Source organism: Mucilaginibacter sp. SMC90, assembly GCF_022811725.1.
Classification (GTDB): domain Bacteria; phylum Bacteroidota; class Bacteroidia; order Sphingobacteriales; family Sphingobacteriaceae; genus Mucilaginibacter.
In genome coordinates, this window is record NZ_CP094527.1 from 3975358 (window position 1) to 4206043 (window position 230686).

180 protein-coding genes and 1 tRNA gene (2 of these 181 running past the window's edge) are annotated in these 230686 nt (G+C 42.2%); 77 read left to right on the forward strand and 104 right to left on the reverse strand.

What is annotated here, in order from left to right:
- Window positions 1-1158, forward strand: the 3' portion of a protein-coding gene (locus MTO98_RS17095; protein ID WP_243487826.1) for a RagB/SusD family nutrient uptake outer membrane protein. It extends 573 nt beyond the left edge of the window; the window shows 1158 of its 1731 coding nt (coding positions 574-1731); its start codon lies off the left edge, out of view; its stop codon occupies window positions 1156-1158.
- Window positions 1159-1273: 115 nt separating this feature from the next.
- Here the strand turns inward: MTO98_RS17095 and MTO98_RS17100 are convergent, their stop codons facing one another.
- Entirely contained in the window at window positions 1274-4597 is a 3324-nt protein-coding gene (locus MTO98_RS17100) for a FlgD immunoglobulin-like domain containing protein (RefSeq protein ID WP_243487827.1), read from the reverse strand.
- A 138-nt stretch (window positions 4598-4735) separates the two neighbouring features.
- Window positions 4736-6244: a lipase maturation factor family protein gene (locus tag MTO98_RS17105; protein WP_243487828.1), complete on the reverse strand. Its 1509-nt coding sequence runs from the start codon at window positions 6242-6244 to the stop codon at window positions 4736-4738.
- 298 nt (window positions 6245-6542) lie between these two features.
- Here MTO98_RS17105 and MTO98_RS17110 point away from each other — a divergent pair, with 298 nt between their 5' ends.
- Together MTO98_RS17110 and MTO98_RS17115 are read left to right on the forward strand one after the other, a co-directional pair.
- Window positions 6543-6959, forward strand: coding sequence for a DUF1003 domain-containing protein (locus tag MTO98_RS17110; RefSeq protein WP_243487829.1), 417 nt, complete (start codon window positions 6543-6545; stop codon window positions 6957-6959).
- A 324-nt stretch (window positions 6960-7283) separates the two neighbouring features.
- Window positions 7284-8261, forward strand: a complete 978-nt coding sequence (locus MTO98_RS17115) for a DUF1080 domain-containing protein (RefSeq protein ID WP_243487830.1) — start codon at window positions 7284-7286, stop codon at window positions 8259-8261.
- A gap of 119 nt (window positions 8262-8380) precedes the next feature.
- Here MTO98_RS17115 and MTO98_RS17120 read toward each other — a convergent pair whose 3' ends face one another.
- The 6 genes from MTO98_RS17120 to nirB form a co-directional block, all read right to left on the reverse strand.
- Window positions 8381-9823, reverse strand: a complete 1443-nt coding sequence (locus MTO98_RS17120) for a rubredoxin (protein WP_243487831.1) — start codon at window positions 9821-9823, stop codon at window positions 8381-8383.
- A gap of 4 nt (window positions 9824-9827) precedes the next feature.
- Complete coding sequence (locus MTO98_RS17125) at window positions 9828-13343, reverse strand: nitrate reductase (protein ID WP_243487832.1); 3516 nt, start codon at window positions 13341-13343, stop codon at window positions 9828-9830.
- A gap of 92 nt (window positions 13344-13435) precedes the next feature.
- Entirely contained in the window at window positions 13436-14728 is a 1293-nt protein-coding gene (locus tag MTO98_RS17130; protein WP_243487833.1) for an MFS transporter, read from the reverse strand.
- A 108-nt stretch (window positions 14729-14836) separates the two neighbouring features.
- Complete coding sequence (locus tag MTO98_RS17135; RefSeq protein WP_243487834.1) at window positions 14837-16378, reverse strand: alginate export family protein; 1542 nt, start codon at window positions 16376-16378, stop codon at window positions 14837-14839.
- Window positions 16379-17033: 655 nt separating this feature from the next.
- Entirely contained in the window at window positions 17034-17384 is a 351-nt protein-coding gene (gene nirD / locus MTO98_RS17140; RefSeq protein WP_243487835.1) for a nitrite reductase small subunit NirD, read from the reverse strand.
- Window positions 17385-17430: 46 nt separating this feature from the next.
- Window positions 17431-19926, reverse strand: coding sequence for a nitrite reductase large subunit NirB (gene nirB, locus MTO98_RS17145; RefSeq protein ID WP_243487836.1), 2496 nt, complete (start codon window positions 19924-19926; stop codon window positions 17431-17433).
- A gap of 288 nt (window positions 19927-20214) precedes the next feature.
- Here nirB and cobA point away from each other — a divergent pair, with 288 nt between their 5' ends.
- Both cobA and MTO98_RS17155 read left to right on the forward strand, forming a co-directional pair.
- Window positions 20215-20943, forward strand: coding sequence for a uroporphyrinogen-III C-methyltransferase (cobA, locus tag MTO98_RS17150; RefSeq protein ID WP_243487837.1), 729 nt, complete (start codon window positions 20215-20217; stop codon window positions 20941-20943).
- Window positions 20944-20948: 5 nt separating this feature from the next.
- A complete protein-coding gene (locus tag MTO98_RS17155) occupies window positions 20949-21308 on the forward strand; it encodes a hypothetical protein (protein ID WP_243487838.1) in 360 nt (119 codons plus the stop codon).
- A gap of 189 nt (window positions 21309-21497) precedes the next feature.
- Here the strand turns inward: MTO98_RS17155 and MTO98_RS17160 are convergent, their stop codons facing one another.
- The 6 genes from MTO98_RS17160 to MTO98_RS17185 form a co-directional block, all read right to left on the reverse strand.
- Complete coding sequence (locus tag MTO98_RS17160; protein ID WP_243487839.1) at window positions 21498-21731, reverse strand: hypothetical protein; 234 nt, start codon at window positions 21729-21731, stop codon at window positions 21498-21500.
- Between the two features lie 4 nt (window positions 21732-21735).
- Complete coding sequence (locus MTO98_RS17165) at window positions 21736-25239, reverse strand: hypothetical protein (protein ID WP_243487840.1); 3504 nt, start codon at window positions 25237-25239, stop codon at window positions 21736-21738.
- A gap of 189 nt (window positions 25240-25428) precedes the next feature.
- On the reverse strand, window positions 25429-25956 hold the full coding sequence (locus tag MTO98_RS17170) for a hypothetical protein (protein WP_243487841.1): 528 nt from the start codon (window positions 25954-25956) through the stop codon (window positions 25429-25431).
- Between the two features lie 100 nt (window positions 25957-26056).
- The gene (locus MTO98_RS17175; protein ID WP_243487842.1) at window positions 26057-26746 is read right to left on the reverse strand and encodes a helix-turn-helix domain-containing protein; all 690 of its coding nucleotides are present in this window, start codon (window positions 26744-26746) and stop codon (window positions 26057-26059) included.
- 87 nt (window positions 26747-26833) lie between these two features.
- Window positions 26834-28276 carry a hypothetical protein gene (locus MTO98_RS17180; RefSeq protein ID WP_243487843.1) on the reverse strand — a complete coding sequence of 481 codons (1443 nt, stop codon included), beginning with the start codon at window positions 28274-28276 and terminating at the stop codon, window positions 26834-26836.
- A gap of 54 nt (window positions 28277-28330) precedes the next feature.
- Window positions 28331-31120, reverse strand: a complete 2790-nt coding sequence (locus tag MTO98_RS17185) for a TonB-dependent receptor (RefSeq protein ID WP_243487844.1) — start codon at window positions 31118-31120, stop codon at window positions 28331-28333.
- A gap of 200 nt (window positions 31121-31320) precedes the next feature.
- Between MTO98_RS17185 and MTO98_RS17190 the strand changes: the two genes are divergently transcribed.
- Window positions 31321-31650: a helix-turn-helix transcriptional regulator gene (locus MTO98_RS17190; RefSeq protein ID WP_243487845.1), complete on the forward strand. Its 330-nt coding sequence runs from the start codon at window positions 31321-31323 to the stop codon at window positions 31648-31650.
- An 18-nt stretch (window positions 31651-31668) separates the two neighbouring features.
- Here MTO98_RS17190 and MTO98_RS17195 read toward each other — a convergent pair whose 3' ends face one another.
- Window positions 31669-32862, reverse strand: coding sequence for a hypothetical protein (locus tag MTO98_RS17195; RefSeq protein WP_243487846.1), 1194 nt, complete (start codon window positions 32860-32862; stop codon window positions 31669-31671).
- A 643-nt stretch (window positions 32863-33505) separates the two neighbouring features.
- On the opposite strand from MTO98_RS17195, the gene MTO98_RS17200 reads away from it, so the two are divergent.
- The 6 genes from MTO98_RS17200 to MTO98_RS17225 all read left to right on the forward strand — a co-directional run bounded on the left by MTO98_RS17200 (window position 33506) and on the right by MTO98_RS17225 (window position 37241).
- Entirely contained in the window at window positions 33506-33841 is a 336-nt protein-coding gene (locus MTO98_RS17200; protein ID WP_243487847.1) for a helix-turn-helix transcriptional regulator, read from the forward strand.
- A 174-nt stretch (window positions 33842-34015) separates the two neighbouring features.
- A tRNA-Ser gene (locus MTO98_RS17205) sits at window positions 34016-34105 on the forward strand.
- A 245-nt stretch (window positions 34106-34350) separates the two neighbouring features.
- Window positions 34351-35562 carry a site-specific integrase gene (locus MTO98_RS17210; RefSeq protein WP_243487848.1) on the forward strand — a complete coding sequence of 404 codons (1212 nt, stop codon included), beginning with the start codon at window positions 34351-34353 and terminating at the stop codon, window positions 35560-35562.
- Between the two features lie 76 nt (window positions 35563-35638).
- The gene (locus tag MTO98_RS17215) at window positions 35639-36148 is read left to right on the forward strand and encodes a hypothetical protein (protein WP_243487849.1); all 510 of its coding nucleotides are present in this window, start codon (window positions 35639-35641) and stop codon (window positions 36146-36148) included.
- A 14-nt stretch (window positions 36149-36162) separates the two neighbouring features.
- Window positions 36163-36546: a hypothetical protein gene (locus MTO98_RS17220; RefSeq protein ID WP_243487850.1), complete on the forward strand. Its 384-nt coding sequence runs from the start codon at window positions 36163-36165 to the stop codon at window positions 36544-36546.
- Window positions 36546-37241, forward strand: a complete 696-nt coding sequence (locus MTO98_RS17225; RefSeq protein ID WP_243487851.1) for a hypothetical protein — start codon at window positions 36546-36548, stop codon at window positions 37239-37241. The genes MTO98_RS17220 and MTO98_RS17225 overlap by 1 nt, the downstream gene beginning before the upstream one ends.
- Window positions 37242-37609: 368 nt before the next feature.
- Here MTO98_RS17225 and MTO98_RS17230 read toward each other — a convergent pair whose 3' ends face one another.
- From MTO98_RS17230 to MTO98_RS17260, 7 genes are all read right to left on the reverse strand, one after another.
- Complete coding sequence (locus MTO98_RS17230) at window positions 37610-38212, reverse strand: hypothetical protein (RefSeq protein WP_243487852.1); 603 nt, start codon at window positions 38210-38212, stop codon at window positions 37610-37612.
- A gap of 46 nt (window positions 38213-38258) precedes the next feature.
- A complete protein-coding gene (locus MTO98_RS17235; protein WP_243487853.1) occupies window positions 38259-39230 on the reverse strand; it encodes a relaxase/mobilization nuclease domain-containing protein in 972 nt (323 codons plus the stop codon).
- Window positions 39220-39597 (reverse strand): plasmid mobilization relaxosome protein MobC, encoded by a 378-nt coding sequence (gene mobC / locus MTO98_RS17240; protein WP_243487854.1) that lies wholly within the window; start codon window positions 39595-39597, stop codon window positions 39220-39222. Before mobC ends, MTO98_RS17235 begins: the two co-directional genes overlap by 11 nt.
- Window positions 39598-39840: 243 nt before the next feature.
- Window positions 39841-40149, reverse strand: coding sequence for a hypothetical protein (locus MTO98_RS17245; protein ID WP_243487855.1), 309 nt, complete (start codon window positions 40147-40149; stop codon window positions 39841-39843).
- Entirely contained in the window at window positions 40146-40409 is a 264-nt protein-coding gene (locus MTO98_RS17250) for a helix-turn-helix domain-containing protein (protein ID WP_243487856.1), read from the reverse strand. Before MTO98_RS17250 ends, MTO98_RS17245 begins: the two co-directional genes overlap by 4 nt.
- A gap of 15 nt (window positions 40410-40424) precedes the next feature.
- Window positions 40425-40694, reverse strand: coding sequence for an AlpA family transcriptional regulator (locus MTO98_RS17255; protein ID WP_243487857.1), 270 nt, complete (start codon window positions 40692-40694; stop codon window positions 40425-40427).
- 173 nt (window positions 40695-40867) lie between these two features.
- Window positions 40868-41629 (reverse strand): hypothetical protein, encoded by a 762-nt coding sequence (locus MTO98_RS17260; protein ID WP_243487858.1) that lies wholly within the window; start codon window positions 41627-41629, stop codon window positions 40868-40870.
- A 728-nt stretch (window positions 41630-42357) separates the two neighbouring features.
- Here MTO98_RS17260 and MTO98_RS17265 point away from each other — a divergent pair.
- From MTO98_RS17265 to MTO98_RS17280, 4 genes are all read left to right on the forward strand, one after another.
- A complete protein-coding gene (locus MTO98_RS17265; protein ID WP_243487859.1) occupies window positions 42358-42636 on the forward strand; it encodes a hypothetical protein in 279 nt (92 codons plus the stop codon).
- Between the two features lie 106 nt (window positions 42637-42742).
- Window positions 42743-43297 (forward strand): cytochrome-c peroxidase, encoded by a 555-nt coding sequence (locus tag MTO98_RS17270; RefSeq protein ID WP_243487860.1) that lies wholly within the window; start codon window positions 42743-42745, stop codon window positions 43295-43297.
- Between the two features lie 11 nt (window positions 43298-43308).
- The gene (locus tag MTO98_RS17275) at window positions 43309-43857 is read left to right on the forward strand and encodes a hypothetical protein (RefSeq protein ID WP_243487861.1); all 549 of its coding nucleotides are present in this window, start codon (window positions 43309-43311) and stop codon (window positions 43855-43857) included.
- Window positions 43858-44385: 528 nt separating this feature from the next.
- Window positions 44386-44535 carry a hypothetical protein gene (locus tag MTO98_RS17280; protein WP_243487862.1) on the forward strand — a complete coding sequence of 50 codons (150 nt, stop codon included), beginning with the start codon at window positions 44386-44388 and terminating at the stop codon, window positions 44533-44535.
- A 210-nt stretch (window positions 44536-44745) separates the two neighbouring features.
- Here MTO98_RS17280 and MTO98_RS17285 read toward each other — a convergent pair whose 3' ends face one another.
- The 5 genes from MTO98_RS17285 to MTO98_RS17305 all read right to left on the reverse strand — a co-directional run bounded on the left by MTO98_RS17285 (window position 44746) and on the right by MTO98_RS17305 (window position 48424).
- Entirely contained in the window at window positions 44746-45087 is a 342-nt protein-coding gene (locus MTO98_RS17285; protein WP_243487863.1) for a hypothetical protein, read from the reverse strand.
- 240 nt (window positions 45088-45327) lie between these two features.
- Entirely contained in the window at window positions 45328-46452 is a 1125-nt protein-coding gene (locus MTO98_RS17290; RefSeq protein ID WP_243487864.1) for a DUF892 family protein, read from the reverse strand.
- 50 nt (window positions 46453-46502) lie between these two features.
- Window positions 46503-47456 (reverse strand): manganese catalase family protein, encoded by a 954-nt coding sequence (locus MTO98_RS17295; protein ID WP_243487865.1) that lies wholly within the window; start codon window positions 47454-47456, stop codon window positions 46503-46505.
- Between the two features lie 260 nt (window positions 47457-47716).
- Window positions 47717-47968 carry a hypothetical protein gene (locus MTO98_RS17300; RefSeq protein ID WP_243487866.1) on the reverse strand — a complete coding sequence of 84 codons (252 nt, stop codon included), beginning with the start codon at window positions 47966-47968 and terminating at the stop codon, window positions 47717-47719.
- A 105-nt stretch (window positions 47969-48073) separates the two neighbouring features.
- Window positions 48074-48424 (reverse strand): hypothetical protein, encoded by a 351-nt coding sequence (locus MTO98_RS17305; protein WP_243487867.1) that lies wholly within the window; start codon window positions 48422-48424, stop codon window positions 48074-48076.
- A gap of 351 nt (window positions 48425-48775) precedes the next feature.
- On the opposite strand from MTO98_RS17305, the gene MTO98_RS17310 reads away from it, so the two are divergent.
- Genes MTO98_RS17310 through MTO98_RS17330 form a run of 5 tightly spaced genes read left to right on the forward strand, consistent with a single transcriptional unit; the run spans window position 48776 to window position 52660 of the window.
- Complete coding sequence (locus tag MTO98_RS17310; protein ID WP_243487868.1) at window positions 48776-49639, forward strand: STAS domain-containing protein; 864 nt, start codon at window positions 48776-48778, stop codon at window positions 49637-49639.
- A gap of 12 nt (window positions 49640-49651) precedes the next feature.
- Window positions 49652-50062, forward strand: a complete 411-nt coding sequence (locus MTO98_RS17315; protein ID WP_121810293.1) for an STAS domain-containing protein — start codon at window positions 49652-49654, stop codon at window positions 50060-50062.
- The gene (locus tag MTO98_RS17320) at window positions 50043-50456 is read left to right on the forward strand and encodes an anti-sigma regulatory factor (protein ID WP_243487869.1); all 414 of its coding nucleotides are present in this window, start codon (window positions 50043-50045) and stop codon (window positions 50454-50456) included. The genes MTO98_RS17315 and MTO98_RS17320 overlap by 20 nt, the downstream gene beginning before the upstream one ends.
- A complete protein-coding gene (locus tag MTO98_RS17325; RefSeq protein WP_243487870.1) occupies window positions 50449-51459 on the forward strand; it encodes an ATP-binding protein in 1011 nt (336 codons plus the stop codon). Before MTO98_RS17320 ends, MTO98_RS17325 begins: the two co-directional genes overlap by 8 nt.
- A 1-nt stretch (window position 51460) precedes the next feature.
- On the forward strand, window positions 51461-52660 hold the full coding sequence (locus tag MTO98_RS17330; protein WP_243487871.1) for a sensor histidine kinase: 1200 nt from the start codon (window positions 51461-51463) through the stop codon (window positions 52658-52660).
- 162 nt (window positions 52661-52822) lie between these two features.
- Here MTO98_RS17330 and MTO98_RS17335 read toward each other — a convergent pair whose 3' ends face one another.
- Both MTO98_RS17335 and MTO98_RS17340 read right to left on the reverse strand, forming a co-directional pair.
- Window positions 52823-53491 carry a flavodoxin family protein gene (locus tag MTO98_RS17335; protein ID WP_243487872.1) on the reverse strand — a complete coding sequence of 223 codons (669 nt, stop codon included), beginning with the start codon at window positions 53489-53491 and terminating at the stop codon, window positions 52823-52825.
- Window positions 53492-53535: 44 nt separating this feature from the next.
- Complete coding sequence (locus tag MTO98_RS17340; protein WP_243487873.1) at window positions 53536-53691, reverse strand: lmo0937 family membrane protein; 156 nt, start codon at window positions 53689-53691, stop codon at window positions 53536-53538.
- Between the two features lie 124 nt (window positions 53692-53815).
- On the opposite strand from MTO98_RS17340, the gene MTO98_RS17345 reads away from it, so the two are divergent.
- Entirely contained in the window at window positions 53816-54268 is a 453-nt protein-coding gene (locus MTO98_RS17345; protein WP_243487874.1) for a low affinity iron permease family protein, read from the forward strand.
- 55 nt (window positions 54269-54323) lie between these two features.
- On the opposite strand, the gene MTO98_RS17350 is transcribed toward MTO98_RS17345, so the two are convergent.
- From MTO98_RS17350 to MTO98_RS17395, 10 genes are all read right to left on the reverse strand, one after another.
- On the reverse strand, window positions 54324-54887 hold the full coding sequence (locus MTO98_RS17350; RefSeq protein WP_243487875.1) for a hypothetical protein: 564 nt from the start codon (window positions 54885-54887) through the stop codon (window positions 54324-54326).
- Complete coding sequence (locus tag MTO98_RS17355; RefSeq protein ID WP_243487876.1) at window positions 54884-55441, reverse strand: DUF1543 domain-containing protein; 558 nt, start codon at window positions 55439-55441, stop codon at window positions 54884-54886. Before MTO98_RS17355 ends, MTO98_RS17350 begins: the two co-directional genes overlap by 4 nt.
- Window positions 55438-57144, reverse strand: coding sequence for an FAD/NAD(P)-binding protein (locus MTO98_RS17360; RefSeq protein ID WP_243487877.1), 1707 nt, complete (start codon window positions 57142-57144; stop codon window positions 55438-55440). The genes MTO98_RS17355 and MTO98_RS17360 overlap by 4 nt, the downstream gene beginning before the upstream one ends.
- 48 nt (window positions 57145-57192) lie before the next feature.
- Window positions 57193-57543, reverse strand: a complete 351-nt coding sequence (locus tag MTO98_RS17365) for a hypothetical protein (protein WP_243487878.1) — start codon at window positions 57541-57543, stop codon at window positions 57193-57195.
- A gap of 169 nt (window positions 57544-57712) precedes the next feature.
- Entirely contained in the window at window positions 57713-57859 is a 147-nt protein-coding gene (locus MTO98_RS17370) for a hypothetical protein (protein ID WP_243487879.1), read from the reverse strand.
- 235 nt (window positions 57860-58094) lie between these two features.
- A complete protein-coding gene (locus tag MTO98_RS17375; RefSeq protein WP_243487880.1) occupies window positions 58095-58349 on the reverse strand; it encodes a hypothetical protein in 255 nt (84 codons plus the stop codon).
- Entirely contained in the window at window positions 58346-58483 is a 138-nt protein-coding gene (locus tag MTO98_RS17380; protein WP_243487881.1) for a hypothetical protein, read from the reverse strand. The genes MTO98_RS17375 and MTO98_RS17380 overlap by 4 nt, the downstream gene beginning before the upstream one ends.
- A gap of 176 nt (window positions 58484-58659) precedes the next feature.
- The gene (locus MTO98_RS17385) at window positions 58660-58854 is read right to left on the reverse strand and encodes a cold-shock protein (RefSeq protein ID WP_091207888.1); all 195 of its coding nucleotides are present in this window, start codon (window positions 58852-58854) and stop codon (window positions 58660-58662) included.
- Window positions 58855-59125: 271 nt separating this feature from the next.
- The gene (locus MTO98_RS17390; protein ID WP_243487882.1) at window positions 59126-59608 is read right to left on the reverse strand and encodes a DUF4385 domain-containing protein; all 483 of its coding nucleotides are present in this window, start codon (window positions 59606-59608) and stop codon (window positions 59126-59128) included.
- Window positions 59609-59669: 61 nt separating this feature from the next.
- Complete coding sequence (locus tag MTO98_RS17395; protein ID WP_243487883.1) at window positions 59670-60125, reverse strand: PA2169 family four-helix-bundle protein; 456 nt, start codon at window positions 60123-60125, stop codon at window positions 59670-59672.
- A 467-nt stretch (window positions 60126-60592) separates the two neighbouring features.
- On the opposite strand from MTO98_RS17395, the gene MTO98_RS17400 reads away from it, so the two are divergent.
- Window positions 60593-61795: an FAD-dependent monooxygenase gene (locus MTO98_RS17400; RefSeq protein ID WP_243487884.1), complete on the forward strand. Its 1203-nt coding sequence runs from the start codon at window positions 60593-60595 to the stop codon at window positions 61793-61795.
- A 22-nt stretch (window positions 61796-61817) separates the two neighbouring features.
- Here MTO98_RS17400 and MTO98_RS17405 read toward each other — a convergent pair whose 3' ends face one another.
- Genes MTO98_RS17405 through MTO98_RS17425 form a run of 6 tightly spaced genes read right to left on the reverse strand, consistent with a single transcriptional unit; the run spans window position 61818 to window position 64542 of the window.
- Window positions 61818-62336, reverse strand: a complete 519-nt coding sequence (locus MTO98_RS17405; protein ID WP_243487885.1) for a 2'-5' RNA ligase family protein — start codon at window positions 62334-62336, stop codon at window positions 61818-61820.
- A complete protein-coding gene (locus MTO98_RS17410; protein WP_243487886.1) occupies window positions 62318-62455 on the reverse strand; it encodes a DUF2256 domain-containing protein in 138 nt (45 codons plus the stop codon). The genes MTO98_RS17405 and MTO98_RS17410 overlap by 19 nt, the downstream gene beginning before the upstream one ends.
- Window positions 62452-62547, reverse strand: a complete 96-nt coding sequence (locus tag MTO98_RS34470; protein ID WP_371825421.1) for a DUF2805 domain-containing protein — start codon at window positions 62545-62547, stop codon at window positions 62452-62454. The genes MTO98_RS17410 and MTO98_RS34470 overlap by 4 nt, the downstream gene beginning before the upstream one ends.
- An 8-nt stretch (window positions 62548-62555) precedes the next feature.
- Window positions 62556-63245, reverse strand: coding sequence for a MarR family winged helix-turn-helix transcriptional regulator (locus MTO98_RS17415; protein ID WP_243487887.1), 690 nt, complete (start codon window positions 63243-63245; stop codon window positions 62556-62558).
- 36 nt (window positions 63246-63281) lie between these two features.
- Window positions 63282-64349, reverse strand: coding sequence for an oxygenase MpaB family protein (locus MTO98_RS17420; RefSeq protein WP_243487888.1), 1068 nt, complete (start codon window positions 64347-64349; stop codon window positions 63282-63284).
- Window positions 64350-64368: 19 nt separating this feature from the next.
- Window positions 64369-64542, reverse strand: a complete 174-nt coding sequence (locus tag MTO98_RS17425) for a hypothetical protein (protein WP_243487889.1) — start codon at window positions 64540-64542, stop codon at window positions 64369-64371.
- A gap of 427 nt (window positions 64543-64969) precedes the next feature.
- On the opposite strand from MTO98_RS17425, the gene MTO98_RS17430 reads away from it, so the two are divergent.
- From MTO98_RS17430 to MTO98_RS34290, 3 genes are read left to right on the forward strand one after another with little or no spacing between them, the layout of a single operon-like run.
- Window positions 64970-65158 (forward strand): YtxH domain-containing protein, encoded by a 189-nt coding sequence (locus MTO98_RS17430; RefSeq protein WP_243487890.1) that lies wholly within the window; start codon window positions 64970-64972, stop codon window positions 65156-65158.
- Between the two features lie 4 nt (window positions 65159-65162).
- Window positions 65163-65933 (forward strand): AI-2E family transporter, encoded by a 771-nt coding sequence (locus MTO98_RS34285; protein ID WP_256464377.1) that lies wholly within the window; start codon window positions 65163-65165, stop codon window positions 65931-65933.
- Window positions 65927-66280 carry an AI-2E family transporter gene (locus MTO98_RS34290; protein ID WP_256464378.1) on the forward strand — a complete coding sequence of 118 codons (354 nt, stop codon included), beginning with the start codon at window positions 65927-65929 and terminating at the stop codon, window positions 66278-66280. Before MTO98_RS34285 ends, MTO98_RS34290 begins: the two co-directional genes overlap by 7 nt.
- 46 nt (window positions 66281-66326) lie before the next feature.
- Here MTO98_RS34290 and MTO98_RS17440 read toward each other — a convergent pair whose 3' ends face one another.
- The 6 genes from MTO98_RS17440 to MTO98_RS17460 all read right to left on the reverse strand — a co-directional run bounded on the left by MTO98_RS17440 (window position 66327) and on the right by MTO98_RS17460 (window position 69918).
- Complete coding sequence (locus MTO98_RS17440) at window positions 66327-68006, reverse strand: HAMP domain-containing sensor histidine kinase (RefSeq protein WP_243487891.1); 1680 nt, start codon at window positions 68004-68006, stop codon at window positions 66327-66329.
- Window positions 68007-68046: 40 nt separating this feature from the next.
- The gene (locus tag MTO98_RS17445; RefSeq protein WP_243487892.1) at window positions 68047-68490 is read right to left on the reverse strand and encodes a hypothetical protein; all 444 of its coding nucleotides are present in this window, start codon (window positions 68488-68490) and stop codon (window positions 68047-68049) included.
- Window positions 68491-68594: 104 nt separating this feature from the next.
- Window positions 68595-69308 (reverse strand): LytTR family DNA-binding domain-containing protein, encoded by a 714-nt coding sequence (locus tag MTO98_RS17450; protein ID WP_243487893.1) that lies wholly within the window; start codon window positions 69306-69308, stop codon window positions 68595-68597.
- Between the two features lie 156 nt (window positions 69309-69464).
- Window positions 69465-69680 carry a hypothetical protein gene (locus tag MTO98_RS17455; RefSeq protein WP_243487894.1) on the reverse strand — a complete coding sequence of 72 codons (216 nt, stop codon included), beginning with the start codon at window positions 69678-69680 and terminating at the stop codon, window positions 69465-69467.
- A 1-nt stretch (window position 69681) separates the two neighbouring features.
- Window positions 69682-69810 carry a hypothetical protein gene (locus MTO98_RS34295; RefSeq protein WP_256464379.1) on the reverse strand — a complete coding sequence of 43 codons (129 nt, stop codon included), beginning with the start codon at window positions 69808-69810 and terminating at the stop codon, window positions 69682-69684.
- A gap of 6 nt (window positions 69811-69816) precedes the next feature.
- Window positions 69817-69918: a PAS domain-containing protein gene (locus MTO98_RS17460; protein ID WP_243487895.1), complete on the reverse strand. Its 102-nt coding sequence runs from the start codon at window positions 69916-69918 to the stop codon at window positions 69817-69819.
- A 166-nt stretch (window positions 69919-70084) separates the two neighbouring features.
- On the opposite strand from MTO98_RS17460, the gene MTO98_RS17465 reads away from it, so the two are divergent.
- Complete coding sequence (locus MTO98_RS17465) at window positions 70085-70468, forward strand: PleD family two-component system response regulator (protein WP_243487896.1); 384 nt, start codon at window positions 70085-70087, stop codon at window positions 70466-70468.
- Between the two features lie 82 nt (window positions 70469-70550).
- Here MTO98_RS17465 and MTO98_RS17470 read toward each other — a convergent pair whose 3' ends face one another.
- Window positions 70551-70913, reverse strand: a complete 363-nt coding sequence (locus tag MTO98_RS17470; protein WP_243487897.1) for a PleD family two-component system response regulator — start codon at window positions 70911-70913, stop codon at window positions 70551-70553.
- Between the two features lie 109 nt (window positions 70914-71022).
- Between MTO98_RS17470 and MTO98_RS17475 the strand changes: the two genes are divergently transcribed.
- Window positions 71023-72228 (forward strand): GAF domain-containing sensor histidine kinase, encoded by a 1206-nt coding sequence (locus tag MTO98_RS17475; protein ID WP_243487898.1) that lies wholly within the window; start codon window positions 71023-71025, stop codon window positions 72226-72228.
- 1441 nt (window positions 72229-73669) lie between these two features.
- On the opposite strand, the gene MTO98_RS17480 is transcribed toward MTO98_RS17475, so the two are convergent.
- From MTO98_RS17480 to MTO98_RS17495, 4 genes are all read right to left on the reverse strand, one after another.
- The gene (locus MTO98_RS17480) at window positions 73670-75187 is read right to left on the reverse strand and encodes a trypsin-like peptidase domain-containing protein (RefSeq protein ID WP_243487899.1); all 1518 of its coding nucleotides are present in this window, start codon (window positions 75185-75187) and stop codon (window positions 73670-73672) included.
- 1 nt (window position 75188) lies between these two features.
- On the reverse strand, window positions 75189-76316 hold the full coding sequence (locus MTO98_RS17485; RefSeq protein WP_243487900.1) for a TlpA disulfide reductase family protein: 1128 nt from the start codon (window positions 76314-76316) through the stop codon (window positions 75189-75191).
- A 598-nt stretch (window positions 76317-76914) separates the two neighbouring features.
- The gene (locus tag MTO98_RS17490) at window positions 76915-77652 is read right to left on the reverse strand and encodes a siderophore-interacting protein (protein WP_243487901.1); all 738 of its coding nucleotides are present in this window, start codon (window positions 77650-77652) and stop codon (window positions 76915-76917) included.
- Between the two features lie 263 nt (window positions 77653-77915).
- Window positions 77916-78845 carry a rhodanese-like domain-containing protein gene (locus MTO98_RS17495; RefSeq protein ID WP_243487902.1) on the reverse strand — a complete coding sequence of 310 codons (930 nt, stop codon included), beginning with the start codon at window positions 78843-78845 and terminating at the stop codon, window positions 77916-77918.
- Between the two features lie 244 nt (window positions 78846-79089).
- Here MTO98_RS17495 and MTO98_RS17500 point away from each other — a divergent pair, with 244 nt between their 5' ends.
- Window positions 79090-80610 carry an alpha/beta hydrolase-fold protein gene (locus MTO98_RS17500; RefSeq protein WP_243487903.1) on the forward strand — a complete coding sequence of 507 codons (1521 nt, stop codon included), beginning with the start codon at window positions 79090-79092 and terminating at the stop codon, window positions 80608-80610.
- A 155-nt stretch (window positions 80611-80765) separates the two neighbouring features.
- Here MTO98_RS17500 and MTO98_RS17505 read toward each other — a convergent pair whose 3' ends face one another.
- Window positions 80766-83324 (reverse strand): M1 family aminopeptidase, encoded by a 2559-nt coding sequence (locus MTO98_RS17505; protein WP_243487904.1) that lies wholly within the window; start codon window positions 83322-83324, stop codon window positions 80766-80768.
- A gap of 322 nt (window positions 83325-83646) precedes the next feature.
- Between MTO98_RS17505 and MTO98_RS17510 the strand changes: the two genes are divergently transcribed.
- Window positions 83647-84570 carry a ketopantoate reductase family protein gene (locus MTO98_RS17510; RefSeq protein ID WP_243487905.1) on the forward strand — a complete coding sequence of 308 codons (924 nt, stop codon included), beginning with the start codon at window positions 83647-83649 and terminating at the stop codon, window positions 84568-84570.
- A 197-nt stretch (window positions 84571-84767) separates the two neighbouring features.
- Here the strand turns inward: MTO98_RS17510 and MTO98_RS17515 are convergent, their stop codons facing one another.
- The 3 genes from MTO98_RS17515 to MTO98_RS17525 form a co-directional block, all read right to left on the reverse strand.
- Entirely contained in the window at window positions 84768-86075 is a 1308-nt protein-coding gene (locus MTO98_RS17515) for a paraquat-inducible protein A (RefSeq protein WP_243487906.1), read from the reverse strand.
- The gene (locus MTO98_RS17520; RefSeq protein WP_243487907.1) at window positions 86062-87363 is read right to left on the reverse strand and encodes a paraquat-inducible protein A; all 1302 of its coding nucleotides are present in this window, start codon (window positions 87361-87363) and stop codon (window positions 86062-86064) included. The genes MTO98_RS17515 and MTO98_RS17520 overlap by 14 nt, the downstream gene beginning before the upstream one ends.
- A 175-nt stretch (window positions 87364-87538) precedes the next feature.
- Entirely contained in the window at window positions 87539-89896 is a 2358-nt protein-coding gene (locus MTO98_RS17525) for a glycoside hydrolase family 127 protein (protein WP_243487908.1), read from the reverse strand.
- Between the two features lie 365 nt (window positions 89897-90261).
- Here MTO98_RS17525 and MTO98_RS17530 point away from each other — a divergent pair, with 365 nt between their 5' ends.
- The 7 genes from MTO98_RS17530 (at window position 90262) to MTO98_RS17560 (ending at window position 99688) form a co-directional block, all read left to right on the forward strand.
- Complete coding sequence (locus MTO98_RS17530; RefSeq protein WP_243480183.1) at window positions 90262-91074, forward strand: SDR family oxidoreductase; 813 nt, start codon at window positions 90262-90264, stop codon at window positions 91072-91074.
- A gap of 14 nt (window positions 91075-91088) precedes the next feature.
- A complete protein-coding gene (locus MTO98_RS17535; protein WP_243480184.1) occupies window positions 91089-91988 on the forward strand; it encodes an AraC family transcriptional regulator in 900 nt (299 codons plus the stop codon).
- Window positions 91989-92269: 281 nt separating this feature from the next.
- Window positions 92270-93037, forward strand: a complete 768-nt coding sequence (locus MTO98_RS17540) for an SDR family NAD(P)-dependent oxidoreductase (protein ID WP_243480185.1) — start codon at window positions 92270-92272, stop codon at window positions 93035-93037.
- Window positions 93038-93043: 6 nt separating this feature from the next.
- The gene (locus MTO98_RS17545; RefSeq protein WP_243480186.1) at window positions 93044-93928 is read left to right on the forward strand and encodes a phosphatidylserine decarboxylase; all 885 of its coding nucleotides are present in this window, start codon (window positions 93044-93046) and stop codon (window positions 93926-93928) included.
- A gap of 62 nt (window positions 93929-93990) precedes the next feature.
- Window positions 93991-94830 carry an SGNH/GDSL hydrolase family protein gene (locus tag MTO98_RS17550; RefSeq protein ID WP_243480187.1) on the forward strand — a complete coding sequence of 280 codons (840 nt, stop codon included), beginning with the start codon at window positions 93991-93993 and terminating at the stop codon, window positions 94828-94830.
- A 414-nt stretch (window positions 94831-95244) separates the two neighbouring features.
- The gene (locus MTO98_RS17555) at window positions 95245-97695 is read left to right on the forward strand and encodes a glycoside hydrolase N-terminal domain-containing protein (protein WP_243480188.1); all 2451 of its coding nucleotides are present in this window, start codon (window positions 95245-95247) and stop codon (window positions 97693-97695) included.
- Between the two features lie 67 nt (window positions 97696-97762).
- Entirely contained in the window at window positions 97763-99688 is a 1926-nt protein-coding gene (locus MTO98_RS17560) for a glycoside hydrolase family 97 protein (protein WP_243480189.1), read from the forward strand.
- 102 nt (window positions 99689-99790) lie between these two features.
- Here MTO98_RS17560 and MTO98_RS17565 read toward each other — a convergent pair whose 3' ends face one another.
- From MTO98_RS17565 to MTO98_RS17580, 4 genes are all read right to left on the reverse strand, one after another.
- Window positions 99791-101923 (reverse strand): CRTAC1 family protein, encoded by a 2133-nt coding sequence (locus MTO98_RS17565; protein WP_243480190.1) that lies wholly within the window; start codon window positions 101921-101923, stop codon window positions 99791-99793.
- Between the two features lie 202 nt (window positions 101924-102125).
- The gene (locus MTO98_RS17570; RefSeq protein ID WP_243480191.1) at window positions 102126-105701 is read right to left on the reverse strand and encodes a VCBS repeat-containing protein; all 3576 of its coding nucleotides are present in this window, start codon (window positions 105699-105701) and stop codon (window positions 102126-102128) included.
- A 108-nt stretch (window positions 105702-105809) separates the two neighbouring features.
- Complete coding sequence (locus tag MTO98_RS17575) at window positions 105810-107369, reverse strand: RagB/SusD family nutrient uptake outer membrane protein (protein ID WP_243480192.1); 1560 nt, start codon at window positions 107367-107369, stop codon at window positions 105810-105812.
- A 26-nt stretch (window positions 107370-107395) separates the two neighbouring features.
- Window positions 107396-110587 (reverse strand): TonB-dependent receptor, encoded by a 3192-nt coding sequence (locus MTO98_RS17580; RefSeq protein WP_243480193.1) that lies wholly within the window; start codon window positions 110585-110587, stop codon window positions 107396-107398.
- A 1280-nt stretch (window positions 110588-111867) separates the two neighbouring features.
- Between MTO98_RS17580 and MTO98_RS17585 the strand changes: the two genes are divergently transcribed.
- Window positions 111868-112752: a sialate O-acetylesterase gene (locus MTO98_RS17585; protein WP_243480194.1), complete on the forward strand. Its 885-nt coding sequence runs from the start codon at window positions 111868-111870 to the stop codon at window positions 112750-112752.
- Window positions 112753-112785: 33 nt separating this feature from the next.
- On the opposite strand, the gene MTO98_RS17590 is transcribed toward MTO98_RS17585, so the two are convergent.
- A complete protein-coding gene (locus MTO98_RS17590; RefSeq protein WP_243480195.1) occupies window positions 112786-116970 on the reverse strand; it encodes a two-component regulator propeller domain-containing protein in 4185 nt (1394 codons plus the stop codon).
- A 557-nt stretch (window positions 116971-117527) separates the two neighbouring features.
- On the opposite strand from MTO98_RS17590, the gene MTO98_RS17595 reads away from it, so the two are divergent.
- On the forward strand, window positions 117528-118655 hold the full coding sequence (locus MTO98_RS17595; protein ID WP_243480196.1) for an alpha/beta hydrolase-fold protein: 1128 nt from the start codon (window positions 117528-117530) through the stop codon (window positions 118653-118655).
- 157 nt (window positions 118656-118812) lie between these two features.
- On the opposite strand, the gene MTO98_RS17600 is transcribed toward MTO98_RS17595, so the two are convergent.
- Window positions 118813-121365, reverse strand: coding sequence for a glycoside hydrolase family 9 protein (locus MTO98_RS17600; protein ID WP_243480197.1), 2553 nt, complete (start codon window positions 121363-121365; stop codon window positions 118813-118815).
- A 471-nt stretch (window positions 121366-121836) separates the two neighbouring features.
- On the opposite strand from MTO98_RS17600, the gene MTO98_RS17605 reads away from it, so the two are divergent.
- Both MTO98_RS17605 and MTO98_RS17610 read left to right on the forward strand, forming a co-directional pair.
- On the forward strand, window positions 121837-123753 hold the full coding sequence (locus MTO98_RS17605) for an alpha/beta hydrolase-fold protein (RefSeq protein ID WP_243480198.1): 1917 nt from the start codon (window positions 121837-121839) through the stop codon (window positions 123751-123753).
- Window positions 123754-123790: 37 nt separating this feature from the next.
- Entirely contained in the window at window positions 123791-125134 is a 1344-nt protein-coding gene (locus MTO98_RS17610) for a family 43 glycosylhydrolase (protein ID WP_243480199.1), read from the forward strand.
- Window positions 125135-125442: 308 nt separating this feature from the next.
- Here the strand turns inward: MTO98_RS17610 and MTO98_RS17615 are convergent, their stop codons facing one another.
- Window positions 125443-125778 carry a hypothetical protein gene (locus MTO98_RS17615; protein ID WP_243480200.1) on the reverse strand — a complete coding sequence of 112 codons (336 nt, stop codon included), beginning with the start codon at window positions 125776-125778 and terminating at the stop codon, window positions 125443-125445.
- Window positions 125779-126015: 237 nt separating this feature from the next.
- Between MTO98_RS17615 and MTO98_RS17620 the strand changes: the two genes are divergently transcribed.
- The gene (locus MTO98_RS17620; RefSeq protein WP_243480201.1) at window positions 126016-129516 is read left to right on the forward strand and encodes an ABC transporter permease; all 3501 of its coding nucleotides are present in this window, start codon (window positions 126016-126018) and stop codon (window positions 129514-129516) included.
- A gap of 133 nt (window positions 129517-129649) precedes the next feature.
- Here MTO98_RS17620 and galB read toward each other — a convergent pair whose 3' ends face one another.
- The 9 genes from galB to MTO98_RS17665 form a co-directional block, all read right to left on the reverse strand.
- Complete coding sequence (gene galB / locus MTO98_RS17625) at window positions 129650-132130, reverse strand: beta-galactosidase GalB (protein ID WP_243480202.1); 2481 nt, start codon at window positions 132128-132130, stop codon at window positions 129650-129652.
- A gap of 42 nt (window positions 132131-132172) precedes the next feature.
- Window positions 132173-134224, reverse strand: a complete 2052-nt coding sequence (locus MTO98_RS17630) for a sulfatase-like hydrolase/transferase (RefSeq protein ID WP_243480203.1) — start codon at window positions 134222-134224, stop codon at window positions 132173-132175.
- Between the two features lie 36 nt (window positions 134225-134260).
- Entirely contained in the window at window positions 134261-136558 is a 2298-nt protein-coding gene (locus tag MTO98_RS17635; RefSeq protein ID WP_243480204.1) for an alpha-L-rhamnosidase C-terminal domain-containing protein, read from the reverse strand.
- A gap of 13 nt (window positions 136559-136571) precedes the next feature.
- Window positions 136572-139385 carry a sugar-binding domain-containing protein gene (locus MTO98_RS17640; protein ID WP_243480205.1) on the reverse strand — a complete coding sequence of 938 codons (2814 nt, stop codon included), beginning with the start codon at window positions 139383-139385 and terminating at the stop codon, window positions 136572-136574.
- A 121-nt stretch (window positions 139386-139506) separates the two neighbouring features.
- Complete coding sequence (locus MTO98_RS17645) at window positions 139507-141033, reverse strand: glycosyl hydrolase 53 family protein (RefSeq protein ID WP_243480206.1); 1527 nt, start codon at window positions 141031-141033, stop codon at window positions 139507-139509.
- A 42-nt stretch (window positions 141034-141075) separates the two neighbouring features.
- Window positions 141076-142749, reverse strand: coding sequence for a sodium:solute symporter family protein (locus MTO98_RS17650; RefSeq protein ID WP_243480207.1), 1674 nt, complete (start codon window positions 142747-142749; stop codon window positions 141076-141078).
- 11 nt (window positions 142750-142760) lie between these two features.
- Window positions 142761-145046, reverse strand: coding sequence for an FAD-dependent oxidoreductase (locus MTO98_RS17655; RefSeq protein WP_243480208.1), 2286 nt, complete (start codon window positions 145044-145046; stop codon window positions 142761-142763).
- Window positions 145047-145084: 38 nt separating this feature from the next.
- On the reverse strand, window positions 145085-146743 hold the full coding sequence (locus MTO98_RS17660; protein ID WP_243480209.1) for a RagB/SusD family nutrient uptake outer membrane protein: 1659 nt from the start codon (window positions 146741-146743) through the stop codon (window positions 145085-145087).
- Window positions 146744-146755: 12 nt separating this feature from the next.
- A complete protein-coding gene (locus tag MTO98_RS17665) occupies window positions 146756-149764 on the reverse strand; it encodes a TonB-dependent receptor (protein ID WP_243480210.1) in 3009 nt (1002 codons plus the stop codon).
- A gap of 286 nt (window positions 149765-150050) precedes the next feature.
- Here MTO98_RS17665 and MTO98_RS17670 point away from each other — a divergent pair, with 286 nt between their 5' ends.
- Entirely contained in the window at window positions 150051-151064 is a 1014-nt protein-coding gene (locus tag MTO98_RS17670) for a LacI family DNA-binding transcriptional regulator (protein ID WP_243480211.1), read from the forward strand.
- A gap of 34 nt (window positions 151065-151098) precedes the next feature.
- On the opposite strand, the gene MTO98_RS17675 is transcribed toward MTO98_RS17670, so the two are convergent.
- Together MTO98_RS17675 and MTO98_RS17680 are read right to left on the reverse strand one after the other, a co-directional pair.
- The gene (locus tag MTO98_RS17675) at window positions 151099-151890 is read right to left on the reverse strand and encodes an alpha/beta fold hydrolase (RefSeq protein ID WP_243480212.1); all 792 of its coding nucleotides are present in this window, start codon (window positions 151888-151890) and stop codon (window positions 151099-151101) included.
- A gap of 273 nt (window positions 151891-152163) precedes the next feature.
- Window positions 152164-152319, reverse strand: a complete 156-nt coding sequence (locus MTO98_RS17680) for a hypothetical protein (protein WP_243480213.1) — start codon at window positions 152317-152319, stop codon at window positions 152164-152166.
- A 354-nt stretch (window positions 152320-152673) separates the two neighbouring features.
- Here MTO98_RS17680 and MTO98_RS17685 point away from each other — a divergent pair, with 354 nt between their 5' ends.
- The 9 genes from MTO98_RS17685 (at window position 152674) to MTO98_RS17725 (ending at window position 165223) form a co-directional block, all read left to right on the forward strand.
- A complete protein-coding gene (locus MTO98_RS17685) occupies window positions 152674-155724 on the forward strand; it encodes a two-component regulator propeller domain-containing protein (protein ID WP_243480214.1) in 3051 nt (1016 codons plus the stop codon).
- Between the two features lie 117 nt (window positions 155725-155841).
- Entirely contained in the window at window positions 155842-156483 is a 642-nt protein-coding gene (locus tag MTO98_RS17690; protein ID WP_243480215.1) for a response regulator transcription factor, read from the forward strand.
- 275 nt (window positions 156484-156758) lie between these two features.
- Complete coding sequence (locus MTO98_RS17695; RefSeq protein ID WP_243480216.1) at window positions 156759-157205, forward strand: hypothetical protein; 447 nt, start codon at window positions 156759-156761, stop codon at window positions 157203-157205.
- A 19-nt stretch (window positions 157206-157224) separates the two neighbouring features.
- Window positions 157225-157560, forward strand: coding sequence for a hypothetical protein (locus tag MTO98_RS17700; protein ID WP_243480217.1), 336 nt, complete (start codon window positions 157225-157227; stop codon window positions 157558-157560).
- Window positions 157561-157567: 7 nt separating this feature from the next.
- Window positions 157568-158365: a DUF4239 domain-containing protein gene (locus tag MTO98_RS17705; protein WP_243480218.1), complete on the forward strand. Its 798-nt coding sequence runs from the start codon at window positions 157568-157570 to the stop codon at window positions 158363-158365.
- A 44-nt stretch (window positions 158366-158409) separates the two neighbouring features.
- Entirely contained in the window at window positions 158410-159198 is a 789-nt protein-coding gene (locus MTO98_RS17710) for a hypothetical protein (protein ID WP_243480219.1), read from the forward strand.
- Between the two features lie 338 nt (window positions 159199-159536).
- On the forward strand, window positions 159537-159713 hold the full coding sequence (locus MTO98_RS17715) for a hypothetical protein (RefSeq protein WP_243480220.1): 177 nt from the start codon (window positions 159537-159539) through the stop codon (window positions 159711-159713).
- A gap of 197 nt (window positions 159714-159910) precedes the next feature.
- Entirely contained in the window at window positions 159911-161608 is a 1698-nt protein-coding gene (locus MTO98_RS17720) for a hypothetical protein (RefSeq protein ID WP_243480221.1), read from the forward strand.
- A 57-nt stretch (window positions 161609-161665) separates the two neighbouring features.
- Complete coding sequence (locus MTO98_RS17725) at window positions 161666-165223, forward strand: hypothetical protein (RefSeq protein WP_243480222.1); 3558 nt, start codon at window positions 161666-161668, stop codon at window positions 165221-165223.
- A 541-nt stretch (window positions 165224-165764) separates the two neighbouring features.
- On the opposite strand, the gene MTO98_RS17730 is transcribed toward MTO98_RS17725, so the two are convergent.
- Window positions 165765-166310, reverse strand: coding sequence for a CHAP domain-containing protein (locus MTO98_RS17730; protein WP_243480223.1), 546 nt, complete (start codon window positions 166308-166310; stop codon window positions 165765-165767).
- 328 nt (window positions 166311-166638) lie between these two features.
- Between MTO98_RS17730 and MTO98_RS17735 the strand changes: the two genes are divergently transcribed.
- Entirely contained in the window at window positions 166639-170238 is a 3600-nt protein-coding gene (locus MTO98_RS17735; protein WP_243480224.1) for an ABC transporter permease, read from the forward strand.
- Window positions 170239-170442: 204 nt separating this feature from the next.
- Window positions 170443-171695, forward strand: a protein-coding gene (locus MTO98_RS17740; RefSeq protein ID WP_371825378.1) for an IS3 family transposase whose coding sequence is annotated in 2 segments (ribosomal slippage) — window positions 170443-170785 and window positions 170785-171695 — 1254 coding nt in all. Because the reading frame shifts where the segments join, the coding sequence is not laid out codon by codon here.
- A 51-nt stretch (window positions 171696-171746) separates the two neighbouring features.
- On the opposite strand, the gene MTO98_RS17745 is transcribed toward MTO98_RS17740, so the two are convergent.
- The 5 genes from MTO98_RS17745 to MTO98_RS17765 all read right to left on the reverse strand — a co-directional run bounded on the left by MTO98_RS17745 (window position 171747) and on the right by MTO98_RS17765 (window position 178560).
- Complete coding sequence (locus MTO98_RS17745) at window positions 171747-174167, reverse strand: TonB-dependent receptor (RefSeq protein ID WP_243480226.1); 2421 nt, start codon at window positions 174165-174167, stop codon at window positions 171747-171749.
- On the reverse strand, window positions 174164-175546 hold the full coding sequence (locus MTO98_RS17750) for an HTTM domain-containing protein (RefSeq protein ID WP_243480227.1): 1383 nt from the start codon (window positions 175544-175546) through the stop codon (window positions 174164-174166). The genes MTO98_RS17745 and MTO98_RS17750 overlap by 4 nt, the downstream gene beginning before the upstream one ends.
- Window positions 175539-176669 (reverse strand): imelysin family protein, encoded by a 1131-nt coding sequence (locus MTO98_RS17755; RefSeq protein WP_243480228.1) that lies wholly within the window; start codon window positions 176667-176669, stop codon window positions 175539-175541. Before MTO98_RS17755 ends, MTO98_RS17750 begins: the two co-directional genes overlap by 8 nt.
- 74 nt (window positions 176670-176743) lie before the next feature.
- Window positions 176744-177838, reverse strand: coding sequence for a DUF4856 domain-containing protein (locus MTO98_RS17760; RefSeq protein ID WP_243480229.1), 1095 nt, complete (start codon window positions 177836-177838; stop codon window positions 176744-176746).
- 89 nt (window positions 177839-177927) lie between these two features.
- Complete coding sequence (locus MTO98_RS17765; RefSeq protein WP_243480230.1) at window positions 177928-178560, reverse strand: response regulator transcription factor; 633 nt, start codon at window positions 178558-178560, stop codon at window positions 177928-177930.
- Window positions 178561-178931: 371 nt separating this feature from the next.
- On the opposite strand from MTO98_RS17765, the gene MTO98_RS17770 reads away from it, so the two are divergent.
- The 14 genes from MTO98_RS17770 to MTO98_RS17840 all read left to right on the forward strand — a co-directional run bounded on the left by MTO98_RS17770 (window position 178932) and on the right by MTO98_RS17840 (window position 196008).
- Complete coding sequence (locus MTO98_RS17770; protein WP_243480231.1) at window positions 178932-180605, forward strand: capsule assembly Wzi family protein; 1674 nt, start codon at window positions 178932-178934, stop codon at window positions 180603-180605.
- A gap of 162 nt (window positions 180606-180767) precedes the next feature.
- Window positions 180768-183251 carry an SLBB domain-containing protein gene (locus MTO98_RS17775; RefSeq protein ID WP_243480232.1) on the forward strand — a complete coding sequence of 828 codons (2484 nt, stop codon included), beginning with the start codon at window positions 180768-180770 and terminating at the stop codon, window positions 183249-183251.
- A gap of 66 nt (window positions 183252-183317) precedes the next feature.
- Window positions 183318-184379, forward strand: coding sequence for a Wzz/FepE/Etk N-terminal domain-containing protein (locus MTO98_RS17780; RefSeq protein WP_243480233.1), 1062 nt, complete (start codon window positions 183318-183320; stop codon window positions 184377-184379).
- A gap of 174 nt (window positions 184380-184553) precedes the next feature.
- On the forward strand, window positions 184554-185456 hold the full coding sequence (locus tag MTO98_RS17785; protein ID WP_243480234.1) for a glycosyltransferase family A protein: 903 nt from the start codon (window positions 184554-184556) through the stop codon (window positions 185454-185456).
- Between the two features lie 10 nt (window positions 185457-185466).
- Window positions 185467-186720 (forward strand): lipopolysaccharide biosynthesis protein, encoded by a 1254-nt coding sequence (locus tag MTO98_RS17790; protein WP_243480235.1) that lies wholly within the window; start codon window positions 185467-185469, stop codon window positions 186718-186720.
- Window positions 186721-186723: 3 nt separating this feature from the next.
- A complete protein-coding gene (locus tag MTO98_RS34370) occupies window positions 186724-187350 on the forward strand; it encodes a DapH/DapD/GlmU-related protein (protein ID WP_371825379.1) in 627 nt (208 codons plus the stop codon).
- Window position 187351: 1 nt separating this feature from the next.
- Window positions 187352-188275 (forward strand): NAD(P)-dependent oxidoreductase, encoded by a 924-nt coding sequence (locus MTO98_RS17805; protein WP_243480236.1) that lies wholly within the window; start codon window positions 187352-187354, stop codon window positions 188273-188275.
- A gap of 262 nt (window positions 188276-188537) precedes the next feature.
- A complete protein-coding gene (locus MTO98_RS17810) occupies window positions 188538-189452 on the forward strand; it encodes a glycosyltransferase (RefSeq protein ID WP_243480237.1) in 915 nt (304 codons plus the stop codon).
- 10 nt (window positions 189453-189462) lie between these two features.
- The gene (locus MTO98_RS17815) at window positions 189463-190173 is read left to right on the forward strand and encodes a glycosyltransferase (RefSeq protein ID WP_243480238.1); all 711 of its coding nucleotides are present in this window, start codon (window positions 189463-189465) and stop codon (window positions 190171-190173) included.
- Window positions 190174-190989, forward strand: coding sequence for a glycosyltransferase (locus tag MTO98_RS17820; RefSeq protein ID WP_243480239.1), 816 nt, complete (start codon window positions 190174-190176; stop codon window positions 190987-190989). It abuts the gene before it with no gap.
- Window positions 190986-192281, forward strand: coding sequence for an O-antigen polymerase (locus MTO98_RS17825; protein WP_243480240.1), 1296 nt, complete (start codon window positions 190986-190988; stop codon window positions 192279-192281). The genes MTO98_RS17820 and MTO98_RS17825 overlap by 4 nt, the downstream gene beginning before the upstream one ends.
- A 10-nt stretch (window positions 192282-192291) precedes the next feature.
- Window positions 192292-193449, forward strand: coding sequence for a glycosyltransferase (locus MTO98_RS17830; protein ID WP_243480241.1), 1158 nt, complete (start codon window positions 192292-192294; stop codon window positions 193447-193449).
- Window position 193450: 1 nt separating this feature from the next.
- Window positions 193451-194365 (forward strand): glycosyltransferase family 2 protein, encoded by a 915-nt coding sequence (locus MTO98_RS17835; RefSeq protein WP_243480242.1) that lies wholly within the window; start codon window positions 193451-193453, stop codon window positions 194363-194365.
- A 299-nt stretch (window positions 194366-194664) separates the two neighbouring features.
- On the forward strand, window positions 194665-196008 hold the full coding sequence (locus tag MTO98_RS17840) for a sugar transferase (RefSeq protein WP_243480243.1): 1344 nt from the start codon (window positions 194665-194667) through the stop codon (window positions 196006-196008).
- A 216-nt stretch (window positions 196009-196224) separates the two neighbouring features.
- Here the strand turns inward: MTO98_RS17840 and MTO98_RS17845 are convergent, their stop codons facing one another.
- A complete protein-coding gene (locus MTO98_RS17845) occupies window positions 196225-197085 on the reverse strand; it encodes a universal stress protein (RefSeq protein ID WP_243480244.1) in 861 nt (286 codons plus the stop codon).
- 151 nt (window positions 197086-197236) lie between these two features.
- Window positions 197237-197593 carry a 6-carboxytetrahydropterin synthase QueD gene (gene queD, locus MTO98_RS17850; protein WP_371825429.1) on the reverse strand — a complete coding sequence of 119 codons (357 nt, stop codon included), beginning with the start codon at window positions 197591-197593 and terminating at the stop codon, window positions 197237-197239.
- A 231-nt stretch (window positions 197594-197824) separates the two neighbouring features.
- Here queD and MTO98_RS17855 point away from each other — a divergent pair, with 231 nt between their 5' ends.
- From MTO98_RS17855 to hemN, 6 genes are all read left to right on the forward strand, one after another.
- Entirely contained in the window at window positions 197825-198517 is a 693-nt protein-coding gene (locus MTO98_RS17855; RefSeq protein ID WP_243480246.1) for an OmpW family protein, read from the forward strand.
- Window positions 198518-198628: 111 nt separating this feature from the next.
- Window positions 198629-199045, forward strand: coding sequence for a hypothetical protein (locus MTO98_RS17860; protein ID WP_243480247.1), 417 nt, complete (start codon window positions 198629-198631; stop codon window positions 199043-199045).
- A gap of 133 nt (window positions 199046-199178) precedes the next feature.
- Window positions 199179-200366 carry a PAS domain-containing sensor histidine kinase gene (locus tag MTO98_RS17865; RefSeq protein WP_243480248.1) on the forward strand — a complete coding sequence of 396 codons (1188 nt, stop codon included), beginning with the start codon at window positions 199179-199181 and terminating at the stop codon, window positions 200364-200366.
- Window positions 200363-201415 carry a response regulator gene (locus tag MTO98_RS17870; protein WP_243480249.1) on the forward strand — a complete coding sequence of 351 codons (1053 nt, stop codon included), beginning with the start codon at window positions 200363-200365 and terminating at the stop codon, window positions 201413-201415. Before MTO98_RS17865 ends, MTO98_RS17870 begins: the two co-directional genes overlap by 4 nt.
- 82 nt (window positions 201416-201497) lie before the next feature.
- The gene (locus tag MTO98_RS17875; protein WP_243480250.1) at window positions 201498-202517 is read left to right on the forward strand and encodes a 2-hydroxyacid dehydrogenase; all 1020 of its coding nucleotides are present in this window, start codon (window positions 201498-201500) and stop codon (window positions 202515-202517) included.
- 12 nt (window positions 202518-202529) lie between these two features.
- On the forward strand, window positions 202530-203891 hold the full coding sequence (gene hemN / locus MTO98_RS17880) for an oxygen-independent coproporphyrinogen III oxidase (protein WP_243480251.1): 1362 nt from the start codon (window positions 202530-202532) through the stop codon (window positions 203889-203891).
- Between the two features lie 150 nt (window positions 203892-204041).
- Here the strand turns inward: hemN and MTO98_RS17885 are convergent, their stop codons facing one another.
- From MTO98_RS17885 to MTO98_RS17920, 8 genes are all read right to left on the reverse strand, one after another.
- Complete coding sequence (locus tag MTO98_RS17885; protein ID WP_243480252.1) at window positions 204042-204734, reverse strand: sulfite exporter TauE/SafE family protein; 693 nt, start codon at window positions 204732-204734, stop codon at window positions 204042-204044.
- On the reverse strand, window positions 204731-205153 hold the full coding sequence (locus tag MTO98_RS17890) for a FixH family protein (RefSeq protein WP_243480253.1): 423 nt from the start codon (window positions 205151-205153) through the stop codon (window positions 204731-204733). The genes MTO98_RS17885 and MTO98_RS17890 overlap by 4 nt, the downstream gene beginning before the upstream one ends.
- A gap of 4 nt (window positions 205154-205157) precedes the next feature.
- On the reverse strand, window positions 205158-206531 hold the full coding sequence (gene ccoG, locus MTO98_RS17895) for a cytochrome c oxidase accessory protein CcoG (protein ID WP_243480254.1): 1374 nt from the start codon (window positions 206529-206531) through the stop codon (window positions 205158-205160).
- 19 nt (window positions 206532-206550) lie between these two features.
- Complete coding sequence (locus tag MTO98_RS17900) at window positions 206551-207450, reverse strand: cbb3-type cytochrome c oxidase N-terminal domain-containing protein (RefSeq protein WP_243480255.1); 900 nt, start codon at window positions 207448-207450, stop codon at window positions 206551-206553.
- Window positions 207447-207638 carry a hypothetical protein gene (locus MTO98_RS17905; RefSeq protein ID WP_243480256.1) on the reverse strand — a complete coding sequence of 64 codons (192 nt, stop codon included), beginning with the start codon at window positions 207636-207638 and terminating at the stop codon, window positions 207447-207449. The genes MTO98_RS17900 and MTO98_RS17905 overlap by 4 nt, the downstream gene beginning before the upstream one ends.
- A 6-nt stretch (window positions 207639-207644) precedes the next feature.
- The gene (ccoN, locus tag MTO98_RS17910) at window positions 207645-209771 is read right to left on the reverse strand and encodes a cytochrome-c oxidase, cbb3-type subunit I (RefSeq protein ID WP_243480257.1); all 2127 of its coding nucleotides are present in this window, start codon (window positions 209769-209771) and stop codon (window positions 207645-207647) included.
- A 263-nt stretch (window positions 209772-210034) separates the two neighbouring features.
- The gene (gene ccoS / locus MTO98_RS17915; protein WP_243480258.1) at window positions 210035-210196 is read right to left on the reverse strand and encodes a cbb3-type cytochrome oxidase assembly protein CcoS; all 162 of its coding nucleotides are present in this window, start codon (window positions 210194-210196) and stop codon (window positions 210035-210037) included.
- Window positions 210193-212583, reverse strand: a complete 2391-nt coding sequence (locus MTO98_RS17920) for a heavy metal translocating P-type ATPase metal-binding domain-containing protein (RefSeq protein WP_243480259.1) — start codon at window positions 212581-212583, stop codon at window positions 210193-210195. The genes ccoS and MTO98_RS17920 overlap by 4 nt, the downstream gene beginning before the upstream one ends.
- A gap of 156 nt (window positions 212584-212739) precedes the next feature.
- Here MTO98_RS17920 and MTO98_RS17925 point away from each other — a divergent pair, with 156 nt between their 5' ends.
- Window positions 212740-214521, forward strand: coding sequence for a hypothetical protein (locus tag MTO98_RS17925; RefSeq protein WP_243480260.1), 1782 nt, complete (start codon window positions 212740-212742; stop codon window positions 214519-214521).
- Window positions 214522-214644: 123 nt separating this feature from the next.
- Here MTO98_RS17925 and MTO98_RS17930 read toward each other — a convergent pair whose 3' ends face one another.
- The 4 genes from MTO98_RS17930 to MTO98_RS17945 all read right to left on the reverse strand — a co-directional run bounded on the left by MTO98_RS17930 (window position 214645) and on the right by MTO98_RS17945 (window position 219271).
- Window positions 214645-215697: a hypothetical protein gene (locus tag MTO98_RS17930; RefSeq protein ID WP_243480261.1), complete on the reverse strand. Its 1053-nt coding sequence runs from the start codon at window positions 215695-215697 to the stop codon at window positions 214645-214647.
- A 240-nt stretch (window positions 215698-215937) separates the two neighbouring features.
- A complete protein-coding gene (locus MTO98_RS17935; RefSeq protein ID WP_243480262.1) occupies window positions 215938-217218 on the reverse strand; it encodes a serine hydrolase in 1281 nt (426 codons plus the stop codon).
- Between the two features lie 40 nt (window positions 217219-217258).
- The gene (locus tag MTO98_RS17940) at window positions 217259-218272 is read right to left on the reverse strand and encodes a LacI family DNA-binding transcriptional regulator (RefSeq protein ID WP_243480263.1); all 1014 of its coding nucleotides are present in this window, start codon (window positions 218270-218272) and stop codon (window positions 217259-217261) included.
- 189 nt (window positions 218273-218461) lie between these two features.
- Window positions 218462-219271: a hypothetical protein gene (locus MTO98_RS17945; protein WP_243480264.1), complete on the reverse strand. Its 810-nt coding sequence runs from the start codon at window positions 219269-219271 to the stop codon at window positions 218462-218464.
- Window positions 219272-219546: 275 nt separating this feature from the next.
- Between MTO98_RS17945 and MTO98_RS17950 the strand changes: the two genes are divergently transcribed.
- Entirely contained in the window at window positions 219547-220854 is a 1308-nt protein-coding gene (locus MTO98_RS17950) for a sorbosone dehydrogenase family protein (protein ID WP_243480265.1), read from the forward strand.
- Between the two features lie 2 nt (window positions 220855-220856).
- On the forward strand, window positions 220857-221309 hold the full coding sequence (locus MTO98_RS17955) for a cytochrome c (protein ID WP_243480266.1): 453 nt from the start codon (window positions 220857-220859) through the stop codon (window positions 221307-221309).
- Between the two features lie 75 nt (window positions 221310-221384).
- On the opposite strand, the gene MTO98_RS17960 is transcribed toward MTO98_RS17955, so the two are convergent.
- From MTO98_RS17960 to MTO98_RS17985, 6 genes are all read right to left on the reverse strand, one after another.
- Window positions 221385-223121, reverse strand: coding sequence for a carboxypeptidase-like regulatory domain-containing protein (locus MTO98_RS17960; RefSeq protein WP_243480267.1), 1737 nt, complete (start codon window positions 223119-223121; stop codon window positions 221385-221387).
- A gap of 4 nt (window positions 223122-223125) precedes the next feature.
- On the reverse strand, window positions 223126-224085 hold the full coding sequence (locus tag MTO98_RS17965; protein WP_243480268.1) for a FecR family protein: 960 nt from the start codon (window positions 224083-224085) through the stop codon (window positions 223126-223128).
- Between the two features lies 1 nt (window position 224086).
- Entirely contained in the window at window positions 224087-224692 is a 606-nt protein-coding gene (locus tag MTO98_RS17970) for an RNA polymerase sigma-70 factor (protein ID WP_243480269.1), read from the reverse strand.
- Between the two features lie 4 nt (window positions 224693-224696).
- Window positions 224697-227078, reverse strand: a complete 2382-nt coding sequence (locus MTO98_RS17975; RefSeq protein WP_243480270.1) for a TonB-dependent receptor — start codon at window positions 227076-227078, stop codon at window positions 224697-224699.
- Between the two features lie 101 nt (window positions 227079-227179).
- Window positions 227180-229549 (reverse strand): response regulator, encoded by a 2370-nt coding sequence (locus tag MTO98_RS17980; RefSeq protein WP_243480271.1) that lies wholly within the window; start codon window positions 229547-229549, stop codon window positions 227180-227182.
- 302 nt (window positions 229550-229851) lie between these two features.
- On the reverse strand, window positions 229852-230686 hold the 3' portion of the coding sequence (locus tag MTO98_RS17985) for a beta-galactosidase (RefSeq protein ID WP_243480272.1). The gene runs 1022 nt beyond the window's last position; the window shows 835 of its 1857 coding nt (coding positions 1023-1857); its start codon lies beyond the right edge, outside the window — the gene reads right to left on this strand; the stop codon is at window positions 229852-229854.

Below are 230686 nucleotides of genomic sequence, written 5' to 3' on the forward strand. Positions count from 1 at the left end.
ATCGAATCGGAGCTAAAAGGTGCTATTGATGGCTTGCCGACTCGTGAACAGCTTGGAGCCTCCGGTATAGGGCGATGGACAAAAGCCGGTGCAGCTGCTTTACTGGCGCGCCTTTATCTTAATGCTAAAGTTTATATTGGCACAGAAAAATACACCGAATGTGAAGCAATTTGCCGGGATATTATCAGCGGAAAATATGGTGCTTATCAACTTGACACCCGGTGGGATGCTCCTTTTGATTACACCAATACAACATTAAACTCAGAAGTGCTTTATGGATTTCCGGGCTCGCTTGCGCGTACGCATTGGCAGTATGACGGCGGTATGTTTTTTTGGGGCATGACTTACGATGCAGCTCCGCTATACTGCGGCTTTACAGACTTTAACCAATCAAACCCGCGTTATGCGTTACAGCCCGGGCGAGATGTGGACAGCGTGGAGTATACTTTTCAATTAGGCAAACCCTTTGTTAAATTTCAAAAATACCCGGACGACCTGCGGTTAAAGAAATACAAAAACCTTGGCAACAGCCAGCGCGAGGGTATGTTTTTGTATGGCTACCTGCCCTACACTCATGTGGTAAACGGTATAACCCGTACTGACACCGTTAAAGGAAACAAAGGCCCGTATCCACTCTTTATCCGCGACCAGGTTGGGATGTTTCTGGGCGCAAAACCGGGAACAAAAATAGCCGACAAGGAATCAGACATGAACCATGCCGATCATAACTCTGGCGTGTTCCTGGTGAAATATCCGTTTTACCCTACGCCAGATCCTAACCGGATCACCTCTGCTTATGCAGAGATCCGCCTTTCAGAAATTTACTATACCCTGGCTGAATGTCGCTACCGCGCAGGCGATAAGGCCGGTGCAGCTAACTATCTGAACCAGGTGAGAAAACGTAATTTTCCGGCAAACTCACCGAGTCTTTACACTCCCGATGGAAGCCAGCTTACCGATCAGGAAATGCTGGACGAATGGGGCCGTGAATTTATTGGTGAAAACCGCAGGCGCACCGACCTGATCCGTTGGGGTGTATTCACAACCGGAACATGGTGGGACAAAAAACCTGATGGGGATAAACACACCGAGATCTTCCCTATTGGCCGCGATATTATGAACGTTAACCCTCAATTTAAACAAAATCCGGGTTACTAATATAAATTAAAGGCAAAACGAATAAAGGTGCTGTCCGAATATGGACGGCACCTTTTCGTTATAAAATAGTTGCTGATGGTTAATGGCTTTGTGAATTTAAGCCAGAATATTCATTTTACCTCTTTTCAAATTTCCACGCGTCCAATCCCAAAGTATAACCTCCTTTTTTACTGAGAGACGAGCAAACTAACCGTACCGAAGCAGGGCTTTTAACGTCTGCTTTGCTGTCATAGCTTTGAACTGCCATAAGTTTATTACCACTATATGCGGCCAGTAACCGTCCATTATTCATCTTTAAGGTAATGGGTGGCCAGCGATCTTCCAGCTTTGTTAAGCTATCATATTTCAGTTTATAAATAGCGGCGTCATTTATAAACATACTTACATCGCCGCGATAAATTGCTGAGTGTAAAAATACACGTGCTATTATTCTTTGTTTTTTATCTAATACCTCCAGGTAAACGCCATTCTGTTCGTCAAAACTATTGCCGGCTCCAACGTTAACACAATTTTGAGTGAAATTAACTATGCCCGACAATGTCCAGGAAGCCAGGTTGATATTGTCACCAAGGCTCCGGCTTAAAATAGCTTGTTTATTCTGTTGTCTGTAGTCAATATAGATATCAGGGAGGTTTTTTCGATATGTTTTGATATTAGTATGCACACTCCACCATTGAGTATACTTATTTGTACTATCGTCCCGGTCCGGTTGCCGTTTCCAGCCATAGCGGTCATTTTCGAGCGTGCTGTTATAAGGCAGGTCATCCATAAGCTGGATAACGGAAGCAGCTGCAGATGGCTTTAAACTATAAAGTCGTTCATTTGGAATAATTTGCTCCTGCTGGCTGGCACTTTTCCAATAAAGTTGTAAGTCATTTTTAGCATTTTTTCCGGCAGGGTACTCCAAGCGTACGGCATAACGTGTTTCTTTATCCAGGGTGATCATGGATTTGCCGTTTTGAGGGGTTAATAATTTGCCATCTACCCATAGCCTGCAATTATCAATATTGCCACCTTTTAAAACAAACTCATATTGTTCTGAATATAAGGGATTTAAAAAGCCATTATAACTCAGTGCAGAACCCGAAGCTACTGATATACTTTTAGCTGAAAGGCCCATCGTATTAACGGCTAAATTAATCGGGATAGCCTGTTCTTTTATAGTTGATAGTCCGCTGATTTTCCAGCGATGTACACCGCCATGCAAACTCTCATCATTATGATACAGATAGGTATCACCGTTGGCTAATTTCACCACAGATGCTGCAAAACAGTTGCCCGCCATTTCAGCAGCAGCTTCACCTTTTCCGGCCTCTGGGCCTGCAACGCCAAACTGGCCAACAAATAAACCATCATCATATACCTGTGTCCATTTGTTCACCTCGCTGTTTTTCCAAAATTCACCATGATAGCCCCAAAATATACTGCGCCCGCTTGCCATTGCAATACAGCCAGGGTAATTGGTATGGTTTCCAATATCAAAAGTTCCATCCGGGGGGAACGGACCCCAGTATTCTTTTGTGGTGCTCCTGGCTGTGCGCCAAAGTAGTTTATCACCTCCAATTTTAATTCCGCCAAGGTGCCAGCAGTTAGCAGTTGTACCATCAAATAATGTTATAATCCCCGAGGATGTGATCTCGCCTGATTTCAGGATCGTATTATTGCCATGATAGCCCGGATCTGTCGATTCGGCCGCCTGGGTTTGGGCAATAGTGTTTTGTGGCCCCCATACTGGATCACCTTCGGGTGTAAACTTTAAAAGCTCCCGTTTGGTAAAAACCGTTGGTGCCCCTATCCTAAATGTCGAAACTTTATAAAGCGAGCCATCCGGGTACAGCTGCGTATTATCCATAGGTATATCAGTGCTGGTTATTCGCAGCGGGCCTGTTTTGGGTAGTTCAACCAGTTTCCAGTTAACAAATGTCCTGAACCTATGCGTAAGCAATGCATAAGTTTTACCATTACTTAATGTTGTAACAGCTCTTAGTCGGTTATATTTATCATCGTATTCGGTTGGTATATTATGCCCCCAATTACGTACCAGTTGCCATGAACCATTATTAGCAGCAAGTGGCTTGCTATAATCCACCTTAAATTCAAGATAATCGGAAAACAAGCGCGAAGGGTCATTGGCATCAACAAAAGAGCTATAAGATGTTTGCAGGTACATGATCCTATCAATAAATTTCCTATCCGCTGCAAAATGTTGCGCCCTTGAGTTACCGGCGTCCTCTACCCAAAAACTGCCGTCGGGCTGAAAAGCAATGAAAGTACCGGGACCTTTAAGTTCATTGAAATAAAATTTATCATTACGTACATTCGGGTCGGTGGTATAGCCGCCGGCAACACCGTACGTCCACAATGACGAAGCGTTATCAGTATCAAACGCTTTCAACTGCTGGCTATCTCCTCCATCAGCAACTATGAGTGTTTTGCCGTTTGGACTTGTAGCTAATGCCAATGGTTCTACTAATCCGGCAGGTGCTATATTTAAAGAATTTAACTTTCCGCCGGCCTCAACAGCAAATTTCTCTGCAATCCGTTTACCATCTTTAAAATGGATAAGCCAAACATGCCCATTGTCGTCGGCGGCTATATTTAATGGAGTATCGAATGATTGTTTTTGTACAAGTGCACCGGTAGTTTTATCAAGTATATGTAATTCGTTTAAGCTTTTATGGGCTACAAAAAGGTACCTTCCCCGCTTTTGGACTGCAAGGCCCGAAATCTCCGATTTATCATTATTTACGTTATCTATAACGCTTTTATATTTGCGGCCATATTTTGTAATTGCCGGCTGTCCGTTGGTAAAACCGCTCTCAGCATCATTGGTTACTTTAGTACCAAATACCATCCAGTTGTTAACAGCGTTGCCGTCGTTGCCGGCCCAATAAACATTTATACCATCTGTAGCTACATACTTTACCGATAATCCCTTACCAAGTATCATAGTCTTTTTTTGAGGGCTACGGATGTTAAACTTAAAAGTGCTGCCATCCTGTTCATTATACCCAACCGCAAAATATGCATTATTACCGTTTACAGCCATCCCATACATACGTTCAATAGCATGATGAACTGTTGTGCCGCTAAGAGAATCGGAGGTATTGCCAATTACACCCTCCCATTTATATTTTACATTGTTTGATAGCACTTTAACTATGTAACCGCCATTTGCAGCAAGACGACCGTCATCATCGATACCATCCCAGCTAAACTGATGGGCACCAGCGTTATAGGTTACACCGCTCCAAAGCGTACGTATCAGCGTACCATCTTTTGAGTATACACCGGCGCTGGTTTTTGCTTTGCTATCCAGTTTAAAAACGAAACCTGTTCCGGTTTGCGCCACGGCATATTCCAAGAGGCTGAAATAACCCCCAATAAATAGAGTGAAAACCCTAAAAAAGGTATAAACGTTTTTTGCAAACCGATTCATTGTCATTATTAAAACAGCTCTATGATAAATTCATGATTACTACAAAGCTATCTTAATATCGTTTGCAAAAATGTACTTTGTTAGTAACAATGTTGTATTGTGTTCAGGCATTTAAAAAGCAGAGCCGTTAATGGCGATCTATAGCCATCTCTGGCTTTTCAGATAAGCTACAAATTGCGCATTTTGAACAGAAAGCACTGGTAACCATAAGCCTAATCTTTCCCGTTTCCAGTAAGCGCCCGTACCTTTACCTGGCCGGGCAAAACGGTAACGATAAATAACAGCGCGGATATAACGCGGCGGCTTCCCGGGAAACGGATTATCAGCAAACAAACCAACCACACCCGGATCGTTATGCAGCAGCTTCCATACCAGGTGATATGTCCAGGGGTACTGATCGGCTGTCGACATTGCGGCAAACCACATCTGCCAGTCCAATCGTAGTTGATATGGAGCTACCTGACGAGGGCGCTGATCAGGAGCTACAGGCAAGCCTTTATAAGGATAAGCTTTCCAGGTAGCACTATCAGGATTAAGATCTCTTGTACCTTCAAAAACCACGTTAAAACGCTCTTGTCCCACGCTACCAAATGCACCATAGGTATTGACGAGTTCTAACGGATCATAAGAGGCGTTCATAATTTGTTTGGGCGACAGCAGATTAAATGCCGGTTGGATACTAAGGATGCCAACAACACAGGTAACTGCCAGCGCTGTATATCGCATGGGTTGTGAAACCTCTGCTCCCGCTGCAGCTTTCGCGGCTTTACGCACAAGTACTCGAGGTAAACACTTAGCCCAAAAACCGTCGTCAAGGCAAGCCAGTGCAGGTACTATAGTGAGCCAGTTCAGAAAAGAAAGGTTACCGCTCAGGATAATGGACAATTGTAAAAGGAAAATAATTATCCCTGCCATGTGCCTGAATGCCCGCGGACCAAAAACAAACCATGGTGCCAGTAGTTCTGCCAGCCAGTTAAACCAAACGCCCAGTTGCAATACCACACGCGGAAGGAAGTGAAACCAGCGGCTAAGTGGCCCCGGTATTGGCTGGGTTTCGAAGTAGTAATACAACGCTGTTCCATTGCGCCATACTGTATCGCCACGATATTTGATCATCCCAGCGCCAAACATGATCCTAAATATAAGCCAGCGAAACAGGATAATTATCAACAAGGGCGGCGGGCGATTAGGGAAAGGCCGCAGATCCAGCAGCGGGCATAAAAATATAGCAAGAAAACCGGTTTCCGTAAGCTGGATTTCCCAACCGTAGCCGTACCAATCCTGCCCAACGTGTACAAGGGAGAGATATAATATCCACAACAGACCCATAGAAAGGGCATTGGCATAGCCGGCTACAACAATTAATGATAAGATCAAACCAGTCCATGCAACCAGCAGCAAGGCCCGATCTGAATGCCAGAACCAAAACAGCGATGGCAACCGAAAGAAAGCTGCTCCTTTTGAACCCAACGCAGTGCTTACCTCTTGCAGGTAATTATCTACCGGTAACAACCCATTTGAACCGATCAGTGGCAATACCTGGTTTATAGCTACAAGAAATGCGACCGCATAAACTGCCCCCAACAGGCGTAGCAGTACAAAGCGGGTGAGCCAATATTGAGGTGTATGTTCTTGGCTATCTAACATAGTAGTATGTATTTCAAAGTTACAGAGATTTGGAGATTACAGATAGAAATATTTGATTATCAACCGGCTATATGAGCCACAATTTATACCGTTCTTAGGTATTAATCGAATCACTCGGATTTAAAATTCCCGTAATTTGATAATTGCGGATAGCTTGAAAGGCATTCGTTTAGAAATTTTTCGGGTAAGATTTAATAAAACAGATCAGATTATTTTAAAAGCAATTTCACCGCCTCCAATAAAGGCAGCCCTGATAATTAATTTTATATATTTATTATATAAATCTTAATTCTTAAAAATGTCAAACAATAAAAAAAACTGGTATCAAAGGCATATTGAATCAATGAACTTTGGTCAGCGATTGGCCGACTCTGTAGCAGCAGGCATGGGTTCATGGCGGTTCATCATCATTCAAACCCTAATTGTTGCATTATGGATGGCGTTAAATGTTGTGGCTTTTGTAGGCCATTGGGACCCCTACCCTTATATTTTATTGAATTTATTGTTTTCGACACAGGCGGCCTATGCTGCACCCATTATTATGATGGCCCAAAACCGGCAGAATGAACGCGACCGTGCCCAGGCTAATGAAGATTTCCGTACCAATGTAGAGGCTAAAAGAGAAATTGAGGAATTACAACTACGGTTAAACGCTATTGAAGTTGATAAGCTTGACAAGATTTTGGCATTGCTTGAAAAAATGGACAAAAATTAATTTATTGCTGGTTAGGGACACCAGATCAATTGCCTTTTAAGGATAGTTGGTCTGGTATTCTTCGCTGATATTTTGCTGACGATAAAACCAGGTATTCGTCGAGACTATTTTCACAATAGTTCCTTACTTCTCCACTGTTTTCAGCATAGCCGCAACTCATCGGAGTTGTTTTTTATGTCGTCGTTGAAAGCACCAATAATAACCGGACATCAGTTGTAAATCCAGACCAATAATCATTAATCTATTAACAACCAGATCTGATGGCTTTTACAAAAAACAACCGTTTAATCAAATATTGGATGATAGTTTGTAGATTTAAATATTATGAGAAACCAAACTACCACTAACCAAAGCCTGACCAACAGGTTTATCCGCATACAACTCATTGCGGGATTACTGCTTTTAATAATTTCAGGAGCCAGGGCTCAGCAAGTAAAAGATCCAGCCGTAATCGGACGCTGGGATATAGTTATCGACAAAGGCGGTAAAAGCCTGCCTTCATGGCTTGAAGTTCAAAAATCAGGAACCCATACGCTGATCGGCCGTTTTACCTACGCTTTCGGTAGTGCACGTCCGATATCGGAGGTAAAACCACATGACGGAAAGTACAGCTTTTCTATTCCACCACAATGGGAAGAAGGAAACCGGAACATGGATTTTGAATTTGAACTGAAAGGTGAAGAGCTATCGGGTACAATGGTATATACAGATGGAGTTACATACCATTTCACCGGCGTAAGGGCACCTTCAATGGTGAGGACAAAGGCTCCGGTTTGGGGTAAACCTGTTCAATTATTTAATGGTAAAGACACCAAAGGCTGGCATACCGACGGCAAAAGCCAATGGGTGGTTGAATCGGGGATTTTGAGAAGCAAACACTCCGGCGCAAACCTTATTACCGATCAAAAATTCAACGATTTTAAATTACATATCGAATTTCGTTATCAAAAAGGCAGTAACAGTGGCGTTTACCTGAGAGGGCGTTATGAGGTGCAGGTAATTGATACTAAAACCGGCGAACCTGAACCGATCAACAACCAGTTTAGTGCTATTTATGGTTTCCTGCCGCCTAATAAAATGATGGCAAAAAACGCAGGTGAATGGCAGTCATATGATATTACACTGGTGGGGAGGTTAGTTACCATTGTTGCCAACGGCACAATGGTGATATGCCAGCAGGAGATTCCGGGTATTACAGGCGGTGCTATCGACAGTAAAGAAGGAGAACCGGGCCCGCTATTGATCCAGGGCGACCATGGGCCTATCGATTACAGGAACATTGTCATTACCCCGGCAAAATAAATTAATAAAATCGTCTTTGAGTCACTAAGCAAAAAGCCCTTCTAAATCTCCCTTTTGGGGAAGATTTAGAGGGGCTTTTTTTAGGCGCTCCCCCTTAGAGAGGATTTGGGCGAGGCTAATTAAGCAACCTGATATATCAGTTCCACAAAATTCTCCTTTTCGGCACCGCAGGTTGGGCATTCATAATCCCCCAGGTTTACAAAAGGTACTCCCGGGGCTATTTGGTTAAAAATATCTCCATATAGCTCATCATAAATAGTAAAGCAGCTTTTACATTGATGAACAGTTTTTGGGTGAGATGATTTAACCTCATTATTGCCTTTGCTCACCTGCAACGGCGATTGATTATTGCTTTGTTGTTCATAAAACATATTGCAAAGTGCTGTCAGGTGCCTGCTCAGATCTGCTTTTGCAACCCCTTGTTTATATATTACAAATTCGCGGGTGTTATGGTTAAAATCACGGGTATGTACAATTTCAAATTCATCGAGCATTCGCGCACGGATCATAACAGAGCCGTAAATACCTGATTTTGGCGACCGCTTTATCGCAAAACTAAGCCCATAAGTACGCAGGTCAGCCTCTTCAAATTCGCGCACCAATTGTTGTTTCAATTCCAGACATGGGCTGCAAAGGTCTTCAACCTGCCAGTTAAGCTCATTTGACGCATGCCTGATATTTACCCGGTATTTATTAAGCAGGTTGCCCCACAAAGGCCGATTCCTGGTTTCTATATTCTTGATAAGCAGAGATTTCCACGGGCTGATGTATAACTGCCCTACCCTTGTTTGCATGCACAGGTTGCAAATATCTTTCAAAAACTCAATATCAAAAAGCTCGTGGCGCCTGTAAATACCCAACCAGTATTTATTGCCTTGTTTATTAAAGCCCTCGTAATAGGGTAATTGAAATTCGGGAATGGCAAGCGGCTGGTCAATTTCCTGGATCACAAACTGGTGACCGGCAGTAACCAACGCGTAAAGTTCTTCAGGATCAATCTCAACCTGGTCATAAAATAACTGCTTATTAGCAAATATTACCTGTTGTATTGCTTTACCAATTGCGGGAATATCATCTGAGTAAACCAGTACAGGCCAGCAATACAGGATATTGGTTTTAGGGAACCTGATATACAGGTACCAGTAGTTACTTACCGGCGAAGAAATAAAATTAAGGTTCCCTGTAAAAAACGGGGCAAAAGTTTGGTTACTGTCAACCAGGTTTATTTTAATTTCTGGCTGATAATCAAACAGATCGAAGATGTCTTTGTAAACACCCTCTTTGAGCCAGTTCTCCTGGTTAAAAATACCATCGGCAATGTACGAGCTGGTGATGTTAGGATAAGCATCCTGGTTAATTTCATGGTCGATACCGGCACCGAGCATATCAAATTCCAGATCCTCTAATTGAGCTTCTTCAACCTCAAAATAAAGCTGCTGCCGGTTCCCGAAGCGAACCTGTTTCGCACCTGCGTTTTGCGCAATGATGAGCATCTCATAAAAATCACCGGCAGAGGTTATACCACCCGGCAGGTTTATCTTGATCAGTTGCTTATTGTCCACTGGTTCAAGCTCTTAACAATTGTTGTTCAAGTACTTCTTCAAGCAGTCGTTTTACTTCGGGCCTGCATGATCCGCAGCCGGTTCCAGCGCCGGTCTGGCTGCAAACATCAGCCAGTTGCGTACACCCGCTTGCCACTTTATTGCGGATATTATCGGCTCCCACATTATTGCAGCTACAAACGAGTTTACCCAAAACAGGCTCAGCTGTTTTGCCACTACGAAGCAATTTGAGGCGCTTATCGCTTAGTTCAGTTCTGTTGGCTATCAACTCTCTAAATTCCTGGAACTCGCCTTTATCGCCAATTAAAATAGTGCCTACCAGCCTATCTTGATGAATAATGCATTTTTTATAGTAGCGCTTAGCCTTATCTATAAACACAATCTCCTCATAATCTTTATCATTCGGGCAATCAGACAAGCCAATGCTACACAGGTCAAAACCATGAATTTTAATGATATTCATGAACAAACTCCCCTTGTAGTAACTGGCTATGTCGCCACTCATGTAACCGGCAACTACGGCAGCTTGCTGCTCTGCAGCTGCGGTTATGCCATATAGTGTACCGTTAAATTCGGCTATTTCGCCAATGGCGTATATATTAGGGTCGCTGGTAAGCAGGCGTTCGTTTACAATTACGCCGCGTTTAATTTCAAGGCCACAATCTTTGGCAATCTCCAGGTTTGGCGTAGTGCCGATAGCGAGGATCATGGCATCGCAATCAATCTTCCGGCCGCTTTTTAAACCGATACCAGTAAGCTTACTGCGACCGTAAAATAGCTGAACTTCGTCATCATAAAAGATGTCACAGCCCTGGTCAACCATTTCTTCGTGTAATAGCCTGCTGCCCAGCTCGTCCAATTGCCGGTTTAAAAACCTTGATGTACGCTGGATAATGGTAATAGTAATCCCTATTTCACGTAAAGAGGCCGCCATCTCCAACCCTAACAAGCCCCCGCCAACAATAACCACGTGGCCGTTTTTAGGCACATGCTTTTTAAAATTATCGGCGTCGTTACGGCTGCGCATACTGAAGATACCAGGCAGCGATGGCACGTTTTTCGGGATGGCTGCACGACTACCTGTAGCCAGTAGCAACACATCGTAATAGGTTTTTATTCCCCGGCTATCCAGCACATATTTATTGGCGCGATCTATCTTTTCGATACTTACACCCCGTAATAATCTTATTTTAAGTTCGGGTTCTTCCTCATCTGTCATTTTTACCAGTTGCTCCCAGCGCTGTTCCCCGCTGATATAGTCGGGCAGCATAACGCGGTTGTAAAAAGGATGATCTTCTTTACTGAAGATGGTGATCTCATCATCTTTGTTCAGTTCTCTATACGACCTTACAAAGCCATGCGCACCGGCTCCGGCACCCACAACTACAATTCTTTGAAAAGGCTTTTTATATTTCTCAACCTTTACCGCGCAATATTTAAAGTCCGGCTCTTTGGATATTGGGTCTACGGCATCATTGGTAACGTTGTTAATACGGTGCAGATCATTGTTCAGGATCTTGCCCCAATGCATCGGTACAAAAATAACACCCTGTTTTATCTGTTCCGTTATCTTGGCTTTTACCCTTGCCTCGCCCCTTCGGGAAGTAATAATCGTAACATCGCCCTCCCTGATCTCTAAAGCAACAGCATCAACAGGATTGATCTCAACAAACGATTCCTTAATGTGCTGGTTAAGCTTGTTCACCTTACCGGTTTTGCTCATGGTGTGCCACTGATCGCGGATACGGCCGGTGGTAAGAATGAAAGGATAATCACCGTCGGTCACTTCGCTGGTATGACTATCCGGTACGGCACTGATCTGCGCGTTGCCTGTATATGTATAAAACTGCTTGTCGGTAAATAAACGGGGCGTCCCTATTACTGCATTGCGCTTTTTGTAAGGCCATTGCACCGACCGCTGTTGTATAATGATATCATGGCTAAGCCCGCTGATATCAATATTGGTTTTGCCGGTTAGTTTGGCATGTTCGGCATAAATTTCGGCTGCATTTTTAAAATCAAAGCCTTTATATCCCATTTTTTGGGCTAAGCGGCAAATGATCTCACTATCCGGCATAGCTTCGCCCGGCGGATCAAGTACTTTACTCAGATAACTGATGCGCCTTTCAGAATTGGTCATCGTGCCCTCTTTTTCGGCCCATGCGGCGGCGGGAAGGATCACATCGGCATACGCTAACGTTTCGGGTTTATTACTGATCTCCTGCACCACCACAAACTTTGCCTTTTTCAAAGCCTCTTCGGCAAGGCGTACGTTTGGTAAGCTGGTTAAGGGATTAGTACACATGATCCAGATGGCTTTAAGGCGGCCATCATTCAGGGCTTCAAACATCTCGGTGGCAGTAAGCCCGGGTTTGGCGGCTATTTCAGTCCCACCCCAAAACTTTTGCACCTCTGCCCTGTCTGCCGGGTTAGTTAATACACGATGGGCCGGTAAAAGGTTAGCAAGCCCTCCCACTTCGCGCCCGCCCATGGCATTTGGCTGCCCGGTTAATGACAACGGCCCGGAGCCAGGTTTACCAATATGTCCGGTTATTAAACTAAGGTTCAGAAGGCTTAAATTTTTATTTACGCCAACCGAACTTTGGTTTAAGCCCATTGTCCACATCGAAATAAAGCCTTTTGCCTCACCAATATATTTGGCAGCAAGACGAATATTGCTTTCGCTTACCCCACAAATAGCAGCTGATTCGGCCAGGGTACGTTCAAATACCAGTTTGCTGTACTGCTCAAAACCATCAGCATGTTTGGTTACAAAGTCAACGTCAATATCGCCATTTTCTATCAACACCCTGCCAATAGCATGGTTCAGGGTAATATCGGTGCCTGGATTCAATTGCAGGTGCAGATCGGCATTGCTGCAGGTATCTGTAACCCGCGGATCAACCACAATGATCTTTACATCGGGATTGGCCGTTTTATGAGCCTCAACCCTTCGCCATAAAATAGGATGGCACCAGGCCGGGTTAGCCCCGGTAACATAAAAACAATCAGCCAGCTCAATATCATCATAGCAAACAGGTACGGTATCCTCACCCAAAGCAATTTTATAGGCAGCAACCGCGCTGCTCATGCACAACCGCGAATTGGTATCGATATTATTACTGCCGATAAAACCCTTAATCAACTTATTTACAACATAATATTCCTCTGTAAGGCACTGACCTGAAGCATAAAAAGCTACCGAATCCGGCCCGTATTTATTGATGAAGGTTTTAAAAATGGCTGCTATGCGCTCCAATGCATCATCCCAGCTTACCCTTTGCATGGGCATGCTTTTATTGTAACGCATTTGAGGGTACAGCAGCCTGTCGGTTTTATCATTGGCCGTATAGTGCAGGTTAAGGCCTTTACTACACAGCATTCCCTTATTTACGGGATAGTCCTTATCGCCCTCAAGCGTGATACTACCGTTTTTTTCTTTATTTATTACCACGCCGCAACCTACCCCGCAATAGCAGCAGGTGCTTTTAAATGTATTTTGAGGGCGTTTGTTAGACATTGTTCAAGCTAAAAGCTTAAGGCTGAAAGCCGAAAGCTCTTTTTATATTTATGTTGTTATTTTCTATTGCTTTTTGCTTCAAACCTTCGGTTTTAAGCTCCTAAGGCTAAAGCTGGTTCGTCTACAGTTTGTGGTTCGGCCTGTTTTTGAAAACGAGTGATCAGCACAATTGCGGATACTACCATAACGGTTATACCGATATAGGTAAATGCTTGTACATAAGTGATGTGCTCAGATTTGAATAAAAATCCAAACAGCATCCCGCCAAGGTTACCACCGGCCCCTACAATGCCGCTCACCATCCCCACATTTTTGCTATTGATGAAAGGCACTATACCGTAAGTAGCACCATTTGACATTTTAAGAAACAGCGCGAATGAAAGCATAGAAATGATGGCCATTGTGAGGCTACCCGACTGAGCAAACAGGATAAGACCCATACCTTCAAGCAGTAACACACCGGCCAAAAGCAAACCTTTGCCCCGCATGCCGAATTTACCGCCAACCTTATCAGACACAATACCGCCTAAGGCACGGGCAAAAATGTTCATGAACCCAAAAATACCTGCCCAGAAACCAGCCGAACTTTGTGACAGATGAAAAGTATCTACAAAATGTAATGAAGCTACGTTATCAAAAGTGATCTCCATACCAAAGCACATAGCGTAAGCCATGGTAAGGGCCCAAACGCGCCAGTCGGCTAATATTGACCAATCTGTTTTGGATGGATTGGTTTTGGCGTACCCTACTTCATCATAATTGCCGTTGGGAGTATCTTTAGTAAATTTCCAGTATACAAAGGCAATTACCAGCATCAGCACACCGGGAACTATCATGGCGTATCTCCATGCTTCGGCTTTGGTAAACCCGGCACCTACTATAGCGGCAAATATTAAAGGCATCACCATATTGGTTACACCACCGCCAAGGTTACCCCAACCACCGGTTACCGCGTTGGCAGTACCTTTTATATTGGGTGCAAACATCATTGAGGTGTGAAACTGGGTAATTACAAACGATGACCCTATTACACCGATAGCCAGGCGAAACAATAAAAATGAGGTATAATCATGAGCCAGGCCCACCAAAAACACAGGTAACGACCCTATAATTAATAACCTGACCGCTGTTTTGCGCGGCCCCCAGGTATCACAAAGTTTACCTATAATAAGGCGGGCTATAATTGTAGCTGCTACCGATGCAATGATGGTATTTCCTACCTGGCCTTTACTCAAATGCAGTTCGGCACGGATGGTTGGCATCAATGGTGCCAGCCCGAACCAACCGAAAAAGCACACAAAAAACATGAGCCAGGTAATATGGAAGGTGCGCATTTGAACGCCCTTAAGTGAAAATATATTGAGTTTGGTAAGTTGTTTTTCCATTTTTTTAAGCTTATAGCTGAAAGCCTAAGGCTGAAAGCTTTTGTTTATACTATGATTCTCTTAACGTTTTAGCTTTAGGCTTTTCGCCTTAAGCTTTCAGCCTACGTATTACTTGTTCAAAAACTCGGGTTTGATATTAAGCTGCAGGTATGCCCAAAACGGGTGCAGTTTGTTGGTATCCGGCGTTAAAGCTTTAGCATACTCCATACTGTGGGTTGCGGCCATATATGATAAGCCCAGTTCAACAGCGGTGAATTTGTTAAGCTTATAGTTATTGATCAAATCAAACTCGGTGCCCAGGTATTTATCGATAGCTTGTCCGTCAATCCCTTTCTGGTCTTTAGCCAGTAAGAAGTAATGGTTGGATAACTCAGTGCTAAGTCGCTTATTATCTGAAAGATATTTAATTTTAATATAAGGATTACTCAAGCCTCCGGTTGGGGATCCGCTGCCGGCATAAAAATAGTCCATATATCCCCAGAACTTATGCGGCGTACCATATAATGGATCAAACCGGTGATTAGTTTTTGAGGTAGATAACGCATCGTTTCCTGACAGATAATCCCAGCCGGCTATATAAGTCAGGCTGCTGCTTTTGTATGATAAAGATGCGGTATAAGTATAAGCACTCAGCTCAGCGCCGTCGCGGTCATGCCCTCCCTGGTAGTAAAAACCACCGGTGGCAGCCCATTCGTCTTTACTGCCGAAAACAGGATTGAGGAGTAATCCAGTGGTATAGCGGGTATTAATGCCCGGCTGATTATACCGGCGGCCGTATATGTAACCAACGTCTTCGCCCGATGTATTTTTTACCGAATCGAGCTTGTATTTAGCAAACTGATCGGCAAGGAAAAGACCGGTTATTTTAGTTTTATTAATTTTTTTAGCAAAGTAGAGATATTCAAGAGCCTTATAGTTTTGGTTTTGCCCGTTAGTGCCGGGCGGATTTAAAAATGAAGGGTTACCGGTTTTAGTACTGATGCCTGAAGCATTCACCAGCGGAATAAACCCGGCGGGGGTATTGGCCAAATTGCCTTTGCTATCCTTTACTGTAGCGGGCACATTGGCGGGAATATAATAGGTGCCATTATAGTTAATAGCATCTGAACTTTGATTAAAGGCTGCGCCGAGATCAACCTGCCAGCCGCTTTGCAGCAGTTTAAATACAATAGCGTCATGACGGCGGGCTTGTTGCATCCAGTCGGTAGCACCAAGCAGACGTTCATCATCATAGCTGATTTCCTGCCGGCCAATTTTTACCGCAAAATAATCAAAAGGGGATTTTTTAAAGGAAGTGTCTTTTTTGTTGGAGAGGATCAGTTCGGCCCAGGCTTCATGGAGGCTTAGGCGACTTCCGTCATTAATAGTAATGGTTGAGGCATCCTGGCCCCAAAGCCTAATATCCTGTACAGATGTTTGAAAAATAAGCTTGCTGCTTTTATAATTGAAGGTGAGCCGCGTTCGTTGTGACACAAAGGCTGCATTTTTGTTACCTATTGGTTCTAAAGTCCCGGAACCATCACGTAATTCGCCCCTTGTTTTGATCTGCCCTGTTAAAGACAGCTGCGCAGAGGCATTATAAGAAACAAAACATGATATAACTAATAGAATTTTGACAATAGTGTATTGATTACATACATTTTTGTACATTTGAAATGGTTTTTTATTTGTTAAAGCGATTAAAAACTATTTAACCCTGTCTGGGAATGCGACCTCCCGGCAGGGCTTTTTTATGTTTTTTTGATTTTCATCATAGGCACAGTCTTTTTCTATTTTTGATTGAATTAATTATGATAAATATAACCAATTTAATAGTTAAGTACAAATAATTGAATATAAAAATGTTTTTTTGTGATAAATATCATTGAAAACTTAATTTTTTTTAACAAAAAATAAATTACAAACCTACAAAACAACATAAAATTTATTTTTTATAATTTATTAACCCTTTAAAAACCGCTACGATATAAAAAATCAAACAAAATCAAGCTTAAAATTAGATAAATTGCAAAAAAACCTTCAGCATATACATTAAATCATATAAATCATAAATTAAAATTTAAAAAAAAATTATAAAACCCAAAACATAAAAATCAATATTGATACATAGTGTACAAATTACACATTAAATTTAACGCCTTCCCCGTAAAAAAAAACGTACGCTAAAGATCAAAACATCTTTTGCATCAGAAAAAAGCACCCCCACACATAAAAAAAAGCGCCGCTGCTCTTTTAACAACGACGCTTAATATGATTTTAATAAAAACATCTATCCCTCCCGTCTTCCGGGCAAAGAAGTCAATGCTTAGTCCACCCCTATAAAAACTTTTCCGTCCGCTATTTTTACCGGATAAGTTTTCAAAACCAACTCTTCCTCTCCTAAGCACTCGCCGGTAAGTAACGAAAATGTTTTCTTATGAAAAGGACAGGCCACCTTTGGCTCGCAGCTTTCACCTGCGCTACCAATCATTCCGCGCGAAATGGCCATTTGCTGCTTATGCGGACAAAGATTTTGGGTAGCATACCACTCATTGCGGCGTGCAAAATTAAATATCGCTATCTGTTCATTGCCATGCTTAATACATGAACCACCATTTTCAGGCACGTCATCAACATAACAAGCCATGATCCATTGTGTTGCTATTACAGTTTCCATTGTGTTTTCTTTAAATAATGACCAATCTAACTTCAAACTAAAAAAACTACCACTCCTTAGCACGAACCTGCTCACGCATTGGCTCAAACTGCGCGTGAGGATCTTTCTCATCAGGAGCATTAATAAAATGAGCAAAACGCTTGCGCATAGAAGGATCATTAATAGCTTCTTTCCATTCGCAGTGATAGGTATTTACCAGGACCTGCATCTCCTCTTCCAGCCGCTCGCCCAATCCCAGGCTATCATTTACTATTACATTTTTAAGGTAACTCATACCGCCATCCAGCTTATTGAGCCAGGTTGCAGTGCGGGTTAACTGATCGGCGGTTTTAATGTAAAACATTAAAAACCTATCAAGGTATTTAACCACCGTTTCTTTATCAATATCGGTAGCCAGCAATTGAGCATGCTGCGGCTTAGAACCACCATTACCACACACGTATAAATTCCAGCCTTTTTCGGTAGCTATAATTCCAAAATCCTTTGATTGCGCTTCGGCGCATTCGCGCACACAGCCACTTACACCACCTTTGATTTTGTGGGGCGCACGGATTCCTTTATATCTATCTTCTACCTCTATGGCAAAAGTTACACTATCATGCAAGCCAAACCTGCACCAGGTACTGCCCACACAGCTTTTTACGGTGCGAAGCGCCTTGCCATAAGCATGACCGCTTTCAAAACCAGCATCAATCAACTCCTCCCAAATCAAAGGCAAATCACTCAGGTGAGCGCCAAACATATCAATGCGTTGGCCGCCCGTTATTTTGGTATATAAACCGTATTTTTTTGCGACCTGACCAATTACGATCAGCTTATCAGGGGTAATTTCACCACCCGGGATGCGGGGCACAACAGAATAAGTTCCTCCTTTTTGAATATTAGCCAAAAAACGGTCGTTACTATCCTGAATTACTTCCTGTTTTACAATAACATCATTCCATAAGCTGGATAAAATACTGGCAACAACCGGCTTGCAAACCTCACAGCCATCACCTTTGCCATAATGATCGAGCACAAGGTCATAATTTTTCAACCCGCTTATTTTTACCAGATCAAAAAGCTCCTGCCGCGAATAGTCAAAATGCTCGCATATAACATTTTTAACATATTGCCCATTTGCTTTCATGGCACCGGCAATCAGATCTTTAACCAATGGCACACAACCACCACAACCAGTACCGGCCTTGGTGCATTTTTTCATGCCATCAATACCAGTAACGCCACCATCGTTCACGGCCGAGCAGATCGCCCCTTTAGTAACCGCCTCGCATGAACAAATCAGCGCATCGTCCGGTAAACTCATTACTCCAGCGCCCGCATTAGTCTCGCTTCCCCTTAAACCCAATATCAGATCTTCCGGATCAGGAGGCAGTACTATTTTATTATTGACAGTTTGCAGTAGCATATTATAAGCTTCCGCATCGCCTATTAAAATACCACCCAATAAATTTTTACCATCATTGGTAATATTAATGCGCTTGTAAATTCCCTTGTGGGTATCCTCAAACAAAATAGTACGACAATCGGGCTCTGTAATAAAAGCATCGCCAAAACTGGCTACATCAACCCCTATCAACTTTAGCTTAGTGCTCATGTCATAGCCATAAAAACTTTTGTCAGCTTCGGTTAGATGAGCGGCCACGATATCGGCCATTTCATAGCCCGGAGCAACAAGGCCATAAACCATCCCTTCATATAAAGCACATTCGCCAATGGCATAAATACATTCATCACTGGTTTGCATTTTTTCATTCACCACGATACCGCCGCGGGTGCCAACATGCAAGCCGGCCAGCCTTGCCAATTCGTCGCGAGGGCGAATGCCCGCGGAAATCACCAGCATATCTACCGCAAGCTGACTATCATCATTAAATTTTAATGCCTGGATTTTTTTGTCACCAGTAATAGCAGCAGTGCTTTTATTTAAATGAACATGCAAACCCAATTGACTCAACTTCATTTGCAACATATTACTACCCGCAGAGTCGATCTGCCTCGGCATTAAGCGAGGAGCAAACTCAATAACATGGGTTTCAGCAATACCAAGGTCCATTAAAGCCTTAGCAGCTTCCAGGCCAAGCAAACCACCACCCATTACAGCACCCGACTTTGCATTTATTGCATACGCTTTTATAAGCTCGAGATCCTCAATTGTACGATAAACAAATACACCATCCTTTTCAACACCCGGAACATCGGGCACAAAAGCCGATGAGCCTGTTGCCAAAACCAGGTAATCATATTTAAGCGTAATACCTTTTAAAGAATGAATTGTTTTTTCAGAGCGATTAATTTCCTGAATAGGATCACTCAAATGCAGTGTAATGCCGTTATCCGAATACCACGACGAGGTAGAAAGCGATAGATCATCAGCTGTTTTACCGTTAAAATACTCGCTAAGATGTACCCTGTCATAAGCATGACGCGGCTCTTCGCCAAAAACAATTATTTGGAACTGCACTGATTTAGCTAAAAGTTTTTCGCAAAACTTGTAACCTACCATGCCGTTACCAACTACAACGACGGTTGGTTTTGACATATCGAAATTTTTTAAATGTTAAAGCAATTTTTAAACTAAAAATGACCCAACTGCGACCTTGACATCATTTATATCACAATTATAACTTAAAAAAACATCAAATAGAAATTTAATTTCAAGTTTTTATTAAAAAAATCATGTTTTACAATTATAAAATTTGTATTTTAGTGACATTAACATAATTTATATCATTTTTTAAATGATATTTTATTAAAAAATCAACCATTAAAACAAAATCAATAAAATAAAATGACTTACAACCATGATTTTTATTGATAATTTAAAAAAATGCAAAAAATTATATCAAATCCTGAACTTTTTATACTTGGAGCCGGCCCCGGAGACCCAGAATTACTAACAATGAAGGGATATAGGGTATTACAAGAGGCAGATGTGATATTATATGACAACCTGGCAAATAAAGAATTACTGGCGATAAGCCGGGAAGATTGCGAAAAAGTATACGTGGGCAAGCAGCCTTACGGCGACTATACCCCCCAGGAAACCATTCATGAATTAATAAAGCACTATGCTTTTACCAAAGGCAACGTAGTACGATTAAAAGGAGGCGATCCATTTATATTTGGCCGTGGGTTTGAGGAGATCATTTACGCGCGGCAACATGGTATTACCACACATTATATTCCGGGCGTAACAAGCATGCAGGCTTCGGGGCTGGAAGATATTCCGCTAACTCACCGGCAGGTAAGCGAAAGCGTTTGGATGGTAACCGGTACAAAAAAAGACGGTAGCCTATCAGCCGACCTTACCTGCGCCATGCACAGCAACGCAACCGTAGTTATATATATGGGCATGAAAAAACTCGCGGAAATAGCCTCGGCGTATATAAACGCAGGCAAAGGCGATACACCGGCCGCCATTATACAACACGCATCATTACCCCAACAGAAATCAGCAAAGGGAAAGGTAAGAGATCTCGAAGCCATTGCTGCCGACAATCAACTTACCTACCCCGCTATTATTATTATAGGCGATGTTGTTAACGTTAAAAACTAAGAGAAATGAAAATAAGGATAAAAGGAAACTCACTACGCTATCGTTTAACTAAAACCGACGTAGAAAAATTTGACACCAATGGCTACCTGGAGGAAGCGACTCAATTTGGAAGCAAAGTGTTTAAATACGCACTGCAGCGCTCAGCGCAAAATTCTTTAACAGCAAGCTTTAACAACGATACCATAACCATGTATATGCCGGTTACTATGGCGCTTGAATGGACAAGCACCGACCAGGTTGGCTATGAAAACAATACCGGCGCAATGTACCTCCTTATTGAAAAGGATTTTAAATGCCTGGATAATGTTGCAGAAGACCAAAGCGATAATTATCCAAATCCCCTGAGTTTAAAACTTCAGCATTGAAACGGTTGTTCATTACCATCAAATGAAAACCGGTTTCATTGCCATACAAACGATCTGCAATGAAAATATTTCCGGGAATTACAGCACAATAATTGCAACAAGCAAAAAAATGGACTTTCCTGATGGGATTATATAAAGTCACTTTATATAATTTAAATCCATAGCGGACGAGGCAAAAGAAGCATAGGTTTATGCTGTCTTCATTTTATTTTTTCGGCTCAGATGCCGGATAGTAAACAATAAAGCTACCAACATCAATACCCAAACCCAGGTATCCAGCGGGCATCCATCCGGGCCGCCATCATTACCATCGCAAAGCCCGTCTCCCGGGTCAGCAAAACTCATGGATATTGTAAGTAAATTAAATACCGCAATGGCCAATATGGTTTTCCATTTTGATACAATCGTAGATAAAAAATACATACCGTTATTGTTTAAAGAACATTCCACTTCCAATTCTATCTCCTGTGCCTTCATTAACTGCAACTACTATGTAAAGCCCCCGGCCCAAATCGTTAACATTTTCTTGTATTGTATTTGTGCCTGTTGCCGAGAGTTTTTTGACTATAGCCCCGGATGGACTAACTATATTTATCCTAACAGGTCTTGACGATGTTTGTTCTAACTTTATATTAACCGTACTTGACGACACTACGGTTGGATAAACCAGAAACTTACTTACACCCGTCCCCGGCTGAATATCGAAATTAATGTTATCAGATAATTTATTTTCGCCGGTTACAAGGCTTTGGCTAAGCCGGTAGACTATCCGGCCGGTACCCGGAGTTTGATCCGTGTAACCATATTTACCCGCACCAGTTGACTGCAAGCTATCAATTGTTAAAAAAGTTTTACCGCCGTCTGCGCTTTTCTGAACAGCGAACCCGGTAAAATTACTTTCGTTATCGGTTTCCCAATTTAAGGCGATCCCGTCTGTAACTTTCTTTCCGCTAAAGCTTAGCAAACGATAATCATGTCCGGGAACTATTCCAATAGTAAGATAAAACCTGTCATGAGCATAACTGGCAGGATTTGTTTCAACTTTGAATGCGTATTCTGCATTATGCACAACATCAAGCGAATCATTGGTGTATTTATCCTTGAGATAAATCGAGTATCTCGCATCAATATTCTTTTTTATGGGCGATGTAAGCTTATATGTTCCATAATTAGAAAAGGTAACGATCAGGTTTACACGCTTTAATTTTTCGAGATTGCCGGTGTAATTGGCAAAACACCCTACCGAATCACTGCTCAGCGAATAAAATAAATCGCCCTGTCCCGATGGCTGATAGTATGGTGCGTCTTCGCCTGTAACAAATTTAGAATCAGAACTTCCGTCGAAATTTATATCTGTAGAGTTATGAACAACGGTGTCCTGCACAAGTTCCATAGTAAGCCGGGGCAAAGTACTTATACTTTCACTAATAGGTTTACTTGCAGCAAAAGAGGCCGAAATATTTCTATCAGGGTTACCAACCACATTAAAAACCGGATTTGATGATGGCGCCCCCGTGTAATTAGAATACGGCACCTTCATGCTTTCATCAAATTTGATACCCACTGCACCGGAAGGAGCTAAAATAAAAAAGCCTTGCCCTGACAAAGCATACCGGCTTGCCCCCGCTCCTACAGAACCAGTATAGGCGTCATACAGTGCGAACTTGGTAGATGAACTATTGGTTCCCGTACTGGCATCTTTTACCAGCATGTAGTAAAATTTATGGGTAATGTTAGTGGAGGTATTTGCGGTGTTAGCCAGGTAAAGCTTTTGCAAATCAATTACTGAGGCATATGGATTTCCGATCAGGTTTAAACCTTGCTTGGTTGCGTTTGCATGATAGGAAAAAGTAGTTGGCGCACTTACAGTAGTGGCTGTATAATAAGTAGGCGGCGTACCCGGAAAATTAACGATATTGGCTGTAAGCTGTGCATTGGTGGCACCCGTACCTGTACCCTTTATAACCGTGCCGAAAAAATTCAATGTAGCATTATCCGTTGCAGGAAATGGCCTTACGAAAGGATTAACCACATTCCTGCTCCCTCTAAAATAGTATAAAAAGCCGTTTGCTGCCGGCAAACCCTGGCTTGTTGAACTAAATGGCTTATACTCATTATTTAACACCTGGTTTACATTTGCACTAACAGGAGCGTTTTCGTCATAAACAAAAACCGAGGGACTGTTGTTTGTGGCGACCGCATCGTCAAACCCGTTTGCAGATCCACCCGGACCTGTAATATAGGTGGTAGCTTTTAGCGGTAAAAGATTATAAGTAGGAAGTGAACCAGTTGTAGTAAATGTTGTTGTACCATTTGTAACCGGCGACGAAAGCAGCATGTAACGGCGCAATGTACCTTTCACATAACGCTGAACGTTGATGCTGCCGGTAATACTACTGACAAAGCCCCCCGATGCAAGATTCCCGATACTGGCATCACCCGTTGAGCCCGACAGTAAAGTAAGCGCGGTAGTAGTTGATGTAGCATTCCCCACAGCGAGGGTTGATAATGAAGTTGAAGATGGGCTTATTACATTTAAAGTATATAATGGCGCAACAGTGAACTTACTACCCGAGGCCATTGTTTTGGTGCCACCACCTGTAAAAGTTACGTTGTAGAAATTTGTGCCATTGCTTGTGGCATCGGTGAGGCTTTGCGTTGTACCATCAAAAGTAATAGTAGGTGTAGCATTTGGTGTAAAGATTCCGGTATTGATATAATCTTTTGAGATACTTAAGGCCCCCGTCCCCATGGTCATGGTACCTGCGTTACTGAGCGATCCGTTTATATCAATTGTCCCTGCGCCACCGGTAACCGTTGCCGCCGAATTATTTGTCCAGGTGGCAGCTGTTGAACCTGTAACACCGACTCTTGTAGCTGTATTGGTTGCATTGGAAAACGACGCATTTGACGACGTGACAAATGTGGAATCGATGTTTAAATAGCTTGTTTGTCCGGCAGTTGTACCGCCGATAACAGCAGTACCTGTTCCTTGTATAATCAGGTTATCATAAGTGGGGTCCGTTGCGGCATTGGTATTCACAGGTCCACCACCAGGCCCGAATCCCTGTATGGAGGTAGTGTAGATTATAGGGTTTGCCCCTTTATAGTTAACAGTGGCCTTCCCCCCTGGATTATGGTCACCATAAAAATTACAGGACGCATAAGGTACTGGAATACTTCCGATAGCGTTAGTAGCATTTAAAATTAATGTTGGATTAGTATTGGTATTAGTTGTTTTGTACGATGTACGGGCATTCACGGTAAAATAAGCAGCGTTTTGACTGGTTACACTATGATTTGTAAAGGTTATCTGGTTACCTATTGTCATAGTACCATTTTCCAACCTGAACCCGCTTCCATTTTGTTGTTTTACGTTTAGATGTATATTTACGTTATTGCTGACTGTTAGCGTGTTAATCTCTGAAAATAAAAATGAAAAACTGCCATAAGTAGCTGAATTAGTACCGATCTGTATGTTGGTGCAGGAGATCGTACCGGTTCCTCTCATATCATTAAAAATGGTACCACTTGTATTGGTATTGACATCCTGGGCAATATCACCTGTTACGGTCAATGTCGCGCCATTTACAGTTAATATTGTTCCGGTCAGCGACGTGCCAGTTAAGACTCCTCCCGAAACGTATTGAATCCGTCCAAAAGTGATAGAAGCAACGGTTACACTGGTATTTAAAACCGGTTGGTTGGTATATGTGGATCCGGTTACTCCAAATTGAACTATATCATCTGTTCGTCCACCGCTTCCGGGATAAGTTGCGGTTCCTGTGCCACTACCGGTTATTGTCCAGTTAGAAGTAGTATTCCAATCCGTCGATGTACTGCCATCCCAGTTAAAAACATAGGAAGCAAACACGTGATCTGTACAAAATAAAAAAATTATAAAAAGCAGCAAAGCTACCTTTCTTCGCATTTTGGGGGCGGCTCTAAAATGCATAGTTAAGGACCTGTATTTTATTATTGATTGTTTTTTACGAAAACAGATCCAAAAAGTTTCCGTCAGATATAAAAATTAACCAATAATTAACACACCCAATGGTTGTTTTACTTTCAGGGGGATGTTTTATAATAAAAAAAAGGTGGCGTTAACAGCAGGTAAAGCTTAATTCATCACAAAGTTTGGAGAGAAATATTGCTTAACAAAAACAGTATCTTTTAATTGGGGATATTCATTGGCCTGCAAAAATATTTTTGCTTCCACCAGCCACTTTGTTTGATCGGCGGGTTTATCGGGAGTAATATTAATGCCTTTAACATAACCATCTACCGGCTTAAACGCTGCCATGTAACAAGACGGACATGAACGGTTAAATTGTATCTTACCGGCAAGGATGTCGTTTTTTGTTAGTTCAAAGCTTTTACCCGGCATCGGAGCCTTGATATATAAAGTTGCAGTTATTCCGGAGTTTTCCTGGACACTCCAAAACACTCTGTATGTACCTGCTTTGAGATTTGTGTATCCCTCAAAATCGGCCTGTTCGGTAAATAGAAAACTGCAACCAGCACCCGCAGCACAGGTGGTTAAATTTTTATCATCAATGTCGGGTTCTTGCTTACTGTTGTTTTGTTTACTGCAGGAATAAAAAATGCTACTAAGTAATAATAATGGCAGGATAAATTTTGGTTTCATATTATAGGTTATTTATACTTACCTGTACGTGCGTGTAACACATTGTGCTACAGTAAACTGCAGTATTTTTTTTTTAATAATTACACCTTATATAAATGCTTTAAACCGCGGGCGAAAAATAATTCAGCCTTGTTAATACACTTTTCAATATCACATCGCTAAAACCGCTTTCCTCAACCATATTTACTATCCTTGAACTATAATATTCCTTAGTTATGTTATCCATATCAATGTAAAGAGCTTTCGACAACAATATCAGCTTTTCGGGGCCAGGGTTTTTCTTACCACATTCTATCCGGCTTAATTCGGCCCGGTCAATATTTGTTTCGCGGCTTAATTTCTCCTGCGAAATTTTCAATGCTAAACGATGTTTTTTTATAAACGCTCCAAAACTAAGGCTATCAGAAGTTTCCTTAATTACGTCGCTGGTGCTATCGTTAGCATTGGCCCCGATAGAAGGTATGGCAGGCAATTGATCAACAGCATTTAAATTATCAAACAATGAAGAAAAACGAGATGTCATCCGGCTAAATAAAGCAACATCTATGCTATATCTGGTATCAGCTTTGGTTCCGCTTATTTTAACCATTCCTATAGTTTTCAATTCGGCTACATGTTTCAGTATGTTTTCCATTTCAAATGGTACACTGCACATCTCTTTTTTGCTAACGGCATTACCGTTTTCAATAATCATCCTGATTATATAAACTCTTACCGGAAGAGCGAGTATGCGTGCAAAGCTGGCAAGCTCACTATCGGTTTCTGTGAATTTTGATTTTAATGACAACATAGATATGATAAAAAAACAGCAATGATCTCCGTTAATGTAAAAAGGCCTCCCAGCTTACCGGGAGACCTCTTTACAAGCGTTGGTTAATTATTTTCTAACAGCGCCCGGAGTTGTATATGGCATAGTTTGAGGATCAAAGTTGGCCCAGCCAGCAGTCCAGTCTGTTGAACCGAAAGCACCTTTGTAATCAACTTTCTCAAAGAAAGCATCTGTTAATTTCGCATCGGTAAACAGAGCGCCTGTAGCTACAATTGAACCAGCCTTTACAGTAAAGTCAGGAGTACCTGCGTTAGCAAAATCAGATGAGAATTTGAACGGAGAGTTGATAACTAAATCGGCATATTTTGTAGCGTCAAAAACATTCTCAGCTCTAAGTTTGGTTTCAAACGCTGCTTTGTTTTCACCTTTAACTTCGTTGCTTTTTTTGTTGCTACCTAAAATAATATTGTTTTTGAATACCAAACGACCAGCAGTGTAATTACCTAAAGTAGAGTTAGGTGTAGTTTCTTTTGTATCATCGATATAGATACCTTCAACATAACCTGAGAAGATTGAATTAAAGCAGCTTATTGCTGAATTACGACGGATCTGCGCACCATGCTGATAGTTAGCATTAACGTTCGTTTCGCCATCTTTAGTGATTGGGCCTAACAGTGTCATGTTAGAGAATACTACAGAAGTTTGCGGTGTTTTGTCTGAGCCTGAACCATCGTTATCGCTTTCAAAGCTGTTTGAACCAGAGATATCGGCAATAGTTTTAAAGCGCTGGCTTAAACCAAACTGTATTTTACCGGCAAAACCAAAGTCAGTATCAAAGTCGTCATCTAAACTACCCATTGCAATAAGGTGTTTACATTGTACTGTACCACCAAACCACTCAAAGGCGTCGTCACCTGAACGGTAAACTTCAACATAATCAATAGTGGTACCTTTACCAACACCACCAAAGGTCAAGCCGTTAATTTCATTATCAGGTGAAAAAGGGATACCTGCATACTCAATACGTACATACTTCAATGTACCGGAGTTGTCGTTAGCATCTGTACCACCGTATTGGATATACTTTGCAGCATCGCCTTTAGCATCCAGGCCACCTTCTATACCAACGTTATCGCCCTGATTAACGGGGGCCTTACCTAAAAGGATGATACCACCCCAATCGCCGTTTGCACGTGCGCCTGCATCAAATTGAGATGTAAATACAATCGGCTTATCAGCAGTACCAACCGCCATAATTTTAGCACCGCGGGTTACTGTCAAAGTAGCTTTGCTTGATTTTTCACCTTTAATTATTGTTCCTGGCTCAATAGTAAGTGTTGCACCATTGGTAACGTAAACAAATCCTTTCAATAAATAAATTTTATCAGCCTTCCAGGTAGTGTTGGCAGCAATATCACCAGTTACTGTAACAACGTTACTTACTGCAGTAGTATCTTTTGGCGGATTGGTGTCAATAACAGCCTCTTTCTTGCTGCAGGCAGCTGTAAAAAGAGCCACGATACACGCTAATAATAATCCTTGTTTTTTCATAATTTTTGTTTTTTTCAATTTGAATCAGTTGTTTTAAGTTATTTGTATCCGTTGTTAAAAGGTATAGTTGAATGAAAGTGCATAGCTTGAACCCGGGAAGTAACTCCTGAATATATAACCCGATCCTGACGGGATATAAGGCTTGCCGTCAAGCTCATATATGAAATTGTATTTCTGATTAAGCACATCTGTTGCGCTCAATTTGATCTCGCCTTTACTTTTCAGCACTTTGTAACCAATCTGAAAGTCAAGCACATTTCTTGGTTGTTCGTACACGCTTGAAAACCTTTCGCCGCCGGCATAAAAGATCCTTTTGCCAAGCCTGTTGAACAATACATTCACCGATAATTTATTGTCAAACTCGGTATGTTGTAAACCGGCATTTACTACATAAGGCGATTGTCCTACCAACGGGCGATCTTTTTCAAGCCTCACAACGCCGTCATCAGGGTTTGTTACTTTTGACTTGTTTATTGAAAGGTTAGCGTATGCAGTAGTAGTTTTGAAGAAAGACCCGCCATTTATAAAATCAAGGGTTTTGCGTGCTTCCATTTCAAAACCATACACATATGCAGATTTTGAGTTGAAATAGCTAATAGTGGTTGAAGAATTCTGATCCTCTATCTTGGGCTCTATAGCATTCTGGAATTTTTTGTAGAAAACTGAGAAGGATAAGATCTGCCCAGCTGACGGATAAAATTCATACCTTAAATCAGCATTATCTATCAACGTACGTTTTAAATCAGGCTCGCCCTGCAGGGTTGCCAGCAACTCATAATCATAATAAGCAAAAGGTGCAAGCTCCCTAAATTCCGGACGGGCGACGGTGCGGTAGTATGACGCCCTGAAATTTGCCTTTTGTGTTAAGCTATAGGTGAAGTTTACTGACGGCAAAAAGTCCGTATTATCCAGTTCTGCACGCGGCTGTTGTACAGCAACCTCTTCCGTACGAAGTTTTAAATTAAATTTCTCAACCCTTAAACCATATACTATCCTAACTTTTTCGCTGAACTTGCTATCAAGCATAGCATAACCTGCATTAGTTAAGCTATGGGCATTATACCTATCTGTTGGGTTAGAAATTTCATCAAGCGAGTAAAGGCCTGTATTTACAAGGTTTGGCCCAAAAATAGTTTGGATTGGCCGTTGCAATATGGTGTTGATATCGTAATCGGGATTGTTTGTATTGATGACAAGCCCTATGAACCTTGCATCAAATTTTCTGTCGCGGTATTGTGAATTAACACCAAGCTTAAGTGTACTTTGTTTAAACAAATTAACAGGTACATTAAAATCAACTTTGCCGGAATAGATATTTTCGGTTAAGTGAGAGAAAACACGGGCGTTTTCTTTGCTTAGGTTAGTAACCTGGGCATAAAACGGCTCTCCGGCGGCGCTTTGCCTGTAATTGGTTTTACGCTGATCTGGCTGATCGTTGATTATATTGCTGAAACCAAGGTTCCATTTCAATTTTGAACTTTTAGGGCCAAGTGCATGTTCGCCTTCAAGTGTAGTTTTGAACAACGATTTTTCGAGCAGATCATTTGCGTAAAAACGGTTATCATAACTTCCATTGCTGGAGTTTGAACCTGTACGGTAAGTGAACTGATCATCAAAAACACGGTTATAAAGGTTTTTTAACGTGATCTTATTTTTGCCAAAACTGTATGCGAAATTTGCAAGAGCACCAACATTGGTTGAAAATTTATATTGCGCATTATGATAATTGTAGTTATCAAACTGTTGTATCAAGTCGGGCACTATATTTTGCGAGTTGCGGTAAGTTAAAGCAACAGTGGTTCCAAACCGGTTTTTGTTGGCACCAAGCTCCTGTACGTTGCCTACAGTAAACTGGTAATTTTGGCTTGGTAAAGCAGTGCTTTTGTAGATATTAAAATCGTTATTAAGGCTCCTGATGGATTGAATTGTTTGCGTAGTGCTTAGCTGCTTGTTAACGATTTGATTGGTTGTAGGAAAATTACTCACCAGCTTACGGGTGCCATCGTCAAAACCGAAATAATCGCTGGTAGCACGGAAACCGCTTTGAAAATCCTTAAAGGTACTTTGTGAATTATACCCCACACCTACTCCAAAGCTTACAAAGTTCTGATCGGGGATATCTTTGGTAATTATTTGCACATTACCACCCGCAAAATCACCCTGAATATCGGGTGTAGCAGTTTTGCTGATAATAATGTTTTCAATAAGGTTTGCAGGTACTATATCAAAAGAGAAAGCTTTACGGTTAGGCTCCGTACTTGGCAAAGGTGATCCATCTAACGAGGCCGTGTTATAACGGTCGCTCAAGCCCCTTACCACAACAAATTTGTTGTCCTGTATGGTGGTTCCGCTTACCCTTTTCAACACATCACTTGTGCTGCGGTCGGGAGATCTTTTGATCAATTCTGATGAAATACCATCAGATATAGACGCGCTGTTTTTTTGAACCGCGTATAAGGCAGCTACAGAGGCCTGGCGATAAGTAGCCTTCACAACTACCTCTTTAAGCGCTGTTGAAGTTGCTGTATTTAAGGCGATATCAAGTGAGGTAGCTGCACCGGCTTTTACCTCAACATCTGAAATGGATTTACTTTGGTACCCGATATATTTAATGATCAAGGTGTATCTTCCAGGTTTTACATCAGCCAGTACGTAGCTTCCATCAACATTTGTGGCAGCCCCTCTTTGGGTGCCCTCAATGCCTACAGTAGCGCCAATAAGGGTTTCACTTGTTTTTTGATCAATTATTTTACCGACAATTTTTCCATTGCCTTGTGCAAAAGCACCAGAACGAATAAAAAATACAGATAAGATTAGCAGGAGTAGCGTTTTGATTTTGCTCATAAATTTTCAATGACGGGTCAAAAGTATCCCCGTTAAATTAAATTCATGTTAACTCAGAATTATCAAATCGAATATCTTAAATATTAAATTAAATAGACACATATCGATTTTATCCAATATCATGAAGATTAGATGAAGTGTCAGCTGTTCAATTATTCATTTTTAAATATGGGTTATATATTTGTAACTCACATTTAAACATGGCTAATCATAAAAAGGCTGAGTTTGCCACAACAGATCAGGATATATCGATGATAGCGAAAGCGCTGTCACACCCCGCAAGGGTAGCAATTATGCGTATTTTGGCACAGCATAAACATTTTACTTGCGGCGAAATAGTTGAAATACTTCCGTTAGCACAGCCCACGGTATCCCATCACTTAAAAGAATTGATGGATGCCCGGCTTATCATTGTTGCAATTGATGGTAAAAAATCATTGTATGACGTAAACTGGCCTACCTGGAACAGATATACGGCGGAATTTGAGAGCATGCTCAGTGCGATCAATAATGCAGAACAACAGGCCTGATAGCATTCGTCCACCTGTTTACGGATTATATTCGTACACAACCTTATAAGGTACCTGCGTAAGTGCGGCAGATACCTGCCCCATCTTCAGATCGTGTAATTGCGGAGTAGGCTCACAAAATGAATAAGCTTTTCCTTTATAAAGCAAAGGCTTCCCTATCGGTTTATCAAATTGCACAGCCATAGTTATATGCGTGGGATACAGCACAGCTATCATTGGCAAATTATAAATTTCTTTAACGAGGTAAAAAAACAGCCCAGCACGATCATCACAATCGCTGTATTGGGCAAACAGGGTTTCCTCCGGGCTCAATCGTTTTTCCCGACCAAAATTCATCTCATCATTTTCATACAAAAAGGCATAGCGGGTAAAATGCATAAGGTAATCAACTCCTTTGGTAGTACTCATTCTGCTTACATTTTGCTTAAGCAAAGGTATCAATGAGCCATAAGTTTCCTTACTCAGCGGAATGTTGAAATATGATTCAAAATCAACAACAGGATAATTCCTGAAAATAGAATCAACTAAAGGATTGAGCTTAATTTTGAAATAATAAGATTTGTGACGATAAGAAAACTGCAGGTCCTTTTCAACATAATCTGCGGGCGTAAAGTCAGGCATCCTGGTAACTTTGTATGAAAATGAATTCACTGCCCCTGGCACATCGATAACAACCGGAACAGCAGGCTGCACAGTAAGATCAGTCCCGGGGTAATCATGGATATTCAGGCACATGTATTTTTTATCGTTAACAGTATATGACGGAATATCTGATATATCCTCATTGTTGTAAACATAAAAAATGATCTTCCCGCCGGCCAGAGCCAATCTGGCATCATAACCCGACTTGACCATCATGAACCATTTGTACAAGGTATAGTTATTATAATTTTTTTCTTTAGGGCATATTTGCTGTGCAGTTTTACGCACAAGCTGGTAATATAGCCAATCGTCAAGCCGATGCTGCTCTTTGTACTGTAGCAACGACTGCAGCAAAGTCTTATACCTATCAGCATCAGCCATGGCATAAAAATCTTTTATGTTCTTTACAGATAGTGTTGGCCCGGTAGCAGGTATAGCTAAAGTATCAGCATCGGCGTTAAATGTCCCATCATAAAAAACAAAGCAAATCCTCCTGCTGCTTTGAGCATGCAGATAGGCTGTACTTAACAGTAACCAGCAAGCAAATAATATTTTAACGCATCTGCTCATCAACAAATTAACCGGTTTATAATCCTAATACAAGTTACAAATTAAACGCCAATTCACTTAACGTTATTTTAATCATCAAACAACATAATTATAACATTGCACATCTAAATTTGGGCTTTGAAAACCTGGTTCATGAGGACAGCAACATTGGGTAAAAGAATACTGTGTTTATTTATAGCAATAGGGTACTTCTTTTTTTCGTGCTTTTATGTTACACGTTGTCCTAAAATTGCCGGTCATACCAAAATCGGGCAATATTTCATAAACAATAACCCGACAAAGCAAAACAACACTGTTATTTCAGATGCCAGTAACAGCAAGTCTATTCCTGTTCTTTTTTTATCACGCCCGCGTGTTGTCTTCGGTAAAAACTTAGTCGCCTTAAATGATCAATTCAGGCTAATACGCGTTTGCGAGCTATGCCCATTCCGATGTTTGACAGAAATTGACGATCCAAACAGATTTAGAGCCCACAAGATCTTTTATACAGCTAATATCCTCTCCATTATCCATACCTGGAAAATTTGAGTTGCCGGTAACCCTCCTACTGATACCTTAAAAGTGTTCTCTTAATTTTTATCACCTGCATTTGCAGCGGCTGATGCTGCAACAATAATGCGTTTAAAAACCGTATGGATAAGTTATGTCTTATTTCGATTTAAAATTTTCAACTACAGATAACGACCTGGCCAATTTTGCAAAAGCGCTTGCATTACCTGTAAGGATTGCCATTGTCCGCATCATCATGGCCAATGGTAATTCGGTATTCAAAGAAGATTTATATACCATTCCGTTTAATCACGAAACAATAACCAAACATCTTACTGATTTAAAACGTGCAGGAATTATAAAGGCCCATGGTTTCCGCAGCTCAATTAAATATAGCCTCGATGAACATTTATTTCAGCAAATGGCTAATGGGTTTGCAACGCTATTTGAAAGCATGAGGGCATTTGATCCTCACCTGCATAATTGCTAATGGTATTTATACAGGCATTTTTGATCAATTTTGAAGCTAAAATGCCTGACAATAAAAAAAATTAAAATTTTAATACTCTGATAAACAGGCAATGTTCTCTAACATTTACTTAATCTGGACTTAAAGTAGCACTTCGGATTTGGCAATTCGGTTCAGATTTGTACTTTTGCGCCCGGAGAGTTGGCAGAGTGGTCGATTGCGGCAGTCTTGAAAACTGTTGAACTGTTAAAGGTTCCTGGGGTTCGAATCCCTAACTCTCCGCCAAGTATTATTCAATTAGGATCAAAAGCGCTGTAAATAAATCATTTACGGCGTTTTCTGTTTTTAGCCCACACCAAATTAAACCAATGAATCGCTTTGTTCCAGGGACCTCCGGGTGACCTTTTTAGAGGTGAAACCGCTGGTCACCGGAATGCTTATAAGTTACTGTTATTGAGCCTGTTTAGTATTTAAACATCTTGATTACAGGAGGATATGTAACTAATTTTATTCACTTAAAAGCTTCAGCGATGAACAAATCTTTTAACCTCCTCTTTTACGTAAAGAGATCAAAAACAAATGCCGAAGGCCTTGCCCCTGTTTACCTGCGTATCACTATCGATGGCGCGCGCATCGAAGTCTCATCTAAACGCTACGTTAATCCCGACAAATGGAATACAAACGGCCAAAAGTTAACCGGGAACAATGAGGATACAAAAAGTATCAATGCTTACCTGAAAACATTAGAACACCAGGTGTACGATGTTCACCGGGATATGATAGAGCGTAAATTGCTAATCACTGCTTCCAACTTAAAAGACAGACTCCTCGGCGGAAAAACCTCGCCCGGAAAAATGCTGGTACCAATATTCCAGGAACATAACCGTCAGGTCGCAGCGCTGATCGGTAAAGAATATGCAAAGGGAACGCTTGATCGATACGAGACAAGTCTAAAACATACACAGGCTTTCCTGCAATGGAAGTTCAACTCCTGCGATATCGATATCCGGGCAATCGACCACGAGTTTATTATGGCTTATGATTTTTACTTACGTTCAGAAAGAAGTTGCAACAATAACTCTACTGTTAAGTATCTGAAGAACTTTAAAAAGATAATACTCATTTGTATAGCAAACGGATGGCTTGATAAAGATCCATTTGTCAAATACAAGCCGAAAGTTAAAGAGGTTAAACGGGACTTCTTAAACGCTGAAGAACTGGAGGTGATGGCCAATAAGAAACTTGTTAGCGACCGGGTATCACAAGTAAGGGATATTTTTCTTTTCAGCTGCTACACAGGCTTAGCTTATGCGGATGTTAAGAAATTAAAACGTTCAGAAATCGTAACCGGAATCGACGGACAGAAATGGGTTTATACCAACCGTCAGAAAACAGATACTTCGTCCCGAATTCCTTTACTTCCCCAAGCAATGGAATTAATGGCAAAATATGAAGATCATCCGCAATGCGTAAATGATGGCTTATTGCTTCCTGTATTGAGCAATCAAAAGATGAATAGCTATCTGAAGGAAATAGCTGATGCCTGCGGCATAAACAAGGAATTGACTTACCATATAGCCCGTCATACTTTTGCAACAACTGTGACACTTGCAAATGGCGTTTCTATCGAAAGTGTATCTAAGATGCTCGGCCATACCAATATCAAAACAACCCAGCACTATGCGAAAATCCTAGATATGAAAGTGGCGCAGGACATGTCTAAACTTAGGAAGCTTTATTAGCGCTTGAATTAATCATCAACCTTGCGGTTATTGTTTAGCTGCAAGGTTAGTCATTTACATGTTTAATAAGGAATAGATGAACCAGCAAAAAAACAATCAAAGTAATGGACTAAGTGAAGCTTCTGAAAGGTCAGCTGAACAGAACAAATGGAGGCATGAAAGTTTAATCAACAGCGAGAAAAACGTTAAAAATTATCCAAAAGTTTGTCTCCCAGATCACGCTTCACAACTTGTACAGATCAGCTTAAAACTGGACAAGTTGAACAATCGTCAAGCGGATAAGCAATTAGAACTCGCTGTAGATAGCTTCGATAAAAAGCTTGACAAAGTGCTTCAATCCTATTCAAAAAAAGTAAAACTGAAGATTCTAATTGTTTATTTCAGCTTGATTACAGCCACTGCAATTTCCTTTGGATTTGCAGTGGCCTTAAAAATAGAGACCAATGTGCTGATGGAGTTATTACAAAAAAATGCAGATAACTTGAATAAACCGACAGCTACCCAATCACAGTCACTTAATCCGACGCTGTCTGATATGCCAATCAGACAACGAAGAGAACGTCACCGTCACGTTATTATTAAATAGTAATTTGTAAGACTATGTATAAAACACTAAATTTGAAAGAGTTCGTCACTCAGGACACATTTAATATTGTTTACGACGACCAACAAAAAGCAACAGCTGTTCTTGTCCCTGTAAGCCATTGGCACCCGACAAAGGCAGCTGAATTACAATTGCTAATGGAACAACTAACCTACATACCCGTTTTTGAATGTTCTCTAAAAGAGATCGAAGAGCGGTTGTGCCCTGAAATCCAAAACGTAGAATTCGAAAACACACGTCTGGGACACTATAATGTTTACGAGCCTGCCGAAAATCAAGAGCATAAAAATCATGTAATCCGTGAATATGCCGATCACCGCGAGTTGGTGGAGGTAGATGTCAACACAGGCAAAAGCCAGATAATTAGCAGGAAATTTTAATGGATCAGCCGGAACTGTTTGTTTTTGCCGGGCCCAACGGAGCTGGTAAAAGCACGCTGTCATCCTCTATGGTGCCACCTGGCACCCCTATTTTTGATGGCGATAAGGAATTTATACTGCTTAAAAAGCAATTTCCGGGGTTAGACAGTGGTAATCTATATGATGCGGTTAACGGGCATATATTTTCGGATTGGAAAGAAACCATGCAAAACAGAAATACAACCTGTGCTTTCGAAACTAATTTCCGAACAGAAGATATCATGAAATCAGTCAATGAATTTAAGATCAAGGGCTATAGTACCCGATTGTTTTTCTTTGGCCTGGATGATATTGCCATGTCTTTTGAACGTGTACTGTTAAGAGTAGCCAAAGGCGGTCATGACGTATCAGCAGATAACATCAAAGCAAATTATAAAGAGTCTTTAATTAATCTGCAAAAGTATTACCATGCTTTTGAGCAGGTTATTTTAATGAAAGCCGCATCTAAGGAAAACGGACAGGGCGTTTCAGTTTATCTAAAATTTGCCGGTGGTAAGATTATCGATGAAGCTGTTAATTTACCCCATTGGGTCAATCGCATTGCAATAGATATGAGAACATTTGTAAAGCAAATGAAAGTGCAACAAGATATAGTCCCCCCCAAACATACTCAGAATCCTGGGCGTTCATTGGGCAGTGGTGGAGTTAAGCGTTAATTTGAGGTGGGAATTAGGATATCAAGCATTTCCCATATATTCCATTGTGCAAGCTAAGTCATATCACCGCTTAAACAACCGGAGCTGTTAGCAGGAAAATTGTCAAGGGTCCCGATCCTATCATCGGGATTTATATACCCTTGACTGTTTTCCTGCGTAGCTATCTTTGTGACTGCGGTGCTGTGACTAACCGATAATGCGTGGGCGGTAAAGGCAGGTGTGTATGAGGAACGAATACACTCCTGCGCGCGGCGGCGAGGCTGGCGGCGTAATGGAACCCGGAGCGAAGCGCGTGGTGTAATGCAGCCGCCTGCCGCAGCCGCATGGCCGTCCCCTCCTATCATAAAAGAAAACAGGTCAAAGTGTACTCACTTAGCTGATCTAGCTTTCTTCAGGCTATCCCTCGCTGCTTTCTGATTCTTTTCTGCCTGATCAGCAAGAGCTTTGGCGGCAGCAATTGCCTGTTGCTTTTCCATAGCCTTTTCTGCCTTGGCGATAAAAGCATTCGGATCACTCTTTAATCCTGTAATAATTGTTTCCGCTGTTTTAGGATACATCGCCCTGACCAGCCAGAAATTATAAGCCTCATCGTTTAGCCGATCATTTTGATGATTTAAATATAAAGCCGCACCAAATGACCCGGCAGTAATAACAAAAGCTACCACCAGTCCAATAATCAGGCTTTTTGACCATGCCCCGAAATGATGATGATTTTTGATACCGATCACTTTAGGTACCCTTGAAACCACATCTTTCAATTCATCCATCTGTTGCTCGATTTTTTGATCATTATAACGTTTATTAGCCGTTTCAATCCTGCTGGCTATCCTGTCTAATGTTTCTTTGTATTGCTGTAAAAAACTCTTTAGAAAGCCCGGCATTTCAGTTTCTACGATTGTTATCCTTTGAATGAACCCCTGTATCAGTTCCTCCAGCATCGTTACTTTTTCTTCCAATTCTTCTTGTTGCATAATTTCTGAATTTGAATAGTTTAAATAATCATTTTTTGCAATCACACTACCTGCTTATTCCTTGTGACTGGGAATGCTCGGCTTCATGTTTCTTTCGTTTCCTTTTAGCTATATCTGCATCCCCCATCGGGTCGGGCGGACCGGCAACGAACTGCGGTTCCAGCAACGTTTCCATTATGCCTTTACCGCCAGTTTGAAGGCGTACGTAATCAACCTGGCCATGCTGCCGGATCGCATCCCGTAACTGATCGGCTAATGAATGTGAATCTATTTTATGTTCCTGCTGCGCCTGTAGATTCCGGTTAAGCTGCATATCGATCCCGGCATAGCTCAAACTCCGGTCAATAGCAGAACCTTTCATTTTGATATCGCCTTTTTCAAAAGAGATGCCCTGCACGTCATTGCTGCCGCTCCGATATTTATAAGCGATTCCAATACCCTGTTTTTGCAAATTCGCTTCCAGCTGCCTCCAGTCTCCTGATTGTTTAAGCGCTGCTTTAATGGCATCAAAAAGTTCGTACCGGATTTTCTCTTTTCCTTGTAAGGCCTGCCTGTTCACCTGTTCCTTGCCTTCCCCTATATGATAGCCGTATATCAGTGTGATCTCTTTGCAGGCTTTAACATTCTTCGCAAAGTTGTTTTTGTCGGTAATGGTGTTACCGTTATTATCTACCCTGTTATAGATCACATGTAAATGCGGATGCTCCCTGTCATGGTGACGAACTACAACGAACTGGGTATTACGGATACCCACTTTATCCATGTATTCTTTAGCCCGCTCCACCATAATGTCATCACTCAACTTAGACAGATCTTCCCTGCTCCAGCTTAAAACCAGGTGCCCCACGGCTTTGCCTAATTCCGGTCGCATCTTCCGTTGCAGGTTAAAATCACGGGTGATCGTTCCTGCGTTCTGCATCCGCACCCCTTCGGCAGCAATGATCTTCGCATCCTGCTTATTCACCACATAACGGACACAGCCGCCAAAGTTTCGACCAGTTATCAGTTTACCCATCATGGCTACTGATCTTTATTAATAAATCCTCGATCTGTTTCAGCAAGGCCTGGCATTTCAGGGCAAGTGAGAAAAGCCCGGCCACATGGGCAAGGTGTGTCAGCTGATTAAGGTTATTGGCAAGCCCCGCCAGCATCCTGAACCAACCGGTTTCCTCTACTGTAAATCGCGGGAAAACTTTCGCGCTTTTTGCCGCCCTACGGAACCACTCACTGGATCTCAACCCGGCTTTCTTTGCCCTGCCATCGATCAAGACACGTTCAGTCGGCGTTAATCGTACCATCAGGAAATCGCTTCGGCTGACCGCTTTTTTCGGTCTGCCGGGCAACCTCCTTTTCTGTATTTTATCTTTCTCAGTTGATCCTGTCATAAAATCACTTTCTTAAAACTTCTTCCCAAACCGACCAACGGGAGCGAGTTACCGGATCACCCCGGCGGGGTGTATCCGGGTTTTTGTGAAGCAAAAACATTAACTCGCTCCCTTCGGGTCGTAGATTTCTCCGCCATATATCACGCTATCTGTATAGGTGCTGCATACCGCTTGCACCATGTTACCCTAATTTTGCAAAACGAAGTTTTGCGTGGATTTAGACACCATCCTTTTCGCCACTGCTTACGCTTCCGGCCAGTAAACCAGGCTGCCCTCCTTCGGATGGTAGGACGGCTGATACCGGATATAACCATACTCATCCAGCTCCCTGATGCACTTGTGATAAGTGGCAATGGATGCGACCTTGGAAAACGCCATGAGCGTTTTCCGGGTTACATTGAATGGGCTTCTAAAACCATTCCGCTGCCAGCAGAAAAACAAACCGGTGAACAGGCTCAGATGGGTTGGCAGCAACCTGCTATCTTTCTCCATGCGTTTAAGCAAGCTGGCATAACCTGTCAGCTCCTTAACAATTTCCTTTTGTAGCTTCATTTACCTTCTCCTTCCAGGATCTTGTTGATGTCTTCCAACTTGTAGTACATGATGCTTCCTACCTTTGTAAAACGAAGTGTCCCATTGATCCGTAAATTCTGAAGCGTTCCGGGCGATATCCCCAATAGTTTTCTTACTTCCACGCTCTTTAGCCATTTCTTTGTACTTGCTTGCCCAGGCTGTACGATCCGTTTGATCTCATTAAGCAAATCGCTTTTAAATTCCAATAAATCCCCTTTAGTGATTAGTTCCACATTCATCTGTTCCTCCTTGTTTTAATCGTTAATGGTTTGTTGCATGGCATTAAGTACTTCGCTTTTTCTGAAGTACACCCTTTTATGCAGGCGCAAATAGGGTAAACCTTTTTTCATCCAGTCTGTAAGCGTAACGAGAGACACGCCGAGTTCGGCGGCGAGTTCCTGCTTGGATAAAAGTTTTTCTGAATCAGGCAGCTGAATGCCCCCCATTTTAAAATGTTCCTGGAGTTCTGCCCTCACCGCCTGGCGTATGCACAGGCTAAGAGCTTCTTGATTGATTATCTGCATAGCATTTGTTTTGGAACAAATGTGTACTGTACAGAATAGATTTCTTGACCATGCAGAACTGCATGGTTAAAATGGAGGAGTTTAGAGAAAGCTATAGAAGCTCATAAGGAGCTGGTTAACAGATTGATGCTATATTGACGAATAGCTAATTACATTGTCAGCAAAAGAAAAAATCAACTTCTCTTTTTCGCGGGATTGATCGTAAATAGCTTTGCTTTTGCAGGAATATCTGCGTGTTTATCTCCCGGCTCCCGCTTGTCACTTGGGAAATAACGCCGTATAGTCTCGTAATTGATCTCCTTATCGCCCTCGCGGAAATACTTGCAGATCATCTTCATCCAGACACTCTGTGTTTGGGAAAACATAAGCTCTTTCCCTTCAGGTGTTTTGAGTTCCTGCATTTGCAAATGCAGGTGTAAAACCACATTTCGGTAGCCTTCCGGGATATTGATATAACCTTCGGTTTCAAGCGTGGTAGCTTTCTTAAGGTCAGCTTTCAACTGGGTTAGCTCTTTCTTAAGTGCCAAGATTTCTGATTCCTGCTGCGCTATTACGGCATCATTAGATTTATGAACATTCCAACGGTCAAGCGAGATCAGTAGCGCAGTAAACTTTTGTAATCTCTCTATTTCCCGCTCATTCTTCAAATGGTGTTTGTCATAAACATCCTTGCCCAACAATACTTTTAATTGCCTTTCAATGAGCGACCAGAAATATTTAAAGAAGATTTCCGCTGTACCATCGGTATGGTGAGATAAATAATAAGCCAGGTGGCGTTGATAAAATTCGTCTATGCAGCCTTCGGGGATGGCAACCACCCTTTTAAAAAAGTGCTTTAAAAAATGTGACCTGTCCCATTGTAACGGATTGCCGATATCCAAGGTTATCTTTGAAAAGTCGAAGCGGTCGCGGGGTCTGAAGTAGGTGACGCTCATAAGCATGAGATTTAGTCAAAAATAAGCGTTTTCAAGTTCGGAGAAAAGAGGTATTGAAGGATAGCATATAGCCGAAATGCCTACACAAGGCTAATTATTCCTCCTTAACTAAACCGTGTTATATAAATCAGTTATATCCTGGCCGATTTTCTCAATTACACTTCGGGGTCGAGGAGATTTAACATTTAATTTATCGTTCATCATTCCCACTATCAAATAAATCAAGTTGATCCAGTTTTGGAATAGCGCCATATTTCCCCATACTGTAATCTTTGTCAAAAAAAGCATCATTGCGAAAGAAAGGTTCTTTGATATATATGCTACTGATCGTAGTCGCGCCGACCCCGTCTTCTCCGCAAACACCATTTGATCCCTTCTCAGTATTTTCTTCAATAAAATGCTGTTATTACAGCTACAAATTAGCTGTCCGCCATTAGGGTTATTTTCGTTTGAATTGAACAAGCCAATGATCATTTTTTGATTTATTAATGGTATAGTTAAAATTATTATTTCCAAATTCTCTGGCGCAACAAATAGATAAGTATTTGCAACAAGCGCGAAAGTATGGATAGCTGAAACTCTGTTTTTTTGAGATACCTACTGATCAAACAAACATCATGAAAAACTTTATCTTTTCAGCTTCTTAATTGTGGTTTTATGCACTGCTCTTTCCTTTACCGACGACCCTAATCTACTTATCGGGAGATGGGAACATTCTACTAGTTCGCATGGGGGAACCTTTTAACTTTTTGGTTATTTTCAGGATTAACGGAACTTTCGATGGATTTATCAATAAAAAAGAATTTGTGAGCGGAGTATATCACATGAAGCACGATACGCTCTATATCTCCGATGCTACCTGCAATGCCCACTATCAAGGCACTTACAAAGTTGAGTTTTATAGTCTCAGAGATTCACTCAAATTTCATTTGATCCAGGATACCTTTAAAGGCCGCAAGGAAGGAACTAATGGGCTCCTGTTCAAAAATATTGGTGCGAGCAGGTAACCTTACTCAACATGAAGAAGTTGTGCATCACCCTTTTTACGCTTGGAATTATCCTCGTAATCTCCCAGAGTGCGTTTAAAGATCATGAACCGGAAACGCTGCAGCTTTGGGCCGGAAATTATTTTTTGACCCGATACTTTCAAGTACTGGTAAGATCAGTTGCGCCTCCTGTCATAAAGAGAAATTTGCATTCTCAGATACCTCGGCCGTTAGTTTGGGAGTTCATGGCAGGAAGGGTTTGCCTGTAAATACGGCTATTTGGCGACTTGGGCACAATAATTATTATAAATTGGCTTTTACTACAGTTTTTAATGGGGCCCCCAATGCTGGTAACCTGGCCAAAGAGTTATCGGCATTTGAACGGACTTTAGAAACAGGCGACTCGCCCTTTGATAATTGGAGACTGAATGATAACGAATCAGCAGTTAGTGAGTCGGCCAAACGTGGCTTTGCTATCTTTAATTCCAAAGGCCGCTGTATTCAATGCCATTTCGGCCCCGACTTTAATGATGTGGAATTTAGATCAATAGGCCTTTATGATGGCAAAACATTGCGCGATAGCGGCCGCCCATGCGTTACTAAAAAAGTGGCCGAGATCGGTAGGTTTAAGATAGGGGCGGGCAAGTTTCTTATGCGTTTTACCTACCGCTATGGTTATTGAACAGCGGTTTGATGTTATTGGCGGCTTTTTACTTATACCCCAGCCAGGCCAACGGTTACATATCATCTGCTTTGTTGCTGCTAATCCCCTGGTCGCTGTTCGCGATTTTTGGTGGTATGGGCCGCCCCGGGCAATATATCGGATTGGCTTGCTACAGCACAAACGCAGTAAGTGCGTTATACAATACTTATGGCGTGCGGCGTTTGCGCTTACCTTGGCTTCGGCCTTTTAGAAGGAAAATTGCAAAATCAGGTGAAGTGATATATTCAGTACTGGGATTCGCGCTTTTAACCATCGCGCTTTTAACCATCGCGCTTCCTTTATTTTTAGTGAACATGGCCTTTTGGGGGTACTACCTCCCTGTAGCGTTTAAGGAATTTCAGCTAACGCCTGCATCGCCAAGACCAGACTGGTATCTTGCTTTGAGAGCATTGTTTTATGTTATAGCTGTAGCAGAGGTAACCCTTATCTATTTGGCCATCCTGTTTTTTGCTGTTGCTATGAAAATGCGAGGCTACTTACCCTTGTTTCCTGTAATTGGTACTTTGGCTTTAGTATAGTCGGCTTATTTTTGGTTCTCATCCCTTCTTCCTGGCCAGGACCACCAGATATGGCGGGCTTGCTGGCGGCCATTCCTGCAATACCTTTCATTATGCCCTATCTAATGGCTATAAAGCTATTGCGTGAGTATTCAGATTGGTTAATATAACTTCAAACCACACTAATTATTGGCGTTTTCATTAAGTACTCTAACATAGGTTAAATAAAGCATCATTGCTAACTAAAACAAATGCAGGGTTTTGAGCGTTGGTTATGAGTGGTTTCAACAAATCGGCCAGCCCGCATTTTACTGATAGAAGATTCTGAGATCGATAGGGTTATATTTAATTTAATGATCAAAAAAACGGTTGATAATCCGGTTATTGAAACTTGCGAAGACGGAGTTACCGCAATTAGCAGATTAATGAGACTCAACGCGCAGGGAAGTGATCATTTACCAGATTAAATTTTTCTTGAGCTGGCAATGCCACTGATGGATGGATGGTTGGTAGTTTATGGAGGAATACAACAGGCTTAATATCGACCCTATGCGTAAAAGTAAAATCTATGTGCTTTCATCATCTATTTTTAAAAAAGATGTGGTTAAATCACACTCAAACACGAGGATCGAAAAATTTTTATCAAAACCAATTGATTTTGGAATGATCAAAAATATTTTCTTCATCACCAACAGATAGATGAAAAAATGTTCATTTAGTAACTTTATTCAGGAAGATTACGTTATGCCTATTCCAGTGCTATTTTACGCCCAAACCTTATAAAATTTCTTTGTCCTTTTGCATACTCATCTACAGTGGTATTCAATGATGTGCGGTAAAGATAACATCAACCACAGCCTATAAAACTACAGGCTATATACTAAATTGTATATGCATCAATGAACCCAGTTAAACTTTCATTTTTTTAGTGATATCGCTTATTCGGTTAAGCTCTTCATGAAAATTTTCCGTATCTGCTACGAACATGCTTTGTGGTGAAAAACGGTTTTCTATTGTTCGCTCAAATACCGCGTTAATAATCAAAATAACAATAATAATCCTATTCGATTTATGTTCGTAATTGATAGCAAACTTCCCCTCAAATAATTCGGCTGTGGCTTTGTTTTGAAATTTGACTTCGCCACATAGCAATCCAGATTTGATAAATTGCAGATTAAAACTGGAGGAACTAATATCGCAGCTAATGAGGTAATCTAAAAACGATTCAGCCCTTCCTGAATAATCATCCATGTTTGTATACATGTTATTTTAAGGGTGAATCACCAATAGGTATGTCATATTTTCAGTGTTTAACGAATTGAATTTTCAAATCGGGAATGTACCCATTATTATTTATGCTCTATTCATTCAGCTTGTTCATTAACCAGCAAATCTTTTTATTGGAAAAGCTTTCTGTAATTGCGGATTATCAGAAATAAAAACGGCCACCCGGAATCAGGCGACCTCCATCTATTCACATCACTTCGTTCATTAATCTCCTGCCGGTTCATTGCTGGCCGCGACATTTGCCTGACTTTCAGCAATTTCTGTTAATAGTGCGTCGGCTGTTTTTTCTTCATCTAACGTTAACACTAACAATTCGGCGATTTCATAGTAACCTAACGTCTTGGCTAAGGAGATCATGCCACCATAAGAGGCAATCTCATAATGCTCAGCTTTCTGACCAGCAAATATCAAGCCTACATCGCGCTCGGCTGTGCCTTCTTCCGTAGCGCTGATGATCTCATCGCCTTCGTCAACAATACCTGCCATAGCCTCACACTTGCGGCTATCTGGCTCTAAACCCAAAATCCCAAAAATCTGTTCCAGGCGGGCAACGTGCTCTTCTGTTTCCGTCAAATGTTGCTCAAAAGCACTTTTAAGTTCGGCGGAAGTTGCGGCTTCTGCCATTTTCGGCAGCGTTTCCACAAGTTCGTTTTCTGCCCAAAGCAAGTCTTTTAACTCATTAATGAAAAACTCCATGAGTTTAGAGTTGCCGGTGGAGTTAGCTTGTTCATCGTCCCATTCGTTGTCTGAAATAATAGTTTCCGGTTCTGATGCAAAAACTCCCTGGGCTTGGTATTCACCTGCGGCTCCTTCATAGGATGGTTCGGCAGCTACCTTTTCATCATTTTCGTTGACATCATAACCATTAATATCTTCAGCCTGATCACGAAGTGATTTGATCAGATCATGTCCTTCAACAATTCCCCGTTGTTGAGTAAATAGCACCTGCTCCAGTTCCGGGCTAAGTTCGTTTTCAGGATCAAGGGCATTTTTATAAGCAGCTTTGGCGGCATCTTCACCCCTTTCGCATTCGTTCAGGATAGCGGTAAGATCGTTTCCTGTAAATACCGATTTAACATCAATCCAGGCGCGGTGTAAATCACCTGTTGTGCTGGTACCCTCGGCAGCTTCTTCACCGAATTGCTGCGCTAAACCGGTCAACTCAGCTACGTTCTCACGGCTTTCTTCAGATAACTTGTTGAATACCGTAATCAGGCCGTTTTCATCTTCTTTCAGGTCTTTGCCTGCTTTTTCAAAACCAGCCGCGCGGTCATTGTTAACCTTGATGAGATCGTTGATCACATCAAGTGCTTTTTCTGTGTTTTCCATAGGTGTTTGTTGTAGATTAATTATTTAATTTTTTGTTGAATGACTCACAATTATGCCTTCGCTTGCGTATTAACAGCTTCGTAACTACTCCATTGGGCAAGGCCTTTGGGCTCCGCATTTTTTACTTCAGCACTTTTTTCGGCACTCATATTTTTGTTTTCTCTTTGAGTTTCCGTTAGTTCCTTGCTAAAGTCCTTCGGCAGCTTGGTTTGTCCTTCGGTTTCCTGTATTTGCTGTAAAGGTTGTTCAACAAAAACCCATTCTTTGCCCATTCCTGGCATTTCGCCTTCATTCCACGGGCCGCGTACAGCGCCGTCAGATAAATTATAAACCTGTTGGGTATAACGCGGATCGGCGGCGAGCACTCCTGGAGGAAAATTGTTTGGAATACTATCCAGCGCCGCCTCAAACATTTTATAATGCGCCACTTCGCGGGTCATTAAAAATGAAAGTGTTTCGTGGATATATGGATCGTCTGTAAATTTCATCAGGTGCTCGTAAACCAGTTTTGCCCTTGATTCAGAAGCCAGGTTGCTACGCAGGTCAACGGTCAAATCTCCATTGGAGTGGATATATGATGCACACCACGGAATACCTTGGCTATTGCGGGGGGTTACACCGCCGCCGGTGATCATCACAAACTGAGGATTAGCCGTTAATGCTTCGTGAATAATGTTTTCCTGAGCAGCACGGCCATTCAATACTTGCATGATGTCTGAACTATCTGCCGCATTTTTTAACTCGCCATTAACCCCTTTCAACAGCATCTGAATAGTGGCACCAACTACTTCCAGGTGACTGAATTCTTCGGTAGCGATATCCATCAGCATATCGTATTTGTCGGGGTGTGGCACTTTGGCACCAAAGGCTTGTGTGAAATACTGCATGGCAGCGGCCAGTTCGCCGTTTTCGCCGCCAAACTGTTCCAGTAAAAGATTAGCAAAGCGCGGGTCAGGGCGTGAAACCCTGGCATTAAATTGTAGTGATTTAACGTGGTGAAACATAAATGTAATTTTTAGTAGATGATAAATGAAATAATTGGGTAAGAGCTTGATAAGAGAGGGATCGTGTGTTAGTACAACTACAAGAGAGACTTAATGTTTCAACTTTAAATTAAAATATTATCCTATTTTTTAACATCGAATTAGCAGAAAATTTTACGCCGCAAACAAATTTACTGCTTGTGCCATAGTGATGGTCACTTCATCTGCATGAACAAAATAATAGTTAATAAAAACCATACGCCCGAAAACCCGCCGGGCTTTTAAGCTTTAGTAGGAACATTGATATGATCATCCGTTCGGCTTAGTATTGTGGAGGGATTTTTTAGGTTCATCAGGAAAGCGCCGAGACGCCATTGGTTTTCATGATTTGCGCCATAGCGGATTTCCAACCAGTCGCTCTCTGTTTGATGGGTGCCGCTCCTGAGGCACTCATTTATTATTTCAATGGTCAGCCTTCGTTTTAATGAGGGATTGGTGATAAGCTCAATGCCGGCCGTCAATTGATTCAGCAAGAAAATGTAATTCTCGCCAATTTCCACATCTGCTGGGGTGGAGCAGTAACCAACAACTTAAAATCAGCTGAAAATCGTAAAAATGTGAATGACAGAAAATGGGCTCTATATAATGAGGCTGCTTTTTGCCCTGTCTGGCAATCTGCTTTCTAACAGAGCGTTGTACTTAAGCAGTAATTCCAGGTATTTATCTTTGTATTCTGAATCAATATTCAGTGATTGCAAACTTGGTCGGCAACGGGCTTCATGATCCAACAACAATTCCGGCAGATCTGCAGAGAAATCATAGTCAATGGCTTGCCCGATTTTCGATACTATATGCGTAGCCAAATTACGTTTCTTGAAATAATTATAAAGCGAATTTCTGCTTGTATTCAACCCCTCCGCTAACTCACTTAAATTTACCCCTCTTGTGCGGATGGTTTTCTCAACAATTTGACCGATATGTTTTTCCATGGTTGATTTAAAAATTCAAAAACCCGACCAAATAACAAATTATCTCGGCATTGCCTTTATTATAAATTTCCCCGCCGGAGCTTACTTAATAATAACGGATTCGATGGCGCATATGATTTCCGCATCATTTGATACACGGCAAAAAAATCCTCAAATCGGGATTTCATTCCACAAAATTGCCCAAAAAAAATTTAATTATAATAGTCGTCACCATACCTATTTATCGTCTTAATTAATAAATAAATAAATAATATTTCTTATTTTGAAAAGGGTTATTTACCTTTCCGCATTAATTCAACTTTGCCAAGTTTGAGTTGTAGGCCAATTAATCACTTACCCTATTCTTCATCCATGTCACTTAAAACACATCAATTGCTACAAAAAAAGAAAAAAAACATCCTTGAACTCTGGATGAAGAACCAGCTGGCCGATGAAGGACTGCGGGAAGACCTGATCAGTAACGATGAACTGAGAAGCCAATCTGAAGAGTTAGTTGACGCTTTGGTGAGCAATTTATCAAGCGAAAATTTTACCGACTTAAATTCTGACGAATGGAGCCCGGTTATTGAAATTTTAGGTGGTATAGCCATAACGCGCGCACGCCAGGGTTTTAGCCCCCGCGAAACAGGTAACTTTGTATTTTCATTAAAGGAAGCATTACTTGAGGTGTTGCAGGAAGAGATCAATAATGATCCTCAACATCTATTTTCTGAAAGCTTGAAGATAAACCGTTTAATGGATAATCTGAGCGTGGTAACCTTTGAGACTTTTATAAAAGGCCGCGAGGAGGTTATTTTAAGACAAACCGACGAGATTGCTGAAATATCAACCCCGGTAATCCGTGTATGGGATGGCATACTGGCCCTGCCTATAATTGGTACCCTGGATAGTGCACGTACACAGATAGTGATGGAAAACCTGTTACAGGAAATTGTAGAAACCGGATCAAGCATAGCCATATTAGATATTTCAGGCGTGCCCGCGGTAGATTCTCTTGTTGCACAGCATTTGATTAAAACTGTAAGCGCCACCCGGTTAATGGGTGCAGAATGCATTATCAGCGGTATCCGCCCGGAAATTGCTCAAACGGTAGTTCATCTTGGTATCGATCTTTCTAATATCATTACAAAGGCAACTTTAGCCAGCGCTTTATCACACTCTTTTAAGCTGATGAAGTTGGAAGTGAGAAAATCAAACACTATTGCTAAATTTTAATATCGCTTTATAATGGATAAAATTCCTATTCTGCGGCTGGGCAATTTTTTACTGGTTACTATCCAGGTTGACCTGTATGATCGGTTGGCACTTAACTTAGAGGCCGACCTGGTGCAGATGGTAAATAAAACGAATGCCAGGGGCGTTTTAATAGATATATCGGCGGTAACCATTGTCGATTCATTTATGGGGCGTATTATTGGCAACATCGCCAGTATGTCGAAAATACTGGATGCAGAAACGGTGGTAGTGGGCATGCAGCCGGCGGTTGCCATTACGTTGATAGAATTAGGCTTACCGCTAAAGGGAGTGCACACTGCTTTAGATATGGAGCGTGGTATGAGCTTGTTAAAATCGATGATTGATATAGATGGAGAAGATATAGATCAGGAATCGACCGACGATGGTATTATCACTCAGTAAAGACACCGTGCAGGTACTAAAGGAGCAGGACGTTGTTTTTTTAAAAAACCGAGTGAAAGAAGTCGCCGTAAAAATTAAAATGGGCTTGGTTAATCAAACCCGCCTGCTTACCGCGGCCAGCGAATTGGTACGCAACATGATGCGTTATGCCAATGGCGGCGTTTGCCAGATAGAGGTTGTTTCAAGCGGCCGTAATAACGGCGTCAGGCTGATATTTACTGATAAAGGCCCAGGTATTCCAGACATTCCAGCAGCCATGCGTGATGGATTTTCTACAGGTAAAAGTCTTGGTTTGGGGTTGCCTGGTACCAAGCGACTGGTGAACGAGTTTGACATTAAAAGTAAAGTTGGCGAAGGCACAACCGTCACCATTATAAAATGGGCCAATGGTTGATGCTACACATATCAGTTTTGCCGCTGACGACCGCAGCTACTTCTCCCTGATAAAAAAAGAGATTCACAGACTGGCAATTGAAGCCGGCATCAATGTCAACCGTATAAATGAGCTTGACCTCATCGTAGCCGAAATGACATCCAACTTGTATAAATACAGTGATGATGGTGAAATATTGATGGGCACTTTTGCCAACGGCGGCTCTCCGTATGTTGAGCTAATCAGTATTGATAACGGGCCCGGAATGGTAAACCCGGCCAGGATGATGGTAGATGGAGTTTCAACAACCAAAACCTTGGGCCATGGCTTAGGCAGTATGAAACGACTTTCGGATACATTCGAGCTTTATTCGCAACCGGGCTGGGGAACTATTGTGCTTAGCCGTGTTTACAGCGACCCCGAAAAGTTAAAAGCGGATGAAAAGGTAATCCTGCGGCCGATAGTGGTATCAAAGCCAGGCGAAAAAACAAGCGGCGATGGCTTTGTATATAAAAAAACAGATAAATATTTAAAGATGATGCTGGCCGATGGTTTAGGCCATGGGCCCGAGGCTAATAAGGCTATTAACGAGGCGGCCGCCGCATTCAAAGTATTCCCGGATTACAGCCCTACCGAAACGTTGCGTTTTATTCACGCAAGCATTAAAAAAACCCGTGGAGCGGTAATAAATGTGGTTGGCTATAATTATGGTGAAAAAAAATGGTCATCAGCAGGAATAGGTAACATTGCCGCGCGCATGTTTGGGCCGGTAAACTTCAAAAACCACATGTCGTACAACGGCATTGTGGGCCATAACATACCTAACACCATGAACGACCAGCAGTACACCGCTGATGAATTTAACCAGGTAATGCTTTGTTCTGACGGGATAAAAACCCGAATCGATCTGGCAAAATACCCGTTAATGTACAAATACGATCTTTCCGTTTTAGCTGCAGCTATATATAAAGACCATGCACGAAAAAACGATGACATGTCAGTGATCATAGCAAAAGTTAAATAAAATGACAGAAGTGGTAAGCATCTCACTCGAGAATGAAATGGACCTGGTGCTTGCTCACAAGCGATCTATGAAGGTTGCCGAAAAGCTTGGGTTGACGGTAGCAACTCAAACAACATTTGCTACCGCGGTATCTGAAGTGGCCCGGGTTGTAATTGAATACACCGATAATGGCACACTTGTAATTGGTCTCGTGCAAAATAAAACACGGTATGCGTTAAAGGCAAAAGTGACCTTTAACACCGAAATTAAATTGACCGCAGGTGATGAAAGATTTTACTATGCCCAAAAGTTAGTGCCTGAATTTGAACTGACAGGCCAAAATGGTGCTTATGCTATAGATATGGAGCTTGGCCTTCCACGGTCTTTAAAACTTGATACAGTAAAGATAAATTTACTCAGAAAATACTTTCAGGAGGAAGAGCCCCTCAATCCTTACGAAGAAATAAAACGACGAAACTCGCACCTGCACAAACTAACCGCAGACCAGGAAGAGGAATTGAGACGGACAAAACTGATAGACGAAAAGAAAACCGAATTTATCTCCATTGCCAGCCATGAGCTTAAAACGCCTTTAACTGTGTTAAAAGCCTTCACTCAGATGGCAAAAACCACGAAAGAACCGGTTTCCGATAGATTGAGAGGATTATTGAATAAAATAGACCTACAGTCTAATAAGCTTAATTCACTGGTTCAGCAACTGCTTGATATTTCGCGAGCCGAAAATGGCAACCTGCAATACAACCTACAGCAAGTAAAGCTTAATAGCTTTATCGTTGATCAATTGGCAGTGATGCAAAGCATTATGCCCAACCATACTATTAACAGCGCTTTGGGCGACGATGCCGACGTAATGATTGATATCTTACGGATGGAGCAGGTTTTTTCAAACCTTTTAGGCAATGCCGCCAAATACTCACGCATTAATACAAACGTAGAAGTCAGTTCAGTCCTCAACATTGAAGGGCATATTACCATATCAATTAGAGATCAAGGCATTGGCATGTCGGCAGATACTATGGCATCCATTTTTGATAAATTTTACCGCGCTGAAGACGTAAGTAAAACCCATGCCGGATTAGGTATGGGGCTTTACATCACCTCAAAAATTGTGACCGATCATGGCGGTAAGATATGGGTAGAAAGTAAAGAGAACGAAGGCTCTACTTTTCATTTCAGTTTGCCTAACTGCGAGGTTGCCTGAGCGCGCTTTAACTAAAATTTCTTAACTGCTACCAGCCAATTCTATTCCTGCTGAGGCGATCGAAAAAGCATGGATCATTAAACATTAATTCCTACTGAGGATTTCAGCTTTACCATTTGAACCGTTTTATTCAAAAATCAGATTTGCTATTAACCCAGTGGATTACTCGTCATCCTCTTCATCGCTTTCAGCTTCTGCTTTTTTATCCTCCTCCAGTAGGTTGGTTCCTATCGGGTTAGCATCAAGCAGTTTTGCAAACCAGGCCAGGTTGGAGGTCATATAACGAAGCGTTTTGTTAGTGTACAAATAACGCTGCCCACCACCCTCAACGTAATCTTTTTCGCCACCGGCCATTCCAACCCAGTACGCATTCGCATTTGGAGGAATAGTAAAACCTACTTCCTGCAGCGCCCAAAGCACTTGTGCTGCACAGCTGTGCGCGCCATCTTCATTACCGGTTACCAAACAGCCTCCCACTTTGTTATAGGGCATATATTGGCCGTTCTCTTTGCTGCTTAATTCTTCATCCCGGAAAATAGCGTCAAGCCGTTCAATTACTTTTTGCGATGTGGATGCCAAATTCCCCATCCATATAGGGGTGGCAATAATAAAAATCTGGCAGGCTTTGATCTTTTCCAGTATCAGCGGCCATTGATCGCCCTCTCCTTCATCCGATGAGTTGCCGGTCAAAACCTTGTAATCGTTCAGTCGGATGATCTCAGTTTCAAAACCTTGTTCTTCCAATTGTCCTGCAGCCTTCTCCGCCAGCGCACCGGTATTAGAAAAGTCGGGATTTCGCTTAAGTGTACAATTGATGATTAATGCTTTCATAAATAGATTTGCAGATAAAATTTCAGTTGCCCGAGCATCCTCGCCTAAACCACTGACCGTCCCCGGATCACGCCCAGTATTACGGCTATAACAGCTATTACTAATAAAATATGAATTAAGCTGCCGGCGGCATAAGCAAATGTACCGATGGCCCAGCCAATTACTAGTATAACAGCGATGATGTAAAGTATAGAGTTCATGTTTAGTATGGTTAAAATGTTCATACAAACAAGTTGTTAAAGCCTCGTATTGTTTTATATTAATAATTAATTAATTTTCAAACAAATACATCTCTTATTCCTTTGTTGGCATACATCTCTTACAATGAAACAGAACAAGAATTTATTCGAGCGATTTTCTAACTGGGCTACAGCAGCTACCGGCAGTTCTGCGGCTTTTATTATCGCTATTGCCGCTATACTGATCTGGCTGTTAACCGGACCGTTGGCCAAATATTCGGATACCTGGCAATTGATCATAAACACGGGTACAACCATCGTTACATTTCTGATGGTATTCCTGATCCAAAAATCACAGAATAAAGATTCAAAAGCCATTCACCTGAAGCTGAACGAACTTTTGGCGGCACACGAAGGGGCCAGCAACAGGATGGTTGATATTGAGGACTTAACTGAAAAAGAACTGGACCACCTGCACAAATTCTACCAACAGCTATCAGATTTGGCTGAAGATGAAGACGATATCACCTGCACCCATTCTATTGATGCCGCAGATGAAAATCACAAATTGAAAGCCGTGCGCTATAAGAAAAAATAAAATTCTGACTATCACAGATTAATGATATTCTTAAGGGCATTTGTTTACCCTGCATTTACAGATCAGTAAAGCTTTTTGATGTTAATTTGGAAAGAGAATCATCGATCAAGTTCATCGCCTTCAAATGTAGGTTTGGCTCGCCACTCGTCATGGCAGCTAAAAGCAAACGTTTTTTCAACAGATATTTCACGGCATGTTTAAGATCGTACCTTAGAACCCAACCGATGTTGTAGATCAGGTCAGCATATTTAACGGTTTGTGCAGTGGAGCTAATAGCTGCTAAGCGTGCAGCCTCTCTAGATTTCCTATCCTTCTTTTTTAATTCGGGATAATTTTTCTTTGTGAACACGTCTGTCAGTTCTACAGTACAATTCAGGATCAGGTGCGCTTCCTGGTTTTTATAACCAAAACCGATTAATGCCGAAAGAAATTCTGCCTCGGTTGTTTCGGTATCTTCAAAAAGATCATGACAAAGGCCTGTTTCGTAACCCAAAGGGATTATGGAGGCTAACTCGGCAACAGCAATAAGATGATTGATGTAAGGCTCAGTGGTACGCCTGATCAGCTGACCTTTGTGCCGCTGTTTTATCCATTCGAGTAATTTATCCCTACGGTTCATTTAAGTTTATCCAGTTTAAAATATCCTAAATGAATCTCATCCTCTGGCATATTGCTTCCATCGCCGAAAACGATGTGATACTTGGCTTTCAGGGCCGGCGAAAGCAAATCCTGGACATTGTGAACACTATCAACATCAACCCCATATTTTTCATCGATATGAGCGGTGGCGATGCCTTTTAACGAGTTGGTTTTAAAAAACAGGCTTTTTTTTGCGAATTGGATAGCAGCTTGACGGGTATTTTTTACCGTGAGTACTGTGTAGTGCTGTTCTTCAAGCTTCCCTGTAGCGTAGCCGCCAAGATTTAAAAAGAATAGTTTGTTAGCGGATACAGGACTTTCACCATTTAAAGGAACAACCTGCACTGCAAAACCATCAACCTTAGTTACTTCCCGCCAGCCGTCAATGTGCAGGCTACCACCTGCCTCCGGCCAGAACGCCCGGACTTGGGGCACTAAGTCACGCAAGCTTTCAGCAATGCCAAAGAAAAAATCATGTTGTTCAACTACCCTGCCAGGCGCTTCGGCCCCCAACAGTAAAAGGTATAACTTCATACCATTAATCTTTCAATAATGATACCAGATACCTCTTCACTAAAATCAAGACCGGAATAATCTGGGTTATACCCCCCGATATAAGGCACCGCCATCATATAGATCCGTTCATTAAAAGCCCCATATGCATCAATCACCTGGAAATGATCATTAATAGTGATGCCGGAGACTTTTAAATAGTAATCGCCCCGTTCATCCTTCGAAACCGGCTTACCGGCATTCATCGCCTTAAGTCCTTCGTCTGCAGATTGAAATTTGAGTTTGGCAGGCGTAACAGTTCGCTTTTCGATTAGGCTTTTAAACGGCAGGTCCTCAAATGCCAAATGCGGTTGGCCTACGCAATCTATATAAGTTTGATAATGTAAACTTTGCTCATTTTTATGTTCATCTGTATAATTATAAATGGCTCCGCCACTCTCATCTGGTTCAACCCTACTTTCCTCACCAACCGGGATCAGCTCCAACACGCCTGCCCAGTGTAGCGCCAGTAACTCTTCGCTCGAACTTTGAGGCATATAAGCTATCACGACAGAAATAAGTGGCGTAAGGGATTGCTGTAACCGCTGCATATCCTCGGCAGAAAGATGTTTGGCGGGATAGTTTAAAGCAAAACTTAAAACGCCCAGCATTTCCTTCCAATAGATGGATTTTTTAAGTTTGATCGATCTCTCAGCTTCGGCATATTCGGCTTTTAATAATTGGAAAGGGTCGAGTTCCTCGCGCAAAGCCATCATGGCATCCACAAATTCTTCCAGGCGCATATCTTTGATCTTCTCATAAAACTCCGGTTCTTTTTCCTTTATCGGCAATTTAAAGTCCCGTTCAAAAATATAATCCAACGACAAAAATCCATCGTTAGCTTTGATATGAGCTTTGATCTCGTCTTTGCTCAACAGGCTATCATTTGATAAATGCGAATCTTCCAAATGAAAACGTACCGCTGGCAGCATGCCATTCCGGGTATGCATTACCATTTTAAAATCGGGATGTGAGGCGAAAGGCGTATAAAAAAGCTTGCCGTTGTTGTCCTTATCAAAAGTACCGTTATATCGGGCAAGTGTCCGGATAGCATCAACTGCAGTGAGAGACGAACCTTTTATGGCAACCGGGTGGTTAAGCTTTAGGGCGAGTTTTACCGGGGGATACGGCGAATCAAAATAATTGGGAATGCTTCCCTCATGCTTTCTCGGCCAGTTATGGCCGGTGCAAATGATCACGTGATCAAATTCAGATTGCTCGCCATCTTCTGTTTCTATAATTACCAATCCTTTTTCAGGCCGATCAATAATATCTGATACGGTGGTATTGTAATGTACATTATAAGTGATACCTGTTTCCCGGGCTTGTTTTTGAAGCAAATCGAATTGCGCTGTGAGATATTGACCAAACAACAAACGCGGCAGCACTTTGTACTCGTTAAAGCGGGCTGCATCAATATGGTATTTGTCCAGCGTATCTTTAGAAATGGTCTTAACCCAGTCATCCAGAGAAGTTACCAAGAGTGGGATCTCATTACCCGACACATTGGTAATATGCTCATCATTGGCACCTTCAGCACTATAAGGCATGCCTGATCCTAACTTATTTTTACGCTCGAAAATGGTAATATTCAGATCTGTGTTCCCTGTATTTACCAGTCGCTTGAACATGAACAGGCCGCTTGGGCCCCCGCCCAGTATGGCTATGCGTTTTTTATCTTCCAATTTATTAAGACCTGGGGATTAGATAAATGCTAATATTAATCGTAGCGGCTAATTATCTTTTATTTGGTTCCAGAGCGCGGGGTTATCGCGGATATCGCTCAGGTGTTCAATCACTTCCTGTACTTCATCATTATTTAATTCCCTTTGTCCATCTGCAGTATAAGTGAATAGTTTACCAGGTAATTCAAATGTGATGTAACCGAAATACTCGGGATCTTTAATTCGTTCCAGATGCAGGGTACTCTCCTTACTCCTGCTTATCAAAGGGTTACCAGCGCCAATATCGAGAAAAATACTGTACGTATGGGTAATGATCGTATGGCCATTCAAATGAGCAGCAGTATCCGGGATCACCATTAACGGGTAACTTTGTTCGAGTTGAAAAAATAGCGGGTTCATGCTGCTATAGTTGTTTATAGCTACTACAATATGCAACCTGTTTAGTTTTAGCCAGGTAACCTAAAATATTAGTAAATAATATTTTCTCTTATAAATTAACCAAAACCCTTCAGTCTAAAATTATTATGAACTAAATAGACAGAGCGCCGATGTAAAGTTTATCGCCGGTTTAGCGTGAGTTTATTTTACCTGAACCATCAGCAGCTTTAATAGCATAACTTGATCGGATGGCCATAAATGCAAAAAAAACAATTGTGCTGATGGCAAGTATAATATAGATATAGTCTACGGTTTTAAATGAGTTCTCTTTGGTCATAATACTTCAATTAATCAAATATAACTATTTCTTTTACAGGCGTTAAGAATACCTCACTCTATATGGCTTTAATCGTAAATCAATGATACATCGTCCACTTTAGTTAACATTAAAGGGAAACATCAGCGGTAAAAAAATGGTTGAGTTAGCCTGCACCTGGCTATTATTTACTAACGCCATTCCTCCATCGGGTTGTACGCAACCAGATATTGTAATCCGTTAACATGAATAGCTTTCAAAGTAACAGGTTCTGTGAGCGGGAACGAGAGGGGGCCGTCTCAACCACGTTTAGCATTCGGGCGAGTTGCTCAATACCTGGTTCAACAGATACACTTACACGAAATTGTTTCTCAATCGCTATTTTATCGGCTTTATCAACCAATTTCAATTGCCATGGCTTATCTTGCTTAAAGCCATGTTCTATTGCTATGTTCCGTATATCAAACAGGTATTCCATTACTTGCGTGTTTCTAACTCCGTTTGTCTTCAATCTTTTTTCTTTTTATTAATTGATAAACTATCGCTTGATGCCGATTTTTTACCTGCCTGATAATCTGAAGTCAACTTATTACCGCCTACTGCGGGAGCCTTTTTTACGTTTTTACTACCTTTATCTTTACTCATGATTGTTTTTCGATTAATACCATTTCGTCGTGCGTTTTTTCAGGAAATCACTTCAGCAATTTCATAAAATTCTGTTTGTATATTCAAACCTTATTTGTGGACATCGAGATTAGAAAGCAACAAAAAAGCATCCGATTTTATCAATGGATGCTTAAGCGAATTTGATATTGTGATGATTAGATTACTTTAACATTGATCGCATTAAGACCTTTGCGGCCTTCTTCTACATCGTAAGCTACCTGGTCGTTATCGCGGATTTCGTCGATTAAACCTGTAACGTGCACGAAAATTTCACTTCTGTTGTCATTTTGTGAAATAAATCCAAAGCCTTTTGTGGCATTAAAAAATTTCACAGTTCCTTCTTTTTGCATTATATGTTTTTTAATAAGTAAGCAAGGTACAAATTAAATTCCGTTATTTATTTTTTATTTAAAATATTTAACAAAAAGTTAAATTGATTGCTGCATATCATTTAATCAATTTGAAGCCTAATGTACCTGGGAAATGGTGGTTTTTCGGATCAGACAGGCTGTTCGTCGCCGTCAACTGTCCGGGCTTGTATTTGGCGATATTTAGGCCCACTTTATAACAGGCGATACAAATTCCTTCATAGCCTTTAAACATTTTCCGGCAGATCCAGCTTTAACCTCTTTCATGTTTCCATTTCTTTTTCAAGCTGCTGTAAACTATATCGCCTTCTGCTGCTTGCCATCGTTTATAAAAGATGGCTGCTGCTGCCGCTTTCTCCGGCTCGCCAGTTCCCCGCTCCATTTGTGCATAATCATCCTCGGCATCATATTTTTTGCCGCCTTTGTAATTCGCATACCGGCGGGCACGGGTGTAACCCATCTGTAAATACTTGCGTGCCATGTCTGCCCCCACAAAATCACCGTTATCTATGTATGTTTCGAACAAATCGAATATCTTTTCGCTGATCTGTTCGGCGACTTCCTCGTTAAGAAAACGCCAATACTGCCCGATTTCACTTTTATAAGGTTCGCAGATCAGAACACCCTGTTCTCCCTTACCTACCCGGTACAACTCCGGGTGTTCCCGATAATTAATATCCGGCTTCCAGGCATAAGAAGACTTGTCAAAATCCAGGTAAGATGGCCGGTTAGTCATATCTAAAAGCGTACACAAAAAAAGCCGCCCGATTAGGCGGCTTTTTAAAATTATTAGTTCATTAGTTTTTAGCAGCATCGCGCAACGCCTTGATCTGGTCATGCGCGGCGTTGATCTCCGTAGCCTGACTGCTAACCGTTTGTACGGCTTCGGCCGGCAATTCGCCGCCGCTCAGGGCATCGTTGTAAGCTTTTTTGATCGCATCCTCACCGCGCTCTGCTTCTGAGAGGATACTGGCGCGGTCACTACCCCCGAAGATCGATTTCACATCAATCCAGGCACGGTGCAAAGTTCCGCCCACGCTATTTCCAGTTTCTACTTCTTCGGCGTCGCCAACCAATGCAGCTAACTCCTGGCCATTTTTGCGGCTTTGCTCGGCATAACCCTGGAACAACTCCTTCAGGTCAATGTTTTCGTCTTTAATATCCGCGATCGCTTTTTCAAAACCCGCTACACGGTCGTTGTTAATCTCGATCAGGTCGTTCAGTACGCCTGTTGCATTTGTTGTAGTTGCCATAATGTTTTTCTTTTTAGATAGGCTTCATACTGTCCCAATACCATGCCAAATATTGTCATCACCGGTATTTTAGCTAACACTATTAATGGAATAAAAGTTGTTGTATAGGCGCAGACAAACACAAAAATCATGGCAACTAAAAAGAAAAAGGATCCCTGCTGGTCAGGCTACACTAAAGAAGGAATGAAAAAGAAAGACGGCAAAACTGTACCGAATTGCGTCAAAGATTCTTCTAAAAAGGACTAATCAAGGTAAGGAATCATTTCCGGAGAACAGCATAGTCACTATAGAGATAGTACGTCATTCGGATACAACTCTCTTGATTATGCTTGAACAATAATGTCAGCAATAAGCTTCAGTAATTCATAATTTTAGATGTACTTTACCGACCCGCTTCATGCTGTTTGGCATAAACCAATTAGCAATTAGCAATTTACAAACACATAACGTAACATATCAGAAACATAATGCGCGTTAACAACAAGGTACTGATCTCCGGTGCAAGTATTGCTGGCCCTATACTGGCGTTTTGGCTTGCTAAATTCGGTTTTGATGTCACGATAGTGGAGCGTTCGAAATCACTAAGAATGGGTGGCCAAAATCTGGATATAAGGGGCGCTGGTCGTGCTGTTGCGAAAATGATGGGTATAGAAAAAGAGATCCTTGCTGCAAATACCGGGGAGATCGGCCTGCAGTTTGTTGATAGCGATAACAAGGTTAAGGCTGCCTTTCCGAGCGATGGTGCTGGTAGCTTTACCAGCGAAGCAGAAATTTTGCGGGGCGACCTTGTTAATATACTATACAACCATACGAAAGATGACGTGAAATATGTTTTTGGTAAGCATATAACAGCAATTGACCAGAGCGATAGCAAAGTTAATGTAACCTTTAGTGATGATACCAAGGAGGTATATGATTTGCTAATCGCCGCCGACGGCGTTCGGTCAACCACACGGGCTTTGATTTTTGGCGATGAGCCAAAAGTTAAATTTACCGGGCTATATAATGCCTGGTACACCATCCCTAAAACAGAGACAGATACCCGGTGGGCCCGCTGGTACACGGCAACAGGATCAAGGGTTATGTTGATCCGGCCGGATAATCATGGTACGGTCCGGGCATCATTCAGTTTTCTTTCAGATGACGCCGACATACAAAAGTTATCAGCAGGCGAACAAAAAAAGATCCTGAAAGAAAAACTGTCGGGTGCCGGATGGGAAGAAAAGCGTTTGACAGAAGAGATCGAAAAAAGCGATGATGTGTATTTCGACGGAATCAGTCAGATTCATGCCCCAAGATGGTTCAATGGTCGTACAGGGATGATCGGGGATGCGGCTTATTGTCCCACTCCCTTAACAGGTATGGGTACAACATTGGCTATTGTTGGCGCTTATTTGTTAGCTGGAGAACTGTCCCGGCATAGTAAGCATGAAGACGCCTTCCTCGCCTATGAAAAACGCATGCGCCCCTTTGTTGAAAAAGTTCAAAGTCTGCCGCCTGGAGTTCCGTGGCTTGCACATCCAAAATCTAAATTCGGCGTAGCTGTAGTTAATACGGTAGCGGGAATATTGGCAAGCAGTTTTGTAAAAAGAATCGGTAGGCTTTTTGCAAGTAAAAACAAAGATGTGACAAAAGATGAAATTGAGCTACCTGATTTTAAAACCGTTTAATAAATAATACCATACCTTAATTTTATAATTCATCATCCAATAGTCGCTCCACAAAAGCATAGCTGCGTTTATGCTGCCATGGGCCACCCAGATACTGCCAAATGTCTATACCAAGGATGTCAACTGAAAATGGTTCAAAGCTAACGGAGAGCTCCTTTATCAGCGCACGCGTCCGCTCAGGCGTAGTTTTATTCATAATGGTAATATGGGGCCGGAAGCCCTGCAAGTCCTGGGGTATCAGTTTATTTTTAAAATGGGTACTTAATAATTTATGTAATAAATTTAGTTCTGAACTCTCCGCCCGGTACGCGACACCCGCACCCAGATTCATCAGGCCGACAATATTCAACGAAAAAGGTTCATAAGCAAAGTCCTCCAATACTTTATAGGTTTCCGACTCATTTGGCAACTGATGAAAAAGCATTAAATGAGCTTCTAAATGATTTCGTTCGGGCGGGAAATATAATTGTCGTTTAATATTAAAAAAGCCCTGGCTCTTTTCATCCAACTTCAGCGTTAATATCAACGGTTTTCCCTGCATTTTTCTGAACAATATTTCACCTCATCCCATACCCTATCCCATTTTTTACGCCAGGTAAAAGGCCTGCCGCAGGTCAGGCAGATTTTTTGAGGCGGGTTCTGCTTTTTAACTCCTTTCACAAATCGAACTGTAGTTTAATGGCATCAAATGTTGTACTGTCTTCCCAAGCCATTTCTATAATACGATCAATGTCAACTATATTCAAACTCATGGTATCATTCAATTTAAAAGACTAATTTCATTTGCCAGGGTTCTGAGATCTTCTTTGCTTACAATCGTTTTCTTTTCATGGTGTTCCAGATGAAAATCTTCCAGCTTTTGTAAAAGGTATTGTAATGTGAATTTTTCGGCCACAGTTAATTTGCCGGTAATGATCTTGCCTACATAATTAGTATGTTCAAATACCCTGTATAATAAAGCCTTCCCTTCATCGGTAATGGCAACGTGCTTACTGCGTTTATCTTTCTCATGGTCCCATTGCCTTACCAGGCCTGAAGCGCTCAGCCGCCTGATCACTTCAGTGCCCGATGTTTTTTCCTGCAGATTATAACCGATCAGTTCCGACTTTGATAAATGATCATGTGTAAGTAAAATAGCCAACGCGGTAAAATCTTCGCCGGTTTGCAGGGGGGTACCATCCAAAGCCTTTTTGATATAAAATTTAGCATAACGGCTCATGAAAACAAATAAACGGCCGATGTTATTCTCCAGCTGATAAGCGATCTCTAATGCAGCGCTATCATTTTCGCCAAACCTCACCTCGCTACTGGTATTGCTATCGGTAGCGTTGCCCACCTTATTCAATAAAAAACCGGTAAAATCCTGGATGGAAGTTTCCCTACCCTGGTTTTCTTCCTCAAGTTCCGCTACGAGGTTTATTAGTTGATGAATGAGTTGGTATGATTTCATGATTTGGAAATTAAATTATCGGCAGATCGTCCAAATTTAGTTTCTTTTAACGAGTTCCGGGTTTTGCGCTTTAAAAGTGGCATAAGCAGCATGGTAAACCTTTTTGTTGTCCCCTTCTGGTTTAAAGCTTTTCAACAGGTTCATCGTCTTTATTAAGGTCAGCTTATATCGGGGCAAGTCCGGAGCATTTATCGCCAGCTTATCCGCTATCTCTTGTCCAAGCAGGTAGCGCATTAAGCCCAGGATATCTTCGGCGGTGGCTTTACTTTTATTAACAGACATGATGTGCGCTGTTAGCGAAGAAGTTAATTCTCGCCCTTGAGTTGAAGTTTTAAACTGGCGCTTTTTAATGCTGTTATCTAATAGTTGTGCCATTTTGGAGCTTTCGGGGATCAAGTCCTTGTCTAATCCTGTCAAATATCCAACCACTGCCCAGATGTGCATAAAGGCTGCCTGGTCGTCCTGGCTCACGCTAAAACCGAGCAACCGTAAGCCACGGATGACGATGAGTGAAAATGAAAGATTAGTTCCGGCCATATCTTCCTGATTGATAGGAACTCCCCAGGATTGATCCCAATGTCCGTTTGCCAGGGTGTAGTGACGAACAGCGGCATGCATGATACGTACTTTTAGTATTTCTTCGTAAGCATTCCCATTTTTTCCGAAAGCATCAGGCCCCATCACTTCCCAAACAAAAACAGCGGTGTCATAAAGCCGTTTGGTGGTTTGCTTCCGGATCAGTTCTGACAGATACAATACCATTGCACCGTTGGCCGCTGTGTAGCAATACGGCAAGGATAATAAACCAAGCAAACTCATGATGGTGGTTGAATGCCTGGCATAAAAAGCTGCCCCTTTCTTCATTAAACGGGGTTCAGCCCAGGACGGTAGATTGCCGGCTTTATTGACAATCTCGAAATCCGGAAAAATATCCTTTAAACTATTTAAATGTTCCGGGCCCGACTTTCCGGCCATCCATTCCTGTAACTGCTTTTTCTTTAGCTCATCAGCAAACGCATAACTTATAAAAGCATCCGCCTTCGGATCACCCGACAGCCGTTTGAGGTCTAAAAAGTCATTAGTATATAAATTGTGACCGCTCATTTCCGCGTGTTTTCTATAACTAATTTAAGGCTTCATTTAATTCTTTTAAGATATCTTCCTCGATAGTCCGCTTGTTTTCATCAGAAAACGCAGACAGGTCAACGTCAGGAAAATAAGTCCGGTTCAATTCCTGATAATCTGCATTCACATCCCGGAGAAAATTCACTTTTTGGAAAGCCGAACTCAGTTTCATGGCGGGTATTTTAAGCGTTCAAATTCTTCTCCGTTACCATTGGTAAATACATGTAAACACAAAACCTTAACCTTTATAAACATGATAACCTATTGGCAACCGATCTATATAATAAGTATAATACAATATTGAATTATAATTGTTTTTTAACAACGATTATGTACTAAATTCACTGCAAATTACTTCACTACACTACAACCAACCAGGCAATCATTTTTTTAAAATGGATTTATTGATCCATCTGATTCGATTAGATAAAATTCTGTTTCCGTTTATGAGTTAACCTCACCCGGAATTCCCAAGGAACCTGTTGCTTTTGCCGGAGCTTTAGTGTTATTCATCGTCACATGCCTTTGCATGGTGTTGGTTTGTTCTTATCACCCTGCAATTTGGTGGCATCATAGTTGACAATATCAATGAAAAACTTATGGGCACGATCAAAACTTTTTTATTAGGCGCAGGAACAGCTTACGCTATCTACTTCATTACCAGGAAACGAAAAGACGGAACCTCAATACTGGACGAGTTATTGGACAATCCTTCCTTATATATGAACAAGGCGAAGGATTACGCAATAGCAGAAATGATATATACGGTAAAACAAAAATTAAGGTAATACTTTGGATATACAACAATTCAGGAGACTCCCGTTTTATCTAAAACTGGCAGCCGTACTGTTCAGCCTGATCGCATTGGTTTGGATCGTGATTATAGCAAAGGAAATCCTTTCGCCATTAATATTTTCCTGTCTGTTTTCCATTTTATTACTCCCTTTTGCCGCTTTTCTGGAAAATAAGCTCCGGATACCGCGCAGTGCAGCATCGATGCTGGCGGTTTTAAGCCTGCTGGCTTGTATCGGCGGATTGCTTTATGTGATCGGTTCCCAGGTATCAGACCTTGCAAGTGACTGGCCACAGTTCCAGAATCAACTACATAAAACGCAAAATGACGTTATGGAGTGGATCGGATCCAGTTTTCATGTCACGCGGCACAAGCAACTTACTTTCGTAACAAATACCACTAACAAAGTAGTTGCCTCCGGGGGATCGGTCGTAGGCGCAACATTGTTATCCTTGTCGGGGATGCTGCTATTTTTAGTTTTTACTTTCATATACACCTTTTTCTTTTTGCTTTACCGCAAACTGATCATGCGTTTTTTGGAATCGGTTTTTGAAGAAGATAACAAAAAAGTGGTGCATGACATAATTGAAAAAGTGCAGTTTATGATCCGTAAATATATCACAGGACTTCTGATCGAAATGGTCATTGTGGCTACAGTGGTTAGTGTTGCGTTTATGATCCTGGGAGTGAAGTATGCTATCTTGCTGGGTTTGATCACTGGCCTGTTCAACATCATACCTTATATGGGATATTCACAGCACTGGTGTTAAGCGCCGCCGTTACCTTCGCTACGTCGCCGGAACAAATAACGGTGATTTATGTGATAATTACCATGGTGGTCACACATCTTATCGACAGCAATATATTGTTGCCATTGGTTGTGGGCTCTAAAGTCCGGATCAATGCGTTGATCACAGTATTGGGCGTGATTATTGGTGAAATGGTCTGGGGTATCCCGGGAATGTTCTTATCCATACCCGTAATAGCGGTATTGAAAATTATATTTGACCGGGTTGAAAGCCTCAAAGCGTGGGGCATCATACTTGGAGATGAGGAGCCAAAGCAAAACCGGCTGGCAAAAAAACTAACGGTAAGGAAAAAACCAGTCGCAACGTGATTCGTCGTCCTTGTTCAAGTACCAGGCGAAGCCAATTTTTTCCCGACTATTCCATAACGTGAAGGTTCTTCGATATTTTATAGGGGATCCAAAAAGATATAACCGTTCCCTGATTCACTTCGCTTTGGAGGGAGATCTCGCCGCCCTGACCCTGGATCAATTCGCGACACAGATACAACCCCAGGCCGGTGCCGGGCTTTTGCCCTCCAGCCTGATAATATGGCGTGAACAACTGCGCCTGCCTGTTTGCAGGAATACCCGAGCCTGTATCACTAACCAACACGTTTAGCTGGTGACCGGGACCCTGTTCTACAAGTTGAGCTGTCACTGAGACGTTTCCCTGATCAGTATATTTAATGGCATTGCTTAATAAATTCAACAAGACTTGTTTAAGACGAAAACTATCACCCTCAACAATGGTGTCAGCCTGCTCATTCCATAATAATTTCAATTGCAGGTTTTTATTTTCAGCCATAAAACGCATTGCTTCAATTGATTCGGCTATAGCTTCTCCTGGTTTAAAAGGCCCGCTTTGCCGCGTTTCCGCATAGCCCTGCTCCAGCTTGCTGGCATCTAATACATTATTGATCGTTTCCAATACAAGGCCTGAGGCCAGCGTGATTGCCCCCAGCTTCTGTTCCTGTTGCGCTGACAATACTGTTTTTTTCATTGTAAAAACCGCACCGTTGATCGCCATTAACTTATTACGGATCTCATGGCTCATAATGGCCAGGATCTCAGATTTTTGACCGGCCAACCGTACAGCACGGCTATTTTCCACGCGTATCCGCCGTTCCGCCCAACCGGCACGGCGTACATAGATCACCAGTAAAACGATAAAGATCAAAACAGCCACAAGCGAGATGCCGGTAAACGTATTCAGGTCGCGTGTTGCTGAAGCATAAGCTTTTAAAGTCGCTTCCCTGCTTTGTTCATAAGCAATTTGGTCAATATCCTGTAGCTGCCGCGTCAATTGCCGCAGTTGGTTCAACAAATTAAGGTTAGCTGTTACCAGGGCCTGTCCGGACAATGCCATCCGTCCATACTGCGAGCCGAGTTCGGCCAGCAATCGTTTTGCTGCTACATTCGAAAGGCCGGCCTTTTCGCGTTGACGCTGGCGTACCGTGAGTACTTTCACCGATTGCGTGGTATGAAACGCATCTTTTAGCCTGCGCAGCAAACTGTTTTTTACTGTTTCTTTTTTGGTGGTTACGATTGTATCGGCACTAACGTGCACAGATGACGAGTGTTGGAGATCTCCCCGGTTATGAATGCGGTCAAAAGTAGTGACCCGTAGCAATGAATCAAAATTTTTCCTGAGGCCGAATAACTGTCTCGATAAATCAAGTTTTTGCTGCAACTTTTGTTCCAGTTGCCTGCGGCTTTCCGGTAGGGAGCTGTCCCCACCCTGCCGGTAATGATCAATGATCAAATTCATTCCGCGAAAGATCGTATCCAATCGCCGCTGATAAATAGCCAGATCGGCCGGACTTCCGTCAGCCGCAGCTTTCTGAAAATTGTTCTCCGCAACGTCCAGATCTACCAAAAGCGCGGTGATCCCCTGGCGGTAAGAAGGCGTTTTTAATTGCTCACCTAATTTATCGAGCTTATGTGTTATCGCGCGCCTCAAAACAAAAGATCCTGTTGTCACCAAAAAGGTGAACAACAGGAAAATAATAAAAACCCGGTTAATTACCCCTGAAAAATTCCCTGCCTTTGTTGCCATGTGTTGATTGACATTGAACAGTTATATCCTTCATAAAGTTTCAGACCTGATCTTGCTGCAGCTTTACGATCTTTTCTCTGGTCTTTTCGATATCTTTATTTAGGTCTTTGATCTTTTTCTGGTCTTTTTTTACTTTATTATCAGCATCTTCCGCATCGCCTGTTTCATTCGCCGCCTTTTTTGCTGCCTTGGCCGCTTTACGCGCGTCACCGGTATCACCGCCTACAGCTGAAGAGGCTTCGCTTCGGCTTTTTTCCTGTGCTTTACTTGAACTTTTGGATGCTTCTTCGGCAGCAGCCTGCTCATCAGGCAAACGGTTTTGAACTTTGGTCAGTTCCGCCTGCAGATCGGTCAGCTTTTCATTTAATTTGCGTAGCTGATTGTTGATCTTAACCGTATCACGTTTGGTAGAATCATTTTTTTCAGCGGCCCGGGCAAAGGTTCCTAAACCAAGCATCAGGGCAATCATTATTATCTTTTTCATGGTCGTTCATTTAAAATGTACTCAAATGAACGCCATCGATAATTAGTTGGCAAGCCGCTTCGACGAAAACGAATTTCGGGCCGACGAAAACAAGCTATCATCCGTTAGAGCCATTCGCGAAACTCCGCCTTGAATGCCTCGCGGTATTGTTCGGTGACCGGAATAATGGTTTTTCCGAACCGAATGGTTAAATGCTGAATTTGTTCGATCTTGTCAAGGTTCACAATAAAAGAACGGTGCACACGCATGAAGCGTTTTCCGGAAAGACGCTCTTCCATAGCTTTTAGCGTAGATAAAGCTACTATCGTCTGGTCGCCGGTAAATACTTTGACGTAGTCCTTAAAACTTTCGATGTAACAGATCTCTCTGATATTTACGCGGATCAGGTCATGTTCCACTTTTAAAAACAAATATTCATCAGCTCGCGAAGTTTTAGCCACATTCGTCAACGTCCGCACTTTGGCGACAGCCCGGTAAAAGTCTTCATAGGAAAACGGTTTGACCAGGTAATCTACAGCATCCACTTTATAACCATCAACGGCATAATCCCGGGAGCCGCTGATAAGGATTACGCGTGGTATATGCTCCCTTGGCAAGTCTTTCAAGGTACTGGCAAAAGTAACCCCATCAATCCCAGGCAAATTGATATCCAGCACCAGTAAACCGATACCGCCTGACTCCAGCCTGTTCAACGCCCCGGGAGCATTGTCGTAGGATCCTGCCAAATGCAAAAAGGGGATTTGATCTACCATTTCGCATACATAGGCATTTACATCCGGATCATCATCAATTACCAGGCAGTTAAGTAGTTGTTCCATCAGGCTAAGATACAATGGGTCGCGATCCTTTCCAATTAAGATATAGGGTTGATCATAGCAGATTTACGATAGGCATTATTTGAGCCAAATTATCTACGGGCTTCCTGTGGCTGCTGATTTACTGAAGCCAATTCTTGGTTCGTAGCGGTCAGTTCTTCATTGGTTGCAGCCATTTCTTCGTTTATAGCTTGCAATTCTTCTGAAACCGTGTCCGTCAAGTTCGTTTATTATTTCCCAATCCACGCTCACGCTATATATCATATCAGATGTGGCGGTTACCAATGCCCTGAGGCGTTGTTCACTGGCAGAAATCGCTTTACGTTCTTTAACCTGCCATATGTTATCCAGCACCCAAACAGCTAATTTGGTCACTTTACCGGTCTTGTCCTTTACAGGCACGTAAAAAGGTCAAAACGATGATTTCCCCACAACCATCGCTGATCAGCATCAGCTCCGCTTCTTCCGCGTAGTAGGCTTCACCGGTTTGCACCACGCCAACCATCGCAGCTTAATAATATGTCCGGGCTTCCGCAAAGGTTTCCCAGTACCACTTGCCTATAATGGCTTCTTTAGGCTTACCTGCAATTTCCAGGAACTTATCATTGAGCATTTCAGCTTGAAAGTAAACGCATCCAAAATGCAAATGCCTATCGGGGTGCCTTGTACGATCACGTGTAACTGCTTATTATCCTGTAAATTCATTATGCTCAAAAATCTGAAAAATAGGAAATTTGTTTGATTGTAAAACTGCTATATTTACTTATAATTCACTGGCATTGAAGAAGAGAATATTGATCATTGAGAACGACCAGGATATCCGGAATATCGTGGAACTCATTTTAGAAGAGCAGGGATTTGAAACGCTAAGTATTCCTGAGCCGGCTGATCTCGCTGAAATCAGCTCATTCAAACCTGATCTGATCTTGCTTGACGAGTTCATCAACAATAAACCTGGCCATCGCTTGTGCCGCAAGATCAAACAGGTGCCAGACCTCGCGGTTACCCCTGTAATTATCCTTTCAACAGCTAATGATATTGAGCTGATTGTTGAAGAATGCGGGGCCAACGACCATATCCGTAAACCTTTTGATATAGAAGACCTGATCAATAAAGTAATTCGGCTCCTTAGCTACAAGCCATTAACTCATATCGGAGTATAGATTACTGCACTGAACCGATTAACAAACAACTCAACCCGGTTTCAAAATCCTTATTTTACTACAAACTGTGCTAAATATGAGGCTATTGCAATTGATCTTTTACCTTGCTTAGCAATACGTCGATATCAAAAGGTTTCGGAATAAAATCGTTTGGAGCTCCTTTTTGATTTAATGAATCCGAAAGGTTGTGCGTACCAGAGATCAGGATTACCGGTATATGGTGTGTGTTTTCATCTTCCTTTAATTTGCTGCAGATTACCCGGCCATCCATATCGGCCAGCATAACATCCATCAATACGAGATCTGGGTTGAACTCGCTGATCACAGCTTTCACCTGTTCTCCAGTAGAAAGTGTTTTCACTTCAAAACCACTATCGGTCAGCAAGTAGGATACCACATCCAAAATGTCCTGGTCATCATCCAGGATGAGTATTCGCTTGCCCATAGAGTTATATATTTATTTGGTTAGCACAATGCGAATACGATGCCAGTAAAGCACGCACTCACATAATATTGAATAAGGATTATTAAATGTATCTTTGTGATGTTCAGCTATGATAGAAAAAGAGTTGCCGGTTCCGGAGAATGAAGCTGAAAGGCTGATCGCATTACAATCTTACGATATTATCGATAGCGGTGAGGAAAAGGATTTCGACACTATAGCCTCTATAGCGTCTGCCATTTGCGGTACACCGATCTCGCTGATCACTTTCATTGACGAAAAACGCCAGTGGTTTAAATCACATATCGGGACTGACCTAACTGAAAATTTCCGTGACCTTTCTTTTTGTACCTATACTATTGCGGCACCCGATGAGATACTGATCGTACCGGATGCTTTACAGGATGAGCGTTTTGCAGATAATCCAGTAGTGACGGAAGCGAATGTTACTTTCTACGCGGGCGTGCCTCTCGTTAATGAAGATGGGTATGCTTTAGGTACCTTATGTGTGCTTGATCAGCAGTCGCATGATTTTAGCCAGGGACAAATTGATGCGCTAAAAGCGCTGGCCAAACAGGTAGTAGATAAAATTGAACTGCAGCGTAAAGTGTCGTTACTTGAAAAAACCAACCAAGAGCTATTGAACGCGAATGTGTTGATCCAGAAGTTCGCCTCGATGGCCGCCCACGATATTAAAAACCCGCTGAGCAGCATTAAGCTGACCTCGCAGGCCCTTCGTACCAGAAAGGAAATTACCATGAGCGAAAACTGCTTACGACTGGTGAATATGAACATCGCTGCAACAGATAACCTGTTGCTACTGGTTGACGAAATGATGGCTTACTCTAACAAACCAGCCTTATTACTTGAAAAGCGGCAGGAGTTTGAACTCAATGCTTTAACAAACAGAATAGTAAGCTTGCTGACAGTACCGGATAGTATCCGTATAGACATACCATCGGCTAAGCAAATGGTAAACTTTTCGATTGTTGCTATGGAACAGATCCTGATCAACCTGCTGAGTAATGCAATCCGCTACAATGACAAACCAGAGGGCTGGATAAAAATACGCTTTGCCGAAGATGTGGAGTTCTATCACTTGGAAATAGAAGATAACGGCATGGGTATCCCAAAGGCTTACCTCGAAAAAATATTTGCGAATAACTTTACGCTCAACGTGGCCGACAGGTTTAATAATAAAGGGTCAGGTATTGGATTGGCTACGGTAAAAGATTTGCTTTATCTGCTCAACAGTACAATTATTTTAGAGTCAAGTATTGGACTGGGATCTGTTTTCAAAGTTCGTTTAAAAAAATAACAGTTAGGTCAACTATAGCCTTTTGCATTCACAGGTCTATTTCTAACACTTTGGCTAAGTTAACAAGCTTTAGATAACATCTAAGAGTGCATTTGTATGTTCCCGCATACTTGACCATACCATTCCGTGCTTTTTAGAGTAACGAGTTGTGTAATTGCATATTAAGTTAATTGTTTAATTCAGAAAGATAAGTTGGTCAATTTTAACCAAGCCCGAGAATTTAAAATATCTCATTGCTACCCGATATCATTCCTTTTCTTTGTCTACATTTTCACTATAATAGTTGCTTAACACATCTATAAATCCTATTTTTAATAAACTAAGTAACATAGTAAGGTCTATTAGTAGCCATTTGGTGAGCACAGTGAGCGGTGTCAAAAGCCAAAATAGTGATATTGAAATTGAGCCTATTACGTGATTTTCACGCTCCCTCAGGATATGATTCTAATAAACCGATGACGATAAATATTATCGTCATCATAATTTCTGCGCTTTCCGAGACAATGTATAGATATCTGCCTTTGGGGTTCGGTTCTACAGACTATCTATTCATTATTCTTTATAAAGTCTACGGACACCTCGATCATTCAATGATATCTTATATTGTAAATTCATTCAATTAACGACCCGTAATTTTTCAGAAAGAAAAACAGCCTTTACGATATCCTAAAGGCTGTATCGTGCACCCAAATGGGCTCGAGCCATTTTTAAGCGGCCTAAAATCGTTTAACTCTATATCAATAGAATGAAACTATATCAAGCCATTCCATTGATTGTTGCCCTGAGCTGGAGTCGAATGGGCATAACTTCCGACGGGTGTTTGAAACCAGCATATTTGTCAATTCTTTATCTTCTTTTCGTAAGTATCTATATTTAAAAATAGTTATATCTTTGTTAAGTAAGCACAAGCGATTTGATTATTTTAAGGTGATCCATTAGGTGACCTGTAATTGAATAAAAACACAAAGTATTGATTTACAGCGGACGTTGGACGGGATATTGTTCCCTAACTCTCCGCATCAAGTGAACAAAGTTTTTGTAAAACGCCTCAAATCATAGGATTTGGGGCGTTTCTTGTTTACAAGCAACGCACCCGACTCAATACTCTATTTTGAGGATTAGTCGGAAAATTTCTTGGGGGGGGCGGGATAGAAAAAGCGTACGCTTTGTGTTTATCAACCTATGAAAATGAGTCCTTTCTAAATAAAGATTGATAAACAATAATGTAGCTGTTTATATAAATGCCGGCAGGTATTTAATTGCCGGCATTTATATTGACTTACGAGAATTAAAGAAGTCCGGACAAAGCTCACCAACTATCGTGAATTTTGTTTAGTGTTTTAGGTGTTTCACAATTATCAAATATCCCAATGCCAGAATATGCCACCAAACAGTCGCCACATATTAATCGTGCGAATTTAGAAATTCATAGCCGGTGCAATTATCGCGAATTAGCAACAATAAAGTCTTTGATAACTTGTGCACTGATTAAGATAGAATTTGCTCTGCTAAAGCGCGCTATATTAATACCTACGAAGTTATGCTGCGCATCGAATGCCGGGCCGCCGCATTGTTCGGGGCGCAAGATCAGGTCGGTGCTATAAATATTCCTGAACCCATCATTACGCAGGCTTCGGCCACCGGCAAAATGGTATGCCGGATGCTCATGAAGCATTAAGGGCGGATAAGTGAGTACGATGCTCTTTAGCAGGTTTTCTGATCCCCTTTGTAGTTTGAGTTTCAACGTGTCGCCCGGCCAATGCGCGTTTAATGAGTCATTCAGGCCAGGTATTATGTCACCAGAGCGAATATCATGCTGCGCCGCCGGTGAACCGGGCCTAACAAAATAAATTTTTTCCGGTATGCTGCCATGTAGAGGTGTGGCACCTAAAAATCCTGCACTGTTAATTTTCCGAAGCCCGATCGGGCCACCACTGATTATGCCCGTCACTACTGAATCTATTAAGGGTGCAAATAAAACATCCCCGGGATTCGGGTTCATGGCCTGCTTAATTTTTAAACCTCTAAGCTTTTGCGCAGGCCGGATCAGCACAAGGTCATGCTCTTTGTCCCGTGCTATGACTATGCCCGGTTTCCCGAGAATTAAAACAGAATCACCAACTATTGAACTCTTTGAAACTACAAACGATTGGATCACCGTTCCAAGCGCTGTTTGCGCTTTACCATTTAACCGACTCTTGACGCTGACAAAAGTACCGGTGTAAGTTCCGGCCTGGGGCCAGGTAAACTCGATGGTTTTGTTATCTTTCTGGACAGCATCTGCCTGCTCTGGCCAGCTTCGGTAAACAAGCGGTTGCTGAAGCGCCGACCAATATTTTTGGTACAAATTTACGGGTACATCATAATTTTCCGATTCCGGGATTCCGATTGCACTGTGTAACCCTATGAGTTCTCCGCCTAAATTGAAGAGCGGGCCGCCGGAATCACCAGGTTCCATCAAGGCCGTTGACCGGATAAATCCGCGGCTATTTAATGGTTCGATAACCTTGCCAAGGCGAACAGTGGGTTGTTGCTGATCGAGGCTTTCAGGGTAGGCAATGCTAAGACAGGGTTGGTCTTTATGTACATCAGCTAAACTTATCAGTGCTTCAGGATAGTTTGCGCCTTTCAAAATCTTCATGAGCGCTACGTCAGGCCGTGTCTTATCTTCCGACAATTCGATCTTTCCAAGTGCCTGCGCAATGGCTTCTCCGCCATTAGGAAAAAAGACTTTGTACGTATTGCCCGGCGTAATAACGTGGGCTGCTGTAAGGATATAATTTCCTTTCACCACTACTCCGCTGAACTGTGCACTGGTGCGCTGCTGTTGCAGGGTATCGAAACCCCACATACGGACACAGGCAGGTTTAGCTTTAGTTATTATTGATTTAAGATCCTGTGCCGCTGCATAACGCGTAGTTACAAAACAGCACAGGATCAGTAGAAACCTTGCGTTCATTTTAATTCTTAAAAATTTCGGCCAGCTTTTTATTCAGGTCTTCGCCACGCAGGTTCGTGCTGATGAGTTTACCGTCCCGGTCTACCAGGAAAGTAGCGGGTATACCTGAAACGCCGTAAAGGCGGGCGACGCTGTTGTTTCCACCATTCAGATCGCTTACTTGTGCCCATGCCATGCCTTCCTGTTGTATTGCCTTTAACCATTTATCACGACTGCTGTCCAACGATACAGACAGTATCTCGAAACCTTTATCCTTATACATTTTATACTGGCTCAACAAGTTTGGAATTTCCTGGCGGCAAGGCGAACACCAACTGGCCCAAAAATCAATCAGTACGATCTTGCCCTTATAGCTGGTTAAAGACACAGCTTTACCTGCCGTATTTACTTGCGTAAAAATTGGTGCCGCCGCTCCAATTTTGAGTCGGTAATGCGCTTCAATAAACCCTTTGATGGTTTTACCATTATCTGTTGCCTGAATTGCTGGACTAAAGGTTTTGAACACATCTTCGGCTATCGTAACGGTTTTGTCATTGGCTGCTGTACCGAACAGCGCAACCGGTGCAAAATACGAATACGGATGTGTTTTGGCGAACTCCAGGTTTTTGGCTTGAAAATCGGCAATCATTTTAAAGTGGTGGCGGGTCACCTGGTTGGTGAACGCGGTATCGTTGGCAAGTTCGGGTGCTGCAGCAATCTCGGCGTTAGAAATATGGTCGATATCCCAGGGCATCGGGCCTACCGCTTTCACATAGGCAGAATATTCATCATAAGTTTTAGAGCCGGTCATTTGTGCGTTAGCCAAAGAGTCTTTAGAAGCGATGTTTAGTGTTTCGTTGGCAAAGTTAAAATAGATAACATCCCCGCCATGTGTAGCGATTTCGCGCCCAAGGCCTTTATGATCAAGCGCCAGCCGCACTGAACTATAGGGGTTCATCTGACCGGTAAAATGAAAGGTTCCGTTGGCCATTGTGGTCGAATCTTCATGCCCCTTACCGTCTGTCATAAAGCTTAGATAAACTTTTTTACCGTCGAGATTACCAATTTGCCCATTAATAGTAAAGTGGGATGTTTGTGCAGCAGCATTTAATGCAGCCATGCTTAAAATAATGTTTAATAGTTTTTTCATAACATTTTTATAAATTCAATATGGATCAAAGTGTGAAATATCCTCAGGTATGGTTGGATATGCCCTTAATTGGCATGGTGCCTGCCGGGCTCCATATCTTAGTCTTTAGTACATGATCGCTAAAAACGAAAAGAGCCCATCTGAAATGAAACTTTTTTTATATTTTGATTAGCAGCGCGTGAACTTCAACGCCGGTTCAATAATTTTCGAGCTTTTTTTCGCTAATTAAAACTTATAAGCGTGCTTTTACGGGCACCCGGCGAGCAGGTAGATTAATTTCATCAAAAATTAAATTCTGTAGGGCTTAACGCTTATCGGTATGTCAAAATTTGGCAGGCTGTAATGGTTAATGCTAAAATCAATTTATTAAGCCAAATGGGGTAAAGAGCCGAATTTCGTGTAGATAAATATTGAACAGCGTAGATTAATGATCTGAGTTACAAAAGCCTCGATACATCAATATGTTCGAGTCCTCAAATAGCTGAGGGCCCGAACATGGGAGCTAAAAACCCTGACACGACCCAATGCATTCTGCATTGGGTCGTGTCAGGGTTGGATAAATAAGGACAAATTTCCTCAAAAAGCACCCGGGCCGGGCCTAAACAGATAACTGCCGTTCTTCCCTGCGTTTTGCCGATGACTGATCTTCCGATTCGCCGCGCTTCCAGTAAGATACCACGGAAAACGTTTCGGACGGCCAGGCCAGTTCATTTCTGAAATAGTTTTTCAGGTTCTTAGCCGTATCGTATTCGGCTGCTACGAAAACAAACCGGTTTCCTCCAGAAAATTCCATGTTCCGCACTAAAGCTGCAAGGTCGCTGTTTTGTTCAGGCTCTGAATTGTATACCCAGCGGGTAGCTAAATGCGCTTCGGAGCATAACTTTAATTCGTCTTCTTTACCGGGAATTTCCATAATTACCTGTACCTGCACGTTCGCTGGCAGCTGTTCCAGCATCGCGCCGATAACGGGCAGGGCTGTACTATCGCCAATGAACAGGTACTCATCAACTTCAGGAAAAAGAGGCCTCCGGCCCTCCTTCATCCCAATAGCAAGGCGATCACCGGGAGATGTACGATTGGCCCAGGCTGATGCCGGCCCGTTATCACCATGCGCAACAAAATCCACCCACAGTTCTTTTTCGACAAAGTCGATATGCCTGGTGGTATAAGTACGCCTTGTTTCATCCGGAAAAAAGAGCTTATTATGCCCTCCAGTCTGCACATTACTGAATAATTCCAATTGCTCATCATTCATCGCAAATTTAACACGGATATAATGTGGCGTCAGAAAAGTCTTCTCTTTGACCGTAAAAACGGATTGAACCCCCTTTCTCATAATCCCATCTATTTTATTTTTTGACATTTTGTTTTCTTTTGAGACCACAAATTTCAGCAAGCCTTGCCGGTAATAAAATAGCAACAACACGGTGGTCATAGGACAATTCGCGGCTTTTTAACCAAATTACGTCACCAGTATTCAAGGTTGATCTGGGGCTATCAATGTAATCCAGAATCTTTGCCTTTAAATTATCATCATACTGAGATGCAGGAAGGGCTCCAGTTTACAAAATGTGGATTTACTTGATAGTTAAGGGCAATTTAAAGAAATGTAACCTGCTGGCCTGATTCAGCCCATGCATCAATCCCTCCCACTAAAGGGCGGATACGTTTCAGGCCAATTTTGCGTAATTTCTCTGCATATCTTGCAGCAGTTATTTCATTTGGACACGAGCAGTAAATAACGATTTCCTTGTGTTCTGCATATCGATCAGCAATATCATTAAGACTGTTGTCGTCGATAAGGATAGAGCCCGGTATGAATCCATTTCTTGTACGCTGATCTATCGGACGCGCATCAAGTATCACCGGAGTTGATTTGCCGCCAATTAATTCTATTAAATCATTAACAGTTACTCTGTCCGTTTCAAACTGTCTGATAAGGCGATAGCGTCGAAACCATTTGAATAACAGGTACAAGCCAAATAAAACGACTACAAAAACACCTCCCAGTTTACCATAACGATTTAATGCAGAGATCAAACCGCCAACCTCATGCCGAAAAACCGCACCAAGCGCCACTGCCGCACCAAGGTACACAAGTGCTGCAATGGATGAAAAGAATACAAACAATGTTACCCGCATTGCATAAACGCCGGCAACAACCGGTGCGAGTGTTGATAGCCCGGGAACAAATTTCACAATAGTTAATGCTGGCGCACCGTAACGTTCAAAAATATCACCGGTACTGCGAACACAAGTATCTGGTGAAATGGAAATTTTACATAATTTCCCGAGGATACCTGTTCCGTATCTCTTCCCTGCAAAATATAAGATGAGGTCTCCTATTAACGTGCCCAGTGATCCGGTCAAGATCAATACGATGATATTAGTTTCGGTTAGTGGCGTAACAGCGGTAGTTACGATCAGCACAGCAAATGCAGGTAATGGCAGCCCTATACTCTGTAAAAGCGTAATGAGAAACACCAACCAGAGCCCGTAGGTTTGTACTAAATCAACTAATGTATTCATACTGGAGCTGCAGCTAAGATAAGGTACTTAATTTTATTGATTGACGATATTTTGCCGATTAATCAATATTTGACATCAAAAGTACGAACTGAAACCATTGTTCTTAAATTCGGCTGATTGGTTAATAGGTTAGCATATCGCACTCATTACTGCTTTTTAATCCAACTACCTGTTTATCTGCGATGTATAGTTTTCAACCTGGTTACTGTAACGGATAGCTCAAATTTCGTGTCTTATCAGTACGATGAAACAGAAATTTTTCCTTACGCTGCTTATTCTTTTTACAACTGTTATTGCCGCTTTTGCGCAGGATACGGTGCTACGCTCCCCTATTCACGGCAAACTGGATTCACTGCATTCAACAATCTTAAAACAGCAACGCCTAATCCAGGTGTTTTTGCCGTACGACTACAAACCGGGGGATAATAAAAAGTACGATGTGCTTTATGTGCTTGATGGTGGTAACTGGAATACAGGCCTCGTATCGCAAATACAGCGTTACGTGCAGGATCAGGGCTTTATGCCGCAAACCATCATTGTAAGTGTAATGGGGATAGACCGGAATGTAGAATTAACACCAACGCACCTGCCTAACTGGAAGGGTTCGGGAGGCGCTCCACAATTTCTGGCTTTCATAAAGAATGAGCTAATCCCTTTCATCAACCAGCACTACCCTTCTAATGGTGATAATACTTTGTGGGGGCATTCGCTCAGTGCCATGTTCACTATTTATGCGATGCTGAATGAGCCGGCGATATTCAAATCGTTTATTGCAGTTGATCCAAGCATGTGGTGGGATAATTCGCTGGTAGCAAAAATGGCTGCTGAAAAACTCAAATCGCTACCGCTTACAAATACTACATTATATATTGCCGGGCGGATGGGAGAAGCGATGAACGGAATGAAGATAGATACAATGGAAACTATCCTGAAACAATTTGCACCCGCAGGCTTAAAATGGAAAGTGCAACCGTACGATAAAGAGACACATAGCGCTGTGCGGTTTAAAGCTACCTATGACGGCTTAAAATTTACCTATGAAGGCATGACCCCAACACTGCTTTTTCACCCGATGAATGGAATTATACAAAAAGGTAAACCAATTAAGTTGTATATTGACGGAGACACGACGGGTGTACATTATACGCTGGACGGCTCTACTCCGGCAGTCGGTTCGGCATTGGTTGCACAACAACAAACGATCATTGCGCCAGGTACCGTTACTTACAGGGCTATGAGCAACAGGGCCCGTTATGATAAGGTCAGCACCGGCACTTTCACAGACGAAAAGCCCCCTGTGCCTGTAAAGAAAACCGGAAACTGGCAAAACGGAGGGTTCAGGTATGCTTACTATGAGGGCGACTGGTCTACCTTGCCTGATCTGAAAACGACGAAGCCTGTTAAAACAGGAATATTCAATAAAAACTTTAATTTGGACAGTCTGCCGCGCAAAAACCATTTTGCTTTGACCCTTGACGGTATGTTTGAGGCCAAAGAAGATGGATATTATATTTTCTTCCTTAATGCAGATAAAGGCTCCAGGCTGCTGATTGCCGGTAAACCCGTTATTGAATGGGATGGAGATTATAATAAACCTACCTATTCTTATATCATTCCGTTAAAAAAAGGCTTTTTCCCTTTCCGTATTGAGTACCTGCACCAACGACAGGATTTCAGGCTGGAAACAGGTTATGTTCCGCCCTCAAAAATTGCCCACATGGATGCCGGGCCAATACCTTTTGACCTGGAGTACAGCAGGCAGTGAAATATTGTCACAACTTATCGCATTAAGGTTATTTCGATAAGCTTATTTATCTCTCAAAATGATGCTTCAGGATATTTATTAAGATAAACATTCTGATAGATAATGATAATGTGATGCACTAACAGATTACCGGCAACTGGAACAAGAAGGCAATATCAATGCACAAGCTTTTGTGCCCGCATCACGTTATCTGCGCCCTGTAATAGCTTGCCCTTTAGTTTTGGGTTCAGGCGAGGATGGGCTTTGATATATAATTTAACCATCTCCGCCACTTCACCAGACTGGTAGTTTCCAAGTGTTACATTGATGAATGACTGAGGAAAAAAGATATCGCCGGTAGCTTGAATTTCTTCCAGGAGGCTCAAGCTTTGCGGAATGTATTTTATTGAGGCCGCCTGCCTTAGCGGATGATGGAGATACCCCAATGCGGATAATACCCATGCTTCTTTCTCCCTGTTTTTACGTTCCTTTAAACTACTGAAAAAATTATCGCGTACCTTAACATCCGGCGACAAAGCCGGCATCAGAAACTCCAGCCGCATTTTGCGGTCATTGTTTTTAACGCGTTCTTCCTGGCGTTTCAACACCTGTGTAAGGGTGTCGCTCCGCAGGGCGATACCAAGGGCCATGCCGGTATAATCGTCTTCTGCCAATTTTACTCCATCAGGAGGTACCTGGCTTTCCCAGATGTCGCAGATGCGTTTTATAGCAGCCCGGCTTTGGTAAATATTTTGGTAAGCGCTGAAGAGTATTTTTTTATTATTTGCCGCAGATTGCTGCTCCATAGCATTCCACAGTAATTGTTCCAGCACCCCGGCGTGGGCGCTGCGCTTATTAGGCGTACTGAACTCCCAGTAGAGGTTGGCAATATAAGCCGTTATCATACGGAGGTTGCTTTCCTCTTTTTCCAGGATAAGGCCATGCTCCAATAGTTCCATCAGCGCAGACGGGGTATATCCCGTCCCGTTCAGCATGTTTTCGTAAGCGTTGATATAAATGGCCGCCCTTTGAACCGGACTGTTTAAACCGAATAATTGATCCTGCGTTAGATCTTTATTTACCGGAAACAATCCGTAACCCAGCCCGTTGGAATTATAAATAATGAACAGTGGCTTTGCATAGCCTACAGCACGCGGCAGCCTGACGGTTTGTGCATTCAGGTTTACAGGAATAATAACCTGATGATCTGCGTAAACCAGGGTAACATCGAATGCCTGCGGCCAGATCCTTTCCGCTCCCTGCTCCGGATGCTGGAAAATAGAAAAACTGCTGATCTTATCACCTGCAAACCGTATATCTGCCCCAATCACCGGCCTGCCCGTTTCGTTAACCCAAACCTTATTCCATGTGTTGAGTTTGGCTGTTGTGTGATGACTTAGGCAGGCAATCAATTCTGGCCAACCGGCATTTCCGTAAGTGTATTTCCGGAGGTATTCGCGTATCCCGGCCTGAAAACTTTCCTCTCCCATTAATTGTTCTAACTGGCGCATCATAATGGGCGCTTTATGATAAATGATATTGCCGTACATAGAGCCCGCATCCTGGAGATTATCAAGCTGCTGGCGAATGGGATTGGCACCTTCCGTTCGGTCTACCGCATAGGCAGCGGGATAATGGTCCTGCAGGAATTTGAGGTTAAAAGTTTCGGTGCCCATCAGTTTCTGGGTTACTTTGTCGGCCATAAAATTGGCAAACACTTCCTTCATCCAAACATCGTTAAACCAACGCATCGTCACCATGTCGCCGAACCACATATGGGCGGTTTCGTGCGAGATCAGGTTAACCCGCGAAATAAGCTGTTCTTTCGTGGCAGTCTCGTCCAGGAAAAGGCTGGATGCTTTGTACTGTACCTCTCCCGGATGCTCCATCCCGCCGAACTGGAAATCAGGGATAGCAACAAAACCAATTTTCTGAAAAGGATAGCTGATCCCTGTCCACTTTTCAAGGAAATCGATAGCCTGACCATGCAGTTCAAAAATGCTGTCCCGGCTCAGTTTGATTTTCTGCTCATCCGTTTCGCGGTACAAAAACTCCATTTTACGACCGTTGTAATCCTGCTCTGTCCGGCTGTATTTGCCTGCTGTAAAAGAGAACAGGTAGGTTGGTAGTTGATCACTGGGCTTAAAATGGTAGGTTTTGTAAATTCCGTTAGCCAGTGAATCTTTCAACGCCCCGTTGGCCAGGACCTTCCACCCTTCCGGTACGCTCAATGTTAAGTCAAAAACTGCTTTCAGATCAGGCTGATCAAAGCAAGGAAAAACGGTTCGGGCATGATCAGGGACAAAAAGTGCGTACACATAATCCGCATTGCGGTTTAGCGAGGCATCACCTGCTGTAAAACCGATCTCAATATGATTGGAGCCTTTCCTCAGTGCCAGGGCAGCAATAAGAATATGCTCCTGCTCCAGGCTTATCTTTACCATATTGCCGTTAACTTTAATGCTTTTAACCTGCTGTGCAGACCCTTTGAAGTCAATTTGTAGCGGTCTGGCAATATCCGACAACCTAAAATCGATCTCTACGTTGCCATCAATAGGCTCTTTCCTTGCACCGGGTATTTTAAACGCTATGGTATATTTGATATCATGGACAATCGTTTTACGATACTGCGCTAAAGATAGCGGTACGCCCGGTTCAACAGGTGAATGGCTCTCCTGGGCTGAAACAAAAATTTGCGATAAGAGCATCGCGGCTACAGTAAAAAGTATTTTCATGGCGGATTGCTAATATACATTGTAGCATTATACCAGATGATGAATCCTAAATAAATATTAACCCGCATTTAGATTCGGAGATTCATACAAACACGCTCTTCTAAAATCTTTATGTAAGTATTACTTAAAGGATTTGAAGAAGAAAACGGCTAATCCTACTTTTCACTAAATACTTTCGTTGCGCATTATTGAATTCTAAACCGATCTTACGCTTATAAAGCAATCAAAAACATCCAAGTGTTATGGCTAAAAACAACAAATCTGTATCTGTTTTAAACTAATTATTTCATGCAACTTTACAATTAACATATCATACGGTTAGATGAAAAAAGATATGATCTATATTATTGGCTCCGGGGCAGTGGGTAAAGCGCTGGCGGTTTCTCTTCAACATCACGGCAAAAATGTCGTACTGCTCCGCGGAAGTATTGGCGATGGCCCTGCTTATACCGAAAATATCCGGGTATTAATGCCCGGCAAACCTGCACTTGAGGCTACGATCGAAGTGAGTACCCTTGAGCATTTCGCGCAGTTGAATGGAATTATTGTATTAACCAACAAATCGTACGGAAATCCCGGGATTGCTGAGCGACTTAAAAATAAAACAAAGAACTCACCAATTGTGCTGCTGCAAAACGGACTGGGTATTGAGCAGGTGTTTCTACAAAACCAATTTCCCGAAATTTACCGTTGTGTACTTTTTATCACAAGCCAGGTTAATCCGTCGGGCGAAGTTAGTTACAAACCGGTTAACATTTCTCCTATCGGAACGGTTAAAGCACATAACAGTTCACTGGCTGATGTAGTAAACGCACTGAACTCCGATAATTTTCCGTTCAGGGCCGAGCCGCTGATTGAACCCGTGATTTGGAAAAAAGCTATTGTTAATTGTGTTTTCAATTCCATTTGTCCGCTGCTGGGTGTTGATAATGGTATTTTTAAACGGGACGATGCTGCACTGGGTATGGCAGGCAGGATTATCAGGGAGTGCCTGCTTATAGCCCAGGCAAAAGGCATTAACCTGACCGAGAATGAGGTTACCGAAAGCCTTCTGACAATTAGTGAACTATCTAACGGTCAACTCATCTCAACCTTACAGGATATCAACAACCACAGAAAGACAGAAATTGACACGTTAAATTTCGCAATTGTAGCCATAGCAAAACAACTGGGCAAAGAAAATCTGGTTACGGAAACCCGGCTGCTGGGCGAATTGATCAAACTTAAATCAGATTTGAGCAGCTGAGTTTTCTGCTGGTGAATGTCCCATGATCCGCCATTAATTTATATACCCTCATAAAAGATAATGTACCCGTCACAGAAATAATGGGCATGGATATAATGGTTGGAAAAACCCATAACCAGCTCAAAGTACCGGCCAAAACCGCGCCGGGCACGAGGGCGGCGATCAGTAATCTTAATTTTTATTGACCAAAGATTTATTTATAACTGGTCATGGGGTGATACGCGTTTTAAAATGTAAGAAAGCAGCGCGGCAAACAGTACATAGCCTGCGAAAATAAAGTATCCGGGTTGCAGCGAGGTACCGTTTGCTGTAATCACATTCAGGGATTCGCTGTGGATATTTAAACCGGAAAGCTGACTTTTAAGGATGCCATTAAGCCCAATATATGTCATCAGCATGCCCACGATCATCACATCAGACATGTCCCATTTGCCAAGTTCGAAGGTCAGGTAGCGGACAACAACGTTGTGCGCCATCTTTTTCGGGCTAAGCACATAGATACCTTTGGCTATCAGGCGCAATAGTGGCAGTACCAGGATAAACAACAGGATGAGCGCGCCTACAATAATGGCATCGGGCTTGGGTTGGGCGATCAGGGTTTCGACGATCCCTAAAATACTTTTGCTTTGATAAAACAGCACCTGGTTCTTAAACTCCACTTTGCCGTTCAGCAGTTCCAGGTCAAGCGACCGGATACGTGCGTCAACCTCAATTACCGGTACCAGGCTGCCTGTGGCCAGCATGACGAACGCAAACAACAATGCGAAAACGAATAGCGGGGTTTGCAGGTGCACTTGTTTTCTCAGCGTAAACCAAAGTAGAAGAGCCGCTAAAACACAGCCAAGCATGATGCATACATACTGTATTAATTGTGTTTTAAGGGTACCGAGCCGTTGATCGATGTGCTGATTAAAAGCCACCGGGTCGGAAACCTGGTATTTTTTATAAACATATTTGGTTACCGCGTAATTGGCTACGCTCACGCTGTCATAAATCTGGCTGGTTAGCTGGTTAACCTTACTACCGGCAATATTTTTCAATCGCTTTTGGCTTTCGGGGCTGCTTATTTTAGCCACGATGGTTTTGGCGAAAGGCCTCACCTGTGCCTGTAGTTCGGCGGAATCCACAAGCGTATTAAAAGCCAGCTTTTTCAGTTTACCGCCTAATCCTTTTTGGGGTTGATTGATCTCTGCTACGGTTTTGCTAACCAACCCGTGCATTTCCTTTTCCACCATTATCAGTATATCTTTTTGCTGTGCTTTTGTGATATGGTAGTCCTGGATCTGGTTGCTCAGCACCTCGGTGATCCGGTCGCGCCACTGATCGATAGAGAATAGACCGAATGTCACGCTGTTGGATAAGGCATAATCTTCTTTAACCTGTTCGCGTTCGGCAGCAATTTTTGCCAGGAGGTAGCCCGAATAAGCAGCACCGGCTAATATTATGCTAAGCCCGGCAAGCATAATGATATTTAAAACGGTATATTTTCTTTTAGTGGCTGTCATGCGGGGTAATATATTTCAGGATGGTTGACAAGATCAGGCCGTATAGCACGAAACTGATAAAAATGATATAGCCGGGCTGCAACGCTGTATTATTGGTGGTGATCAGCGTCAGGTCCTGCCCTCGGATATTAAGCATTGCGAGCTGTTTGTCAAGCAAACCGTTTAAGCCGATATAGGTCATCAGTATAGCAATTACAATCACATCGGCCATGCTCCATTTTCCTGATTGAAATGCGAAATACTTGATAATCCGGTTCTCGGCAACTTTCTTTTTGCTCAGCAAATGGATCCCGGTAGAAGTCAGTTTCATAACCGGGAAAAGGATACTGAAGCAAAGGATCAGGATGCCCACAGCAATGGAGTCAATTGCAGGTTGTTTCACCAGCACCTCCACTACCCCCAGGATACTCTTGCTTTCATAAAAAAGCACCTGGTCTTTAAACGAAACATGTTCACCCAGCAACATAAAATCAAGTGTTTTTATGCGGCAGTCCACTTCAATCATGGAGGCACTCAGCCCTATGGCAAGCAAGATGAAAGCAAACAGCAGGGACAGGATAAATAAGGTGCCGTGAAGTTCGGTTCGTTTGCGCAGTATCCACCATAAACCTAATACAACCAATATACAACCCAGCATTAAAAAGCAATAACGGTACATATCCACGCGGATCTCTTGTAGCAGGCTGTCCAGTTTCTCGTTAAGTTGTTCTTTAGAATGAACCTGATATTTACGGTACATGCGGTCGAACAGGGTATGGTTGGCCCGTAGCGTGCTGTCCATGCTTTCGGTATGCTGCAACTGGGTGAACTTACCCATGGCCAGGTTGCTCAGTTTGTTTTTCTGATTGGGGTTATCTGCTTTGGCTATGATCTTTCTTGCAAAATCAGGAACCTGTGCTTTGATCTTATCGGTTTTTACAAAAGTTTTTACGGCCAGTTTGCGGATTTTCCCGGCCAGGCTCTGGGGCTTCTTTTCTACCATGGCTTCGGCTTTGTTGATCAGCGCGTAAAGCACCGATTCCACTTCTGCCTGTAGTTCCTGCTTTTGCTTGGGTGTAAGCTTGAAATGCTTTACCTGACGGTTCACAATGCCTGATACTTCATCCCGCCACTGATCTACAGATAAAAGCCCGTAAGATATATTATTGACGGTGGAATGGTCGAGTTTAATTGTCTCCTGCCGGGCAGAAAGGTCGTGCAGCCGGTAGCTGAAATACCCTTCCAGGCCAAGCAGGATTGATAGGCCGAGGATCAAGAATAGTTTCGGGAGATATTTTGGGTTAGCCAAGACTTAAATGATAAAAACTGTTTGCATAATCATAGGTTCGGCCATTGTCCCTATAATATCATGCCATTCCTTTATAACGTTTAAAGCTGGGAGCCCCCTCCTGTTTTTGTACTTTTTCCCGGACAGGTATTATCGAAAAAACCTGGCAACCGCGTGACGTTATACTCTGACCGGTTTATTGTTTAAGAATCCTGACATCAGTGATCGGCGCTGTACCCAGGCCGTTAGTCGCAACAAATTCAACAAGAAAACGTTCATCGTTACCTCCTGCAGCGGCCGGCAGTGGGTATTCTACACTTTTAACAATTCCGGCGGTTGTCCCTTCTGTTTTAACCTGCCCTACCCTGCTTCCGTTCACCAGGATATCAAACGAACAGGCTTCGGCCGCTGTAAAATAAGCTATCCTTAAATACCTCGCCTGTGCGGTGTGCCGCAGCTGATAACTGAAATAACCCGATGCCGTCCTGAAATGGACGTTATTAAGTATTCCGGCTTGCGAATCTTTGAAATCCAGCTTATGGTCATTTTCGGGCTGCTGTTCTCCTGGAGATACACGGTCAATTGTCCTTGGTGCCAGTTTTATATAATTCTCATCCAGCACAGCAAATGAGGTTTCCAACTGTGATAAGCTATCACCTGCGGTAACCGGCCAATACAGCATATATCGGGTATCATGCACGGCATAGAAGGGAATAAGTTTCTGTTGTTTTACATGGCCATCAACTTGTGTATTAAGTTCGTATTCCAGGTTATCGGCTTTAACACGATGTAAAGCCAGCGCCGGTTCCCGGCCATTGCTTATTAAAACTGGCGCTTTGACCAGCGGATACATCGGACCGCCAGCTATATGTGCCCAGCGGCTTCCGTCAGCGAACAGCCCCGGGGTATTGGTACTATCTGTAGGCGCGGCCAATACAATCGGACCGTGAATGAAAGATATCCATTGAGAATGATCAGGCAGGCGCTCTGTATAATCCTGCATAGGGAGTGCAACCTGTATTTGATCGCCCGGCTTCCAGTTACGCTCAACCCGGGCGTACCCGTTTGCCGATAATGTTGGTTGAACTATTTTTCCGTTCACCCTGATCATGTAGCCTCCGGGTTTTACCCAAACCGGCTTTCGGATATAAAGAGCAAATTTGCCTGCGGGTGCTTTTATGATCCTGAAATTGCTTGCTTCTTGCTGAGGAAATTTATTCTCCTGCGCCATTACAAAACCTTTTTCCTTCCAGTTTAATACCGAAGGAATAAAAAGGTTAACGTATACATTATCGCCCTGATGCGTGTAGATCAGTTCGCCATATTTTCCGTGGTTTTCCATGCCGGTGCCCACGCAACACCAAAAACTCTCCTGCGGTGTGGAATATACCCGGTAATGCTGCGGATGGATGGGCGTGAAATAAACAAACCCACCTTTAATAGGGTGCTGTGAAGATAAAATATGATTATAAAGCAAACGCTCATAAAAACCGATCTGATTGGCGAGCTGATCCTGTAAAAAGATCATTTTGCTCAGCTTCAGCATATTGTTGCTATTGCAGGTTTCCGGCCCTTGCTCCGATTCGAGCATCGATTCAAAGTTATCTGCCGGATTGAAATGTTCTGCGACACTATTGCCCCCGATAGAAATACTCCGGTTTTTCACTACCGTTCGCCAGAAGAACCGTACCGCATTTGCCATCGTCGTATCATTCGATAATTCGGCGATCCGTTCGAAACCAATCACTTTCGGAATCTGTGTATTGGCATGTAACCCGGTAAGGCGGTCCTCTCGGTGCTCGAGCGGCAAAAGGATCCGGTTATGAGAAAACCTTTTGGCAAGCGCCAGGTATTTTTTGTCGCCGGTAATGGCGTATGCGTCCGCAATTACCTCGTTCATTCCGCCATGCTCCATATTGAGCATTGTTTGCATCTGTGAATCGCTTAATCCGGCAGTTTCATTTGCGGCCCAATCGGTTAGCCGGATAAACACTTCTTTAGCTTGCTGGTTTGCTTCCAGCAAATACGCGTCCCGTAAACCGGCAAACAATTTATGGAGGTTATACCAGGGCACCCATTCCTTATTGAATTCCGAAAAGTCGCCATTTTTGAATGTCGCCCACATGTGCCTGCTATTGGGGACACCGCCAACGTAGCCATTGCCATTAGCTTGCTGGCAGCGCGCTAATTCGCTCACCATATAATCAAGCCGCTTTTTACACTCGGCCGAACCTGCCGAAGCATACATCTGTGCAAGGGCAGTAAGGTAGTGGCCTGCTGTATGACCATCCAAGCCGCTGTTCTCCCAGTTTCCATAACTTTGGGCCTTAGGCTTCAGCCCGGCCTCCCGCAGAAACGGGGCAAGCAACCTGTCCTGATCAAGCGCAAGAATATATCTAAGATCGGTTTGCTGTGCCTGGAGAAAGGGACTGTTCAGTAAGCGGATTTCGTTCAGGGGGAAGGTGGAAATCCCTGCCTTTTGACCAAATACATTACCGGAGCATCCAAGGTACAGGACCGCGAATGCCAAACTGCATACTAATGGCTTCTTCATTTAATAAGTTTATCTAATTTATAGACCAGCCTGCTGGCCTTTACCCTGGTATACCGGCAAAATAATTTCTGTTAGCTGTGATACAAATCGCAATGCCAGCAGCTCTGCCAGTTTTAGCCGCCGTAAAATTATTCTCCGGATCATCGGGCGGATACAACATAATCAAACAATCTTACAATTTTAGTCTAATGCATACCGCAGATACGTGGTTGTTCAACATGATTGCTTTGAGGTTGGTAAGTTCAAACGCCACATTAATAGTAAAATTTGATTTCATCCGTAAAAAGTATACAACCTCCATGGATTAGTGTTAACGCTTGCCCCGTTTTTAGGCAGACCTTTGATTCAACATAAAATCAAACACAATGAAAACAATCTTAGTTACCGGTGCAAGCAGCGGTATCGGCCGGGAAACCGCCAAATTATTTCAAAGCAGAGGCTGGAACGTGATCGCTACTATGCGCAATCCCGGAAAAGAAGAAGAACTAAATACTTTAGACAACGTATTAGTTACACAACTTGACGTATTGGACCTGGCTTCAATTGATCAGGCTGTAAAAACAGGCATTAGCCAATTTGGTAATATCGACGTATTGTTAAACAATGCCGGTTACGGCGCTTACGGCACACTGGAATCTTTCGGCCGCGAACAGATCGTACGTCAGTTTGATACGAATGTAATAGGTTTGCTGGATGTAACTAAGGCTATCTTACCTCATTTCAGAAAAAACAAAAACGGTATCATTATCAATATTTCTTCCATCGGCGGTAAGATGACCTTCCCTTTGGGCGCGCTTTATCACGGTACCAAATTCGCGGTTGAAGGTATTTCCGAATCCCTGAGCTATGAAGTTGGACAGTTTGGCGGTAAAGTCAAGATCATTGAGCCCGGCGCAATCGCTACCGAATTTGCCGGTCGGTCACTGGACTTCAGCAATGATGAAAGTTTAGTTGAATACCAGTCAATTGTAACTAAGTTTATGGCGGCCGTGGGCACCATGTTTGAAGGTGCTTCAACAGCCAGTGTGGTTGCAGAAGTCATTTATCAGGCGGCTACAGACGGTACTACTCAGTTACGTTATATTGCCGGTGAGGATGCCCGTTCTATCATTGCACAGCGCCAGCAAGCAGATGATGCCACTTTTATAGCTGGAATGAATGCGCAACTTAAATTATAATATATCTTTGGTTAATGAGTAAGTTCATCCATATGCGTACTATACCGGACCTGTTCCAGTTCTTTAAACTGGAGCAGCCGGTATTGCACCCGCTGGTGGCAGTGGTCGATTTTAGCCGGGTACGCGAAGAGATCATCGGAGATACCCGGGTATCGGCTGATTTTTATACGCTGATCTTCAAGAACTACAACCGGAATAATATAAAGTATGGCCGCAAACTTGTTGATTTTACCGATGGCAGTTTGATCTGCATGTCGCCGCAGCAGGTTCTCGAAATGGATGATGATTTAGAGGTGGTGCCGCAAATGATGGGCTGGGGCGTTTTCTTTCATCCTGATCTGATCCGCGCAACTGCATTGAATGAAAAGATGAAAAACTATACTTTTCTTTCTTATGAAGTGTCGGAAGCCCTGCACCTGTCAGAAAAGGAAAAACAGATCCTGTATGATTGCGTTCAAAAGATCGACGCCGAACTTCATGAAAATATCGATGTGCACAGCCAGGATATTATTGTTTCGGGGATAGAAATGCTGCTCAACTATTGTTCGCGATTTTACGGACGCCAGTTTATCACCCGCAAAAATTCCAACAACGCTGTAGTAGCCCAGGTCGAAAAGATACTGACAGGATATTTTAAAGGTGATAATAGCGGGCTGCCCACGGTTAAATACCTGGCAGATAAGGTTAACCTCTCCCCCAATTACCTGAGCGACCTTCTCAAGAAAGAAACCGGTAAAAATGCCCAGGATCATATTCATTATTATGTGATTGAGGAAGCCAAGAATAGTTTATTGAGTACCAACAAGTCTGTTGGTGAGATTGCTTACGGTTTGGGATTTGAGTACCCGCAATATTTTAATAAGCTGTTCAAGCAAAAAACCGGAAAAACGCCAGTCGAATTTCGGATGAACTGAAAAAAGATGTCTTCGAATTCCCGCGGGCTTACCTACCCGCCTACTGGCTTTACAAGCTTAAGCTGGCCCCTGTCCCTTCGCCTTAATCATTCAAATGCTAAGCATTTTTTCGGCGGCAAAAATCAGTTCTTAAAAAGCAAGCAGGTTTTACTGTAAAGAAAATGATAGATATTTAATATTCTTTTAGAAAGCTTAACAATTTTCCGTCTGATTTAACCTAAATGCCGACAACTCACATTTTATAATATTGATTTTTCTTATTATTGCCGGTAAGAGAAACAATGGACTACAAAGATAAGGTGATATTAATTACCGGCGGATCGAAAGGAATTGGCTTCGCTTGCGCCAAACAATTCATTGGTCAGGGCGCAAAAGTAATTATCAGTTCCCGTATACAGGCAGATATTGACCAGGCATTATCGCAACTGCCGGGTGCAATCGGTTTTAGTGCCGACCTTACGCATGAAGATCAGGCTTCAAATTTAGTTGTGCACATTCAGCAAACTTTTGGTGGCATTGATGTGCTGGTAAATTCTGCAGGAGCCGCCAAACGTACTCCTGTGGCTGAGCTTGATCCCAAAGCCTGGCGTGCAGCTATGGACGCCAAATTCTTTACTACCATTAATGTACTCGACCCGGTGATCAAGTTAATGGCCGCCCGTGGTCATGGTGTCATCATCAATATCATTGGCTCAGGTGGCAAAGTTGCCAGCCCTACGCATTTGGCAGGCGGCTCTGCTAACGCCGCTCTTATGCTTGCTACCGCGGGTTTGGGAAATGCTTATGCCTCATCAGGTATCCGCGTGTTAGGTATCAACCCCGGATTAACTGAGACCGGGCGGGTAAAAAGTGGTATGGAAGCAGAAGCCCGCTTTCTTGAAGTAAGCATTGAGGAAGCTACAACAAAAGCTGTGAAAAAAATCCCTTTAGGACGGATGGCCACGCCCGAAGAGGTTGCTGATTTAGTTTTGTTCCTCGCATCCGATAAAGCACGTTACCTAACCGGTACTACCATAACCATGGATGGTGCACAAACTCCCCTTATTTAAATCGACATGACTATATACATTTACGACCGAAAAACACAAAGCCTGAATAAGGAGGATGCTTATAAAATAGAGGGACTGTTGTTTTTATACCAGACAAAACGGGGAAAACTGTTAACAGATCTGATCTTAAAGAGGCGCTGGATATCTAAAGCTTACGGACGTAAGATGGACAGCAAGGGCAGCATTAAGCAAATTCCAAAATTCGTTAAACATTACAATATTGATTTAAATGAAGTAGAAAGGCCGCTTCACTCATTTCAAAGTTTCAATGATTTTTTTATTCGGAAACTTAAAGCAGACGCGCGCCCGGTAGACCATCAGGCAACACATTTGATCTCTCCTGCAGATGCCAGGCTTTACATTTTCCCGATCAAAGAAACGCAGCAGTTTCCGGTGAAAGGTTACTGGTATCAATTAAACGACCTGGTAAAGAATGAAAAATTATCTGAAGCTTATTCGGACGGCTGGTGTTTGATTTACCGCCTCGCGCCTTCAGATTATCACCGTTATGGCTATATTGATAACGGGCACCAGGATCCGGTTATTAAGCTCAACGGGGTGTTGCATTCAGTTAACCCTATAGCCTTAAAGGCAGTTGAAGGGCTCATGACTAAAAACTACCGGGAACTAACTGTATTACATACCGAAAATTTCGGGGATGTGGTGCACATCGAAGTCGGGGCGCTATTTGTTGGCAAGGTTGTTAATCAACATTATGGCGCGCATTCGTTTTTACGTGGCGAAGAAAAAGGTTGGTTTGAATTTGGCGGCTCCACTGTTATTCAATTGTTCAAAAAGGATGCGATCATTCCTGATGCCGATATCCTGGAGCAATCAGCAAAGGGAATAGAAACGCTCGTTAAGATCGGCGAAAAGGTAGGCCGTAAGTAATAAGGTCATAATAAAAAGCGCTGAGACTAATTTTAAGCAAGGTAAACCTAAAATACACCATTATGAAACAAACAAGGCTATTGGCACTGCTTACAGCTGTGTTCTTCCTGCTCAGCGCTTACAAACCTAAAGAACAAACCTGGGTTGCCATTGGCGACTCCATCACTTACCTTAATGATCACCTGGGTGAAACAGGCAACAGGGTAACCAAAGGCTATCTCAGCAGGGTTATCGAACAATTTCCTGGTTTACACTACATCAATAAAGGGTACAACGGATGGACATCCGGCGGTATCGCGAAAAACATCGACAGCCTTAGAATCTCTTCAGCAGATCTGTATACTGTTTTCTTAGGAACCAACGATTGGTGGCAAGGCCGGCCTATTGGTCATATCGATGACTACAAGGCAGGTAACGGCAACAGTACCGTATACGGATCGTTCCGGATCATTATCAACAAACTTCGCAGCTTAAATCCCGTTGCCAAAATTGTACTGATAACACCGATGCAAAGGAACGACTTTGTCTATGTCAACGATCCCAGGAACAATGCCTTCGGCTCTTACCGGGAAAAGAACGGGCAAACACTTGAAACCATTGCCAACGCTATTGATTCCATCGGCAGCTATGAACAAATCCCTGTTGTTGATCTTTATCATAACCACCGGCTGGCCATAAAAAAACTCGTCAAATTCAAACGCCTTAAAGATACGGCAACCGGCAAATACACTAATTATACCTACCCTGAATCTACCAAAATCCCCTTTAATCCGGCTACTGATGATTACCCTTATCCAAAAGAAGCTATTGGCTTAACTTATGACGGCTTGCACCCTTCCGACCGGGGAAACGAGATCATTGCAGGCGAAGTCGTTAAGGTGTTTAAATCCTTTGTTAATTAGGATACAAAGCCTTGATTTAGCGTATTCAATAAGCCAGTCATCGTCTTTATTACGTCATCTATCAGAAATAGCACCCGGTAGTGGCTTTTAAATCAGTGACATCTGAAGGAATTTGCATTTCCACGCCATCATGCAAAACCTGTTTCAGTCCCCTCAAATAAAGGCAGGGAATTTACTTAGTATGTGGCCTCACGAGTGAGGTATTAAAACACGTTACCCACATGACAAGCAAAAAAGGGTGTCATTGGTAGCTCCCTGAATGCCAAAAATGCCCGCACAAAACAAAATTGGTATAACAATGTCGATTACTTGCATGCTCTGCGCTTCCCTTGTGCTATTTTAGTATCGTGTTGCGGATATTTGAGCAACGCCTACCAATTCAGCAAGCTTGTGAAACTTTCTTATACTTTATCCATGATTAAACTTCTTAAAAAACAGCTATGGCTATTGGGCATAGCTACCGCTTTTTGTTCTACAGTGAAAGGGCAAACTGAGATTAACCGGAACAATCTATGGTATACCCGGCCAGCTACCAACTGGAACCAGGCACTGCCTATCGGTAATGGCCGGATTGGCGGAATGATTTTTGGCGATCCGGCTATGGAGCGCGTACAACTCAATGAAGCTACGATTTGGGGTGGCGGCCCAAACAACACCATCGACTCCGAAGCAAGGCCACATATTGACGAAGTAAGGGCGCTTCTCTTACAGAAGAAATATGCAGAAGCGCAGGCAGCTGCTAATAAATACCTCGGCCCAAAAGGAAACAGCGGCATGCCTTATCAACTGGCCGGCAACCTTTATATTAATTTTCCGGGGCACGATAATGTAACAGATTACCGCAGGGACCTGGACATTTCTAATGCAACAGCAACCGTAAGTTACACATACAAGGGAGTGCATTACAAACGCGAATTTTTCACGTCATTCTCCGGCAATGTGCTGATGGTGCGTTTATCTGCCGATAAGCCGGGCATGATCAACTGCGTAGCGAAACTTCAAAGCCCGTTGGCAGTGAGAACCAGCAGCACACAAGGTACGCTGATTTTAAGCGGTAAAGGCAGCGATCACGAAAATCAAAAGGGGCAAATACTGTTTAATGTATTGGCAAAAGCAAAATCCAATAGCGGTACAGTAAAAGTAGATACGGCGGGCATTGCTATTTCAAACGCCAACAGCGCCACCATTTATTTATCTATCGCCACCAATTTTGTTAACTATCATGATATTTCTGCCGATCCGCTCAACCGGGCCACGAATATTATTAACAAAGCCTTTCCAATTGGGTTTGAAGAACTACACCGCAGCCATGTGCGGATTTTTCAATCTTACTTCAATCGTGTTAAGCTTAACCTTGGTTCTACTGCTGCTGCTGCCCTGCCAACAGATAAGCGGATAGAGAATTTTGCCGGTAACGATGATGCGCAGCTTGCCGAGCTATATTTTCAGTTTGGCAGGTACCTGCTGATCTGTTCTTCACAGCCGGGGTCACAGGCCGCCAATCTACAGGGAATCTGGAACGGCGAATTAAAAGGCCCCTGGGATAGTAAATACACGATAAATATCAACACAGAAATGAATTACTGGCCGAGCGAAACTACGCAGCTGCCGGAGTTGAACGCCCCGCTGTTCGATTTGATCAACGATGTTGCAGTTACCGGGAAAACCGAGGCAAAGATCATGTACGGAGCCCGCGGATGGATGCTTCACCACAACACCGATATATGGCGAATAACCGGCATCGTTGACGGCGCGTTTTGGGGTTTGTGGCCTACAGCTAATGCCTGGCTATGTCAGCATATCTGGGAACATTATCTTTTTACCGGTGATAAGGCATTTCTTGCCAAATATTACCCGGTTATGAAGGGGGCAGCCCAATATTTTATGGACGTACTTCAAAAAGACCCCGATCACGGATGGCTCCTCGTGTCCCCATCGGTATCGCCGGAGCATGAATATATTCCCGGCAAAGATGCCGTATCCGTTACAGCGGGTGCAACGATGGACAATCAGCTTGTTTATGGTCTTTTTACAGAAGTAATGCATGCTGCCGGGGATTTAAAGATGGATAAAAGCTTTGCCGATAGCGTCGCGGTGGTTAGGGCAAAATTGCCACCAATGCAGGTTGGTAAATATGGACAGCTTCAGGAATGGCTTGATGATCTTGACCGCACCGATGATAACCACCGCCATGTATCGCATCTTTACGGCTTGTTTCCTGGCAATCAGATCTCACCATACCGGGATCCTGCACTTTTTAGCGCCGCGAAAAATTCACTCCTGTATCGCGGCGATGTTTCAACAGGATGGTCGATGGCCTGGAAAATTAACCTGTGGGCACATTTACTGGATGGTAACCATGCTTACAAACTGATAAAAGATCAAATAAAACCGGTAACCGGTGGATCGGGCGGCACGTATCCCAACTTTTTTGATGCCCATCCGCCATTTCAGATCGACGGAAACTTCGGCTGTACTTCCGGTATTGCCGAAATGTTGATGCAAAGCTATGATGGCTCGATACATCTTTTACCCGCCATACCCGATGACTGGAAAAAAGGAAGCGTATCCGGCCTTGCAGCGCGGGGCGGCTTTACCGTGGATATGGAATGGGCCGGTCATCGTATTACCAAGCTTGTAATCCACTCCCGTATTGGCGGCAACTGCCGTATCAGGGCAAACCAGCAGCTGGTAAATAACATTTTGAAAAAAGCATCTGGTCAAAACAGCAATACATTTTACAAAATAATTGATATCCAAACACCAATCATTCATCAGAACGGGAAGGACCTTTCGGTAAAACTACCGGAAAGCTGGCTTTATGATTTCCAGACCCAGGCCGGTAAAACCTACCGTATTATTTAAGCCGCTATCTCCTGATCAATGAATCCATATATTATTAAAAAAAGTTCAGTCGAAAACCTATCCATATATGTCGAAACTAATTAAATTTTGCCTATCTCTGTTCATCTTTATAAGTACATTTTACCCTTGCAGGCTGTTTGCACAATCCAACAAGCTAACGTCACCGAACGATGCGATCGGCACAAATATCACCAAGGATACGGCCGGGAACTGGATGCTTACTGTATCCTATCATGATAATACTATCATATCCAAAATTAAACTTGGACTGATGCGTAAAGACGCTGACTTTTCACATCACCTCCACCTAAAGCAGGCCGGCAAACAACTGGCTGTTCATGATGAATATACCACACTGCATGGCAAAAAATCACAGGTGATCAACAACGCCAATGAAAAAACCTTCCGGTTTGTAAATACAACTAACCAGTCAATGGACCTCATAGTAAGGGCATATAATGATGGTATAGCGTTCCGCTACCGCTTTCCTGATCACATTTCTGGCCAATTCACCATGACAGATGAAAACACCTCCTATCAAATACCTGGCGATGATAAACGCTGGCTGCAAAAGTTTGTAAGAAGCTACGAGGGATTTTATCCGGAACAGGATAATAACTTTAAAACCGGGGAATGGGGTTACCCGGCATTGTTTCAGGCCAACGGCAATTTACCCGGCTGGATGCTGATCACCGAGGCTGATATAGATCGGAACTACTGCGCTACCAAGCTTAGCAACAACGGTACTCCATCCGAATATAAACTGACGTTCCCTTCGGAGGCCGATGGCAACCATATCGGCGATGTTAATCCTGTTTTTTCCCTTCCGTGGCAATCGCCATGGCGGGTGGTAATTATAGGTAGCTTACAAGATATAGTGGCATCGACACTTGTTGAAGACGTGAGTAAGCCTGCCGCGATAAACGACTATACGTGGGTGAAGCCTGGTGTAGCATCATGGGTGTACTGGGCTTATAATCACGGAACAAAAGATTACCAACGACTTTGCCAATATACAGACCTTGCTGCCCGCTTGGGATGGCAGTATACGCTGTTTGACTGGGAATGGAACGAGATGGGTAATGGCGGCGATTTGGAAAAAGCTGTACAGTACGCCCTGTCAAAAGGTGTTAAACCAATGATCTGGTACAACTCAGGTGGAAAGCACAATACTGTTCCGGCTGAGCCACGCGACCGCCTGGTTACCCGGGAAAGCAGGGACAAGGAATTTGCCTGGTTAAAAAAAATCGGAATTTATGGTATTAAGGTCGATTTTTTTGAAAGCGATAAGCAGAACATCATGAACTATTACATTGACCTGATGGAAGATGCGGCGCGGTATAAACTTATGGTTTATTTTCATGGTTCAACCGTGCCCAAGGGCTGGAGTCGCACCTACCCCAACCTCATGACAATGGAAGCTGTTGCAGGGGCTGAGCAATATAATAACGGCCCATTTTTTACCCAGGAGGCGGCGAAGCATAATGCCACATTGCCTTTTACACGAAACGTTATCGGCCCGATGGATTACACACCGGTTACGTTCACAAATTCGCAGCACCCGCATGTTACATCATTTGCGCATGAACTGGCCTTATCGGTGGTTTTTGAGTCGGGAATACAGCACATGGCCGACCGGCCGGAAGGCTTCGACAACTTGCCGTTTGCAGAGCATTTATTCCTTACCCGCGTACCCGCTGCCTGGGATGATACCCGGTTATTATCCGGGTATCCCGGAAAATCGGTAGTTATGGCACGCAGAAAAGGGAACAACTGGTTTATTGGCGGGATTAATGGTGAGAACCACCCGGGGCAAACCACTATCGACTTCGGTTTTTTACCCAAAGACAAGCGTTACCGGTTAACACTGATGACGGATGGCGATCATAACATGGCATTCCGGGAGCAATATCTTGCTGTTTCGGCAAAAGACACCATGCAGGTTAAATGGCTGTCACAAGGTGGGTTTGCAGCATACATAGAAGAATGGTAATAAAAAGGAGGTTGTCTCGCAACAAGAGACAACCTCCTTTTTTGATCAGAAAAGTTCCGGGATGCGATCAGTTCGATTATAAAAAATTCAGAACCAATATTCTTACATCTTCATTGCCATCGACATTCCTGCCATACTGTTAAAATCAAGTCTTTTCAATTGAACCGGAGTAAGCTTCCCGCTTCCCTCCGTAATGCGGTAAAACTGGTTTACCTTCAAATTATTAAACCGCTGAACGGTATGGCTGCCGGCCCAGGTAATTTCGAGTTCTTCGATAACGCTGGCGTGCCCCACGCCTATTTCCGCTTGTATCGGCGATGACCCGAAACTGCCGCCGGAGTTAATATCCCGGTAAACACTTCTTTTGCTTCCGTTATCAATGAATGTTATTTTTAAGTGACTGCCTATGGCAGCTTTATTACATTTTATTCCTTCTGCTTTTATACTTATCCAATTGTTATTGTTCTGGCCTGGATTTACGTACAAGGCGCTGGTATAGGCATCGCCTGCGTAAGCTCCGCCCATTTCTATGAAAATATCCTGCAAACCACGGTTTCTAAAATCAGCGAATGCTACTCCGTGCCCTTTTTGCAGATTCCCCGTCCCGGAAATGCTTGTTATATCTTCAAATTGTTTTCCCTCCACGTTCCTGAACATTTTGTTTGGTATAAGGGAGCCAAAATCCGGGTTTCCTGTACCAAAATACAAGTCGGGAAAGCCATCATTATCAATGTCACCAAAGTTTGCACCCATGCTGAACACCACTTTATCAAGCCCTGTTTGTTTGGAAACTTCAGTAAAAGTGCCATTGTGATTATTTTTATACAGGTAGATATTTCCCGCATTGGGTAGAGGCTTTCCGAGCGCTTCGGCAGCCGAATAATAACCCAGCGGGGCCTCGAATTTGTAATCTGCAATCAGAATATCCGGCCAGCCGTCGTTGTTATAGTCAAAAAACCAGGTAGTAAATGTGCTGTTGGTATTTGCCAGTATTCCCGATTGCTTTGTAACATCTTCAAAGTCGGGAATATTTCCGCTTTTGCCTTTATTTTTTAAAAGGTACTTACGCCCATCCATTGTCGAAACAAAAACATCCGGCCATCCATCATTATCAAAATCTGCCGATGTAACACCTTTTACGTATGACATGATATCGCAGTGGGCTTGATGACTAACCTCGGTAAAGGTGCCGTTGTGATTGTTCATATAGAGCATACTCCTGTGTATGTTAACGCTGTCGCCATTATCAAAACCCTCTGCTCCAACAAATACATCAAGCCATCCGTCGTTATTAAAATCGGCCCAAACGGCTGCCTGGGTAGGATGAAAAAAAAGTAGCCCGGCGGGTATCGTCACATCTGTAAATGTACCATCGCCATTGTTTCGTAATAGTGAAGCCGGCTGGTTACCAAAACCATTCTTTTTCCAGGCACCGCGTAGTACAAAAATGTCCATCTTGCCATCGTTGTTGTAATCGGTTTGCTGGATATTAAGCCCCCCGGTAAACTTCAGTAATCCACTGGTTTCTGATTTGTCAATAAATGTTCCGTCCTGGTTGTTTTGAAAATAATGCATGTGATCATCAAGTTCCGTTCCTGAGGTTACTATATCCAGATAGCCATCGTCGTTAAAATCGTCGGCTATAGCGCCTCCCGCCCTGCTGTTCAGCTTAATACCTACATCAGCGGCCATATCGGTAAATGGCTTTATTTTTGCCGCAGATGTTTTGTTCAGGTCAGGAATTAAAAATGGTTTGGGTACACTATCCGGATAATGCCCCAGCGTCATGTAAGCAATATTAAGCATCCATCGGGATTCAAGATCGGCCGGATGCTTTTTCAAAATACTTTCATAAACTGCGATAGCATTTCGCGAGCCGGTTTGATTCACGTGAATTGCATTGTCCCTTATAGGATAAGTACAAGACATCCGATTGTGGTTCAGCATACAATTAGCCCGTTCGCCTAAACGCATATAGGCCAGGCCCATATCCGGTTCAAACAGATCGCCTTTTGAACTATCAGCACCGCTCACCATCTTTTGGTAAATGGCAACTGCCTGTTTTTCGTCGCCCGTTTCCAGCAACAGCTTAGCTTTGGTATTTAAAAGATAAAAGTCGTTTTCCCGTCCCGGCAGCTTCAATAAACTATCGCATTGCAGCACCTTCGCTTCGGGAGAAAACGGGTTCCGGCTGTCGTAATCCTTTTGGTTCAGGTCTGCTATAATCCGGATCATCTTTTGCTCCGATGATTCCCTGCATGATAAAACCAGCGACACAATCAGTATCAACGGTAAAAACTTTGAATAAATATTTATCCTTCTTATTCCCTGAGCTAAACTCAGGGTCAAGCGCACAATCGCATTTTTTAACATCCGTTCAGTAGTTATTAATTGAACCTTTTCTCTCCATTAAAACTTCAGCTATTACAAGGGGTATTTATTGAAGCCTGATCTCCCTGCTCCGGCCATTGTTGTCAACAATCTTCACCTTTTGCATGCCAGTGCTTATTTTCAGGAACCTTGCCGACTGCGATAAAAAGGACGAGCCGTAGTAAAACTCCTGCCTGGTAACCGAACCATCTTTTGCAGATATCTCGGCATACATATCCTGTGGTTCAATTTTTATTGTTTTTGCAGCTCTGTTAAGCTTTAACAACTTCAAATTGCCATTATGCTCACTTGCAGACAGATAATACCTGTTATCCATACCTCTAAGTTTTACCATGGCTTTCCCATCACCAGGAAGATAGATCCCGCTTTGCAAGATCGTTAATGGTTTAAAACTACCTTTGCCATCTCCTTTTAAAAGCAGTCCGTTTAAGGCATCGTACCGGCCTACTGAAACATTTGTACCATAATCATTCCCGTTAATAGCAACGTCCAAATTTCCATCATCGTCAAAGTCATCAACCACCATTCCGTTAATGGCCGAAATTTGGGCATAGTCTGGCAGTGGAAGCATTTTGAACTTGCCATTGCCCAGGTTTTCCAGGTAACAGGAAGTCAGCGTATTGGCTTTTAACCGCAAGGCACTTTTCAATTGCTCGGGCGACAGCAAATCCTGCATTGTTGCGTGGCCAAAAGACCGGTAATTCACGAATTTTTTCCGCAGACTGATCATTTGCTTAATGGCATCGTCACGAACAAAGGATGGAAATTCACGCTTCACGCCATCAGTATCCGGTAAAAAGAGAGATGGAAAGGCATCGGTGGTTTTCCTCTTGTCAAAATCGCCTGCTGTAATATATACGGGCTCTTTGTCGCTGGCTTTGAAAAAGCTATTCTTCCCCAAATTGCCAACGATATAGTCAATCTTGCCACAATGCCTGAAGTCGCCGGCGGCGATAGAATTCCACCAGCCTATCTTATCAGCGATACCCGACACCGCTGTGGAGTTAACGAATTTGCCCTTAACGTTTTTGATAAATGTGATGGGCATCCATTCACCGGCAATAATAAGATCCGGCCAGCCATCATTGTCGTAATCTGTAACCAGGGCATCGCAGGTAAGTCCAAGGTTTTTCAAACACGGGGCAACTGATGATGTTACGTCGGTAAATTGTAGTTTGCCTGGCTTACTATCGTTACGTAAAATAAAAGAGGATACAGGGTTGGGATAATGCCAGGGACCAACGCGGCCGGTTACCAGCAGATCAAGTTTACCATCCTTATTGTAATCAAACGCCCTTACGCATAGTTTGCTTGTCAAGTTGGCGGGTAGTGCACTCTTTTGTTCGCTGAAATGACCGCGACCATCATTAAGATAAATGCGGTCTGCATAATTTTTTGAACCTGAAGGGCTTTGATATCCGCCGCTGGCAACATACAGATCCGGCTTTCCGTCACCATCGGCGTCAAAAAACAGCAAACTTTCATCTTTATAATTAGCGCTATCGGGTTTAGCGTCTATCAAATTGCGCTGATAAAATTTACCATTGGCCTGCTGCAGGAAAACCTGGGCAGGAAATTTCTTGTTACCGCCAATAGCAATATCATCAAGTCCGTCGCCGTCAACATCCCCGGCTGCAAGCGCCGGTGCATACGCGGATAATTTATGGGGCAATAGTTTCTGAATAGTAAAATCGGGAAAATCATCTTCCTGATGCCGGTAATGAATGCCAGCTGCTCCCGTAATTTCCGTGAACAGAGCTCCTCTGTTTTTTTGTGGCGCTATCCAGTTATAGGGTTGCCTGGCATCGCTGATATTCACTTTCAGGATTTGGTTGGCCTTTACATTTTTTAAAACCTGCTTATAATTATTCGGCCATTTAATCACAACGGAATCTAAAATGTCATATTTCCCGACGCCAAAATGTGCCCCATTCTCAATGGACGACAAATATCCGCGATACGGATTGTTTTCGTATACCTGGTGTTGTCCGTGGGCATAATAGATATCTATCCATGCGCCGATACCGCCGCTGTTAAAGCGGTCTCCCCTGAACTTAACCTGCAGGTAATTGGATGGTTTGGGAGTGAGCGCCCGGCTATTGTTTTTATAAATCATCGCCTCATCATTGATGTTATTGATCACCATATCCATAGCGCCGTCATTATTCAGATCAGCATAAGCCGCTCCGTTTGAAAATGTAGGCAAATCCAGCCCCCACTGGCCTGAAACATCGCCAAAGTTCAAATCGCCATTATTTTGGAAGGCATAATTATGGATTTTGACAGTAGGGATCTGATCTATAATAGTTTTTTTTGAAGAAGTTGCATAAGGGTTGTTTCTGAAAACGATAAAGTCGTGATCGGTAACATCTTTCGGAAATCCATTAGTTACGATAATATCACGGTAGCCATCGTTGTTGAAATCAGTTATTAAAGGAGTCCAACTCCAGTCGGTTTCAGTAATCCCGCTCAAAAAACCGGTTTCACTGAATATCGGACTTCTAACCGAGTCATTCTGCCCCAACCCCGGCCCCTGGTTTACCTGTAAAGTGTTACGGGCATATTGATATTGATATGCATAATGGTTAAACAACTCGTACGATTGGTAGCTTTCCGGCATCGACATCATTTTTTTCCGGTAATTATCAGGCGGCGACATATCCAGCTCAAATACATCGGCCAAACCATCGTTATTCAAATCTTCAATATCCTGCCCCATGGCATTCATTGAGGTATGCTTGAAGTATTCTTTAGATCTGTTGGTGAAAGTACCGTCGCCGTTATTGATATAAAGGATATTGGGCGATATAAAATCGTTGGTGACATATATGTCCTTCCATCCATCTTTGTTAATATCCACAATGGTAGCTGCGTGTCCGTAGCCTTCAATGGAGATCCCTGCTTTTTTTGATACATCGGTAAATACCGGGTGCTTAAGTTTATCGTCCCATTTGCTTTCGTATAACCTCCCGGTACTCTTGCCGCTGCCATCCGCTATTATCGGGCGAAACTGGTTTGCGTAGTAACCATCGCCGGGCCGGTTAACGGTAAGGTACATATCCAGCTTGCCATCGTTATTATAATCAAAAAACGCCGCCATAGTAGAGTAGGCCTGAATATCAAGGCCGTATTCCTTACCTTCTTCTTTAAAGTGCGGTATGCCCTCTTTGTCAATCCCCTGGTTTATGTAAAGCAGATTTTGCCGTTTAATACTATCCTGCAGCAAGGAATTACATACATAAATATCCTGCAATCCATCATTGTTGATATCTATAACAGCAACCCCTCGGCCCCATTTCCCCAAACCGTTAACACCGGCCTTATCGGTGATATCGTTAAATTTGAAATTGCCGAGGTTCAAATACAGCCTGTTCGACACCATATTACCTGAAAAATAAATATCAGGTAGCCCATCATTGTTAAAATCGCCAATGCCAACTCCGCCGCCGTTATACACGTTGGCATTGTCGATAGGATTGATAGAATCGTTTTCGGTAATCAAATTATTAAAGGTGACACCCGAGTGCGATGATGGTATCAATTCAAACAGCGTTGCCTTCTTTTTTACGCACGAAAAAAAAGCAACCGTAACGAATAATAAAGCAGGGTAAAATCTCTTCATCTATAAATTGGTTTATATGGAAAAGATAGGCTGTTATGCACAGCCTATCTCTTTTAACAAGTCTGGAAATTTATATCTTCAACTGCTATTATATAAGCAGGTTAATTATTAATAGCCAGGGTTTTGATGCCCGTTTACTTTAGGGTTATTGTCCAGTTCAGCTTGCGGAATTGGCAACAATTCGTCCCGGCCTTTCTTGAAATAGGAGAATGGATCGGTTGTGAAATATTGTTTTTTCCTCCAGCGAAGGATATCGATATTCCTTACTTCCTCACAACCCATTTCTACCATTTTTTCGTGCATGATGGCTTTTACTACATCAGTTTTCGACGCTACAGGAAATTGCGCTGTTGGGTAAGGAGGCATGGCAACATCAGCCCGCGCACGTAACATATTAAGATAATTAACTGCGGCAGCGGTATTACCAAGCTCGTTCTCGCATTCGGCAAGCATTAATAGAACCTCGGCATATCTAATAATACGTTGGTTATTGCCTCCCGGGTGAAAACTTGCTGCAGGCAAACCTTCTTTGTAAATGATCATAAACTTACGGAAACTGATCTTTTTAGTAACGCCGTTCATTACCGATGAGTTACCGTTCTGATCGCCATCTAAAAGCACAGAGGTGCCTTTGTTATAGGTGTCGCCTGTTTGATAACAAGTATAATGGAAGCGTGGATCAGATTTTGCTGCCCCTGTAGCAGTGTTCTCAAATTCGTTAATCAGTTTATTTGACGGAATAAGGTTTCTCCAGGCAATGGGGTTATATTCCTGGTTACGCACGGTAGATTGCGCTTCGGTAGGGCTATCTCCGCCCCAGTTAAATCCGCCATCGCCTTTGTCAACAAATACAATTTCAAAGATGGATTCGCTGTTGAATTCGGTCTCTTCCTCAAAGTTATCAAGGTACCTGGCAGTGAGGGTATAGCCGTTTACTCCAGTTGTAGGAATTTTTAGTAAGGCCGCTTTTGCGCCTGCGTAGTCGCCTGTTTGCATCAACACCCGGCCCAGCATGGCGTTTGCGGCAGAGGCGGTTGCCCGTCCTTTATCAGTGCCGGATTTTTCGGGAAGAACCGCTGCTGCGTCCTGAAGATCTTTGATAATCAAGGCATAAACCTCGGTTTCAGAAGCTCGTGGTTGAAAATCGCTGGCAGTCTTTACAGCGGCAGTATAAAGCGGTACTCCACCCCATTGCGAAACCAGGTCGAAGTAAGCCCAGGCACGCAGAAATTTAGCCTCACCAACAAGGCGATCACGCAGGGCCGTGTTATCAGTTACGTTTGGCCCATTTTCAATGGCTACATTCGCTCTGAAAATTGTTGTATACCAGGTATTCCAAACAGAGTTCATCACCGAGTTGGTAGGGTCAGCATTTCCGTTAAGCATTTGTCCCCTTGGGGCTTCGAGCTGCCCGCCGCCACTGGCAACTTCATCACTTCTGAGGTCATGAACAAAGAACCACTCCCTTGATACCAATCCCAGTGAATGAATAGAAGCATAAATGGAATTTACGCCCTTAGTTAACTGATCAGCAGTCTTATAATATTGGTTAGTTGTTACGTTATTGGGGTCGCTGGTGTTAAGGGATCCTTTCTTGCAGGAATTCACCGTCGCCGCTACAATGATAGTTGTAAGAGCCGACCACAAGAATATTTTTTTAGTTTTCATCGCTATATCTCTTTTTAAATTAATCGTTAAAAGGTTGCCTGTAAACCCAATTGAACTGTTCTTGGCTGCGGATACTGGCCATAGTCGATACCATTAGTTAAGGTGCCGTTACGTGAGCCTATTTCAGGATCAAGACCTTTATATTTAGTGAAGGTTAAAAGATTGGTTGATGCCGCATAAATCCTGAGCCTGTTCAACGCATTATCAGTTTTTGCCCTTAACCATGATGCAGGAAAGTTATAGCCTATCTGCATATTTTTAACCCGCAGGTACGAGCCGCTTTCAATCCACCTGGTTGAAGGCCTTACGTTACTATTCGGATCGCCAGAGATAGAGCGTGGAATATTTGTATTGGTATTTGAAGGTGTCCAGGCGTTTAAGACATTAGTGCCGGCATTAAAAAGCCTTGGCATACCTTCAAGAATAATTCTTTCCGCATTAAAGATCTTATTGCCATAAACACCCTGAAAAAATACGATCGCGTCGAAATTTTTATAAGACGCACCATAGTTTAAGGAATAGGTGAATTTTGGCAGATAGCTACCAATGAAGGTACGATCTGCGTCGTTAATAACACCATCGTGGTTTACATCTTTAAACTTTATATCACCGGGAGCTGCGCCAGTTTGCGTTGGGGAATTTGCAACCTGGGCAGCGTTTTGAAATATACCGTCAACAATATATCCATAAAATGATTGAACTGGCTGTCCAACTACAGTGCTGGTTATAGGGCCGCCACCACCATAGTCGGCATCGCCACCGGCGGTAATAGAAGCATTGGCAGTACTAAGCGTTAAAACCTTGTTTCTGTTCAGCGAAAAGTTTCCGGTAATATCGTATTTAAACTCGCCTTTTGTTTTATGGTAACCTAAAGTGACCTCAAAGCCACGGTTGCGCATCGATCCTACGTTAGCTAACGTACCGGCCCCGTTAAAACCAAAACTGGGCGGTGTAGGTACGGTTAATAAAAGATTATCGGTTTTCCTGTTATACACTTCAGCGGATAATGTAATGGCATCCTGAAACAAGCCCAGATCTAACCCGATATTGGTTTGCTTAGTTGTTTCCCATGACAGATCAAGATTACTTAAACCACTGTAAAGTGAAGCATTACCAAGATCGGCAAGCGACCCGTTAAATGGATAGGTAGCTATATTTGCTGATATAGGCTGCAGATACGGATAGTTACCCAATACTGTACCGTTGATACCTGTTACACCATAACCGGCCCTTAACTTTAAGGAAGAAACCGAGGTAATAGATTTCATGAAACTTTCCTGGTCTACCTTCCAGCCTAGCGATGCCGCAGGGAAGCTTTCGTGTTTATGCCCAGGCGCAAATACAGACAGGCCATCACGACGTATGGAGCCTGAAATAAGGTATTTACCCTCAAAATCATAACCAACGCGGGCCACCTCCGAAATGAGAAGGTTGGTACCGTAGGTGTAATTTGTATAAAGGTTAGTTGCACCATTTAATGTTTTGACTGTGTTGGTATTTTGGTTACCCGAAGACACCTGGTTATCGCCGCGTGAGCTTTGAGCTTCGTAAACTAAAACCGCATTAACGTGATGTTTGCTGGCAAACGTTTTATCGAAAGTTAACTGCTGCGAGTACAATTGAGTTGTGCTGGCACCCTTGGTGTAATTTATGATAGCGGTTGGCGATTGAGAAGTACCACCGTCGTTATAAATAGGCGTATACGTATTATTCAAGTTAGAGCCGTAATCAATACCGTAAATTGATTTAAAGTTAAGCCACGATGCAAACTTTAACGTAGCGTAAGCATTACCATGGATAGTATAACCGTGGTTTGTATTGCTAATGAGTTTGGCTGCCTCAATAGGGTTAGTTGGATCCGAGCCGTCGAAGCTGTTTATTGGACCCTGGAAGCCACCGGCATTAGTTGGATTATATACAGGCAAATATGGCTGCATCCTTACAACGTTTGTTATAGCAGTACGGTTACCAGCGTCTACGCCGTAAACCTGATGATTGACGATTGCGTTAAATGTTTCGCCAAATGACAGAAATTTACTGATCGTATGATCGGCATTAACGCGGATCGCTTTGTGGTACGCACTTAAGCCCTGGGCAATACCTTGCTGATCAAAGTAATTTGCCGAAGTGTAAAAGCGGGTCACTGCGTTGCCGCCGCTCAATGCCACATTGTGCTGCTGTATAGGAGCATTACTCCTGAAATACGCGTTTTGCCAGTTGGTATTGGTTTGGGCAAATGTTTGAGAACTACCTGCATAAATTGGTTTATTAAAGTTATCTGGTTGCAGGCGGGGCGGTAAAGCTATACCGGCTGCACCATTAAGTGCGCGCTCATATTGCAGGTATTGCTGAGTATTAAGCAGATCGTACTTTTTTATAACATTTTGTACGCCATAGTACGAGTCGATGGTAACTTCGGTACGGCTATTATTGTTGCCTTTTTTAGTGGTAATGATAATAACACCATTGGTACCCCTGGAGCCATAGATCGCCGCGGCACTGGCGTCTTTCAAAACGTCGATACTTTGAATGTCCTTAATGTCAACACCTGTAAGGCTGCCCGGATATCCGTCTACTATATATAAAGGATCAGATCCGAAATTTACCGAACTGATACCGCGCAATGAAATGATGGCCCCGGTTCCCGGGCCGCCATTATTGGTTACTGAGAGGCCTGCTATACGGCCCTGCAATGCTTCAATACCACCTACAGGTAACGAGGCCAGGGTTTTACCGCTAACAGATGACACAGCTCCTGTAACCTTAGCACGTTTTTGTGATCCGTAACCAACCACAACCACTTCTTCCAGGTTCTTTGTGTCTTTTTTCATTTGCACTTTTAGCTCAGTACCGCTGGTAACTGTAATCTCTTGCTGGTTAAAGCCAATGAGCTTGAAAACCAGTACGGCTGAATTGCCAGGTACTGCTATTTTGAAGTTGCCGCTGGCATCAGTAGTTACACCCTGTGTTGTGCCTTTTATTGCAACCGCTACGCCGGGCAGTGGTTGGTTATCTTCGTCGGTAACTTTGCCTGAAACGTTAAAGGCAGGCTTCATTTTCAAAGCTGCATTTTTATTAACTGTAACGCCGTTTACCAAACCTGCCGAACCACCAGGGTGCGCAATTGACATCGACGGCATAGCCAACGTACACCCGGTTAGGATGAGCGTAGCGTAACGCCACTTTTTATTATAAATTTTTTGTAAAGAATACTTCATGTTGTTAAGGTTTAAAATTTCCGATTGGTTAGAAAAATGCCCGCATATTTTTGATTTTTTGCACAGCACTTTCCGGCATCGTTTAAGCTGCAAAGCCTAAAAGTTATCCTGATATCACTTTAATGATATGACTACCGAAATCAATTCATCTGGCGAAATCTGTCTGATCGAGATGTCCCATACTTATCCCTGATCTGAAAATCTTTTTTGTGTCTTGTCATAATTTTCTTTTTAATGGTTAATAATTAATATTTAGGTGTTATTAAATTTCCAAACCAACTGTATCGCTTTGCCGGGGCCAAATAGTATTGCTACAATCTGTTTTATAAAGCGCCGACCATCTATCCCACCGCGAGCAAACAAGCAGGTGGCATGAACGACTCCATTAGTAATTAGGCATGTTTATAATTGGTAATCCGTACGTCGTTATGTTAACGGTACTTTTTATTACGATCTGCTTTAAGCAGGTTGCAACAACAGGAGTAAAAGTATCCTTCGCGGCTTGGCCGATAGCGCAATTTTTATCTTAATCTTACAACATTTGTTTAACTGCATCTATTCAATTATGATATTGAACAAGTTGCAAGGCCAATTAAAGCATAAAATATTTCAGGAATGATTAGGATACCCACAAAGCATATAGGTTTTAACTTATTTATAATCAATAAATTACAAACACGTAACTAAGAGAAAGAGTTGGCTTAGAAAGGAAAAAGACGAGCTAAAACCAATTTTAGGCAATCGATTGTAATTGATTGGTTTGGTTGCTGATTTTAATTGTTATTTACACAACAATTATCTATTAAACTAACAAGGACAGCCTCGCGCTGTCCTTATAACCAATTTCTAAAATAGAGAAGAAAAGTTTTATATCGATAAATATGAATAGAAACCATGCACGCTTACTAATTAAACTTATCTGTTGTAATTGTTAAAATTGCCTGATGGCCAACTAACAGTCTATAGCTATTATATTATTAGCCGGTTTTTCATGTCAAAAATATAGATACGTATACACTTCTAATGACACGCATGTTGAAAAGCTTAACACTTTAGTTTACCTGATTGAAGCAATTCAGGCATATTGTAACCACGATGCTCTGATTTCCCTTGTTGGCCAACCTTTCCGGCTCATGCTCACGTTGATTGAATAAAGATTTGCCTAAACAACTGTTATAGCACTTTCAACAATTGTTGTAATACCATATTTAGCTATTCATCTATTTTTATCAAGCAGGGCATGCCAATTTGCTGGCTATAAAAACCTCAATAAATACAAGATGAAAATGAAGTACCTTTCCCTCTGCCTGTTCGTAGCCTTCAATTTATATATCTGTAGCGCATCGGCCCAAAACAAAAAGTTCTATATTTTTTTGTGCTTCGGCCAGTCGAATATGGAAGGTAACGCACACATACAGCCGCAGGACACTGTTGTTGATCCGCGATTACAAGTATTGGAAACTGTTGATTGCCCTAACCTTAAACGTACCAAAGGCAACTGGTATACCGCTGTGCCACCGCTGGCACGCTGTAACACAGGGCTTACCCCAGCCGACTACTTTGGTCGTACTTTGATAGCTAACCTGCCACATGATATAACAGTTGGTATTGTTAATGTGTCGGTAGCGGGGTGTAAAATTGAACTATTTCAAAAAAACAGCTATAAGGACTATGCAGCTACTGCCCCGTCGTGGATGGTGAATATGATTAATGAATACGGTGGCAATCCCTATGGGCATTTAGTAGAGATGGCTAAATTGGCCCAAAAAAATGGGGTGATCAAAGGCATATTGCTGCACCAGGGCGAATCAAATCCTAATGATACGCTTTGGACGCAAAAAGTAAAAAGCATTTATGATATGCTTATTAAAGATCTTCGCCTCAAATCCAGGAAAGTACCGTTGCTGGCCGGTCAGCTGGTTAATGAAGATCAAGGTGGAAAATGTGCTGCGATGAACCAAATAATTGACAAACTCCCGGATGTTATCCCTAATGCCTATGTCATTAACTCGAGCGGGTGTACAAGTGCACCGGATAAATTGCACTTTACAGCCGAAGGATATCGTATCTTAGGCACAAGATATGGGTTAAAAATGCTCAGCCTGCTTGGTTACAAGTCGGTAACCGCCACCGATGCTGTAACAACCGGCAGCACAGGCAAGTAACACCGGCGATAATTCGGCATAAATAGTACCTGACTAAGCTACACTCTTGATACTCACTTTTTTTGCCCTGTATTCGGACGGTAAGATATTATATTTTGCTTTAAATGACTTGGTGAAATAATGAGGTGTCGAAAATCCAATTGAATACGCAATTTCAGCAATAGTCAGATCGGTTTTTTCCAATAATATGGCTGACTTATCCAATTTTATTGAGCGGATAAATTCCACAGGAGGTTCGCCGGTGAGTTCGGTGATCTTACTGTAGAACGATCCCCTGCTCATGCTAAAGTGGTGACTGATCTCTTCAACAGAAAACTTGGGGTTATTTATATTTTTTTCGATGTACAGCACCACATCTTTAATGAATCGCTCTGAAGATGATTCTATATCCATGTCTGCAGGAATGACCTTTATTTTTTTCTGATAAGTTTCCTTAAGCGACGTATTTAAATGAAGCAGGTTCTTGATCTTGATATTCAGGATATCAAAATTGAACGGCTTAGTCAAATAATCATTCACGCCCAGTTCCAGCCCTGCAAGTTGTTCCTTTTGGCTGGTCAACGCTGTTAATAAAATGATAGGGATGTGGCCGGTTCGTTTATCTGCCCTTAACTTGCAGCTTAGTTGTATCCCATCCATATAAGGCATGCTTATATCACTAACTATTAAATCGGGATGTACAGCAAGCGCTTTGTGCCAACCATCACGGCCATTAACCGCCTCAGATACTTTGTAGGTAGTACCCAGGTTTTCGGCAAGGTAATGCCGCATTTCGTCATTATCTTCAATAATCAACACATGTGGGCGGTTAGTACCTATAGCAATTTCGGGCTTCGGCTTGCTATCCGAATCTTCTTCCACCAAGCAGGATGCTATTTCAGGCAAATTTGGGTTGGATATGGCCGTTTCCGACAAGCTAATTACCGGCAATGAAATCGTTAATGAAAAAACAGAGCCCTTGCCCGGTTCACTTTCCACGCTGATTTGGCCGCCATGCAACTGCACAAGTTCGCGCGTTATGGATAGGCCTATCCCGCTGCCCTGATTAAGTATAGCCGGCTGGGCATCCGCCTGATAAAACCTTTCAAAAACATAACCTACCTGTTCGGGGGATATGCCCGTACCCGTATCGGCAACAGTGATGCTAAGCTGGTATGAATTACCATCAGCCGAAATAACAGGTGCAGTTACCTCTACCGTAATTTGCCCGCCTGCCATGGTAAATTTAAACGCGTTGGATAGCAGGTTAAATAATATCCGCTCAACTTTATCGTGATCAAATTTTGCAAATAACCTTTCGCTGGCTGTTTTAAAAACCGGGACGATCTTTTTTCTGTTTGCCAGGTCATAAAACGAATCGGCAACTTCACGTACAAAAGAAACAAACTCACCTTCAACTAAATTAAGTTTAAGCTCATTTTCTTCAAGCTTCCTGAAATCAAGCAACTGGTTAACCAGGTTAAGCAACCTGCGCGAGTTTCGCTTAATAACGCCCAATTGCTGCACTACAGGCTCGGTATTGGTTTGCTCCAGAAGTTTATCAACCGGTGCCATTATCAAAGAAATAGGTGTTCTGAATTCGTGGCTCAGGTTGGTTAAAAACTTGATCTTCATTTCATCCAGTTCATGGCGGGTCTCGGCATCCTTGCGCTCCTGCTCGGCATGCAGTTTCTTCTTAAGCTTTTTAACGCCCTGCCTCCGAATCAATAATAGTATACCGAAAGCCAGTAAAACATAAAATACGTAGGCATATATGGTCATCCAAAAAGGAGGCTTTACTATAATTTTCAACGACGTGCCTGTATCATTCCATTTTCCATCATTATTGGAAGCTTTTACCCTGAAAGTATACTCGCCGGGGTCAAGATTGGTATAACTCGCGGTGGTTGAAGTACCGGCATTTTTCCAGGAGTTGCTGAACCCCTCCAATATGTATGAATAATGGTTTTGTTGCGGAAGTGTATAATTAAGGGCTACAAAGTTGATGGCAAAGTCTTGTTTATACTTGATGGTGATTTGCTTCTCCTCGCTGATATTCACAGGTTTCGGATTTTCATGATCCGGTGATATTCGCTTGTTATCTACAATCAGGGTGGTTAACATTACCGGCGGCAGATTTTTGTTAAGCCTCACATCCGATTCTCTAAAATAATTAAACCCATCCACCCCGCCGAAATAAAGCGTACCATCCGCAGCAAGAATTCCGGACCCGTTTAAAAATACGTTGTTTTGCAGGCCGTTATCATGGCAATAAACATAAAGGTTCATGTCTGCCGGATCAATCCGGCCGATACCCTGGTTAGTACTAAACCACAAATTATTGGTTTTATCCTGTAAAATTTTACAAATCACGCCGTTAGGCAGCTGGTTGTTATGTTTAAAAGGGGCTATTTTTTTGAGCAGATGATCATAGCAGAAAAGCCCGTCGCCATTTGTACCTATCCACATATTGCCGTTAGCATCCTTTTTTAAAGATAAAATCTCTGCTATAGGCAAACCGGTGTTAGTCGGGTTAAGCGTATCGAATATTTTGGTAACCGGATTATAGATAGCGATGCCGGTGCCGTATGACCCTATCCACATATTGCCGTCATTATCTTCTTCAAAAGCCCTGATGTAGCCGTTTGAAGGAATCTTTTGCCCCCTTGCAGTCAAATAGGTAGGTGTAAATCTGCGGAAACTATCTGCCTTGGCGTCAAAAACATCAATACCGGTACCGTTGGTACCAATCCATACATTGCCAAAGTGATCTTCTTTAAAGGCGAAGATATTGTTTTGACTGATATTCAGATTTCCGGTACCACTGGTAAATTGAGTGTAGGAATTGTTTGCGGTATTGAGTTTAAAAAGCCCGTGCCCGAATGTTCCTATCCAAAGTTGCTGCCTATGATCCAGCAGCATAGCCATGATAGGCAAGCCCACCGAATTTATCTTTTCTTTCGGTTGGATAAGAACATGGCTGAAACGGTTGGTTTTGTTGTTGAAGATACTAAGGCCGCCACCGTCTGTCCCCACATATAATTCATTATCGTTTTTTTGTGCAAAGGATGATACGATGGGTGCGCGCAATCCGTAGGGATCTAACTCGGTAGGCTGTACATAGTTAAATAAAGTAAGGTTTTTATCATACTTATTTATACCGCCCATATAGGTACCTACCCAATAAATCCCTTTAGGATCAATATAAATACTCCGAATGGATTTACTGTTAAGGCTGTACGGATCGCGCGGATCGTGGCGGTAACGAACGGATTGCCCGGTGTTGATGTCCATAACATTCAGGCCGCCTTCTGTACCAACCCAAATATGATCCTTGTCTTCGGCAGCAATGCTATAAACAATATCACCGCATAACGAGTGTTCGTCTTTATCACTGTAACGATAGTTGATAAAGTGTTCACCATCTTTAGCCAGGCGGCTTAAACCGTTTGACGTACCCACCCAGACATTGCCAGCCTTATCCTGTGAAATAGTCATTACAACATCTGATGGTAAGCTGCCCGGATCATTTTTTTGATGACGGAAGCCTTTAAAACGTTTATTCGCTTCATCATATAAATAAAGTCCCGAACCTGTACACGCCCAAATCCTGTCGTAACTATCCTGAAAAATGTAGTTGATGCTTTTAACAGGTATTTGTCCTGGTTTGTCTGTCCCGGTTTCAAAATGACTGATATGTTTTCGGTCAGGATCAATCACATCGAGGCCATTTACCGTACCTACCCAAATAGCACCTTTTCTGTTTGCGCACACTGCGGTAACAATATCCTGGCTTAAATGCTGCCCTTTTAAGGGCGAAGTAAAATTTTTAAAAACGTCAGCAGCCCGGTCATAATAATAAAGCCCAAAACCTATGGTGCCCACCCACATCGTACCTGTACGGTCCATACTGATACTGCTTATTTCGTTTGACCCTGGCTCCACTTGCCTTTTTGTACCAAGCGAATAAACTTTAAACCGTTTGCCATCGTATCTGTTCAGGCTTTCAGATGTACCTATCCATATCATCCCGCTAACATCTTTTACGATAGCATTAACAGCATTACCCATTAATCCCTGTTTGGTGGTTAAGGCGGTAAACTTCAGATTAGGTTTTTGAGCATTTACCTGGATACCTATAACGGTAAAAAAAACTGTTGTAAGTACAATACGTGCAATACCGGTTAGCACGGTGTATATTGTTTTACGCGCACAGAAATCGGGTACAGATTCCATCATAAGTAACAGCTTGTTAATTTCCAATACGGGCAAGCCGCAGGAAAAATGTTTATGAACTATGGTTTAAAAATTGGTATGGTTGATGTTTTGAATAACATCATCAACCAAATTTACATTTTATGATAATGAAACAGGCAAACTTTTGTTCAAAGAAATAACACACTTGTTCAATTACATCATTAATTATTGTACAAAAGTGAATATTAAAACTTTTATCAAGATGATGTCGCCAAACACTTTATCGACAAACGTTGTAAAATTATGCCAAAAACTGTGTGCCTCCCGTTTGGTATAAAAATACCTTTATATTAAAAAAAGCAGCCTATTTTATCAATAACGCTATTGTATTTATTTAAAAAGCGTTTATTCCGGGTCAGCTTTTTATAAATAACGAATCCGGCATCTTTTGAAAATCAAACTAAAAATACAGCTAAAATATGTGTAATAAAAACAATTATTCGCAATTTAATCATTTAGCAAGTTCCAGGTATTATATAACATCAAAACAACTCCGGCATTTTAATAAATCCGCAATACATAAACCTCAATATTCAATTATGAAACCCAAACGCTTACTCGCCTTATTGGCCATTACGGTTGCCTCCAGCTTATGCAAGGCACAAACAGCTTCAAACTCAATAGCCGACGATTTTAAACCATCTACCTACAACCAGCCGGGACAAGAGTATCCTCAGGTAAATTCGCAGGGCTATGCGCGCTTTCGTATCAAGGCCCCACAGTCTGACAGTATAAGAGTCAGTCTCGGTTTGGGCGGACGCGGCGGCACCAAACTTACAAAAGGAGCTGACGGATTTTGGACAGGCACAACAGAGGGTCCAATGGATGAAGGATTTCACTACTATCATTTAACGATTGATGGCGGTGTGTTTAACGATCCGGGCACGCTGAATTTTTATGGTTCCACACGCTGGGAAAGTGGTATCGAAATACCGGCACATGATCGGGATTTTTATGCGTTAAAAGATGTTCCGCATGGCAATGTGCAGCAAATTCTGTTCCCTTCAAAAAGTACCAATACCTCGCGCAGGGCTTTTGTTTATACGCCACCGGGTTATGAGAAGGACAAATCAAAAAAATACCCTGTGCTATACCTTCAACATGGCTGGGGCGAAGATGAAACTGCATGGAGCAACCAGGGCCACGCCAACCTGATCATGGATAATTTAATAGCAACTGGCAAAATACAACCATTTATTATTGTCATGACTTATGGGATGACCAATGATATAAGGCCTGGCCCAGGTGCATTGAAAAGTTTTAAGATAGATCCGTTTCAAACGGTTTTAACTGACGAACTTATCCCCTATGTTGATGCCAGCTTCCGCACTAAGGCCGACAGGGCCCACCGTGCCATGGGGGGATTATCAATGGGTGGTATGGAAACGCATATGATAACATTAAACAAGCCCGAACTTTTTGCCTATTATGCACTGCTCAGCGGCGGAACTTATTTGCCAGATGAGCTTAAAGACAAGACAAAGCCTAAATTAATATTTATAAGCTGCGGCAGCAAAGAAAGGCCGGACGGCGTTACAAATGCTGTGGTTGCCTTAAAAGGCGCAGGATACAATGCGGTGTCATATATTTCTGAAAACACTGCGCACGAATTTCTTACCTGGCGACGCAGCCTTTATGAACTTGCCCCGTTGCTGTTTAAAGAATAAAACACCTGTCAATCCCTATATAAAGAACACAAAAAAGCCCTGTCGGCAAGATGCCAACAGGGCTTTTTGTAGTAAATTTCTTAGCCTAAATCCCAAACAGAACTTGTTTATTCAAGTTTGAGAAATTGGCTGTTGACATAGCACTTCTTTAATATAGTTAATTATGTAACCCTAACTGATTAGCAGCTCCCGACAAAACGATATACTGTGCACAACCGGCTATTGTTACTTCATTCTCACCCCAGAAAAACGGCCAGTCTTCCTTATTCTCCGGAAAATCAGGCTTAAGCAACAGAATACCAGGCACTACACCGCCAGCAATAAACCTGAAGTCTGCACGGTTGTTACCGTAAGTTACTTTTTTTGACCGTACCCCCACTGACGATACAAACGAAAGGTTGGAGTAAGGATGGCATCCAAAGATGTAATTCAGGCCCTTATAAACGTACTCAGTACCGATTATATTAGGAAAATACTTATTGGCGAAATAGTTGGTAATGGCGAAATTAATAACCTGCCCGCTACCGCCCCAGCCACCCGGCGTAACGGGCACGCCATAAGGGTTCTGTTTATCATAATCGTCGCATGTTGCTTTGTATTTTTGCATGTATCCCGCAATTTTATCCTTGTAATCTTTGTCCATATAAGGGTAGGCATGCAGCGCGCTTATCATTACAAAGCCGGGAAAACGATCAAGCATCGGCATGATCATTTTTTTGAAGTGATCTGCATACTGCTGATCTTTCGTAGTGATATACAATTGAAGAGCGGCAAGCATCTCGTTACCGGCAGCAAACCTGTTACGGGCTATTGCAGCCGAGTCCATGTGCATTTTCAGGCTATCATCTTCATGCCAAAGTCTCAGGGCACATTGCATGCTTTTCATGGCCAGCGTATCGTTATACCCTTTAAGCGCCCGGCTGGCGGCAGCAAGTGCAGCGGCGGTCTGGTAATCCAGCGCTATGTTCCTTGTGGTAAACGCCCATCGGTCATCCAAGGTCCCGCTCGATTTCCCGTCGGTTTGATAGGGTTTCAGCGAGGCGTTATATGGCATATTATCCGTTTCGTTAACGGCATCCCCTAAGTGATGGTACTGGTGCAAATTTGGCACAATGATTCCACGCGCCGGATGGCCTATGTTTACAACCTGCGCCACCAGGTTAAGCGTACCATGCTCAATTTGTTGTAAAAGATCAGGCTTGCCGTCAGGGCGATGAATATCTACGTAGCGTGTTGCATAATCTACGTAAGTTTCATCACGGTCAATCTTGAAATTCTCCCAGGCTTCAACAAAACTCAATACTACGCTGCAATGCGACGGCGTTTCAATATCAAAGTCGCCGGCATCAAACCAACCGCCAACATTAAGGCCCGGGATGCGTTCGAGCGGTTTATACTTGGTATCGGTAGTTGGCCCCATCTGGTATGTATCAAAATGCTGATGGTTTGGCGGAGCCTGCAGGGCATCATCAAGAAACGGGGCACCGTGCCATACGCGGTAGGCTTCGTTCACCATCATGTGATCCATCTGAACCGGGAACCAAACATCCATTGTAGGATGCCCTATATTTTCATAAACATTTGCGTTAATTGGAAAAGCATTGGTTTTTTGATTGCCATAAGCTACAACGTATAAACCGGCCTTTTTAACACTGCTAAAATTAAACTTCAAATAATTGTACCGGGTAAATTGCCCCCAATGCTGTACCTCTGACTTAAGCCGCTCAATGTATTTTCCATCGGACGTAACTTCAAAAAGGGTTGCCGTTTTTAGCGGCGCGTCATTTTTATCCAGTTCTATCACTGCAGTCTTTTGCTGCTCAGGGCGATAACCTACCTGCGAAAACTCAATTACCGGCGCACGCTTCCAACCAGGTACGGCATTAGGCTCAATATACCAGGTTAATACCTTGCCTGTTTTACCGGCAGGCAATAAGCCGCGGACAATAAACCATCCGTTTTGTGCAAGGCTGCGGCCATCAAACAACATCAGATTGGCATCAATCGACTGAATTTTGATGGTTCGCTCAGGATCTTCGGGTGCCATCACCAGTGTTTTGCCGGTAGCAAGCGGTGCCGGGTCAATAAATTCGTTACGGCCCCGATCATCAAATGTGTTATGGCCGGCAAACTGCGGGATTTTTTGACTTGATGGAAGCATTTTTGTCGAACCTGCAGGATACAATGGAAAATCGCCCGGCTTTCCATCAATTAAATATGTTTTTTCAAAATAAGCTGATGGTATGACCTCAAGGTTAAACCCAGCCTTGCCGGCCAACTTTTCCGGAACCGGCTTATCAAGGTATAAATTAAGCTCAACACCATTGCCTTTTGGTGTTACGCTGATTTTTGAATTAAAATCATAACCTTCATAACGCATGGTTACATCAATGCGATGATTAACGCTATCTACAGTGCGGTTGACAAGAGTGGGCACCAGGTCCCATTGCTCGGGTGTGTTTTGCAGGCGTACCGCGCCACCGGTAATGGTACGCACGCCGTGGTGTATCAGCTCGACCCCGGCTGTCTTTTCATCCTGAAAAATTCCGTTATACTGATTACTGAATACCAGTACGTTTACACCGGGCGTTTCGAAATAGCCCAGTTTGTTAAGTTTTAGTTTTTGAGCCGAGCCCCGGAAGCACGAAAGGCAAAAGACGAATGCCATCAGCACCATAGCTGGCTTGGGTGAGTAAATTTTTAATTGCATGGTTATATGATTGATTATAAAGGTTTATAACCGGCGATACCGATTACGACTGAACGAAAGTATCCGTACAGAAAATGCTTTGATACCACAATCCAATATTTTGATACCACGAATGTATCCGCGTACCCAAGTGGCAAAAAACCATACAATTGTTACAGTTAATTTAGATAAAATCGCCTCGGGAGCGCTTTATGTATATTAAAATGCGACTAAAATTCAGATAGTTATAAAAAAATAACCTACTGATAAACTATAATCAGGCGCCGTGTTCTTCATTGCGCACCGGCTTTTCATTTATTTTTCGGCACTTAAACATTCGTTTTATCATTATCATGATTTGTGTTAAGAGTCACAAATTGCTTCCCCTACTTTCGGGTATTCCTCAAACAAGCAAAAACTAATACAATTAACCCGCTTAGCTTCTGTTCATCCTACAGACGATTTGTTTAGTGGATTAACAGACAAAAAATCATGAAGAAGATAGCCTACCTTACAGCCATCGGCATTTTGCCTGCAATGCTGGCCCTGTCTCAGCCAGCTCTTAAACATTCGCCGGCAGGCTTTGATACTTATCGTGCAGGTATTGCGCATGGTAAATTAGACACCGTTACCTATAACTCAAAAACGGTTGACTCCAAACGCCACGCTGTAGTTTACCTGCCGCCCGGATATACTGTCAAAAAGAAGTACCCTGTTCTGTACCTGCTGCATGGCATTGGCGGCGACGAATTTGAATGGCTTAACCAAGGTACGCCCCAGGTAATATTGGATAACCTGTATGCTGACAAAAAGCTGGAGCCAATGATTGTGGTATTGCCCAACGGCCGTGCCATGAAAGACGACCGCGCTACCGGCAATATAATGGCTCCGGATAAAGTTGCTGCATTTGCAACTTTTGAGCATGACTTGCTCGACGACCTGATCCCATACATCCAGAAAAAGTACCCGGTATATACTGATCGTGAACACCGGGCGCTTGCTGGATTATCCATGGGTGGCGGGCAATCGCTTAATTTCGGGTTGGGTAACCTGGATAAGTTTGCCTGGGTTGGAGGTTTTTCATCTGCGCCTAATACTAAAAAGCCGGAAGAGCTGGTACCTGATCCTGATGCCGCGAAAAGTAAACTTAAACTGCTTTGGATCTCATGCGGCGATCACGACGGACTAATGTCATTCAGCAAACGTACCCACGATTACCTGGAGCAAAAAAATGTACCACATATCTTCAGTGTCGAGCCCGGAATACATGACTTTAAAGTCTGGAAAAATGATCTTTATCTGTTCTCCCAATTTCTGTTCAAACCTGTTGATATCGATAAATTTAATAGGATGATCGCGGGTGGCCCTGCATCTACTAATATCAGGGGCGCGAAATACCCGATGATACTGCCCGACCACCGGGTGGTTTTCCGGTTTAAGGCACCTGATGCGCAAAAGGTTCAGATAGACCTGGGAAAAAAATATGATATGACAAAAGACACTGCCGGTTATTGGAATGCCACAACCGATTCAATTGGCGAAGGGTTTCACTATTATTCATTGATTATAGATGGTGTCGCTACAACTGATCCTGCCAGCCAAACTTTTTATGGCATGGGGCGCATGGCCAGCGGCATTGAAATACCTTTTGACGGCGGCGACTATTATGCTGTAAAAAATGTCCCGCATGGTGATATTCGCATCAAAACCTATTTTTCAACAGTAACCCAATCATGGCGAAGGCTGTTCATTTACACACCGCCGGGCTATGATGCCAGTGGTCAAACCAAATATCCTGCGCTGTATATATTACATGGGGGTGGCGAGGACGAAACAGGCTGGGTAGCCCAGGGTAAAACTGATATGATCATGGATAACCTAATCGCCGCCAAACAGGCAAAACCAATGCTGGTTGTAATGCCCGACGCCAATTTCAGCGGCGCTGGTTTTGGTGAAGCCGGACTTAAAACCTTTGCGAACGAAATAAAACAGAGCATCATTCCTTTTATAGAGAAAAACTACCGGGTTGAGCACACCGCGCAGGGCCGTGCGCTGGCCGGGCTTTCCATGGGTGGACTCAATACATTATATACGGGCATTTACCATACAGATATGTTCAGTTACCTCGGGGTATTAAGCTCGGGATGGATTGTACCTGTACAAAACAGCATCGCCGATGCACAGTACGATTTTATGAAGAAAAATGCCACCAGGATCAATACCAATCTGAAAGCATTTTGGATTGCAATGGGCGGCAAAGAAGATATTGCTTATAACAACTGCCAGGCCATGCTGGGAAAACTGGACGAGTTAAAGATAAAACATACTTATTATGAGTATCCGGGCGGTCATACCTGGCCTGTGTGGCGAAACGACCTTTACAAATTTGCCCCTGTACTATTTAAATAAATTGACGACCAATAAATCCTATCAAGACCCTCAGTTTATGAAAAATATTAAATTTTGGCTATTACTATTTATTTCTATGCTGGCTTTCGCAGGGCAATCTGTGGCGCAAAATCCATTGATCAGAGATCAGTTTACAGCTGATCCCTCAGCCCGTGTTTTTGGCGACAGGGTGTACGTTTATCCATCGCATGATATTAAAGCAACACCAGGCCACGGCCGCCCCGGATGGTTCTGTATGGAGGATTACCATGTTTTTTCATCAGCCAACCTTACCGATTGGACCGATCACGGTATGATCATCAGCCAAACTACGGTACCCTGGGCCGAGCCAACATCATACAGCATGTGGGCACCCGATTGCATTTTCCGACACGGCAAATACTATATGTATTTTCCTACTACCGCGAAAGGCAGCGAAAACGGCCGGGGCTTTACCATAGGTGTAGCCATGGCCGATAAACCGTATGGCCCATTTACCCCACAGCAGGAGCCTATAAAGGGTGTACACGGCATCGATCCAAATGTATTTATTGACAAAGACGGGCAGGCTTACTTATACTGGGCACAGGGCAACCTCTATGTGGCAAAGCTTAAAGAGGACATGCTCGAACTTGCATCAGAACCCCAAATTTTAACTGAGCTGCCGGATAAGGGTCTTAAAGAAGGCCCCTACCTGTTTGAGCGTAAAGGAATTTATTATTTGACCTATCCACATGTGGCTAATAAAACCGAAAGGCTGGAATATGCTATAAGTAATAACCCAATGGGGCCTTTTAAATTTGCGGGGGTGATTATGGATGAGTCGGCTTCCGGCTGCTGGACTAATCATCAATCAATCATTCAATTTAAAAATCAATGGTACCTGTTTTATCACAACGATGACCTGTCGCCGCAGTTTGATAAAAACAGGTCGATACGATGTGATAGCCTGTTTTTTAGTGCCGATGGAAGTATTAAAAAAGTTATCCCAACCCTGCGTGGTGTAGGGATAACCAAAGCATCTGAAAAAATACAGATAGACAGGTACAGCGATAAAGACAGTACCGTAAAAATCTCCTTTCTTGATACCGCAAAAAAATTTAATGGATGGAAAACAACCTTTAACCATGCCGGCAGTTGGATCCGTTATAACAGTGTTGACTTCAATGGTAAAAAGTTTAAAGAATTACAGATCATGGCGAATGCCGGAAGCAGGGCAACTGTAGAAGTGCGGCTTGGTAATGCAAACGGACGCCTGCTGGCTTCAACGGTAATTCCTGAAGGAAGCGATTGGCAAATTGCTCAAACAAGACTGGCCTCTCTCCCATCCAAAATTGCCGATCTGGTAATCGTATTAAAAAGTGGTAGCGGCGTTAATCTCGACTGGATAAATTTTAAATAGATTAAACTACATCAGCAAACTATTCCAATATGTGACTGCCCGGACATTCATCGGCGTGCCCGGGCAATTATGGCGAATAGATCAATTAGCTGATGATACCTATTGGATTATACCAAAAGCTCGCAACCAATTCAAAAGAGCGCATTACACTGTTAGCCGTGGAAAATAGCGCATTTACGTCTGCAAAATTTAAGTTAGGTTAACGGTTGCTTAAATATAATTGAGCTATCAAATCAGTGTTTGTCGGTATATGGCTGTAGTACCTGGCCGGTTAAAGTTCCGTATTTTATATCACTCAGGCTTTTATTTCAACTATTTATAGGATCTGGCCGTATTGTGACCTTTTTCCAGATTGTGTAACCACCATAAGCGAACATGAAAAAGATGAATACATATACCCAAACCGGGATATTGCGCCCGGCAATGATGAGGTAAAGATAGGGTATACTGAAACTAATTGAGGCCAGCAACAAAGGCATCGCTATAGCCTTTTTAATCCTAAGGTTTTTAATTACAAAGCCCATACAGGTAACGAAGGATACTTTGCTGACCAGGTAAAGACAGCCTAACAGTAAAGGATCAACCTCGTGCTTTTCGCCAATGGCGATTAACCAATCTTTAAGTATAGTTATGTACTCTGACATTACTGCAATATATCAATAAAGATGATTAGATTAAGCATGTATTAAAAAACTTGTTTGCGCTTTAACTGAAACTGCGACCTGCGAGTATGCCTTTAGAGCTCAACCCTACTCATCTTGTTCCAAAACCGGACGTAATTTCGTCCGGTTTTGGAACAAAGTTCACTGGCAGGTAAGAGGTAATTATCTGTTTATAAATAGTTTATATATTTGGAACAACGATTGAGTTATTGAACTTGCTTGAATCCGCATACATTTCATATTACCGTTTATGACCTGGCTTTCCTGGGGGCTATATTTATCGGGCTCACCTTTGCCGTACTTCTATGGTTCACCCAAAGAGTAAACCAGGCTGCAAACCGATTTTTTGCATTGGCCCTCATTGCGATGATTTTGCGCATAGCCGGTGTTTTAAAAAGCGATATGCTGCATTTTTCATTGGCATTCGGCCCTCTGCTTTTCTTGTATGTGCTGAAACTAACTCAGCCCGAATACAAATTTAAACGAAAAGACCTGCTTCATTTTGTCCCGGTAATACTGGAACAAATCCCCCTGCTGAAACCAGTATTACAGATTCTGACTTTTATTTCAGTTATTATCTATTTGTATTTGTCCCGCAGGCAAATAGAACAGTTTTATCATCGACAAAAATTCAGTGGCGGCGACCGGTACCGCTTAGAGCTGCAGTGGCTGGATAAGCTATTGTTGGGCTTTGGCCTTTTGTGGCTTTTGTGGCTGCCCTTTACCGCCTTAAACTATTTTGGTTATCATTACCAGTTAAGCATTAACGTTTATTATACGCTGTATATCAGTTTAGCTGGCGTAATGATCTGGATAGCAGCCAGAGCCCACTTGAAATCAGAAATTGGTGCTACAGCGGGCAGGACTTCACCTCCTCCACCCTTGCTCCCGGCCGACCTGAAGCAAAAAGGGGCCTGCTTAAAGAAAACCATGCAAACCAACCTTTACTATCAGGATCCTGAACTCAGCTTAAGTGCCCTTGCCGAAAAACTCGGCATGAACAGTCATGAGCTTTCCCGAATAATTAATACAGCGCTTAAGAAAAGTTTTAATGATTTTATTAGCGAGTATCGCGTTGGCAACGTAATCCAAAAAATGCAGGACCCTGCATTTGACCATATAACCCTGCTCGGCATTGCTTACGAATCGGGTTTCAATTCTAAAAGCACCTTTAACCGGATTTTCAAGGAAATGACGGGCAAAAGCCCCGCTGAATATAAAATTGAGCTAAAAAAAGAGTTCCCAACTTATAAACTGGGACGCCAGGGCCAGTTTACGGCGGTAATTTCGAGTCATCAATCCACATCGATGTGGGCAGACAAGAAATCAAACCGCAATTTTATGTTCAAGAATTATTTAAAGACCGCGTGGCGCAATATGCTGCACAATAAGGCTTACAGTACGCTAAATATAGCCGGCCTTGCCGCCGGGATGGCCGTAGCCCTGCTCATCGGCTTTTGGATACATAGCCAGTATACATACGACCGTTTTTTGTCAAGTTATGACCAGTTATACCAACTGAAGCTTAACTTTTACCATAGCGGTGAGATACGTACACAAAGCGGATCTTCATTACCTATGGTAGAAGAACTCCGTAACAATTACCCTGAAGTAAAATATGTATCGGAAACCGACTGGGGATCGCAGCACAGCATGGTCATCGGCGATAAGAAACTTGATCCTTACGGTTTAAGTGTTGGTGCTGATTTTTTAAAGATGTTTCCATACACAATGTTAAAAGGAAACAATAATTCGGTTTTGAATAGCCCTAATTCAATCGTCTTGACGGAATCATTGGCCGAGGCTTTGTTTGGCCAGGAAGATCCCATCAATAAAACTATCCGGATAGACAATAAAAACAATGTAACGGTAACCGGCGTAATGAAAGACCTGCCGCATAATTCAACTTTACAGTTCAGCTACCTGCTGCCATATAGTTACCTGGAGCAAACCTATCCTGAAACAAAAAAAGAGCGTGTTAATTGGGACAACACATCGTACCTTGAGTATATAGAGCTACAGGCTGGCACCGACGGAAAAGCTTTTGAAAGCAAAATAAAAGATATTATTGCAAAACATATTACGGATAAGAGCACTAAAATTGAGGTGATCCTTCAGCCTGCAAAAAACTGGCGCCTGCTCACCCAATTTAAAAACGGTAAGGCAAGCGACGGCCTCATTCAGTATGTGCGCATATTTGGAATCATAGGCATATTGGTATTAGTGATAGCGTGTATCAACTTTGTCAATTTATCAACGGCTCGCGCCGAAAAACGCGCGCGGGAAGTGGGTGTGCGTAAGGCCATCGGCTCATCACGCGGGGATTTGATCATTCAGTTTCTGAGCGAATCGTTACTGCTTACCATAACCGCGTTTGCGTTGTCCATAGGGATCGTGCAATTGGTATTACCCTGGTTCAACACGCATACCGCCAGTAACATATCTATACCTTACTCAAATATCACTTTTTGGGGTGTGATGCTCACCTATGTATTGTTTACAGGTTTACTTGCCGGAAGCAGGCCGGCATTTTATCTTTCTTCTTTTGAACCGGTAAAAGTTTTGAAAGGTACTATTCAACTGGGCAAAGCAGCTACGCTGCCCCGTAAAATATTAGTTGTAGTACAGTTTACCTGTTCAATAGCGCTCATCATCAGTACGCTGATTATTTACCAGCAGATTGAACATGCGAAAGACCGGCCAAAAGGCTACGAAGCCAAAAATCTCGTGACGGTAAATAGCAGCGACGACCTTAACAAAAACTATGAATTGCTTAAAAGCGATCTGCTGCAAAGCGGCCAGGTGGTGAGTATTACTAAATCAGGAAGCACAATGGCCTATTTTCCTGCATCATTTTCTATCAAAGATTTTCCCGGTAAAAAGCCGGGCGAATCGTTGGAAATGGCAACTACAGCCATTTCGGCAGGTTATTTCAAGACCATCGGAATGAAGATAAAATCAGGGCACGATTACTCTGAAAATTCGGTTGCCGACTCCCTGAATGTTATTATCAACGAGGCCGCAGCCCAACGATTGAGGTTAAAGGAGCCCCTGAATCAACTGATCACATCAGATTATCGCAAAAACCCAATGCGCATCATCGGTGTGGTAGAAAATGCTATAGTCGGGTCGCCGTTTTATGCAGCCGGCCCTGCTCTTTATGTATACAACCCGGGCTGGAGCGGTGCTATCATGTTCAGGCTTAACCCTAATGCCAATAAACAGCAGGCTATTAAAAAGATCGGTGTCATATTCAATAAATACAATCCGTCATTCCCCTTTGATTATCGTTTTGCCGACGAAGCATACAACTTGACATACCAGTTGGAGGAATTGGTGGGTACTCTGGCAGGCATTTTTGCGGGACTGGCCGTTTTCATTTCGTGCCTGGGTTTATTTGGTCTGGCCTCGTTCGTGGCCGAACAACGAAAAAAAGAAATTGGTATCCGGAAAGTGTTGGGCGCATCGGTTTCACAAGTTTGGATATTATTATCAACCGATTTTATAATATTAGTTTTAGTTAGTTGTGTCATTGCGTCGCCCATCGCATTTTACTTTTTGCAGGACTGGCTTCAAAAGTTTGACTATCGGATAATCATAGGGCCTGGCGCATTTGTGACAGCCGCGGCCTTAACCCTCATCATCACCATAATAACGGTAAGCTACCAGGCAATCAGTAGCGCACTGACCAACCCCGTTAAAAGTCTTCGCTCGGAGTGATCCGAGTTAGTATTAAAAAACTGAGGTATAGTTGATTATATTTATGTATGCGTTCCGGGGTGAGATACGGAACGCATTTTTATTGTTTCAAAAAACGGAAGCTTCAGCGTTTTATGCTAATGATGATAAGTTGTTACTGCAAGCGCTCCGAACTAATTTTCAAAACGCATTTTTGTAAACCTTTTGAAGATGCCTCGATGTTGATTTTTCCGGTCTTGTTTCCACTTGCTATAATCGCTACCAACATTCCGCTAAACGCTTTCATCTGCGGGTTTTGAAACGATTGCAGGTTAGTAGCATCGCCGTTGGCTATCGCTTTAAACTTACCCTCACCTGTAACTTTAAAACTCAATAAGTTATTTGCATCAGGGCACAGGTTTCCTTTTGCATCAACTACCCTGGCAGTAATAAAAGCCAAATCCTGGCCGTTAGCATTTAGTACGCTGCGGTCGGCCGTCAAAACGATATGATGTGGTTTACCTGCGGTATTGATGGTTTCTTCGGCCGCTGGTTTTCCATTGGCATCATAGGCTATAACTTTAATTGTTCCAGGCTCATACTTTACATCCTTCCACATCAGCCGGTAACGGCTTATATTATCCTGTTTACTTTTGGCTTGTTTGCCCATGCTTTTGCCATTAACAAAAAGCTCGGCACTGGGGAAATTCGTATAACAAAATACCGGGGTTACTTGTCCTTCCCTACCTGGCCAGGTCCAATGCGGCAAAATATGCAGGGTTGGTTTGTCGCTCCAGCGGCTCCGGTAAAGGTAAAACCTGTCTTTGGGGATTCCCGCAAGGTCAATAATACCAAAGTACGAACTATGAGAAGGCCATTTGGAATCATAAGGCGTAGGCTCGCCCAAATAGTCAAAGCCCGTCCATACAAATTCGCCGGCAACGTAACTCAAATCATCCTGCTGTACAAACTCATCATCGGGTATTTGCGACCAACTACAGGCCTCCAGATCATACGATGAACTTTGACTATCATCATACTTTTTCTGCTTAACCTGTTCTGCTGGAAACTTATAAATCCCTCGTGAGCTAACTGTTGATGCAGTTTCGCTACCGAGAATAACTCCCTGCGGCAATTTGTTATTTGCTTCTTCGTAACGTGCAGGCTTATAATTAAATCCGGGAACATCCAGCACCGATGCAAAATTATTATTAATGGCCGCATCTATGCGGTCCATACCAGCGGTTACCGGCCTGGTTGGATCCTCGCGATGGCAAATATCCAGCAGAAACATGGCAATTTTATTACCACCTTTGGCGCTCTGATCCGGCACCTCGTTGCCGATACTCCACATCACCACGCTTGGATGGTTGCGGTCCCGATGCAGCATGTTGAGCATATCGCGCTCGGCCCATTCATCAAATAGTTCACTGTACCCGTTCTTTACTTTAGGTGTTTTCCACTCATCAAAAGATTCGTCCATCATCATTAGGCCCATTTCATCGCACAAATCAACCAACTCTGGGGCTGGCATATTATGAGAGGTGCGAATGGCGTTGCAGCCCATATCTTTCAGCAAGGTTAACTGCCTTCGCAATGCAGCTTTATTAACGGCGGCACCTAATGGCCCTAAATCATGGTGGTTACATACTCCTTTAAACTTAACCGGTTTTCCGTTCAGAAAAAAACCTAAACCAGCTTTAAAAGCGATAGATCGTATACCGAAGCGGGTGCTGTATTCATCAGTGAGCCGTTCTCCGTCATATAATTTAGATTCGGCCGTATACAGTGCAGGTGTGTCTGTCGACCATAATTGGGGGTTTCTGACAACCAGTTTTTGTTCAAATGTCTGCTGATCAGTTTCCGCCAGGTTAGTTGTTGTCCCGGCTACCGGTTTACCGTCCTTATCTTTAATCACGGTAACCAACTTTAACGACTTAAACCTATTTTGCGGCAACTCCACATTGGTTTTTACAGTTATTTTAGCAAAATCCTTTTCTATAACCGGGGTAGTTATATAAGTGCCCCAAACGGGTATATGCACATCGTCGGTAATAAGCAGGTGTACGTTACGGTAAAGCCCTGCCCCCGGATACCAGCGCGACGATTCCGGCAAATTTTCCAGCCGAACGGCCAATACATTTTCCTGCCCTGGTTTTAATTTGTCGGTAATATCAAAATGAAAAGAGCTATAACCGTAAGGCCATGTACCGGCATTTTCGCCATTTACAAAAACCTGTGCACCGCTCATGGCACCGTCAAAAACAATGGTCGCTTTTTTCCCAGCGGTAAATTCAGGTGCGCTAAACTTTAATCTGTACCAGCCTACCCCTACAAAAGGCAACCCACCTGTACGCCCCGATTTAATACTTGCTTCTGCTTCGCCATTTTGCACAATCTGTACCTTTTGCTTGTCATTATCCTGCCCAAAAGGCCCATAAATTGCCCAGTCATGCGGAACGGTTACCAGTTGCCAGCCCGAATCGTTAAAGTTTATTTCCTGGGCACCGGACTGTTCGCCTTTAGTGAATCTCCACCCGGTTTGCAGAAGGTATTCTTTCCGTTTTTGGGCAGATGCCATAGTAAACCATAGCAAAATAAGACTGATAGAAATATAGAATTTAAAATGACGGTTAAGTACGTTTGGTGATTGCATAAACAGGGAGAGTTTTTAACAATTAATAGTAGTAGCTTTAATTTAATGATACAGGTTTTTCGGCTTTAAAATCTCGGTGCCATCCTCTGCTGTACAGGAAAATTTAAAGCCTGAACCGGACGTACCAACTGAAAAATAAATTGAAACGGGGTGCAGGCCAGCTTTCAGGTTAACAGATCTGGTTCTTTTTTCACCCGGCTGATAACCAAAATCCGCATCAATTAAAGTAGCTTCATGCAAACGGACATATGCCTTATCCTTCGCCGAAAAAGTAAAAGTATACTTGCCATCTGCCGGGATACGGATATAGCCTTTGTACATGATCAAACCATTATGCTTGTTCTTTACAGAGAAATCAGTACTGATGCCGTTTTGACTGACTTTAAGGTTTCCCGGCTTTGATACCCACGGAAAAACGCCCTCATAATATTTCCATAATAAACCCGGTGTTATATTTTTCGCATCGCTTACTGCTGGGATAGCATCATTATCATAAGGCCGGGGAGCTTCCGCATCCGGGCGACGAACCTGCAGCACCTTATCTTTCATAGCGGTTTGAATAGCTGCATAAGCGGGTAGCTTAGCCAGGTTGACAGTTTCCTTTGGATCTTCAAGCACATTATATATCTCAAAATCATCTGCAGATGATTGAATATCATAGCGCACCCCTACCAGGCTGTCCATACGAATGGCCTGCATTTGCTTCCTCAGTTTGCCGCGCCGGGACGCTTCAAACTCTTTAAAAGTTGGCGTATGCCCACCTTCAAAATATTCTACATATACCATCCCCTTTTCCTGTTTGCCTACCCCGGATAAGGATGGCAGTAGCGAAACACCATCAAACCTTGCAGGTGCAGGCAGATGAGCAACATCAGCAAAGGTGGCAGGCCAGTCCGAAAGCATGGAAGGTGTGTTTACAATAGTTCCGGCTTTGATTTGTTTAGGCCAGATGGCCACCGTCGGCATCCGCAGCCCTCCCTCCCAGCAGTCACGCTTGATGCCATCGAATGGGCCATAACTTCCAAAAAAGGTAGGGTGATTAGGCACAAAAGATGCAGGCAGATATGATTCAATAGATGGGCCATTATCAGACGTAAAAATAATCAGCGTATTACCTGCTATATGCAAGTCCTGCAGCAATTGCCTGATATCGCCCACCGCAGCATCTATACGCTGTACGGCAGTAGCATAGCGTTTATAGGTATCGGGCCAGGGCACTTCGGGGGTGGCTGGGTTTTGGTCGTCGTCATAAGTAGCATTGGCGAAAGCCGGATATATGTACGAATCAGGTGTACCTGATGCTGTATTGATCATGTGGCCGCTGGTGCCCAGCCATTGCAGGCCACCTTTTAAACCGCCGCCTGTGGGGTAAGCCTCCGTTGGCAACTCAATAACCGCATGTGGTGTATCATAAGCCAGGTACATAAAAAACGGTTTGCCTGAATCCTTGCCGTTTGCATGGTCGGTAATCCATTTCTTGGCAGCAGCCGTCCATAAATCGGCAGTATAACATTTACTTAATCCTGATGATACTTCACGATCATCATCCCAAACCTCTTTTTTTCCTGAATAAATACCTTCAAACGGATAGTGCTCATGTCCGTCGTTATGGCGCATATAACCATAATATTTGTCGAAACCTCGTTTCAGCGGATGTGCCGGCCAATCCGGACCAGTTTCTTTTATGCCCTGCAAACCCCACTTACCTATGGCAACAGTGTTATAACCTGCTGCTTTAAGTACATTGGCTACATTATAGTTTTCCTCCAGTTGCTTATCAAACTGATTATCCCTTACCGAAGCATTACCCTGGTTAACCCCGGTAAGTAACGAAGCCCGCGAGGGTGCGCAAACCGGCGCATTAGCATACTGTTGCGTGAAACGCACACCAGCCTTAGCCATAGCATCAATATTGGGCGTAAGCTCACAAGGCAGTCCTTTGCTTTTTCGCTGAAGCTGATTAAATACACCAATATCGCCGTAACCCAGGTCGTCGGTCAGGATGAAAATAACATTAGTTTTTTTCTGTGCGATAGCCGTACCTGATAGTAACCAGGTTATACACAACATACTTAAAAGACTTCTTTTTCTCATTTTTAGCTAAAATCTGTAATCTACAGTTTAGAAGGGTTAATTCTTTTCTTTTTCACCATTAAACACATAAACAGGATGCCCGTCTTTGTAAAACACTTTGATCTGCCCTGGTCTCTTTAATAATTGGCTCCCGATCAAGCCACCATTAATATACAGTAGTTTACCCGAAACATCGATACCGGATAGATCAAGAAGTCCTTGCGTACCTGCCGGCACTTTTAACTTTATATTTAATAAAGCACCATCCGGTACAAGATCAAAATTTATAAGGCCATAACGCGTGGGTACGGTAGCGTTAATATGCTTTAACCCGCCCGGCAGAGGCTTTATCATGAACTTTTTAAAGCCAGGTTCAACCGGAGCAATGCCGGCAGCATACTGCATCAGCAGGGCCAGCGGACCACCACTCCAGCCGTGATTGCTTGTTTCGTAAAACCCTTGCTGCCAGCCTTCCCATAACGTAGTACCTTCACCGTTCACCATAGCAGCATACCGTTCTTTCATCCGTTGAAGTGCATCGTCGGCGTGCCCCATCATAAACATAGCTTCCAATACATATTTCTCCATATATGGCCCGGCATATTGCTGATTTTTCAATACCTCATTTATTTGCTCCCATTTATCCCTGCCAGCCAGGCCGGTAACAACAGCCATGGCATTTCCCCGGTCATCGGGTGAGCCTTTGTGCGCGGGCGAGCGGTATGCAGTCCCTGTCCAAAAAGTTTGATCAAATTTGGCACTGATACTTATCATTTGTGTTTGGTATGCTACAGTGTCTTTAGGAAACCCTGATAAAACAGCCATTTTTTTGGCCGACGACAAAGCCGAGTAATACCATGCATTATCAAGCAGCGGCGCATCAATGTTTTGGCCCCAGTCCTGCCAGTTCCATTTGCCATCCCTGTGTTTTACCAGACCGTCAGCGCCTATACTCCATAAAGAGAGGTATTTTTTAACTGTGGGATAAGCTTCAATAAGCGTTTTTTTGTCGCCGGTAAACAGGTAATAATCCCAAAAGCCCAAATTGCCGATAGCGGCCAGGCTCTGCAGCGGTAGCTCGCGATGCGGGCCAAATGGCAGCGGCGGGTGCGGGCCCGGTATTGGCGAGTAAAGCACCCCTTCATCGGTTTGCCAGCTTACCAATTCGTTAATGGCCTTTTGTACCAACTGATGTGCGCTAGCCGAAAAAGCATAATAGCCTTGTAAAGATTCAGTTACCACATCACCCCACCACATGGCACGTTCGCGGGTAGGGCAATCCATAAAATTATCACGCATGTTAAGGTAAAGCGTGCGACGGGCTTTTTGCCAGAGGTTGTTATAAAACTCATCATTGCAGGTAAATGCTCCATCGAAACCGGTATCATAGCCCGTTTCGCGATATTGCAGCGAGATCACCTCTACTCCTGTCGGAAACGTGTACCATACCTGCTCTCCACTCATCCACCCCGGTGATTCAAACTCCTGTACGCCGCTGCGCGTGATATAACACGAGCGTACGTTGTATGCCCCGCCATCGGTATATTTATCTGTATTAATATTGATTACCAGGCCAGCCGGTGCCTTAATTTTAAAATATGGCGTAATCTGTGCATTATAAGGCAATTTCATGATCATGATATTGCCGATGGGGCTTTTCGAAAAGCTATTCACATAATTTTTAAGGCCATAATCTTTCCATTGAGGTATCTGCCGGTTAACCAGCTTACCCCATGGCAATGCCGGAGATGTACCGTAGTTGGCAGCACGAGGCCAGGCGCAGTCATCATAATCAGCAGCGTACCATCCTGTATCGTCTTTACGAGCATCAAAGGTTACGTTAAACTCGGCCAGTGGCCGGTAAGGCTGCGGGCCTGTTTGCAAAGTATCAAAACCTGGATGTATCGATGCCCGCCAGCTGCTATCGGTTGCTATCAGGCTGTTTGCCGGTGTATTAAGATAAAATCCGCCACGGCCGCTGCTGTTGTGCCCGTGCCCCTCCTTTCCCCAATACCAAACCAACGCCGCAATAGTGTTTTTTCCTTTCACCAGGTAAGGCTTAAGGTCTATGGTATCAGCGTAGGTATCATGCGGGTTGGGCGTTCGCTTTAGCCCACCTTCCCTTATTATGAGTTGTCCATTTATCCAAAGCCAGTATTTGGAATCGGCTGCTATGGTGGTTTGCATTTTGGCCGGAAGCTGATCAATCGTCACCTGTTTGCGAAACCGCATCCAGCAATTGACCTGATTAATGCCGGGTTGCCAGATCCATTGTGCAGGGTGTTCAGGTGCAATCCTCGCTATGGCCGGTATACAAATAAGCAGGATGAAAATTAATAAGCTTGCGCGCCTCATATTTTCCTTTGGTTTAACGCAGTTCTGTATAATCCGATTTCCCGGATTCATTAATGGCAGCCAGCTTAACCGTAACTTTTCCTCCCTTACTGCCTAATTTAATTTGATATTGATCGGCCAAACTGGTATTAATTAGTTCATGGTGCCAATTCTTTTCATTGCCATAGTGGAATAACAGATCATAACCGGTTGCCTTTTTTACCGGTTCAAAGCAGATTACAGCATCATTTCCATTACTGATCACTCCTTGAATGCGTGGACTTACCCGCAAGCCTCCATCAGGTTTTACCGCTATTTCTTCTGACCAGGTTGATTCTTCGCCATCCGCAGTTGTTCGTTTAACCCTGTAATAGTATGTTTTGCCGTTCATTAAGCCGTTTACTTTAAACGAGCCTTTGGTATCGGCAACTGTATTCATTGCGTGGGTATAATCGCCCGCATGCTCAGTTACCTGTACGGTAAACCGCCGGTCATCCACAGTAGTTTCAACTCCCGTGAAAAACGCGCTATTGGCAGCTTCGCTAAAGCGGATAAGGGGTGGCAATAAATGTCCGGTTTGGATGATGGCTGGTAGTTTTGTCAAAGTTTCCCCTGCATTGTTAACGGCAACCAATTCAATATTGGTAATATGAACGGTATCAGCAATATTGATATAGCTACCGATAGTTGGCTGGGTTTCTTTAATCTGTCCCGCAACCTGATACCGAACTTTGTACATCGCAGCCGAACCGTCCTTTTCAAACCTGATCTGGGTGATAGCTTGTTTGACTTCATCACTACCGATTTGCTTATATCCGCTTGTCGCAAATAAAACACGAGGCTTTAAAGGTTTTTGAAAATAGATCACCGTGTCATATAACACATAATTTTGAGGTGATACCAGACTTATATTGGCCTTAAAGGCAGTCCCGTTTCTGCCATTTAACGTCAAACTTAACGGGCTGTCGCCGGGACGTATCACAGGTAATGCGGCAAAATCACCGCCAATTAACTTACCTGCGTTATCTACCAGTTTTAATACTACACGGTACCCTTCAAGTTCGTACGCCGGTAAATCAAAAACTGCACGTGGCTTAATGTTAACATTAACCTCAACATCATTTGATGGCGCTCCGCCCTTTATATCAGCTTTAAATCCTGCTACCGGCATGTTAGTTTTACGGAATGAATAAAAAGCCGCCTTCTTTTGTCTCGCCACATCTACCAGCCCCCAGGGACGGTTTTGCGAGGCCTCTTTAGTATCTTTATAGGTGCTCCGGTAATCGTTAAATGTCCACAACGACGCGCCGATCAGATAGGGCTTCATCCGCAGGGAATCCATCATGTGTTGGATTGGAAAATCGGTTGACAGATCCTCATTTAATTGTCCAAGCCCAAACTCTGATAAAAACAACGTGCTTTCAGGATGCGCCTTATGGATCCGGTCGACCAGTTTGCCTATTTCGCGACCATAACAATTAATAAACCCGATGTCAGAAAATTGCAAATGATCGGTAGGATTGGCGGCTGTGTAGCTCACTGTAACGCCCAGCCGCGTAGAATCCAACTGTTTTACCAGTTGAATGGCTTTATCGGTATAAGGCATTACTTCCTTGTTCTTTCCAATCTCATTGCCTACGCTCCAGCCAATAATGCATGGATGATTATAATGATCATCTATCATCCGGCGCAGCCACTCGTTAGTTACGGGGTTATCAGTTTTCACCAAACTGTTCTTATCACCCCAAACGGGTATCTCTTCGCAAATCATGATGCCCTGCTCGTCAAGGTAGTCCAATAGCTCCTGGTGATAAGGCATGTGCGACATGCGCGCAACGCCAACGCCCAGGCTTTTCATCAAATCAATATCTTCTTTAACCCTCCATAGCGGCAAGGTGTTACCGGTAGCACGGTCATCGGGCACAAGGTTAAAGCCCAGCGGCCTTATAACTTTGCCATTTAGTTTAAGTTGCTTTTTGGTCTTATCCATTTCAACTACACGCAAGCCAAAACGTCCGCTCAACGTGTCAACAGCAGCTACTCCCTTATATAATGTTATTTTGTATGTGTAAAGAGTCGGCTCATCCAGGTTCCAGAGCCTAAACTCACCTGGGTTGATCTGCGTTTCAAGCAATTGTTTGGTAGTTTGATTTGCTGCAATATTGGTTTTAAAAGGAACCGTTTTTACCAGATTACCTTTCACTGCAATCTCGATTTTACCCGATACACCAGCAGCCTGATGTGATGTGTTGATCAACGCTAATTCAAAATTAACTACGGCAGTACGTTTATCCAGGTAAACCTTTGGCGTAACGTGGTTTTTAGCGATATATACCGGGTCATTAACCAGTAATTTAACCGGGCGCCTGATACCTCCCCAGTTCCATAGTGCACCTATTTTAAAATGATTGTCGGCACATACTACAACTGTATTTGTTTGACCATAACGCAGTAAACCTGAAACGTCGTTTTCAAATTGCAGGTAGCCCAGGTTGTTTTCTGTAACAAACTGCCCATTAACCCAAACTTTGGCAAGGTTGTAAACCCCTTCAAAATAAAGCCTGATGAGCTTGCCTTTTAAGGTTGAAGGGATAAAAACCGTTTTTTTATACCAACCTTTGCCTGTGTATGCAGTGTAGCGGTTTTCGGTGTTCCAATTACCGGGCACACTGAGTTGGTCGGTATATGCCCGCGCTTCGGTTGCATACCAGTGCTGTGCTTCGCCTGCATCAGCAGAATCGGTTTGAAACTGCCATGTGCCGTTAAGCGAAATGCTTTTTTGAGCATGGGCGAAAATGGCTGATAACAACAACAACAAACAAACCGGCAAAAATATCTTGTACTTCATGGATCGGGCTTCTTTTCTCGATTAAAACTATTAGGTTGATGAATAAATTGGTGATCGGTGTGATAAAATTTAAAAACACATCCCGGCCGCTGCTACCGCAAGCGACCGGGGGATAAAATACTTAATTGGTTTTGTAAAATGCAACATCATCAATCCTGCACCACTTACCTGCAGGTGCGTCTGACCGCAGGCCAAAATCGCATTGGCCGTTTGTGATCACAATGTTAGGGATTTCTATATAAGTCCAGTTACTGGTAACCGGCAAAGTCTTGTTCAGTTCGGTGCTACCGAAATCTTTCGCGAAAAGCTGACAGGTATTTTGCCCGCCGCTGCTTTGTACCCAGGCCGATAGTTTGTAGGTACCGTTGGTTAGCCCGGTTTTAATTTGGTGGGTAGATACCTGGTAGGCCGACCCTAACCAGTGCGTTAAACGGTACGAGCCTAAAAATCCTGATGCTTCGGTATAATCTGCCGTATATGTACTTGTTAGCGAATTGGTTGTCCAGCCGGTTGGTGTTTGCGTTGCAGACCCATTAGCTTCAAAACTATAGTTATTTACATAGTTGGTTTCATTTAGCTGGTCATTTAAATAGGCATCCATAGTGACAAGCGGGCGGCCATTAGCAAACGCACCGCGATTACCTATAAGCGATTCGGGTTCCCAATAAAACATACCGGCCACTCCGGGCGCTGCAATTGTTTGCGATTTATCCATCGTCATAGCTAATATATCACGACCGGTAACCGGCCCATTCCTGAATACACCTATCTCGCATATCATTACCGGAACGTTATAACGATTACTGATATCTTTAAAAGTATTATTGTGGTCGTTAACATAGCCTCTCCAATCGCCGGTATAGTCTGGCGGATAATCTGAAAAGCCAATCATGTCAAACTTTGCCCCGTTTGCCACCAAATTATCAAAATAAAATCTCGCCTGGCCGTCGCTAACAGCCGATAGGTGAATAATTACCTTGATGCTATTATTAATTGCTTTCACCGCATCATAACCACGATTAAGCAAAGTAGCCAGCCGGTCATATTTATAAGCGCTGCTAAAATTAACCTTGGCAACAGGGTTTAAAATACCCAAATCGGTTTCGTTACCCACCTGCGCCCAGGTTGGGGTTACACCCAACGTTTTCAGGGTATCAAGCATACCATAAATATGGTTGTAAATATCATTGCCCAGGGTAGTAAGGTTACTCGTGTCGGGCATCCAGGAGGGTGGAATAGGCTGATGCAGGTTATCAGCCCAGGTGTGACTTAAATGAAAATCGATCATAACTTTCATACCCAGGTCATTGGCGCGCTTTGCCATAGTTGCTACATCTTTTTTACCGCTGTAGCCGGTTGCATCTACCCACACCCTTAACCTGATGGAGTTGATCCCTTTTTCCTTTAGTACTTTGATGCAATCGTCTGGTGCTCCGGCGGCATTGTAAAAAACGCTGTCAAGGTCTTCATACTTAGATAATCCGCTAATGTCCGCTCCGCGGAAATAGCCTCCGCCGGGTACAGATTCCACTGTTAGACGGTTGCCGCCGGCATCATTGGTTGCAACCGGCGCGGTTACTAATTGTTTTTTGCAGGCAACGGTTACGCAAAGCAAGGCGATGCCCATCGCTGTAAGTAATGATCTCATACGTGTAAATTATTGGTTTTAAAAATTGGTTTTAATTACACATCAGGCGGAGGACACCGTGGAGCGGTGCCATACCTTAAACCAGATCCAAACGGCCAGAAAAATGATAAACGCCCCCACCCCAAGCGCCATGGCCGAAGCACTTGTGGCAATTATGCCAAGCGTCATAATGCCAGCTCCCACCACAGCCATGCTCACGGCTATCACTTTTACACCAAAAACATTTTGCCGCGCGGCATCGCCTGAAAGCGCACGCTCAGTTGCCTCCGGCATTTCGGCTGCGCGTATAAAGTCGGGCCCTATTTTATTGGCCGCCCTTGCCATTAGCTCTACTATAGCCAGCAGCAGCACAGGCAGGCCAACGCCTACCACAGTTTCTACAGTGCGGCTCAGGCTAAAATTAAACAGTGCCGGAGCAATCGTTTTAAAAAACAACCCGGTTAATAGTGATATCAGTGAAATGCTCACCAGCGATGTGGCTGTTTGCCTGCGCGAGAACAATGACCAGATAACCGGCCCGAACAACGCGCCGCCAGCGATAGAAGCCGTACTGAGCACTACTTCTACTACCCCTCCGGCCCGTGGGATAAGAATAGCCACAACTATAGTGGCCGCCCCGAAAAACAAAGTAAATAAACGCGCCATCATGATCATCTCTTTCTCAGATGCTGCAGGCCTGAGCAGCGGTTTATAAACATCGTTGGCAAAAACTGTAGCTACCAGGTTGATGGTGGTGTTGGCTTTACTTGATGTGGCCGAGATCATCCCCGCCAGCACCAGGCCTATCAGCCCCGCAGGCAGTACCTTTTGGCAAAGCATAATATAAGCACCTTCAGGTTCCAGCCCATGCAGGTTAGGATTAATGATACGATAGATCATCGGCGGCAGCATCCAAATGAGCGGACTAACCAGGTAAAGTATAGTGAACAGGTAAGCAACCTTTTTTGATTCGCGGGCGGTGGCTACGCTGGTATAACGTTGTACATAAGCCCAGTTACCTCCAATATAAAACAACTGGTAAACAACAAAGGCCAACATAAACTCCAGCGTATAGTCGCTATTAAAGGGCTTGAAGAAGCCCGCCGGGGCTTTTGCAAAAAGCTGCGCCGGCCCGCCAATTTCTTTTAATGCAATGGGTATAACAATGATCACTGCTGCCGAAAGAATAACAAACTGAATGACATCGGTAACCAAAACGGCCCATAAACCACCTGCCGCAGTGTAAAGTACAATCATAAGGCCAATAACGATAATGCAGGCGTTAAGCGAGAATGGCGTAGCAACATGCACCATTTTGCCCACCGGATAAAGCACCGCGGCGGTTGAAAAAAGACTAAGTAACAGGATGAGATAAGTATAAAACTGTTGTGTTTTTAACCCAAAACGACGGCCGAGATAATCGGCTGCCGTTACGGCACCGGTTTGCTTCCATTTTGCGGCCACAAACCTGGCAACCAACAACCCGCTAATGGCCATGGTAAGTTGGATAACATTAGAAACCAGCCCGCTTTTATAAGCGATAGAACCCCAAACCACAAACGTACCAGCCGAAAAGTAACTGATAAATAACGACAGCCCGTTGATCCACCAGGGCGTAGCGCCTCCGGCTTCAAAAAAAGCCTGCCCATTCTTGCTGCTTGCCCTGGTAAACGTGAGGCCGATAGCGAAGATCAAGAGGGCGAAGACCGCCATTACACAAAAATCAAGTTTTACCATGTTGTAATATATTAGGCGTAACACCGCACTGCAAATATCGCAGCAGGCACGTTACTGCCGGGATGTTCTGTATAAATAATTAATTTTTTAGTGTGCACCGGAGTTTCCAGCCGGATAATGTTTCGGCTTTGATAGTTATCCATTGCTTCAAATATCAGTTTCCCTTCGCCATCGGTAATGCGGTAATTTCTTACGCAGAAAGGCATTACATTTTCGGGATGTGTCATTAAAACGGTTTCCATCGGGTGGTCAAAATCGGTATCAAACACCAGGTGAATACTGCTGATCTGCTGCTGTTCAGTCCACTCCAGTGTGATGGCAGGTGCCTCGTCTTCCGTTTGGGCTACCCAGGCGTTAGGAGTTAATATTGGCCTGTCAATCCCATTACTTATGCCTTCTGCATTAAATACATTGAGCGGCGGATTGAACGCAAGTGCTATATTAAAGCCATCGGGTCGACGGCGAGGACACCAAAACTCAAACTCATCTACGCCAATATCTTCAGGCGGCGTTTGCTTACCATAGTTTGATACTGCTTTATTTACAAGATTAAATACGGAAAGCATGCCGGTAAACCGTTGAGTTGTAAATAATAAACCAACTTCGGATTTTCGCTCAAATACCAGGAAAAAGTATTCTGGTTCTTGCACTGTAAATTCAAAATTTACAGTAATGCGGTTTCGCCCTTTCTCAAGCGTAAACGTTCTTCGAGCGATAACACGATCGGGAGTGAAATTACCGGTAATACTGCTGGTGCGCAGCTCAACTTTAAATTCTGTATCGGTAGCTGCCCGAAGTTCAAAGGAAACCTGGGGGAATGCGCCCTTATCTACCGGGATTAATTGTGCCGATGCAGTATCTAACGGCAGGAAAAAGGTATTAGCGTCAACAGCCATATCAGCAATGTACAATTCACTGCTGGCAGTTATTTGTGCCGATTGCACCAGATCATGTTCATCCTGTAAGGCAATACCAGGTATATACTGACCACTTTTTATCAGTTGTTTCTGTAATTCGCCGATTTTATCCTTGCTGATAATATCTGCGGGCATTATTCCCTGTACTTTACAAATAGCGGCTGCAATGGCTACCGCCTGGGCCGCGTGCGCCCCCGTTGCCATTACCCTTGTGGAAGCAAAAGCCACATGACTGGCACTGATGATCCTCCCCGCCAAAAACAAGTTACTGATATTTTTACTGTACATGCTGCGGTAAGGCATCTGGTAAATTCCCTTACTGTGCCATTGATTGCAGCCGGGCTTTTCGCTAAATACACCATCAGCAGGATGCAAATCAATAGACCAGCCCCCGTAGGCTACAGCGTCAAAATGAGTGTTTTGCTTTACAATATCCTGCTGGGTGAGCATATAATCGCCTTCAAAACGCCGGCTTTCGCGTTTGCCGGGAATAGTACCAACCCACTCTAAAGTAAGGTTTGCGGCCTCGGGGAAGTTACCTGAGTTTTTAATATAATTCCAGGTGCCATATACCACTTTCCATAGCTCCCATTTTATTTTTTCGGTATCGTGCACGGTATCTAATCTGCCTCCATATTCTATCCACCAAAGTTTACATCCGTACTCCTGCGCATTGAAGCTGCGGAAACGGGGAATTTTGGTAATATCATCTAAAGCAAAAGCAGGCGGAACGTATTTTACCGGGTGCCCTACATCTTTTGAATAAAAGTAAAGCGAGTGACCAAGCAATTCGCCATAAGCGGAGGCGGGCGCAAATTTTTCGCCAAACTCATCTTTACTCTCAGCGCCCATACGGAACGCTGCCCCCGAAAGAAACCCTACGATACCATCGCCGGAACAATCACAAAACAGAGGTGCGCTTAGTTTGTACCGGGTAGCGTTTTGGCTGCAAAAACCGGTTATAGATTTAATCATGTCATCAGCCTTTTTCTCTACCTCATAAATCGAGGTATTCAAAAGCAGGCTGATGTTCAGTTCGGCAACTACTTTGTCCAGCAATATGCTGTCAAATATCAATGGGTTACCTTCGGGGTTCCGGTACATGTTTTCCACCAGCAGCTCATCAAGAACACCGCCCTCACGGGCCCAGCGGTTATTATTGCCCATGTGCGACGTTGCACCCAGCACCCATAAACGCACCTCGCTCGAGGCGTTTCCACCAAGCACAGGCCTGTCCTGTACCAGGGTTACTTTTAACCCGGCCCTTGCCGCTGTAATTGCGCAGCAAACGCCGGCCAATCCACCACCCACTATCACCAGGTCTGCATCTACTGATACTGATCTCAGCTCACGTTTGGGAACAAATTCTTCTTTTAGCATATATTATTTATCAGAGGTTGATGTCTGTTATTCTGTTGTTACCAGCCCGGGTTTTGTACCAAATCTTTGTTCAATGCCAGCTCATTGTAAGGTACTGCCCACAAGTAATTTTTGGATGGATTAAAAGATCTCGTATCAATTTTAGTTAGTTTAGATGCAAAGGCATCGTATGATGGGATGTCGTTGGCATCAAAAGTAGGCGTTCCCGGGAACGGATAATCAGCTTTATTGAACGGCACACCATACATTGGTTTGTTGAATACGGATTCTGCTATTTTCCAGCGCAGAAGATCCATATAGCGGCGGCCTTCAAAAGCAAACTCAATGCGGCGTTCGCGGCGAAGGATCTTTCTCAAGTCGGCCTGGCCGCCGGCAGTTACAGCCGGATACTGCGTTGCAGCACTCTGAGGTACACCATAAGCCCGTGCCCTTACCGAATTGATAGCATCCAGTACCGTCTGATCTATCTGGTTCAATTCAATTTTAGCTTCTGCATATATGAGCAATATTTCGGCGTAGCGTAGTACGATCTGGTCAAGATCAACTTTGTTATAATTGGCCAATTGGCTGTCATCAATGGTTTTCATCCATAAATACCCGGTATAGCTGGCAAAAGGATTGGCCGAGCTCTTATTGTCTTTATTAGCTACCTTTTTATTAGCACTGGTACTAAATACCATTGTACTGTCAGGGTGGTTTTGATAAACATAGCCCAGCCAGGTAGTGCCCGGCGTTACAATAGTAGCCTTAAGGCGTGGATCGCGGTTATCAAACGGGTGCAGAGGATCATACAGAGGCGATTTATCAATGGTCTTTCCGTCGGTGCATTCATAGCTGTCAATTAGCTCAACAGTGGGAATATTGGAGGCGTAACCACCGGCAAGGCGCGATAACGTATATTGGATATCATATGTAGTTCCGTAAACAAGTGAACGCGGGAAAGACAGCATTACTTCCGAACTGTGCTGCCCTACACGCAGGAACAAGTTACGATAGGAAGGATAAAGGTTATAAGTTTTCATGTTGATCACTTCCTGGGCGGCAGCGGCGGCGGTAGCCCAGTCGTTCATAGAAATTGCGAGGCGGGCTTTTATACCTAATGCAGCACCTTTGGTAAAATACTGTAAACCTGTAGTGTAAGCAGCCGGCAGTACCGAAGCGGCAAAATCAAATTCGCTATAAATGAACTTTTGAACATCTGCTACCGGTGTGCGTTTAATTTTGTACGAGTCTTCAAGCGAAAGTGTGGTAGTGATCAGCGGCACATCGCCAAAGTGTACAATAAGTAACGCATACTCCCAGGCGCGGGCAAAGCGGGCTTGTGCTTCCACTTGCTTGCGATAATCGGCGCTAATATCTTGTGCTTTGTTAATATTATCAAGGATACCATTGGCACGTGCGATGCCTTTATAACTTGTTAACCACAGGTTGTTAAAATTAGATGACTGGATGGTAGCTGTACCATGAATAATTTCGTTGCCCTGGCTGGTACGGTTCCAGTAATTATCTGTCCACTCTTCTGAGTCCTGTACATAAAGGGAGCCATTGTATAGAGCTGCTACAGCTGCATCAAGCTCTATTTTGTTAGAATAAAAAGTTTCGCTGCTGGGGCTATCCAGCGGAAAGCGGTCTAATTTTTTGCAGCCGGCAAAAGTGAGCAACAGCAGTACAATAAGGGCTAAATATGGTCTTTTCATTTTCTGTTGTGATTAAAAGGTTACGTTTACGCCTGTGAAATAGGTGGTAACCGGCGTGTTATTGCCTTTGGTAACTTCAGGGTCCCAGCCTTTGGGGTAATTGCTGACCGTAAAAGCATCGGTAGCACTTACAAACACACGGGCGCTTTTTACACCTATGTATTTTAGCAATGATGGTTTAAAGGTGTAACCCATTGTTACATCCTTCAGCCTGAAATAAGCAGCGTTAAATAACCAGAAGTTTGAGTTAGGCGTATAGTTAACGTTGATATTGCTGTAGCTCAGACGCGGATATTTGGCATTAGGGTTATCGGGCGTCCAATAGTTGCCTACGTAGGATGTATTTACGTTTCCATAGTTATCCAAGAAGGGCTGAACAATATCTGCCGTCATCTTACCGGTTTGTTTACCCACACCCTGGAACGAAAAGCCAAAATCAATGTTCTTGTATTTAATGCTGGCATTACCTCCGTACAAATACCGTGGCAGTGAATTGCCCAGCGGCACCTGGTCTTTATCGGCAGTGATCTTACCATCGCCATTGATATCTGCATATTTAATATCGCCTGGCTTTTCGCCGCCGGTAAGCTTGGCCGATGTGGCTACATCATTGGCGTCTTTAAAATATCCCTGCGCCTGGTAACCATACCACACATTATATGGCTGCCCTTCAAGCAGTGCCTGAGCGCCCAGCGTGGATGTTCCTTTCAGGTCCACGATCTTATTAGTATAATCGGACAGGTTAACCGAGATGCTGTATTTCCAGTCCTTACCTATCCTGTCATTCCAGCCTATTTGCAACTCCCAGCCTTTGTTAAGCATTTTGCCCCCGTTTTGTGAAGTGGCCAATAAACCGGTGTTAAGCGGAATAGGAAGATTAAGCAAAATGTTGTATGTTTTTTTATCGAAATAATCGGCAGTTACCGCCAGGCGGTTATTCAGGAAAGCCATATCTAAACCGATATCAAAATCCTGCTTGGTTTCCCATGTAATACCTTTCACCGCATAGTAAAGCTGATTGCCGGCAGTAACCGGTACAATCTGACCGGCACTATTATAAAACAGCACCGGGCTTAAATTAATGAGCGACTGGTAGCTATAGTTGCCGATTTGCTGGTTGCCGTTCCTGCCCCATGATCCGCGCAATTTCAGGAAGGAAAATGGCAGCTTGTCTTTAAAGGCTTCTTCTTCGGTAACTACCCAACCTGCGGATACCGAAGGGAAGAAACCCCAGCGGTTGCCCGGTGCAAAGCGTGACGAGCCATCATAACGGGCGTTGGCCTGCAACAGATATTTACCTTTGTAGCTGTAAGCTAAGCGGCCAAAAAATGAACGCAACGCGCTTTCATCAGCATTGCCATTATTGGTGGCGTTGGTTTTAGAGCCTGCATCAAGTACCTGGTAATTAGGTAAAACATAGCCATCGCGATACTCACCGGTATTTTCATTATGGAAAGTATTGTTCTCGTAACCCAGCAAAGCGCTTACGTTATGATTGCCGGCAATGGTGATCTGATAATTGGCCAATGCCTGCATATTGATAGCCTGCGCATAGGTTTGCGTTTGGGTAAGTGAGTTGGTATTGCCACTGGTATTTACCACCAATGTAGGATCGGTTGGCGCGGTATAAGTAACAATTTTTGAAAACGCGCTGTTATTGCCGAAACCCAGTTGCGGCGCAAATACACCACTCAGTTTTAATCCTTTAACGGGATTGAAATTTAATTGAAGCCTGGCATTAAACTGGTTGGCGCGGTTATCTGTAAGTCCTCCCAGGCTATTAAGAGCAATGGGGTTGCCTCCATCTTTACCGGGAGCATAACGTCCATCGGTATAGTAATCATCATAAATAGCCGGCAACTGGCGCACCAGCCAAACGCCGGTACGTGTTGGTGTGAGGTATTCATTGCGAAGATAAGCCAAGTCTACATTAGCATTTAATTTATCATTGATCCTGAGATCATTATTTGCCCTGATTGAATAGCGGTTAAATGAACGTCCCGGCTCCAATGAGGCCTGGTTAGTATATCCGGCCATCACCTTTGTTTTTACATTTTTGGAGCCAACGCTAATGTCAATATCATGCTGCTGCTGAAAAGCATAGTTTTTGAAAAAGTCTTTTTGCCAATCTGTGTTTGGGTATTTGTCGGGATCAGAGGCATGAAGTGAAGCAAAATTCTGGATCACGCTGGCATCATAGATCGGTGATGCACCATCATTTACCTTCATTTCATTAAACAAACTCATATAAGTAGGTGCATCCACAAATGATGGAGTGCTGGTAGCCCTTTGCCATCCAAAATTGGCGTTGTAGCCAATAATAGCCTGTCCTTCTTTGGCGCGTTTGGTAGTTACCAAGATAACGCCGGCTGCCGCGCGGGAACCGTAAATGGCCGAAGAAGCAGCATCTTTAAGCACAGATATATTTTCCACATTATCTGGGTTTACAGCATCAAGACTGCCCGGTACGCCATCAATAATCACCAGCGGATCATTAACACCCAAAGTTGTTACCCCTCTTATTAATATGGTGGCACTGCTACCGGGTGCACCTGAATTACGCGTTACCGCCACACCCGGAATAGCGCCCTGCAAGGCCTGACTCAATTGTGTTGTTTTACGTTCATCTATTAGGGTACCACTTAGTGTACTTACAGAGCCGGTAAGGTCTTTTTTTGCTGTAGTGCCATAACCTACAACTACCACTTCGTCCAGCTTGCCGCCATTTCTTTCAAGGGTGATAGCGCTGAAGGCTTTAAATGAGCTTAGGTCTGCCTCCTGTGTTTTATAACCTATATAAGAGATACGAACTTTATTTGCCTTATTGTGCGATGTGATAGAGAAGTTACCTCCCGTATCTGTCATTGCCCCTTTTTGTTCGGCTGTTAAATAAACGGTAGCTCCGGTAAGCGGAGATCCGGTTTCATCGCTGATCTTTCCTTTAATAACTTGCTGCGCCTGAGCAACACTCAAACCGGTTGCTATAACCAGTATGAAAAGACTAAAAAACCTGCGCATCATTATACCGATTATTTAAGTTGAATAATGATTTGTTGCTGGGGTAAGCCTGAACGGCCAAAGCATAACTGAATAAGTAATTTTTTTTCATTTGAAACTGTTTGTAGAGCAATGTAACTGCCCTGTGTGTTTATAATGGTTGTCCGAAAATAGGGTGCTTATAATTGATCAGCCGACAAAAAGGGCGACAAATTAAATTGGGAACGCTCCCATTTTTGGAAACGCTCCCATAACAAAACTGTCCCAATGTTGTCCCAACTTGTTGCAAGGATGCTTAAGTTTGTTTTACATGAAAAATCATCAAACCACCATTTTCGATATTGCCAGGGAATTGGGAATTTCCAAGTCGACGGTTTCAAGAGCGCTAACCGGTCATCCTAATGTGCACGCCTCAACACGGGAGAAGGTATTGAAACTTGCAGGCGACCTGGAATATCAGCGTAACATGTACTCTATCGGTTTGATGAAAAAGCGCAGTCATACTATCGGGATCCTTGTGCCTGAATTTACGAGATCGTTTTTTCCGCAGGTGATCATTGGCGCGCAGGAACGGGCAAAGGAAGCGGGCTACAACCTTATCATTGCCCAATCGGACGAAAGCTACGAAACAGAGGTTGCCAACGCCAAGGTAATGCTGGCTTACCAGGTAGATGGCCTGCTGGTATCAATGACCCGGGAAACCAATAACTTTGATCATTTAAAAATTTTTCAGCGCAAGGGAATCCCAATTGTGTTTTTTAACCGGGTGTGCGATGAAATGATTGTACCCAAGGTAATTGTAGAAGACTACGAAGGCGCTTATGCTGCTGTACAACATCTTATTGACCGCGGCCGGAAGCGGATTGCCCACCTATCCGGCCCGGAATCACTAAGTATTTCACACCGGAGAAAATCCGGATATATGGATGCTTTAAAGAAAAACAATATACAGGCAGATAACGATCTCATTGTACACTATGACCTTTCGCTCCCAAAAGTGAAGATCTATGTCAATTACTTTTTGACTTTACCTGATCGCCCGGATGCCATTTTTTGTATCAATGACCCAACGGCAATCGAAACCATCCGCATTATAAAAGAAAGCGGATTGAGGATTCCTGAAGATATTGCAGTTGTTGGCTTCAGTAACGATTACGTTTCGCACCTTATAGAACCGCCGCTAACCACCGTTGAACAACCCATAAGCGAAATGGGCCGTACCGCTGCCGACCTGCTGCTTAAACAGATAGAACTATCAGTAGAGCAATGGAAGGCACCCACTGTGGTATTGAAAACCAAATTAATTGTACGAAACTCAAGTTAAGCCAGTCGCGACGCCCTGATCATCATAATTAATATTAGCTATTCAAATAGTTTATAACCGTATCATGAAATATTTTCGGCTGCTCAAAATTAAATAAATGGCCCGCGCCGGGAATGATCTTGAGCGTGGAGCCGCTTAACCCTTCATGTAGTGCCATTGCATCGCTCAATTGCGCAAAAACATCCAGTTCGCCCGTAATGATCAATGGGCCAGCCTTAACGTCCTTCAATTTCGGTGTTGCGTCAAAAGCCCTTTGCGCCAGGTATTGGTTTCTCCAGGCATACAATGGCTGCTGTTCGGGGTCGTTTTCATCATATTGCAGGTAAGCTTCGTTACCAGGAACAGATAAAAAACTATTGGAGAATAACCAGGGCGCAATCAGCTCAAACATTTGCTTTGTAGTGATACCGCCTTCATAAACTTCCAATACCGCATCTACGTACAAACGGATCTGTGTGTTGAGTTTAGCACAGGATGCCGCAATAATGAGCTTATCTATCTTTTGAGGATATTTTAATGCAAACTGCAAAGCTATCTGCCCTCCCATCGAAAAACCCAGGATATGCGCTTGCGATATCTGCAAGGCGTCCATTAACCCGGCCAAATCATCGGCAAACAGTTCCATGCTATATGCTTCTTCAGGAGCATCCGTACGCCCGATACCCCGGGTATCAAAAATGATTACCCGAAACTGTGCCGAAAGCGGCTCGATACTGGCTTGCCAAAAAGTACGGTCTCCTCCAAGGCCACTGACCAGGATGAGAGGAAAGCCCTGACCATGAATTTCATAATAGATGTTTATGTTATTTGATAACAGATGAGGCATAAGGCAAAATTATAAATTATGCTCCAATTTGCTTTTGGCGTTTTGTAAACTCGTTTGCATGTGTCGGTTAACCTGTTTTTTGATTTGATCCGGATATCTCAAACCGATAATGTGTTGCGATCCCTTCCCATTTTTTCTGTTATTGTTTTCCCAAAACATGCTAAAGCCGGGTTAACCCTCGGTGCCACTGTAGATCTTTCCGGGATCAGCCAACTATTGTAATGCTCCTGGTTTTTTAGGCTCGAAAGATAATTAAAAACCTCTTTCTGGGATTTATTGATCACTAACTCTGCCGATGTATTTATACCTTTCGATGTAAAACAATTTTTTAGCGATAGCGCCTTCTTTTGCTAACAGTGTTTTGGCTACAAACTCTTCTCTTGTAAAAGTGCTCTTAATTCTATCTGTAATCTCTAATAATTCAGACATATACAACTATATAATACTAACGTAAATTTCATCGGGTCAATGGTCCTATCAAGATCCCTGCTTAAAAATCATTTATAGTAATTTATCTGTCGGCAATTAACCGCCGACAAACAGGCCCTGGCAAATTCAAAGACATTATTTGAAATGGTGTGTGTACTGGTATGGTGAGCGCAAAATGACTTAAATAAGCTATTGCATTAAAGAAATATTTTTCCGAAAGAATATTTCTTTTTTAATAATTTGTACAACTAATAAGAATGTTCGATTGATTTTGGAGAAAAAAGCGGAATAAACCTACATCTAATGCTAAAAGGGCCCCCTCCTTTATATATATTTTTTTTATTGGCTTTAAATATGCTGCTATCGTGTGCTTTTGCACAAACAAAAATCCAGTTAAAATTTCAAGCATACTCAATTGATGATGGCCTGTCGCAGGGCTTTGTAAGCAGCATCATTCAAGACCAAACCGGTTTAATGTGGTTTGCAACCGGCGATGGGTTGAACAAATATGATGGTTACAAATTCACAATTTACCACCACGACGCCAAAGATTCAGCTTCGATAGCAAGTGATGACCTTACCGCATTACTTGAAGACTCACGGGGCTGGATGTGGGTTGGCACCCGTCATGACGGGCTTGACCTTTTTGACCGCGAAAACAACAGTTTTTATCACTTTCGTTATAGTTCAGGTAACAGGCTCCGCTCCGACGAAGTATTAGGACTGAGCGAGGATTACACCGGCAACATCTGGATCCGGACGCGTTATGGAATTGACCGTTTGACGATTCACAAAAGGCTACGCCATGAGCCCACAGGCCCGCCCCTGTCGTTAAATGACTATGCCATGGTTTTTACACATATTAACTTGGATAACAATGCAGACCGTGAAAAAAAAAAGAAGGATTACGGTGCAGAAAATTTGTTTGTTGATAGTCATGGCCGGGTTCTTATTACTTCTCATAATACCGTTTGGGAACTGATTGACGATACCAGTGTAAAAAGCAGCTATATTTTGAAAATACGCTTTAAATTTTTGCCAATGGAACCAAATTTCGTTCCGGCATTGACAGAAGATACTATAAGCCACAATTTATTATTAAACTATAAAAAAATTGTCAGGTTTCCTTATGGCGATTTTAGCAAACCCGATTACGTTTATGCTTATAACCCCAAGCAAATTTCATGGGTAACCGACAATAAAAATAACCTTTGGATCTCTGAGGGTGATGGTTTAACAACAATTAATTTGCTGACAGGTACTTTAAAATACATTTCTTCAGACGAGCCGTTGCAAAACAAAGGTTTACAGGGTACAACTACGTTTTACAAGGACAGGTCAGGAGTGATTTGGATTGCAACCGGAGGGTATGGGATTTTAAAATACGATCCCGAAATTGAACTGTTTCACCACCTGTTACCGGGTGTTAATCACTACCAGCTCATAGGAGACAATCCTGATAAGATCTTTACCAATAATTTCGATTCCATACAAATCAAGGCTAACGGAACAGTTGCAATTACCAGGTTTATCGATGCTTCAACTCTAAAAAAACATTTCCCAAAGTTTGGAGTGATTTCTTTGGCTAAAGATGCCTTCGGCAATTTCTGGACTGGGATCAATGGGGCAATAGTCCGTTATAATAAAACCACAAAAAGTGTGAGGAAATTTTACTTGCCTTTTAACGAAAATGTAACCCAACCCTACCCTCTGTATGCAGACCCTCAAAACAATATATGGATGGGATACAATAAGTATTTTGTAAAATTCGAGCCCTCTTCGGGCAAATTCACAAGGTTCAGCTATTCCATCGGGCCCAAACTTTATGATTATGATTTTTTGCAAAATATTTACCAGGATGAGAAATTATTATGGCTGGGATCCACCAACGGGCTTTTTTGTTTTAATACAGCAACTAATCAAATAATAAAACATTACAGTCATGAGTTAACGGATACTTTAAGTCTTAGCAATAATTTCATGCTGTCGCTGGCAAACGATCCTTTCCAGCCACACCGGTACTTGTGGGTTGGCACTAAAGGCGGCGGGCTAAACAAGTTAGACAAGGCTACCGGCAAGTTTTTGCACTATGATACCAAGGATGGACTGGCCAATAACGTGATATATGGCATTTTATCCGACAACAACGGCGATTTATGGCTGAGTACAAACCGTGGGCTTTCCAGGCTTAATATAACTAACGGAAAAGTGCGCAATTTTGACGTAAGCGATGGTTTACAGGGAAATGAATTTAATCGTTATGCCTATTGCAGGATATCGGGAGGGCTACTTGCTTTTGGTGGTTTAAATGGCATTAATTACTTTGACCCCAACGATATTGAAACGCTGCCCCCGCCAAAAGTTATTATCACAGACTTGAAAGTATTTAATGAATCGGTGCGGCCGGGCAAAAATAACTCTATTTTAAAAAAAAGCATTGGCTATTCAAAAAGCATCACTTTGCAATACGAGCAAAATGTTTTAACACTTCAATTTGCTGCAATGGATTATCGGAACCCCGATAATATCAGATACCGTTACATGATGAAAGGCTTCGACAAAGATTATTTATATATAAAAAATCAACATGAGGTTACTTATACCAATCTTGATCCCGGGAGTTATACATTTACAGTACAGGCCGATTTTGAAGACGGGATTTGGGGGGATGATTACACCAACCTGGAGATAGTTATTATTCCGCCCTGGTATATGACGTGGTGGTTCTACTCGCTCAGCGCAGCTATGTCAATTTCTTCAACTTATGCATTTTACAGATACAGGCTTTACCAGCTAACCAAACTTGAAAGGCTCCGTAACAGGATAGCCAGAGACCTTCATGATGAAGTAGGCTCATCAATAAGCACCATTGCTATATACTCCAAAATTGTGCAGCAACAAATGAACAATGCACAACTTGAAAATGAACCGCTTGTTAATAAGATAACCGAAAGCGCCACTGAGATCATGGAATCGATGAGTGATATTGTATGGAATATCCATACTAAAAACGACGCGTTCGACAGCATCATCAGCCGCATGCGTGAACACGCCTATCAAATATTTGAAGCAAAAGGCTATATACTGCATTTTGAATTTGATGAAAGCCTGAACAAAAGACGCCTGCCAATGGAAAAACGCCGCGACCTGTATTTAATTTATAAAGAAGCGTTAAACAATATAGCCAAATATGCCCAGGGCAAAAATGTATGGATCATGTTATTTTCTGCCAATAATATGATTTCGCTGGTTATTAAAGATGATGGTAAGGGCTTTGATATTACCCATGTGAAAAAAAGCAGTAACGGGCTGGCTAACATGGATCATAGAGCCACGAGCCTTAAGGGTAAGATTAAGATCACATCGAGGCCAGGCCACGGAACAGAAATTTATCTGACCTTTTAATATTATTAAAAGTAGCTTATTTAAGCTATTGTTATACAATTCATACACCTGTACATTTGTAATGTATTCAGCTGATGTCAGTAAACAATTTATAAGAAACTTATTAAAATAAATCACATGATCAAGATTGCCGTATTTGATGATCACAAAGATCGCCGGGAAGCGCTTAAACTGATGATCAGTTTGCAACACGACATGGATTGCATTGGCGAATATGAAGATTGCAGTAACCTGGTGGTTAACATGCAAAACAACCCGCCCGATGTGGTACTAATGGATATTCATATGCCAGGAACCGATGGTATTGCCGGGGTAAAGTTGTTGCAGCAGTATTTTCCTGACACTTATATCATCATGCAAACCGTATTTGAGGATGATGAAAATCTTTTCAGCAGCCTGCTGGCAGGCGCACACGGATATATTTTAAAAAAAGCACCGAATGAAAAACTTATTGCAGGGATCCATGAGGTGGTTAATGGTGGGGCACCCATGACACCGGCAATAGCAAGACGAGTGTTAGAGTATTTCAGCAAAAAGAATGTCAAAACTAAAAGCAACAAAGACTTATATGAATTATCAAAGCGGGAAATTGATATATTATCATGCCTCGTGAAGGGCTACAGCCAAAAAATGATTGCTTCAAGCTTATTCATATCACCTTTTACGGTTAATAACCATATCAAAAATATATATCAGAAGATGCATGTACACAGTGTGTCGGAGGCGGTGGCAACTGCCATTCAAAAAAATATAGTTTGAAGGTTAATCCGGAAAGCGTTGCGAAAAATCAGGTTGTTCAAGCTACTTTGATGAAAGGGCACCCAACCTGTTTTTGTGGTTTGGGTGTTAAAGTCCGGGAAACGATTTCCAGCCGCCTGGTTTCGGAACAGGCTTATAATAAATAATAATCAGGTGCCTTTTTCAGGTATTTGCAACAGATCAAATTGTTGATTTTATAACTATAACCGGTAAACGAAAAATATGCCGTCATTGAAATACTATACCCTAATTTTTAAACATTTAATACAAAAACCATGATCAATTTTCTTTTTAAAAAAATAACCCCGGTATTGCTGCCTGGTATTATACTTTTGGCAACATCATGCTCTACTATAGGCAAATATGACCAATACGCCTATACCCAAACTACCTCTATTAAGGTGGATGCATTGAACATTATGAATTTGGCAACAGACAAGTATGACAACCACCTCAATGACGTCAACAACGTGCAATCATCCATTACCAAGATGATAGAATACAAAAAGAACCTACCCAAAAACACCATTTCAGAAAAAATGTGGGTATTGATCAATGATCCCAATGGTGGTTTATTTGGGGGCTTTGTACAGCGGTGGCAAAAAAACGGCACACTCGATACTACATTTATAAAGGAAGCACAGAAGTTGGTAGGACAATCTTTCGATGAGCTTTCGCAGCTGGAGAGCGGGAAAATAAAACCGGATCAGCTTAACAATTAACACGATAAAATTCCATACCATGAGCAATATCAATTTCGACGAGCTTTATCAGCAATTACAAACAAACGTAATATCAATAGCTAAAGCCTCCTTTCAATCCTACTTTGACCAAGCCAAATCAGATGGTGAGCTTGCGCTTGAGAATATGAAGGAAAATCTACAAACCTGGACTGCCGAGGTTCAGAATGGATCACTCACAACTGATGATCTGGCGTTCCTGCTTAAAGGCGAAGAAGGCCTAAATGAAATGCTTGCCTTAAAACAAGCAGGACTTGCTGAAGTTCAAATAGACAGATTTAAACAGGCTATTATCAATCTTGTAGTGGGTACCGTAACCAGCCTTATCAAAGTATAATGATGTCATGTTAACTGATACGTTGCCATCGGTATTTATAAATGAAATCCCTTCAGGGTATCTGTGTATTTCATTTATCCTTTTTTACGTTATTTTTTCGCAAGCAGGCCTGTATATTTTCCACCTCATTTATCGTCCTGAAAAACAACAGCGCGGCAACGAGGTGGCGGGTATCATATTTGGCGGAATGAGCGCCATCTATTCACTGATACTTGCATTTGTGATCGTGGCCGTTTGGAGTAATTACGATGACCTTAATAAAATTATCGAAAATGAGGGCGACAAGTTGAATGGTATCCTTTCGCATAGCCAGAAACTTCCGCATGACCTTAAGATACCCATACAGAATTCGCTTTATAGTTATTGCAACCAAGTAGTTTATGACGAATGGCATATGAAAAATACAAATGAAGCCGACCAGCCCAGTGCCATACCTAAATTGCGTTTGTTGCTGCTTGATACCAAGCCAGAAGGTAATCGTCAACAGGGAATATTTACTGTAATAGATGAAGATTTAAGCACTATTTCAGATTTGCGCCGGGACAGGCTTGATCATAACAGGTCGCAAGTGCCAGCATTAGTTTGGTTTATTTTAAAGGCAGGCAGCATTATGCTCATCATTTTTTCCTATTTCTTCCAGGTACCGTCAATGCTCCTGAAAAGGATCTACCTGCTTTTCCTTTCCAGCTTTATAGCCATGTGCCTGTTGTTGGTTTACCAACTTGATCATCCTTTTGCAGGAAGTGCAATGGTTAGCAATTTAGCCTATCGCAATGTCATGGCAGAACTAAAATCCTTACAATAAACACATTACAGTAAAACAGATATTTTTAATAATCAAATAAAATCATGAAACGTCCTTTTTTCTTGGTACTACTCTGCAGCATGCTTTTTTTGGCACCGGGCTGTAAGTCAGAATCCACCTACGATCTTAAATGCGAAACTGCTGTAGCTGTCATCGTTCTTATCGCCGGTTTATTTGTTATTCTTTCCATTTATACCAATATCCTGAGAGACGAGGTAAGCAACATCGTCGAATTTAACCAAAATGCACAATTACAACAGCAAAAACAAAAATGGAAAATGGTTAACAAAACGGCACCATTCAGCCTTACTAAAGTTCAGTTTGGCTTATGGACAGTGATCATATCATCCGTTTATATTTATTTGTCGCTCTGCAAGGGCGATTGTGCAGCAGCACCAATCAACCAAACGGCACTGGCGTTGATGGGCATCTTTGCAGGAACAGCCGTTGCCTCCTCTTTTATGGATAAAAGTGAAATGAATGATAACAGGCCCCGGCATCAAAACTCGCCATCGCAAGGCTTTTTTATTGATATCCTGTCGGATGATAATGGCATAAGTTTACACCGTTTTCAGAACCTTGCCTGGACAATTATTGCCATCATTGTTTATTTATATAAAACCTCCGAAATAACCGCCGGCTGCGAATTACCCGAGCTAAGCAATACGCTATTAGCCTTAACCGGACTCAGCAGCGCCACTTATCTTGCGCTGAAAGCCAAAGAAAATGATCCGCCGGCAATTCAACCTGCGTCTCAGAATGGTAATACAGATAATGTTCAGACGGAAAAGCCTGCTGAAGCCCCGGCTACTCAGCCGCAATCTGGTAATTAAACAGTATCCGGGTTAATAAAACATCGTTCTTTAAGTACATTTTGGTGGTAAAAACGCACTCTCAAAAACAAAATAGCTTATTTAAGCTATTGGCTATCAGTGGGTATTGCAGTTACTTTGTAACACAATACAAAGGAAAACACCGACCCGCAAATGTAGGTCGAACCAGGGCAAAGCTTAAATATCGTTAGCCCACCGTAATAGAAACAAAATTTAAAAAGCATTTTTTTCTGACGCATTCACATGCGTTACAGGCAGCTTTTGTCCAATACAACGGGTTTTACAAATAAAAATTTGGAGTTAAAGACAATTTATACAAACACTCAAAAAACAAATTTATGAGCGCGTCACAACCAAATCTCTCATCGGCCAAGTTTGGATACGATGTAGTGGCAACATCGCAGTTAAGTATCAATGATACGTTGTTGCAAATGTTTTATGAAGAGAGTACCGCAGCCCCAATGGTAACCGTGTATTACGGACAAAACGCGCAGGGTAAACTGAAGCCTGTTTGATCAATAAATTTAGAAAAGCAACAGAGCTAATAACTAAATATTTATAGTGGAAAAAATACATATATGATTTTAACAAAACCACATAAAAACAACAGCCTGTTTAAGCTATTACCCATCCATTTATGACGAAGTAGCTTTGAACATCAGTGCAAAATGAATTTTTACAATTAATCTATATTTTCAAAATCAAAACAATCATGGGATTACAACAATCAAATTTATCCTCCAGCAGTTCAACTGCACCAGCCTTCGATTATGTCGTGGCTGTCACTCAGGACAGCATTAATGCTGCGCTAAACCAGTACCTGTTTTACGGGAAATTATCCGAAGTTATCTTGATCTATGTATATGATGACAACAATAATCCTGTTTTGTACACGGGCACATTCGACGATTTTAAGGCGACAGCCGGCGGAACAGACCCCTTCGCCGTTGCCGACAAAACAGCTTCCAGCGATCCAGCAGTGCAAAACTTAAATAATGCGTACTTTGCTTTTGGCATCAAAGCAAAACTTGGGTTACCACTTGGTATTGCTCCGGCAAATCTTCCCAACATTCTCACGCTTAAGCCAGGACAATCAGACGTTACTTATACCCTTATGTTTTCTGAATTTATTGCCACAGAAATCGAGTTTGGCCCCAGAAGCAGCATTACGTGGGTAAACCAGGCGCAGCCAAGAGGCACCGCATGGAATTTCACCGGCACAGTTGATTTAAACTTTCAGGATGCTTCTTTCACCGATCTTACTCAAGCCCAACAAACGCAACTAAAGGGCACACCCGGGGCAACTTTTAGTGTTCAGCAATTGTATTACGATCTGAATAGCTCAGATCTGGAACAAGGCTTTACCTTTACCGAAGTTCCATCGAACAGTCTCCTGAATGATTTCATGACGGGCGATTTTATCAACACCTACTGGAAGACATTGGGTGGAGCATCTATGCTGGGGTACACGGCTAAGCAAACCTCCACTACCGATCCTGCGTCAATAGCCATAACAGACCTGAACTTCTTTACGCCCGATGCAATCGGTACAGACGGAGCTCCCCTAACGCTGAATTACCTATGTGCATCTAACGGACATGCATTACCAAGCACTACTCATGCAGGCTTTGGCTGGAACTGGATTGACGCCAGTGAAGTAGGCACATATGATGGCGTTGCAGCATTAAACCGTAATACTTTTGCGCAGTATCTAAATTCTGCCAGGCTGCCCAGCGGAGAATCGCTATCTCAATATGTTGCCAGTAACTGTTACCTTCCTTGGGTACAGGTAATTACGGTTGGTACCGTATTGGATCCTGGCGTTCAGTATTCATGGGACATGACGCCCGGCCAGTCCGCTACGGTGAATTTCCCGTCAACCGGAAGTGAAATTATTACCTATTCTTACGATTCAGGAACGATTGCGGATCAGGCCGGCGATGGCGGTTCGCTCGGAAGAATGGAACTATCCTGTAAATTCGACCTTTCAGTGAGTGTAGCGGGCGACCAAATTACAATTGTTCAGCATTTGGTTATATATACTTACTGCCGAAAACTGGCCACCTCCGACAGCGGTAATGTTGTTGACAAGCAGATAACTGACGTGTATTCTATTGGAGTTGATGGGAATGGTCACCTTTTTGCCGCGTTAGCCTCTTCAACACCGGTAGACAACTCAAAAACGCCAAGTGCAAACAGTTTTCTAAACTTCTTCGCGGATGTAGATAAGCTTTCTGATGACGTAACAAGCTGGGCGCAGAGTATTGTTGCAAACAAATTTGAGGATGTTCCTTTGTCTTTTGTTGAGAACTTCATTTTCCCGGGCGGTGCTACGTTTAACTTCGCTGATGCTTCTTTTTCTGACACCCAGGATCTTGTATCGCATATCACTTATAAAGAACAATCCTAAACCTTTTGAGTGGGCGAGCTTCATCGCCCACTCTTCACCTTTAAAATATATATTACGATGAATATCTTATTTGAAACCGATTTAATGGATAACCAAAAGCATGCAGTGGTGATGTCACCTTCGCTTGCTTTCGATGTGCTCCAATCACAGGACGGCGACTCGCTGTTCTTCTCCATAGGCACAGATTCAAAATTTTACCTGACCCGCGAGGTAAGTGCAACAGATACCGGCTGGAACCAGATTGATCTGGGATTACCGCTTTGGAATGCCCATCCGGGATCAACCGTACTTGCAAAAACCTTCAGCATTGACCAAAATCCCCAGACAAACCAGATTGACCTCGCGTTGGTTTTGACAATCAACAACGTTGATTATCTCTATTTATCACAGGGAAACGTTAACACCGATGCAACCTGGGCAAATGGTGTATCCTGGACTCTCATCCCTTTCGATGCTGGTACCGCGCCAAGTCCGCTTACCATCGCCGATGTTTATTTGATGAATGTTCCAGCCGATGGAGGGCCTATCGAGAGTATTTTCGTTGATATCCTCCATTCTCCCGGCAATGCCCTCAAACTGCTGGACCGTTACTATATCACACCGGGTGGCGCCCATCAATGGAATAAACACGTAATTTCCATTAACCTTGCCGCTGGTAGTATAACAAGTTGTCTTGGTAACCGCGCCGATGATCCTGTACCAGGTATCTATACTTTTGGAACCATCTCCAGTGAAGTAGAACTCATATTTACGCCACAGTATAACTATTTCGCCAAAAACCCGGCGACTACCCCTCCCGAGTCAGCAACCCTGACTTTACCGAGCGGGGCCAGTTCCATTGCGTCATCTTTTAACAGCGCCGGGGTAAGTAATCTTTTTGTGGCTGGCACAAACGGACTATACCTATACACTCCTGACAATCAGCTCGCTGGAGCAACACCAGTACAAATCTCAACCAACAGTCTGCTCAACGGCGCGACACAATTGGCTGCCGCAACCGTTGCCAGCAAGACGGCTGTATGGGGAATCGATCCGCAGGGTAATCTTTTTTACCTGACATGCGCCGCAGGCAGCGAAGCAAATGCATCGGCATGGTCTATACCAGTTCCACTCGTACCCAAGGCCGAAGGCTTCGCATTTTTCCTGAATCTTACTCAGGGTTACAACGTACTTTTTGCGCATATCGACGGCGAGAACCTGGTTCAGTTGTCACAAGACCCGATGACTACCAGTTGGCATCAACGTACCATTGTGCTGCCAACTACAGCACCAGACGATATTTATGAGTATAAAAGCTTCACAACGCACATTCAGGTAAATGATGCCAATGGTGTAGCTTCTGGCAACACCGCAATATCCATTACATCTACCAGTCCTGTGAGTGTATATATGAACGATATCTATTATCGTCTTTCACCAACGGTTCCTGTTAATGTAATCACTGATCCTACCGGGGTACTGACGGTTGTTCAGGAAACACAGACTTTGGCGGCAGTTTGTTTGCAAGCATACCTGACGGCCACACCAAGTGTTACTGCCAACATAGACCCGTTAACCAAAGCGATGGCTACTTTGGGAACTTTGCAGTCTTCGGATCCAAATAATACATCTGGTCAAAAGCTTGCTGCAGTAACGGTAACTAACTATGACGGCTCCACACAACCACTGCTCCCCACAGGTGTTTCGTCCGACGATCGGGATGCAGCCGCAACCTCCCTCGCAAATTTTGTGCAGGTCAATTCAACGCTGCCAACCAATGGCTCCAAGCAAACTCCAACGTTGAATGCGGCCAATTCTGCGGCAGCACAAATTGATACATCTGCTTGGGGCCTTTCTTTTGAAAATGGCGCCATCACATACCACGCGGGAGTTCATCCGCAACTGGCTGCTGCCGCAGCGCTCGGAAGCAGCAGCAATATCATTGTTGACGCGGGCGACTTTTTTAGCTGGATTGGGCATGAACTTAATGTCATTACCGGCTTCACTGTAAAAATCGAAAATGGTATTAACAAGTTTCTGGCAACAATAGGCAATGCCATTTATGAGGTATGGCTCGACTGTAAAAATGCAGTGGTTCACGCAGTGGAATATGTGTTCAACAAAATCAAGATCTTCTTCGAAGATTTTATGAAATGGCTGGGGTCGCTGCTCAATTGGGCTGACATCATTCGTACGCATAATGTTTTGTCGACAATTTACAACCTTTATGGTGCGAAATGCATAGCCAATCTGGACACCGCTGAGACCGACTTAAAAAACACTTTTGCTGATGTTATTAGTTATATTGATGGCTGGGCTGGTATTCCCGACAATATTCCTGCAAACTTAGCAGGTTCAGGTCAGGCCAATACCTCATCAACAGCATCTGGGAATCAACCTGGCGGTACAGATCCGCAAAGCAACTGGTGCATGCATCAGTTGAAGAGCAACATGAGCAGTGGCAGCACGGATGCAGCTCCGAATATTGACGTATTGGGGGACATCGAGACGATCATGCAACCGTTGCTTACAGCGTTGTCAACAGAAGAGCAAGTTATATCAGACGCTTGTGACAGCTTCAAAAGCGAGATTATTGATATGATCGCAAATAATGGCGATATTAATATAACAGACCTGCTTAAAGCACTGACCGGCATCATCGTTGACGCTTTACTGGAAAGCATAGAAACCGTTTTAATTGCGGTTATTGATGTTGTAAAAGAACTTGTTGATGGAATTTTACTTCTTCTGAACGCAACGATCCAGATTCCGGTTATTTCTGTTCTTTACCGACGTTTTGTTGGCAAGGATTTGAGTTTGATGGATCTTGGGTGCCTGCTTGGGGCTATTCCTATCACGATAATCTACAAACTGATTAACGACAACGAAGCACCATTCCCGGATGACGACACAACAAATGCGATCCTTAATGCAACATCCTTCGCAGATCTTCAGCAGGTTTACGCATCAACCGTTGCTCCCGCAAAGGCCAGTCCGGCTCAAATGACGCTTCAATCGGCAGCTATTTCGTCTGATAGTAAGCTTGATAAAATATTGGTTCTTTCTGCAAATATTGCCGGATGCGTGGGTGCGTTAACCCAAACTTTTATTACCACAATGAAAAAGACACGACCTAATAAAGATAACGTGTTTGCTAACAAATTTGCTACTGTAGTGAACGGAATAGCTTACTTTTTCTACGCCGCTCCTGACATCATGGGACAGATTCCCGATTTGCAAAAAGATAAGTGGTGGGCTATTACCAATGAGATAATTACAGATCTGATGGTTGTAAAAGTTTTGGTTGATACGCGCGTCAATATAACCCCTTTAAACTCGCCACAGCAAAACGCCTGGAATCCAAAATCGCCATGGATTGACTGTGTGGGCAACATCTTATGGCAGATACCTACAACAGCGGCGTCATACGATTCTGAGAATGAAAATCTGGCCGGCCGTTTAGGCTTTTGGGGGGGCACATGCTTTGACTTGAATGGCATGATGTCGCCACTAATAGACAAACTCCCTCAAGGAACTGAACCTGAAACACTTGTAGGGTTAGGCATTGCCGGTCTACTTAACCTGGCCTATGGAGGCATGGCAGTGGCATCCGGGGTAGAAAACTATAAGTCATAGCTTTGGAAACTTAACTGGTGCAAATCTTTACCATTATTTTTCTAAATGGCAATTTCAAAGCCGTGTCCTCATTTTTGGGGCGCGGCTTTAGATTTAATCATCTTATCGCGATACTTCAGGCAGAGTTGTTCAAACCTGTTCGGGGAAGATAGTTGATCATAATTATATTTCGCCGGAGAACTGATCGTAAAATCCTCATAAACGGCTAAAAACTCTTTCAGACTCGATTGCTGATATCTTTTTGGCGTAAAAGCAGCGTAATATACAACTCAAAGAAGCAGTATCGGCTATTCAAAACTTCGTATTTCCGGGAGGCAATACCTTTAGTTTCACAAACGCAGCTTTTTCTGATAACCTTGATTTAATAACCCATATTAAATACAACAATTAAGCTAACAACGCATAGGGAATGTAAAAAGCCTCGCGCTCATTGGAAATCTAAACCAAATTACACTATGAAGCCGTCTTAAAGTCAATTATGAGACGGCTTCTTTTTTATAAGCATCAGCTACAATGCCCAATACATTTACCTAAGTTAAAGTTAGGCAACTGCAGGTGGTTCCATCGGGTGTATAAACCTGATCAGGTTAAGCCCGGTAACTGAATGTGGTTGCCCAACTTTATGTGTATGCTGGGCCACAATATAACCTTCGCGCTGGTCACCAGGGTTTCCGTCAGGGATTGTATTTCCTTCTTCGGTGCGATAAGTAACGCCATCGGTCATTACTTCGATAACAATACCCGTATGACCGGTAATTGTGCTATCCCCATCGCCATAAATAGCCATTGCGCCTACCACCGGCACATTTGTACTGGTTGGCCAAACCGGATCAGCATGGAAGTTGCGGCCCATTTGCTGACTATTTAATGAGTAAAGCTTTTTTGCTTTTGCAGCTAATTCTACAAATGGTTGGTATGCGTCCGTCCAGTCTGAAATTGCAGCCGCAGCACACCAGGGCTCGCCAACCTGCCAGCCGGTAGCTATGATCCTTGCGGCGTAAGCAGAGTCCTTAAATCCTTGATTAGGCTGAATTTCCTCCTGGCCATCAAACGAAACGGCTATATCGGCAATTGTTGATCCTATCATAACTTGATTATTAAAATATTACATAAATTTAGATTGTCACCATGTATTAAACAATAACTTAAATAAGCTATTGAAAATTTAAATTACAAGGCAAAGCATACCCAACAGTTGCCATCCCTTTTATTGACAAAGGGAATCTGTTAAGAATTTATGTGGACAGCAACAAGTGGAAAAATAAAAATGCAGGCCAGGCTACAGATCAAAATCTCAATTCAAAAGCGAACATTTGCTTGTCCGCTTTTGATACAATATAAAAGCGTAACATCCATCAACTATCTATCAATTAAACAATTATAAATTTGGAACATTAGTTGATCTTTTGTATTACTTGAAAACCTACACATTTCATATCACCCTTTATGACCTTGCCTTTTTTGGAATGCTGTTTATCGCAATTACTTTTGCGTTCCTTTTATGGTTTGTTAAAAAAGCCAATCAGTCGGCAAATCGCTTCTTAGCAGCTATCGTTGTTATAGCAGTTATGTGGATAGCCCAATCTGTAGCAGCAGATCATAAGCTTTTCTACGGCAATCCGCTTTGGGGCCTGTTGCCATTACGATGTTCACTGGCGTTAGGCCCTATGCTCTATTTTTACATACGGAAGGTAATTTATCCCGAACGCAACCTCAAGCGTCAAGATCTGTTACATTTTATACCCTTGTTACCGGAGTTAAGTTTTTACCTTCTTCAGGCACAGGAAACTCTCAAAATTGAGTCGGTAAAACATAACTTACATTTGTTTCAATTATTAACATCCGGTTTGTATGTTTTGGCATTCATTTCGGTGGTTACGTATCTATACCGATGTCGCATCCTGATTCATACTTTTTACAAGGAATTAAAATTCACTGATGGCGACCGGAACCTGTACCAGCTTCAGTGGCTTCAAAATTTGCTTTCGGGTTTTGGGTTGATATGGCTACTGTGGATACCTTTTACAGTCGCCGATTATTGCTTTTACCATTTTGAATTGAACGCTCAGGCCTACTACCCCATTTATTTGCTATTAATGTCAATGTTGATCTTTATGGCGGCCAGGGTGTTTTTGAAACCGGAAATTGAAATACCTACAACTGCTGTTTTGGCGCATACGCCGTTATTAACTTTAGATCTTAAGCAAAAGAGCATCTGGCTTAAAAGAAATGTTGAAGAAAACCGGCATTATCAGGATCCTGACTTAAGCTTGAGTTCCCTTGCAGAAAAACTGGGCATCACGCCGCATGAATTATCGCGTATTCTCAATCAGGCACTAAAAAAAACTTTTAATGATTTCATCAATGCATATCGTGTTCGGGCTGCTACCCGTAAAATGCATGACCCCGCTTATAATCATATTACCCTTCTCGGAATTGCCTTTGAATCGGGGTTTAATTCGCAAAGCAGCTTTCATCGTATTTTTAAGCAGGTAACCGGAAAAAGTCCGCTTGAGTATAAAATTCACCTCGAAAAAGTACTCCCATCTTATAACTTGGGAGCGCGCAACCAACTTGCACCTTTAATTTTGAATCACGAAACGCCTCCTAAGTGGCCTCGTAACAAATTAAACTGCAACAATATGTTTGAAAATTATTTCAAAGCCGCATGGCGGAATTTAAAAAAGAATAAGGTTTATAGTACCCTGAATATAGTTGGTTTGGCGATAGGCATAGTTAGTGCAGCGCTGATTTTTATGTGGGTTGAAGATGAATTGAATTTCAATCACAATTTTGCAAAGCGTAATTATCTATATCATGTTATGCAAAATGAAAAAACTGATGCGGGTATAAACACCAACGGTTCTACACCGGGGCCACTCGCTGCAGCTCTAAAAGCGGATATCCCCGGTATTGTTAACAGCGGGCGTCTCAGTTGGGCAATGGATGAGCTTGTTGTACTGGGCGAAAAAGTTATAAAAGAAAACGGAATTTATGCCGATCCGTCTGTACTTTCCATGTATACGTTAAGCTTTGTTTACGGCGACCGCACAACTGCCTTAAACAACCCTAACGACGTAGTTATCAGCGAAACAATGTCCCGCAAGTTTTTTGGCAACGGTAATCCAGTCGGAAAAACCATTAAAATGAATGCTAAAGGAGCATACAGTGTTGACGGGCTTTATAAAATAACTGGTGTATATAAAGATCTGCCTGCAAACTGTTATTATCATTTTCAATGGCTTTCGCCGTATACTACATGGGAAAATGCAAATACATGGTTAAAGCCCTGGGGTAATAACCTTACAGAAACTATTGTTGAACTTTCGCCAAAAGCAGACACGGCATCCATTAATAAAAAACTAAAAAACTATTTGGCTACCAAAATAGATAAAGCAACCAATCAATGTTTTTTATTTAGTATGAACGACTGGCATTTGCGAAGCAACTTTGTGAACGGTTTGCAGGATGGAGGCAGCATTAAGTACGTTAGGCTTTTTTCAATGATCGCAATAATTGTTTTGCTTATAGCCTGCATCAATTTTATGAATCTTTCCACCGCACGTTCGGAGCAGCGCGGTAAAGAAGTGGGTGTACTCAAAGTAATGGGTGCAAACAAAGTAAGCCTGATAGGTAAGTTTATAAGCGAATCTATGTTGATGTCATTTATTGCGATAATGATAGCCATCGCACTTCTTTATATATTATTACCCGTTTACAACAATCTTGTACAAAAACAACTATCAATTAATCTACTTAGCCCTGTACATTTCTGTGCGTTGCTGGGCATAGGAGTTGTTGCCGGGATTGTTGCCGGCTTTTACCCAGCTTTTTACTTGTCATCGTTTAACCCGATTGCTGTTTTAAAAGGCATCAAGGTAAAAAGCGCTGCAAGTGTTATTTTTATTCGTAAAGGGCTGGTGATCATACAATTTACATCCTCTGTTATTTTGATTATATCTACTATAGTGGTTTACAAACAGGTTCAGCATATCAAGGAAAGGGATTTGGGGTATAACAAGAACAATCTTATTTACCTGGATTTGCAAGGCAATATGAAAGATCATTTTAGCACGATAAAAAATAGCCTTTTAGCAACTGGCTATATCGAAAATGCCGCAACAAGCTTACATGACGCATTGCGCGTGTATAGTGTTGGTGGTGGCTACAACTGGCAAGGTAAAAATCCAAATGCCAAACTCGCAATTCATTCAAACGTTGTAAGCGCAGAGTACATAAAAACCATGCATATGCAATTAGTTGACGGGCGAGATTTTTATCCTGGAATTGCAGATAGTACAAGTGTGATCATTAATCAAAGTATGGCCAGATTAATGGGCAAAGAAGGTAAGCTTGGGGGGATATTGACCACATGGCGTAATAAACTAACGATAGTTGGCGTAATTAAAGATTTTATATATAACGACATTTATGGGAGCGGCGCGCCTTTATTGATATTCAACGGTAATTATTCAGCTACGGTGATGGCTATCCGCTTTAAATCTAATGTAAACTTGTCGCAGGCGTTAGAAAAAACCCGGGAGGTCATGATAAAGGAAAACCCCGGATTCCCTTTTGAATACAGGTTTGCCGACAAAGATTTTGATGACTTGTTTTCTTCCGAAACGCTCATCGGCAATCTTTCAGGATTGTTTGCGATGCTTGCCATTTTCATTTCCTGTCTTGGTTTATTTGGATTGGCCGCATATACGGCAGAACGTCGCACAAAAGAAATTGGCATCAGGAAAGTGCTCGGCGCGTCAGTTACAGCGCTAACCGGTTTGTTGGCCCGGGAATTTCTGCAATTAGTGGCGGTTTCCTGTATCATTGCTTTTCCTGTGGCGTGGTGGCTAATGCACAATTGGCTGCAAAATTATACATACCGTACAACAATACAGTATTGGATGTTCGTTACCGCCGGATTTGCAGCTTTATTCATTGCATTAATTACCGTAAGCTTTCAAGCTGTGAAGGCTGCGATGGCCAACCCGGTGAAAACACTACGCTCTGAGTAGGATTGTGATAAATACATGGAAACACCCTCGGTTTTGGTTATGACAACATTGGCTTCCTTTTTTTATGGAAGGTAATGATAATGGCCGTTGCCGTTGATAATGCCTTAGGTTACAAAAGGACTAAAAAGCCCGGTTAATAGCAACCGGGCTTTTTATCTTAAAAATGTCGCGTCCTGAAATAAGTTGACACTCAAGTTGACTTATATGGAAAAACGAACAAAGAATGTAAGTAGGCGCAGTCAGCGCGATTACAGCCTTGCCTTTAAGTTGCAGGTCGTGCAGCAGGTTGAAAAAGGCGAACTGACCTATAAAAAGGCTCAAAAACATTACGGGATCCAGGGAAGGAGTACGGTATTGGTTTGGTTAAGGAAACATGGTACCTTAGATTGGACATTACCCAAACAGTACACCTTGGAAAACGATCGGGAACTTAGTCCGGAACAGCGGATCAAACAATTAGAAGCAGCATTAAAAGATGAACAGGACAAGAACCTGATCTACAAGACCATGTTCGATATCCTGCAGCAAGAGCACGGTGTTGCATTGCCAAAAAAGTCTTTGCCCAAGCAATCCAAAGGCTCAAAGCCAAAGGAATAGTGAGCCTGTCAAAGGCTTGCAGGTTGTTTGGGATCAGCCGTCAGGGCTATTATCAAAAGCAGCAGCGCATAGAAAAGCGTTTAAAAGAACTTAGCCAGGTAAAAGCGGATGTGATTAAAGAACGAATCCATTTGCCCAGGTTGGGTACGCGTAAGCTTTATCATCGTTTAGGTAAACAGATCAGAAGCAAGGGAATAAAGATAGGCAGAGATGCTTTATTCGATTTTCTGCGTTCGGAACATATGCTGATCAAACCAAAGCACTCTTATCATAAAACGACGAACTCCAAGCACTGGTTACATAAGTATCCTAACTTACTTAAACACAGGAAAGCGGCAACGAGGCCTAACGAAGTATGGGTAAGCGATATTACTTATATCGACACTAAAGCAGAGACCGCATATCTTAGCTTGATCACTGATGCTTATTCAAGAAAGATCGTAGGATATCATCTGCATCATAGCTTGCACACAGATGGTGTGGCTGCTGCCATGCAAATGGCTGTCAGACATGAGCAGATCAAAGCGCCATTGATACATCATTCGGATAGAGGTTTGCAATATTGCTCAGCACAATATCAGCAGTTGTTGGCCAAACATCAGATTACCCCATCTATGACGGATGGATATGATTGCTATCAGAATGCTTTGGCAGAACGCATCAACGGCATTATTAAAAACGAGTTCCTGGTGGTTAAACCAGCAGATATACAGCAGGCAAGGGTAATGATTGCAGAAGCTATTAAACTTTATAACTGTCGAAGGCCTCATTTGGCTTTAAATTATCAAACACCACAATTTGTACATCAACAAAAAATCCTTGCTGGTATCGACCAACAAGGACTATCTTTAAATCATTAATTTCTGTCAACCTATTTTAGGACGACTCAAAAAAATAAAGTAACTGCCTCATCATAGTTTAACCTCAAGTGTCAAATAATAACCTCGTGCATCTGCCGGAATAATTCCGGGACCGGGATAACTTTCTGCTCTTCGGGTAAAGTAGTGTTTGTTTGCCAGGTTGTTTATGGAGCCTTCTAAAGTAAAAAATCGGCTGATCTTATAGTGCGCCGAAAAATCCATTACGGTATAAGCCGGTACAATACCATTAATGGCATTTGCAGTAAAGGTTGAGTTGGTTGCATCGGTATATTGTGAACTGGTATACGATACCTGGTAACTTGCAGAAAGCTTGTTATATTTATAAGTAACTCCCGTTTTAAAGATCATGTCTGGTGCCATTTCCACTTTTTTATTATTAAAAGCCGTTTCTTTACTGCTGGTGTAACGGGCGTTGATTAAAGCAAGATTACCAAATACAGAAAGTTTGCTTTTCCCCATATTGCCGTTTATAAAATGTAACACCTCCAGTTCGGCAAATGATTCGAGGCCAAAATTACGTGAAGCAGCAATATTGGTACGGTAACGGTAATCGTTAAAACTGGCATCGGCAGTATCAATAGTACCAATACGGTTATTATAATGAATGGTAAAAACACTTATATCATAATTCAGCGCATCTCCTGCATTTCCCCTAACTCCAAAATCTGCCGAATATCCTGTTTCATCCTGCAAATTCGGATTTACCTTTAAGCCTTTAACACTTGAATTGAGGTCATTAAAATTAATGGCGCGATAGTTTTGTGAGATATTGGCATACCACTGCAAGGCTTCACTTTGTATATAACTAAAACCCAAACCGCCTATCAGAAAATGTCTGCTGCTATTTTTAACGTCCTGCGACTCCTGTCTGAATACTACATTCCCGGCCATATCTGTATTAGTTGTGATATATGAACCGTTGGCTTTTGTGATGATATTTTCAAAACGCACACCTGGTATAATGCTGAATTTTTGCGTTACCCTAAAAATATTTTCCGCAAACAAAGCGATATTATCATTTGGGAAAAGATAATGGGTATAAGCGTTCAAATCTGCATCAGAATTACCATACTTGAAATCGGCATCGCTGCCATTACTGCCCAAGCCTTGCTGACGATTGGTATGGCCATGGTAGTATCTAAAACCTACCAATAAGTTTTGCGAAATATTATTGATTTTGTAAGTATAAAGCAGCCGACTCTCGTTACCGTAATTATTGTATTTATCCACAAACAAATTACGATCTGCCCCATTGTCGGTGCGGTTAATATAATCCAGGTTACCCACTGCATCACGACTGGCATCCAATAAAAAGAAACGTGAATTAAACTTCAGATTATCATTAATCTGGTAATCCAATATAAAGGCCCCTAAATTCCAGTTTACCTTAAACCAGTTTCGCGCGCGGATGGATTGGCGTGGATCGGCGGCAAATTCAGCATCGGTTAGCCCGCCGGGCTGATGGGCCAGATAGTCCATATACGTATATTGAAAAGTTAGCGAAAGCTTATTGGTGGCTTTATAAGTTAACCCTGCATAAGCAGTATTGGCATTAAACTCACTGTTTGGCCGCCAGCCATCGGCTTGTTTGTGCTGAAAAAAGGTATAATACTGAACTTTACCTACGGTACCTGCAATGCTATTGGTAGTATTGAAGAAGCCCCACGAACCACCCGTTTCCCGTGAGGTTATTTCAATGGCTTTATTTTTAGCCCCCTCGCGTAATTTAAAATTGATCAATCCGCCAAATTGAGTCCCATACTGTAGTGATGATGCACCTCTTAATATCTCAATACGGTCAACCAATTCGGCAGGTGGTGTGTAGTAGCTTTCGGGATAACCCAGCGCATCTGCGCTAATATCATAGCCATTTTGACGTGTGTTAAAATTAGTTACACGATTGGGGTTTAACCCTCTCCCACCAATACCTAATTGGATACCAGCGCCGTCGCTTTCCCATATATTAAGCCCTGCTACCCTACTGTAAATTTGCCGGGTATTATTGGTAGCCTTATTAGCAGTTTCATTATCAAGTACTATCACCTCGCTTTTTTTTCCGGCATTAATAGTAGTTCCTTCTACGGCTTTAAGATGGCTCAAGGCAGATGTCTTATCTTTTCCAGCGGTTATGTTTACATCATCTAACTGGTTAATACTTTCCTGCAATATGATGTTAATACTTTTATCGGCATTTATCTCTACCGAACGGTTCATTAACTGATAGCCAACAGCTGTAACCTCTAAAATGTATCTCCCTCTTTTTACATTCTTCAGGGTATAATTCCCGAGCGAATCACAGGCATTTTGATAATCTGTATTTAGTAACAACACAGATGCCCCCGCCACGGCAACGCCTTTTTTATTAAGAACACGGCCACTCAGGTTAACAGTTTGGGCCGACAGGTTAAGTGATATAAACCCTAACATAAACAGGGTAACAAATATTTTCATTGTTTTTTTTTATTAAATGGACGTATCCATCTTTTATGGCCGAAGAGTGTTTCCTGCTCTTTGGCCAGATTAATAGTTGTATCAATGTACAGACGGCTGCCGCTGCCATTTAACGTTACATAGCTTTCGGCGGTAACGATTGGATTAGCGATGCCCTTTTTTTGGTACTCGGCGGCAAGGAAATGCGCATACTGTAATATCATGTCGGGCTGTGTAGCCATCATGTTTTCCTGAAATTCGGTTAAGTATTGTGCATTGATAACTTCGGCGCTTTTGCCTGTTGCCGGATCTTTTACATGAAAAAAAGCGGTGCCGCCTTTTTCCATCAGCATTACCCGCCACGAAAACCGGTATCCTTCTTCCGTCCAGTACAATTTGCCCGGATAAAGCAGGTATCGGAACGGTAGTATCAACTGCAGCAGAAAATGAACTGTAAAAAAAGCACCTGCAATTCTGTTATGCCATACCGATTGATGATAAATAACATCCTTTTCGGCCTGCTTACTCCGTATCAGGAGCATCTTGCGTAGCCAACAGATGATGTGCAGATGCGTTTTGGCTGAAAAAAAGACCAACGTTACAGCGATCATGATATAAGGGAACATCCCTATCTTAAAGAACCAACCGGTTGACAGATGAAATATCAATACTAAAACATAAGCCCATTTACGATAACGGTTGTGCAATAAGAAAAAGCCAATAAGCAGGTCAAACAGCATCCCAAACCAGCTAAAAACATAGGCTACCCAAAGCCGGGTAAGCAAACCGCCGATAAGCCATAAGTGACTATTTGCCGGAAGCCAGATACGCAAAGGCTCAGCTGCAATAAGCCAGTCGTAACTGATCTTTGATAAACCGGCAAAAAAATAAACCAGTACTAATTGCAGCTTGAAGATATTTAAACACCAGCTGGGTATATGAGTAACTCTTAGCCGGGGCTTCAGCCAAATGTCAAGAGCGAAATAGCGGTTGGCAGGCACCGTTATTAATAGCAGAGCCATAATGCTCACAAAATAATAATGGTTCAAATAGGTAGTTTTATCAATAAGTTCTACATAGGTAAAACTCAGGAAAAACAACGCCGTCGCCAAACGGTAAAGTAACCCGGCAGCTATTAACACTGTGCATACCGCCATCAATGCAAACAGTGCATACATCCCTTTTTCACCCAAAGGTTTCACCCAATCAAATCCATAAAAGGTAAAATGAAACCTGGGCTTAATATAGAACTCGCTCACCCATCCTCGCATCATAAAGCGAATGGTGCTAAAAAGCATAATTACCCCGAATGCTATTCGCAGAATAACAAGCGGGGCGATATGTGTCGGGGTGATGAGCCAATCCCGGAATGTATTCTTCGCCAATTTCCTGTTAGTCACCGTCGTTGTCGCCAAAAGTTATTAGGATACCTAACGAGGATGTCATATCCGTTTTTAATAGCACCGTTAGCTTTTGCAGTTCGGTGTATGCGGCAGTAACAGCTGTAGGATTGTTGCGAATATTATCTGCAAGAGGATCTGTTAATACTTGCAGCTTAGCAATTGCAGCAGCAAATTGTGCCTTGATAACATCGTTCAAAGGCTTACCATCGCTATATTTAGCATTTATCTTCGCCAAATAGTCATCCAGTCCGAGTCCATCACCTGCAGCACTTTTGCCCAAATACAGGTTTTGCATTGCCTGAATGTGTAGCAAAGTTAATTGTAACGATGTTTTTGAATAATACGCCTGAACTTTTTGCGGAAATACGGTACCCATAGATTGCACGCCGGCCGGGACCCCGATCTCATAATTTTTTATTATTTCATAATCATAAACCAGCTGATTTACCAATTGCCCAAGTGAGCTGCCAACATCAGTACCATCGGCACTCAGAAATGTAGATTTATAAGCACCATTCCATGAAGATAAAACAGTAGTTGCAGACGTTTTTATTTCGAGCGCTAATGCCGCAAGATAAGTTTTGCGGTTAGCGGCGTGGCTATCAGTAGTATATTGTGTTAAAATGGCGGCGTTATCTGCTCCTGCACCAAATAACAGGTAATCAATTGCCGGCAAACCCTTCGCTGCAAGGTTTGCAAGTAAGCCGGGATTATATGCACCAGAATTGATGTTGGCACTAATCTGGCTCAGATCTGCGGGATAGGTATTAACACTTACCCTAAAGTTAATTTGATTGGCCGGGCCAAAATCAAATTCAGAGGTTGACTGCCATTGCTTATAAGCAGCAGTAAAAGCATTTTGAGCTGCTGTTAATTTAGCTGCATCAGGACTGCTGTTAAAAGCGATAACCGCATCGTTAAGCGCCGATGCTGATGCCTGGAAAGATGTATAAGCCGGCAAAATGATATTGGCGCTCATGTTTGTGAGCAGCGCTTTACGATCAAAAGTATTATCGCTTTTATCGCCGCCATTGTTACCGGCACCCGATTTTGAACAAGATTGAACCAGTATCAAACCAGTTGCAAATAATAACAGCGCCCCTAAAGTAATTTTACGCATAATGATTAGTAGTAGCAAAACCAGCCGCGTAAACTACGGCTGGTTTCATTGTTTAACTTATGAATTAAAGTAGTTTACAAAATGTCTTTTACATTATCGAAGTCGTATTGCTTAGCAACGGCATCCCTGATAGCATTCAGCTGATCAAGAGTGAGATCGTAAAAGTTTTTAGGAAACAGGGCAAGCAGCGCATCAATTTGAGCGTCGGTAATTACCCTTTTTGGATTGTATTTAAGCGAGTAAATAAATCCATAGCACTCAGATAAGCGGCTATTACGGGCAATATTATCATTAATTGACTCCTTAACCTCTTTTACTTCCTGCAAAGCGGCGGCACCAGTTAACCGCTCCATAGCTTGAAGGATAATGGTTGATTGTGCCTGAATAGTTTTTGTATCCTTATGACTTATAGCAGCGCGGCCTTTCAAAAATGCATCCATCAGGATTTTGTTAGCATGAAAACCTGAATCTACCTGAGTACTGTAGCTTCCCCAAAGTACAGGCTTCGGATTGGTTTTATTAGTAGGAAAATCGATTGGCACGCCCCAGTAACCAAATGCCAAATCCCAGGCATGCTCTAAAGCTGTACTTCCGTTAGTAACTGTGGTATTATCAATTGTACCACCGTTAGCAGCATTCATTACGTTAACAATTTGGAAAGTAATTAAGCCACCCATAATTGTTTTATTAAATACTTGGGCATAATTCATCCCGTTTGCGGTTAATGCGTATTTGGTAGCCGCATTAGCCGAACTGGTACCTACACCTGCAACACCCCTTGCAGCTGGTTTACCGGTTTGGCTTACGGCAGTAAGCGTATCAATAAAACGCAAAACATCGGTTTGAAAAGATGCAGCAGTTTGATCTTTCAACTGCAATCCTGATGTATTATAAGCAGCAGTGACAAATGGCGAGCTGGAATTGGCAAACATATTTTTTGCTTTCTGTGCATCTACGGTACCTGTTGTGGCTACCTTTTCAACATTTTGAATTTCCGTGATCATCCCTAAACGGGTAGTAGCATCTGCAAAGTTTGCATTTGAAAAGTTATACGTTGTGGGGATATCGTACGCGATTGGAGCATCGGCTTTGTCGTCAGATTTTTTACAACCCGCAACGACCAAAAGTGAAAGGGCAACCGCGCCCAACGTGGTAAAGTTATTTTTCATAATAAAACGAAGTATTGATTGTTGGCATCAAAATTAGATTTAGTCTAAATAAACACCAATACCTCATTTGAGGTATATTTAAAATCGTTCTAAATAAGATCATTCAAATAACCGATCAGCCAAACTAACTCGGCTGCATTTTTTAAACTGAAGCCAAGCTTTTTTGTGATGTTTTTCCGGTGGGTACGAATGGTATGAAAACTGAGAAATAATTTCTGAGCGATCGCACTATCGGGAAGACCGTCGGCTATCAAATGGATGATTTCCTTTTCACGCGGAGAGAGAGATGGAAGTGATACGGCATCCGTATTCCTGGTAAGCCCTAATACCATCTGCTTACTTTGGTTGCATAAATATTTTTTATTAAGTAAAGCTGCTTGTAGTGAGGCTATAATTTCTTCTTGAGCAGCTGTTTTACACAGCAAATTCTTGATTCCCAGATTCAACATTTTCGTAAGTTCTGGTCTTTGCAAAGTATTATAAGTTACCAGTATTTGCAGTGAAGGGCATTCAGCAACCAGTGACAGATCTTCAAAAGTCAAAATTCCTCCCAAAAATGGATCAATAACGAGCAGATGAGGTTTTAGTTGGTCTATTAGTTTTTTTAAATGTTCGTAATTATCACATGGCTCCACAATAACATTTAAGCCAAGTTCAGAGCTAATTTCGGTAAAGCCTTTTTGCGTAAGAGTCTGTTTATCAATTAAAAGTATTTTTTTCATTTATTTAGTCTCGTTCCAAATACGAAACTGTATACCCTCCCGTTGCCTGTCCACATAAAAAAATATTTTTTAGATTTCGCGGATATTGTAATTATCAATCAGTAAAACAAATACGATTTAATCTGCGCCATGCTGTAATGTTTTGCCCATAGATAACGTATGAGTAATCAAATTGTAGTTTTTTTATTAAACTTTAAAAAACGTTTGGGAATTTTAAAAAAAAGCCGATAATTGTTATTGAAATTATCGTTCAATATACGATATTGATATAAGATTAGTACGAAAGCACCTAAGCCTTAATTAATAGCAATAGAATGATATTTTGATATTACCATTTGGTTAATTATTAATTTCCTAAACCTTTCTTTTTGATGAACATTAGTATAACTATCCGATCCTTACTTACCTTCATTTTACTGAGTTTTGGCACTTCATTAATAAGTTACGGCCAAACCACGCCTGTTGGAAGTTACGCCGAAGAGTTATTGCGCAGAGAACAGGTAGCAGGTAACACCAGCAATAGTTCATCATTTACCATCAGGCCTTTGGCTTCAAATATTGCTGATTCTTCCCTTCAATCATTAATTGCAAGTCGCGAATACGTAAAATTTAATTTTATGGGTATTCCATCTGGCTTACGTATTCTTCCAATCAGTTGGTTAAATGAATATAATGTAAATCGCCCCTACGGTTATAATAACGGTTCATTATATCCAAATGCCGGTTATCAAAGTATGCTGAGCGGAGGTTTCTTCTTAAAAGCAGGGATCCTCAACGTACAGATAAAGCCCGAGTTGGTTTATGCACAAAATAAAAGATTCTCAACTTTTGCAGATATACAGGGCAATAATAATTCGCCGGTGTTAATGAATGCTTATTTCGGCTTGATCAATGGTATCGATGCTCCTGAAAGATTTGGCACGTCTTCATTAAAGCATCTTTATCCGGGGCAGTCAAACATCACTTTAACGTATAAAAGTATTGAAGCCGGTGTATCTACCGAAAATTTATGGTGGGGGCCCGGGATACGAAACTCTATTATGATGAGCAATTCGGCCCCCGGTTTTTTTCATTGGACATTCAACTCAACCAAACCTGTTAAGACGTTAATCGGCTCTTTTGAATGGCAAATTATAGGAGGAAACCTGAAGCAATCCGGCTTCGCTCCAGACGATATAAGCAAATTAACGTACGGAAGCAATCTATATAGCCCAAAGCCCCAAATTACCAGGTATATTTCGGCATATAGCGTGAATTGGCAACCGAAATGGCTAAAGGGACTATATCTTGGCGCTTCTGCGTATGATTATCTTGACAAAGACTCTGTTTATCATAATAAAAATATTATCCGTAAAATAATTCCTGTTGTTATAGGTTCATCTGTTAAAGCAAATGACATTAATAATGGACAAAACGGCGATCAACAGGACTTTGCATATGCGCTTAATATCAGGCAGCTACTGCCCTTGTACAAAGCTGAACTTTACTTTGAATGGGCACGTAATGACCGCACAGGAAGTCTGTCAGATTTTCTTGAAGAACCTGAACATTCGGCAGCCTATACATTGGGTGGTCGCAAGTTATTTGAACTTAGTCGCGGAGGCTTTATACAAATTAAATCAGAAATAACGCACCTACAACGAGCCCAAACTTATTTGTTACGTGACGAGCCGCTATGGTACGCCCATGGAGTAAGCCCAAGAGACGGCTATACCAATTATGGCAGATATGTCGGCGCCGGAATTGGCCCAGGAAGCAACAGCTTTATTTTTGACATAAGTTACCTTAAAAACTACAATTCATACGGTATTATGCTGGAAAGGCAATTACATAACAATGATTTATATTATCAGGCTTTTGCCGGAACCGGAATTTATAACCTGCACTGGGTAGATATTGCCAGTACGTTTTATACAAATTTGAAATTTAAAAACTACCTGCTTTCTGCTGAAGCTACACCGGTTTACACGCTAAATTATCAATATAGAAATGGTTCGAGTTTTAATTTACATGCAAGGATTAACTTCACTTATTTTTTTAATTAATGAAAAACTCCGGCCGCAAATTTCAGCTTATCAACCCATCTATTAGTTATAGTACAAATTAAAAAAATTACTTTGTTCCCTAAAACGGGAAATTGGTTTACTTTTGCAGAAAATAATATCATTTATTAGAGTGTTATTTTTATGCTCTGATAGTTTTTAAATATGAACAGACTTCGCCTTTTTTTATTATTAATTGCCATACTTAGCTTAGGAGCAATAACTAATATTACCGCCCAAACTAATTTGCAAAATATTTCATCAATTAACATCGACGATCTGTCAGATCAGCAAGTTATTCAGTTGCTTCAACAGGCTCAAAAAGCTGGTTTAACTGACACCGAGTTGCTACAACAGGCCCAAAGCCGTGGAATGTCGGCTGCACAAGTTCAAAAATTGGAAACTAGGATAAAAAAATTAAGAACTAAGAGCAGCGGTTCGTCCAATTCCCAACCCGATTCAACATTTACTCAGCAGGGAAGACAGCTCAATTATAAACCAGATACAGCGGATACACTTTATACAAATAAGGATTTGTTTGAAAGTTTAAGACCTAAAATTTTTGGTGCCGATATTTTTAAAAATAAAAATAGTTCATTCGAACCCAATCTTAAGCTGGCAACTCCATTAAATTATATTATTGGACCAAATGATCAGCTCAACATCAGCGTTTACGGCAGTTCATTAGTAAACTGGAAGCTGGAAGTATCACCAGAGGGAAACATAAATATCCCGGGGGTTGGTATTTTAAATGTAGGCAGCAAAACCATTGAACAAGCTACTACTTTGATAAAAAGCAGGCTTACTGCAAATAATTATGCTGTTGGCCGCGGAACAAGCGTACAGGTTACACTTGGCAACATCCGCAGCATTCAGGTAATTATCATTGGACAGGTAGCCAAGCCGGGCACATATACCCTACCCTCTCTTGCTACTGTTTTCAATGCATTGTATACAGCCGGCGGCCCTAACGATAACGGAAGTTTAAGACAGATAGAGATCATCAGGAACAATCGAATTATCAGGCACTTGGATGTTTACGATTTCCTGTTAAAAGGCGATCAAAAAAATAACATTACCTTGCAAGATCAAGATATTGTACGCGTGCCAACTTATCGTACAAGGGTGCAACTTGTTGGCCAAGTTAAAATACCCGCGCTATTTGAAGTTTTACCGGGAGAAAGCCTTGACAATGTTTTAAATTTTGCCGGAGGCTTCACCGATAGCGCATATACCGCAAGGATCAAAGTATCACAGGTTAGTGACCAGCAACGTAAAATAACAGACGTATTAGAAGCCGACTATAAAAATTATATTCCATTACGAGGCGATAAATACACCATTGAATCTATTATATATAGATTTGAAAATCGGGTTGTAATAAAAGGAGCGGTTTTCAGGCCTGGCGATTATGAACTGCAAAATGGGCTAACATTACTTCAGTTAATTGATAAGGCTGCGGGATTAAAAGAAGATGCGTTTACTGAGCGAGGTACAATCACCCGCCTGAAACCTGATAACAATACCGAGATAATAGGCTTTAACGTTAAAGATGTTATTAATAAAACGGTAAACATATCTTTACAACGGGAAGATATTGTTAATATCTCGTCGATATTTGACTTGCGTGATAAGTATACGGTCACTATCAATGGAAATGTTAGAAAACCTGGAAAATTTGCCTTTTCGGAAAACATGAAGGTAGAAGACCTAATCTTAGAAGCCGGTGGTTTTGCTGAAGGAGCAAGCACAAATCGGATTGAAGTAGCACGGAGAGTAACGGATGCGGATCCTTCCTCAAAAAACAGTTCGGTTTCACAAGTTTTCAGTGTAAATATCGACGGCAATCTGAAACCAGCCGATGCTAATTTCGTACTTACCCCTTTTGATATTGTTTCTGTTTACAGCCTACCTGGCTATGAAAAACAAAAGACGGTGAAAGTTGAAGGAGAAGTTTTATATCCCGGCTCATACACCATCAAAAGTAAAAACGAAAAAATATCTGATCTGATTGCCAGGGCTGGGGGACTTACTGCCTCGGCAGATGCAGCAGGGGGATCTCTAAAACGTGACAATTTTGCAATATTGGGTATTGATAAAAATAAAACTGATACTGCTTCAATCAACGCAGAGCGTTACGCCCGGATCAACAGACTTAAAAAATCTTACAAAGACTCAACAAATACAACAACCGATACAGTGCAATTGAGAAATAATTATGTTGGTATCGAATTGGATAAGATCCTGAAATCGCCAGGATCAAAAACGGATTTGCTTTTAGAAAACGGAGATGTTATCAGGGTTCCTAAACAGCAACAGGTTGTTCGTGTTAATGGGCAGGTACTTTATCCAAGCGCGGTAGTTTTTGATAAGTCGAAATCGTTTAACGATTTCGTTTCAAATGCGGGCGGTTACGGGCCGGACGCGTTGAGACGCGGCGCATACGTGGTTTACCCTAACGGAACTGTAAAAGGCACACGTAAATTTTTATTCTTTAATAAACACCCTTCGGTGAAACCGGGCAGTGAAATATATGTTCCTAAAAAATCAGAAAGCAAGGGTAATACAGCTCAAACCATTTTAGGGTTCACTACCGGGCTTGCCTCATTAGGGGCCATTATTTTGGGGATTTTAAGTTTGAACAGATAACAGCTAAGGTTATTTATAATACTCATTTATTAATTTATTAAAAACAGTTAAGTATTTTAAACCAAAATGGATAAAACAATAGACTCCACTGAAATTTCCATTAAAGAAATTGTAGTTAAAATCAGAAAGGGTTTAAGGTATATCGTATTAAGATGGAAGCTTATTATTGCTTTTGGTATAATAGGAGGCGCATTAGGGCTAACATATGCGTTAATCAAAAAAACTACTTATAAAGCGATATCTACATTTGTTTTGGAAGATGGCAGTAAATCGGCTGCATTGGGTCAATATGCCGGTTTGGCGTCACTCGCAGGTATTGATTTAAATGGCGGAGGTGGTGGGATCTTCCAAGGAGATAACATTATTGAATTATATAAGTCAAGGTTAATGTTAGAAAAAACATTGTTAAGTGAAGTTACTATGGTTGGCAAAAAACAATTGCTAATCGACAGGTATATCGAATTTAATAAATTGAGAAAAGTATGGAAGCAAAATGACCATATTGATACTATATCATTTATTGGTAGTGCAGATAAATTTACAAGATTACAAGACAGTATAATTTCAACTATAGTTGATGTGTTTAACAAAAAATTATTAGCTGTAAGTAAACTTGATAAGAAGCTAAATATTATCGTTGTTCAGGTAGAAAGTGAAGATGAGTTGTTTTCAAAGGCCTTTAATTTAAAACTTGTAGAAACGGTAAATAACTTTTACTCTGTAACAAAAACTAAAAAAAGCAACCAAAATGTAGTTATACTGCAGCGCCAGGCTGATAGTGTAAAAGCCGTTTTAAATAGTTCTATCAATGGAGTAGCATCTGCCATCGATGCAAACCCTAATGCAAACCCTCAGCTTTTGATATTGAAAGTGCCATCTCAAAGAAAACAGGTAGATGTCCAGGCAAGTACAGCTATATATGCCGAAATAACCAAAAATTTAGAATTATCTAAAATATCACTAAGGCAGGATATTCCATTGATTCAGATAATTGATGAACCAGTATTGCCATTGCCTAAAAATAAAGTTGGTAAGCTAAAGGGAATTATATTGGGTGGATTGTTGGGTGGTTTTTTATCCATATCATTTATTTTAACTAAAAAGACATTCAAAAATTTATTGGCTTGATTTGCTTTTTTAAGCCATATTACCCATAAGAATAATAAATGAAGTGATTTATTTATATGTTAGTTTTACCTTTGAGGTAACCGTAAACCCACCGATGGAGTAATATTATTTTTATTAGAAAAGTTAAATCTCTCACCAATTAATAATGCTTATACGATATTTCAAATTGCAATTATGCTAAATGAATTAACCTTAGTGATTCCCACTTATAACAGGAATGACTATTTGATAAAAATTTTAGAAAGTATACCTCATAATGTAAATGTAGTGGTAGGAGATAATGGAGGAGCTGTTACAAAAGATATTGTTGATCGATATCCAAGTTTCTCTTTTTTACGCCCGGATAAAAAACTTGAGATGTTTGAAAATTGGAACTTTTGTATCAATAATGTCAAAACAAAATGGTTTATCATACCATCTGACGATGATTTATATTATCCGGATTCATTTAAAAAAATAGACATGGCTTTAAACAGCTATCCGGAAGCCAACATAATCATATTTGGTCACAATGTTATAAATGAACATGATGAGGTATTGTCTACCTGGCAATCGGCGGGCAATAATATCCTGACACAACCCAAAGGTTATGAATATTTCAAGTATGATGTAAAAGCAAGGTTGCCAAGTATTGTTTTTGAAACAGAGACTGCGAGATCATACGGACTGTTTGATGAAACTTATGTATATACGGCTGCCGATAGCTTATTAATTCAAAAAATCATGTTGTATGGTAAAGCGGTAATATTAACTGATGTTATATCGGCGTATCGGGTGTGGAAGGATAATATCACAAGCAGGTATACTGCCACGAAAGATTGGCTCTCAAAAATAGACAGATGGCAAGATGAAATATTGCAACACGTTAAAGTATTTTATGAAAAAAATGATCTTAAAATTAACATCTCGTCTATAAAAGATGAAGTTTACGCAAGTAATTTAATGCAAGGAATAATTAATAAAAAAGCAAAATCAAACAGGAAGGACTTATATGACTTTGTAAAAAGTGTTAGATTTCCGTGGAAAGCAAAATTTATCACCAAGCTTAGAATCGTCAAAGCTTTATTAATCGCATAAAATTATCATCGTGCTTAAATCTATTTTGGGTTCTACCATCTTTAAGTTGTCGTCTGCAGCAATTTCCTTTGTTACGGTTCCATTGCTATTAAAAACATTAGGAACCAACAACTATGCTGTGTGGGTAACGTTAACGGCTTTATTATCATGGCTTAATCTTTTTGATTTTGGATCGGGGTACAGTTTAAAAAACAAGGTTACTGAATCACAGGCGAATGATAAAAAAGAAAATATTGATGGATTAATTGCCGGAACATTACAATTTTATATAATAGTATCCTTTTTTTTAATATTGCTTTTTGTAGGCTCTACCTTTTTTGTCAATATATTTAAAACACATTTATTTCTGGCATATATTGTTTACATGCCTATAATACTTTCTTTCCCTTTTACATTAGGACATTTCATAATTCAGGGGGTAAGGAAATTTAATTTATTTAATTCTATACTATTTATCCAGAATATTATTTGGTTGGTAGTTTTGATGATGTATAAATATAATTTTTTTGAAGTAAGTATATATAAGTTAGCTTCTTGTTATAGCGGCCTTTATGTAATAGCAAATTTCTCTATTATATTTTTTGCGTTGAGAAATGTTCAATTTAACTGGAAACAGGTTTTTGATTATAAAAATTTTATATCGTCAAAGGCTTCATTGTTGGTTGGAACAAGGTTTTTTTTATTGCAGGTTTCATCTTTGTTCCTATATTCAATAGGCAACATATTAACTTACAATAATCTATCGCTAAAAAATGTAGCACAATATGATACTGTTAACAAAGTTTTTTTATTGGGAATGACAATTTTTAATGTTGTAATTTCTGTTTTCTGGACAGAAATTTCACATGCTAAAGCTTTAGGCGATAAAGCTAAACTTATAAAAAAATTTAATCAACTTTTATTGTGTGCTTCGGTTTTTAGTATTGGTACTTGCGGCATCATATTTATAATTCCAACCTTAGTAAGTTTGTGGACAAATAAAGCAATAGTGATCAACAATGTTAAAGATCTCTATCCTTTTGCCTTATTATTTATCGTGCAAGTATTTTCGTATTGCGGCGCAGTTTTTTTAAATGCATTCGAAAAGCTTAAAGGTCAAATCATATTATCGGTTATAGCTTCAGTATTGATGATTCCTTTATGTAAATTATTATTTAATTTATCAATGGGCATTGGGTCAGTACCATTAGCATCTGCGATACTAACCATCCCCACGCTTTTATTCGTTATTTATAAATCAAAAATTTGTATTAACAAAATTTAATCAATGATAGGAGTTATAATAAGGAAGATTAAGCATTTAATGTTTTTAAGGAGGGTGAGAAAGGCAAAGCGCTATTTAACAGCAGGCAATTCGCATTTTTTTGAAAATTTCAGACTAAATATTGGAATGCCGATCAAAAATAAGATCTACCTAAAAATTGGCAATGATTCAAGCTTGGATTGTACTGTGATATTCGAGTCGGAAACAGGTGAAGTTAGTGTTGGTAATAGATGTTTTATTGGTGCCAGTACCATCATTTGCAAATCAAAAATTGAATTTGAAGATGACGTATTTGTAGCCTGGGGTACATACTTTTATGACCACGATTCGCATTCTATCGATTATCGGGAGCGTGAAAAGGACATTACAGCACAATTAAAAGATTACAGAGAAGGCCGTGGCTTTATAGAGAGTAAAAACTGGTCGGTTGTTAATACCAAAGCCATCAAAGTTGGTTCAAATGCATGGATAGGAATGAATTGCATAATTTTGAAAGGCGTAAGCATAGGAGAAGGTGCTATTGTTGGGGCAGGAAGTGTTGTTACCAAAGACGTAGCGCCATGGACAATTGTTGGCGGAAACCCCGCCAAGGTTATTAAAGAAATTCCAATAGAATTGAGAAAGGCGTAAAATGAAGAAAGTTCTTATAACCGGAGCATATGGTTTTTTAGGAAGATATACAGCTAAATCATTTAATAAAGCTGGCTATCATGTGAGTGGCATAGGGCATGGAAAGTGGCACAAGTATGAATACACCAAATGGGGTATCGATGATTGGTTTGAATCTACAATTACTTTTGAAGCATTGATAAATATCAACAAGAGTTTTGATACGATAGTGCACTGTGGAGGTAGCGGATCTGTAGCTTTTTCCTACCAAAATCCATTTGAAGATTTCCAAAAAAGTGTTCAAAGCACTTTAGCTTTGTTGGAGTATATACGCTTACAGGGTAAACCGTGTCATTTTATTTACCCTTCAAGCCCCGCGGTTCAAGGTGATGTTGGAGATAAAAAAATTAGTGAAGATGATCCTTCCGACCCTGTTTCACCATATGGTTTTCATAAAAAAGCGGCAGAAGAATTATGTTTCTCGTACAGCAAAAACTTCGGTTTGAAGGTTTCGATAATCCGTTACTTTTCTATTTACGGTGCCGGGTTACAAAAACAACTGTTATGGGACGCCTGTATGAAAATAAAAAACTCAAACGGAGACGTTACATTTTTTGGCACAGGAGAAGAGACACGCGACTGGCTGTATATTACCGATGCATCAGCTTTGGTATTGGCAGTAGCCACCCATGAAACAAAAAAAATAAATATCATAAACGGAGGTTCGGGTGTCAGAACAACGGTTGCTGAAACTATAAATATGTTAGTAAAAGCTTATGATAAGCAGGTAAATATTAATTTTAATCAAGATGTAAAAATAGGAGATCCCAGATTTTATCACGCCGATATTTCAAAGGCCTTAAACCTGGTATGGTCGCCTCGGATTGATGTAAAAGATGGAATTTCACGGTATGTAAATTATTTTAAAGAGTTACATAATGATTAGGGTTGCGTTTTTGATAAATTTTTCAAAGGAATATAAAGGTGGCATCAATTATATTAAGAACTTACTATACACAAATTCGGTAACTAAGTTCCCCGATCTGGAATTTTATGTTATTGTGCCTTCAAATATTGAGCAGGAATATGTGGACATGTTTTCGCCATATGCAAAAGTAGTTTATACTGATATATTTAAAAGTTATACCATTCCCTGGTTTTTAAACAAAGCCTTCAACCGGACTTTTAAATATCAACTGCCTTTATATTTGCTTTTTAAAAAGCATCAGATCAATATCGTTTCACATTCCTTTTTTTGGGGTAAGTATAAATCGCTAAAACTCATCAATTGGATTCCCGATTTTCAGCGACTGCATTTTCCGGAACTCTGGACGCAGAAACAATTGGATAACATCACCAATATCGACCAGAATATAGTTAACTATAGTGACATCGTTATTTTAAGCAGCTACGATGCATTAAACGACTATAAAAAGTTTGCACCCACAGAAATAAATAAAGCGAGGGTGTTGCAGTTTGTATCGCAACCGGGAGAAATTACAGGGGTTGATGAATTATATCTCGAAATAAAAAAGAAATACGATTTGTCAGATGGCTTCTTTTATTTGCCTAATCAATTTTGGTCGCATAAAAACCATATGGTTGTCCTTAAGGCGATTAATTTACTTGTAAAAGAAGGATTAAACCCAGTAGTTGTAACAACCGGCGTAATGCATGATTTTAGAGGTAATAACAGGAATATTGAGCTAATTAAAGAATTTATTGCAGAAAATAGCCTTGAAAAAAACATATTACTGTTAGGTTTAATTCCATACAATGAAGTTTTGGTGTTAATGCGTAAATGTAAAGCAGTAATTAACCCTTCATTTTTTGAAGGCTGGAGTTCAACTGTTGAAGAAGCAAAGAGCATTGGCAAAACGGTTGTTATTTCAGATATTCCTGTCCATCGCGAACAAAATCCACCTAAAGCATTTTATTTCCCCTCCACTGATGAAAATCTGCTTGCCGGTATTTTGAAAAATATCTTAAATGACAGAGCCTTGGACTCAACCGATGTATCCTCACAATTGAAAGAGGAGCTCAAAAGTGATCTGCTGAGACGTACAATAGCTTTTTCTGAAAACTATTACAACATTGTAAAGGATTTAATAGATAAAAATTAGAGGATTGGTAATGCCAAACAAGCCATTGATATCTGTTATTACAGTAACATATAATGCCGCCGGTTCCATTGAAGAAACGATAAAATCAGTTATCGAAAAAAAAGGATCGGGAAATGAATTCATAATCATAGATGGTGGTTCTGCGGATGGCACAATTGAAATTATAAAAAAGTACAAAGAGCATATTAATTACTGGACGAGCGAGCCGGATAAAGGGATATATGATGCGATGAATAAAGGTATTAATGTGGCAACGGGAGCTTATCTATACTTTATTAACGCAGGCGATCTGCTCCTTGGGCTACCTATTGATGTTTTAAGCGGACAGGAAGCTTGCGCAGCAAAACTTCTCGCTTTTCCGGTTTTGGATTCAAGCCATAAATTAAGATTACCTGCTATCAATTCAAGTATAAAAATAAGGAACCTTTTGCCTCATCAAGGTTGCTTTTATAAACGCGATTTAAATATTCAGTATAGCTTAAAGTTTAAGGTTTTCTCAGATTTTGACCTTAATCAGAAACTTTATAGTCAAAAATATCCGATAAAGGTATTTAACGAGCCTGTGGTGGCAACACATGAGCTTAGCGGGATTTCGCATGACAAACGTTATGGGAAAGAAATTTTCAAAGTAGTAGAAGGTAACTTCGGCCCTATTTACAAGTTTTTGTCCTTTGTTTATTTTAAAATGGATGGTTTATACAACCGTATTAAAAGCTTATAAATGATGATTAATATACTGGTTGTAATTTATAATAAAAGCTTTTCTGAGTCAAAGACTTTGGTTGCAATTGAAGCGACTGCAAAGACCGGGCTTCTCAAACCGTTTAAATTACTAATATGGGATAACAGTCCTGTTAAAATTAACGAGGTTGAGTTAGATCAATTGAAAGGGCATTTACAGGATATTACAGTAATCCATACGCCTGAAAACCTACCCCTATCCAAAATTTATAACAGGGTGATAGATCATCACATAAACTCTGATGATTATTTAATGTTATTGGATCACGATACTTTTGTAACTGAGAAATATTTCCTTGAAATTATCGACAAGATTAATGGTCAGGATTCGCCAGATTTATTACTTCCTAGAATTTTGGTAAATGGTAACATTGAAAGTCCGGCCCTTCAATATGTTTTATTTGCCAAAAGATGGAAGGAAGATTTACCCGGCTATTATGATACAAAGCATGTTACAGCAATTAACAGTGGTATGGTAATTTCTGCAAGATTCTTTTCCAGTGGTTTTAGATATGATGAGCGTTTGCTTTTTTATGGAACCGATACTTATATGATGTATAAATATAGCGGAGATAATAAAAAGTTTTACTTACTCAATACAAGTTTAAAACATGATTTAAACTTATTGAGTAATCCATCTGTTACACAAAAAGCAAAGGTTTTTAGAGCTATAAAGCAGGCAAATTTAATTGTATATTCATCAAGCAGGTGGTATTCTGTTTTAACACGTATTAATAACTTGATTATAGCAGTTAAATACGTGGTTAAGTATAGGAGTTTAATCTTTTTTAAATGATAGAGTCGTTTGCTGATTTAGGTATAATCTGTTTGCAAACTCTTTTCATTTTTGCAATATCCTTTCTTATATACAGAAAGTATATCATTTCTCTGTTTGATCCTTTGTTTTTCTTCCTGATAACTCAGGCCTTCTCCGTTGAAATGGCTTTACTTCAAATTACCTACACACCTTATCTTGTTAATTTTTTACTGTGTGTGGTTTGTTTGAATATTGGCTTTCTCTTAAACAGGCCCAGGGTTAAGGAAATTGATGATAGCAATTTTGTTTACTCCGATGAGCTGTTAAAATTTGTAAACTACTTCAATCTATTCGCATTTATAATTATTGTAGCGGCCAACCTGGTTTTGATTTCTCAAAAGGGTCTTGCCTTGTTAAGCGATGACCCAAGTTTGGCAAAGTTTTCGAATTTTGATGAAGGAGGTGGATTTGGCGCTGTCAGAAGGATTAACTGGGGACTACTGAACTTGGTGTTTGTCAGTTTACTTTTTACATACATGCGCACCAACAGAAAAAGGAATCTCATCATGTTGTTCGTATTGTTCCTCATTTCAATGACATCGGGAGCCAAAGGGGTTGTTTTAACTTTTGTCTCGTTGATCAGCTTATTGGGGATATTTAAGAAAACACAGGTAATGTCATCTTTTAAAAAGATAAACAGGGCAAAGATTCCTCTCCTGGTAGTGGGATTTATTTTCGCCATATTTATATTAATTAAAGGAGGTGGTGATAACGCCTCCATACAAGATGGCTTAATTAAACTGGGAATTAGGTTTTTATATTTTGGTGATGCTATAATCTATTATTATGAGCCTTCAACCGTTGCCCATTTTCAAAGCTATAACTTTATTGATTTTTTAAGCTACCACTTTAACTCTATTTTAGGCTTTTTAAGGATAGTAGATTATAAGCTTCCACTGGGGAACGATTTGTTGTTGTATTATATTAAGAGCTCAGACGATACGGGCCTGTCAATCGGGCCAAACACCCCTTACTATATAAGCGGACATATATTTTTTGGAGCTTTCGGTGCCTTAATTTATTCTTTTGTTACTGGCTTGATATTTGGTTTTGTTCGAAGAAAATTTTTTTCAATGGATAAAATGAAACTCAACTTCCTGATGGCAATTGGTATTATATTTTTAAATCTGTTAATTACCTCGTTTCCTCAAGATGCACAACTTATGATTTCTATGCTGTTTGATACCATTGTTTTTGCCAGTTTACCAATTATCCTGTCCGTTATGTTTTGCTATTCTTCCTTTAATCAAAAAACAAAAACAGCCGAATAGGTATCCACATATGTTCAAAATAGTCATTTCAGGGGTAAACCTTGTTGAAGGAGGTATATTAAGTATACTTCAAGATTCATTAAAATCAATATCAAAAATTAAAAAACAACATGAACTTGAGGTCACTGTTTTGATACATGATTTAAAGCTTCTTGATGACGATATAGATAAAAACCGTTTTAATTTTATTGAGTATCCTGAAGTTAAGTCGTCTTGGCTCAAGCGTGTAAAATTTGAATATATTGAGAGTAAGGAGATATCAAACCAACTGAAACCGGATCTTTGGATCTCGCTGCATGACATTACACCGAATGTTAATTGTAAATTTCAAGTTGTTTATTGTCACAACCCTTCTGTTTTTTATAAACTGGATGTAAAGCGTTTTTTTTACGATATTAAATTTTCATTGTTTTGCATTTTTTACCGTTACCTGTATCAGATAAACATTAAAAAAAATGCATACGTGATAGTTCAGCAAAATTGGATCAGGAAAGCTTTCGGCGCGATGTATGGTGTTAATACTATAGTGGCCTATCCTATCCAGACAAAGTACATAAATGAACCAATAGCTTTAAATGAAGAGCCACTTGGTATCGATATGAATAAAAAGATCTTCTTTTTTCCATCAATACCAAGAATATTTAAAAACTTCGAAGTCGTATGCAGAGCAGCTGAGCTTCTGGAAAAAAAAACAGCGAATTTTGAATTAGTCATTACATTAAATGGCTCCGAGAATAAATACGCCAGTTCCATTTTTGAAAGATATGGCCACGTAAAGAGTATAAAATTCATAGGCATACAGAAACGCACTGTGGTTAATGAGCTATATGCAAAAACAGATTGCTTACTATTTCCATCTAAATTAGAAACATGGGGATTGCCGCTTTCTGAGTTCCGATCATTCAATAAGCCTATAATAGTATCCGATTCGCCATATGCCCATGAAAATGTGGGTAATTATGAAAAAGCAAAATTCTTTGATCCAAATAATGCCGAAGAATTGGCAGAATATATGTTTCTGTTTATGAAAGGTGAACTAACTTTTGATAAACAATCGGTTACAATTCCAGATCAGCCATTTTTTAATAATTGGGATAGCCTTTTGTCTTTCCTGATAGGTAAAGCAAAAGAAAAAGCTTCAGTACGTGAGGCTAAAATCGTAAAGTAAAATGAAATTAAATATAAGTCTACTTATTCCTACTTTAAACGCCGGGGAGCTCTGGCCACAGGTTTTGCAAAGCGTGAACGATCAGGATATCGAACTCGCGGATAAAATAATTGTGGATTCTGGTTCAAGAGATAACACGGTAGTCATTGCTCAGCAATTTGGATTCAAAATTATAAACATAAGCAAATCCGAATTTAACCACGGAGGTACGAGGCAGTTACTGGTCAATGCTGTCCCCAATGCAGATATTTGCATATTCATAACTCAAGATGCTATTTTAGCCTCGCCGCAAAGCCTTACCAATATAGTTAATGTGTTTAGCGATCCTGAAATAGGCATGGCATATGGCAGACAGCTTCCTCATAAAAATGCCCAAATATTAGAAAGCCATGCCCGTTTATATAACTATCCGGATAAGTCACATGTCCGGACGCCTGATGACATAGCAAAAATGGGGTTCAAGGTGTTTTTTTGTTCCAATTCATTTTCGGCCTACAAACGTGATGCGCTCCTGGCAATTGGAGGCTTCTCATCAGATGCGATTATGGGCGAAGATGCGATTGTTGCGGCTAAAATGCTGGTTGCCGGATATAAAAAAGCCTACGTTGCAGATGCAACTGCACATCATTCCCATACCTATACATTTCTTCAGGAATTCAGGCGGTATTTTGACACCAGGGTTTTTCACGAACAAAACAAATGGCTAATAAATGATTTTGGGAAACCAACCGGCGAGGGTATTAAATTTATGAAAGCTGAATTAAACTATGTTGTAAAACACAAGAAAAGCAGGATATTCAAATCAATCTTTTCTTTGGGCGCAAAATGGTTAGGCTATAAAACCGGTAAATTTTATAAAAAGCTTCCAGCATCGGTGCTTAAAAAATTGTCTATGCATTCATATTATTGGAAATAACAGATTATTGGCTTGAGGCTTCTTTTTATTAAGATTTACCACCTGCTGCGTTTAGAAATTGTTATTTAATTACAAAGAAATGAATTAACCCACTTCTACCCTTTCATTAAACTCATTTAAAAATGAGTTGCTTATCCATTTCCCCAAAAAAAATAAAATAAAACAGAAAAAAAATAGTTCTTAACTGTAGCGTTCATCGTAAAGATCCCGTAATTGAGTTTAACAAATGTTGATTTTATTTAAAATAAAATTGTTTTAGTAAAAAATTTTATATTTGCATAACTTAACCTTGATCGCAAATGCGCTATTCGAAAATACTTCAACCATTTACATTTTTTTGTGATCTACTCTTATTAAACATCGCCCTGCAGTGTGCTCACCTATTTATATTCACGTTCTATTCGTCAGAAATACAATCGACTGATTTTTTATTATTAGTTAATTTAACCTGGATCACCATTGCTTCGGTGACAAAAAATTACACTATAAAAAGGCCGTTAACGCTCAGTGATAATCTGAGTAAATTCATGACCTCCATGGTATATCACCTGGTTATGGTTCTTGGTATAGTATACTTTTTTAAACTTTATGAGGTAAGCAGAATGGTTATGTTTTGCACCTATCTTTTGTTTTTTATCTTGATAGTCACACAGCGTTCTTTGATTTTTTTTACACTTGATTATATCCGTAAAAAAGGATATAATATCAAGCATGTAATCATAGTTGGTAACGCCGATATTGTTAATCGTGTAAAGAAATCATTTTCAAGGCATCCGGAATATGGTTACAACTTCATCACAACCATATCTGAAGAAGTCATTGAAACCCAGCCCCATGAGATGCTATTCGATAAAATACTTGAAGCCAGACCTGATGAAGCTTTTGTATGCTACAAATACATGGATCAGTCTTTATTGAATAAATTGGTGTACCTGGGCGACCAGCACTCCATTAAAATTAAACTGGTTTCGGATCTTGTACTGGATAACAGCTATGCCAGCATCGTGAATTATGAAAACCTTCCGGTAATACAACTTTCTTCTTCAATTGAGCTTAGCTTCAAGATCGTTTTGTTTAAACGGTGTTTTGATATTTTGTTTTCTCTTTTGGTAATGATCCCGGGGCTTCCAGTGTTTATTGCCTTAGCCATAATAACTAAACTGACTTCAAAGGGCCCTATATTTTATCGTCAGGAAAGAATTGGGAGAAATCACAAACCATTCAGGATGTATAAATTCAGAAGCATGTTTGTAAATTCAGAACAGGCTGTGCCTATGCTTTCAAAAGATAGAGATCCCCGGATCACCAAATGGGGTTTGTTTTTACGCAAATCAAGATTAGATGAATTGCCGCAATTCTGGAATGTTTTAAAAGGTGACATGTCTATTGTAGGACCGAGACCAGAACGTCAGTATTTTATTGAGCAACTCATAGAGAAATCTCCAAATTACCATAAGTTGTTCAAACTTAAACCAGGCCTCACCTCTATTGGCCAGGTAAATTATGGTTATGCCGAAAATGTTCAGGAAATGCGCGACCGCGTACGTTATGACCTGATCTATTTAAAAAACATCAACTTCAATAACGACTTGAGCATAATTTTCCAAACCATAAAAGTGATGGTTCAGCTTAAAGGAAAATAAAATAACAAATAATGATGCTGCCAATCGGCAGCATCATTATTTATAGATGAATAATTCATCAACTTCTAATTAAAAGCAAAACACCTGGCTGTTCCCTGTATGCTGCTACCCAATCCACAGTTTCAAGACAGCCACTCCCCCCCTCTTTCCAATCGTTTTTAAGTTTTTTGCAGAGTAAGCGCAAATAAACGTTGAAAACAAAAGCAATAATTGGGATTAGTTACCTACCGAAGGAAATACCAACAAAGGAATATCCAGGCGCCCGGCCATCTTCTCGCTGTGACTGCTTTTCAATAACCGGTGAATGAAACTATGTGGCCTGTGCACCATCACCAGCATATCAACCTGTCCATGCTCACATAGCCAGCTTAAACCTGCCTCAACCTGGCTATTCCGCACGCTGCGATAATAGATATGCGGATAGTTGGCTTTATTGGATACTTCAGTCATGAAGTTAGCAATGATCTCTTTCAATGCTTCCGGTATTGTTTCGCCTTCATAAATATGGGTCAGTAAAATCTGCGCACCTAATGTTTGGGCAAGGGGTATTAAATGAAACAAACTCTCTACATCATTTTTAGGATCAGTAAAATCTGTTGCGAATGCTATTTTTTTAAGCGGCGCGAACTGCGTTTCGGGCGAGATGAGCATTAAGGGTTTTGTAGTGGCTTCAATCATATTTTTGCTGTGATTACCCAATAAAAAACAGCTCATTCCTTCGCCATGGGTGCCCATTATCACCAAATCAACCGGGTGGCTTTCCACATAATCCTCTACAACATCAGTTACAATACCCGATTCATTTTTGAGCGTAATTTCGGGCTTGAACCCGTCTTGACGGGCAACCATTTCTAAATCTGATTTTAAGCTTTCGAGGCCGGTAGCACTGTCCAGCAGCAACAGCTCAAGATCATCCATTGGCCATACTATAGTGCCTGATTGCGGCATTTCGGCAGGAACAATAACCGCATTACAGAGTACGATGTTAGCTTTGATCTGTTTGGCCAGATTATAGCCATATTCAGCAGCATGCCTTGCATTAGCTGAAAAATCGGTAGCAACAAGCAGTGTTTTCATGTTTTGAGTGTGATTGTTTTATACCACAAAACTGCCTGTTTTTACAGTCGAAAATAATGACTGCGGTCACCATTCTACGTGACCCTAAGCCCAATATAGCCTGTATGACAACCCCATACCATGATCTACATTTAGATACCCAGGCTCTTGTTTATTCAGCCTCATATATTACGCCCGATGCTGGTGTCTCTTTCAATTCTATCTTTTGCAAACCGGGCAGTAAAGGTTTTATTTTCTGCCAGATCCAAGCGGCCAGGAGTTCGGCTGTTGGGTTTTCAAGCCCTTCTATGTTGTTTAACAGAGTATGGTCAAGCGTGCCGATCACCGGAGCGGCAACTGCTTTCAAATCGGAAAAATCCAGGATCCAGCCTTCCCGCTCTAATATTTCGCCGCCAATGTAAAGGGTAAGATGGTAGGTATGTCCATGCAGGTTGCGGCATTTATGCCCATCAGGTACATGCGGTAAAAAGTGGGCAGCATCAAATGTAAAGTGTTGGTAAATGATCATAAATAAGTTAGATAAATAATAAGGTTGTAAGGTTAGGCCAAACTTATTGATGAGCATATGATCAGCATCGCTTGCGATAGTAACCTTGATCATTGTTTGATAACGTATTGCACCTAATTGCTTTATTACGCTCTATGGCAATGATAAGCGTCAGCAAACAGGCTGTTCACCATCATGGCCGCAGCCACGCACTGCCAATAGTTTTGAGCCATAATTCAAATCCATATAATTATGAAAACTTTAAAACTATGCGTATTGGTTATGTGTCTGTTGAGCGCGTTAAACAGTTTTGCCCAGCAAAAAAATGAGTGGGATATTCGCTTGCGTGCAGTAGGTATATTACCACAGGAAAGTGCCAAAATCGGTGTTATAGGTGGCGATATCAATATTAGTAACGCATATATACCCGAGCTGGATATTACCTATTTCTTTGCCAAAAACTTCTCTGCCGAACTGATCCTCGGTACCTCGAAGCATAAAGTAAAAACACAGGGTTCAAACCTTACGGCCGTAGGCGGCGGCTCCTCTGCCGATGTTAACCTTGGCAAGGTTTGGTTGTTACCGCCAACCGTAACTTTGCAATACCATTTGCCGACAGGTACAGCGTTTAAACCATACATAGGCGCAGGTGCAAATTATACCATATTTTATAATGCCGATAAAGGCCCGGTTGTACAGGCAATTGATTATCAGAATAAATTCTCGTTTGCTGCACAGGCAGGTATTGATTACGACATCACTAAAACGGTATTCCTGAATATCGATGTCAAAAAACTTTTCCTGAATACCAATGCTGCTGTGAATGCAGCCAACCTCGCCCCTACCGGTAATCAGTCGCTGGTCCCGGTATTAAAAAACATTAACGCCGACGTCAAGATCAGGCCATGGGTAGTAGGTATAGGAGTTGGGTACCGGATCAAGTAATATCCTTTTCAACCCTACAACAGTATTTTTGAAAGAGCCGGGCAATGTAGCCTGGCTTTTCTGCGAACTGCAAAATGCACTTTATGATATCAATCAATAAAAAAAGTGACGATGGTCATTTTTTTAAAACGGGCTGATCACTACTCTTATGGCATGGAACAAATCAGTATAAAACAAACCACTCCTCTTCACCAGGAATGGCTGCGGAAGCTTGATTTTTGTCATTTTGAGCTATTCATGTTAAAAGAACAACTGGATGAAATAGCAGAAGACTGTATAGACGAGTATATTTTAGAAAAAGCTGAACACTTTAAAGAGCTCTTAATTATTCGCAAAACTTATATTGAAGGTTTAAGAGACCGCATTCGCGAAAACCAAAATCGCCTGGCACTTGATATAACAAATGAACACACCATCGAAAAAAACCTAAACATCTTCGACCTTTTAAATGAGGAATGTATAGCGCAGCAGCAAGCCGTAAATGAATTAAGATGGATATTCGATCACTTTGTTGCCGAACGGGTATAAAGACCTTCGTCCATAGATAAAAACTCCATCCAAAAAATGATCAATATCACTTTTTAAACTGAATGTGATTATGCCCCGCTTTCCCCGAAGTAATGACCTTTGAGTAGCCGGTTAAGATGGCTATGGGTTTAATATGGAAAGTGCAGCATTGCTGAATGCGATTATCGAAAATGCTATTGATGGTATTATAACAATTGACGAACGGGGGCTGATCGAATCGATCAACCCTTCTGCATGTAAATTATTTCAGTACACTCCTGCCGAAGTAACCGGTAAAAACGTATCCATGCTGATGCCTCCGCCAGATAAGCAGCAGCATGATGAATATATTAATAGGTATCAAAACACCGGGCGGGCGCATATTATCGGCATAGGCCGCGAGGTTACCGGCCTGCGGAAAGATGGCTCAAAGTTCCCTTTCCGTCTTGCTGTAAGCGAAGTAAAGTATTCGGGGCGGAAAATATATACCGGCTTTATACATGATATCAGCCGCGAAAAAGAGGCCGAAGACCAGCTCAAAGAATACGCATCCCACCTCGAAGAGGAAGTTCAGGAACGCACACAGTCGCTGCAATTATCCGTTAAAGAGCTTGAGCAGGCTAAAGAAGAAGTCAGCATTTCGCTCGAAAAAGAAAAAGAACTTGGGCAGTTAAAAAGCCGTTTTGTGTCGATGGCCTCGCATGAGTTCCGTACACCCTTAAGCGCTGTGCAGCTCTCCGCCTCCCTTATCGAAAAATATGCCGGGCATTTACAAAGCAACAATGTTAGCAAGCATGTAAACAAGATCAAAAATGCGGTTGGTAACCTTACCGCGATATTAAATGACTTCCTTTCGCACGAAAAATTGGAAGCCGGGCGCGTTGAACCTTCACTAACTACGTTTGACCTGGTAAAGCTGGCCGAGGAAATTACTGAAGAGATGCAGCTGATAGCCAAGAGAGACCAGAATATTATTTACCAGCATACCGGCAGTAACAGCAGGGTTAACCTGGATTTGAACCTGCTTAAAAACTGTGTTATCAACCTCATTGCCAACGCCATCAAATACTCGGGCGAAAATACTTTTATTGAGTTCAATACCGAGATAGGCAAAAACGGCTGTATCATCACCATAAAAGATAACGGCATAGGGATCCCCGAAACCGATCAGAAACATTTATTTGAAGCCTTCTTCAGGGCCCACAATACCGGCAATATTCCCGGTACCGGTTTAGGATTAAACATTGTTGCCCGTTATGCCCGCCTCATGAACGGCAGCGTTGCTTTTAAAAGCAGCGTTAATAAAGGCACCGTATTCACCATTTCATTCCCCGAACAATGAGCAAAAAGATACTTATCATCGAAGACAATAACGATATCCGCGAAAACGTAGTTGAGATCCTGGAGCTTGCAGGCTACAATGTATTTGAAGCGAATAACGGCCGCACCGGGGTTGACCTGGCTGTAAAAAATATTCCTGATGTTATTTTGTGCGATATTATGATGCCCGAACTGGATGGTTACGGTGTACTGTATATGCTGAATAAAAACCCAGTTACCGCAGCCATTCCCTTTATATTTTTAACGGCAAAAGCTGAGCGGGTTGACCTGCGCAAGGGCATGGAAATGGGTGCCGACGATTACCTTACCAAACCATTTGACGATATGGAACTGCTGAGTGCCATTGAAAGCCGTCTCAAGAAAAAGGAGATCCAGCAGGTTTTTTACAGCAGATCACTGGATAATTTAAATCTCCTGCTTTCTAAAAACAAAGGGCTTGTTGAACTAAAGCGCATCATCGACGAACGAAGGACCCGCCAGTTTAAGAAAAACCAGGTTATTTATTATGAAGGCGACAAAGGGAACGGACTATATTTAGTGATCAAAGGTCGGATAAAAACCCTGAAAATGGCCGAGGATGGCCGCGAACTGATGACCGGAATTTACACTGCCGATGAATACCTGGGGATCCATTCACTATTATCCAACGAAACTTACAGCGAAACCGCCACTGCGTTGGAAGATAGCCTGCTATGCCTTATCCCTAAAGACCAACTGGATGAGCTATTGAATTTATATCCTGAAGTTGGCCGCGAATTTATCAGGCTGCTTGCCAACAACATCCGGGATAAGGAAGAACAATTGCTGCAACTGGCCTATCACTCCGTAAGAAAAAGGATGGCAGAAGCTATGCTGCGCCTTCATAAACAATATACTGACGCTACCGAAAGTTTCAAAATATCAAGAGAAGACCTGGCAGCAATGGCAGGTATGGCAACAGAAACGGTAAGCCGTACCCTATCCGATTTCAAAGATGAGGGCTTGATTGATAAAAAAGGCAGCGTAATCACCGTACTTGATATCACCAGGCTTTCAAAAATGAGAAACTGATTAGCATCACTTTTTCGGTTGATGCGGCTCATTCCGTATGCGCTTTATCGGAAGTAATTTTACTCCTGATAAATCATTGCAAATGAAAGCGGTAGCGTATAGTATCAAGCCTTTTGAAAAAGAGTTCCTGGCAAAAGCCAACCAAAAAAAGCACGACATTACATTAATATCCAATGCCCTCGGGCCTGATACAGCCATGTTTGCCGAAGGGAAGGACGCCGTAATAGTTTTTACCAATGATGACGTAGCCGCCCCGGTAATTGAAAAACTTGCCGGCTTTGGTGTAAAGCTGATCATAACCCGTTCAACCGGCACCGATCATATTGATAAACAAGCTGCTGCGCAATACCATATCAGTATTTCAAACATCCCTTCCTATTCGCCGCAGGCTATAGCCGAACACGCTGTTGCCCTCGCGTTTGCGTTGAACCGGCAGATCATCAGGGCTGACGAGCATAGTCATCATTTTGATTTCAGGAACGATGAATTGATGGGGTTTAACTTCTCGGGGAAAACCGTAGGACTTATTGGTCTTGGTAATACAGGCAAAACTGCGGCAAAAATATTCAGCGGACTTAGTTGTAATGTTATTGCCTATGATCCCGCGTTCCCCACGGATACTCCAAACATTAAACCAGTTACCCTGGATGAACTGCTGGCAACCGCTGATATTATCTCGCTTCATTTACCGCTTACACCGGCAACCAAACACTTCATCAAAAACGAGACTATCAGCCTGATGAAAAACGGGGTGATGCTCATCAATACCTCAAGAGGTGCACTTATCCGTACCACCGACACCATAGCCGCCCTGAAAACCGGCAAAATAGGTTATCTGGGCTTGGATGTATACGAGTTTGAGAAAGGCCTGTTTTTTGAAGACCATGAAGATGACCTTGTTAAAGACCCTTTATTGCATAGCTTGTTAAATTATCCTAACGTGCTGGTTACCCCTCACCAGGCCTATTTAACCAAGGAGGCCATGCAGGAAATAGCCGATCAAACCATTCGCAACCTTGATCAGTGGCAGCAAAACAAATGCCCGGGCGAAGCCTGTGTATGTGTCAACAGTTGCCGGGTTAATACTTTCCCCACACTTTAAAACTTAACAGTTATGGAACAATTACTTACAGCCAAATACAATGTGGCTGCGCCACGCTATACCAGTTACCCAACCATGCCCTATTGGGATACCATTGTATTTAACAAAGAGGAATGGGTACAAACAGTAAAACGCTCTTTTATTGAAAGCAACGGGCAGGATGGCATCAGCATATACATTCATTTACCTTTTTGTGAAAACCTGTGCACTTACTGTGGTTGCAATACCCGCATTACCAAAAATCACCGGGTTGAGGAACCATACATTAAAGCATTGTTATTGGAATGGGCCATGTACAAAAACATCTTCAGCAAAAAGCCTGTCATCCGTGAGATCCATCTTGGTGGTGGTACACCTACATTCTTTAGTCCGGCAAACCTCAAAACGTTGATCAGCGCTATTCTGCTCAACGCCGATATCCATCCGGATGCAGGCTTTAGTTTTGAAGCCCATCCGGCAAATACTACTGTCGATCATTTACAGGTTTTGTATGATCTCGGTTTCCGCAGGTTAAGTCTCGGGATCCAGGATTTTGATCCCAAAGTTCAGTTCATCATCAACCGTCAGCAAAGTCTGGAACAGGTACAGGCCGTTACCGGGCAGGCGCGGCGTATTGGTTATACATCCATCAATTACGATCTGATTTATGGCCTTCCTCTGCAAACTTTACCCGGATTAGCTGCAACTATGCAGCATATATCCGAATTAATGCCGGATAGAATTGCCTTTTACAGTTATGCGCATGTACCCTGGTTGAAACCCGGTCAACGCCGTTTTACTGAAAAAGACCTGCCCGATGCAAAACTTAAAGCGAAGTTATACGAAGTTGGCCGCTCCTTGCTGAAGCACTATGGCTATGTAGAAATAGGTATGGACCATTTTGCCCTCCCGGGAGATGAACTGTTAATGGCCGAACAAAATGGTACCCTGCATCGTAATTTTATGGGTTACACCCATCAGCACACACAATTATTGATTGGTTTAGGGGTATCCTCTATCAGTGATTCGCAGTATGCTTTTGCCCAAAATGTAAAAACAGTTGAAGAATACCTGGAGCTTCTAAAAAATGGTGAACTACCCGTTTTTAAAGGCCATATTTTAACACAGGACGATATGATCATCCGCAGGCATATCCAGGATATCATGTGTAAAGGACAAACCACCTGGAACCATCATACGGAGCCCTGCGAAGTATTACTTGAGGGAATTGAACGCTTACAACCTTTGGCCGATGACGGATTAATAGAACTTAACTCCTGGGGATTGAAAGTAACGCCTGAAGGCAAAAACTTTTTACGCAATATTTGTATGGCTCTTGATGCGCGGTTATTGGCTAATAAACCGGCTACGCAGTTGTTTAGTATGGCGATATGATTTGATTGGCAGTTTTTCTAAGATTAAACAACATCTCCTCCACGTCATTGCGAGGTACGAAGCAATCCCCAATTAGCAGGTCCGCCCTGTATAGTTCGCGATTGCTTCGTACCTCGCAATGACGTTTTTTTACAACTTCCAAGCTATCAATCATCTACATACTCCAATAACAGATGACTGCTTAGCAGGGCTTAAATAAGGAATATTCAGATTCAATCCCCGCAAAATAAACCAGAGACCAAGGCAAACCATTAGGTAAGGCATGGCCCTGTTGATGCGTCGCTTTACGGCCGGCCCTATAAAACCCGAGCTAATAGTAGCCACCAGCATCAGCGGAAATGTCCCCATTCCAAACCAAAACATATACCCGGCGGCATCTACAGGCGATGGGCTGTTAACCGCCCCCACCAGCGCCAGGTAAACAAAGCCGCAGGGCAAAAAACCGTTAAGCAATCCAACAATCAAATGTCCAGCCTGGTGTTTCAGGGCGTATTGCAGCAGCCTGTTAATAGGCGATAGCATCATATGAGCCGGTTTCATTTTCGATGATCTTCTCAGCTTAAATAAACGGGAGAAACCCGCCATAATGATCAGCATACCACTTAGCAGACTTACACCCTGCTGCAAGCCATAAAGCCATAATTGCTTGCCTATAAGGCCTATCAGCAGGCCTAAAAATGTATAAGTGATTACCCGGCCAATATTGTAGAGCAGCTTATCCGCAATGATAAGCCACCAGCGGTTTTGTGAAACAGGTACGGCAAAAGCAAGAGGTCCGCACATGCCAATGCAATGTACACTCCCAAACAATCCTATAAAAAATGCGATCTGGTTGTTGCTCATTTGATGTATACCTCCTTATGATACAGGTACGCTTTATGGTCGCTTTCCCATTCAAATGTTAATTGCCAGGGGCCTTTGGCTATGCCCTGCAGATTAATTTCAGCCGATTTACCGGCACCGCTATCCAATTTAAATAACCTGTCCATAGCCTTATCAGAAGGACGCATAAAACTTACCTTTCCGGTTGCCGGTTGGGCGAAAGCTATCACGAGCCGGTCATTGTTCTGTGTTATTACCGGTTCAGCGTGATCTTTAGTTACCTGTTCTTCGCGGCTATGGTCTTTGTTGAAACTCAATCCTTTTTCGTAGTACTGATGATCATAATCGTCGGCCGGTGCGTTGAACATATAGATACACATGCTCAGGATAAACAGCATAAATGCCGCCATCCCTGCAATAATTCCTTTTCCCCAATTCATTTGCTTAATCGTTTATTGGTCCTATAAAATTGGTACTTACCGTTTGGATAATTTGGTGGTCAACTATCAATCGCAAACGGATCTTTGTCTTGGCATTGCGGATCCGTGAGGCGGGCAGCATAACAAAGAACACTGTTTTCTCAGTTCCGCCCTTGGCAATAACAGCAGGCGCCTGGATGTATTTTATTTTGATCGAAGGATCATCGGCCACAATAGTTATACTTTTATTTTTATCTGTTTTGTTGATGATCTCGGCGTTATAGATATTGCTGATATACCCTCCAGGTTGTTGTTGATAAAGCATCCCGGCGCTACGCATCACCGTCATATCCATATCACTGCGGCTGAAAATAAAGTAGCTCAACACAGTCACCAAAATGGTGATCACTGCTGTGTAAGCCATCATGCGCCCGGTGAAAGTCGGCTTCTCTTTTAGCCTGATCATATTTTCGGAGAAGTAGCCGATCAGGTTGCGGGGCTTACCTATCTTATCCATTACCTGGTCGCAGGCATCAATGCAAGCGGTACAGTTAATACATTCAATTTGCGTTCCTTTGCGGATATCGATACCTGTTGGGCAAACAGCAACGCACAAACTGCAATCTACACAATCACCTTTCAGGTTAAAGGGATCAGCAACCTTGCTCAGTTTACCCCTTGGTTCGCCACGCACATCATCATAAGCCACCACCAGTGTATGCTGATCTATCAATACACTTTGCAATCTGCCATAGGGGCATATCACTGTACAAACCAGCTCACGTACCTGACTGTAAACCAGATAAAACACCAGCGTAAAAACCCAGATACTGGCAAAACCCATCCAATGCAATGTAATAGGTTCTATTATTATCCTGATCAGATTTTCGCTGCCGATGATATAAGCCAGAAAAGTGTTGGCTATCAGGAACGATACCAGTACGAATAAAACATGCTTAATCGTTTTCTTTCTGATCTTCTCCTTAGTCCAGGGCCCGGCATCCAGTTTTTTGCGTTTGTTGGCATCCCCCTCAATCATGATCTCTATCTTACGGAAAACCATTTCCATAAAAATAGTTTGGGGGCAGATCCAACCGCAAAAGATCCGCCCGAAGGCGAGGGTAAATACCACCACACAAACCAGGAACACCAGCGAAGCCAGCATAAACAGGAAAATGTCCTGCGGCCAAAACACCTGTCCTAACAGTACAAAGTGCCTGTTCATAAAGTCAAGCAGCAACAACGGTTGCCCACCAATGCGTAAAAACGGTCCGCTGAAAAAGAAGATGAGATAAAAATAACTCAACCAGCTTCTCCATTTATAAAACCTGCCCTTACGCACCAGCGGATACATCCATTGCCGCTTCCTGTTTTCCTTGCCCGCCAGTAATCCTTCCATTGTTCAAATGATAAATATGCTATACCTTTTTTGCCGCCTTAACAGCATCATCGCTTTCCTTTTCGCCCTGAGGCTCTTTAGCGCCTGCCGGATTGGTACCATGTAACGATTTGATGTAGTTTGCCACATCCGAGATCTGTTTAGGCGATAATTGTTTCTCCCAGGTGGGCATCCCTTTAGCTTGTATACCGTACTTGATGGTTTTAAACACATCATTGATCTTGCCGCCATGCAGCCAGTAATCATCAGTAAGATTAGGGCCTACAACACCCTGGGCATGATCACCATGGCAAGGCACACAACTTTGCTTAAATATGGCATGTCCGGAGGCAAGTACCGCCGGTTCAGCATCTAACTTTACTGTATTTTCATCAACCCGGTTGGCTGCTTTGTTCAGGTAAGCTTTCTTAGCGATATCAGCCTGCGCCATCTCAGTATTATACTCTTCATACTGGAGCTGTCCGAAATGAAAAACGTGATAGTTTAACAGGTAGCCCACAGAAAAAATGATGGTGGCGTAAAACAGGTACATGAACCAGGCCGGGATCGGGTTATCCAACTCCTGGATTCCGTCGTAATCATGCTCAATGAGCAGTTCTTTTTCTTCGGTAAGCGGTCTTAACGATAGCAGCTTATTCCAAACCTCGGCCTTGGGCTTTTTAACTTTTTTAACTGGAGCCATTTCAGCGGCTATCTGGGCTTCCGTGTATCCCTGCGATTTGAGAACTACCCTGGCAAGTACTTTAAAAGTCCGGAGCAGCACCAGCATAGCCACAACAAATAATAGCAGCATGCCCACTATTATCCAATAAGCTATTTCGTTTTGCAGATCGTCGGGGATCAGGTTATCAGCAACGGCCATGCCCGGCTGTATCAATAATATAAATGGTATTAAAAACAATATACGGTAATGTTTCATAGCTGATAAGGATTAAGTGATTCGCCGCTACCATCTTCCAATGGCAGGTCGCTCATATGGTCGATATGTTGTTTCCGGAGGCGCAAAAGCAGTACAGATACCACAATAAAAAACACCAGGAATATGGCTAAGGAAAAAAGCAGGTACACCTGGGTACCATTAATGCTTTCTGTAAATTGTTTAAACATGGCTATTTATTTACTGGCTGTTTTGTTGGCTTTAATATCAGTTCCGAGGCGTTGCAGGTAGGCAATAATAGCTATCACCTCTTTATCGTTCTTGATTTTGATATGATCGGTATAAAGGTTGGCCGCTATTTCTTTGGCCTGTTTATCCAGATCGCGGTTAGCTATTTTTTCATAACCCGCCGCATAAGGTACCCCAAGCGTGCGCATAGCATTTATTTTAGCTATGGTTGTGGTGGTATCAAGTGTTTGGGTTAAAAGCCAGTCGTAATTCGGCATGATACTTCCCGGCGACATTAACCGCGGATCCATCAGGTGATTATAGTGCCAGGCGTTTCCGTACTTCCCTCCTTCGCGGGCCAGATCGGGCCCTGTACGTTTGGATCCCCATAAAAACGGGTGATCGTAAACAAACTCTCCGGCTTTGCTATACTCCCCGTAACGCTCGGTTTCCGACCGGAAAGGCCGTACCGTTTGTGAGTGGCAATTTGAGCAACCTTCCCTGATATAAATATCCCTTCCCTGCAGTTCCAGCGGCGTGTAAGGTTTAACAGCAGCAATAGTTGGGATATTTGATGAAATAGTAAGCGTAGGCATCAGCTCAACAAACGTACCTATCAAAATCACGATCAAAGCGGCTATCATCAGCTGGATTGGTTTCCGTTCAAGTGTGCGGTGCCAGGTGCCTTCTTTAGCGGCTTTTGGCAGCGGTTCAAGTGGCATTGCCTGTGCCGCTTCGTTAGCAACCAGTTTGCCCTGCATGGCAGTACGTACCAGATTATAGGCCATTACAATTACACCCAACAGGTAAAACCCGCCGCCTACAGAACGCATCACGTGCATAGGAATGATGCGCAGCGTACTTTCCAAAAAGTTTGGATACTTCAGGATGCCTTCGGGTGTAAACTCTTTAAGCATTAAGCCTTGGGTAAAGCCAGCCCAATACATCGGCACCGCGTAAAACAGGATTCCCAAAGTACCGATCCAGAAATGGAAGGACGCCATTTTGTTAGAGTAAAGCTGGGTTTTATAAATGCGCGGGATCAGCCAGTAAAGTATGGCGAAGGTTAAGAAACCGTTCCAACCCAAAGCGCCTACGTGCACGTGGGCAATGATCCAATCAGTAAAGTGGCCTATGGCATTAACCTGTTTCAGCGAAAGCATAGGGCCTTCAAAAGTTGCCATGCCATAGGCGGTTAGACCAACTACCATAAATTTCAGGATAACATCGTCGCGCACCTTGTCCCAGGCGCCACGCAGCGTAAGCAAGCCGTTGATCATACCTCCCCAGCTTGGCGCAATCAGCATAATAGAAAAGGCTATCCCTAATGACTGTGCCCAGCCCGGTAAAGTGGTATATAACAAGTGGTGCGGACCGGCCCAGATGTAAATAAATATCAGCGCCCAAAAGTGCAGGATACTTAGTTTGTACGAATAAATTGGCCGGTTAGCCATTTTGGGTAAAAAGTAATACATCATACCCAAATAAGGCGTAGTAAGGAAAAATGCAACAGCATTATGCCCGTACCACCATTGCACCAGCGCATCCTGCACACCGGCATAAACCATATAACTTTTAAATGCAGATACCGGCAACTCAAACGAGTTTACAATGTGCAATACAGCTATGGTAACAAAAGTGGCTATGTAAAACCAGATGGCTACATACAAATGCCTTTCCCGGCGTTTAAATATGGTACCGAACATATTGATCCCGAACACTACCCATATTACTGTAATGGCGATATCAATGGGCCATTCCAGTTCAGCGTATTCGTGCGATGTGGTGAGGCCCAACGGCAATGTGATAACCGCCGAAACGATGATCAGCTGCCAGCCCCAAAAATGAATGTTACTAAGCAAGTCGCTGAACATCCTGGCTTTGAGCAGGCGTTGCAGTGAATAATACACACCCATAAAAATAGCATTGCCCACAAAGGCAAATATTACGGCGTTGGTGTGTAAGGGCCGGATGCGGCCAAAGGTGGTATACTGGTTGCCCATGTTCATCCCCGGGCTATACAATTGTATAGCAACGATGAGGCCTACGGTCATCCCAATTATTCCCCAGATCACGGTGGCGATGCCAAAATTCCGCACGATCTTGTTGTCATAGTAAAATTTTTCGGGCTGCATAAAGTGTTTTTATTATGGTGTAAAACTATTGCCTTGGCTTAAGTGGCAGAATGATGGAGATTTGCGCAAAAGATGACAGATATCACTTTTCGGGAGAGTTGACTCACCCCGGCATCGCTGCGCTCGCCCCCCTCTTTGCGAAGCAGAGAGGGGATTCTATTTTATTTTTCTTTCCCTACCCTCTTTGCGGCAAAGCCGGAGAGAGGGTGGTCCAGCGAAGCGTAGACCGGGTGAGTAAACTCTTCAGCCCCCCTGCCTACCGACTAATTATCATCCTGTTCCATCGACTCTTCATCCAACAGGATGCGAACAGACGGCGTATACAAATCTTCATTTTGCCCGGTCCGTTGAGCCCAGAAAAATGCAATCAGGAAAATGAGTGCGAGCACCACGCTGCACCCTATCAGAAAATAAATGACGCTCATGATAGCTTCCTTTTTTTAGCTGCGAAATGTGTGGCCAGGCTGGTGAACGAAATAATGGTTACCGTACTCACCGGCATCAGTATCGCTGCAAACAAAGGCGAGAGCTTGCCGGTGACGGCATAGCTTAAACCAATAAAATTATAAGTTAGGGAGATCAGGAAAGACGCATGAATGATCCGTACCGTATCTTTCGAAAACTGTAAAAATGCTGGTAGCCTGCCAAACGACCGGCCATCCATAATGGCATCGCTGCCTGGCGAAAAGTTGTTTACGTTATCTGTTACGGCTATGCCCAGGTCACTTTGTTTAAGTGCTCCTGCGTCATTCAGCCCGTCGCCTATCATCATTACCTTAGCACCACTCCGCTGCAGCTTGTCAATAAAATCAAGCTTATCCTGGGGCGACTGGTTAAAAAACAGGCTATCTGTTGTCTTAAAAAAACGGATCAGTTCAAAGCGTTCGTGATCCTGGTCGCCTGATAAAAGGTATAATTTATAATACTGTTCAAGACTGCTTATATTTTTCAATCCATCGCGGTATTGATGGGCAAAGGCAAAATATCCCCGGTAATTACCATCTACAGAAACATGAACTTTGGTACCCGCCGAAATTTCCCTGCTATACCCTGAAACATGTTGTTCGCTCCCGGTACGTACCTGGTAACCGTTCACCGAAGCCGTGATCCCGCGGCCTGCTGCTTCAGTAAGGCCCGTTACCGGCAAACGTTTGTGGCTGCCAAGATACCTGCAGATCATCCTGCTTAGCGGGTGATTAGAATGCATACAAACATTGTAAACCAGTTCCCTGTCTATATCGCTTAATTGGGCATTCAGCTGCACATGATCATTATCGCTGGTAGTAATGGTACCCGTTTTATCCATCACAATGGTATCAATAGCAGCCATTTGTTCAACAACGGCGGTATTTTTCAGGTAGAAAAGATTCCGGTCGAAAATGCTTAGCGCTGCCGACATGGTGAATGGTGTACTCAAGGCCAGCGCACAAGGACAAGCAACTATAAGTACCGCAGTGAATGCGGCTATGCCCCTGTTTACATTAGTCGGCAGCCAAAAAAGTAAAGAAACAATAGCTATTACTAACAAAACAATGGTAAAATACTTGCTTACCTTTTGGTTGAAGGTTTGCATCCTGTTGTCCTGCTTGCGGTTAAAGGCCTCATTGTTCCAGAGTTGGGTGAGGTAACTTTGCGATACTGGTTTTACCACCTCCAGTTCAATGGCCTCGCCGGTTTGGCGGCCACCGGCATAAATAATCTCGCCCCAGGTTTTGTTTATTGGTACAGCTTCGCCGGTCACAAAACTAAAGTCTACAAGCGCGTGCCCTTTCAATAAGATGGCGTCGGCCGGGATGATCTCGTTATTACGGATCAGGATGCGGTGCCCGGTATGCAGATCCGAAAGCGGAACGGGTTTTTCCTTTTCATCAACAATGGTATTTACCGCTACCGGAAAAAACGAACGGTAATCGCGCTCGAATGAAATATGATGATAGGTTTTCTTTTGTACAAACTTACCAACCAGCAAAAAGAACACCAACCCGCAAAGTGTATCGGCAAAGCCTGCCCCTATATGGGTGATCACCTCAAACACAGTACGTACAAAAAGTACAGCGATCCCCAAAGCCAACGGAAAATCAATGTTCAGTGATTTACGGCACAGGTTTTGCCATGCCGAAACAAAGTATTCCCGGCCACTGTAAAAAACCACCGGCAAACTGAACAACACATTTAACCAGCCAAAAAAATGCCTGAATGATTGCTCATACGCCGATATCCCAAAATATTCAGGAAAGCTCAGCAGCATTACATTGCCAAAGCAAAAGCCGGCCACGGCTATTTTCTGGACGAGGTGGTCTTTAGTAGTTGCGTTTTGCTCCTTGATAACATCCTGCAAGCTGATCAGCGGCTCATAACCTATATCATACAACAACTCCACCAGTTGCTGCAGGTTTAACCGGCGATGATCAAAACGGATATTAAGCTGCTTTTTTAAAAAATCAACCCGGCAATAATGTATAGCAGGGTTAATTTTATTGAGCTTTTCCAGCAGCCACAGGCATGAGCTGCAATGGATATGCGGAATATAAAAAGTAACCATGGTAACCTGCTGATCGGTATAGTCGATAAGCTGGCTTACTATAGAGGGTTCGGACAGGTAGTTGAAACGCCTGTCGATCCGGGCACGGGTAGCGCCGGGATGGTCATTATAAGTGTAATAGTTGCAAAGCTGGCTTTCTGACAGCAGCTGATAAACACTTTTACAGCCGTGGCAGCAAAAATGCTTATCATCCAGTATATAGGTTTCGGTTAAACAATCGTCACCGCAATGGTAACAGCTTATTTTTTCAATGGTTGGGCTTCCGGTCATGCTGTGTATGCTTTCAGCTTCAAAACTGCCCTATAAATGCCGGATAAATAATGATGAGCAATTGCCGAAAATGTGATATCCGTCAGTTTTTGAAGCTTGCACCTTGTATAGTTTTGACAACCGGAACTACAGGTTCCATCAAAACAAAAAATCTGCATGAGCCATACATTTCATATCCCGGTATTAGGATTAGGATATTCTGTTGATACCCCATTAAAAGTTGCGCGTTACGGCATCTCGTCGGTTATTTCGATAGTAGATGACGAACTGATAGAAAGAATGCGGGAGTATCATACATTAAGCAACAATGAACCATTTGCGCCGATAGCTAAATCAGCTCCCGATGCCCGTGCAAAACGGATCACCACATACCTTAACCTGGTTAATGAGTTGGTAAGCCGGCAATTCGATCAACTAAGAAATGAACCATTTGAACCCGATACCGACATCACCCGGTACTTTGAACTTTTGCCCGATTCATCGCAGCTTAAACAAGGTTATGAACTGATGCTGGATTATCCCGACAACGAGCGCAAGCAGATCTTTCAAAATATCCTGCGTAAAAAGATGAGCATCGGTGTTATCGACGTAAACATTATGTCGAAGGTAGATAAGATGAATTTTGATGCCGGTGGGAACTATCTTGGTGATGAAAATACCGATGCGCTCGCTGCCCTGCGTGGCTTTGTTAACAGTTCGTTGCATTCATCAATCATACTATCGGCAGGGATGAACCCGAGGTTATATAGCTACCTGGAAACTTTTAATGAGTTTTTAGCAGATAGCGATGGTCATTTTAGCAAGCAGATCACCCTTAAGGTAAGCGATTTTCGCTCGGCATTTATACAGGCTAAATTCCTGGCAAAAAAAGGATTGTGGGTGTCAGAATTCAGGGTTGAATCAGGATTAAACTGTGGCGGGCATGCCTTTGCCACCGAAGGCTTTTTACTTGGGCCAATACTGGAAGAGTTTAAGGAAAAACGGGCCGAAATGACTACTGAGCTTTTTCAATTATACACGACTGCTTTAGCAACTAAAAATATTGCCTGTACTACTGTGCCTAAACAACGTTTAACCGTACAAGGCGGCATCGGCACAGCCGAAGAAAATAACTTTTTGATGGAACATTACCAGCTTGATGCCACCGGCTGGGGAAGCCCGTTCTTATTAGTTCCGGAGACTACTAATGTTGACGAGCAGACGCTGATGCAGCTTGCAGATGCCACAACCGAAGATTTTTATGTAAGCGGTGCTTCGCCATTGGGGATCTTGTTTAATAATTTCAGGCCTAACAGCATGGAACAGCTACGATTAAAACGCCTGCAAATGAACCGGCCCGGCAGCCCATGCACCAAGAAATATTTAGTTACCAATACTGAATTTACGGAACAGCCTATCTGCACTGCATCAAGGGAATATCAAAACTTAAAGATCAAACAACTACAATCGCTTAACCTGCCACAGGATGAATTGCAACAGCAGGTTGATGCGGTAACCGAAAAAATTTGCCTTTGTGAGGGCTTATGTACATCGGCCTATATCAAATACGAGATCCTTAAACCAAAGGAAACTCCTGCCGTAGCCGTATGCCCCGGCCCTAACCTGGCCTACTTTAACAGGCTATATACGCTGGATGAAATGGTAAAGCATATTTATGGCAAGCTTGACCTGCTGGAGAAAGTAAAGCGGCCTCATATGTTCATCAAAGAACTTGACCTTTACATTGAATACTTACAAACCGACATCAAATCGCATTTAATAAACCTTACGGATAAGAAAAAGAAACAGCTGGATAAGTTTAAAGCCCAACTACAGGAAGGCATCGGTTATTACAAACAGCTGTTTTATAAGTCTGCAGCTGCGTTAAACTTTAATATGGATTGGCTTAAAGAATTAAGCGCGTTTGAAGAAGCTTTAGATCACCTACTAATTCCTTAAAACACCACTCTTTCGCACAATAGCTACACAACGATAAATAATGAACAATTCCCGCCTGATGTGGGAATTGTTCATTATCAATGCTATAGAGCCAGCTCCTAAATGACCAAGGTCGTTCTTCAATTAAACCCCGATATCTTTCTTAAATATCTCTTTTCCGGTGTCATCTGCAATAAGCAGTGTAAAGACTGTAAGCGCAGCCTGATCAGCAGGAACGGTGAACGTAAAGTGGATTATTTTATCAGCAATTACAATATCGCCGGCTGCCAGCACCTGCTTGTTTATGCTGATGATCAATTTCGTTTTATCAAGATTTTCGCCGGTTATTATGAAGTTATTGGGATTTGTAACGTTGATTTTTTCGGGTTTAACAGAGGTCACAGATACTTTTACATCTGGTTTGATCTTGTCAGGCCTGTTATCCTTGGCGCTAAATAAAGTCCCGAAAACTTCTTTAAGCTTCTCGGTAGCAACATCTGTAAATAAGCCAACAAAAGCCGAGATGGACATCACGCCGTAAATATTTAAGTTACTGCCGGGGTCGGAAGAATTAAGAAAGCCGGCTCTGAATGCAAAATACATTATCATTGCGAGCGCGGCAGCCGTAAATGGCTTAACAAAGTACCATAAAACCCAACTACTTTTAAATTGCCCCGAACCAATAAAGGTGGTGAATGAAGTGGTGATGTGGATCATGTTGCCTAAAAAGCCTGCCGCCGCTACTAATATCAATATAATGGTATTAAATTCGATAGTATCATTAATATCGATTTTTGCTTTTTCGCATTTTTGTTTTTTCAGGGAGTCGGCTTTTTGAAGAAACAATTTTAAGGTTGCAACTTTGACTTTATCTGAGTCTTTATTTGTTGTATCTTTTTTAAAAACTACTTTATCGGCAGTTTTTTTTATTAATTCTTCGTACGATGAAGATTTACTTTGGCAACTATCCAACAAGGTAATGTTAAATGCCTTATACAGGTACCGTGCGGGTTTCCCTGCCACTGGCAACCTATCGGGCCAGAACGCGATAACGGTTGTTACCGCTGCTATTATAAATACAATAAGTAAAACACCGGCAGTAATTTTTCCGCCAGTTGAAATTTCATTGGCAACAACAGGTTCATTTGATGTTGCTCCGGGTTCGTTTGCGTTTGACGGCACAGATGCGTTGTCCATAATAACTAAGGTTTAAGGTTAATAAAAAAAGGTGTCGAAAACCCGGCCTAAAGCGACATGAATTAAAGCGCTAAAATCAACCGTTTATTAAACTAAAATACCTTCAATCAATCATAAACGCAATACGTATTTTTACCCAATTATAATAAGTATTTATACGTATTTTTTAACATCTGCGAAAATAAAAATACATACAGCGCAATAATAAAAATACAACTGGGAATTTGCCAAACCGGCGGATCAATCGTTCAGGGCCTGATATACCATGGCCCTGAATTTATCCTGGATCTGATTGTGTGGAAAAGGCCAGTTTTGTACAAACAACAGGCAAACCAGGTGCTCTTTAGGATCAACCCAGTAAAGCGTTCCGTAAAAGCCTCCCCAGGCAAACGAACCCTCGCTGATACCAAGCTTGGCCGAACTGTTTTGCGAGGTTAAACCAAAGCCCAAACCAAATTTATCCTTATCAGCATTTATGTAAAGGTCGCCTATTTGATTAGTAGTCATCAGGTCGACAGTATGCCGGGCTAATAAGCGTTGTCCATTATAGATACCGCCGTTAAGCATCATTTGCAAAAAAGTTGCGTAATCTTTTATGGTTGAACTTAAACCTGCTCCCCCTGCATAATAAGTACCATTAGCCTTTGGATAATTCACATCAAATGATGGAAAAGTTGATTTGCTCCAATTGGTGATATGCCCGTTTTTATCAAAAGTATAAGCAGCAACCAGGCGGTTTTGCTTTGCAGCCGGGATATAAAAATAAGTATCATTCATACCCAGCGGAGTAAAGATCCGCTCTCTGAAAAATTGATCGAGACTTTTGCCTGATACCTTTTCTACAAGATAACCCAGCACATCAATATTCATCCCATATGTCCAGCGCTCACCGGGCTGGTGTAACAAGGGTAGTTTGCCAAGTTTGTTTATAGCATCAGCCAATAAGATCTTATCGGCAACAAAGCCTGCCGGAATGCCCGCCTTAGCGTAGATTGCCTTCATTTTCGGCGAACCGATCTGTGCATATTCAATCCCCGAAGTATGGGTTAAAAGATCACGAATTGTTATTTCCCGTTTTGCTGGGACGGTGGTATACGTGCTATCCTTATCGTTAAACTGGTCAACTACCGTAGGATGTGCAAACGTGGGCAGATATTTGGAGATCGGGTCATCCAGTAAAAACTTCCCTTCTTCAAAAAGCATCATCACGGCAACACTGGTAATAGCTTTGGTTTGCGATGCTATGCGAAAGATCGCATCAGTGCTCATCTGTCGCTTTTGTTCATCATCGGCCAGGCCAAATGACTTGTTATAAACTATTTTACCATCGCGGGCTATGAAACCAACCACACCCTTTACATACCCGGAATCGATATTTTGTTCGATCATTGCATCTATCCGTTTTAACCTTTCCTGCGAAAACTTTGCCGAAACTGGATCGGCAGTTTTTAAAACGGTGCCTTGTGCAAAAGCATTGGCAACAAATGCTATGAATAATAAAAAAATAAAGGCTCTTTTCATCACGCGAATTTGGGTTTATGGGTGATGCAAAATAGTTATTTTAGTTTGATGAATCCCTGATAATTAATTCGGTAGCCAGTGTAATATGTTGGTTTTTTTCTTCTGGAGTTGAAGCATTAAGCCTTTCCATCAGCAACTTGATCACATTATCCGCAATTTCATCAATTGGCTGGGCTATAGCGGTAACTGCCGGGGTATACAACTCAAAAAGCTCATAATCATCAAACGCTATTAAAGCAATATCTCCCGGTACGCTTTTGCCTGCTTTGCGAATAGCCTTCAAACCACATTTACCCAAATGGTTATTGGCAAACAGGATAGCGTCCACATCCTTATTGCTTTCCAGGAAATCAGTCATTAATTTCAGGAGAGCCTGATCGCTTGTATGAAAATCAACCTCGGTGATATTGGATTTGAGTTTGCTTTGGCGCATGGCTTTTTCATAACCCTCAAGCCTTTCAATCATTTGGGTTTGAATAGAGCTGTAGGTAATAAAAGCAATATTTTTATGTCCCTTATCTATAAGGTATTGTGTTGCGTTAAAGGTGCTGAATAAATTATCAACCACTACATAATCTGTAGCTACTTTCGGCAGGTAGCGGTCAAATAGCACTACAGGAAAACCATCGCTAATAAGGTCGCCGATATCTTCCTCAATATTATCGGGAGGGGTAATAATATAGCCGTCAACATGCCTGTCGCGAAACATGGCTATCAGTTCCTGGGTTTTTTGGGTATCATTATCAGTACTGCTATAAATGATCTTGTAGCCGCTTTGATAAGCTAAATCTTCGATACGGCGGGCTATGGTAGCAAAAAAATGATTGGAGATATCCTGTACCAGTAAGCCTATAATATTTGATTTCCCTGTCCGTAAACTTTTAGCCAACGAGTTAGGTTTGTAACCAACTTCTTTTACATATTTCAACACGCGCTTTACCAATTCATCACTAATCCGTTTTTCCTGTGCACGGCCGTTAAGGATAAATGATACGGTAGTTTTGGATATATTCAGGCTGTTAGCAATGTCAACTATAGATAATTTTTTCTTCAAGGGTATAGTATTTAAAACCAAATATATAATATAAATGGTAATGCTAAACAGGTTTAGTAGATAATAAATGGTATATATTGCTTATTAATTTATTGATTGCAGAACAAGCTCGCGAAAGATAACTCTGCTAACAAAAAAAGATCGCCCATAACAGGCGACCTTTCAGTTAATATATAGGGAGTTAGAATATTAAAATCTGCGCATGCCGCGACCTGAGTTTCCATTTTGAGTAAAACGTTCACCACCATTGCCCCTGTCATGACCGCCGCCATTTGATGGTCGGCCGCCCCAGTTGCCATGATTGTCGCGGCCACCGTTATTATCATGATTCCCGTTGTTAGGCTGCTGGCCATTACCCCAGCCACCATGGTTATCATGGTTACCGTTATTGGGTTGGCTACCATTACTCCAGTTGCCGCGGTTATCACGATTACCGTTGCCCCAGCCGCGATTATCTCTGCCATTACCCCAATTACCGCGGTTATCATATGGATTAAGCCTTCTGCCCCAGCTACCACGATCACCACCCCAGCCAGGACGATAAGCATAACCATTTGCAGGTCTTCTGTCAAAACGGTGCCCCCAGTTACCGCGGTCGCCCATGTAACCGCCCCATCTTTGCCTATAGAAATCATGGTGCATAAACGGACGAGGAGCCCTCACTTCATAACGTACAGCGGTACGCCAGTTATAGTCCCGGTAAGCACCGGGTAGATAAGCACAGCTTACCCAGCGGCTGCCATCATTGTAATAGTAGCATCCCGCTCCTACATTATAGTAAGCTTCAACTTCGGGTAAATAGTAGTAATCATCGTCGTCGCTAACATTTACGTTATCGTCATAAACAGGCTGTTCTTCAACCACCGGCGGCGGCGGGGCAGGTACATAAACCCGGTGAGCAGGGATATTGATACCAAATTGTATAGATACCTGGGCGTTGGCTTTGCTGATAAATAAGCTTCCGGCTGCTATTACTGATAATATGGCTAACTTTTTCATGATTGTAAATTTTATATAGTTAGGACGACATCTATCAGCAATGGTTTAACCAAACACAGCATTATATGTTATAACATTAGTTAATCAATACAATATTCTACCAAATTTTATTTAACCAAATTTTATTTCAAACCACCATCACAACAATCTATTGCGGCCAAATTTTATTTACTGATGGTACTCACATAAAAAACAGCAGTGTCACTTTAATACTACAATATGAATTTTAAGATTATCGGTATATTTACTTAATTTGAAAACCATTAATCTTTACCATGAAAAACCGCAAATTATTACACTCCATACTGCCTGCAGTAGCTATAGGAGGCTTTATGTTTTTTACCGCCTGTAAAAGTAACAACGATTCAAAGAAAACTGCCGACAGCACCTCTACCCCTGCTTCGACAACAGAAAACGCGGGCCTAAAAACACCAGAGGGTTTTAGCGCCAGTATTATTGCCGAAAAACTTGGAGGAACCCGCCACATTGCCATCACTCCGCAAGGCGATATTTATGTAAAGCTTACCAACGTTAAAAACAGCAAGGGCATATTAATGCTGCATGAAGAAGGCGGTAAAGCTTCAGTTAAAAACAGTTTTGGCGCTTATAGCGGTACGGGGATGTCCATCAAAAATGGTTACCTGTATGCTTCATCTGATGAAGAGGTTTTCCGTTATAAACTAAATGACAAAAGCGAGGTGATCAATCCTGATCAGCCCGAAAAAATTGTAACAGGTTTGATCAGTCGTCATGAGCACGAAGCAAAAGCAATAACACTTGATAACGATGGCAACCTCTACGTTAATATAGGTGCATACTCCAATGCCTGCCAGGTTGAAGACCGTAAAAAAGGCTCTCCTGGTCAAAAAGGCTGCCCTATCCTCGATTCCGCAGGTGGTATCTGGCAGTTTAAAGCCGATAAGCTCAACCAGCATTATGGCGATGGCGTACGCTATGCCACCGGCCTCCGTAACGTTGTAGGTATCACCTGGAACCAGCAAAACAACCAGCTTTTTGTAATGCAGCATGGCCGCGATCAGCTTTATGAATTTTATCCTCAATATTTTACGGCCAAACAATCGTCAATTTTACCGGCAGAATGTATGTACGCCCTTAAAAAAGGTGACAACGCAGGCTGGCCCTATATGTATTATGACCAGGAACAGCACAAAAAAATGCTGATGCCGGAATATGGCGGCGATGGCAAAATTGAAGGCGGAAAAGATGCTATCGATCCGGCCGCTGCTTATCCAGGCCACCTTGCTCCTAACGGTTTGTTATTTTACACAGGTGATCAGTTTCCGGCTAAATATAAAAATGGTGCCTTTATAGCTTTCCACGGCTCATGGAACCGCGCACCTGAACCTCAGGCTGGTTATTTCGTGGTATTTCAGCCATTTAAAGATGGTAAGCCCGATGGCCAGTGGGAAGTTTTTGCTGATGGATTTTCAGGTTCAACAGCTAATACTGCTTCAGGTGCCGCAGCCCACCGTCCATGCGGTTTAGCGCAAAGCCCTGATGGCTCACTTTATGTTACCGATGATGTGGCGGGAAACATTTACAAAATCACCTATAAAAAATAACAATGGACTTAAAAAAAGCCCTTCTGTTATTATCCATAATCCTATTTACAAACATTGCCCTACAGGCACAAATAAAACATAAAAGACCGGCGGCCAGGAAAACTGCCGCCGGTTTAAAAGCATCTATAACCAGGGGACAAGCACTTTTTACCCAATATTGTGTAGCCTGCCACCAGGCAGATGGTTTGGGTGTACCCCACATGAACCCACCCCTGGTTAAAACCACTTATGTTTTAGGCGATAAGAATAAGCTTATCAAAATAGTGCTTAATGGTTTTGATGAAGACGTGGAGATAAACGGCGAAACTTACTCAAACACCATGGCAGCACATGATTTTATGCAAGATCAGGAAATAGCTGATGTATTAACCTTTGTACGTAACAGCTTTGGCAATAAAGCAAGTGCTGTTACCATAGCACAGGTAAAAGCTACAAGGGCTACTAATAAGAAGTAGCCGATATATTCGGTATATGTCACTGAATCAGACTTACGAAGTTTTAAAAACTTCGTAAGTCTTGAATAAAACCAATTATAATATAGTAATACCCGCCGACCAGCCGATCCATCCCTTTGTGCGGTTGCCCCAATCAATCAAACCGGGCTTATTTTTAATGATCTGTTGAATATCGCTGTCGCCGGGATGATCGCCATAATTATTATAAACATTAAATGATGGCCCTGCAAAAAAGCTAATTTTTGAACTTGCTCTGAAATTCAACAAAGCGCTTACCTTATTTATTTGATTTTGGTTTTTCCATCCTTTGGCAAACAACAAATGTGTTGAACCCTCGGCTGACAGCGATAGGTTATTACTGAAAATAAAATCATGTCCCAGCCCAAACCCCGTGCTGTAATAAACATGCTTATCAGTAAAATTAACACCGCCTGATATAACGGAATACAGCTTGGCATTCCCCGATTTAAAGGCAATATTAGTTGTAGTGATCTCATTATTGTAAACCTCAATTTTAGCATAGCCATTGCGCGAAATATTCAATAAGCCTATGCCGTACCCATCAAGTGTATCTGCAATGTTTACCAATGCAAACGATGCTCCTTTTATCACACGGGCTTTATTGAAAATTCCGGCTACCTGCATCCCGCTTGCTTCATTGCCCGTAACATTGGCTATGCCGGCAATGCTGAAACCTTTGCTATTTTTCCGGGTGTAATTATAGATACCAGCTACCTGAGCACCCCTGGTATTACCGTTTACATGGTTAAAGATCCCGGCAAGCTGCACGCCCTTAACACTATCTTTTACAATATTAAATATGCCACCTGCCTGCAGGCCTTCCATACTTTTCTGAACGTTATTGTTAACAGCGGCCAATTGAACGCCTTTAACGTTACCGCCAACAATATTGAACAACCCGGCAGCTTGCAGATATTTAACATCCTGTTTGTTGATATTAAATAATCCGCCAAGTTCAACGCCGTTAACCCCACCGTTGTAGCCGCCCAAAAGATTGAATGAAAAATTATTAACCATTTGTCCGCTCATCATACCGTGGCTTCCTAAACTTGGTATCAGCGAGGCTTGTACCGGAACCGTTGAAAGGTAACCGCCTAAATTAAGGTTCTGTATTTTTTGGCCCGATGACAGGAACATCCTGCCCAGCCAACTCCTGTCTGATTTTGAATTGGCAGCATCGGCACTGTAATAATATTCGCGCGGTTTTATGGATACGTTTACATTATTTAACAGGTTGATACTCGTATCCCGATAAAGCTCTTTACTTACATTAACCGTGATCATACCATTGGCCTTTATTTTGAGTTGAAAGTATCCGTTCTGATCTGTCAATGTTGATGCCAGCGAGTTTTTTTCATACACGCTGGCATTGTAAAGTTTTTTGCCGGTGATGTCATCATACACATAACCGCTTATGTAATAAACATTGCCGGGGCCTGCCAGCGTATCGGGCACAAGGGTTAGCCTATACGGTGTAGGCCGGAGTATGATATACCCCGGCGATTCCTTATAATCAACCTTGCCGTGAAACAGTTCATCGAGCAGGTTTTTAATAGTTTGCCCCGAAGATATCATGCTAACCACACTATCGGTTTTGATGACGTCATTACTGTATGAAAAATAAAACTTCCCCTTTTCGCCAATAATAGTAAGGATCTCAGCTATCTTTTTTTGTTTAACGTTGAGCGATACGGCGCGGTTAAGGTTATCCTGTGCAAGCGCATTGGTAATAAGCAAGCATCCCGCCAATACCAGCATTATATAAAATAGTATGTTTAATTTCTTTTCCATCAACTTATTTGATTATGATGAGGTGAGGTTTTTTGATCACTTTAACATCGCCAAGTGTCTCCGCTACTGTTTTGAGTATATTATCTAATGAATCTGCTTTAAATGTGGTTGTTATAGTCCTGTTAGCCAGTTTCTTATTATCAATCACAATATTTACTTTGTAGGCTTCATTAAGTACATCGACCAGGCGCCATAGCGGCGTTTTATTAGCTACAAATTTTTGAGTGCGGTAATAGTTATACAACTCGTCCTGGCTGCTGCCTTTTTGCATGCGGCCAGCCTGCACTGAAGCCTTTTCTTTCGGTTTTAGCTTTACAACAATCTCCTGCTGAATCACCTGCACTACGCCGGTTTCAACAATAACCTCAGTATTGGGGCCGGTGGTTTTGATATTAAACGATGTACCAACCACCTTTACAACCACATCGTTCACATGGATCATAAATGGTTTTGATTTATCATGGGCCACATCAAAAAAAGCTTCCCCTTTTAGCGAGATTTCCCTGGTATCGCCGGTAAACCTGTCGGGGTAATTCAAAACCGAGTTTTTATTCATGGTGATCAATGAGCCATCGGCCAAAGTAACTTTGCGTACCATGTTGCCGCTTTGCAGTGTAAGCATGTTAGGCTTACCGGGTTTAAGCACTGTATATAGTATCCCTGCGCTTCCTAATATGGCAAGCCATATAGCCGCAATTTTAAGCCAGCGGTTTGCAGCGTTTAAAGGCCGAACTTGGGCTGATACCTCTGTCCTGTTTTGAGCCAGCTGCTTAAATTCGGCCCATGAGGCCTCGGGATCGAGCTTGCTTTCTATCTTAAGTTCGCGGCTGGTATCCCAGATCAGCTTAAAGTGATCGAAATACTTGCGGTTATCTTCACTTTCGCTGAGCCAGCGGTTGATGGTTTCATTTTCAACCGGCGTGGTTTCATTCAGCATGTATTTGGTTAATAAATCTTCCATCATCTTAAATAATATTAAAAGCCCTGCTAATAAGCCAAATGATCAACGGCAGGTAATCAACTAATTTGAGCCGTAATGTTTTCAGGGCCTTGCCCATCTGATTTTCTACTGTTTTTATGGAGATGCCCAATTCATCGGCTATTTCCTGGTATTTCAAATCCTCAAACCTGCTCAGCTGAAACACCGTACGGCACTTTTCGGGCAGGTCATTTAATGCCTGCTGTAATTTCTCTTTAAGGTCGAGCAGTTCCATGCCCGTGCCTTCATCCACTTTATCCTTCGTCATATACAGTACATGTTGCTGGTGGTTAACCTTTACCTTTTGGTGCCTGAGGTTATTAAGGCATTCGTTATAAACGGCCCCGTACAGGTAAGCCTTTATCGATCCGCTGAAATTCAGCCGCTCTTTACGTTCCCACAATCGCATGAAAACGTTTTGCACCATTCCCTTCGCGGTATCTTCATCTCTTAAAATAGAGATGGCATACACGTGCAGCGGCCTGATGAAGTGCTTATACACCTGTTCAAAGGTTGCTTCATCGCCCGAGAGCAGCAGCGGGATCAGTTGTTCGCTATTTAAATCCAAAATATGATCAGTTTGGGTTAACATTCAATTAAATCTCAATGCGGTAATTAATGGTTGGAAATATGCCTATCCATTTATTCTTCTCAATAATCCGCTTGCTCTGGTTATAAAATAAACCTGTGTTATTGCGCCTGTTAAGCAGGTTTTGGATATCGAGCAGTAAAAAGTGCGATACTTTTTTGCTGTTGATCCTGTAACTGGCCGAAAAATCGACACGAATATAGGGATCGGCTGTTAATGTGTTGGTTTTCGATTGGTCAATCACCTGCTCATCGCGTTGAAAGGTTTCATCAACTAAAATGGGTGTATACTTCCTGCCGCCTGCATAAATAATCTTTCCGTTTAGGCCGAACAGGTTTTTATGATTGGGGCCGGTAGTCCATTCCTTACCTGCTACCAGGTTGGTTACATACTGGGTATTAAATGTGGTATTAAATTCCTGCCCGCTCAGGGCCTTGTATTTTGAATTGAACACAGAGGATGTGATCATAAAATAATATCCTTTGTTTAATGATCGCTCTACCGAAAACTCAATACCATAATTTTTGCCGGTGCCTTTGTTCACTAACGAATGATAATCGGTACCGCTGATAGCTGTATTGTCAGATACGTTAAGTACGGAAAAATTATTTGCAGGATCGCTGGATACAGGCACATCATACAAATGCTGGTAATATGCCTCGGTTTTAAATTTCAGGTGACCTGAAAACAGCTTTTCATACCCAAGCACCAATTGAGCCGATTTGGTTGGTGAAAGCTTGGTGCTTACCGCATCGTTAGACTCTGCACTTTTGGCAAAGTAAAAAGACAGTGGTTCAAGTCTGCTGTAAGCACCAGCCGCTAAAGATATTTCCTGATCGGGTGTTACATGCCAGTTAAGGCCGGCCCTTGGTTCGTAACTCCAGGTTTTACTCAAGTCAAAATAGTTGACATGGATGCCGGTGTTTAAGCTTAGCTTATTGCCAAAATCATGCTTATTTTGAATGAAACCGTCAAAAGTTGCTGCGCTGCCTTTCTGGTTCAATAGCTCCTTAAGTTGCCGCGTATCATATTGGTATTCCAGATCATATAGATTATAAGTGAGGAAACCGGCGTTTAAACCTGCGCGAATGTTATTATTTTCGCCAGAGCGATAGTTTACGATACCGGCATAGCGAATAGCCGTATTATCATAGTGATTTTTCTGTAATAAACTCGGCTCAAATTTAGATGTAAGGCTATCTACCTTTGATGCATTACGACTACCTGAGAAAGATATGATGTTACTGAAATTAAGCCTGTTATTGGCGATATAGATATTCTTCAGGCCAACACTTCCGGCTTTATAATTATAACGAAGATCGTACGAATCCATCCTTTCGTCCCATTTGGTAGTATCCCGTTTAGCATCGGTGTTTACATTGCCTGCACCACCAACACCAAACACTGAGAATGTGCCCATGCTTCTTGTTGGGAAAACAAGATTAAAAGATAGGTCCTGGTATTGCGGAATGCCCGAATCAGATACGCTAACACCTACGGCTTTAAGCAAACCGAGTGTAGAATAGCGGTAGCTAACTAAATAAGAGGCATTTCCACCTTTAGAGAATGGCCCTTCCATTGTTGCGCCAACGCCAAGCACACCGGCAGTAAAGGTATACTCGCGTTTATCTGTATTACCTTTTCTGAAACGAAGGTCAAAAACACCCGCTGTGGCGTTGTTATATTCGGCAGCGAGCGCGCCTGTATAAAAATCAGATGTACCAATGACGGTTGAATTGAGCATACTTACCCCACCACCTGCCGAACCTTCATTATTAAAATGGTTAGGACTGATGATCTCGATACCCTCTAAACGCCACTGCAAACTTTTGGGAGAATTACCACGCACGATGATCTCGTTATTATCGCCGCCTGCTACTACACCCGCAAAACCCTGCGCCATACGCGCCGGATCAAAAAGGGCACCGGCATAGCGGTTAGTCTCTTCGGGCGAGAACGACCTGCCACTGGCCATTGCCATTGAATTGATAGGGCGTTTGTTGGATGTGGCGCTCACAACCACCTCGTTAAGCTGAGTATTGGCCGTTTCCATCTCCACATTCAATTCGATTTCTTTACCAGTTGTTACCAGCACATCGGATAATACCACTTTATTATAACCCGCGTAACTGATTTCGACTACCTGCCTGCCGATCGGCACCTGCGTGATATGAAAAATACCGCTTGCATCGGTAATACCCGCCCTTTCGGGTTGTACAGAAACAACCTTTACAGTTACGCCAGGCATGGTGAACTTTGAGCTTTTTTCAACAACTGTACCTTTTATGGTTTGGGTAAAAGTTGCTCCGCCGGATTTAACCTGGGCCGTGACCTCATAGCCCTTGATCAGTAAAATAAATAAAAGTAATAAGGAGGATAACTTGTTCATTTAAGTAAAATTTCCCCTGAAACACGCCAGGATCATTTTACCCCTATGAGCAAATCACTTTTTTTCCAGATATTAATTAAATACTTAATGCAGAATCAGTTTTATACATGCTCCTGTTTAAAAACATAATGCAATACTTTACTGTGCAATTCATCGGGCAAAAAAGGTTTCATCACGATATCGTCAAAGCCTGTTTTATAAGCCTCCTCTTCCACGTCTTTAGGAAGATTTGCGGTTAGCGCAATAATAGGGATGCTTACACCGCTCAATCTCATTTTTTTTGTGGATTCATATCCATCCATTATGGGCATTTGCAGATCCATCAATATAAGACGGTGTTTTGACATATCCAGTTTATCAAGCGCTTCCTGGCCATTGGTTGCCACATCGGTAGTAGCGCCCCAGCGTTTTAAATAAGTCTGCGCTACCAATACATTCATTGGGTTATCATCAACAAGTAAAATAGAAATCCCGTTAAGAAGTTTATCCGTGGCATCTGGTTTTACATCAACACTGACAGAATCGGTTGTTTTACCAACTTTTTCAAAGGTTTTAATAAAATAAAATATCGAGCCCACGCCTTCTTCGCTAATCAATTGCAAGGACGAATCCTGCAGTTCCAATATTTTTTTGCTGATTGCAAGACCTAAACCTGTACCACCAAAACTGCGTGATATAGACGAATCAGCCTGGGTGAAGCGCTCAAATATAAGTTTCTGTTTACCGCGGGGAATCCCGATACCTGTATCTTTAACAAACACCATCAATGTAACAGAGGCATCGGTTTGTTCCTTTACTTCCAATCCTAATACTACTTCGCCACTTGGGGTAAACTTTATGGCATTATGAACAAGGTTAGTGATCACCTGCGATAAGCGGGTTGGGTCGCCAAGTAATTTATGCTGCAGCTTTTTATCAAGATCAAGACGCAAGGTTATGTCTTTATCATGAGCCGTTGTTTGCAAACCGCCCACTACATTGCGGGCAATTGCGGCAAGGTCCATTTCAATATGTTCGAAAGTTATTTTCCCTGCTTCAATCTTGTTATAATCAAGCACATCGTTCACTATGGCCAACAAATTATTAGCCGAAAAAAGCATTACATCGAGATGTTCGATCTGGTCTTTACGCGGCTCGTTCTTAAGCAGCAAATGGCTCATGCCTATAACCGAGTTAAGCGGCGTCCGGATTTCATGGCTCATTGTGCTCAAAAACTCGCTTTTAACTTTTAATCCCTGCTCGGCTTCGGCCCTGGCTTTTTTCAATACAAATGACACCCGGTGCGCCAATACAAGTGATTGTAAAAAGAAAAAAGCGATATAACATAAGAAACTAACCAGCTGCAAAGGAGGTATCAATGTCCAGTAATGAAATAGAGAAATGCCAAATACAGACATTAAGGCAAATGCACTCATCAATGCATAAACAGACCCTGGCCTGTTATTACGCCATGCCTTTGAGTATACATAAGGAATATAAACAAGGCAAAAAAGCATTACAACCAGAAAGGGGTTCACCAATTGAGTAAAGATCCATGAAGGGCTAAACAACGTCATCAAAGTGAACGAAAAGCAAACACCGTTAATGATATTTACCACCTTTCTGTTTACATCTAAAGGATATAAATACAGCGTGTAAAAACCAAACAAGCCTATTCCTAAAAACAAGCTCATATACTCCAAACGCGCCGTTACATACCAATTAATATCAGGTAGCAATGTGTGTAAAACGTAGTTATCTGTTCCGATGATCCGGTAACTATAAATTATGGAGAACAGGGCAAAAAGTAAAATGGCTTTGTCGCGGCTGCCCAGCAAATATAAACCAAGGAAAAACAATCCCCCCATAAGTAAACAGCCTGTCAGCATCAGATCAATACCTTCGGCACGATGACGGGCAAGGTCAATTTTTTCTGCGGGGCCTATAAATATAGGTTTGCCGATGCCGCCTTTACTATGTATAAAGTTGGAAACCTGCAACATAATATTTAGCGTATCGCTATTGGGCAGATCAATAGCATGATATTCCCAGTGCGCCTCAAAACCCTTCTCGGAAGTGGTTACCGTTCCGTTTGATGCTACCAAACTTTTATTAACATAAAGTCTGTATGCGCTGTAAACATCAGGCATAGCAAGCTTTAACGGGCTGTGATTTTTAGGAAGTAATATTTTAAGGCGGTAAGTACCATAACCAAAAGCAGGCAGTTTTTTCCCTCGCCAGATATAGCCATTCCATTTAAAGGGAAACCCTACCAATATCCTGTTTTTAATAGCGGCTGTATCATTGGGGTTTATCAATTGATTCCAATAAAACAGCCAATTACCTGCTAATTCAATTTTATCGTTAACAGGCTGGCTGCGCAAATCCAATACCCCATGTACCGCAGCAACATAATTAGTTTGGGCAGATACCTTGGCTATGGTTCCGGTCAATAAAATAAATGCGATATATAAAACTTTATTGAGCTTCATGGATTTACAGCACTTATTATGAAAATCAAAAGCCTGCAAATTTGTTTCGTCCGGAAGTGCAGAATAGGATTTATTTGCCTTCGCCCAGCTCATTAATTTTCATAATAAAGTGTGAATATAACAACCCATATGAATATTTTGAACTATTTGTCCGGCTTATTGATCGATATAAACGATAGGTTAAATTGGCATCTTGTTCAAGTAGTAATAGTTAATGTTAAAAACAAAACCATGTTGTGTAACAGGCATAAAAAAAGCAGCAGACAATTAGTCCTGCTGCCATTTTTTATGATAATTCAATATTATTTGCTTACCGCGCCGTCTAAAATAGGTGTAACAACTGTAGTGATCCCGGTTTGTTGCGTATCATTCAGCTGATCAAGTACAACAATACTGTTTGCACCTTTTTTAAGCCAGCACCCCGGTAAATAAAGCGTTTGCTGCGGGCCAATTTTCCAGTAACGGCCAATGTTGATCCCGTTTACAAATACAATACCTTTTCCCCAATCTTTCAGATCTAAAAAAGTATCTCCCACTTTGCTCAGTTCAAAAGTACCCTGATAAAGTGTTGGGTGGCCAATTACGCCCGCTGCAACAGAAGCAAGTGAAGGAACTTTATCCATAGGCAGCTTGTACATTTGCCAGTTACCGGTAATTTCATGATCATCGATCTTTACCGGGCTAATGATTCCCTTAAGGTTATGAATGATCTCGCCACCATAATTGATCCGGCCAAGGTTTTCTACCAAAATATCCAGGCGCGCGTTAAAAGGGATGTTTATCGGGCAACTGAATTTATTGCTTTGCCTGTTAAGCTCTCCTACTTTTTCACCGTTTACATAAATAGTAGCATAATCACGCAAACCGTCCAGGTTTAATGTACCGCTGATGGGCTGTGTAAATTTGCGGCTGTATAATACATAACCATGCCCCTGGTTGAGTGTTTCAAATGTTTGCGGGGTATCACTTTCTACAGCAGGCTGATTTTTAGCAAATTCCAGAAGATCTGCAGTTTTAGTAAGCTTTATAGCCGGAATCTGGATCACCGGAATTTGTGCAGGTACCTCCGGAATTGTATAAGCTGCATACTTTTTCATCAGGTTACGAATAGCCGTAAACTTAGGTGTTACCCACCCC

Excerpts from the sequence above, each read along its gene's own strand:
- MTO98_RS17100 (WP_243487827.1), bottom strand. The coding sequence starts at position 4,597 with ATGAATCGGTTTGCAAAAAACGTTTATACCTTTTTTAGGGTTTTCACT.
- MTO98_RS17105 (WP_243487828.1), bottom strand. The coding sequence starts at position 6,244 with ATGTTAGATAGCCAAGAACATACACCTCAATATTGGCTCACCCGCTTT.
- MTO98_RS17110 (WP_243487829.1), top strand. The coding sequence starts at position 6,543 with ATGTCAAACAATAAAAAAAACTGGTATCAAAGGCATATTGAATCAATG.
- MTO98_RS17115 (WP_243487830.1), top strand. The coding sequence starts at position 7,284 with ATGAGAAACCAAACTACCACTAACCAAAGCCTGACCAACAGGTTTATC.
- MTO98_RS17125 (WP_243487832.1), bottom strand. The coding sequence starts at position 13,343 with ATGTCTAACAAACGCCCTCAAAATACATTTAAAAGCACCTGCTGCTAT.
- MTO98_RS17130 (WP_243487833.1), bottom strand. The coding sequence starts at position 14,728 with ATGGAAAAACAACTTACCAAACTCAATATATTTTCACTTAAGGGCGTT.
- MTO98_RS17135 (WP_243487834.1), bottom strand. The coding sequence starts at position 16,378 with ATGTACAAAAATGTATGTAATCAATACACTATTGTCAAAATTCTATTA.
- nirD (WP_243487835.1), bottom strand. The coding sequence starts at position 17,384 with ATGGAAACTGTAATAGCAACACAATGGATCATGGCTTGTTATGTTGAT.
- nirB (WP_243487836.1), bottom strand. The coding sequence starts at position 19,926 with ATGTCAAAACCAACCGTCGTTGTAGTTGGTAACGGCATGGTAGGTTAC.
- cobA (WP_243487837.1), top strand. The coding sequence starts at position 20,215 with ATGCAAAAAATTATATCAAATCCTGAACTTTTTATACTTGGAGCCGGC.
- MTO98_RS17155 (WP_243487838.1), top strand. The coding sequence starts at position 20,949 with ATGAAAATAAGGATAAAAGGAAACTCACTACGCTATCGTTTAACTAAA.
- MTO98_RS17160 (WP_243487839.1), bottom strand. The coding sequence starts at position 21,731 with ATGTATTTTTTATCTACGATTGTATCAAAATGGAAAACCATATTGGCC.
- MTO98_RS17165 (WP_243487840.1), bottom strand. The coding sequence starts at position 25,239 with ATGCGAAGAAAGGTAGCTTTGCTGCTTTTTATAATTTTTTTATTTTGT.
- MTO98_RS17170 (WP_243487841.1), bottom strand. The coding sequence starts at position 25,956 with ATGAAACCAAAATTTATCCTGCCATTATTATTACTTAGTAGCATTTTT.
- MTO98_RS17175 (WP_243487842.1), bottom strand. The coding sequence starts at position 26,746 with ATGTTGTCATTAAAATCAAAATTCACAGAAACCGATAGTGAGCTTGCC.
- MTO98_RS17180 (WP_243487843.1), bottom strand. The coding sequence starts at position 28,276 with ATGAAAAAACAAGGATTATTATTAGCGTGTATCGTGGCTCTTTTTACA.
- MTO98_RS17185 (WP_243487844.1), bottom strand. The coding sequence starts at position 31,120 with ATGAGCAAAATCAAAACGCTACTCCTGCTAATCTTATCTGTATTTTTT.
- MTO98_RS17190 (WP_243487845.1), top strand. The coding sequence starts at position 31,321 with ATGGCTAATCATAAAAAGGCTGAGTTTGCCACAACAGATCAGGATATA.
- MTO98_RS17195 (WP_243487846.1), bottom strand. The coding sequence starts at position 32,862 with ATGAGCAGATGCGTTAAAATATTATTTGCTTGCTGGTTACTGTTAAGT.
- MTO98_RS17200 (WP_243487847.1), top strand. The coding sequence starts at position 33,506 with ATGTCTTATTTCGATTTAAAATTTTCAACTACAGATAACGACCTGGCC.
- MTO98_RS17210 (WP_243487848.1), top strand. The coding sequence starts at position 34,351 with ATGAACAAATCTTTTAACCTCCTCTTTTACGTAAAGAGATCAAAAACA.
- MTO98_RS17215 (WP_243487849.1), top strand. The coding sequence starts at position 35,639 with ATGAACCAGCAAAAAAACAATCAAAGTAATGGACTAAGTGAAGCTTCT.
- MTO98_RS17220 (WP_243487850.1), top strand. The coding sequence starts at position 36,163 with ATGTATAAAACACTAAATTTGAAAGAGTTCGTCACTCAGGACACATTT.
- MTO98_RS17225 (WP_243487851.1), top strand. The coding sequence starts at position 36,546 with ATGGATCAGCCGGAACTGTTTGTTTTTGCCGGGCCCAACGGAGCTGGT.
- MTO98_RS17230 (WP_243487852.1), bottom strand. The coding sequence starts at position 38,212 with ATGCAACAAGAAGAATTGGAAGAAAAAGTAACGATGCTGGAGGAACTG.
- MTO98_RS17235 (WP_243487853.1), bottom strand. The coding sequence starts at position 39,230 with ATGATGGGTAAACTGATAACTGGTCGAAACTTTGGCGGCTGTGTCCGT.
- mobC (WP_243487854.1), bottom strand. The coding sequence starts at position 39,597 with ATGACAGGATCAACTGAGAAAGATAAAATACAGAAAAGGAGGTTGCCC.
- MTO98_RS17245 (WP_243487855.1), bottom strand. The coding sequence starts at position 40,149 with ATGAAGCTACAAAAGGAAATTGTTAAGGAGCTGACAGGTTATGCCAGC.
- MTO98_RS17250 (WP_243487856.1), bottom strand. The coding sequence starts at position 40,409 with ATGAATGTGGAACTAATCACTAAAGGGGATTTATTGGAATTTAAAAGC.
- MTO98_RS17255 (WP_243487857.1), bottom strand. The coding sequence starts at position 40,694 with ATGCAGATAATCAATCAAGAAGCTCTTAGCCTGTGCATACGCCAGGCG.
- MTO98_RS17260 (WP_243487858.1), bottom strand. The coding sequence starts at position 41,629 with ATGAGCGTCACCTACTTCAGACCCCGCGACCGCTTCGACTTTTCAAAG.
- MTO98_RS17265 (WP_243487859.1), top strand. The coding sequence starts at position 42,358 with ATGGGGGAACCTTTTAACTTTTTGGTTATTTTCAGGATTAACGGAACT.
- MTO98_RS17275 (WP_243487861.1), top strand. The coding sequence starts at position 43,309 with ATGTTATTGGCGGCTTTTTACTTATACCCCAGCCAGGCCAACGGTTAC.
- MTO98_RS17280 (WP_243487862.1), top strand. The coding sequence starts at position 44,386 with ATGCGTAAAAGTAAAATCTATGTGCTTTCATCATCTATTTTTAAAAAA.
- MTO98_RS17285 (WP_243487863.1), bottom strand. The coding sequence starts at position 45,087 with ATGGATGATTATTCAGGAAGGGCTGAATCGTTTTTAGATTACCTCATT.
- MTO98_RS17290 (WP_243487864.1), bottom strand. The coding sequence starts at position 46,452 with ATGGAAAACACAGAAAAAGCACTTGATGTGATCAACGATCTCATCAAG.
- MTO98_RS17295 (WP_243487865.1), bottom strand. The coding sequence starts at position 47,456 with ATGTTTCACCACGTTAAATCACTACAATTTAATGCCAGGGTTTCACGC.
- MTO98_RS17305 (WP_243487867.1), bottom strand. The coding sequence starts at position 48,424 with ATGGAAAAACATATCGGTCAAATTGTTGAGAAAACCATCCGCACAAGA.
- MTO98_RS17310 (WP_243487868.1), top strand. The coding sequence starts at position 48,776 with ATGTCACTTAAAACACATCAATTGCTACAAAAAAAGAAAAAAAACATC.
- MTO98_RS17315 (WP_121810293.1), top strand. The coding sequence starts at position 49,652 with ATGGATAAAATTCCTATTCTGCGGCTGGGCAATTTTTTACTGGTTACT.
- MTO98_RS17320 (WP_243487869.1), top strand. The coding sequence starts at position 50,043 with ATGGTATTATCACTCAGTAAAGACACCGTGCAGGTACTAAAGGAGCAG.
- MTO98_RS17325 (WP_243487870.1), top strand. The coding sequence starts at position 50,449 with ATGGTTGATGCTACACATATCAGTTTTGCCGCTGACGACCGCAGCTAC.
- MTO98_RS17330 (WP_243487871.1), top strand. The coding sequence starts at position 51,461 with ATGACAGAAGTGGTAAGCATCTCACTCGAGAATGAAATGGACCTGGTG.
- MTO98_RS17335 (WP_243487872.1), bottom strand. The coding sequence starts at position 53,491 with ATGAAAGCATTAATCATCAATTGTACACTTAAGCGAAATCCCGACTTT.
- MTO98_RS17340 (WP_243487873.1), bottom strand. The coding sequence starts at position 53,691 with ATGAACTCTATACTTTACATCATCGCTGTTATACTAGTAATTGGCTGG.
- MTO98_RS17345 (WP_243487874.1), top strand. The coding sequence starts at position 53,816 with ATGAAACAGAACAAGAATTTATTCGAGCGATTTTCTAACTGGGCTACA.
- MTO98_RS17350 (WP_243487875.1), bottom strand. The coding sequence starts at position 54,887 with ATGAACCGTAGGGATAAATTACTCGAATGGATAAAACAGCGGCACAAA.
- MTO98_RS17355 (WP_243487876.1), bottom strand. The coding sequence starts at position 55,441 with ATGAAGTTATACCTTTTACTGTTGGGGGCCGAAGCGCCTGGCAGGGTA.
- MTO98_RS17365 (WP_243487878.1), bottom strand. The coding sequence starts at position 57,543 with ATGAACCCGCTATTTTTTCAACTCGAACAAAGTTACCCGTTAATGGTG.
- MTO98_RS17370 (WP_243487879.1), bottom strand. The coding sequence starts at position 57,859 with ATGACCAAAGAGAACTCATTTAAAACCGTAGACTATATCTATATTATA.
- MTO98_RS17380 (WP_243487881.1), bottom strand. The coding sequence starts at position 58,483 with ATGAGTAAAGATAAAGGTAGTAAAAACGTAAAAAAGGCTCCCGCAGTA.
- MTO98_RS17385 (WP_091207888.1), bottom strand. The coding sequence starts at position 58,854 with ATGCAAAAAGAAGGAACTGTGAAATTTTTTAATGCCACAAAAGGCTTT.
- MTO98_RS17390 (WP_243487882.1), bottom strand. The coding sequence starts at position 59,608 with ATGACTAACCGGCCATCTTACCTGGATTTTGACAAGTCTTCTTATGCC.
- MTO98_RS17395 (WP_243487883.1), bottom strand. The coding sequence starts at position 60,125 with ATGGCAACTACAACAAATGCAACAGGCGTACTGAACGACCTGATCGAG.
- MTO98_RS17400 (WP_243487884.1), top strand. The coding sequence starts at position 60,593 with ATGCGCGTTAACAACAAGGTACTGATCTCCGGTGCAAGTATTGCTGGC.
- MTO98_RS17405 (WP_243487885.1), bottom strand. The coding sequence starts at position 62,336 with ATGCAGGGAAAACCGTTGATATTAACGCTGAAGTTGGATGAAAAGAGC.
- MTO98_RS34470 (WP_371825421.1), bottom strand. The coding sequence starts at position 62,547 with ATGAGTTTGAATATAGTTGACATTGATCGTATTATAGAAATGGCTTGG.
- MTO98_RS17415 (WP_243487887.1), bottom strand. The coding sequence starts at position 63,245 with ATGAAATCATACCAACTCATTCATCAACTAATAAACCTCGTAGCGGAA.
- MTO98_RS17420 (WP_243487888.1), bottom strand. The coding sequence starts at position 64,349 with ATGAGCGGTCACAATTTATATACTAATGACTTTTTAGACCTCAAACGG.
- MTO98_RS17425 (WP_243487889.1), bottom strand. The coding sequence starts at position 64,542 with ATGAAACTGAGTTCGGCTTTCCAAAAAGTGAATTTTCTCCGGGATGTG.
- MTO98_RS17430 (WP_243487890.1), top strand. The coding sequence starts at position 64,970 with ATGGGCACGATCAAAACTTTTTTATTAGGCGCAGGAACAGCTTACGCT.
- MTO98_RS17440 (WP_243487891.1), bottom strand. The coding sequence starts at position 68,006 with ATGGCAACAAAGGCAGGGAATTTTTCAGGGGTAATTAACCGGGTTTTT.
- MTO98_RS17445 (WP_243487892.1), bottom strand. The coding sequence starts at position 68,490 with ATGAAAAAGATAATAATGATTGCCCTGATGCTTGGTTTAGGAACCTTT.
- MTO98_RS17450 (WP_243487893.1), bottom strand. The coding sequence starts at position 69,308 with ATGGAACAACTACTTAACTGCCTGGTAATTGATGATGATCCGGATGTA.
- MTO98_RS34295 (WP_256464379.1), bottom strand. The coding sequence starts at position 69,810 with ATGGTTGGCGTGGTGCAAACCGGTGAAGCCTACTACGCGGAAGAAGCG.
- MTO98_RS17460 (WP_243487895.1), bottom strand. The coding sequence starts at position 69,918 with ATGCTCAATGATAAGTTCCTGGAAATTGCAGGTAAGCCTAAAGAAGCC.
- MTO98_RS17470 (WP_243487897.1), bottom strand. The coding sequence starts at position 70,913 with ATGGGCAAGCGAATACTCATCCTGGATGATGACCAGGACATTTTGGAT.
- MTO98_RS17475 (WP_243487898.1), top strand. The coding sequence starts at position 71,023 with ATGATAGAAAAAGAGTTGCCGGTTCCGGAGAATGAAGCTGAAAGGCTG.
- MTO98_RS17480 (WP_243487899.1), bottom strand. The coding sequence starts at position 75,187 with ATGAACGCAAGGTTTCTACTGATCCTGTGCTGTTTTGTAACTACGCGT.
- MTO98_RS17485 (WP_243487900.1), bottom strand. The coding sequence starts at position 76,316 with ATGAAAAAACTATTAAACATTATTTTAAGCATGGCTGCATTAAATGCT.
- MTO98_RS17490 (WP_243487901.1), bottom strand. The coding sequence starts at position 77,652 with ATGAGAAAGGGGGTTCAATCCGTTTTTACGGTCAAAGAGAAGACTTTT.
- MTO98_RS17495 (WP_243487902.1), bottom strand. The coding sequence starts at position 78,845 with ATGAATACATTAGTTGATTTAGTACAAACCTACGGGCTCTGGTTGGTG.
- MTO98_RS17500 (WP_243487903.1), top strand. The coding sequence starts at position 79,090 with ATGAAACAGAAATTTTTCCTTACGCTGCTTATTCTTTTTACAACTGTT.
- MTO98_RS17505 (WP_243487904.1), bottom strand. The coding sequence starts at position 83,324 with ATGAAAATACTTTTTACTGTAGCCGCGATGCTCTTATCGCAAATTTTT.
- MTO98_RS17510 (WP_243487905.1), top strand. The coding sequence starts at position 83,647 with ATGAAAAAAGATATGATCTATATTATTGGCTCCGGGGCAGTGGGTAAA.
- MTO98_RS17515 (WP_243487906.1), bottom strand. The coding sequence starts at position 86,075 with ATGACAGCCACTAAAAGAAAATATACCGTTTTAAATATCATTATGCTT.
- MTO98_RS17525 (WP_243487908.1), bottom strand. The coding sequence starts at position 89,896 with ATGAAGAAGCCATTAGTATGCAGTTTGGCATTCGCGGTCCTGTACCTT.
- MTO98_RS17530 (WP_243480183.1), top strand. The coding sequence starts at position 90,262 with ATGAAAACAATCTTAGTTACCGGTGCAAGCAGCGGTATCGGCCGGGAA.
- MTO98_RS17535 (WP_243480184.1), top strand. The coding sequence starts at position 91,089 with ATGAGTAAGTTCATCCATATGCGTACTATACCGGACCTGTTCCAGTTC.
- MTO98_RS17540 (WP_243480185.1), top strand. The coding sequence starts at position 92,270 with ATGGACTACAAAGATAAGGTGATATTAATTACCGGCGGATCGAAAGGA.
- MTO98_RS17545 (WP_243480186.1), top strand. The coding sequence starts at position 93,044 with ATGACTATATACATTTACGACCGAAAAACACAAAGCCTGAATAAGGAG.
- MTO98_RS17550 (WP_243480187.1), top strand. The coding sequence starts at position 93,991 with ATGAAACAAACAAGGCTATTGGCACTGCTTACAGCTGTGTTCTTCCTG.
- MTO98_RS17555 (WP_243480188.1), top strand. The coding sequence starts at position 95,245 with ATGATTAAACTTCTTAAAAAACAGCTATGGCTATTGGGCATAGCTACC.
- MTO98_RS17560 (WP_243480189.1), top strand. The coding sequence starts at position 97,763 with ATGTCGAAACTAATTAAATTTTGCCTATCTCTGTTCATCTTTATAAGT.
- MTO98_RS17565 (WP_243480190.1), bottom strand. The coding sequence starts at position 101,923 with ATGATCCGGATTATAGCAGACCTGAACCAAAAGGATTACGACAGCCGG.
- MTO98_RS17570 (WP_243480191.1), bottom strand. The coding sequence starts at position 105,701 with ATGAAGAGATTTTACCCTGCTTTATTATTCGTTACGGTTGCTTTTTTT.
- MTO98_RS17575 (WP_243480192.1), bottom strand. The coding sequence starts at position 107,369 with ATGAAAACTAAAAAAATATTCTTGTGGTCGGCTCTTACAACTATCATT.
- MTO98_RS17580 (WP_243480193.1), bottom strand. The coding sequence starts at position 110,587 with ATGAAGTATTCTTTACAAAAAATTTATAATAAAAAGTGGCGTTACGCT.
- MTO98_RS17585 (WP_243480194.1), top strand. The coding sequence starts at position 111,868 with ATGAAAATGAAGTACCTTTCCCTCTGCCTGTTCGTAGCCTTCAATTTA.
- MTO98_RS17590 (WP_243480195.1), bottom strand. The coding sequence starts at position 116,970 with ATGATGGAATCTGTACCCGATTTCTGTGCGCGTAAAACAATATACACC.
- MTO98_RS17595 (WP_243480196.1), top strand. The coding sequence starts at position 117,528 with ATGAAACCCAAACGCTTACTCGCCTTATTGGCCATTACGGTTGCCTCC.
- MTO98_RS17600 (WP_243480197.1), bottom strand. The coding sequence starts at position 121,365 with ATGCAATTAAAAATTTACTCACCCAAGCCAGCTATGGTGCTGATGGCA.
- MTO98_RS17605 (WP_243480198.1), top strand. The coding sequence starts at position 121,837 with ATGAAGAAGATAGCCTACCTTACAGCCATCGGCATTTTGCCTGCAATG.
- MTO98_RS17610 (WP_243480199.1), top strand. The coding sequence starts at position 123,791 with ATGAAAAATATTAAATTTTGGCTATTACTATTTATTTCTATGCTGGCT.
- MTO98_RS17615 (WP_243480200.1), bottom strand. The coding sequence starts at position 125,778 with ATGTCAGAGTACATAACTATACTTAAAGATTGGTTAATCGCCATTGGC.
- galB (WP_243480202.1), bottom strand. The coding sequence starts at position 132,130 with ATGCAATCACCAAACGTACTTAACCGTCATTTTAAATTCTATATTTCT.
- MTO98_RS17630 (WP_243480203.1), bottom strand. The coding sequence starts at position 134,224 with ATGAGAAAAAGAAGTCTTTTAAGTATGTTGTGTATAACCTGGTTACTA.
- MTO98_RS17635 (WP_243480204.1), bottom strand. The coding sequence starts at position 136,558 with ATGAGGCGCGCAAGCTTATTAATTTTCATCCTGCTTATTTGTATACCG.
- MTO98_RS17640 (WP_243480205.1), bottom strand. The coding sequence starts at position 139,385 with ATGAAGTACAAGATATTTTTGCCGGTTTGTTTGTTGTTGTTGTTATCA.
- MTO98_RS17645 (WP_243480206.1), bottom strand. The coding sequence starts at position 141,033 with ATGAGATCATTACTTACAGCGATGGGCATCGCCTTGCTTTGCGTAACC.
- MTO98_RS17650 (WP_243480207.1), bottom strand. The coding sequence starts at position 142,749 with ATGGTAAAACTTGATTTTTGTGTAATGGCGGTCTTCGCCCTCTTGATC.
- MTO98_RS17655 (WP_243480208.1), bottom strand. The coding sequence starts at position 145,046 with ATGCTAAAAGAAGAATTTGTTCCCAAACGTGAGCTGAGATCAGTATCA.
- MTO98_RS17660 (WP_243480209.1), bottom strand. The coding sequence starts at position 146,743 with ATGAAAAGACCATATTTAGCCCTTATTGTACTGCTGTTGCTCACTTTT.
- MTO98_RS17665 (WP_243480210.1), bottom strand. The coding sequence starts at position 149,764 with ATGATGCGCAGGTTTTTTAGTCTTTTCATACTGGTTATAGCAACCGGT.
- MTO98_RS17670 (WP_243480211.1), top strand. The coding sequence starts at position 150,051 with ATGAAAAATCATCAAACCACCATTTTCGATATTGCCAGGGAATTGGGA.
- MTO98_RS17675 (WP_243480212.1), bottom strand. The coding sequence starts at position 151,890 with ATGCCTCATCTGTTATCAAATAACATAAACATCTATTATGAAATTCAT.
- MTO98_RS17680 (WP_243480213.1), bottom strand. The coding sequence starts at position 152,319 with ATGTCTGAATTATTAGAGATTACAGATAGAATTAAGAGCACTTTTACA.
- MTO98_RS17685 (WP_243480214.1), top strand. The coding sequence starts at position 152,674 with ATGCTGCTATCGTGTGCTTTTGCACAAACAAAAATCCAGTTAAAATTT.
- MTO98_RS17690 (WP_243480215.1), top strand. The coding sequence starts at position 155,842 with ATGATCAAGATTGCCGTATTTGATGATCACAAAGATCGCCGGGAAGCG.
- MTO98_RS17695 (WP_243480216.1), top strand. The coding sequence starts at position 156,759 with ATGATCAATTTTCTTTTTAAAAAAATAACCCCGGTATTGCTGCCTGGT.
- MTO98_RS17700 (WP_243480217.1), top strand. The coding sequence starts at position 157,225 with ATGAGCAATATCAATTTCGACGAGCTTTATCAGCAATTACAAACAAAC.
- MTO98_RS17705 (WP_243480218.1), top strand. The coding sequence starts at position 157,568 with ATGTTAACTGATACGTTGCCATCGGTATTTATAAATGAAATCCCTTCA.
- MTO98_RS17710 (WP_243480219.1), top strand. The coding sequence starts at position 158,410 with ATGAAACGTCCTTTTTTCTTGGTACTACTCTGCAGCATGCTTTTTTTG.
- MTO98_RS17715 (WP_243480220.1), top strand. The coding sequence starts at position 159,537 with ATGAGCGCGTCACAACCAAATCTCTCATCGGCCAAGTTTGGATACGAT.
- MTO98_RS17720 (WP_243480221.1), top strand. The coding sequence starts at position 159,911 with ATGGGATTACAACAATCAAATTTATCCTCCAGCAGTTCAACTGCACCA.
- MTO98_RS17725 (WP_243480222.1), top strand. The coding sequence starts at position 161,666 with ATGAATATCTTATTTGAAACCGATTTAATGGATAACCAAAAGCATGCA.
- MTO98_RS17730 (WP_243480223.1), bottom strand. The coding sequence starts at position 166,310 with ATGATAGGATCAACAATTGCCGATATAGCCGTTTCGTTTGATGGCCAG.
- MTO98_RS17745 (WP_243480226.1), bottom strand. The coding sequence starts at position 174,167 with ATGAAAATATTTGTTACCCTGTTTATGTTAGGGTTTATATCACTTAAC.
- MTO98_RS17755 (WP_243480228.1), bottom strand. The coding sequence starts at position 176,669 with ATGCGTAAAATTACTTTAGGGGCGCTGTTATTATTTGCAACTGGTTTG.
- MTO98_RS17760 (WP_243480229.1), bottom strand. The coding sequence starts at position 177,838 with ATGAAAAATAACTTTACCACGTTGGGCGCGGTTGCCCTTTCACTTTTG.
- MTO98_RS17765 (WP_243480230.1), bottom strand. The coding sequence starts at position 178,560 with ATGAAAAAAATACTTTTAATTGATAAACAGACTCTTACGCAAAAAGGC.
- MTO98_RS17770 (WP_243480231.1), top strand. The coding sequence starts at position 178,932 with ATGAACATTAGTATAACTATCCGATCCTTACTTACCTTCATTTTACTG.
- MTO98_RS17775 (WP_243480232.1), top strand. The coding sequence starts at position 180,768 with ATGAACAGACTTCGCCTTTTTTTATTATTAATTGCCATACTTAGCTTA.
- MTO98_RS17780 (WP_243480233.1), top strand. The coding sequence starts at position 183,318 with ATGGATAAAACAATAGACTCCACTGAAATTTCCATTAAAGAAATTGTA.
- MTO98_RS17785 (WP_243480234.1), top strand. The coding sequence starts at position 184,554 with ATGCTAAATGAATTAACCTTAGTGATTCCCACTTATAACAGGAATGAC.
- MTO98_RS34370 (WP_371825379.1), top strand. The coding sequence starts at position 186,724 with ATGATAGGAGTTATAATAAGGAAGATTAAGCATTTAATGTTTTTAAGG.
- MTO98_RS17805 (WP_243480236.1), top strand. The coding sequence starts at position 187,352 with ATGAAGAAAGTTCTTATAACCGGAGCATATGGTTTTTTAGGAAGATAT.
- MTO98_RS17815 (WP_243480238.1), top strand. The coding sequence starts at position 189,463 with ATGCCAAACAAGCCATTGATATCTGTTATTACAGTAACATATAATGCC.
- MTO98_RS17820 (WP_243480239.1), top strand. The coding sequence starts at position 190,174 with ATGATGATTAATATACTGGTTGTAATTTATAATAAAAGCTTTTCTGAG.
- MTO98_RS17825 (WP_243480240.1), top strand. The coding sequence starts at position 190,986 with ATGATAGAGTCGTTTGCTGATTTAGGTATAATCTGTTTGCAAACTCTT.
- MTO98_RS17830 (WP_243480241.1), top strand. The coding sequence starts at position 192,292 with ATGTTCAAAATAGTCATTTCAGGGGTAAACCTTGTTGAAGGAGGTATA.
- MTO98_RS17835 (WP_243480242.1), top strand. The coding sequence starts at position 193,451 with ATGAAATTAAATATAAGTCTACTTATTCCTACTTTAAACGCCGGGGAG.
- MTO98_RS17840 (WP_243480243.1), top strand. The coding sequence starts at position 194,665 with ATGCGCTATTCGAAAATACTTCAACCATTTACATTTTTTTGTGATCTA.
- MTO98_RS17845 (WP_243480244.1), bottom strand. The coding sequence starts at position 197,085 with ATGAAAACACTGCTTGTTGCTACCGATTTTTCAGCTAATGCAAGGCAT.
- queD (WP_371825429.1), bottom strand. The coding sequence starts at position 197,593 with ATGATCATTTACCAACACTTTACATTTGATGCTGCCCACTTTTTACCG.
- MTO98_RS17855 (WP_243480246.1), top strand. The coding sequence starts at position 197,825 with ATGAAAACTTTAAAACTATGCGTATTGGTTATGTGTCTGTTGAGCGCG.
- MTO98_RS17860 (WP_243480247.1), top strand. The coding sequence starts at position 198,629 with ATGGTCATTTTTTTAAAACGGGCTGATCACTACTCTTATGGCATGGAA.
- MTO98_RS17865 (WP_243480248.1), top strand. The coding sequence starts at position 199,179 with ATGGAAAGTGCAGCATTGCTGAATGCGATTATCGAAAATGCTATTGAT.
- MTO98_RS17870 (WP_243480249.1), top strand. The coding sequence starts at position 200,363 with ATGAGCAAAAAGATACTTATCATCGAAGACAATAACGATATCCGCGAA.
- MTO98_RS17875 (WP_243480250.1), top strand. The coding sequence starts at position 201,498 with ATGAAAGCGGTAGCGTATAGTATCAAGCCTTTTGAAAAAGAGTTCCTG.
- hemN (WP_243480251.1), top strand. The coding sequence starts at position 202,530 with ATGGAACAATTACTTACAGCCAAATACAATGTGGCTGCGCCACGCTAT.
- MTO98_RS17885 (WP_243480252.1), bottom strand. The coding sequence starts at position 204,734 with ATGAGCAACAACCAGATCGCATTTTTTATAGGATTGTTTGGGAGTGTA.
- MTO98_RS17890 (WP_243480253.1), bottom strand. The coding sequence starts at position 205,153 with ATGAATTGGGGAAAAGGAATTATTGCAGGGATGGCGGCATTTATGCTG.
- ccoG (WP_243480254.1), bottom strand. The coding sequence starts at position 206,531 with ATGGAAGGATTACTGGCGGGCAAGGAAAACAGGAAGCGGCAATGGATG.
- MTO98_RS17900 (WP_243480255.1), bottom strand. The coding sequence starts at position 207,450 with ATGAAACATTACCGTATATTGTTTTTAATACCATTTATATTATTGATA.
- MTO98_RS17905 (WP_243480256.1), bottom strand. The coding sequence starts at position 207,638 with ATGTTTAAACAATTTACAGAAAGCATTAATGGTACCCAGGTGTACCTG.
- ccoN (WP_243480257.1), bottom strand. The coding sequence starts at position 209,771 with ATGCAGCCCGAAAAATTTTACTATGACAACAAGATCGTGCGGAATTTT.
- ccoS (WP_243480258.1), bottom strand. The coding sequence starts at position 210,196 with ATGAGCGTCATTTATTTTCTGATAGGGTGCAGCGTGGTGCTCGCACTC.
- MTO98_RS17920 (WP_243480259.1), bottom strand. The coding sequence starts at position 212,583 with ATGACCGGAAGCCCAACCATTGAAAAAATAAGCTGTTACCATTGCGGT.
- MTO98_RS17925 (WP_243480260.1), top strand. The coding sequence starts at position 212,740 with ATGAGCCATACATTTCATATCCCGGTATTAGGATTAGGATATTCTGTT.
- MTO98_RS17930 (WP_243480261.1), bottom strand. The coding sequence starts at position 215,697 with ATGGACAACGCATCTGTGCCGTCAAACGCAAACGAACCCGGAGCAACA.
- MTO98_RS17935 (WP_243480262.1), bottom strand. The coding sequence starts at position 217,218 with ATGAAAAGAGCCTTTATTTTTTTATTATTCATAGCATTTGTTGCCAAT.
- MTO98_RS17945 (WP_243480264.1), bottom strand. The coding sequence starts at position 219,271 with ATGAAAAAGTTAGCCATATTATCAGTAATAGCAGCCGGAAGCTTATTT.
- MTO98_RS17950 (WP_243480265.1), top strand. The coding sequence starts at position 219,547 with ATGAAAAACCGCAAATTATTACACTCCATACTGCCTGCAGTAGCTATA.
- MTO98_RS17955 (WP_243480266.1), top strand. The coding sequence starts at position 220,857 with ATGGACTTAAAAAAAGCCCTTCTGTTATTATCCATAATCCTATTTACA.
- MTO98_RS17960 (WP_243480267.1), bottom strand. The coding sequence starts at position 223,121 with ATGGAAAAGAAATTAAACATACTATTTTATATAATGCTGGTATTGGCG.
- MTO98_RS17965 (WP_243480268.1), bottom strand. The coding sequence starts at position 224,085 with ATGATGGAAGATTTATTAACCAAATACATGCTGAATGAAACCACGCCG.
- MTO98_RS17970 (WP_243480269.1), bottom strand. The coding sequence starts at position 224,692 with ATGTTAACCCAAACTGATCATATTTTGGATTTAAATAGCGAACAACTG.
- MTO98_RS17975 (WP_243480270.1), bottom strand. The coding sequence starts at position 227,078 with ATGAACAAGTTATCCTCCTTATTACTTTTATTTATTTTACTGATCAAG.
- MTO98_RS17980 (WP_243480271.1), bottom strand. The coding sequence starts at position 229,549 with ATGAAGCTCAATAAAGTTTTATATATCGCATTTATTTTATTGACCGGA.